At 43.4% G+C, this 230,686-nt stretch carries 209 protein-coding genes, 6 tRNA genes and 28 pseudogenes (1 of these 243 only partly in view); 114 read left to right on the top strand and 129 right to left on the bottom strand.

The window, feature by feature from the left end; translation table 11 throughout:
* Window positions 1–992, bottom strand: a pseudogene (locus tag V6N89_RS09525) (GlxA family transcriptional regulator).
* A gap of 137 nt (window positions 993–1,129) precedes the next feature.
* On the opposite strand from V6N89_RS09525, the pseudogene V6N89_RS09530 reads away from it, so the two are divergent.
* The 7 genes and pseudogenes from V6N89_RS09530 (at window position 1,130) to V6N89_RS09560 (ending at window position 7,988) form a co-directional block, all read left to right on the top strand.
* Window positions 1,130–2,934, top strand: a pseudogene (locus V6N89_RS09530) (acyl-CoA dehydrogenase).
* 66 nt (window positions 2,935–3,000) lie between these two features.
* The gene (locus tag V6N89_RS09535) at window positions 3,001–4,002 is read left to right on the top strand and encodes an NADP-dependent oxidoreductase (RefSeq protein ID WP_346993696.1); all 1,002 of its coding nucleotides are present in this window, start codon (window positions 3,001–3,003) and stop codon (window positions 4,000–4,002) included.
* Between the two features lie 2 nt (window positions 4,003–4,004).
* Window positions 4,005–4,772, top strand: a complete 768-nt coding sequence (locus tag V6N89_RS09540; RefSeq protein ID WP_338520250.1) for an SDR family NAD(P)-dependent oxidoreductase — start codon at window positions 4,005–4,007, stop codon at window positions 4,770–4,772.
* A 53-nt stretch (window positions 4,773–4,825) separates the two neighbouring features.
* Entirely contained in the window at window positions 4,826–5,587 is a 762-nt protein-coding gene (locus V6N89_RS09545) for an SDR family oxidoreductase (RefSeq protein WP_338517336.1), read from the top strand.
* A gap of 23 nt (window positions 5,588–5,610) precedes the next feature.
* Window positions 5,611–6,072: a YaiI/YqxD family protein gene (locus tag V6N89_RS09550; RefSeq protein ID WP_338517337.1), complete on the top strand. Its 462-nt coding sequence runs from the start codon at window positions 5,611–5,613 to the stop codon at window positions 6,070–6,072.
* Between the two features lie 353 nt (window positions 6,073–6,425).
* Window positions 6,426–6,605 carry a hypothetical protein gene (locus V6N89_RS09555; RefSeq protein ID WP_346993697.1) on the top strand — a complete coding sequence of 60 codons (180 nt, stop codon included), beginning with the start codon at window positions 6,426–6,428 and terminating at the stop codon, window positions 6,603–6,605.
* Between the two features lie 120 nt (window positions 6,606–6,725).
* Entirely contained in the window at window positions 6,726–7,988 is a 1,263-nt protein-coding gene (locus V6N89_RS09560) for a hypothetical protein (RefSeq protein ID WP_338517339.1), read from the top strand.
* Between the two features lie 102 nt (window positions 7,989–8,090).
* On the opposite strand, the gene V6N89_RS09565 is transcribed toward V6N89_RS09560, so the two are convergent.
* The 5 genes and pseudogenes from V6N89_RS09565 to V6N89_RS09585 all read right to left on the bottom strand — a co-directional run bounded on the left by V6N89_RS09565 (window position 8,091) and on the right by V6N89_RS09585 (window position 15,632).
* Window positions 8,091–10,220, bottom strand: a complete 2,130-nt coding sequence (locus V6N89_RS09565) for a methyl-accepting chemotaxis protein (protein WP_346993698.1) — start codon at window positions 10,218–10,220, stop codon at window positions 8,091–8,093.
* Window positions 10,221–10,264: 44 nt separating this feature from the next.
* The gene (locus tag V6N89_RS09570) at window positions 10,265–10,954 is read right to left on the bottom strand and encodes a TorF family putative porin (protein WP_338517342.1); all 690 of its coding nucleotides are present in this window, start codon (window positions 10,952–10,954) and stop codon (window positions 10,265–10,267) included.
* 236 nt (window positions 10,955–11,190) lie between these two features.
* Window positions 11,191–12,381, bottom strand: coding sequence for an amino acid aminotransferase (locus V6N89_RS09575; protein ID WP_338517343.1), 1,191 nt, complete (start codon window positions 12,379–12,381; stop codon window positions 11,191–11,193).
* 240 nt (window positions 12,382–12,621) lie between these two features.
* Window positions 12,622–14,787: a S46 family peptidase gene (locus V6N89_RS09580; RefSeq protein ID WP_338517344.1), complete on the bottom strand. Its 2,166-nt coding sequence runs from the start codon at window positions 14,785–14,787 to the stop codon at window positions 12,622–12,624.
* Window positions 14,788–14,830: 43 nt separating this feature from the next.
* Window positions 14,831–15,632: pseudogene (locus tag V6N89_RS09585) on the bottom strand (NRDE family protein).
* A gap of 183 nt (window positions 15,633–15,815) precedes the next feature.
* Here V6N89_RS09585 and V6N89_RS09590 point away from each other — a divergent pair.
* The gene (locus V6N89_RS09590; RefSeq protein ID WP_338517345.1) at window positions 15,816–16,475 is read left to right on the top strand and encodes a 1-acyl-sn-glycerol-3-phosphate acyltransferase; all 660 of its coding nucleotides are present in this window, start codon (window positions 15,816–15,818) and stop codon (window positions 16,473–16,475) included.
* A 78-nt stretch (window positions 16,476–16,553) separates the two neighbouring features.
* Window positions 16,554–17,795, top strand: coding sequence for a cystathionine gamma-synthase family protein (locus V6N89_RS09595; RefSeq protein WP_338517346.1), 1,242 nt, complete (start codon window positions 16,554–16,556; stop codon window positions 17,793–17,795).
* Window positions 17,796–17,874: 79 nt separating this feature from the next.
* On the opposite strand, the gene V6N89_RS09600 is transcribed toward V6N89_RS09595, so the two are convergent.
* Together V6N89_RS09600 and V6N89_RS09605 are read right to left on the bottom strand one after the other, a co-directional pair.
* Complete coding sequence (locus tag V6N89_RS09600) at window positions 17,875–18,144, bottom strand: fasciclin domain-containing protein (RefSeq protein ID WP_346993699.1); 270 nt, start codon at window positions 18,142–18,144, stop codon at window positions 17,875–17,877.
* Between the two features lie 14 nt (window positions 18,145–18,158).
* Window positions 18,159–20,072, bottom strand: a complete 1,914-nt coding sequence (locus V6N89_RS09605; protein ID WP_346993700.1) for a fasciclin domain-containing protein — start codon at window positions 20,070–20,072, stop codon at window positions 18,159–18,161.
* A 258-nt stretch (window positions 20,073–20,330) separates the two neighbouring features.
* Between V6N89_RS09605 and V6N89_RS09610 the strand changes: the two are divergent.
* Window positions 20,331–20,931 (top strand): annotated as a pseudogene (locus tag V6N89_RS09610) (FMN-dependent NADH-azoreductase).
* A 125-nt stretch (window positions 20,932–21,056) separates the two neighbouring features.
* On the opposite strand, the gene V6N89_RS09615 reads toward V6N89_RS09610, so the two are convergent.
* On the bottom strand, window positions 21,057–21,611 hold the full coding sequence (locus V6N89_RS09615) for a glutathione peroxidase (RefSeq protein WP_431189776.1): 555 nt from the start codon (window positions 21,609–21,611) through the stop codon (window positions 21,057–21,059).
* Window positions 21,612–21,827: 216 nt separating this feature from the next.
* Between V6N89_RS09615 and V6N89_RS09620 the strand changes: the two genes are divergently transcribed.
* The 3 genes from V6N89_RS09620 to V6N89_RS09630 all read left to right on the top strand — a co-directional run bounded on the left by V6N89_RS09620 (window position 21,828) and on the right by V6N89_RS09630 (window position 25,728).
* Window positions 21,828–24,317 carry a S9 family peptidase gene (locus tag V6N89_RS09620; RefSeq protein WP_338517348.1) on the top strand — a complete coding sequence of 830 codons (2,490 nt, stop codon included), beginning with the start codon at window positions 21,828–21,830 and terminating at the stop codon, window positions 24,315–24,317.
* 197 nt (window positions 24,318–24,514) lie between these two features.
* The gene (locus V6N89_RS09625) at window positions 24,515–25,552 is read left to right on the top strand and encodes a GGDEF domain-containing protein (RefSeq protein ID WP_338517349.1); all 1,038 of its coding nucleotides are present in this window, start codon (window positions 24,515–24,517) and stop codon (window positions 25,550–25,552) included.
* Between the two features lie 2 nt (window positions 25,553–25,554).
* Window positions 25,555–25,728 carry a hypothetical protein gene (locus tag V6N89_RS09630; protein ID WP_338517350.1) on the top strand — a complete coding sequence of 58 codons (174 nt, stop codon included), beginning with the start codon at window positions 25,555–25,557 and terminating at the stop codon, window positions 25,726–25,728.
* Here the strand turns inward: V6N89_RS09630 and rrtA are convergent.
* Window positions 25,725–26,309: a rhombosortase gene (rrtA, locus tag V6N89_RS09635; protein ID WP_338517351.1), complete on the bottom strand. Its 585-nt coding sequence runs from the start codon at window positions 26,307–26,309 to the stop codon at window positions 25,725–25,727. The genes V6N89_RS09630 and rrtA overlap by 4 nt on opposite strands.
* A gap of 113 nt (window positions 26,310–26,422) precedes the next feature.
* Between rrtA and V6N89_RS09640 the strand changes: the two genes are divergently transcribed.
* A complete protein-coding gene (locus tag V6N89_RS09640; RefSeq protein ID WP_338517352.1) occupies window positions 26,423–27,187 on the top strand; it encodes an enoyl-CoA hydratase in 765 nt (254 codons plus the stop codon).
* A 29-nt stretch (window positions 27,188–27,216) separates the two neighbouring features.
* Window positions 27,217–28,960, top strand: a pseudogene (gene ggt / locus V6N89_RS09645) (gamma-glutamyltransferase).
* Window positions 28,961–29,050: 90 nt separating this feature from the next.
* On the opposite strand, the gene V6N89_RS09650 reads toward ggt, so the two are convergent.
* From V6N89_RS09650 to V6N89_RS09695, 11 genes and pseudogenes are all read right to left on the bottom strand, one after another.
* Window positions 29,051–29,860, bottom strand: coding sequence for a PhzF family phenazine biosynthesis protein (locus V6N89_RS09650; protein ID WP_338517353.1), 810 nt, complete (start codon window positions 29,858–29,860; stop codon window positions 29,051–29,053).
* A 65-nt stretch (window positions 29,861–29,925) separates the two neighbouring features.
* Window positions 29,926–30,567, bottom strand: coding sequence for an alpha/beta hydrolase (locus tag V6N89_RS09655; RefSeq protein ID WP_346993701.1), 642 nt, complete (start codon window positions 30,565–30,567; stop codon window positions 29,926–29,928).
* 12 nt (window positions 30,568–30,579) lie between these two features.
* Window positions 30,580–31,203: a thiol:disulfide interchange protein DsbA/DsbL gene (locus V6N89_RS09660; RefSeq protein ID WP_338517355.1), complete on the bottom strand. Its 624-nt coding sequence runs from the start codon at window positions 31,201–31,203 to the stop codon at window positions 30,580–30,582.
* Between the two features lie 55 nt (window positions 31,204–31,258).
* On the bottom strand, window positions 31,259–31,654 hold the full coding sequence (locus tag V6N89_RS09665; RefSeq protein ID WP_338517356.1) for a hypothetical protein: 396 nt from the start codon (window positions 31,652–31,654) through the stop codon (window positions 31,259–31,261).
* Between the two features lie 84 nt (window positions 31,655–31,738).
* Entirely contained in the window at window positions 31,739–32,017 is a 279-nt protein-coding gene (locus tag V6N89_RS09670; RefSeq protein ID WP_338517357.1) for a hypothetical protein, read from the bottom strand.
* 45 nt (window positions 32,018–32,062) lie between these two features.
* Entirely contained in the window at window positions 32,063–32,524 is a 462-nt protein-coding gene (locus tag V6N89_RS09675; protein ID WP_346993702.1) for a hypothetical protein, read from the bottom strand.
* A gap of 190 nt (window positions 32,525–32,714) precedes the next feature.
* Window positions 32,715–32,969, bottom strand: coding sequence for a hypothetical protein (locus V6N89_RS09680; protein ID WP_338517360.1), 255 nt, complete (start codon window positions 32,967–32,969; stop codon window positions 32,715–32,717).
* A gap of 23 nt (window positions 32,970–32,992) precedes the next feature.
* A pseudogene (locus tag V6N89_RS21740) lies at window positions 32,993–33,438 on the bottom strand (hypothetical protein).
* Between the two features lie 40 nt (window positions 33,439–33,478).
* Window positions 33,479–33,715 (bottom strand): hypothetical protein, encoded by a 237-nt coding sequence (locus V6N89_RS09690; protein WP_338517362.1) that lies wholly within the window; start codon window positions 33,713–33,715, stop codon window positions 33,479–33,481.
* 121 nt (window positions 33,716–33,836) lie between these two features.
* Window positions 33,837–33,944, bottom strand: a complete 108-nt coding sequence (locus V6N89_RS21745) for a hypothetical protein (RefSeq protein WP_431189777.1) — start codon at window positions 33,942–33,944, stop codon at window positions 33,837–33,839.
* Between the two features lie 4 nt (window positions 33,945–33,948).
* Window positions 33,949–34,239, bottom strand: coding sequence for an MAPEG family protein (locus V6N89_RS09695; protein ID WP_338517363.1), 291 nt, complete (start codon window positions 34,237–34,239; stop codon window positions 33,949–33,951).
* Between the two features lie 156 nt (window positions 34,240–34,395).
* Between V6N89_RS09695 and V6N89_RS09700 the strand changes: the two genes are divergently transcribed.
* A complete protein-coding gene (locus V6N89_RS09700; RefSeq protein ID WP_346993704.1) occupies window positions 34,396–35,517 on the top strand; it encodes a MerR family transcriptional regulator in 1,122 nt (373 codons plus the stop codon).
* Between the two features lie 223 nt (window positions 35,518–35,740).
* Here the strand turns inward: V6N89_RS09700 and V6N89_RS09705 are convergent, their stop codons facing one another.
* Entirely contained in the window at window positions 35,741–36,508 is a 768-nt protein-coding gene (locus V6N89_RS09705; RefSeq protein WP_338517365.1) for a hypothetical protein, read from the bottom strand.
* Window positions 36,509–36,763: 255 nt separating this feature from the next.
* On the opposite strand from V6N89_RS09705, the gene V6N89_RS09710 reads away from it, so the two are divergent.
* Window positions 36,764–37,309 carry a hypothetical protein gene (locus V6N89_RS09710; protein ID WP_338517366.1) on the top strand — a complete coding sequence of 182 codons (546 nt, stop codon included), beginning with the start codon at window positions 36,764–36,766 and terminating at the stop codon, window positions 37,307–37,309.
* A 48-nt stretch (window positions 37,310–37,357) separates the two neighbouring features.
* Here V6N89_RS09710 and V6N89_RS09715 read toward each other — a convergent pair whose 3' ends face one another.
* The 8 genes from V6N89_RS09715 to V6N89_RS09750 all read right to left on the bottom strand — a co-directional run bounded on the left by V6N89_RS09715 (window position 37,358) and on the right by V6N89_RS09750 (window position 41,913).
* Entirely contained in the window at window positions 37,358–37,870 is a 513-nt protein-coding gene (locus V6N89_RS09715; RefSeq protein ID WP_338517367.1) for a hypothetical protein, read from the bottom strand.
* A 57-nt stretch (window positions 37,871–37,927) separates the two neighbouring features.
* Complete coding sequence (locus V6N89_RS09720) at window positions 37,928–38,425, bottom strand: helix-turn-helix domain-containing protein (protein ID WP_338517368.1); 498 nt, start codon at window positions 38,423–38,425, stop codon at window positions 37,928–37,930.
* A 172-nt stretch (window positions 38,426–38,597) separates the two neighbouring features.
* Window positions 38,598–38,963 (bottom strand): cupin domain-containing protein, encoded by a 366-nt coding sequence (locus V6N89_RS09725; protein WP_338517369.1) that lies wholly within the window; start codon window positions 38,961–38,963, stop codon window positions 38,598–38,600.
* A gap of 42 nt (window positions 38,964–39,005) precedes the next feature.
* Entirely contained in the window at window positions 39,006–39,194 is a 189-nt protein-coding gene (locus V6N89_RS09730) for a hypothetical protein (protein WP_338517370.1), read from the bottom strand.
* Window positions 39,195–40,281: 1,087 nt separating this feature from the next.
* Window positions 40,282–40,488: a hypothetical protein gene (locus V6N89_RS09735; RefSeq protein WP_338517371.1), complete on the bottom strand. Its 207-nt coding sequence runs from the start codon at window positions 40,486–40,488 to the stop codon at window positions 40,282–40,284.
* Between the two features lie 164 nt (window positions 40,489–40,652).
* Entirely contained in the window at window positions 40,653–41,024 is a 372-nt protein-coding gene (locus V6N89_RS09740) for a hypothetical protein (RefSeq protein WP_338517372.1), read from the bottom strand.
* Window positions 41,025–41,170: 146 nt separating this feature from the next.
* Window positions 41,171–41,374, bottom strand: a complete 204-nt coding sequence (locus tag V6N89_RS09745) for a hypothetical protein (protein WP_338517373.1) — start codon at window positions 41,372–41,374, stop codon at window positions 41,171–41,173.
* A 128-nt stretch (window positions 41,375–41,502) separates the two neighbouring features.
* The gene (locus tag V6N89_RS09750; RefSeq protein ID WP_338517374.1) at window positions 41,503–41,913 is read right to left on the bottom strand and encodes a hypothetical protein; all 411 of its coding nucleotides are present in this window, start codon (window positions 41,911–41,913) and stop codon (window positions 41,503–41,505) included.
* A 199-nt stretch (window positions 41,914–42,112) separates the two neighbouring features.
* Here V6N89_RS09750 and V6N89_RS09755 point away from each other — a divergent pair, with 199 nt between their 5' ends.
* Both V6N89_RS09755 and V6N89_RS09760 read left to right on the top strand, forming a co-directional pair.
* Window positions 42,113–42,334 carry a TA system antitoxin ParD family protein gene (locus tag V6N89_RS09755; RefSeq protein WP_012518669.1) on the top strand — a complete coding sequence of 74 codons (222 nt, stop codon included), beginning with the start codon at window positions 42,113–42,115 and terminating at the stop codon, window positions 42,332–42,334.
* Window positions 42,327–42,617: a type II toxin-antitoxin system RelE/ParE family toxin gene (locus V6N89_RS09760; protein WP_338517375.1), complete on the top strand. Its 291-nt coding sequence runs from the start codon at window positions 42,327–42,329 to the stop codon at window positions 42,615–42,617. Before V6N89_RS09755 ends, V6N89_RS09760 begins: the two co-directional genes overlap by 8 nt.
* Window positions 42,618–42,672: 55 nt before the next feature.
* On the opposite strand, the gene V6N89_RS09765 is transcribed toward V6N89_RS09760, so the two are convergent.
* The 5 genes from V6N89_RS09765 to cysK form a co-directional block, all read right to left on the bottom strand.
* Window positions 42,673–43,083: a hypothetical protein gene (locus tag V6N89_RS09765; RefSeq protein WP_338517376.1), complete on the bottom strand. Its 411-nt coding sequence runs from the start codon at window positions 43,081–43,083 to the stop codon at window positions 42,673–42,675.
* Window positions 43,084–43,188: 105 nt separating this feature from the next.
* The gene (locus V6N89_RS09770) at window positions 43,189–43,569 is read right to left on the bottom strand and encodes a hypothetical protein (protein ID WP_338517377.1); all 381 of its coding nucleotides are present in this window, start codon (window positions 43,567–43,569) and stop codon (window positions 43,189–43,191) included.
* A gap of 531 nt (window positions 43,570–44,100) precedes the next feature.
* A complete protein-coding gene (locus tag V6N89_RS09775; RefSeq protein WP_338517378.1) occupies window positions 44,101–44,439 on the bottom strand; it encodes a hypothetical protein in 339 nt (112 codons plus the stop codon).
* Between the two features lie 116 nt (window positions 44,440–44,555).
* Window positions 44,556–44,921, bottom strand: a complete 366-nt coding sequence (locus tag V6N89_RS09780; RefSeq protein WP_338517379.1) for a hypothetical protein — start codon at window positions 44,919–44,921, stop codon at window positions 44,556–44,558.
* 299 nt (window positions 44,922–45,220) lie between these two features.
* Window positions 45,221–46,186: a cysteine synthase A gene (gene cysK, locus V6N89_RS09785; RefSeq protein WP_274743301.1), complete on the bottom strand. Its 966-nt coding sequence runs from the start codon at window positions 46,184–46,186 to the stop codon at window positions 45,221–45,223.
* Window positions 46,187–46,400: 214 nt separating this feature from the next.
* On the opposite strand from cysK, the gene V6N89_RS09790 reads away from it, so the two are divergent.
* From V6N89_RS09790 to V6N89_RS09800, 3 genes are read left to right on the top strand one after another with little or no spacing between them, the layout of a single operon-like run.
* The gene (locus V6N89_RS09790; protein ID WP_025255415.1) at window positions 46,401–47,237 is read left to right on the top strand and encodes an AAA family ATPase; all 837 of its coding nucleotides are present in this window, start codon (window positions 46,401–46,403) and stop codon (window positions 47,235–47,237) included.
* Window positions 47,237–48,418 carry a vWA domain-containing protein gene (locus tag V6N89_RS09795; RefSeq protein WP_338517380.1) on the top strand — a complete coding sequence of 394 codons (1,182 nt, stop codon included), beginning with the start codon at window positions 47,237–47,239 and terminating at the stop codon, window positions 48,416–48,418. Before V6N89_RS09790 ends, V6N89_RS09795 begins: the two co-directional genes overlap by 1 nt.
* Window positions 48,415–49,131: a nucleotidyltransferase family protein gene (locus V6N89_RS09800; RefSeq protein ID WP_338517381.1), complete on the top strand. Its 717-nt coding sequence runs from the start codon at window positions 48,415–48,417 to the stop codon at window positions 49,129–49,131. The genes V6N89_RS09795 and V6N89_RS09800 overlap by 4 nt, the downstream gene beginning before the upstream one ends.
* A gap of 82 nt (window positions 49,132–49,213) precedes the next feature.
* Here the strand turns inward: V6N89_RS09800 and V6N89_RS09805 are convergent, their stop codons facing one another.
* The 9 genes from V6N89_RS09805 to cmoA form a co-directional block, all read right to left on the bottom strand.
* The gene (locus tag V6N89_RS09805; protein WP_346993705.1) at window positions 49,214–50,578 is read right to left on the bottom strand and encodes an MATE family efflux transporter; all 1,365 of its coding nucleotides are present in this window, start codon (window positions 50,576–50,578) and stop codon (window positions 49,214–49,216) included.
* Window positions 50,579–50,689: 111 nt separating this feature from the next.
* On the bottom strand, window positions 50,690–51,904 hold the full coding sequence (moeA, locus tag V6N89_RS09810) for a molybdopterin molybdotransferase MoeA (RefSeq protein ID WP_346993706.1): 1,215 nt from the start codon (window positions 51,902–51,904) through the stop codon (window positions 50,690–50,692).
* Window positions 51,905–52,099: 195 nt separating this feature from the next.
* Window positions 52,100–52,765 carry a phosphoglycolate phosphatase gene (locus V6N89_RS09815; RefSeq protein ID WP_338517384.1) on the bottom strand — a complete coding sequence of 222 codons (666 nt, stop codon included), beginning with the start codon at window positions 52,763–52,765 and terminating at the stop codon, window positions 52,100–52,102.
* Between the two features lie 109 nt (window positions 52,766–52,874).
* Window positions 52,875–54,629: a sugar phosphorylase gene (locus V6N89_RS09820; RefSeq protein ID WP_338517385.1), complete on the bottom strand. Its 1,755-nt coding sequence runs from the start codon at window positions 54,627–54,629 to the stop codon at window positions 52,875–52,877.
* A gap of 5 nt (window positions 54,630–54,634) precedes the next feature.
* The gene (locus V6N89_RS09825) at window positions 54,635–55,858 is read right to left on the bottom strand and encodes a glycosyl transferase (protein WP_338517386.1); all 1,224 of its coding nucleotides are present in this window, start codon (window positions 55,856–55,858) and stop codon (window positions 54,635–54,637) included.
* Window positions 55,859–55,870: 12 nt separating this feature from the next.
* Window positions 55,871–56,680: an HAD-IIB family hydrolase gene (locus V6N89_RS09830; protein WP_346993707.1), complete on the bottom strand. Its 810-nt coding sequence runs from the start codon at window positions 56,678–56,680 to the stop codon at window positions 55,871–55,873.
* Window positions 56,677–57,549 (bottom strand): kinase, encoded by an 873-nt coding sequence (locus tag V6N89_RS09835; protein WP_346993708.1) that lies wholly within the window; start codon window positions 57,547–57,549, stop codon window positions 56,677–56,679. The genes V6N89_RS09830 and V6N89_RS09835 overlap by 4 nt, the downstream gene beginning before the upstream one ends.
* A 94-nt stretch (window positions 57,550–57,643) precedes the next feature.
* Window positions 57,644–58,633 (bottom strand): tRNA 5-methoxyuridine(34)/uridine 5-oxyacetic acid(34) synthase CmoB, encoded by a 990-nt coding sequence (gene cmoB, locus V6N89_RS09840; protein WP_431189795.1) that lies wholly within the window; start codon window positions 58,631–58,633, stop codon window positions 57,644–57,646.
* A gap of 30 nt (window positions 58,634–58,663) precedes the next feature.
* Window positions 58,664–59,395 (bottom strand): carboxy-S-adenosyl-L-methionine synthase CmoA, encoded by a 732-nt coding sequence (cmoA, locus tag V6N89_RS09845; protein WP_338517388.1) that lies wholly within the window; start codon window positions 59,393–59,395, stop codon window positions 58,664–58,666.
* A 171-nt stretch (window positions 59,396–59,566) separates the two neighbouring features.
* Between cmoA and V6N89_RS09850 the strand changes: the two genes are divergently transcribed.
* A complete protein-coding gene (locus V6N89_RS09850; protein ID WP_338517389.1) occupies window positions 59,567–60,202 on the top strand; it encodes a response regulator transcription factor in 636 nt (211 codons plus the stop codon).
* A 180-nt stretch (window positions 60,203–60,382) separates the two neighbouring features.
* On the opposite strand, the pseudogene fadE reads toward V6N89_RS09850, so the two are convergent.
* From fadE to purM, 4 genes and pseudogenes are all read right to left on the bottom strand, one after another.
* Window positions 60,383–62,849 (bottom strand): annotated as a pseudogene (gene fadE / locus V6N89_RS09855) (acyl-CoA dehydrogenase FadE).
* 346 nt (window positions 62,850–63,195) lie between these two features.
* Window positions 63,196–63,942: pseudogene (locus V6N89_RS21750) on the bottom strand (DUF3108 domain-containing protein).
* The gene (gene purN, locus V6N89_RS09870; RefSeq protein WP_338517392.1) at window positions 63,902–64,552 is read right to left on the bottom strand and encodes a phosphoribosylglycinamide formyltransferase; all 651 of its coding nucleotides are present in this window, start codon (window positions 64,550–64,552) and stop codon (window positions 63,902–63,904) included. The pseudogene V6N89_RS21750 and the gene purN overlap by 41 nt, the downstream one beginning before the upstream one ends.
* Window positions 64,549–65,590, bottom strand: a pseudogene (purM, locus tag V6N89_RS09875) (phosphoribosylformylglycinamidine cyclo-ligase). The gene purN and the pseudogene purM overlap by 4 nt, the downstream one beginning before the upstream one ends.
* A 429-nt stretch (window positions 65,591–66,019) precedes the next feature.
* Between purM and V6N89_RS09885 the strand changes: the two are divergent.
* Window positions 66,020–67,397, top strand: a pseudogene (locus V6N89_RS09885) (DUF2066 domain-containing protein).
* Between the two features lie 83 nt (window positions 67,398–67,480).
* A complete protein-coding gene (locus V6N89_RS09890; protein WP_338517395.1) occupies window positions 67,481–68,140 on the top strand; it encodes an HdaA/DnaA family protein in 660 nt (219 codons plus the stop codon).
* Window positions 68,141–68,180: 40 nt separating this feature from the next.
* Here V6N89_RS09890 and V6N89_RS09895 read toward each other — a convergent pair whose 3' ends face one another.
* Genes V6N89_RS09895 through arsC form a run of 4 tightly spaced genes read right to left on the bottom strand, consistent with a single transcriptional unit; the run spans window position 68,181 to window position 71,527 of the window.
* Entirely contained in the window at window positions 68,181–70,136 is a 1,956-nt protein-coding gene (locus V6N89_RS09895; protein ID WP_346993713.1) for a hypothetical protein, read from the bottom strand.
* 11 nt (window positions 70,137–70,147) lie between these two features.
* On the bottom strand, window positions 70,148–70,567 hold the full coding sequence (locus V6N89_RS09900; protein WP_338517398.1) for a DUF2069 domain-containing protein: 420 nt from the start codon (window positions 70,565–70,567) through the stop codon (window positions 70,148–70,150).
* 1 nt (window position 70,568) lies between these two features.
* The gene (gene wrbA / locus V6N89_RS09905; protein ID WP_338517399.1) at window positions 70,569–71,174 is read right to left on the bottom strand and encodes an NAD(P)H:quinone oxidoreductase; all 606 of its coding nucleotides are present in this window, start codon (window positions 71,172–71,174) and stop codon (window positions 70,569–70,571) included.
* The gene (arsC, locus tag V6N89_RS09910; RefSeq protein WP_338517400.1) at window positions 71,174–71,527 is read right to left on the bottom strand and encodes an arsenate reductase (glutaredoxin); all 354 of its coding nucleotides are present in this window, start codon (window positions 71,525–71,527) and stop codon (window positions 71,174–71,176) included. Before arsC ends, wrbA begins: the two co-directional genes overlap by 1 nt.
* A gap of 266 nt (window positions 71,528–71,793) precedes the next feature.
* Between arsC and V6N89_RS09915 the strand changes: the two genes are divergently transcribed.
* On the top strand, window positions 71,794–72,315 hold the full coding sequence (locus V6N89_RS09915) for a TlpA family protein disulfide reductase (RefSeq protein ID WP_338517401.1): 522 nt from the start codon (window positions 71,794–71,796) through the stop codon (window positions 72,313–72,315).
* Window positions 72,316–72,344: 29 nt separating this feature from the next.
* Here the strand turns inward: V6N89_RS09915 and V6N89_RS09920 are convergent, their stop codons facing one another.
* Window positions 72,345–73,808, bottom strand: a complete 1,464-nt coding sequence (locus V6N89_RS09920; RefSeq protein WP_338517402.1) for a M48 family metalloprotease — start codon at window positions 73,806–73,808, stop codon at window positions 72,345–72,347.
* A gap of 553 nt (window positions 73,809–74,361) precedes the next feature.
* Between V6N89_RS09920 and V6N89_RS09925 the strand changes: the two genes are divergently transcribed.
* Window positions 74,362–75,435: an AI-2E family transporter gene (locus V6N89_RS09925; protein WP_338517403.1), complete on the top strand. Its 1,074-nt coding sequence runs from the start codon at window positions 74,362–74,364 to the stop codon at window positions 75,433–75,435.
* Between the two features lie 71 nt (window positions 75,436–75,506).
* Here the strand turns inward: V6N89_RS09925 and V6N89_RS09930 are convergent, their stop codons facing one another.
* A complete protein-coding gene (locus V6N89_RS09930; RefSeq protein ID WP_338517404.1) occupies window positions 75,507–76,415 on the bottom strand; it encodes a LysR family transcriptional regulator in 909 nt (302 codons plus the stop codon).
* Between the two features lie 100 nt (window positions 76,416–76,515).
* Here V6N89_RS09930 and V6N89_RS09935 point away from each other — a divergent pair, with 100 nt between their 5' ends.
* The gene (locus tag V6N89_RS09935) at window positions 76,516–77,214 is read left to right on the top strand and encodes a CPBP family intramembrane glutamic endopeptidase (protein ID WP_338517405.1); all 699 of its coding nucleotides are present in this window, start codon (window positions 76,516–76,518) and stop codon (window positions 77,212–77,214) included.
* A gap of 31 nt (window positions 77,215–77,245) precedes the next feature.
* Here the strand turns inward: V6N89_RS09935 and bcp are convergent, their stop codons facing one another.
* Window positions 77,246–77,710, bottom strand: coding sequence for a thioredoxin-dependent thiol peroxidase (gene bcp, locus V6N89_RS09940; RefSeq protein ID WP_338517406.1), 465 nt, complete (start codon window positions 77,708–77,710; stop codon window positions 77,246–77,248).
* A pseudogene (locus tag V6N89_RS09945) lies at window positions 77,688–78,253 on the bottom strand (glycine cleavage system protein R). The gene bcp and the pseudogene V6N89_RS09945 overlap by 23 nt, the downstream one beginning before the upstream one ends.
* Window positions 78,254–78,468: 215 nt before the next feature.
* Here V6N89_RS09945 and dapA point away from each other — a divergent pair.
* The 7 genes and pseudogenes from dapA to V6N89_RS09980 all read left to right on the top strand — a co-directional run bounded on the left by dapA (window position 78,469) and on the right by V6N89_RS09980 (window position 86,040).
* Window positions 78,469–79,354: pseudogene (gene dapA / locus V6N89_RS09950) on the top strand (4-hydroxy-tetrahydrodipicolinate synthase).
* A gap of 12 nt (window positions 79,355–79,366) precedes the next feature.
* Complete coding sequence (gene bamC / locus V6N89_RS09955) at window positions 79,367–80,470, top strand: outer membrane protein assembly factor BamC (RefSeq protein WP_338517407.1); 1,104 nt, start codon at window positions 79,367–79,369, stop codon at window positions 80,468–80,470.
* 12 nt (window positions 80,471–80,482) lie between these two features.
* Window positions 80,483–81,196, top strand: coding sequence for a phosphoribosylaminoimidazolesuccinocarboxamide synthase (gene purC, locus V6N89_RS09960; protein WP_338517408.1), 714 nt, complete (start codon window positions 80,483–80,485; stop codon window positions 81,194–81,196).
* A gap of 110 nt (window positions 81,197–81,306) precedes the next feature.
* A complete protein-coding gene (locus tag V6N89_RS09965; RefSeq protein ID WP_346993797.1) occupies window positions 81,307–82,161 on the top strand; it encodes a DMT family transporter in 855 nt (284 codons plus the stop codon).
* A 376-nt stretch (window positions 82,162–82,537) separates the two neighbouring features.
* Window positions 82,538–82,777 (top strand): hypothetical protein, encoded by a 240-nt coding sequence (locus tag V6N89_RS09970; RefSeq protein WP_346993714.1) that lies wholly within the window; start codon window positions 82,538–82,540, stop codon window positions 82,775–82,777.
* A 124-nt stretch (window positions 82,778–82,901) separates the two neighbouring features.
* Window positions 82,902–83,594: a GGDEF domain-containing protein gene (locus tag V6N89_RS09975; RefSeq protein ID WP_346993715.1), complete on the top strand. Its 693-nt coding sequence runs from the start codon at window positions 82,902–82,904 to the stop codon at window positions 83,592–83,594.
* Window positions 83,595–83,703: 109 nt separating this feature from the next.
* Window positions 83,704–86,040: a sensor domain-containing phosphodiesterase gene (locus V6N89_RS09980; protein WP_338517412.1), complete on the top strand. Its 2,337-nt coding sequence runs from the start codon at window positions 83,704–83,706 to the stop codon at window positions 86,038–86,040.
* Window positions 86,041–86,137: 97 nt separating this feature from the next.
* On the opposite strand, the gene V6N89_RS09985 is transcribed toward V6N89_RS09980, so the two are convergent.
* The gene (locus V6N89_RS09985) at window positions 86,138–87,232 is read right to left on the bottom strand and encodes an NADH:flavin oxidoreductase (protein ID WP_338517413.1); all 1,095 of its coding nucleotides are present in this window, start codon (window positions 87,230–87,232) and stop codon (window positions 86,138–86,140) included.
* A gap of 133 nt (window positions 87,233–87,365) precedes the next feature.
* Entirely contained in the window at window positions 87,366–88,487 is a 1,122-nt protein-coding gene (locus V6N89_RS09990; RefSeq protein WP_338517414.1) for an alkane 1-monooxygenase, read from the bottom strand.
* A 154-nt stretch (window positions 88,488–88,641) separates the two neighbouring features.
* On the opposite strand from V6N89_RS09990, the gene V6N89_RS09995 reads away from it, so the two are divergent.
* Window positions 88,642–89,682, top strand: coding sequence for a helix-turn-helix transcriptional regulator (locus tag V6N89_RS09995; RefSeq protein WP_346993716.1), 1,041 nt, complete (start codon window positions 88,642–88,644; stop codon window positions 89,680–89,682).
* A 99-nt stretch (window positions 89,683–89,781) separates the two neighbouring features.
* Here the strand turns inward: V6N89_RS09995 and V6N89_RS10000 are convergent, their stop codons facing one another.
* On the bottom strand, window positions 89,782–90,099 hold the full coding sequence (locus V6N89_RS10000; protein WP_338517417.1) for an SDR family oxidoreductase: 318 nt from the start codon (window positions 90,097–90,099) through the stop codon (window positions 89,782–89,784).
* A 380-nt stretch (window positions 90,100–90,479) separates the two neighbouring features.
* On the opposite strand from V6N89_RS10000, the gene V6N89_RS10005 reads away from it, so the two are divergent.
* Window positions 90,480–91,412, top strand: a complete 933-nt coding sequence (locus V6N89_RS10005) for a LysR family transcriptional regulator (RefSeq protein WP_338517418.1) — start codon at window positions 90,480–90,482, stop codon at window positions 91,410–91,412.
* 75 nt (window positions 91,413–91,487) lie between these two features.
* A complete protein-coding gene (locus tag V6N89_RS10010) occupies window positions 91,488–91,730 on the top strand; it encodes a DUF2164 domain-containing protein (protein WP_159624696.1) in 243 nt (80 codons plus the stop codon).
* Window positions 91,731–91,734: 4 nt separating this feature from the next.
* On the opposite strand, the gene yfaE is transcribed toward V6N89_RS10010, so the two are convergent.
* From yfaE to ubiG, 4 genes are all read right to left on the bottom strand, one after another.
* Window positions 91,735–92,007: a class I ribonucleotide reductase maintenance protein YfaE gene (gene yfaE, locus V6N89_RS10015; protein ID WP_338517419.1), complete on the bottom strand. Its 273-nt coding sequence runs from the start codon at window positions 92,005–92,007 to the stop codon at window positions 91,735–91,737.
* 12 nt (window positions 92,008–92,019) lie between these two features.
* A complete protein-coding gene (gene nrdB / locus V6N89_RS10020) occupies window positions 92,020–93,150 on the bottom strand; it encodes a class Ia ribonucleoside-diphosphate reductase subunit beta (protein WP_338517420.1) in 1,131 nt (376 codons plus the stop codon).
* Between the two features lie 122 nt (window positions 93,151–93,272).
* A complete protein-coding gene (gene nrdA / locus V6N89_RS10025; RefSeq protein WP_338517421.1) occupies window positions 93,273–95,594 on the bottom strand; it encodes a class 1a ribonucleoside-diphosphate reductase subunit alpha in 2,322 nt (773 codons plus the stop codon).
* 628 nt (window positions 95,595–96,222) lie between these two features.
* Complete coding sequence (gene ubiG, locus V6N89_RS10030) at window positions 96,223–96,927, bottom strand: bifunctional 2-polyprenyl-6-hydroxyphenol methylase/3-demethylubiquinol 3-O-methyltransferase UbiG (protein WP_346993717.1); 705 nt, start codon at window positions 96,925–96,927, stop codon at window positions 96,223–96,225.
* 304 nt (window positions 96,928–97,231) lie between these two features.
* Between ubiG and gyrA the strand changes: the two genes are divergently transcribed.
* The 11 genes from gyrA (at window position 97,232) to pyrF (ending at window position 110,234) form a co-directional block, all read left to right on the top strand.
* Complete coding sequence (gene gyrA / locus V6N89_RS10035; protein WP_338517422.1) at window positions 97,232–99,946, top strand: DNA topoisomerase (ATP-hydrolyzing) subunit A; 2,715 nt, start codon at window positions 97,232–97,234, stop codon at window positions 99,944–99,946.
* Window positions 99,947–100,041: 95 nt separating this feature from the next.
* Window positions 100,042–101,127, top strand: coding sequence for a 3-phosphoserine/phosphohydroxythreonine transaminase (gene serC / locus V6N89_RS10040; protein ID WP_338517423.1), 1,086 nt, complete (start codon window positions 100,042–100,044; stop codon window positions 101,125–101,127).
* A gap of 1 nt (window position 101,128) precedes the next feature.
* The gene (gene aroA, locus V6N89_RS10045; RefSeq protein ID WP_346993798.1) at window positions 101,129–102,412 is read left to right on the top strand and encodes a 3-phosphoshikimate 1-carboxyvinyltransferase; all 1,284 of its coding nucleotides are present in this window, start codon (window positions 101,129–101,131) and stop codon (window positions 102,410–102,412) included.
* A gap of 166 nt (window positions 102,413–102,578) precedes the next feature.
* Window positions 102,579–103,250: a (d)CMP kinase gene (cmk, locus tag V6N89_RS10050; protein WP_346993718.1), complete on the top strand. Its 672-nt coding sequence runs from the start codon at window positions 102,579–102,581 to the stop codon at window positions 103,248–103,250.
* A gap of 119 nt (window positions 103,251–103,369) precedes the next feature.
* Window positions 103,370–105,040, top strand: coding sequence for a 30S ribosomal protein S1 (rpsA, locus tag V6N89_RS10055; protein ID WP_159624680.1), 1,671 nt, complete (start codon window positions 103,370–103,372; stop codon window positions 105,038–105,040).
* A 76-nt stretch (window positions 105,041–105,116) separates the two neighbouring features.
* Complete coding sequence (gene ihfB, locus V6N89_RS10060) at window positions 105,117–105,404, top strand: integration host factor subunit beta (protein ID WP_338517424.1); 288 nt, start codon at window positions 105,117–105,119, stop codon at window positions 105,402–105,404.
* Between the two features lie 208 nt (window positions 105,405–105,612).
* On the top strand, window positions 105,613–106,188 hold the full coding sequence (locus V6N89_RS10065) for a hypothetical protein (RefSeq protein WP_346993719.1): 576 nt from the start codon (window positions 105,613–105,615) through the stop codon (window positions 106,186–106,188).
* A 20-nt stretch (window positions 106,189–106,208) separates the two neighbouring features.
* Window positions 106,209–107,957 (top strand): PilZ domain-containing protein, encoded by a 1,749-nt coding sequence (locus tag V6N89_RS10070; RefSeq protein ID WP_346993720.1) that lies wholly within the window; start codon window positions 106,209–106,211, stop codon window positions 107,955–107,957.
* Between the two features lie 142 nt (window positions 107,958–108,099).
* Window positions 108,100–108,360 (top strand): LapA family protein, encoded by a 261-nt coding sequence (locus tag V6N89_RS10075; protein WP_338517427.1) that lies wholly within the window; start codon window positions 108,100–108,102, stop codon window positions 108,358–108,360.
* Window positions 108,360–109,529, top strand: a complete 1,170-nt coding sequence (gene lapB / locus V6N89_RS10080) for a lipopolysaccharide assembly protein LapB (RefSeq protein WP_338517428.1) — start codon at window positions 108,360–108,362, stop codon at window positions 109,527–109,529. Before V6N89_RS10075 ends, lapB begins: the two co-directional genes overlap by 1 nt.
* A gap of 6 nt (window positions 109,530–109,535) precedes the next feature.
* Window positions 109,536–110,234, top strand: coding sequence for an orotidine-5'-phosphate decarboxylase (gene pyrF / locus V6N89_RS10085; RefSeq protein WP_346993721.1), 699 nt, complete (start codon window positions 109,536–109,538; stop codon window positions 110,232–110,234).
* 104 nt (window positions 110,235–110,338) lie between these two features.
* On the opposite strand, the gene ald is transcribed toward pyrF, so the two are convergent.
* Complete coding sequence (gene ald / locus V6N89_RS10090; protein ID WP_338517430.1) at window positions 110,339–111,472, bottom strand: alanine dehydrogenase; 1,134 nt, start codon at window positions 111,470–111,472, stop codon at window positions 110,339–110,341.
* 228 nt (window positions 111,473–111,700) lie between these two features.
* On the opposite strand from ald, the gene lrp reads away from it, so the two are divergent.
* From lrp to V6N89_RS10150, 12 genes and pseudogenes are all read left to right on the top strand, one after another.
* Window positions 111,701–112,186, top strand: a complete 486-nt coding sequence (gene lrp / locus V6N89_RS10095; protein WP_338517431.1) for a leucine-responsive transcriptional regulator Lrp — start codon at window positions 111,701–111,703, stop codon at window positions 112,184–112,186.
* A gap of 238 nt (window positions 112,187–112,424) precedes the next feature.
* A complete protein-coding gene (locus V6N89_RS10100; RefSeq protein ID WP_338517432.1) occupies window positions 112,425–112,592 on the top strand; it encodes a DNA translocase FtsK 4TM domain-containing protein in 168 nt (55 codons plus the stop codon).
* Window positions 112,574–115,207: a DNA translocase FtsK gene (locus V6N89_RS10105; protein ID WP_338517433.1), complete on the top strand. Its 2,634-nt coding sequence runs from the start codon at window positions 112,574–112,576 to the stop codon at window positions 115,205–115,207. Before V6N89_RS10100 ends, V6N89_RS10105 begins: the two co-directional genes overlap by 19 nt.
* A 15-nt stretch (window positions 115,208–115,222) precedes the next feature.
* A complete protein-coding gene (gene lolA / locus V6N89_RS10110; RefSeq protein WP_346993722.1) occupies window positions 115,223–115,960 on the top strand; it encodes an outer membrane lipoprotein chaperone LolA in 738 nt (245 codons plus the stop codon).
* 12 nt (window positions 115,961–115,972) lie between these two features.
* Window positions 115,973–117,283 (top strand): replication-associated recombination protein A, encoded by a 1,311-nt coding sequence (locus V6N89_RS10115; RefSeq protein ID WP_346993723.1) that lies wholly within the window; start codon window positions 115,973–115,975, stop codon window positions 117,281–117,283.
* Window positions 117,284–117,374: 91 nt separating this feature from the next.
* Window positions 117,375–117,758: a fluoride efflux transporter CrcB gene (crcB, locus tag V6N89_RS10120; protein ID WP_338517436.1), complete on the top strand. Its 384-nt coding sequence runs from the start codon at window positions 117,375–117,377 to the stop codon at window positions 117,756–117,758.
* 10 nt (window positions 117,759–117,768) lie between these two features.
* Window positions 117,769–119,063 (top strand): annotated as a pseudogene (gene serS / locus V6N89_RS10125) (serine--tRNA ligase).
* Window positions 119,064–119,390: 327 nt separating this feature from the next.
* Window positions 119,391–119,702: pseudogene (locus tag V6N89_RS10130) on the top strand (DUF6559 family protein); the annotation flags it as partial.
* A gap of 187 nt (window positions 119,703–119,889) precedes the next feature.
* Complete coding sequence (locus V6N89_RS10135) at window positions 119,890–120,183, top strand: helix-turn-helix domain-containing protein (protein ID WP_338517439.1); 294 nt, start codon at window positions 119,890–119,892, stop codon at window positions 120,181–120,183.
* Window positions 120,184–120,636: 453 nt separating this feature from the next.
* Window positions 120,637–120,975: a hypothetical protein gene (locus V6N89_RS10140; RefSeq protein ID WP_338517440.1), complete on the top strand. Its 339-nt coding sequence runs from the start codon at window positions 120,637–120,639 to the stop codon at window positions 120,973–120,975.
* Window positions 120,976–120,994: 19 nt separating this feature from the next.
* Window positions 120,995–121,366, top strand: coding sequence for a hypothetical protein (locus V6N89_RS10145; protein WP_346993724.1), 372 nt, complete (start codon window positions 120,995–120,997; stop codon window positions 121,364–121,366).
* A complete protein-coding gene (locus V6N89_RS10150) occupies window positions 121,323–121,706 on the top strand; it encodes a hypothetical protein (RefSeq protein WP_346993725.1) in 384 nt (127 codons plus the stop codon). The genes V6N89_RS10145 and V6N89_RS10150 overlap by 44 nt, the downstream gene beginning before the upstream one ends.
* A gap of 77 nt (window positions 121,707–121,783) precedes the next feature.
* Here V6N89_RS10150 and V6N89_RS10155 read toward each other — a convergent pair whose 3' ends face one another.
* Genes V6N89_RS10155 through V6N89_RS10175 form a run of 5 tightly spaced genes read right to left on the bottom strand, consistent with a single transcriptional unit; the run spans window position 121,784 to window position 123,908 of the window.
* Window positions 121,784–122,131, bottom strand: coding sequence for a TusE/DsrC/DsvC family sulfur relay protein (locus V6N89_RS10155; RefSeq protein ID WP_338517443.1), 348 nt, complete (start codon window positions 122,129–122,131; stop codon window positions 121,784–121,786).
* Window positions 122,131–122,430 (bottom strand): DsrH/TusB family sulfur metabolism protein, encoded by a 300-nt coding sequence (locus V6N89_RS10160; RefSeq protein WP_338517444.1) that lies wholly within the window; start codon window positions 122,428–122,430, stop codon window positions 122,131–122,133. The genes V6N89_RS10155 and V6N89_RS10160 overlap by 1 nt, the downstream gene beginning before the upstream one ends.
* Window positions 122,430–122,798, bottom strand: coding sequence for a DsrE family protein (locus V6N89_RS10165; RefSeq protein WP_338517445.1), 369 nt, complete (start codon window positions 122,796–122,798; stop codon window positions 122,430–122,432). Before V6N89_RS10165 ends, V6N89_RS10160 begins: the two co-directional genes overlap by 1 nt.
* A complete protein-coding gene (gene tusD / locus V6N89_RS10170; protein ID WP_338517446.1) occupies window positions 122,798–123,187 on the bottom strand; it encodes a sulfurtransferase complex subunit TusD in 390 nt (129 codons plus the stop codon). Before tusD ends, V6N89_RS10165 begins: the two co-directional genes overlap by 1 nt.
* Window positions 123,188–123,242: 55 nt before the next feature.
* Complete coding sequence (locus tag V6N89_RS10175) at window positions 123,243–123,908, bottom strand: Bax inhibitor-1/YccA family protein (RefSeq protein WP_346993726.1); 666 nt, start codon at window positions 123,906–123,908, stop codon at window positions 123,243–123,245.
* Window positions 123,909–124,144: 236 nt separating this feature from the next.
* Between V6N89_RS10175 and V6N89_RS10180 the strand changes: the two genes are divergently transcribed.
* Window positions 124,145–124,236 (top strand) — tRNA-Ser (locus V6N89_RS10180).
* A gap of 43 nt (window positions 124,237–124,279) precedes the next feature.
* On the top strand, window positions 124,280–125,593 hold the full coding sequence (locus V6N89_RS10185) for an alpha/beta hydrolase (protein WP_338517447.1): 1,314 nt from the start codon (window positions 124,280–124,282) through the stop codon (window positions 125,591–125,593).
* A 132-nt stretch (window positions 125,594–125,725) separates the two neighbouring features.
* Here V6N89_RS10185 and V6N89_RS10190 read toward each other — a convergent pair whose 3' ends face one another.
* Window positions 125,726–126,631 carry a LysR family transcriptional regulator gene (locus V6N89_RS10190; RefSeq protein ID WP_338517448.1) on the bottom strand — a complete coding sequence of 302 codons (906 nt, stop codon included), beginning with the start codon at window positions 126,629–126,631 and terminating at the stop codon, window positions 125,726–125,728.
* Between the two features lie 153 nt (window positions 126,632–126,784).
* Between V6N89_RS10190 and V6N89_RS10195 the strand changes: the two are divergent.
* From V6N89_RS10195 to V6N89_RS10315, 25 genes and pseudogenes are all read left to right on the top strand, one after another.
* Window positions 126,785–127,232, top strand: a pseudogene (locus tag V6N89_RS10195) (DoxX family protein).
* A gap of 88 nt (window positions 127,233–127,320) precedes the next feature.
* Entirely contained in the window at window positions 127,321–128,124 is an 804-nt protein-coding gene (locus tag V6N89_RS10200) for a DODA-type extradiol aromatic ring-opening family dioxygenase (RefSeq protein WP_338517449.1), read from the top strand.
* A 144-nt stretch (window positions 128,125–128,268) separates the two neighbouring features.
* Window positions 128,269–128,360: transfer RNA gene (locus V6N89_RS10205), tRNA-Ser, on the top strand.
* A 260-nt stretch (window positions 128,361–128,620) separates the two neighbouring features.
* Window positions 128,621–128,712 (top strand) — tRNA-Ser (locus tag V6N89_RS10210).
* A 478-nt stretch (window positions 128,713–129,190) separates the two neighbouring features.
* Window positions 129,191–131,310, top strand: a pseudogene (ovoA, locus tag V6N89_RS10215) (5-histidylcysteine sulfoxide synthase).
* Window positions 131,311–131,384: 74 nt separating this feature from the next.
* A complete protein-coding gene (locus V6N89_RS10220; protein WP_346993727.1) occupies window positions 131,385–132,566 on the top strand; it encodes an aminotransferase class I/II-fold pyridoxal phosphate-dependent enzyme in 1,182 nt (393 codons plus the stop codon).
* Between the two features lie 212 nt (window positions 132,567–132,778).
* Window positions 132,779–133,515: pseudogene (locus V6N89_RS10225) on the top strand (pirin family protein).
* Between the two features lie 177 nt (window positions 133,516–133,692).
* A pseudogene (gene uvrY / locus V6N89_RS10230) lies at window positions 133,693–134,338 on the top strand (UvrY/SirA/GacA family response regulator transcription factor).
* Window positions 134,339–134,354: 16 nt separating this feature from the next.
* Window positions 134,355–136,188, top strand: a pseudogene (gene uvrC / locus V6N89_RS10235) (excinuclease ABC subunit UvrC).
* A gap of 112 nt (window positions 136,189–136,300) precedes the next feature.
* Entirely contained in the window at window positions 136,301–136,879 is a 579-nt protein-coding gene (gene pgsA / locus V6N89_RS10240) for a CDP-diacylglycerol--glycerol-3-phosphate 3-phosphatidyltransferase (protein ID WP_338517451.1), read from the top strand.
* Between the two features lie 163 nt (window positions 136,880–137,042).
* Window positions 137,043–137,118: transfer RNA gene (locus V6N89_RS10245), tRNA-Gly, on the top strand.
* Window positions 137,119–137,157: 39 nt separating this feature from the next.
* Window positions 137,158–137,231 (top strand) — tRNA-Cys (locus tag V6N89_RS10250).
* Between the two features lie 58 nt (window positions 137,232–137,289).
* Window positions 137,290–137,376: transfer RNA gene (locus tag V6N89_RS10255), tRNA-Leu, on the top strand.
* A 163-nt stretch (window positions 137,377–137,539) separates the two neighbouring features.
* The gene (locus tag V6N89_RS10260; RefSeq protein WP_338517452.1) at window positions 137,540–138,769 is read left to right on the top strand and encodes a tyrosine-type recombinase/integrase; all 1,230 of its coding nucleotides are present in this window, start codon (window positions 137,540–137,542) and stop codon (window positions 138,767–138,769) included.
* A 4-nt stretch (window positions 138,770–138,773) separates the two neighbouring features.
* Window positions 138,774–138,926 carry a hypothetical protein gene (locus V6N89_RS10265; RefSeq protein WP_338517453.1) on the top strand — a complete coding sequence of 51 codons (153 nt, stop codon included), beginning with the start codon at window positions 138,774–138,776 and terminating at the stop codon, window positions 138,924–138,926.
* A gap of 19 nt (window positions 138,927–138,945) precedes the next feature.
* A complete protein-coding gene (locus V6N89_RS10270; RefSeq protein ID WP_346993728.1) occupies window positions 138,946–139,434 on the top strand; it encodes a hypothetical protein in 489 nt (162 codons plus the stop codon).
* A 44-nt stretch (window positions 139,435–139,478) separates the two neighbouring features.
* Window positions 139,479–140,978 carry a type I restriction-modification system subunit M gene (locus tag V6N89_RS10275; protein WP_338517455.1) on the top strand — a complete coding sequence of 500 codons (1,500 nt, stop codon included), beginning with the start codon at window positions 139,479–139,481 and terminating at the stop codon, window positions 140,976–140,978.
* Complete coding sequence (locus V6N89_RS10280) at window positions 140,975–141,868, top strand: hypothetical protein (RefSeq protein WP_338517456.1); 894 nt, start codon at window positions 140,975–140,977, stop codon at window positions 141,866–141,868. The genes V6N89_RS10275 and V6N89_RS10280 overlap by 4 nt, the downstream gene beginning before the upstream one ends.
* Window positions 141,861–143,354, top strand: a complete 1,494-nt coding sequence (locus V6N89_RS10285; protein ID WP_346993729.1) for a type I restriction-modification system subunit M — start codon at window positions 141,861–141,863, stop codon at window positions 143,352–143,354. Before V6N89_RS10280 ends, V6N89_RS10285 begins: the two co-directional genes overlap by 8 nt.
* Entirely contained in the window at window positions 143,355–144,497 is a 1,143-nt protein-coding gene (locus V6N89_RS10290; protein ID WP_338517459.1) for a restriction endonuclease subunit S, read from the top strand.
* A 3-nt stretch (window positions 144,498–144,500) separates the two neighbouring features.
* Window positions 144,501–147,564, top strand: a pseudogene (locus tag V6N89_RS10295) (type I restriction endonuclease subunit R).
* Complete coding sequence (locus V6N89_RS10300) at window positions 147,564–149,117, top strand: ATP-dependent nuclease (protein WP_338517460.1); 1,554 nt, start codon at window positions 147,564–147,566, stop codon at window positions 149,115–149,117. Before V6N89_RS10295 ends, V6N89_RS10300 begins: the two are co-directional and overlap by 1 nt.
* Window positions 149,114–149,968 carry an HNH endonuclease gene (locus tag V6N89_RS10305; protein ID WP_338517461.1) on the top strand — a complete coding sequence of 285 codons (855 nt, stop codon included), beginning with the start codon at window positions 149,114–149,116 and terminating at the stop codon, window positions 149,966–149,968. Before V6N89_RS10300 ends, V6N89_RS10305 begins: the two co-directional genes overlap by 4 nt.
* A 395-nt stretch (window positions 149,969–150,363) precedes the next feature.
* The gene (radC, locus tag V6N89_RS10310; RefSeq protein ID WP_338517462.1) at window positions 150,364–150,828 is read left to right on the top strand and encodes a RadC family protein; all 465 of its coding nucleotides are present in this window, start codon (window positions 150,364–150,366) and stop codon (window positions 150,826–150,828) included.
* Window positions 150,829–150,956: 128 nt separating this feature from the next.
* Window positions 150,957–151,517 (top strand): tyrosine-type recombinase/integrase, encoded by a 561-nt coding sequence (locus V6N89_RS10315; RefSeq protein WP_338517463.1) that lies wholly within the window; start codon window positions 150,957–150,959, stop codon window positions 151,515–151,517.
* A gap of 1 nt (window position 151,518) precedes the next feature.
* Here V6N89_RS10315 and V6N89_RS10320 read toward each other — a convergent pair whose 3' ends face one another.
* Window positions 151,519–152,190, bottom strand: coding sequence for an inovirus Gp2 family protein (locus V6N89_RS10320; RefSeq protein ID WP_338517464.1), 672 nt, complete (start codon window positions 152,188–152,190; stop codon window positions 151,519–151,521).
* Window positions 152,191–152,377: 187 nt separating this feature from the next.
* On the opposite strand from V6N89_RS10320, the gene V6N89_RS10325 reads away from it, so the two are divergent.
* Window positions 152,378–153,568 carry a hypothetical protein gene (locus V6N89_RS10325; protein ID WP_338517465.1) on the top strand — a complete coding sequence of 397 codons (1,191 nt, stop codon included), beginning with the start codon at window positions 152,378–152,380 and terminating at the stop codon, window positions 153,566–153,568.
* Between the two features lie 41 nt (window positions 153,569–153,609).
* Here V6N89_RS10325 and V6N89_RS10330 read toward each other — a convergent pair whose 3' ends face one another.
* From V6N89_RS10330 to V6N89_RS10355, 6 genes are all read right to left on the bottom strand, one after another.
* Window positions 153,610–155,055, bottom strand: coding sequence for a DUF3987 domain-containing protein (locus tag V6N89_RS10330; protein WP_338517467.1), 1,446 nt, complete (start codon window positions 155,053–155,055; stop codon window positions 153,610–153,612).
* Between the two features lie 11 nt (window positions 155,056–155,066).
* Window positions 155,067–155,300, bottom strand: coding sequence for a helix-turn-helix transcriptional regulator (locus tag V6N89_RS10335; protein WP_338517468.1), 234 nt, complete (start codon window positions 155,298–155,300; stop codon window positions 155,067–155,069).
* Window positions 155,301–155,554: 254 nt separating this feature from the next.
* Window positions 155,555–158,113 carry an AAA family ATPase gene (locus V6N89_RS10340; protein WP_346993730.1) on the bottom strand — a complete coding sequence of 853 codons (2,559 nt, stop codon included), beginning with the start codon at window positions 158,111–158,113 and terminating at the stop codon, window positions 155,555–155,557.
* The gene (locus tag V6N89_RS10345; protein ID WP_338517472.1) at window positions 158,088–158,753 is read right to left on the bottom strand and encodes an ABC-three component system middle component 1; all 666 of its coding nucleotides are present in this window, start codon (window positions 158,751–158,753) and stop codon (window positions 158,088–158,090) included. Before V6N89_RS10345 ends, V6N89_RS10340 begins: the two co-directional genes overlap by 26 nt.
* Window positions 158,734–159,966 (bottom strand): ABC-three component system protein, encoded by a 1,233-nt coding sequence (locus tag V6N89_RS10350; protein ID WP_338517473.1) that lies wholly within the window; start codon window positions 159,964–159,966, stop codon window positions 158,734–158,736. The genes V6N89_RS10345 and V6N89_RS10350 overlap by 20 nt, the downstream gene beginning before the upstream one ends.
* A gap of 651 nt (window positions 159,967–160,617) precedes the next feature.
* Window positions 160,618–161,016: a DUF3718 domain-containing protein gene (locus V6N89_RS10355; RefSeq protein ID WP_338517474.1), complete on the bottom strand. Its 399-nt coding sequence runs from the start codon at window positions 161,014–161,016 to the stop codon at window positions 160,618–160,620.
* 253 nt (window positions 161,017–161,269) lie between these two features.
* Here V6N89_RS10355 and V6N89_RS10360 point away from each other — a divergent pair, with 253 nt between their 5' ends.
* The gene (locus V6N89_RS10360; RefSeq protein ID WP_338517475.1) at window positions 161,270–161,665 is read left to right on the top strand and encodes a winged helix-turn-helix domain-containing protein; all 396 of its coding nucleotides are present in this window, start codon (window positions 161,270–161,272) and stop codon (window positions 161,663–161,665) included.
* A 20-nt stretch (window positions 161,666–161,685) separates the two neighbouring features.
* On the opposite strand, the pseudogene V6N89_RS10365 reads toward V6N89_RS10360, so the two are convergent.
* Window positions 161,686–162,690: pseudogene (locus V6N89_RS10365) on the bottom strand (EAL domain-containing protein).
* Between the two features lie 299 nt (window positions 162,691–162,989).
* Between V6N89_RS10365 and V6N89_RS10370 the strand changes: the two are divergent.
* The 9 genes and pseudogenes from V6N89_RS10370 to V6N89_RS10410 all read left to right on the top strand — a co-directional run bounded on the left by V6N89_RS10370 (window position 162,990) and on the right by V6N89_RS10410 (window position 168,793).
* Window positions 162,990–163,685: a tRNA-uridine aminocarboxypropyltransferase gene (locus tag V6N89_RS10370; RefSeq protein ID WP_338517476.1), complete on the top strand. Its 696-nt coding sequence runs from the start codon at window positions 162,990–162,992 to the stop codon at window positions 163,683–163,685.
* A gap of 134 nt (window positions 163,686–163,819) precedes the next feature.
* Entirely contained in the window at window positions 163,820–164,314 is a 495-nt protein-coding gene (gene tpx / locus V6N89_RS10375) for a thiol peroxidase (RefSeq protein WP_346993731.1), read from the top strand.
* Between the two features lie 38 nt (window positions 164,315–164,352).
* On the top strand, window positions 164,353–165,012 hold the full coding sequence (locus V6N89_RS10380) for a sulfurtransferase (protein WP_346993732.1): 660 nt from the start codon (window positions 164,353–164,355) through the stop codon (window positions 165,010–165,012).
* Window positions 165,002–165,184: a sulfurtransferase gene (locus V6N89_RS10385; protein ID WP_338517479.1), complete on the top strand. Its 183-nt coding sequence runs from the start codon at window positions 165,002–165,004 to the stop codon at window positions 165,182–165,184. Before V6N89_RS10380 ends, V6N89_RS10385 begins: the two co-directional genes overlap by 11 nt.
* A gap of 16 nt (window positions 165,185–165,200) precedes the next feature.
* Window positions 165,201–165,928: pseudogene (gene cobB / locus V6N89_RS10390) on the top strand (Sir2 family NAD+-dependent deacetylase).
* 12 nt (window positions 165,929–165,940) lie between these two features.
* Window positions 165,941–166,568: pseudogene (locus V6N89_RS10395) on the top strand (LysE family translocator).
* Window positions 166,569–166,963: 395 nt separating this feature from the next.
* Window positions 166,964–167,377 (top strand): hypothetical protein, encoded by a 414-nt coding sequence (locus V6N89_RS10400; RefSeq protein ID WP_346993733.1) that lies wholly within the window; start codon window positions 166,964–166,966, stop codon window positions 167,375–167,377.
* Entirely contained in the window at window positions 167,370–168,161 is a 792-nt protein-coding gene (locus tag V6N89_RS10405; protein ID WP_346993734.1) for a glucosaminidase domain-containing protein, read from the top strand. Before V6N89_RS10400 ends, V6N89_RS10405 begins: the two co-directional genes overlap by 8 nt.
* Entirely contained in the window at window positions 168,158–168,793 is a 636-nt protein-coding gene (locus tag V6N89_RS10410) for a DUF2987 domain-containing protein (RefSeq protein ID WP_338517483.1), read from the top strand. The genes V6N89_RS10405 and V6N89_RS10410 overlap by 4 nt, the downstream gene beginning before the upstream one ends.
* On the opposite strand, the gene V6N89_RS10415 is transcribed toward V6N89_RS10410, so the two are convergent.
* The 12 genes and pseudogenes from V6N89_RS10415 to ccoN all read right to left on the bottom strand — a co-directional run bounded on the left by V6N89_RS10415 (window position 168,785) and on the right by ccoN (window position 179,919).
* The gene (locus tag V6N89_RS10415) at window positions 168,785–169,771 is read right to left on the bottom strand and encodes a patatin-like phospholipase family protein (RefSeq protein ID WP_346993735.1); all 987 of its coding nucleotides are present in this window, start codon (window positions 169,769–169,771) and stop codon (window positions 168,785–168,787) included. The genes V6N89_RS10410 and V6N89_RS10415 overlap by 9 nt on opposite strands.
* A complete protein-coding gene (gene ttcA / locus V6N89_RS10420; protein WP_338517484.1) occupies window positions 169,772–170,725 on the bottom strand; it encodes a tRNA 2-thiocytidine(32) synthetase TtcA in 954 nt (317 codons plus the stop codon).
* A gap of 143 nt (window positions 170,726–170,868) precedes the next feature.
* The gene (gene uspE, locus V6N89_RS10425; RefSeq protein WP_338517485.1) at window positions 170,869–171,792 is read right to left on the bottom strand and encodes a universal stress protein UspE; all 924 of its coding nucleotides are present in this window, start codon (window positions 171,790–171,792) and stop codon (window positions 170,869–170,871) included.
* A gap of 161 nt (window positions 171,793–171,953) precedes the next feature.
* A complete protein-coding gene (fnr, locus tag V6N89_RS10430; protein ID WP_338517487.1) occupies window positions 171,954–172,694 on the bottom strand; it encodes a fumarate/nitrate reduction transcriptional regulator Fnr in 741 nt (246 codons plus the stop codon).
* Window positions 172,695–172,746: 52 nt separating this feature from the next.
* Window positions 172,747–173,405: pseudogene (locus tag V6N89_RS10435) on the bottom strand (sulfite exporter TauE/SafE family protein).
* Window positions 173,392–173,664, bottom strand: a complete 273-nt coding sequence (gene ccoS, locus V6N89_RS10440) for a cbb3-type cytochrome oxidase assembly protein CcoS (protein WP_338517488.1) — start codon at window positions 173,662–173,664, stop codon at window positions 173,392–173,394. The pseudogene V6N89_RS10435 and the gene ccoS overlap by 14 nt, the downstream one beginning before the upstream one ends.
* Window position 173,665: 1 nt before the next feature.
* Window positions 173,666–176,051: pseudogene (locus V6N89_RS10445) on the bottom strand (heavy metal translocating P-type ATPase).
* On the bottom strand, window positions 176,051–176,530 hold the full coding sequence (locus tag V6N89_RS10450; protein WP_338517489.1) for a FixH family protein: 480 nt from the start codon (window positions 176,528–176,530) through the stop codon (window positions 176,051–176,053). Before V6N89_RS10450 ends, V6N89_RS10445 begins: the two are co-directional and overlap by 1 nt.
* Before the next feature lie 201 nt (window positions 176,531–176,731).
* Entirely contained in the window at window positions 176,732–177,685 is a 954-nt protein-coding gene (ccoP, locus tag V6N89_RS10455) for a cytochrome-c oxidase, cbb3-type subunit III (RefSeq protein ID WP_338517490.1), read from the bottom strand.
* A gap of 16 nt (window positions 177,686–177,701) precedes the next feature.
* The gene (locus tag V6N89_RS10460; RefSeq protein ID WP_131094652.1) at window positions 177,702–177,863 is read right to left on the bottom strand and encodes a cbb3-type cytochrome oxidase subunit 3; all 162 of its coding nucleotides are present in this window, start codon (window positions 177,861–177,863) and stop codon (window positions 177,702–177,704) included.
* Window position 177,864: 1 nt separating this feature from the next.
* The gene (gene ccoO / locus V6N89_RS10465) at window positions 177,865–178,470 is read right to left on the bottom strand and encodes a cytochrome-c oxidase, cbb3-type subunit II (RefSeq protein WP_159624563.1); all 606 of its coding nucleotides are present in this window, start codon (window positions 178,468–178,470) and stop codon (window positions 177,865–177,867) included.
* Between the two features lie 15 nt (window positions 178,471–178,485).
* Complete coding sequence (gene ccoN, locus V6N89_RS10470; protein WP_338517492.1) at window positions 178,486–179,919, bottom strand: cytochrome-c oxidase, cbb3-type subunit I; 1,434 nt, start codon at window positions 179,917–179,919, stop codon at window positions 178,486–178,488.
* Window positions 179,920–180,201: 282 nt separating this feature from the next.
* On the opposite strand from ccoN, the gene V6N89_RS10475 reads away from it, so the two are divergent.
* A complete protein-coding gene (locus V6N89_RS10475) occupies window positions 180,202–180,627 on the top strand; it encodes a hypothetical protein (RefSeq protein ID WP_338517493.1) in 426 nt (141 codons plus the stop codon).
* A 57-nt stretch (window positions 180,628–180,684) separates the two neighbouring features.
* Here the strand turns inward: V6N89_RS10475 and bfr (V6N89_RS10480) are convergent, their stop codons facing one another.
* The 3 genes and pseudogenes from bfr (V6N89_RS10480) to V6N89_RS10490 all read right to left on the bottom strand — a co-directional run bounded on the left by bfr (V6N89_RS10480) (window position 180,685) and on the right by V6N89_RS10490 (window position 183,337).
* A complete protein-coding gene (gene bfr, locus V6N89_RS10480; protein WP_338517494.1) occupies window positions 180,685–181,152 on the bottom strand; it encodes a bacterioferritin in 468 nt (155 codons plus the stop codon).
* Window positions 181,152–181,628: a bacterioferritin gene (bfr, locus tag V6N89_RS10485; RefSeq protein WP_338517495.1), complete on the bottom strand. Its 477-nt coding sequence runs from the start codon at window positions 181,626–181,628 to the stop codon at window positions 181,152–181,154. The genes bfr (V6N89_RS10480) and bfr (V6N89_RS10485) overlap by 1 nt, the downstream gene beginning before the upstream one ends.
* A 131-nt stretch (window positions 181,629–181,759) precedes the next feature.
* A pseudogene (locus V6N89_RS10490) lies at window positions 181,760–183,337 on the bottom strand (cation:proton antiporter).
* Between the two features lie 264 nt (window positions 183,338–183,601).
* Here V6N89_RS10490 and V6N89_RS10495 point away from each other — a divergent pair.
* Window positions 183,602–185,234, top strand: a pseudogene (locus V6N89_RS10495) (FMN-binding glutamate synthase family protein).
* A gap of 17 nt (window positions 185,235–185,251) precedes the next feature.
* Here the strand turns inward: V6N89_RS10495 and V6N89_RS10500 are convergent.
* Window positions 185,252–185,732 (bottom strand): annotated as a pseudogene (locus V6N89_RS10500) (c-type cytochrome).
* Window positions 185,733–185,868: 136 nt separating this feature from the next.
* Between V6N89_RS10500 and V6N89_RS10505 the strand changes: the two are divergent.
* On the top strand, window positions 185,869–186,291 hold the full coding sequence (locus V6N89_RS10505) for a universal stress protein (protein ID WP_338520253.1): 423 nt from the start codon (window positions 185,869–185,871) through the stop codon (window positions 186,289–186,291).
* Window positions 186,292–186,408: 117 nt separating this feature from the next.
* Window positions 186,409–186,777, top strand: coding sequence for a diacylglycerol kinase (locus tag V6N89_RS10510; protein ID WP_338517496.1), 369 nt, complete (start codon window positions 186,409–186,411; stop codon window positions 186,775–186,777).
* A 209-nt stretch (window positions 186,778–186,986) separates the two neighbouring features.
* Here V6N89_RS10510 and V6N89_RS10515 read toward each other — a convergent pair whose 3' ends face one another.
* The 4 genes from V6N89_RS10515 to V6N89_RS10530 form a co-directional block, all read right to left on the bottom strand.
* The gene (locus tag V6N89_RS10515) at window positions 186,987–188,099 is read right to left on the bottom strand and encodes a tyrosine-type recombinase/integrase (RefSeq protein WP_346993736.1); all 1,113 of its coding nucleotides are present in this window, start codon (window positions 188,097–188,099) and stop codon (window positions 186,987–186,989) included.
* Between the two features lie 1,571 nt (window positions 188,100–189,670).
* Window positions 189,671–190,426, bottom strand: coding sequence for a DUF2254 family protein (locus V6N89_RS10520; RefSeq protein ID WP_346993737.1), 756 nt, complete (start codon window positions 190,424–190,426; stop codon window positions 189,671–189,673).
* A 294-nt stretch (window positions 190,427–190,720) separates the two neighbouring features.
* Window positions 190,721–191,089, bottom strand: coding sequence for a hypothetical protein (locus V6N89_RS10525; protein WP_338517498.1), 369 nt, complete (start codon window positions 191,087–191,089; stop codon window positions 190,721–190,723).
* A 92-nt stretch (window positions 191,090–191,181) separates the two neighbouring features.
* Window positions 191,182–192,003 carry a helix-turn-helix transcriptional regulator gene (locus V6N89_RS10530; RefSeq protein ID WP_338517499.1) on the bottom strand — a complete coding sequence of 274 codons (822 nt, stop codon included), beginning with the start codon at window positions 192,001–192,003 and terminating at the stop codon, window positions 191,182–191,184.
* Window positions 192,004–192,199: 196 nt separating this feature from the next.
* On the opposite strand from V6N89_RS10530, the gene V6N89_RS10535 reads away from it, so the two are divergent.
* Entirely contained in the window at window positions 192,200–193,153 is a 954-nt protein-coding gene (locus V6N89_RS10535) for a LysR family transcriptional regulator (protein ID WP_338517500.1), read from the top strand.
* 149 nt (window positions 193,154–193,302) lie between these two features.
* On the opposite strand, the gene V6N89_RS21755 is transcribed toward V6N89_RS10535, so the two are convergent.
* The 20 genes from V6N89_RS21755 to V6N89_RS10630 form a co-directional block, all read right to left on the bottom strand.
* Entirely contained in the window at window positions 193,303–193,464 is a 162-nt protein-coding gene (locus V6N89_RS21755) for an acyloxyacyl hydrolase (RefSeq protein WP_431189796.1), read from the bottom strand.
* A complete protein-coding gene (locus tag V6N89_RS10540; protein WP_338517501.1) occupies window positions 193,419–193,775 on the bottom strand; it encodes a hypothetical protein in 357 nt (118 codons plus the stop codon). Before V6N89_RS10540 ends, V6N89_RS21755 begins: the two co-directional genes overlap by 46 nt.
* A 19-nt stretch (window positions 193,776–193,794) precedes the next feature.
* Window positions 193,795–193,950, bottom strand: coding sequence for a DUF1427 family protein (locus tag V6N89_RS10545; protein WP_338517502.1), 156 nt, complete (start codon window positions 193,948–193,950; stop codon window positions 193,795–193,797).
* Window positions 193,943–194,188, bottom strand: coding sequence for a DUF1427 family protein (locus tag V6N89_RS10550; RefSeq protein WP_338517503.1), 246 nt, complete (start codon window positions 194,186–194,188; stop codon window positions 193,943–193,945). Before V6N89_RS10550 ends, V6N89_RS10545 begins: the two co-directional genes overlap by 8 nt.
* Before the next feature lie 15 nt (window positions 194,189–194,203).
* A complete protein-coding gene (locus tag V6N89_RS10555; RefSeq protein ID WP_346993738.1) occupies window positions 194,204–195,835 on the bottom strand; it encodes an amidohydrolase in 1,632 nt (543 codons plus the stop codon).
* Between the two features lie 8 nt (window positions 195,836–195,843).
* Window positions 195,844–196,080, bottom strand: a complete 237-nt coding sequence (locus tag V6N89_RS10560) for a hypothetical protein (RefSeq protein WP_346993739.1) — start codon at window positions 196,078–196,080, stop codon at window positions 195,844–195,846.
* Window positions 196,081–196,288: 208 nt separating this feature from the next.
* Entirely contained in the window at window positions 196,289–197,488 is a 1,200-nt protein-coding gene (locus V6N89_RS10565) for a PP2C family protein-serine/threonine phosphatase (protein ID WP_338517505.1), read from the bottom strand.
* Window positions 197,489–197,493: 5 nt separating this feature from the next.
* Complete coding sequence (locus tag V6N89_RS10570; protein ID WP_338517506.1) at window positions 197,494–198,078, bottom strand: MlaC/ttg2D family ABC transporter substrate-binding protein; 585 nt, start codon at window positions 198,076–198,078, stop codon at window positions 197,494–197,496.
* 3 nt (window positions 198,079–198,081) lie between these two features.
* Window positions 198,082–198,342 (bottom strand): MlaD family protein, encoded by a 261-nt coding sequence (locus V6N89_RS10575; RefSeq protein WP_346993740.1) that lies wholly within the window; start codon window positions 198,340–198,342, stop codon window positions 198,082–198,084.
* A gap of 8 nt (window positions 198,343–198,350) precedes the next feature.
* Entirely contained in the window at window positions 198,351–198,533 is a 183-nt protein-coding gene (locus V6N89_RS10580; RefSeq protein WP_338517508.1) for a hypothetical protein, read from the bottom strand.
* Between the two features lie 12 nt (window positions 198,534–198,545).
* Complete coding sequence (locus V6N89_RS10585) at window positions 198,546–199,340, bottom strand: MlaE family ABC transporter permease (protein ID WP_346993741.1); 795 nt, start codon at window positions 199,338–199,340, stop codon at window positions 198,546–198,548.
* Entirely contained in the window at window positions 199,337–200,137 is an 801-nt protein-coding gene (locus V6N89_RS10590; RefSeq protein ID WP_338517511.1) for an ABC transporter ATP-binding protein, read from the bottom strand. The genes V6N89_RS10585 and V6N89_RS10590 overlap by 4 nt, the downstream gene beginning before the upstream one ends.
* Window positions 200,134–200,460, bottom strand: coding sequence for an STAS domain-containing protein (locus V6N89_RS10595; RefSeq protein ID WP_338517512.1), 327 nt, complete (start codon window positions 200,458–200,460; stop codon window positions 200,134–200,136). The genes V6N89_RS10590 and V6N89_RS10595 overlap by 4 nt, the downstream gene beginning before the upstream one ends.
* A gap of 2 nt (window positions 200,461–200,462) precedes the next feature.
* A complete protein-coding gene (locus V6N89_RS10600; protein WP_338517513.1) occupies window positions 200,463–200,873 on the bottom strand; it encodes an ATP-binding protein in 411 nt (136 codons plus the stop codon).
* 41 nt (window positions 200,874–200,914) lie between these two features.
* A complete protein-coding gene (locus V6N89_RS10605; protein ID WP_338517514.1) occupies window positions 200,915–201,676 on the bottom strand; it encodes an MlaA family lipoprotein in 762 nt (253 codons plus the stop codon).
* A gap of 49 nt (window positions 201,677–201,725) precedes the next feature.
* A complete protein-coding gene (locus tag V6N89_RS10610) occupies window positions 201,726–202,034 on the bottom strand; it encodes a carboxymuconolactone decarboxylase family protein (RefSeq protein WP_338517515.1) in 309 nt (102 codons plus the stop codon).
* Between the two features lie 9 nt (window positions 202,035–202,043).
* On the bottom strand, window positions 202,044–204,239 hold the full coding sequence (gene katG, locus V6N89_RS10615; protein ID WP_431189778.1) for a catalase/peroxidase HPI: 2,196 nt from the start codon (window positions 204,237–204,239) through the stop codon (window positions 202,044–202,046).
* Between the two features lie 27 nt (window positions 204,240–204,266).
* Window positions 204,267–204,671 carry a DoxX family protein gene (locus V6N89_RS10620; protein WP_346993742.1) on the bottom strand — a complete coding sequence of 135 codons (405 nt, stop codon included), beginning with the start codon at window positions 204,669–204,671 and terminating at the stop codon, window positions 204,267–204,269.
* Entirely contained in the window at window positions 204,658–205,728 is a 1,071-nt protein-coding gene (locus V6N89_RS10625) for an MFS transporter (RefSeq protein ID WP_338517517.1), read from the bottom strand. Before V6N89_RS10625 ends, V6N89_RS10620 begins: the two co-directional genes overlap by 14 nt.
* Window positions 205,619–206,284, bottom strand: coding sequence for an MFS transporter (locus V6N89_RS10630; RefSeq protein WP_346993743.1), 666 nt, complete (start codon window positions 206,282–206,284; stop codon window positions 205,619–205,621). The genes V6N89_RS10625 and V6N89_RS10630 overlap by 110 nt, the downstream gene beginning before the upstream one ends.
* 496 nt (window positions 206,285–206,780) lie before the next feature.
* Here V6N89_RS10630 and V6N89_RS10635 point away from each other — a divergent pair, with 496 nt between their 5' ends.
* The 5 genes from V6N89_RS10635 (at window position 206,781) to V6N89_RS10655 (ending at window position 211,381) form a co-directional block, all read left to right on the top strand.
* The gene (locus V6N89_RS10635; RefSeq protein ID WP_346993744.1) at window positions 206,781–207,464 is read left to right on the top strand and encodes a hydrolase; all 684 of its coding nucleotides are present in this window, start codon (window positions 206,781–206,783) and stop codon (window positions 207,462–207,464) included.
* 124 nt (window positions 207,465–207,588) lie between these two features.
* On the top strand, window positions 207,589–209,352 hold the full coding sequence (locus V6N89_RS10640; protein WP_346993745.1) for an amidohydrolase: 1,764 nt from the start codon (window positions 207,589–207,591) through the stop codon (window positions 209,350–209,352).
* Window positions 209,353–209,362: 10 nt separating this feature from the next.
* On the top strand, window positions 209,363–210,592 hold the full coding sequence (locus V6N89_RS10645; RefSeq protein WP_346993746.1) for a tyrosinase family protein: 1,230 nt from the start codon (window positions 209,363–209,365) through the stop codon (window positions 210,590–210,592).
* Between the two features lie 31 nt (window positions 210,593–210,623).
* Entirely contained in the window at window positions 210,624–210,779 is a 156-nt protein-coding gene (locus V6N89_RS10650) for a hypothetical protein (RefSeq protein WP_338517524.1), read from the top strand.
* An 11-nt stretch (window positions 210,780–210,790) separates the two neighbouring features.
* Window positions 210,791–211,381 (top strand): YceI family protein, encoded by a 591-nt coding sequence (locus V6N89_RS10655; RefSeq protein ID WP_338517525.1) that lies wholly within the window; start codon window positions 210,791–210,793, stop codon window positions 211,379–211,381.
* 98 nt (window positions 211,382–211,479) lie between these two features.
* On the opposite strand, the gene V6N89_RS10660 is transcribed toward V6N89_RS10655, so the two are convergent.
* Complete coding sequence (locus V6N89_RS10660; protein WP_346993747.1) at window positions 211,480–211,974, bottom strand: alginate export family protein; 495 nt, start codon at window positions 211,972–211,974, stop codon at window positions 211,480–211,482.
* Window positions 211,946–212,557 carry an alginate export family protein gene (locus tag V6N89_RS10665; protein ID WP_338517527.1) on the bottom strand — a complete coding sequence of 204 codons (612 nt, stop codon included), beginning with the start codon at window positions 212,555–212,557 and terminating at the stop codon, window positions 211,946–211,948. Before V6N89_RS10665 ends, V6N89_RS10660 begins: the two co-directional genes overlap by 29 nt.
* A 440-nt stretch (window positions 212,558–212,997) precedes the next feature.
* On the opposite strand from V6N89_RS10665, the gene V6N89_RS10670 reads away from it, so the two are divergent.
* From V6N89_RS10670 to V6N89_RS10690, 5 genes are all read left to right on the top strand, one after another.
* Window positions 212,998–216,015 (top strand): sensor histidine kinase, encoded by a 3,018-nt coding sequence (locus V6N89_RS10670; RefSeq protein ID WP_346993748.1) that lies wholly within the window; start codon window positions 212,998–213,000, stop codon window positions 216,013–216,015.
* Between the two features lie 78 nt (window positions 216,016–216,093).
* Window positions 216,094–216,732 (top strand): response regulator transcription factor, encoded by a 639-nt coding sequence (locus V6N89_RS10675; RefSeq protein ID WP_338517530.1) that lies wholly within the window; start codon window positions 216,094–216,096, stop codon window positions 216,730–216,732.
* 124 nt (window positions 216,733–216,856) lie between these two features.
* Window positions 216,857–217,846 (top strand): LysR family transcriptional regulator, encoded by a 990-nt coding sequence (locus V6N89_RS10680; protein ID WP_338517531.1) that lies wholly within the window; start codon window positions 216,857–216,859, stop codon window positions 217,844–217,846.
* 104 nt (window positions 217,847–217,950) lie between these two features.
* Window positions 217,951–218,640, top strand: coding sequence for a response regulator transcription factor (locus V6N89_RS10685; RefSeq protein ID WP_338517532.1), 690 nt, complete (start codon window positions 217,951–217,953; stop codon window positions 218,638–218,640).
* Window positions 218,637–219,998, top strand: coding sequence for a sensor histidine kinase (locus V6N89_RS10690; protein ID WP_338517533.1), 1,362 nt, complete (start codon window positions 218,637–218,639; stop codon window positions 219,996–219,998). Before V6N89_RS10685 ends, V6N89_RS10690 begins: the two co-directional genes overlap by 4 nt.
* Before the next feature lie 34 nt (window positions 219,999–220,032).
* Here the strand turns inward: V6N89_RS10690 and V6N89_RS10695 are convergent, their stop codons facing one another.
* From V6N89_RS10695 to V6N89_RS10735, 9 genes are all read right to left on the bottom strand, one after another.
* A complete protein-coding gene (locus V6N89_RS10695) occupies window positions 220,033–221,079 on the bottom strand; it encodes a methionine synthase (protein WP_346993749.1) in 1,047 nt (348 codons plus the stop codon).
* 18 nt (window positions 221,080–221,097) lie between these two features.
* The gene (locus tag V6N89_RS10700) at window positions 221,098–222,072 is read right to left on the bottom strand and encodes a DUF1852 domain-containing protein (protein WP_338517534.1); all 975 of its coding nucleotides are present in this window, start codon (window positions 222,070–222,072) and stop codon (window positions 221,098–221,100) included.
* A 262-nt stretch (window positions 222,073–222,334) separates the two neighbouring features.
* Window positions 222,335–223,477 carry a heparan-alpha-glucosaminide N-acetyltransferase domain-containing protein gene (locus V6N89_RS10705; protein WP_338517535.1) on the bottom strand — a complete coding sequence of 381 codons (1,143 nt, stop codon included), beginning with the start codon at window positions 223,475–223,477 and terminating at the stop codon, window positions 222,335–222,337.
* A 43-nt stretch (window positions 223,478–223,520) separates the two neighbouring features.
* Window positions 223,521–225,059 (bottom strand): PepSY-associated TM helix domain-containing protein, encoded by a 1,539-nt coding sequence (locus V6N89_RS10710; RefSeq protein ID WP_346993750.1) that lies wholly within the window; start codon window positions 225,057–225,059, stop codon window positions 223,521–223,523.
* A gap of 246 nt (window positions 225,060–225,305) precedes the next feature.
* Window positions 225,306–225,668 carry a hypothetical protein gene (locus tag V6N89_RS10715; protein WP_338517538.1) on the bottom strand — a complete coding sequence of 121 codons (363 nt, stop codon included), beginning with the start codon at window positions 225,666–225,668 and terminating at the stop codon, window positions 225,306–225,308.
* Window positions 225,669–225,697: 29 nt separating this feature from the next.
* Window positions 225,698–226,543 (bottom strand): sugar phosphate isomerase/epimerase family protein, encoded by an 846-nt coding sequence (locus V6N89_RS10720; RefSeq protein WP_346993751.1) that lies wholly within the window; start codon window positions 226,541–226,543, stop codon window positions 225,698–225,700.
* Window positions 226,540–227,850, bottom strand: coding sequence for a DUF6005 family protein (locus V6N89_RS10725; RefSeq protein ID WP_346993752.1), 1,311 nt, complete (start codon window positions 227,848–227,850; stop codon window positions 226,540–226,542). Before V6N89_RS10725 ends, V6N89_RS10720 begins: the two co-directional genes overlap by 4 nt.
* Window positions 227,847–229,223 carry an AMP-binding protein gene (locus tag V6N89_RS10730; RefSeq protein ID WP_346993753.1) on the bottom strand — a complete coding sequence of 459 codons (1,377 nt, stop codon included), beginning with the start codon at window positions 229,221–229,223 and terminating at the stop codon, window positions 227,847–227,849. Before V6N89_RS10730 ends, V6N89_RS10725 begins: the two co-directional genes overlap by 4 nt.
* Window positions 229,216–230,686, bottom strand: partial view of an IucA/IucC family protein gene (locus tag V6N89_RS10735; protein WP_346993754.1) — the 3' portion only. Its footprint extends 389 nt past the window's final position; 1,471 of the gene's 1,860 nt are visible here — the last part of the coding sequence; the start codon falls outside the window, past its right edge; its stop codon occupies window positions 229,216–229,218. The genes V6N89_RS10730 and V6N89_RS10735 overlap by 8 nt, the downstream gene beginning before the upstream one ends.

Here is a 230,686-nt window from a genome sequence, read left to right on the forward strand (position 1 = left end):
TCATCCTAAACGTTTAAATTTAGTGCGGTATTGTGAAGGAGAGAGCCCTGTCATTTTCTTAAATAATCGAGTAAATGAACTCATGTCTTCGTAACCAACAGCGTTTACGATTTTTTCTAGCGGCATGTTGGTTGTTTCTAACAGTTTACGCGCTTGTTCAATGCGTAAACTTTGAAGGTACTGCCAGGCGTAGTGTCACATGCATTTTTAAACCGTCGATTCAACGTGCGCTCGGTCATATTGTGCAATTTGGCGACGTCTTCAACACACAACTTGTCGTGAAGGTGCTGCTCTAAGAACGATTGGACTGCACTTATGTCTTTATCTGAATGAAAGTGGCGTTGTCTGCTGCTGGCGTAGATAGTCTGGCTGGTTCTTGATACATCGAGTACGTGTGATTTTGCTGTGTCAGTCGCCACTTGATGGCCGCAGTAGCGCTCAATTAGCAGTATGGAAAGATCAATCCACGCCATACCACCTCCTGCACAATATATGGAGTCTTTCTCGGTCACCATTTTGTCAGGCTGTAGTTGAACATTAGGGTAATGGTGTTTGAATTTATCCGCATACCCCCAATGCGTCGTGGCGGGCTTATGGTCTAGCAGTCCCGTTTCTGCCAATAAAAACGTGCCAGTGCAGTTAGCAGCAACGTCAGCGCCCATTTTGTGCAAGCGCTTTATATGGACAAGCTGAGACTTTACATCATCAAGCGCAGCATCGATGTCGCCACCAATGGTAGGTATCAGCAAAATATCAGTTTGTGATACATCTTCAATTGCAATATTAGGTTGAAGTGTAATTTGGTTTGAACACTGAAACGCTTGTCCATGGGTACTGGCAAGTTGTACGTTAAATTTGGGGGTTGTTGGCAACTGGTGAATGCGTTGCCAACTTACACCCGCAAAAGCAAACACGTCGAGTGCGCCAGTAATGGCAGATGCGAGCGCATGATTGAACCCGAATACCGTTACTGTGTGGGGAGCTTTATTCATAAAAGTAATTTAGTTTATTTTTGAAAATAACTTTGAGTGATTCATGGCTGTTTTGACCATGATTGTGTCATTAATGACAATGATGGCACGATAACGAATATGACACAATGTGTTAACAAGTTTTCGTGGAGGACACCATGGCTGACCAACTCATTCCCCGTCGTGAAATGCAGTTTCAAATGTATGAAGTATTAGATACGGCTTCGCTTTGCGACAAAACACGTTTTGAAGAACACAATGTAGAAACTTTTAATGCGGTTATAGATATGGCTGAAAAAATGGCCGAAGAACTCTTTTTACCGCACAACGCCATTGCCGATAAAGACGAGCCTACCTTTGATGGACACAAAGTGTCGATGATAGACGAGGTAAAAGTTGCGTTTGATACGTATCGTGAGTCAGGCTTTATTGCTGGGCACTTCGATTTTGAAGACGGCGGCATGCAGTTACCCGTGACGGTAATGAATGCCTGTGCTTGGCTATTTTCTTGCAGCAAACCCGTCGACAACAGCATACCCATTTTTAACCGCTGCTGCGGCCAACGTCATCAAGCATTTTGCGTCGAATGAAATAAAAGAGGCGTTTCTTGCAAAAATGCTAACCTATGAGTTCACGGGCACAATGGCTCTCACTGAGCCACATGCTGGTTCTTCTCTTGCCGACATTCGTACGTCAGCTAAGCCGCAAGACGATGGCACGTACCGTCTCAAAGGAAGTAAAATCTATATTTCAGGCGGTGAGCATGAGTTATCAGATAATATTGTTCATCTAGTGCTCGCAAAGATCCCAGGCGGCCCAGCGGGTGTGAAGGGCATTTCGCTGTTTGCGGTTCCTAAATACAGATTGGATGATGCGGGTAACCCAGACAAGCGCAACGACGTTACGCTTGCTTAGCCTGATCCACAAAATGGGTTATCGCGGCACAACATCAACGGCGCTAACGTTTGGTGAGAACGACGACTGCCATGGCTATCTAATCGGCGAGCCACACCAAGGTTTGCGCTATATGTTTATGATGATGAACGAAGCGCGAATTGGCGTTGGTTATGGGGCGGCGATGATCGGATATCGCGGTTATCGCTATTCTCTTGAATATGCTAAAGATCGCACGCAAGGGCGCGCAGCGCCAAATCTCGCGCCTGAAGATGATCCAACCCCAATTATTAATCACGGTGATGTACGTCGAATGCTGCTTGCACAAAAAGCGTATTGCGAAGGCGGTATGTCACTTTGCCTATACGGCAGTATGTTGATTGACGAAATGGAAACAGAGGCTGACGTTGATAAGCACGCCGAGCTATCACAGCTGCTTGATTTGCTGACGCCAGTGTTCAAGGCATGGCCGTCTGAGTTCGGTCCTAAAGCCAACGATCTGGCTATTCAAATACTTGGCGGTGCAGGTTATACACGAGAATATCCGGTAGAGCAGTGCTGGCGTGATAACCGCCTTAATCCTATCCATGAGGGCACTAACGGTATACAAGCGCTCGACTTGTTAGGGCGTAAATTATGGCAACACGACGGAAAAGGTCTTCAAGTTTTGCTTGCCCGCGTTACGGCTGACATGAAGCGCGCAGAAACGCCAAGAGCACAAGCGTTGTGTGGAAAGCTTAAACCGTATTTAGATAAGCTTGGTGCGCTTATTCAGCAAGCCGCGTCTGATTTGCGCTCAGACAAACAATCTGTGTTGCTTACAAATGCGAGTTGTTTTCTAAATATCTTCTCTGCCTGTGTGGTGAGCTGGATTTGGTTGCGCCAAGCTAACGTTGCTGAACAAGCTTTAGCTAGAGGTGCAAATGAACAAGATGTTGACTTTTACGAAGGCAAACTTGCCGCGGCAGAGTACTTCCTAAGCTGGGAGTTGCCGTTAGTAAGTCGCGATATCGAAGTATTGTCTTCACAAAACGCGACATGTGATAGTGTAAAAGCCAGTTACTTTTAATCGCTATTCTACGGCTGGTTGTTCTTTCAATTTTCGAGAACAACCAGTACCAACAAGGACACAGCAATGCAATATAAACAGTGGCAATTGGCAAAACGCCCAGTGGGTGAGCCAACACGTGAGAATTGGAACTTAGAAACGGTAACGTTACCCACCGTTGAGAAAGGACAAATAGCCGTAAAGATTAAGTACATTTCGCTTGACCCCGCAATGCGTGGCTGGATGAATGATGGCAAAAGTTATATCGAACCTGTGCAAATTGGTGAAGTCATGCGCGCAGGGACCGTGGGCGAGGTTATAGAGTCTCATTCAGATAACTTTGCGGTTGGCGACCACGTCTACGGACACTTTGGTGTTCAAGAATATGCGGTAGTAGGAGAGCAGGGCGTTCATAAAGTTGACCCTGACTTGGCGCCACTAGAGCGCTATTTGGGCGTGCTGGGCATGCCAGGAATGACCGCTTATTTTGGTTTACTGAATACGGGGCTGCCAAAAGCTGGCGAAACCGTGGTGGTGTCAGGCGCTGCTGGTGCTGTAGGCACGGTGGTTGGACAAATTGCTAAAATTAAAGGATGTCGCGTGGTAGGAATTGCGGGCGGCAAAGACAAATGCGACTACCTTGTCAATGAACTAGGGTTTGATGCAGCGGTCGATTATAAATCTGAGTCATTACATTCAGCACTAAAAGCAGCCTGCCCAAATGGCATCGACGTTTATTTTGATAACGTGGGTGGCGATATTTTGGACACGGTACTAACGCGCATTAACTTGCGAGCGCGTATTGTTGTTTGCGGTGCAATAAGCCAATACAACAACACAACGCCGGTCAAAGGCCCGTCAAACTATCTGTCATTGCTGGTTAACCGTGCTCGCATGGAAGGGATCGTTGTTTTTGACAACGTGAAAGAATATCCGGTCGCGGCGAAAGACATGGCGACATGGATTGCTCAGGGCAAACTGAAAGCGAAAGAGCACGTTGTACCAGGGCTAGAAAACTTCCCTGAAACGCTAATGATGCTTTTTAAAGGTGAAAACTTCGGCAAGCTTGTATTGAAAGTGGAGCATTGATGATGAATGTAGCGGCAAATGTAAAAGGTAAACATATCTTAATTACCGGTGGCGGCTCAGGTATAGGTGCGGCGTCGGCTCATGTGCTTGCCTCTCGCGGCGCGCTTGTCGGCGTAGCTGATTTAAATACCGACAATGCCAATGCGCTGGTTGATAAAATTATTGCCGAGGGCGGAAAGGCCTACGCAGTAAGCGTAGATGTCACCGAGCCCGAGCAGGTTAAATCGATGTTTAGCTGTGCCTTTTCACAAAATGAAAAGCTTGATGTCATTATTAATAATGCGGGAATCGATCATTTCCCCGCGCCGCTTACCGAAGTTGACGATGCTATGTTTATGAAGAACATGCAGGTTAACTTAGCAGGTGTATGGTACTGCATGAAAAACGCGCTTAAGCATATGACAGCAACGGGCGGCGGTCATATCATCAACATTGCATCGGTGGCAGGTTTACGTTCGGCGCCTATGATAAGTGCATACAGTGCATCAAAGCACGGTGTGATTGGATTAACCAAGTCAGCTGCAGTGGAATATGCTCGCGCAAACATTCGCGTAAATGCAGTATGTCCAAGCTTTGTTGATACGCCTATGGTGCAGGGTGTGCTATCTAAATTAGATGAACGCGGCCAAAAAGGCTTAATTGGTGCTAATCCAATGAAACGGTTAGGCAAGCCAGAAGAAATTGCCAATGCCATTGCATGGCTATGCAGCGATGAGTCATCGTTTATGACTGGACAATCAGTTGTGCTAGATGGTGGTATGCTTGCTTAAAGCAATCGCCTTAACAAGAACACGTACCTCAGAATTTTAAAAAGGATCCTACAATGAACAATCTCTTCGATTTAACCGGAAAAGTGGCGTTAGTTACCGGTGCTAGCCGCGGTATTGGTGAGTCTATAGCACGCCTTCTAGCCCAATATGGCGCCCATGTTATCGTTTCAAGTCGGAAAATTGATGGTTGTGAGGCTGTCGCTTCATCTATTCGTGATGCGGGTGGTAAGGCTACGGCATTGGCATGTCACGTTGGCGAAATGGAACAAATCACAGCAACATTTGAGACGATCAAACGCGATTTCGGCAAACTTGATATTTTGGTAAACAACGCTGCTGCAAACCCTTTCTTTGGCCACATTCTAGATACCGACCTAGGTGCCTACAATAAAACCGTTGATGTGAATATCCGCGGCTATTTCTTCATGTCAATTGAAGCAGGCAAAATGATGAAAGAGCAGGGCGGTGGTGTAATCTTGAATACTGCGTCAGTAAACGGTGTAACACCTGGCGATATGCAGGGGATATACTCTATTACGAAGGCTGCGGTAATAAGCATGACCAAGTCTTTCGCCAAAGAGTGCGGTAAACTTAATATTCGCGTAAATGCGCTACTGCCGGGATTAACCGATACCAAATTTGCTTCGGCGTTAACCACCAATGAACAAATACTAAAACACGCGCTTAAAGTTATACCACTAGGTCGCGTAGCCGACCCTGATGAAATGGCTGGCACTGTATTGTACTTGGTTAGCGATGCTTCAAGCTACACGACGGGCACGACAGTAGTGGTCGATGGTGGTATGCTAGCGTAATACATCGCTATAGAGAAATTACTATGCATATATGGGTAGACGCAGACGCGTGCCCTGCAGTTATTAAAGACATCTTATTCAAGGCAGCTCGGCGTACTGGGCTGCCTTTGTCTTTGGTGGCTAACCATTCCATGTCTGTCCCCCCAGACAAACATATAACGCTAACATTAGTACCGTCGGGTTTTGATGCTGCTGACGACTATATTGTTGAAAAATGTCAGGCTGGCGACTTAGTCATTACATCAGATATCCCTCTGGCATCTGATATCCTTGGTAAAAATGCAATGGCAATGAATACCCGGGGCGATGAATTTGATAAGTCATCTATTCGTGCAGCGCTCACTATGCGTGATTTTATGGACACCATGCGCTCTAGTGGCGAGCACACAGGTGGCCCAAAAGCATTTTCGCAGCGTGACAAACAGAATTTTGCCAATGGTCTAGACCGATTATTGACGCAAGGCTTGAGAGCGCTTGGAAAGTAAGCGTCACTTTGCTTATCGAGGCGAACCGATACGGGTTTTGCGTCTAACTATCTAGAGAGTTACAGCAATTATCAGCCCCTAAGACATGGGCTTACTCTTAATCACTAGCTAAATTAGCTGTAATCACCTAACCTATTGAATAGTTCAAGTATTGTGTTTATTCTGACAATACATTGTACTTTAGACTAATTCTTACCGAAATTTGTGGTACTCGCGCTTTGCGCTCATAGGGATGTGGTAAAAAAGCCCGTGACGCTTTCTTTAAATGCGCGCCTAACGCTAAGCAATTGCAGTAATTGATAATAATAACAAGTGACGCTGGCGATCACTTGATTTAAAAAGTGTGAATATAGATGCTGATTGATAGCAAATCGAAAAACAACAAACCAACATGGGCCGAGGACAAGCTTTCTCAGATACCCACAATGGTGAGTGAAATTTCACGCAAAATATCAGAATATCGACAAAGCTACCGTGAATTGGTGAGAGATGCTGAAGTATTTTTTGAAGAGTATCCTCAAGATTATCGTTAGCTCACGGTACTTAAACACAAAGTTAATACCTACCAAGAGCAAATCGAATACATTGAGAACTTTCGCAAAGAGAAAGGAAAGTACCCGTCTATAAAAGGACAACCTTCTGCGCAGCGCTACATGGCGCGATTAGTTGCACAACAAACCAATAGTGATAATGAGCTAAGAGCGCTAGAAGAAAAGCTACGCGTTCAAAGTAACAAACGTTACGAACAACTTGATCACCTTACCGATTACATGCTCAATTTGCTTAACGGTGAACGGACATTTAGTCAGTTTTTGGGCACAATTGCGTTATCCACGCCCTCTCCGAAAGAAAAAGTGCGGCATATTAGAAACGAGCGATACAAGCCAATCTACATAACTGCACTAACTATCGCGCTATTTGAAGAATTAAGGCGTAACGTTCAGTTTGAAACACCATTTTTGAAAGACGAATTGAAAAAGCTGTTTCCCGAAGGTGAGCAGTTTAGTCTAATGGTCGACAAAGCCCTTGGCGATGATGCGAATAAAAGCACAACTCAGCCAATGCCCGCTGATGTAAAAATGGCGTATCGCGAAAATGTGCTTAAGCCTATTGCCAAAGCGGCGCTATTACAGTCAATTGGTATGCACAGCCCTGAAGCTAAAAACGTACTTGGAGACGATCGCTATCGTAAGCTGGACCAAACAGAACGGTCTAAATTACTTGCGATTAACGAGAAGAAAACCGCAGATTACTTAAAGCTAGGCGTTGGTATCCCGACTATAAAGTTTACAAGCAAAGAGCATAAAGACGCGTTTATTACCCATGAAAGAAAACAGCTAGCGTTTATGTTAAAAATGCTAGAGTCGCTTAAAACCGGGCAGCATGAGTTGGGGGATTTACTTAGAATTCCTATGACCTACGCGTCTTTCTTATTATCGACGAAGGAAGACTTTGACTACCAACAGATTTATCGTGCTTACGATATTCTTGATCAGGGGCGTGTAGACAAGCAATACCGTGCTGAGCATGTAAACGCATTCCTTAACATGGTAGGACGGTTCCCATTAGGCTCAGGGTTGTATGTTATTCAGCAAGAGTCAGGCGAGATTGAAAAAGCTATTGTGTCTTCGCTCTACCCAGACAATGTTGATGAGCCTATCTGCAAAATTATTACGCGCAGACAAATTCAATTTTTGAGTCAGGCCGAATTTGTCATCTCTAAGCCATCTAACTTATTCTTTAAAGAAAGTCGCGCCAAAAGTCATTATGACGCTGAGTTCTTCTACTTACGTTATAAAGATGAATATACGTGGAATGCAACCGATGTGTGGGAAAACCAAGTTCCTGCTATCGAGTTTTGGAAGCGTGACGACAAGCGACGCTTTAACGGTGTATTTAACCCCGATTCATACTAGTACGTAGTATCACTTCGATATTAAAAAGATAAGAAAAAAGCATCACGTCATATACACTTATGGGTGCATTGCCAGTGATACTCTTTTCCCGTTTATGTCCAATTAACTTGTTTTCAATTTATTGAGTTGCTCAATGAGATTATGAGATGACGCGTAAATATCTTCTGCACTTTCTTCTGACATCTGTGATAGTGACGCAATCTCTTTTGTCGAATCGCCAATGACAACCATGTTCTTGTTCAGTTCTTCTGAAACGTGACTTTGTTCCTCTGCTGCCGCAGCAATTTGAATAATTCGATGATTTATTTCTTCAATTTGTGCCACGGTTTCCTTCATTTTTTCAAATGCAGCATTGGCCCTTGAAGCAGCATCTTCGGCTTTCTCAGTCCCTTTTTCTATAATTTCCACTGTGTGCGAGACCTCATTTTGTAATGCGGTAATAACGGTAGAAATCTCGCCGACCGACTCTGCTGTTTTTGATGCTAGTGCGCGCACCTCATCAGCTACCACGCTAAAACCTCGTCCGTGGTCGCCAGCTCTTGCCGCTTCTATTGCCGCATTCAGTGCAAGCAGATTAGTTTGTTCTGCAATGGAACCAATAACGTCGAGTATTTTTCGAATGTTTTCACTACGCTGCGATACGGCTTTCACTGCATCTGATGCAACACTTATCTCACTAGATAGCTCTGAAGCTTGTTTAGAGGCTACGGATACCTCAGCTTCTGTGTCTCTAATTGACTGGGTGGCTGCGTTGGTGTTTTCTGCAGCCGAAGATGCAGTATTAGCAACCTCTTGTGCAGTAGAAGACATTTCTGTGATTGCCGTGACAATTGTTTCGACTTCCGCCTGCTGAATGGAGATCTGTTGATGGGCTTTTTGTGCGTTTTCTTTACTTACGCCACTTAAGGTAATCACCTGAGAACCAGCTTGCTTGGCAGCATCCAACAGCTCTCTCACCGTTTCTCTAAATCTGTTGAAGCCGTTGCTCAAATTAATAAGTTCTGCATGAGAATGCACATTGATAGACTGGGTTAAATCACCGCCTTGCCCAGCAAGTTCAGACATACGATCAGATACCATCTTAACTGGGCGAATAATGCTTCGCGTGAACAGTTGGATAAGAAAGAGTGCACCCAGTGTCAATACAACCGCAATAATGAAGGTATTGGACAAAATACTGGTAATTTCATCTGAAATCATGTCTGAGACGTTCGTTACGGGTTGCATGGCGGAATCGACGTTAATGCCTACGACGAGTTCCCAATTTACGCCAGCAGATTCAATGGCGATGGGTTGCACAACATACAAAAAATTATCAATAGTGGTGGTGACGCTTTTGCCAGACGTTGCAAGCAAGTCGTCACTCCTATCAAATACACGCTTAAAGGGCTTAGCTAAACTATCGGCATGGTCGGTAGCGGCAGCGAGAAAGCCCTTATGGCTCACTATGTACACTTCAGCATTACCGCCATACAAAGACGCTTTAAGATCTTTAGCAAGCTTCTGAAGGATAGGGAGGTTTAGGTCAGCGCCCACCACACCTCGAAATCGTCCTTGTGCTACAACTGGTACCGCTAAGCTGGTCATAAGTTCACTATAACCGGGGCGAATCTCGTAGTTGTATGGGTTGGAGGCACAGGGGTTTAACGCGTCGGCTGAGCACAAATACCATTCGGCGGCTCTAAAGCCAAACTCATCAAGCGTTGTGTCGTGCTTTTCTGTATGGTCGTCAATGGGTTCTTGGGAAATAGCCCCGCTGTCTTCTTTTACAAAATACACCTCAAAACTGCCGTGTCCGTCTACGGAGTGCGAATAACCTTGAGTAAATTGTGCGTCGCGGCCGTCGAATTGATTATCTTCGAACTGCGCATAAAGCGAAGATACACTTGCTGATTTAAGTGCATTTCCAACCATTGCCTCCACTTGCTCGCGAGTCAGGGGCTGTGGAATATCACCCTCTATATTACCTTTTATCTGCGCGGCGATACCTTTGGGAACGGCAAAAGACTTCTCAAACAGGTTACCTATTTGTGCGGCGATGGCGCTGGCAAGCGAACGCACGGTCCCCTCTATTTGTGTCGATACCTCATCGCTAACTTGGTTAACGATGATGTTTTCTGTTTTATTCAATGAGTAGGTACTGACACCGATATAGCATGTAGACATAACAACAAACAGGGCACCAACAACGAGCAACAATTTCAGTGATAAACTTTTCCCTTCAAAAAACATGGGCTATCCCCGTACAAACTTTGATTGTGTAAAAATGGCATCGACTAGAATGTAAACGTATACCCAACTGTGCCTAACAGTTTGATATCGTCATCATAATTTAAGTCAGTTTTTTCAAGTCCTAGCGTAAAAGCTAATCCAAGCCACTCAAATGCAGCGTCAGCTTTTAAATGTAGGTAATCATCATCATTGATGTCCCAGCTAAAAATATTCGTGTCTAAACTCGTTGACTTATCTATTTGAAACGTCAACGTGAATGTGTCATTTAGCTGATAGCCTTGTGACAGGGCGATAATGTAGTGCCGTGCGCCCGAACCAAAATAGTCTTCTGTGTACCAAGCCTGAAACCGTGTGCTGTTATAGCTTAATGCTATGTAAGCTTCGGTGTAATCGAACTCACTGCTATCAGCACCGCCCATATAGGTATATCGCGCCACACCAATGTCGTAGACCAGTGAGGAAGTGAGGTTGTTGGAATAACCCACATAGAAATCAAGTTCGTAGTCGGTGCCTTGTCCGTAATCAACTCCAGACGCGAAGCTACCAGCATACCATCCTGAGTCGTCAAACCAATCTAGATTACCTTGTAAAGTAGGTTGTTCGTCGGTTTGAGATATTCCATTAAAAAGATAGTCAGACACGAGTGTTGTTGTGATGGACAAGTCACAACTGCCTGGAAAGGAAATTGACCAACATGCCAATACTCCCAGAGGACTCGCCACGCGTTTTCGCATAAACACACATATTAGGTTTTATAGATTTATTAAAAATAGTTTAGCGAGTGGAAAAATGAAAACGTGAAAGGGAAAAGTTAATGATAAAGTAAAAGGTAAAAGAGAAAGAAAAGGTTAAGTAAAAGGAAATGCAACGACAAATCAAGGATAAACAAAAAAAACGCCACCGTCATTAATGCTGACTAAGTGGCATTTTTCTAGTGCGCTATATGGTAACGCTGGTAACTATAATTAATTTATAGTACCGAAACCAATGCTTTGGCAAGGGTTTCAACGTTTTGCTGGTTAATACCTGCAATGTTTACTCGGCTTGAATCTACAAAGTAAACGCTGTGCTTTTCACGGACTTCACGTACTTGCTCTGGCGTAATACACAAGAACGAGAACATACCTTTTTGGTCATTCACAAAGCTAAAGTCTTTTGGAGAACCATTATCGTGCAGGTTTTGCACTAACATTGCGCGAAGTGCTTTCATACGATTGCGCATGTCGTTAACTTCTGATACCCACTCATTGTTTAGTGCTTCGTCAGCAAGAATAATGTCAACTAGCGCACCGCCATAGCTTGGAGGCATAGAATAGATGCCACGTGCAATAGACTGTATTTGACCTTGTGCGATTTTGCGAGTTTCAGAGTCAGCAGTAATGATCGCCGCTAAACCCACACGCTCGCGATACAAACCAAAGTTCTTCGAGCATGACGCTGCTACAATAACTTCAGGTAGGTTTTCTACCAATAGACGCATGCCGTAAGCATCTTCCTCTAGGCCTTCACCAAAACCAAGATATGCAACGTCAATAAAAGGTAAGAATTCGCGCTCTTTCGCTACGGCTAATACTTCATCCCACTGAGCGTTTGTTAGGTCAGCACCCGTTGGGTTGTGACAGCATCCGTGCAGTAGCACGATGTCACCTTTTTCGACTTTGCGAAGTGTATCCATCATCGCGTCAAAACGAATGCTTGCAGACGCTTTGTCGAAGTAGGGATAGGTTTCAATCTCAAGACCCGCTGAGCCGATTAACGGAATATGGTTTGCCCATGTAGGGTCGCTTACCCACACTTTTGCATTGTCGTTACAACGCGCAAGTAGCTCTGACAAAATGCGCAGTGCGCCGCAGCCACCCGGTGCTTGTACAGCGGCTACACGGTCAGCGAGTAAAACTGGGCTGCTTTTGCCAAGTAACAAAGACAACATGCCGTCGATAAAACCTTGGTTACCTTGTGGAGTAATGTAGGTCTTGCTTTTTTCAGTGTCCAAAAGCACCTGTTGTGCTTTCGCCACGCTAGAAAGAATAGGGGTATTACCTTGCTCATCTTTATAAACGCCAACACCTAAATCAATTTTATGAGGGTTGGTATCTTCACGATAAGCAGCTGACAGTCCAAGAATTGGGTCTGGGGCGAGATGGGGTAATACTTCAAACACGTTATGTCCTCGTTGGTATGCAAAAGATAGCAGGCAGGCATTATGCCATTGATGGTAGAAAAAACGACCCCTATTGGTTGAAAATATTTCAAATATCTAAAATGTAAACCTGTAAACGAAAGTTTCATTTCAAAAGCGGGGTGAATTTAACAAAAACATCAACACTCTTAAAAAAAGCCCCGCCACCACATTGTGGTGACGGGGCTTTATCAGACGGGGGAATAGCGTTTTCGTTAGGCGCTATTTAACAACCGTCATTTCTTCAATTAGATTTGTTGCCCCGTCTACATATTCCATTACCCATAGCATGTATCGGCTATCGACATGAATAGTGCGCGTCGTCTTAGGATCAAAGTCCCAGTCTGAATTGACGCTCTCAAACGTGCCATCAAACAATAGACCAATCAGTTCGGCATTCGCGTTTAATGTTGCTGAACCCGAGTTGCCACCAGTGGAATCCAGATCGGTAAGAAAGTTTACAGGTACGCTGTTTATCGACGCTAACTGATAAGGACCATATTGCTTGTCGTTGATTAAGTCGAGTTGCTTTTGCGGTGAGTCAAATGGCGACTCTCCAGTATCTTTCTCTGTAATACCTTCAAGACGAGTGAATGGTTCGTAGATAAGCCCGTCCTTTGGCGAACCACCCATAACATTACCATAGGTAACTCGAAGCGTGCTGTTAGCATCAGGGTAGGCAAGGCTGCCCATTGATTTTTGCCACTCGATAATTGCGCTCATATATTGAGGGCGCAGTGCGGTGGCTTGTCCATTAAGTGCTTTACGCTTATCTTCAATGGTCATTTCAGTGTCAAACAACGCAACAGCTAGGCGAATAAACGGATCTTCACTGTTTTCAAAGTCTTCTTTGCTTGCTGATAACCACTTAAGACGCGTTTCGGTATCGTTAAGCGACGTTTCGTTATAAAACGCGTCCAATTTTGCTTTGAGTACTTCATTTGTGGTTGACCCATCAATACCAAGCGCCTTATCAAATGCCGCAACGCGATTTTCCTCAGGCTGTGCTAGGTACATGCTGATCATCTTGTGCCAAACGGCCATATCCACAGTAGGATCAAAGCGACGTTCTATGCGCTCCATTCCTTCCTTTAAACGAATTTGATCACGTTCTTGGAATCCCGATTCTCTTTCTGCATCTGGTTTTTTGCGCTCAATCGCATTGCGATACAACGTTTGCGCAGACGAAAGCAACTGGGCTCTGTTTAAGTTGTTATACCAAAAGTTCTGCTTGTTCATCTGCATCTGCTGTGCACTTACAGCATCAAGATCAGCTAGCGCTTGTATTAGCTCTTTTTTGTCATTTTGCTCAAGCCATGCTGCTAGTTGTTTCTCGCGTTTAGCTCGACGAGGCACTAATCCAACACGTTTAGCACCAGACAGTTGGCCCAGTGTGTTTTTGTGGAAGTTATTAAGACCTGCAAGTAGTGCTTCATATTTAATGCGTGCATCACTGCCTTCTTCTGAGGCGCCCTCAATGGTCTTTATCCATTCATCTACCAATTCTAAATATGTGGGGTAAAGCCAATCGAACGTGTATTCGACTCGCGACAGGCGCGCGTATCGGTTAGTAGAGCCGGGGTAACCCGCAGCCATGACAAAATCACCATCGCTTAAGCCAGCTGCAGAAACTTTTAAGAAATGTTCAGGTTTAAACGGTACGTTTTCTTCGCTGTAGTCAGCAGGCTTTCCATCTTTGCCCACATAGGCACGGTAAAATGAAAAGTCGCCCGTGTGACGAGGCCACATCCAGTTGTCGACGTCGCCACCGTATTTACCAATTGAATCTGCCGGAGCGTATGCAATGCGGACGTCTCTAATTTCCATTTGCTTGATGAGTTTATATTCAAGCCCTTGAAAAAACGAAGGCACAGAACAGCGAAAGCCTTCTTCTGATTCACACTCAGCAATGAGCGCTTTGCGATTTGACTCGATTAAGTCGTAACGCTCGCGGCCTTTAATGTCTTTATCTATGCCACCAATGACTTTGTCAGTAACGTCAGCGAAGTCTACGGTAACAAACATACGTGTACCGGGAGCTGCAGGCAGTTCGTCACCGATTTGCTTTGCCAAAAAACCGTCTTTTAGATAATTGTTTTCAGGTGTGCTGTTATATTGAACCGATCCTCGTGCACAGTGGTGGTTGGTTACTGCAAGCCCTTTGTCTGAAACAAATGAAGCAGAACATCCACCAAGAGACACAATGGCACCCATTGGAAACGCGGTGAGATCATTAATACTTTCTGCTGGGATTGCCAGGCCTGTTTTTTTGAGATCGGAGGCAATTGAAGGTAGTTGCTCTGGTGTAAACATGCCTTCTTTGGCACTAATTTGCATTGCGCTACCAAGCAGAGCCGCCGATAGGCAAATTACCGTTTTCTTTGACATTGATTATCCTTATGTTGTCAGTACTGTCGTAGGTTTTGTTATATTATAACATTTGAAGGTCGAAACTAAATGTTAAAGTTTCTTCGGGTATTCCTTTGGAAGAAAAGCGTCGTTCTTTGTAATGAACACAGTGGTGCTTGTCTACCAACAATAGCGTTGATGTGCGTGTACCGTATTGCGGCGTTTGAATAAAAATAGAAGAGAGGGCTTTTTCCCATTCGTAACCGATACCGGTGTCAGGTAGTGCGTTATCCTCAGCTTTATTTTCTTGCGCTAGAATGTCAAAAAGTGCGTTGTCGTCTATGCTATTTGTCTGCGCAACATACTTATTCAATGCCGAAACACCTTGCGTAACTTTGGGCCATGGCGTGACGAGGTCTGCGTTTGAAAGCCCATAAACACCCTTGGTTATTGCATGGGTTGTGTCGTTTACATTGTTGTACACACAAAGTTGGTTTACATCACCATAAACTAAATTGTAGCCATTATATTGGTGCCGATTTCTTCTAATCTGTGATAGATAATCGTCCCGCTCATTCTCAATTCCATCGTCCTGAAAATCAGTGTTTTGCATTAGCCAATTAGCAACCAATTCTCCTCGTGATACCGCATTTTTATTGATGTTATTAGGGTCTCTTACATTTGTTAACGCTGCAATTTTTCCGTTACGCGTTACGCCCATCCAGGTGCCGCCAGCTTCTAAGTCTCGCCCAGCTAATACGTCAGGCGCGCTCGGCCAGTATGAAGAGGGCGCCGTTGGCTCGATTGTAAAACTCATCTCTGTTTGCAGCAATTATTAGCGGATAATCATCTCGCATTTTGTTGGCAATGAATAGAATGCACATAAACTGTTCTGTCTGAATTTGATAGAAAAAATGAAAATGTTAATCAAATGTTTACATTGAATTTACATCGATTATCATCATTAACAGCTATATCGTCTTTATCTTTTTTGTAATGCTTTGTGTCGTAAACGTGTCATGTTCGGCTACTTGGCCTGCCTAAAAGGTAGCAGTAAGAGAATAATAATGAATACTCCTTCACAAACCAAATCTGAATCTACAGCGAATAGTAAGGCGGTGCGTCGCGCGCTACGAGATGTTGATATTCCAAGTTTGGTTCCACGAAAATGGCCCAACTGGCTATCTCGTTTTGCTTGTTGGCTGCTCACAACTCGCGGGTGGTGCGTTGAAGGAGAGTTTATCAACGAACGTAAATCCATACTGGCAGTGGCACCGCACACCTCAAATTGGGACTTTTTTATTGGGCTATTCGTTATTTTTTCATTCAGACTCAATCTAAACTTCTTTGGAAAACACACCATATTTACCCCGCCTTTAGGCGCCTTAGTAAGGCGTTTAGGAGGTATCCCTATTGAGCGCAGTAAAGCGCATGGCGTGGTTGGTACTATTGCTTCGCAAATAAAAGACGCAGACGATCTTATTCTGGCTTTAGCGCCTGAAGGCACGCGCAGCAAGATATTTCCATGGAAAACCGGCTTCATGCATATTGCAAAACAAGCCGAGATACCCATACAAATGGTTGGGATAGACTATGCCAAAAAAGCTATCGTCCTTGGCCCAATTATTCATAAAGTGACTAACATAGATGAACAAATGCAAACTATTTACGGGTTTTATGATACTGTTTGCGCAAAATATCCAAAAAATTGCATAACGCAGAAATAGCCAAAGCGCACACGCCCAGAAAAGCGTGATGACAAACGTGGTTATTCATGTCGCTTTAATTATTTCGGAGCTTAACACGTGACAAAACAGGGATTTACAACCCGACAGGTTCATGCTGATCGCATGTTAAATGCACCAGAACACGGTGGTGTTCATTCAAGTACCTCAAATTCTGTATTGTTTGAGTTTAAAGATGCACAGGGCATTATTGATGCGTTTCAAGGCAAGCGTGCTGCACACGTTTACTCTCGTTCATCATCGCCTTCAGTTGCGGCCTTACAAAATATGCTCAACGACCTTGAAGGTGGAGTAGGCGCGCTATGTTTTGCTACAGGCATGGCGGCTATTAGCAGTGCGCTATTTGCCCTTGTAAAAGCGGGCGACCATCTTATTGTTAGCCAATACCTATTTGGCAATACCCGCAGCTTTTTTGAGACAATAAAAGACTTTGGCGTTCAAGTTACCTTTACTGACGTAACCGACATTGAACACATAAAAGCAGCATATCAACCAAACACCAAAGGCGTTTACACCGAGACGGTGGCCAATCCAGTGACACAAGTTGCCGATCTACGTGCAATTGGACAGTTCTGCGAAGAAAAGCGCATATTATTTATGGTTGATAACACCATGACGCCCCCGCCGCTCTTTTACGCGAAAGATGTTAAAGCGTCGCTGGTGTTTTGTTCACTAACAAAATACATCGCAGGTCACGGTAACGTGTTGGGCGGAGCAGTAGTAGATACTGGCATATTTAATTGGCAGGCTTTCGAAAACATTAAATCGGCATACCGCGTAGAAGATGTTGCTCAGTGGGGACTGACGCAAATCAAAAAGAAAGGTCTTCGTGATCTCGGTGCGACACTTGCACCTCAATCAGCGTCAGCTATAGCACTGGGCATGGAAACGCTTGATTTGAGAATGTCGCGTAGCCAACACAATGCCATGCAGCTCGCGATATTTTTAGATAACCATCCAAAAGTCGCTAATGTTTTTTATCCTGGCCTTGCCGATCATCCCCAGCATTTTACGGCAAGAGAGCACCTCAACGGAGGCTACGGTGCAATACTCAGCTTTGCGTTAATAGAAAGTGCCGACCCTGTCGCTTTCTTAAATGAGATGAAGCTTGTGATTTGCGCTACTCACCTAGGTGATAACCGCACCCTTGCACTGCCTGTAGCACCAACAATTTATTTTGAAAACACGCAAGAAGAACGAGAAGAAATGGGAATTTCAGATACCATGTTGCGTATTTCTGTTGGCATTGAAGACACAGCCGATCTCATTTCTGATTTTGAAATGGCGCTGTCTACTATTTAACGACAGATAAAAAACGAAAAAGCCCGCATTCGCGGGCTTTTTTAATGTTTGCACTTCAGTGCACAAAGACACACTGAATTTATTCTAGCGTCTCGGTAATAACGCTATCAATTACATGGATAACGCCATTAGATGTATTGATGTCGGTAGTTGTCACAATAGCACCCTGAACCATAAGTGCAGTTTGTGGCAAGCTAACGTCATACCAAACATCACCTACGCCATCACCAACAGCATCTCCTGCTGCCGCGTCAGATACATAGAAGTACAATGGACGGCCTTGGAATGTAGCCTGCATGCTACCGTCAGCACGTTCAACCATGCCTAGGCCAGGTACGCCTGATGCCATGCCATCACTCACCATTACCGCGGCCAATTAGTCGCACAGGTATCGTTGCATTGGCTCATCGCGTTGCCAAGATCACCGTCAAAAGTGTATAGCGTAAAGCCAGGGTTCGCGCTTGCCATACCACCTACAAGACGACCATTAGCGCTATCGAAGGTCACTTCAGTTGATGCAGAGTCTTCGCCTTGCGTGAAATTCACAATACTAATTGCAACGTCATCACTCGCTGCTGTGTTTACGCTTGTGCCATTAGCTGCATATGCAGACACAGAATCGATTGCAGCACCACCAACCACATGTTGGAGTAGTACTTGACTTAATGCGTCAGTATCAGCAAGTAAGCCAGATAGCGCGCTATCTTCAATTTTGTCAAAAGCTGCATTAGTAGGTGCAAACACTGTGAACGTAGCACTTTCGTCATCAAGTGTTGCAACTAGGTCCGCTGTAGTAAGCGCAGTTACTAAAGTAGAGAAGTTTTCATCGCCCGCGGCAACCTCAGCAATTGTTTGTGAAGAGGCATCAACTGGCATTGGCGGAATAATTACCTGGTCAACTACGTGGATAACACCGTTGTCAGCCATAATATCGGCTTGTGAAACCAGCGATGTGTTCACATAAAGGTCTGAACCCGATAGTGAAAGTGCGACATCCCCGCCGTTCACCGTTTCAACAAGCTTGTCGTCAGATTGGGCAACCGTTACTGCGCCATCTTGTAAAACTGTGCCCGGCACCACGTGGTAGGTAAGTACGCTTGTCAGCAAATCTGCATCGTTTTGCAGTGCCGTAATGGTTGCTGGGTCTACCGCTGCAAATGCATCGTTAGTAGGAGCAAATACAGTGAACTCGGCACTGGTGTCTGCAAGCACAGTATCAAGGCCCGCTGACTGAACAAGGCTTACAAGCGTAGAAAAGTTTTCATTTCCTGCAGCAACATCAACAATGGTCATTGGTGGTGACGGTAGTTCAACATCGCCGACGATGACAGTATCAATAACATGGATAATACCGTTACTTGTTTGTATGTTGGCCATGGTTACCGTAGCGCCGCCAACAGTAAGCGTATCAGTTTCATCGTTAATGGAGATTGGAATCATCGCACCTGACGCGGTAGTAACGTCAGTGCCGTTTAAAGAAAATGCGGTCACTGAGTCAACCTGCGCATCAGCAACAACGTGCTGTAGCAATACTGCGCTTAGCGCGTCAGTATCTGCAAGTAGTGCATTTAACGTGGCCTCGTCAATCATTGCGAAGGCATCATTTGTTGGTGCAAATACTGTGAAAGAGCCGTCAGGGTCGCTTAATGTGTCAACTAGGTTAGCTTCACCAAGAGCAGTAACAAGAGTAGAAAACTGAGGGTCAGCAACCGCCACTTCAGCGATAGTAGAGTCGCTTGCATCGGTTGTCATTGGCGGCATAAGTACCGCGTCGATAACATGTATTATGCCATTATCGGTTTCGATGTCTGTCATGGTAACGGTAGATGTATTTACCAATAAATCATCACCTGAAAGAGACAAACCAATTGATGCTCCGTTAACTGTTTCTACCGTAGTACCTGCAGCAGCGATAGCAGCTTCTGCATCAACTTCAGAAGAAAGTACATGATAGGTAAGCACGTCTGTCAGCGCGTCTGTGTCAGCAAGAAGTGCGTCAATTGCGTCTTGGCCTAGTAGTTCAAACGCGGCGTCTGTTGGGGCGAAAACGGTAAAGCTTGCATTTTCATCGTCAAGCGTGGAAACAAGTCCCGCTTCTTCAAGGGCGGCAACTAAAGTAGTGAAATTCCCGTCAGCGACAGCAACATCGACAATTGTCGTTGCTTCTGGTTCTGGCGTTGGTGCTGGGGTAGGGGCCGGATCGTCATCGTCATCAAGCCAACACCCTGTGAGTGTAAGCGGCAACACAAGAAACGCTGCTTTTAATTTAAGGTTCATACTTATTTTCCTTTTTGTTAACAATTGCTGCACAACCATTACGCAGCCGATTAGCCAAAAGGATTAGAAAAAAACCTACATTAATATTGTTTAATAAGTGAACCAGATAAAAGCCAATTTATGTGAAGGATTTGGGACGTAAGGTCGGTGCCAATTCCATATACATTCTATAAATTAGAATGTATTGCGTCATTTATACTAATTTTCGTTAGAGCGCGACTGAACTAAAGTAAACCTACTCACTACAGGAGATCAGTCATGAAAACAGTATTAGCAATTCATTCAAGCCTAAATGGCGACCAAGGTAACTCATCTAAACTAGCTAATGAGTATTTGGCCACACTAGAAGCACAAGGTGACGTCACAATTAAACGTGTTGACTTGTCAACTATGGAGCTTCCTCACTTATCTAGCGATGAAATGCAAGCATGGATGACAGATCCTGCTGAGCGCACTGAGGCGCAGCACGTACTGGCAAATCGTTCAGATGATATCGTAGAATCTGTTAAACAAGCTGACGAAATTGTATTGGCAGTACCTATGTACAATTTTGGTATTCCATCTAGCTTAAAAGCATATTTCGATCGCGTTGCCCGCGCTGGTATCACGTTTAAATATACAGAGAATGGTCCAGTGGGCCTATTAGAGAACAAAAGCGCTGTGGTTTTTGCGGCACGTGGTGGCATTTATGCTTAGTACCGATTTTGATACACAAACGCCATACCTTCAGCACTTTTTGGGTTTTGTAGGCATTAGCGACGTAAAATTCGTTTACGCTGAAGGACTTGCAATGGGTGAAGAGCAAGCGAATAAAGCTTTTGCTGCAGCAAGTGAAAAAATTATTGAACTTACTCAATAAACAACACACTAACCTTATGCAATTAGCGAAAACATAGGAAGTTGTTTTGGCTAGTAGTGTGTTCCAAGTTGAGTGTGCTTGTTGCCCCGCGAATGTCGCGGGGCTTTTTTATGTGCGCGCTTAAATTATTCGTTAAGTAGCGCTTCTACATCGGCTATAAAGGCCGCATCAGTAGGTTTGGTTGAACTTGGGTAGTGCGTTATCTTTTGGCCCGAAGCATCTATAAGGTACTTATTAAAGTTCCATGACGGTGACTTGCCCGTGGCGGCTTTTAGCATTCTGAACATAGGGTCTGCGTCATCACCTTTTACAGACGTCGGTTCAAACATAGGGAATTTTACGCCGTAGGTAAGCTCGCATAGTTCAGCCGTTTTGCCCTCGTCATTGTCTTCTTGATTAAAGTCGTGCGAAGGGAAACCAAGCACAGCAAAGTTTTTGTCTTTGTAGTCACTGTATAGCGCTTCTAGACCCTCAAATTGTGGTGTATACCCACAATAGCTAGCTGTATTGACAACAAGCAGTGTTTTACCTGCATATTCGTCGCAAAGATTAACCGTTTCTTGAGAGTTGAGCTTGCGTTTCATAAATTTTAATACGCTAGGGCACTCGTTCGCGAGCAACGGTGTGCTTGTTAATGCTAATGCCGTGAATAACGCCGCAGCCATTCCTTTTACTTTCATTATTTTCGCCTCTGATTGATATTGTTTTGATTAAGCTACCTGTACATCAATGCATATGAGAGAAAACTCGCATTGACATTAAGCGGTATTGTTATTTTCAATAGCTAAACGGATTTAGTTTACGTTTGGTTCACAAACACTAACGATGAACGTTGACTATTTTACGCTGGCTCTGCGTATAATGTGGAAGGCTTTTATCTATAACGACTTAAAATAATGAAAAAATATTCTTCTTTACTTATCGCGGCCAGTGTCACGTTCGCGTTAGCTGGCTGTGTTAGTACCGCCAATGAATCATCTTCAACCGCTAGTGCGTCAAACGCCGCTGTGCCAGCGCAGCAAGTACAGCCTGATGTTGTAATGCCAACAGCTGCACAAGACGGCGAAATCACACTGAAGCAAATCATGGCCGATCCGCAGTGGATTGGTGCGCTTCCAACAGACATGGGCTGGTCTGTTGACGATTCCAAAATCGTTTTTGAAAAAGAACTGCCCGATAGTGCGCTGACAGAAGTTTACATTGCAGATATAAACAGCCCTCAAAATGCAGTTAAAGCACCGCTTGCAGACTTACATAAGTATCGCTTTGACGAGCGTGTAGTGCGAAACGACGGTGTCGTAGCCTATGCCTTTGAAGATAGTGTTTTCATTCAGTTCACTAACGGCAAAACGGTGCAGCTAACGCGTGGTGGCAACCCGTTATCAAATCTTACGTTCATGACTGACGGACGCTTAATGGCGCTCAGTGGCAGTCGCTTCGTAGCCATTAATCTTGAAGACGGTACACGCGAAGAATTGTTACGTTGGGAGTTTGCTGATAAGCCCAAAGCCGTTGAGCCTGCTGAAGACTATATTGCGCAAGAGCAACATACACTTATCGAATACATTGCACTTGAGCGAAAAAATCGCCAAGACCGAGAAAACGCGCATAAAGCATTAGCGTCAAACAGCGCCAGTGTTGCACCAGAGCCATTTTACTTTAATAAGTCTCATCGACTTGCTGGAATAAGTGTGTCTCCTGCGGGTAATTATGCGGTAGTGGCAACAACAGAAAGTAAACCTAGTCGCGATGATAGCGACATTATGCCGCATTACATTCAAGAAGATAGTCGCATTGCAGCTAAGCCAGTAAGGCAGCGTGTGGCTGATGCAGACCCAGTAAATCACGAGTTGTGGTTGCTCAACTTGAAAACAGGCGAAAAAAGCGAGCTGAACTATTTCAGCTTACCTGGCTACAATGATGATGTACTTGCCAGTGTCAAAACAGAGAACGCGAAAGCAAAAGGTGAAAACTATGAGGTTAACCGTTTGCCAAGACCGATTACTCTGTTGCAAAGCTGGTATTGGACAAAGCCATCTATTCGTTGGCACAAAAACGGTGAAGCAGTAGCCGTGATGCTAGAAGCTTGGGACAACAAGGACCGTTGGATAGCAACCGTCGATTTGGACAAGAAAGTGCTTGAGAATCAGCATCGTCTGCATGACGACGCATGGGTTAACTACCGATTCAATGCGTTTGATTGGTTGAACACTAGCGAAACCTTATACTTCCAATCAGAACACAGTGGTTATGCGCATGTTTATCTTCAAAAACCGGGCGAGAAGCCTGTTGCAGTAACAAGTGGTCAATACATTGTAGACGACTTAACGCTGTCACCTGATGACAACTTCCTTTATTTCAAAGCCAACATTGAGCATCCAGGGCTTTATGAAATTTATCGCGCTGATTTGTCAAACATGAACATTGAAGCGATGACCGACCTCAATGGTATGACGGATTATGCGTTAAGTCATGACGGTGAACAGCTTGTGCTTAGCCACAGCAAAGTTAACAAACCCGCTGAACTTTATGTAAAGCCAGCGCAAGCATCTGTGGCTGCTACGCAGATAACTAACAGTACGAGTGATACGTTTAATGCACTGCCGTGGGCTGTGCCAAACATCGTAGCTATTCCGTCTTCACACACAGATGCGCCTATTTACGCCCGTGTGTATTTACCCGAAAATTACGACAGCACAGCGTCAAACAAAGCCGTTGTGTTCAACCATGGCGCGGGATATTTACAAAATGCGCATCAGGGGTGGTCAGGCTATTTTAGAGAGTACATGTTCCACAGTATGCTAGTGCAACAAGGTTACGTTGTCCTTGATATGGACTATCGTGCAAGTGCTGGTTATGGTCGCGATTGGCGAACGGCAATTTATCGCCAAATGGGCACACCAGAAGTTCAAGATTTGCGTGATGGCGTAAACTGGTTGGTAGAAAACGCTAATGTCGATCGCACTCGCATTGGCACTTATGGCGGCTCGTACGGCGGCTTTTTGACATTTATGTCAATGTTTACAGCGCCAGATCTATTTGCAGCAGGCGCTGCGCTTCGACCTGTTACTGACTGGGCTCATTACAATACGCCTTATACGGCCAATATTCTGAACACGCCTAGTATCGACCCCATTGCCTACGAGCGCAGTTCACCGATTTACTTTGCAGAAGGGCTTGAAAAACCGCTCCTTATTAACGCACCTATGGTAGATGACAATGTTTTCTTCCACGATACTGTTCGTCTTGTTCAGCGTCTAATTGAGCTAGAAAAAGAAGACTTTGAAACGGCGATTTACCCTGTAGAGCCTCATGGGTTCGTACAGCCAAGTTCGTGGTTAGACGAGTATCGTCGTATTTATAAATTGTTTGAAGAAAACCTATGAGTGAAGGTTAGAAAACTAGCCGAACATTAAAAAATTAAACAAACGTAAGCCCAGGCATGTTTATCTGGGCTTTTTTGTAGAAGATTGGTATATAGAATAAGTAATGGTGATATATTAATTAAACAGTTTTATGTAAACAGGTCTTTAGGGCTTGTGTTATCTAAAAATTAGCAGCAAAACTATAAAGGATAGCGGAGATGGATCTTCCTACACTACTTATCTGTACAGCACTCACATGCTCGTTGATGATCATGTCTACTGGAGCGATGTACAAAGTTAATACTGGCGAAAATTATCTAAGGGACTGGATATTTGTTGGTGTATTTTTTCTCTTCTCCAATCTACTAGCCATAGCCGCAAACTGGCTTCAACTTAGTTCTCCTATTTTTCCGGCTTTGGGTAATGCGTTTTATATGGGCGGGCATGCCGCACTGTTAAGCGGCGTTAGCGTGTTAGTAAACAAACAGTCAATGTGGCGTGTAGTGCTTGTAGTCGCAGTACTTACAGTGTTGGCACATGCTATCCCCGAGGTTAGTGAGTCTGTTACCACACGCATATTAGTGTTTTACCCCATTATCGCGGCGTTAGACGGGGCTGCCTTGGTGCTTTTACTAAAACGCATGGGGGGCGAGCAGAGTAGAGGTTACTGGCCGCTTGTCCTGCTTCTGTCATTCTTTGTATTGCAGCTAGTTGTGCGTGGTGGGCTATTGCTCTCTCAAAATGCCGAATTGACACTGCTAGGTAATCAGTTTACCCAAACCTTTGGTCACCTTCTTGTTATTGGCTTTATCTTTTTACTCACAATATGCTTTTCCATTATCGTCACGTGGCGAAAAGAGTTGATGCTTCGTAGAGCATCTATTACTGATTATTTAACAGGCTGGTACAACCGAGAAGGCCTTGAAACAATTGCCTCTCGCGTGTTCAGACGAGATTTGCGCGGTAATACCTACAGTGGTTTTATTCTTTTAGACATCGACCATTTCAAATCTATTAACGATCGTTTTGGCCACGCGGCTGGTGACACCGCTATCAAGGCAGTAACTGCCCAAATTTCCGACTTGTTGCGCATACATGATTATGGCTTTCGAATTGGTGGTGAAGAGTTTGCGGTATTAGTGAGTAATACAAATACCGAAGAACTTAGCGACATTGCAGAGCGCATTAGAAGGGCGGTTGAAACTCATAAAGTTAGCACGCCCTTTGGCAGCATAGTGTTTACCGTCAGTGCTTAGGTGTGGCGCTTCGTGCCAGCACAGAAGAAAACTTCCAGCAAACGCTTAATCGTGCTGACAGTGCATTATACAAAGCCAAAGCAGGTGGCAGAAATAGAGTAAGTGTTGCGACAAATGCAATGTCTCAAAATACTATGTTAAAGGGTGGCGTATCGCCTGACCACTGCGAAGCCTAATTGCGCTTTGCGGTCAACAGCATCAATAGAAAAATAATGATGCCACTGCACGCACCAAATAGGTGTGCATCTACTGCAACTTTGGCGTTAATCAAAGCGGCAACTTGCTCACTGCTTCCATCCATCTGTTCATAACCTACTTTAATGGTAAGCCCTAGTAGCAGCAGCCAACCTGAATGGAGTTTTTCTTTAATGTCCATACATGCACCCCATGCAAAAACTCCGTGTAGTGCCCCTGACAGCCCCGCATACCAAATAAGGTCTGGTGCAAAAAAATAAAGCCCTGCACTGGTACCTATGCAGCACCATACAAATACTTTAAGGAAGAGTCCCACACGGTAGTGCTCGCCATGCAGTGCCCATAGCAAAATCAGCCCCGCAATGTTCAATAACAAATGGTAACCATTGGTGTGGACGATGTTACCCGTCACAATTCTCCAAGTTTCGAGTCCTTGAATAGCATAGCGATCATACGCTAAGTAATTGCCCGAAGCGGGTTCGAAAAAGAAGGCAATGATAGCGCAAGCGGCGACAAATAAAGGACCAGCGCTATACTTAAACGAAAACGGCAGTGACATCATTAGTGTTAGTTATTTTTTAATACAAGCCAAGGCGGCTATGATACAGAAATTGCCCCTGCGGTGAAAACCGAACTACGTTAATTGTATGAAATATCGAGAGTAAAGGAACGCTTATGTCTTACGTTACCAGCGAAGTCAAAAATCAATGTTTAACCATTATGATAGATCGTGTAGATAAGAAAAACGCACTGACGCGAGATATGTACCAAGCTATGGCAGATGCGATATTTGCGGTTAAAGACGACACGGCCACAAAAGTCATTGTTTTAAAAGGCGCGGGTGACTGTTTTACCGCAGGTAATGATATTAGCGATTTCGCCGAACAAAAAGACAACGCCCACGTGCCAGAAACTGCGGCATTTATGCGTGCTTTGGCTGAATGTAAAGTACCTGTCATCGCACAAGTGCATGGCGTTGCGGTTGGCATTGGTACTACGCTACTTCTGCATTGCGACTTTGTTTATGCTACCCCAGACACGAAGTTTGTTTTGCCATTTATTAATTTGGGGTTGGTGCCTGAATATGCTTCAAGCTATTTGCTGCCAAAGATATCAGGGCATATCAAAGCAGCCGAATGGCTTATGCTGGGTGAACCTTTCAGCGCGCAGGACGCCTATCAGTTTGGGTTACTAACGAAAGTTGTAGAGCAACAAGAGATTGATAATACGGTTGCCTCGACCATTAAAAAGCTTGTAGAAAAGCCGACATTTTCGCTTATGCAAACAAAAGCGCTTTTAAAAGGCGACGACGAGCGCATAACATTACAAATGAACGAAGAATTTGATATCTTCTTAGAAGCATTAGGGACGCCTGCAGCGCAAGAAGCATTTGATGCGTTTCTCAACAAACGTCCCATCAACCCCGAGAAATTTAAATAAGAGGAAATACTATTTTGAAATGTAGTTCATTGCTTAAAACTTCGGTTATTACGCTAGCATTATCTGCAAGTTTTGTATTTGGTGTAAATGCAAAACAAACCCGCGAGGTAGGGGAACCCGAAGCCGCAACAGGCTATATTGAAAAAAAGGCATTTGAAGCAGACGACTACATGGTAGTTGCTGCAAACCCTTATGCTTCTTGGGCTAGGTAAAAACGTGCTTGAAAAGGGCGGTAGTGCCATTGATGCTGCTGTTGCTGTTCAAGCAATGTTGTCTTTAGTTGAACCGCAATCGTCTGGCATTGGTGGCGGCGCGTTTATCCTGTATTGGGATAACAAGAATAAGGTTCTACACACGTTTGATGGAAGAGAAACCGCACCTACTTCAGTGAATTCACATTGGTTTATGAAAGGTAATAAGCCAATGCGCTGGATTGATGCTGTCGTTGGCGGCAAATCTGTTGGTGTACCTGGTGCAGTAAAAGCACTAGAGATGGCGCAGAGCGAATTCGGTAAATTACCTTGGAGTACATTATTCGAAGACACCATTAAAACCGCTGAGGACGGCTTTAAGGTATCTCCTCGTCTTGCAAAATTGGTGGCGCTAGATTATCACCCTGGCCTTAAAACCTTTCCTTCAAGCTCTGTCTACTTTTTCCCAGCGGGTAATCCACTGAAAGAGGGCGTGACAAAGAAAAATCGTAAGCTTGCTAAAACCCTTCGCGGCATTGCCGAGAAGGGAAGCGACTATTTGCTTAAAGGTGAGGTTGCACAAAAAATAGTTGATGCCGTTAACAGTGCAGAAATTAATCCAGGGCAAATGACTTTAGAAGATTTGGCAAGCTATGAACCTATAAAGCGTGAGCCAGTTTGCGGGCTATATCATGAGAAGCGTATTTGTGGCATGGCTCCGCCAAGTTCAGGTGGCGTAAATGTGTATCAAATTCTTAAAATGTTAGAAGATTTTGAGTTAAGTCAGTATGCGCCTGATTCTGTCGAGTTTGCTAATCTATACACGCAAGCTAGTGCTATGTCATACGCTGATAGAGAAAAATTTATAGCAGATAGCGATTTTACCAACTTGCCTTTCGCCGCCATGATAAACACTGCCTACTTAGAACGACGCGCTGAAGGCATCAGCGTTGATAAGAAGTGGCGCAGAGCTCGCGCAGGCAATCCTTATGCAGATGCAAACGTGGCGTTGGGCACGTCTATGGAGCTGCCAAATACCTCTCATGTGTCAATCGTCGATAAAGACGGTAATGCGGTCTCTATGACAACTAGCATCGAGTTTATGTTTGGATCGGGCATAATGGTTGAAGGGTTTTTGCTTAACAACCAGCTGACTGACTTCTCATTTTCGCCAACTAAAGACCGATTCCCAGTACCAAACCGCGTAGAGCCTGGTAAACGCCCTCGCAGTGCGATGAGTCCGACCATGGTATTTGACAAAGACGGTAGCTTAGAGCTGGTCGTAGGTTCGCCAGGTGGTTCGCGTATTGTTAGCTATGTTGCGCAAACAATTATTGGTGTCGTCGACTTTGGTCTGGATATTCAACAGGCGATTAACTTGCCGAAAATTACCAACAGAAACGACTATACTGCGCTTGAAAAGGGTACGCCTATCGCAAATTTAGCACCTGCATTAAGTGAGCTTGGTCATAATGTTAAAGTGGTAGATTTAAACAGCGGGTTACACGGTATTCAGTTTAAGTCAGGAAAGCTAATTGGTGGCGCTGACCCCCGAAGAGAGGGGATTGCGGTAGGCCGCTAATAGTTCGAATGTGATTTCTGTAAGTTTTTGGCTTTGCAGATGATTGAAGAAAAAAAGCAGCGTGAACGCTGCTTTTTTTGCTAATGAACGCTACTTTATTGAAATTTCGCCTGTTAAATAGCCCACGGTTTGGCCTGAAATTAATACTCTATCACTTTCGACTACACACCTTAGCACGCCACCGCGTTTTGACGCTTGATAGGCCTCTAATGCTTTTTTACCCAGTTGTTGCGACCAGTATGGCGCAAGCCCTGTATGTATAGAGCCTGTAACTGGATCTTCGTCAGTGCCATTTGCAGGCCAAAAGTAGCGAGATACAAAATCAAAATGCTGACCCGGCGCCGTTACTACCACATCGTAAGGCGCTAGCTTGCGCAGTTCGCTAGCATCTTGTTCAACTATCATGACGTCGTCTTCATTGTCGTAAATAGCAAAATAGGCTTGGCCATTTTGCAGCACTTTTTGGGGCGTGATAGACAGTCCGTCAAGCAGAGCTGAGGGAATATACTCGGGTTCTGTAGGCGCGCGATTTGGGAAATTCATTTGAATGAAACCGTCGTGTTTTTTCTCGACTTGCATGCTACCTACAGCATCAGCCCTAAACTCAATGCTATTGTGCTGAGTGTATTTTGCAAACACCACATGAGCTGAGGCTAGTGTGGCATGACCGCAGAAGTCAATTTCTGTGACAGGCGAAAACCAGCGTATATTGAACGCTATAACGCCGTTGTCTGCCGTGTCTGCCGCAACAAGAAAGGCGGTTTCAGATAAATTATTCTCCATTGCAATTGACTGCATAAGCGTATCGGATAACCAATCATCCAAGACGATAACCGCGGCAGAATTTCCTTTGAACTGCTTATCTGTAAATGCATCAACAATGTTTATAGCTAATTTCATTGTTATTCCAATAACCTATAACTGGTTTGCAATTATACGCTATCAGTTAGGGTTTTGAATCCATTTCATAACCTAGGTGATACCCACACTTCTATAGGGCGGTAAAACGCGCCGTGTTCTTTACCGGTAGAAATCGTAAGCTCTTTAAAAGAAACAACGTTGGTGCCACTGCGGCTTACCACCTCATCACACGACCCTACGGTGTCTGATGTTTCATAGATGGAAAGCACGCGACCGTGCAGTACTACGTCAGGGTGTTTGGCTAATCCGCTGGTGCAGGCCGCAAGAATGACAAAATTTAGCGCGTCGTTTTTTAACAAGCTTGAGGTAATTGCGGTTATAAAGCCACCACGGGAAAATCCAACCAAGTATATATTAGAGGCGGGAACGCCGTTCTCAATTAACGTATTAACCTGGCTAGCGAGTTCTTTTGCGTACTCAAAAGGTGGTGTGTCTTTCTTACGGTGTGCAGCAATAAGAACATGATCTTCACTCGATAATGCCTGCTTAACTGCCGGAAAGTCATACACTCCCCATCTCGGGTGCTGCGGAGTAGCATTGTCCCCCTCTACAATGTAGCCGTGCGAGTAAAATACATAGCGGGCAGTAGTAGAAATAGACTGAGGCAATGACGACTCAATAACACGTTGTGCCTGGGCCGAGAAAGACAATATTGCCGTTAAGCTTAAAAGAAAGATTTTGATCATTGTTTTATTCGATTAGGCTTTTTCAAGTAAGAAAAGCACAAGCGCTTTGTACTCATCAACCGACTTCAAGCTTTTAGTTACTGGCTTATACTTGCCGTTAACAATCAACGTAGGCACAGCTGAAAAACCCTGATCGCGAAGTTGCTGCGTGTTCTTTTGCATCTTTTTGGCTTGTGCGTTAACACCAAAGCTTGAAAAGACCTTATCAAATTTATCGCCATTTACACCATTGTTGGTAAACAAGCGTTTTACATCATCAATGTTGTTGAATGAAGACTTATCGACGTGAATGGTATTAAATATAGCTGGGATCACTTTGTCACCAACCTTAAGATAGTTGGCTGCGATCAATGCATTTGTGAGCAGTTGCTCAATAGCTAGCTCTCTACCTGGCATACCGTCTACATGGTTTTTCTTGAATGTGACGTCAGATGGTAAAGACGCCTTCAAATTATTCATGAAAGGCTCTTGTCGAAAACATGCGGGGCAATAAAATGAGAAGAACTCTGTTACCTGTTTCTTTTTCGTTAATTCGCCCTCAATTTCAACATAATGCGTCCCTTCTTCAAATTTTGCGGCACTCACCGAGAAAATAGGAAGTAGCAAAGCTAGGGCAAAAATATACTTATTCAACACAATAAATCCTTATGTAGTTCTTAATTGTTATGTTTATGGTTTCAAGTTGATTCGACTATTCTTCTCGTGAGTACACATCAAGAAGCGGGAATTTACGTAAGCCAAAGTTCACTACAATTGACAACGACTCGTTGGCAAGAAAACTTTGAGTAAATGGCTCAGGATGCAGGCGGGTTCCGTCAGCGACTAACGCCATTAGGTGTTTGTGGTTGAGAGTTCTTCGCCCTGACACTGAGTTTCGAAGCGTTACGACCGCCCAGCGCTCACCGAGTTCGTTGCTCATAGGTACAACGCTTTCCACCACGAAAGAACTTTCCTCGGGCTGAATGTTTGACTCATTAGGGAAGGCTAGCTGAAGGTTAGAAGGCAAGGGTGTTTCCACCGACAGTGCTTCATTGCCGTATGCAATGCTTGAAAACGATAGGGCGGCAAACAACATCCATTTATTCACAGTGGGCTCCGATATCCTTTGGAAAACAAGAAATTTTTGATATGAGCTAAGAGCTTACAAAAAACATAAAGTTCAATTCGACTATCAGAAAATAGATAGCTGAACCAATAAGTAATACCCTGAATACAACGAAAGACACGCAGTTAAGATAGCAATAATAACACGATAAATGCGCTGTGTTGATGGCGCGTAGCACCATATATAGCCGCACATTAAGGCATACATGATAGTTTCGCCCAGTGCTTTACCGACCAATGTGAAATGTGCAGCAGGCTGCTGCCAAAAGTGAGTAGGTTGAAGGCTAAAAAAATAAGACCAAACAAGCTGATATGCCACAGCCAGCGGCAAAAATACCACTATCACTATTATCCATAATTGTATGGCAGGGGGCACGTTTTAGTCTTTGGCTTAAAGGTAGGTATCAGGGTGGATTTTGTTAACCTTCCACTCGCCGTCTTCTTTTATTAAATCGAGGCTGCGCAAGTCTTCCACTTTGTCTTCACCATAGGTGCCGCTTAAAAAAACAGTGATAGTTGATTTTTCAGAAAATTCCGAACGCCCCACACCGCCGGTGCTTTGTGGAGTAATAATGACCGAGTCGTATCGCAGGTTTAGTAGGTGGCGTTGCACATTGCGATTTGAGTGGTATCGAGTGAGGATCCGTGACATTTTCTCACTAGAAACAGCAATGGCAGCGTCTAGGTTGTCGTCTTCATATACACTGCGTAAAAACATGACAGTAGTGTACTCGGGCGTGCTCTCATCAAGCATACCGTAACGACCAAGACCTTCGTCACTTTTCTCTCCACATGCTGCTAAAAACAATACTGTAAAAAGCCCGAGTAAGGCGTACCACTTACCTGTTTTCATTGTGAGAACCTTTATTTGACTTCCATTTCGTTGTTGTACATACCAATAACAGCATAATCAACGATTTTTCACTGTATTTCAATACTGTTTGCGTCAATACGGAATATTGCCCAAGAGAATAAAAACACATATGAGTAGGCGTACCGATACATAACCATGCCATAAGAACAACTACTCGCAGATGCCGTGGCTAGTTGTCTTCGCTGCCGTTACCAAATACTTCATCTAGTACCGCGTTTACTGTGCCTACCACGACATCAAGCCCTTTTATTTGGTTATCTGGAACTTGTCCTGAGCGTTCCTGCGCTTTTTGTCTGTCTTGCTGATTTGAAATCGTGTTATCAACAATGCCTTTAAACAAGCTATCGTTATTAGTCGTTGCGCACCCAGTGAATAGGGTAAGTGCACATAAAAGCGTTGAGACCTTAGATATAATTTTTTTCAAAGTTCGTTTCCATAAAAGACAATTTAAGCGTTGTTGGCGAATAATGTTTTGGTGCCATACAAATAAAACATGCCGTACACACAACAGGTGAGTGAACTGATAATCCAAAATGTTATTGAGTTTTGGTGTACTACAGGGTCATCAGTAAAAAACGGGCCAATTAAACCTGCAACACCACGCACTAGGTATACCGTAGTAATTAATACTAAGCAGGTTTTTAGTAGTGGCAATTTGAGGATAATGCCTGCCCCTGATAAAGCGTATAGGCCCCAGCCAACAAGAATGCTTAGCAATGACCAATGTGGCAACTGTTGGATATGGGTCACTAAACAGCAGCAAGCGTTGCCATTCTCTCGCCAGCACCAAAAAAGCGATACCACTCTGGCCCGCCAAAAATGCAGCTAATATGAAGTAGGGCGGCGACGAAACTTAAATACCCACCGATAATGAGCGGTGTATTCCTTGTCATAGAGTAATCCTTGCAGACCGTAATCTAGGAGAACTTATTATCAGTTTTTCGATAACAATTGGCGAGGCTTCATTTCCAAACGACTTTCGAGTTCTTCAACTTTTAGCAGCAATGCGCTGTTTGTTTCGCTGGCTTTGTTTAACTGAATTTGTAACGCATCCCTTTTCAGCTGGACTGCTAGATTAGCCTTGTTTTGTTGATACAGCACGTAAGATTGAAGGGCAATAACAGTAGCGAATGCGACAATAGACAGGGCGACTTTTGTATGACTTTTCATAATACTTCCTTGTTGAATTAATTGTTTACTAGTCAGTAACTTGATGTTTATTTAATTTCAATATTTAACAATTATTGTGACTGCACTCGTTGTCTAAAGTTCAACGCAAAAGTAACAATTACTATTGAACGGTATTCATCATTAACAAGAACCACATTGCCAATACCGCTAAAAAGTTAATAGAGAAAACAACGCCGCGTAGACGGATACTTTTGCCAAATATCTGCACGACGCTATGCAATACTCGGCTTAGCTATAAACACCCACGCCAAACCTAACATTGCGTTGCTTACTTCCAAGCTCGAGGTGTACAAAACAATGCATAGCATATGAAAGAACATGGGCCATTCAAATTGATTAGACAAGTTTGCACTTATACTCTGTTTGATGTGTTCAAACGGGTTCTGCCCGTTCGTATCAGCACCAACTCCCCAAACGGCAGGCGCTCGCGCAACAGTAAGAAAGGCATATAGCAGCGCACACCATACAATATGCGCAAATACGGGAATAAGAATGTTATTCATATCGTTTGAAGTGAATTTCTATTTTTGATTGTAGATGAGTATCTTGTCAGCAAATGACGAACTTTGAAACCAAGCAAACAGTATTTCAGTTATCAAAACTACGCATTGACCTGTCTACTGCTTTATAGTTTATCTTGCTTGGCGCATGGAAAATGTATGGAGTTTTATGTGTATCGAATCTCTGAACTAGCTTCGTTAGTCGGCCTGTCTAGAACAGCGTTGCTTTATTACGAAAAGCTTAATCTGATAGCGGGAAAAAGGCTGGAGAACGGCTATAGAGTTTATAGCGATAGGGATGTGCAACAAATTCGCCTAATTCAGCAACTACAAGCTGGGGGGGTGACACTAGCTGAATGTAAATCGTGCCTTGAAAGTCGGTTAGATAAAGCTGTACTTAGGTTGCGATATGACCAGCTAGAAAGTGAGATAAAGCAAAAAGAGCAGGCGTTGTCGTTATTGTCTTCACTGTTAGGCGACAAAAGCAGTAAACCCTGGCATGAAACGTTGAGTGAGATAGCGCCAGATGCACATATAGACTGGTTAAAAGTTCAAGGGTTTGATGAAAAGCAAGCCCTGAGAGTGAAGTGGTTATCAAAAGATATGAATGAACATGACAAATACATGCAAGACTTTATGACGGTATTCGAACCGTTAGAGTCTTGGGGCCCTAATAGCCAAGAGGATACAAGCAAAGCCTTTACATTGCTTAACCGTAATCCAAACAACATATTAGAAATTGGGTGCGGCAAAGGTAACTCAACCATAGTTATTGCTAAACTATCTAATGCAAATATTATCGCGACAGATAATGAAACTATGGCTTTAGGAAAGCTTGAAGAGAAGCTTGAACTTCACTGCCTGAAAAGCAAGGTAACGACGCAGTGTGTCAGCATGACCGAGTTAAATTTTGGCGATAAGCAGTTTGATGTCATATGGTCAGAGGCTTCAGCCTACATAATGGGAATTGAGAACGCGCTTGCCAAATGGAAGTCCTTGTTAAAAGACCGTGGGGCATTGGTTTTTAGCGATTTAGTTTGGCTAACCGATAAGCCAAGTAAGGCGTCAGTTGATCATTGGAAAAGTGACTACCCCGACATTCAGAGTGTTGACACCAGAATAGCCCAAATAAAAAAGGCAGGGTATATCCTTGAGCACACATTTACTGTGTCAGAGCAGGCATGGAAAGACTACTACGAACCGCTACAGCAGCGCTTAACCGATGTTGCCTCCGCTTTAGGAAACTCACCTAAGCACTGCATGATATTCAAAACGAGGTGAACCTTTATAAACGACACCTCGGCGAATTTGGCTATCAGTTTTTTATTGTGAGCAAGCGCTAGTGATAATAATAAATCGTTGTTAAATCTAGCCGTAATTGTGCACTTGATTGTAATAATGCCTGTAAACGGCGGATTGTCGGCGTCAAACGGTCAGCCGAACATGACAGCTTAGCGAATTAACAATAGCGGCGCAAAGCGCCGTTATTGCTGATGATATGGCGTTATTCTGCTTTACCAAAAATCATTTCTTTTAAACGCCTATAACGTTGGCTTAAGGCGTGAGCGCGAACCCTAAATACTGGGTCGTGTGTGCTATGGGCGATAACTTCAGTCGCAAGGTTTTCATCTCCACCAAATTGAGCAACATAATACAAACTGAACTGACGAACCCAAGTCGCGTTATGGTGCTTAGCGGCCCACGCTAGCATGTTTACCGTTTTGGACTTGTCATCCTGCATCCACCACGCCAATGTGTAAGGAATATAGGTTCGCGTTTGTTCTTGCGCCGATACAATTAACGCTTCAAACAGGGCATTTTGCATAGCGCTCTCGTGGCCTTTTACCTTTTTCCAAAATTCATCTCTTCGCTGATCAAAGTGGCTGTTTTCATCATGAGACAGTTGAATGTTTACTTCGCCAAAAGCTGCTGCCATTTTTACGCGCGTTGCTTTGTCTGGTGAGGTAAAACCACGAATAAGCTCGTCGGGTGATTCTCCATTTACAATGATATTGCGCACCAACGCGGCTTCATTGAAATAGTCCTTAGTTAAATTACCTGTAGCATCATTTTGTGCGCCAGTATCATTAGTGCTGGTAGCAGTGGCGCCGTATTTGTCAGACACATACTGAGCAACGAATGCGGGTGGTTTAGCAAAGACTATTTCGCTTGATGCTAACCCGCCTACGGTGTAAACCAAATACAAACTTGCCAACGTCATAACAGCGCCTGCAGCAAAACATGCTTTTTTTAAATTAAATCTGAAGCTCATGATTGTCCTTATTAGTACTTCATCGAATTAACAAAGTAATAGCGTGCCGATTCGACGTCTGATAAGCATGAAAAAGTGCTGACGTTTTGCTGATTTTATTAGCCTTTTTAGGTAAATAGAGTGTTTTAAGACTTGTTGTTGAGGGCGTTACTGTGGAATTATAGCGAGCAGGAAGGACGCGTAAAAAAGCCAATTTTGTGGTCATAAGTTTGGGACAGCGTCTACAACACTAGCTTTAAAACGGATTTTAACACCATGAAGTTTATCAAATATACCGCACTTAGCTTAGTTGGCTTAATTGTCATCTCAGTTGTCATTTTGGCGTTTTCTTATGAGCGTATTATCGCGGGTGTCTTATTGCCTCAGTACATAGACTGGGCATACGAAACAGACCGTAAAGGCTTAGAAATGGGAACGCCGCTTAATGAAAAGGAATTATTGCTAGCCGCCGAGATAGGTATAAAACACCCAGAAAAGGTAAGAATTGTTTATGTTGATGCTGTGCCTTTTCCTTACGAGAACTTTGCGTTAAAAGCATTTGGTGAGGCGGTTGGTCTTGTTGGTGAAGGCATTGTTAATAATGCGCAGGTATTTGGCTATTCCATTTATGCGAGAAAAGGGTTTGTATTGAACCGACCTAAACTCGCGCATGAGCTTGTGCATGTACTGCAGATAGAAAGGGCGAGCTTAGACAGTGTAGTAACCCAACACTTTTTTGATATGGCTGAATATGGATATGATGATGCGCCACTAGAGGTCGAAGCAGCAAAAGCCAATGTTATGTACAGTGGAGACTGGTAGCTAGAGTTAAAGCGTTTAACGCCTGTTATGCTCCGTGCTATGGATTCGCTAGATGGCTTTTCGCATTTTATCGAGTAATTCAAGACATGCTTGATAGAGTAGGGCTTCCATATCTTCATTGCTGTATAGCGGGCCCCACCGAAACAAACCCCGCAACGTAAATTGTTTTGCTACAAACTCACGCCATGTAACCGAAGACGTCACACTAAATGTCTTCAAAGTCTTGTTGTGTTGTATGTTGTAAAGTCGCGACACTAACTTAATCTTCGGGCGCCAAAATATTGGAATTCCTGCCATACCAATGTTTACGGCAAATGCGTCGCCACCGTGAAGCGTAACAATGACAACATCTAAGCCAATGTCTGACTCTTTAGGCTGAGCGACTGATGAAATACTGTGGAGACAAAACACTTCTTCAAGCTTCTCGCGCATGTGATCATGCAACGTGTTGCCAGTGATAGAAAAGAAGGTTTCTATTTTTGAGCGTTTGCTGTCGTTAGCTATTGCTAACGACCCTAAATACACGTTTGGTTTTTCAGATTCGAACCAATTAAACAGCAAGTTTAAAAATCCTTTTATTTAGTTGGTAGAGCAAAACATTGCAGAACGACTTAGCTTTTAACGTTTGCTATCTGTGTCACGCTGCTTTTTTAGTAGTTGAGACACTTTGTCCTTTTCCCAGTCTTCACCGAACGGCTGAAATACATAAATAGCATAGCCTATGATCATGGCAGAGAAGGAGACAAAAACCGCAACGAGCGGGCCTAGGTTTTCGCCATCATTATAGTTAGGCAGCATGAATAATAAAAAATTGGCAGCTAAAAATGCCGTGAACGCATAAAAGTACTTTACCGATTTTACCTTCTCTAAGGCTTTTGCGTGGTCCGTATTATTGTCTTTTGTATCGACATTATTTTGTTGGCTAGGTTGTTTTTCACTTTCAATAGCATGCTTTAGTTCGTCGGTGGAAATTTCAAATACTGCAGCCAGCGACTTCAACGTTTCCACGCCAACACTTTCGCCTTTTTCTACTCGTTGAATTGTTCGCACATTTAAATTACTCATTTGTGCTAGCTCTTCTTGAGACCAGTGTTTTTTTAGTCGAAGTGATTTCAAAGGTGCATCCCTATGTTGTCGAATTGATAAGCACTGTATACCACACGCTCGCTGTCGGTCATGACATTAAGCCGACAATTAGCCGACAGACCTTGATTTATATAACCTCAAGACTAGCAGGTCTTGGCTTGCGAAGTGTTACGTTGCCCAACGCTGGTGTTTAAATAATACATTAAATGTGCGTTTGATTGTCGACGCTTACGGTTTGCTCTGACACTACCGCTCCGGTATGAGCAGTACTTGCAGGCTCAATCATCATAAAATGTGTCTCTTCTTCGGCAACAGGGCAGTGTTCTAGCCCTTTTTTAACCACAAAGAGCTCTCCTGGATGAAGGGTAACAGCACCGTCACGCAATAGCAGCGTGAGTTTTCCTTTAAATACAATAAACAACTCGTCTTCATTTTCATGTGAATGCCAGACAAGCTTGCCTTCACCTTTAGCAATTTTTACCAATTGACCATTGGATTCAGCAATGATCTTGGGTGTCCATGTCTCGTCAAACAAAGAAAACTTTTCTTGAATGTTTATTTTTTCCATGTGGCTCGCCTGTTTTGAAGCGCTATAGAATTCTCAAATGCATTACACACCCGCTATTTTAAACAAGAAATAGAGAAAGCAGGAAAAAAATACAACCCCAATTAGTACCATTGCGGTGAGACCTTTTGATTTAAGCATAGAATCTATCAGCGCAACTTCTGTGTGCATTCGAAAAAGATCTAAAGCACCTGAAGATTCTTTCAATCTGCGCTTACTGTTCTTAGTTTCCATAGTAACTCCTTTTATTTGAGCGTTACGTCGCTAGTGTACGCGCGCCTGACGAGGCTATAGATTGATTAATTTTGTGCTGGAAGTAAATTACGTGAAATAAGCCACTTAGAAACGGATTAAGCCATAATTTATTGCCTTTAGTCACACTGTTTATGGTGTTTATTCTATTCCTAACTTTGATAATCCAAACTATATGAAAAATTGAAGACAGTAAATGAAGAGCTTTAGTGATAATCAATATTTCGGTTGGGGCAGGAAACGTTAAGTAGTAAACAAGGCCAACCAGTGAAAGTAAGTGAATAGAAACCGCTGAAATCGTGAAGGCAGGTGGTATGTGTTTCTCTGACCTTGAGTTTACTATTATAGTCAGTTGCCATAAGCGAAAGATTACGTACATTCCAAACGTAATTACGCAAAGTGCTAATACTGTGAAAACAGACTTTTTGTAAAAGGCATCAGCGGTCTTCAGCATTTATTCTTCCTTGAATTTGTTTTCAAGAAAGAGGTAAGGGCGGTTGAACGTTTTTCAAGCGTGAATAGTTTTAAAGGATGTTATGTTGCGGTACTACGAAGCTGCCAGCAAGTATTTGCTTAATCTAGTGGCAGCGAACGTTTTAATCTTTTTATTAAGCGTTAAAACACGTACCACATCGCCACAAGACAAACCCATGCACCCGAAACACCCAATACAATATTAAGAACCTTTGACCTAGGGTTTGTTTTTAGTAAAACATATGCTGAAAAAATCGAAGGCACAATGGCAGCGACACCACCGAAAATTAGCCCTTTAAAAAAACCTAAGCAATAGGCGCCCACATTCTTGACTCTGGGTCATCATAAGGTTGATAGCTTGTATGGAGCCAAACTACGCAGAACACGACTAAACAGGCAATAAATAATACTAAACTTTGTTTTTCAGCTTTTCGAACTCTTGTAGATTCCATGTGTAAACCCTAAGGGTAACTCCTTGTTTGTTGAATTGACTGTTTTACTATCTTTTAGACAGAAACCCAATAAGACACCCAGCTATTAAACCAGCGACAATAAACAAAATAGTATTGAGGCTTCCTGACCAACGGGAACGACTTTATTTGTTTGTTATGTGCCATAAAGCCGAAATTTCCAAAAGAAGTGAATAAGAACTTATAGCGCCAAATAAATTACAGTTAGTTGCGATAGAAATTACTTTCCATCCCTCTTTCTCAATTTCTTCAATCTGTTGATTTAAGAGCTTCAAATCAGGCTCGGCAGAGAACCAGCTCTTTTTCTTTGAAACATTGACTATCTTTCGCATGTTACTTTCCTTGTAATAAACAATAAGAACTTTCTATTTAAGCGGATAAACAAAAAACTTGGCACATAACTTTTCAATAACGGGCGCAGGCACGTAGGGCATAATGGCGAAGCCGCCCTGCGTGTATGCGTCCCAGCGAACGAAGTGAGTGACTTAATTTTTTGTTATATTGCTTCACTTAATACAACCACCTTTTTGCTACTACTTGATGATAAAAAGCCATTTAAACATATTAGTTGACCGTACTCGTCCATGTTGTTTTTACGACTGGTCTTAATTAGCCATGTCGAATAAAAATCATCAAAATCGCCATCCGCTATTGGTGTTGGTGATTCATTTAAAACAAAACTTGAATCTACATTTTTGATTTTAGGTAAAGAGCTGTTTGAAACTGACGAGTTGAAACAGTTAAGCAATACCATTAACTCCTGCTCTGACTGCAAACATATTGTTTCTTGAAACTCGATTCGTGACTCTAGATCATTTAGAAGTCTAAGATCTAAATTATCCAAGAGCACAAAAGAAAAATGCTTCACTGCTCAATTCCTTTAGGCAATATAACTTCCAAATATGGGGCGCAGACACGTGTGCAATAATGGCGAAGCCGCCCCGCATGTATGCGTCCCAGCGAACGAAGTGAGTGAACTTGATTTTTTTGTTATGTGCTGACGCAATTTAATAGTTACCTAGGTATTACAAAAAAGAAAGATAAAACCAATAAAAGTAAGACACTTACGGAGCTACCAATAAGCTTGCTACTTGAATGCGATTTACCTTTAGCCAGCAGAGCTTTTCTAACAAAAACATGGCCTACTAATACTGAAGCTACGGCAATTAAGCTTATAGTAAGTACAAAATTGGTGAGCGAGTTAAGTGTTTCTTCCATGTCTAAAATCCTTTTACTACCAAAGCACATAACTTCCAAATATGGGGTGCAAACACGTGTGCAATAATGGCGAAGCCGCGCACGTGTTTGCGCCCCAGCGAGCGGCAGCGAGTGCCATAATTTGTTTGTTATACGCGTTTTTCAACGAAGTGCATACCCCAACGCCTTGATGCTGAAAGCATAAACCCGAAGTAGACTACAGAGAATACGCAGCTTAAAAATGCTTCACTACCTGTGTTAAACAGTAGGGATTTAACGAAATTTATTACGAGGCAAAAAAGTGAGATAAACCAAACTGCTTTCAAAACGTTGTCGTAAATATGGTTTTTTAAAATGCCGCTGTGTTCTTGGAAACTGAAGAAAAAGGCTGAGAGTTTGCAGGTAAACCAAACTAGGAGAAGCGTCGCAATGGAAATGAAAATTGCTGCTATTTCTTGAGTAAGAATGCCAATTATGAGAGCTGAAGCACACCAAGCCAATGGTAATTTAAAACCTAACTCTTGTGTGACGAGAAGATATTTTGGTTTTTTAAGCTGCATTTCGATCCTTGATGCTCAAAGCGTATAACACCCGCATAACGGGCAAAAATACGGAGGCTACAATACCAAGTGAAGCGCAGGGAGCCTACGTGTTTTGTCCCTAGCGAGCGCAGCGAGTGTTAATGCGTTTGTTATACGCAATTTGCTACATTTGTAGCGCATTGCTACAATGTAATGGCGAACTATTAGGAGAAATATTATGGCAACCGCGAGCGTAAGACTAGACCAAGATCTAGTTGAGAAAGCTACCATTATGGGCAAAGCTCTAAATCGAACTATGCCAAAACAGATTGAGCATTGGGCAAAGATAGGTGAAATGATGGAAGATAATCCCGATTTGCCATACGAATTCGTGAAACAGGCAATTATTTCCAAAGCGGAAAAAGAGGCAGGAAAATTGGAGCCTTACGATTTTGGTTAAGATTACCAGTGTTTTACAGACAGCTAATTTTAAGAGAGCAGTAAAGAAATTACATCAGAATCAGAAAAAAGATTTGGATAAAGCTGTAAAGGAACTAATGGAGGATCCTCTTCTTGGAGAACAGAAGAAAGGCGACCTAGCCTTTCTTCGCGTGTACAAGTTCAAGATGGTCAAGCAGTTAACTTTACTTGGTTACAGCTACGAGGATGGCACTGTAATACTTGAATTGATAGCTCTTGGTTCTCATGAAAACTTTTACCGCGATGTTAAAAAGTTATTCTGACCAATTGCGTATAACGTCCCAGTGGGCACGAAGGGCACACGCCTTAATTTGCTTGTTAACTGCCATTTTCACTGTAGCTGACCGCAACGTTACCACTGTACTCTTTGTTTGCCTTAAATACTTTACCCTGATTGGAAAAGGTAATGCGCAAATTTGAGTTTGAGTGCCAGGCTAGGGAAGGATTGACGAGTGTTGCGCTGCCCTTAGAGATGAATGTGTTTCCCGCTTCATTTGCTAAATTGTCGTTTGAGTGAAGAAGAGAAACATGTGTTGAGAAGCTGGTAGTAGCACCGCAGTCCCTAGAAAAGGCCACAGCTTTAAATTCTCCGTTGGGGGAGAACGCTTGAGAGTAGATTGCGTTGGAGCACATACCTTCGGAAATAAAAGTACATGCTTTAAACATACAAACTATAAAAACAAGACCCCAAAATAGCCAGGAGTATAAAATTTTCTTCGGCATATCCATATGGCAGTTAACTTTTAAATAAGGGGCGCAGGCGCGTGGGCTATAATGCGCAGCAGCCCACGTGTATGCGTCCCAGCGAACGTAGTGAGTGACTTAATTTTTTTGTTATGCGTCATTGCTACCCCAGCCGATTTTGATGTCTGGAATTTTAGTGGTGATTAAGTTGGAGAGCTTGATTACTAATCCGCTGTCTAAGTCTGGATTTGCAGCAATATATAGCGTTCTAGCCTCACATTGGTCTAGCCCTTTACCCAAGCGAGAAACGAATTCACTTAGTAAAATGTCTTCGCCGTTTAAGTTAACTACTGTGCTAGATTTTAAAGTTATCGCATGGTGACCACATGTGGCTAACCCACAGATAACCCGGTCATGATTAACTGTGTTAACTGTGAGCGCTTGTTCTTTTGGCATGAAAGAAAGGTACGCAAAACACATTAATAAACCCAGAAGGATGGCTATAAATCCATATTGAGCATGGTTACTCATAAAGGTGTCCTTGACGCATAACTTTCCAATAACGGGCGCAGACATGTGGGGCATAATGGCGCAGCCGCCCCGCGTGTATGCGTCCCAGCGAACGCAGTGAGTGTGTTGATTGGCTTGTTAGCTGACATTGTTAATCGAAGAGAGTGTCGCCTTTTTAAGTCCACTTTAGTCATGAGTCCTTTTCTTTAGGTTTATCAGCATCTGGGTTTGCGAATAGGTAAAAGATAAAAACCAACCACATTGCTCCAAACACACCAACAGTTGTTACAACTAAGCGGAGAAATACTTCCAAGGCTGAGCCAGTAACATCTCTGGTTAGTATTGCATATAAAACCAAAAGCATAATTATCAAAGAAGATATTACGGCGTACTTTAAAGCCCTTCTTGGCAAAGACTTTTGAGTCATGGTCTACCTACTGACAGCTAACGCCCAACTAAGGGGCGATAAGACATGGGCTAAAATTAGGAACGAAGTGACGCAGCCCATGTGTTAGCGTCCCAGCGAGCAGCGCGAGCGCCTTTAGTTTTTTGTTAGGTGTAATTGCCAATAAAAGGACCGTACAATTTAAAACTGCCATCTAAGCCATTATGAACCAGTATATAATTTGATGACTCACCTTTAGGACTAAATAGAGTAAAAGCTAAACTATCTGAAACCAATTCACTTCTTAGTTCACACATTTCATTAATACCTAACGTACCTCTTTTAAATTCTCTGTTTGAAATGTTTTTTTGACTTAAATTACCGTTTTGAAGCTGCCGCTTTATATATTCAACTTCTAAATCTTCGCAGCTGCGCGCTTTCACTGCATGAGCATTAAAACTGCAGAACGTAGCCATAACAACGACAAAAGTAAAAATTTTCATCATTACACCTAACTTTTAAATAAGGGGCGCAGACGCGTGGGCTATAATGCGAAGCAGCCCACGTGTATGCGTCCCAACGAACGAAGTGAGTGCCTTAATTTTTTTGTTATGTGGCACTTCTAAAAACTACCTTGATATACATTTGCGCTGAATATAAACCACTTGTTGTCTATAAAATGACAGACATACAAAGAGCGGAAGTCTATATTTGAATTGCCTGCGTTAACACGCCAAGCAATTGTAACTGATACTTTGTCTTGTCCAAGTGGCTGCTCTTGCATAATTTTGAACTGAGCGCGTTGATAGCCAAAGTTGCGCATAGATTTACAATTTAACGCAAACTTTTGAATAAGCGCTGGTCTATCCGTAAATGTTTGAGTACCGTCAGCGTCGGAAACAGCACAGGGGAGGCGATAAAGATTAGCTATAGCTTCTGAGTTCAGAGCGTCAAAAGCTTCTGTGTACTTTTTAAAAAACTCTTCCATGGTTAATGGTTACTCCTGACACATAACAATTTAATGTACGGAAAAAATCCTTTTTACAATGCGGACTTGATCCATCTATCACTCAAATAATCCTTTAACTTTCTCACGTAAATAAATCCACATCAACGTCTTACAACAATTTGTGTAAATGGAGGAGGTGAAAGGCGGAAAATATCTCTTTTATTTATTCGCTTGCCGAAATTGCTGAGGTCTGTATTTAAATACAGCTTTATATTTTTGTTCCCACAAACAAAAAACGAGGCTAAAGCCTCGTTTTTCAATTAAATCAGAGTAGGTGCTTATTGCACTTCTTCTTGTTCGTCGAACGCGCCAGCGAACAGTGGGCTACTTAGGTAACGCTCTGTACCACTTGCTAGAAGTACTACAACAATTTTGTCTTTGTTTTCTGGGCGCTCAGCAAAACGCTTAGCGGCAACTACCGCTGCACCAGATGAAATACCCGCAAGAATACCTTCGTCGGTCATTAGCTTACGCGCCATGTCCATACATTCTTCGTTGGTCACTTGCTCAACTTCGTCGATTAAATCTAGGTCTAGGTTGCCAGGAATAAAGCCTGCGCCAATACCTTGAATTTTGTGCGGACCAGGGGTTAGTTCTTCACCCGCAAGCGCTTGCGTAATTACTGGCGAATCAGTAGGCTCAACCGCAACAGAAGTAATTGCCTTACCTTTGGTGTTTTTAAGGTAACGGCTAACACCAGTAATTGTGCCGCCTGTACCTACACCTGCTACAAACGCGTCTACTTTACCATCTGTGTCTTCCCAAATTTCTGGGCCAGTGGTTTTTTCGTGAATAGCTGGGTTTGCTGGGTTATCAAACTGCTGAAGCAACACGTATTTGTCTGGGTCAGAGTTCACAATTTCTTGTGCTGCTGCAACTGCACCTTTCATACCTTTTGGTGCCTCAGTAAGTACTAGGTTTGCACCTAGCGCTTTAAGTAGTTTACGGCGCTCAAGGCTCATGCTGCTTGGCATGGTAAGCGTTAGCTTGTAGCCGCGTGATGCAGCAACAAACGCAAGGGCAATACCTGTGTTACCACTGGTAGGCTCTACAATTTCTTTACCTTCAGTAAGGACACCGCGCTTTTCCGCGTCCCAAATCATGTTGGCACCAATACGGCACTTAACGCTGAAGCTTGGGTTGCGCGACTCAATTTTCGCGTACACGTTACCTGATGTAACGCGATTAAGTTTAACGAGTGGCGTGCGGCCAATCGATAGGGAATTATCTTCAAATACGTTCATTTTTAGTCCTTACCTTGTTCCTTAATTTCTAGGAAACCCCGCTCTGTCGTGATCTGTACGACCTTTTTAATAGTTAATAATTCATAGCGTGAATTAGGGGATTTCGTCATACCCCTATATCATTGGTCCCAAACGCATAAATGCAAAGTGTTTTTTAGCTATATGTTATTGTTAAAATACATGAAGACGAAGAATTATACGGAGTACAACATCCATGGCTTTTAGTGGCACGTCTAATTACATCGCAACCAAAGACTTACAATTAGCGGTTAATGCCGCCATTACGCTAGAGCGCCCGCTGTTAATTAAGGGCGAGCCAGGCACAGGTAAAACCATGTTGGCCGAGGAACTGGCTGAAAGTTTAGGCACTGAGCTTATTCAATGGCACATCAAGTCAACTACCAAAGCGCAGCAGGGTTTGTACGAATATGACGCCGTATCGCGTTTACGTGACTCGCAGTTAGGTGATGATCGTGTTCACGATATTGGCAACTACATTGTTAAAGGTAAACTTTGGGAGGCCTTTAGTGCAGAAAAACGCCCAGTACTGCTTATCGATGAAATAGACAAAGCGGATATTGAGTTTCCAAACGACTTGCTACTAGAGCTCGATAAAATGGAGTTCTTTGTGTATGAAACACAAGAGCGCGTTGTGGCAAAGCAGCGTCCCATCGTTATTATTACGTCGAACAATGAAAAAGAACTGCCTGATGCATTCTTGCGCCGTTGTTTCTTCCATTATATTCAGTTCCCGAACCCTGACGAAATGCAGGAAATTGTGAACGTGCATTTCCCTGATTTAAAGAAAAAGCTGCTTGATGAAGCGTTAAAAGCGTTTTTTGAAATTCGTGACGTGCCTGGGCTTAAGAAAAAGCCATCTACCTCTGAGCTTATCGACTGGCTTAAACTGTTAGTTGCAGAAGACATTCCACCTGAGGCGCTTCACTCGAAAGACGGCAAAGCAGCCATTCCGCCGCTTTACGGTGCACTGCTTAAAAACGAACAAGACATTCACTTGTTTGAAAAATTGGTCTTTATGGCGCGCCGCTAATGCTTATTCAGTTCTTTTTCACGCTACGAAAGTATCAGGTTAAAACCACGCTTCGCGAGTTACTTGATTTACTCAGAGCTCTGGAAAAGCATGTGGTTTATGCCGATATTGAGTCGTTCTACAGCCTAGCGCGCACCATCATGGTAAAAGACGAAACCCAGTACGATAAGTTCGATAGGGCATTTGCCGAGTACTTTGAAGGGGTAGAGTCGGTCGATTTGTTTGGTAAAGACATTCCAGAAGAATGGCTTCGCAAAGAAATAGAGAAAAACCTAAGCCCCGAAGAGCGCGAGGCGCTTCGTAAAGCGGGCGGCCTTGAAGAGCTAATGGAAACCTTGAAAAAGCGCTTGGAAGAACAGGAAAAGCGCCACCAAGGTGGAAACAAATGGGTTGGTACGGGCGGTACATCGCCGTTTGGCGCCTATGGTGACAACCCAGAAGGCGTGCGTATTGGCCAAAAAGGCAATAGAAAGTTCTCTGCGGTTAAGGTGTGGGATAAGCGCGAGTTTAAAAACTTAAGTTCTGACGTGGAACTGGGTACGCGTAACATTAAAATAGCCCTGCGTAAGCTTAGAAAGTTTGCACGTACTGGCGCCAGCGAACAGCTTGATGTACCAACCACCATTGGTGAAACGGCGAAAAAGGGCGGTTTGCTAGACATTCATATGGCGCCAGAACGCCATAACGCGGTAAAGGTGTTGATGTTTTTTGATGTGGGCGGCTCTATGGACCCTCACGTAAAAAGCACCCAAGAATTGTTTTCTGCTGTACAGTCAGAGTTTAAATACTTAGAGTATTTTTATTTTCACAACTGTGTGTATGAAGAGGTATGGAAAGACAACCTGCGCCGCAATAAAGAGCGCATTCCTATTTGGGATATCATTCATCGCTACGGTAAAGACTACAAAGTTATTTTTGTTGGCGATGCCACCATGGGGCCGTATGAAATTACGTACCCAGGCGGCAGTGTAGAGCACTGGAATGAAGAGCCGGGCAGCGTATGGTTACAGCGTTTGCTTAATCACTTCAATAACGCGGTATGGCTAAACCCGCAGGCTGAAAACTACTGGCCGTATTATTCGTCTATTAAGATCATTCGCGATATTATGGAAGACAGAATGTACGGTTTGACCTTAGAAGGGTTAACCGACGCTATTAAAGGTTTAAGTCGCAGCCGATGAGCTATCGATTAGGCTGTATTTTACTGGCAGGCGGGCAAAGTGCCCGCTTTGGCGGTAACAAGCTAGTGTCGGTTCACCCAGTATCTAACAAACCGTTAGTGGCGCATAGTGCCCAGCAGCTGCTGAAATTGCCTAGTGTGACAAACATCCACGCTACCCTCGCAACCTACGCAGACGTCATACACTGCTTACCACAACCTGTCGTGGTCACGGGCAAATGGGATCTTAGCGTGCGTGACGCACTAGCGCATTTACCCGTTAGCCTTGTTACTAACAGCCTGTGGCAAGAGGGCATTGCGTCAAGTATCCGCGAGGGCGTTAAGCACCTTGTAGGCAACGCATCACCAAGAACCGAAACTGGTCAGGCAAACCCCAGCCACATACTCATTACCCTTGCAGACTTACCCCGTTTAACGGCGCACGATTTAGCCAATTTGGTCGCGGCGTCTTGTGCTAATCCAGCGCATATTGTGTGTAGTGAATGGAGTGATGATGGGACTGGCGCTATCTCTATTAGTGCTAAGCCAAAGCTTACGGTTCCCGCTATATTCCCTGCGGCAGCGTTTAAAGCATTATTGACTTTAACGGGCGATGTGGGTGCAAAGCCTGTTATTAAAGACTATGAAAAAGAAGGGAAGGTTACTGCAGTGTCTATACCCAATGCGCAATTTGATATAGACACCCCTCAAGACTGGACGCCGCTGGCAGATTAATCTGCGTGTAGCGGCGCTTATAGGTTATTTTAATGCTATGCATGCGCGTTGTGGCAATGCCGATAATGTGGCAACACCGATACTAAGCGCGCAAAGTCGAACCGGGGCGCTGAATATAAAGCAAACGTGCGCCCAACATCACAGCGGCTGCACTTAGCCCTACAATAAACCCAATCCAGAAGCCGGCTGCTGCCATGGGCTCGGCAGTCACCCAGTTGGTTCTGCCTAAGATCACGCCCGTGGGTAAGCCAATCAACCAGTACGACACAAACGTAATGATAAACATCGCTGTCGTGTCTTTGTAACCACGAAGCGCATTGGCTGAAATAACCTGCACAGCATCAGACAGCTGAAACAGTGCAGCGTAAATCAGTAGCGCATTAGCTAGGGTATATACGGCTTCGTCGCTGGTATAAAGGCCAATAATAAAGCCCTTTGCTAATAAGGTGAACGTAGCGGTGCACGCTGCAGTGCAAAAGCCAATTAAAATAGCCGTACGTGCTGCTATTTTGGCTTGTCGCCCGTTATTTTGACCTATGCGATAACCAATACGAATTGCTGCCGCCATACCTATGCTCATCGGGAACATAAACATTAACGCCGAGAAGTTAAGTGCTACCTGGTGCGCGGCTACTGTATTGGCACCAAATGGGGCCAGCAGTAGTGCCACTAATGAAAATAGCGTTACCTCAAACAAAATGGTCATGGCAATGGGTAAGCCCATCTTAAACGTACGGTTTATGGTAGTGAAATTAGGTTTATATACCTTGCCAAATAGGTTGTATTTTTTAAGGGCAGGGGCAAAACGCACGTACACAAATGTTGCAATAAGCATTGTGTAAATAACGATGGCGGTAGCCACGCCACAACCTGCGCCACCCATTGCGGGTATTGGCCCAGCACCGTAAATAAACATGTAGTTCCCAACAACGTTAGCCAACAACCCAATAACAGTAATGGTCATGGTGGGTTTAGTTTTACCCAAACCTTCGCAATAGTTACGTAGCCACTGATATAAGGCAAAGCCCGGCATAGCCAGTAGCACATAAATTACGTAGTCTACGGTAATGGTATAAAGCTCTGGTGCCATAGGAAATAGCGATACTATGCTTTTGGTAAACGGTAATAACGCGGTTACCACTACACCTACAAAAAAGACTAAGTAGCCAGCCTGCTGCGACGCATCGGCAATGCCTTCTATATTCTTGTTGCCCTGCAAGCGCGAAATAATAGGCGGCAAAGCCAGCGCTATGCCTTGAATAAAGCACAAAAGCGGTACTGTAATGCTAAAACCAAGGGCAACGGCAGCCATGTCGGTTGCGCTGTAACGCCCCGCCATAATGGTATCGCTTACGCCCATAAGCATTTGTGTAATTTGCGCAACCAATAACGGCCACGCCAGTTTTAATATATCTCTACCTTCCAGTAGGAAGCGTTTCTTGTTCACGAGTGTGTAGTCTCAAATAGTCGTCGTGTGCACACAATGTACTGCAACACGCTTTTAAGTTTGTATGCCGCCGCGCGCTTTTAAACGCAGTCTCTGCGGCTAATTGTTTATTTATAGATGAAAGGGCATCACCGGTACGCTGTCACCTTTGTTCAGGGTGGTAATATCTTCGTGGATCACCATTAAACAATTGGCCGAGGTAATTGACGTCATTACACCAGAGCTCTGCGATTTAAACGGTGTCACTTCCCATTCGCCTTTTTCGTTTTTCACCATGGTTGCGCGCTGAAAATCTCGTCGCCCTGCGCGGCGTTTTACATCTCGGGTAATGTTAGCGTTGATGTAAAGTGGTTCGTAGTTACAGTCTTGCCCTTGCAGCTTTTTAATTACGGGCACTACTAGCAGCTTTGCTGTAACAAATGACGACACAGGGTTGCCTGGCAAACCACAAAATAGTGTGTTACCTATTTTCCCAAGGGCAAATGGCTTACCGGGTTTAACCGCTATTTTCCAAAAATCAATGTTACCCAGTTCGCTTATAATGTCTTTTACATAGTCAGCATCGCCAACCGATACGCCGCCACTACTTACCATTACATCTACTTTGGTGCTGGCTTCAGTGAAAAGCGCGCGTAGTGAGGCTTCGTTATCTTCAACAATGCCAAAATCAATAATGTCCACGTTTTCATTACGCAAAATACTGCTTACGCCCACGCGGTTCGACTCGTAAATTTGTGTGCTGGTGCGCTCGCTGCCAGGGTGTGCCAATTCAGACCCAGTAGCTACCACGCCCAAGCGAAGTTTACGGAACACGGTAACGTCACTTTTGCCTTGCGAAGACAATAACATAAGGTGCTCTGCGCACAGCTGCGTACCTTGTTTTACTAGCACATCGCCAACGGCAATATCATTGGCTTTTTTACGAATATTCTCGCCTGATGAGGGCGCTTTCGTAATGCAAACTTTGTCTTTGCCACCGTCGGTGTTTTCAATCATTACCACGGCGTCGGCCTGTGGTGGCATAGGGGCGCCTGTCATTATCTTAAACGCATGGCCCGCTTGCAGTGGTGTGCTTGCCTCCATGCCCGCAGTAATCACACCTTGCACGTTAAGAGGCGTTTCGCCGTCAAGCGATGCGGTATTGACGGCGTATCCGTCCATAGCGGAATTGTCCCAAGGCGGTACGTCTACATTGGCCACAACTTCATCGGCCAAAATACGGTTGGTGGCATCAAAAATACTCACCTGTTCAGTCTCGCAAATAGGCGTAGCGGCATCGAGTGCTTTAGACAACGCTTCTTCTAACGAAAGCCATTTAGATGACATACCAACCACCTTATAAACTGTTGTTCTGTATATTAATGAACAGCGGATGTTACAGAAAAACCAACGTTATACCAAAGATTAATGTTGGTTTTAACATGGGTTTTGTGAAACTGCGTGAAAGGATGGAAAGTTGGTTACCCATTTAGAACTTCACTTTGTTCTGTTGGAAGGGGCATCACCAGCAATTTTAGTCTTTTACAACGTCAATAACTGGGTAAAACAATCAAACACCCAGTCGGGTTTATGAATGGCAATATCTTCGCCGTAGTTGTAACCGTAAGTTAACCCGACACACCTCATATTAGCGGCCTTGGCGGCCTGTATATCATTTTTTGAATCACCCACCATTATGCACGTCTCTGGCATCACGTTTAGGGTATTGCTAACGTGTAACAAGGGAAGGGGAGATGGCTTTTTCTCAGGTAAAGAGTCGCCGCCAACCGTAACCGAGAACATGTCATTTAATGAATATGCGTTAAGAATTGGTGGAATAAACTCCTCGGGTTTGTTCGTTACCAGCGCAAGGTTGTATTGCTTGCGTTTAAGCGTTGTTAGTGTATCGAATACCCCTTTGTACAATGCGGAATATTGGCATACCAATACGCGGTAATGCGCTAAAAATTTATCAAGCGCCGCGTCTACTTGTTCATTACTTTGGCCATGGGAAATGCTTGTACTTCCACTTAACCCGCGCTCAACCAGCATTCGTGCACCATTACCAACCCAATGTCTTATTGTGGTTTCAGGGTACGTAGGTAAGCCCATGTCATGTAGCGTAGCGTTTAGCGCGTGAGCGAGATCGGGTACTGAGTCGACTAAGGTACCGTCTAGGTCAAAAATAAATGTGGAAATAGGTTGCATTACTACCTTGTGTGTTGGTGGAACTTCGAAAGGTATAATACCGCAGCTTCCCTTCCGCGGTCAGTGTTTGTTTATGCGCTTGCTTTTTGTTTACTAGCGCAAGTACTATTTACTCAAAGTCTTGGTTACTTATCCAAAGCGTTTGGTAAGGCTTCAACTGCAAACTGCCACTTGCTAACGCAATTTCATCTCGAGAGATAAGATCAATCCAGTTATCGGTGCCAATTAAGTTAATATCTGACAACAATACGGTTTGGTCTTCATCGCTAATGTTACTTATGCAGAATACGCTTTGTTTTCGGTCTAGGCTTTGTCGCCAGTAACCAAATAGCTGTGTACCTAACTGCAGCGTAAACTGTGTCGCGTTAGGGTGAAACGCTGGTTGTGCTTTTCTAATGCGAATAAGCTGCGACAGGCGGGTTAATACTTTGTGGTGCTGCGAGAACGGCGAATCAAGCAATGCTTCTAGTTCTTTTAAGTCCCAGCGACGTCGGTTTATAGAACGGTTTTGGCCCGTATTGGCAACTTTCTCGTAGTCGTTTGAAGTACCCAACAAACTGTGAATGTAAAGCCCTGGGATCCCTTCCATACCCAGCATGATGGCATGAGCGCAAATAAAGCGATCGACTTGATATTTATCTGGGCCTTTGGTGGTGCCTTGCAACGCGTCGAACAAGGTAATGTTTATTTCATAAGGCTTTTGCTGACCGTGATCAGACGCACGCCATGAAATTTTACCCCCGAAATGTTGCATCGTATGCACCAACTCCGATATTTCTTCTTCACTTAGCAGCCCTTCAGCTGGCCTAAGCCCAATACCGTCATGCGAAGCAATAAAGTTGAAATACGCAGTACCATTTTGTGCAGGCGGCATGCTCATCATCCAGCTTTTCAAATACGTGCAGTCGCCTGTTACCAAGGTATTTACCAATAGTGGCGGTAATGAAAAATTATAAATGGCGTGCGCTTCGTTGGCGTTACCAAAATAGGTTAGGTTTTCGCGGTTAGGAATATTGGTTTCTGTAATAATAATGATTGAAGGGTCGACATGTTCAATCAAAGTGCGCAATAAGCGAATAACTTCGTGCGTTTGCGGCAAGTTAATGCAATTCGTGCCCACAATTTTCCATAAAAAGGCGACAGCATCTAGTCGAAACAACTTCGAGCCTTTGTCGATGTATAGGCGAATAATATCAACAAAAGCCAGTAGGACCTTGGGGTTTCTAAAGTCAAAATCTACCTGATCGTGACTAAACGTACACCATACGTGCTTGGTGCCGTTAGCCGTTTCAGTTTCACGCAACAATGGCGAAACCCGTGGTCGGGTTACCATCGACAAATCATCAGTCGGATCCGCTGTAAAAAAGTAGTCAGAACCCGGCCCTTCACCTTTAATGAAATTATCAAACCACACGCTTCTTGCTGAACAGTGATTTATCACAAGGTCAGCCATTAGCCCGTAGTCTTTGGCAATATCTTCAACATCGTCCCACGAGCCAAGCGCTTCGTTAACTGTCGAGTAATCAATGACAGAAAAACCATCGTCAGAGCTATACGGAAAGAACGGCAGAATATGCACGTTGTTTATTGTATTTTTGCAGTAGCGGTGAAGAAAGCGGTTAAGCGTCACAAGCGGGCGCTCGTCATCATCTATCACGCTGTCGCCATAGGTGATCATCACGATATCTTCCTCATCCCAATAATTGTGATGAGATTGAGGCGAGGCAATATCGGCATCTGACTTAATACCAATAGTATTCATTAAGTCGGTCGCTAACGTCTCATACGAGACGTTAAGCGCTACATCAGCATAAATACTTTCAAGATGGTGTTTTACTTTGTCATGGAGAAGGTCCCATGCCATATTACTTACTCCATAAATTCTGCAGTATCAGCTTCAACCGCCTCTAAAAGACGCTCTAAAATATCGGGTACCGCGCTGGTTACGCGGTTCCAGCTTGGTATAAACGGCGTTTCCATGGGGTTTTCTAAAAAGTTTTGACCCGCTTTCATAATGTTGCTGGCAAACATTTCTACCGCTTTTTCTTCGCTGTGAATGTCAAGGCTAAGCCCGTTCATAACGGCGTCATTGTGATAGGTTTCAATAAAGTCTAGCGCAATGCGGAAATAGGTTGCTTTAATCGAGCGAAACATTTCATTACTGAAAGTATAGCCTTGTGTTGCCAACTTTCTGAAAATGGCTTTGGTAATGTCGATAGACATTTTCGACAAACCACCTTGGTCGTTGTTAAGCGATAAATCTTGGTGCTTGTGGTCGTAAATGTCACAAATATCTGCCTGACACAGTCTGTTGTGAGAATAGTTGCGGTGCATTTCAGATAGTACGCCAATTTCCAAACCCCAGTCGCTGGGAATGCGAATATCGTTAAGCACGTCGCGTCTAAACGAGAATTCTCCCGCTAGTGGATAGCGAAAGCTGTCCATAAACTCAAGATACTCGTTGTCACCCATAATGCGTTTAAGTGCGCGTAAGAGGGGTGTTACTAGTAAACGAGAAACACGGCCGTTAATTTTGCCATTAGCAACACGCGCATAATAGCCTTTACAGAACTCATAGTTAAACTGTGGGTTAGCAACGGGGTAGATGAGCTTTGCTAGCAGATCTTTTTCATAGGTCACGATATCACAGTCATGCAGTGCAACCGATTCTGCACGATTCGACGCCAGTACATAGCCCATGCAATACCATACGTTACGCCCTTTACCCATTTCTTTAGGTGCAAGTCCTTGCGCTTGAAGCTCTTCGTCTAACGCTTTAAGCCTAGGGCCGTCATTCCATAATATGCGGTGGTGCTGTGGCAGTTTTCCAAAGAATTTAAGCGCATGCTTGTATTGTTCTTGGCTTGCTCTGTCTAAGCCAATAACGACTTCTGACAAGTAAGGTACTTCGGTGAGTTCGTTAACAATATGAGGAAGCGCGTCGCCTTCAAGCTCTGAAAAAAGAGAGGGAAGAATAAGCGCCATTGGACGCTTTTGTGAAAATTGTAGAAGCTCTGCTTCTAGCTCTTCGGTTGGACGACGAGCCAAGTTATGTAACGTTGTTACCACACCATTTTGATAAAAATCAGCCATGTGTCCTCCTGATCAAAGGGATAATAGTTTTGTTAGCATTTCATTCCAGCCTTCAGGGCTTACTAGGGTGCTGGTATATACCTCTTCTTTTTGTACTTCTGGTGGAGGGTTTACCGGTGATAAAATTCTTATAGGAACGTGCGCTGCTTCAAGCATTGCTACGTCATTTTTACCGTCACCAAGGGCTACTGTTTTTACTTTGGTCACGTGCTGTTTTTGGTATTCACTGGCAAGCCACTTAAGGGCTTGTCCTTTATCACAGTTTCCAGAGACGTGAATAAAACGTCCACCTTCAAGTGGAAATGCGCCTCGGTCTTTTACTGCCTGTAGAAAACGTTGTTTTTCCTCCTCTGTTCCTTGCCATAAAATGGGCTCGCCAAACTGACGCTTTGCGGCAAGTGACGCTGAATGCTCATCCAGGCCCGTGCTGTCTATAATGTCCTCAAGCGACATTTTTGAAAACTGCTGGTACTTGGTGTCAAATTCGCCGCCCATCTTCTCAAGCAACTTAATCCAGTAGTTCTTGTTCGATATAAATGCTTTGCACCAATAGCCGTCAACCCACACGGTGCCACTAGGCTTTTGCTTAAAAAATCCGTGTGGAATAAAGATGGCTGCGCCGTTTTCGACAATAAAAGGGCCGTCCAAACCGATTCGTTCGCGCAGTGGCTGTAATTCAGCAAAGGTTTTGCTGGTGGTTGGAATAACCGGAATGTCCTGTTGTCCTAATGCCGTTAAAGCCGGTTTCGCCGCCTCAAAAGAGTAGGTATGGTGGTCTAACAACGTGCCGTCCATATCGGTGAAAACAAGCGTTTTCGTCATTGTTTTATGTCCTGTTCTGTTATTGTTCTTGTAGAGTCTAGTCTAAAAACCGTGTCGCATTTGTCAGGCAAACTGCGAAGCGCGTGCTCGGTAATACGTTGGTAATGTTGCACAAAGTTTGCCACTTCTTCGTCGCTCATTATTCCTGAGCCTTCGCCCTTTGATGACGCCGCTAGTTTATGCTCTTGCTCTAAACGCCACTGATATACACAGTCGAAAGAGGGGGCTTTGAGCATGACGCTGTAGTCAATTTTGTTAAATAGTGTCTGGTATTGACCTACTAATTCGGTGTTAACAAAGGAACGCCAAATACCCAGAGGATCTTCTACTTCTTCAAGATGGTTTATCGGCGCTTTAACCTCTGCGCTAGACTGTGCAGGCACGCCTACACACCAACCTTCAAGAATGATGAAGTCTGGTGCTTGTTCAATGACTGGCCATTGCTCTTTGGGAAAAGGGTTGTCAGTGGCTTTGTTAAATCGCGGAAGCGCAGTGCGCTCGCTGTTATCAAGTTGCCGCAGCGTTGAAAGGGCTAAAGTAATGTCGTGGGTGCCTGGCACGCCTCGCGTTTTTAGCAAAGGGTGAACCTTTATGGCAAGCGCACTGCGCTCAGACTGGTCTAAATAGAAGTCGTCAATAGAGAGGGACACAACGCGTTTGTTGTATACCGATGTCAGCGTGGCTTCAATAAAACTGGTTAACGTAGATTTACCAGAACCTTGGCAACCGTTTATCCCGACGACAAAGGGTTTGTTTGCACCTTTTTGGTGCTTTAGTAGCCGTTCACATAATGGTGTGAACCATTTTTGTGCAATCTCTGCATAGCTACTTGGCAATTGATGTGTTGCTAGAAAGCCATGTATGTCCATGTTGTCACCCTAATCAATGCAGAATACTTACACTCTAGCAGACTAGGGTTACAACATTTATGCCAACAAAGAGCTAATGCGCTTTAGCAATGCACTACTTCTTGTTAGCGACGATCACGGCTCTTTGTGGTGCAGGGTAACCTTCTATGGTGCGCGTAATATCTTCTGGATCGAGAAAATCTTTCAAAGACTGCGTGTCCATCCAAGGTGTTGAGCGTTGTTCGTCTAATGTGGTGTGGTTTACATCCACCACGCGAATATTTTCAAAGCCTAGACGTGAAAGCCAAACGGTAAGCGCCGCTGTGCTGGGTAAAAACCATACGTTTCGCATTTGTGCATAGCGTTCACCCGCCATGAGCACCGTGTTTTCATCACCGTCGACAACTAGCGTTTCAAGCACAAGCTCACCGCCTTTTCGAAGCTGGTCCTTAAGTTGCGTTAAAAACGCCATAGGATCTTTTCTGTGGTATAGCACGCCCATTGAAAACACGGTATCAAATGCTTTTAGCGGCTGCATGTCTTCAATACCCATAGGCAAAAAGTGAATGTTGCTCGTGGCGGCGCTATCACTTTTCATGAAATGCTTTATGGCTTGAAATTGAATAAAGAATAATTGCGTGGGGTCAACGCCGATAACACGAGAGGCACCTTCACCCAACATGCGCCACATGTGATAACCACTTCCGCAGCCCACATCGAGTACATGTCGGTTTTCAAGTGATGCGATATGCGGAACTACGCGGTCCCATTTCCAGTCAGAACGCCATTCTGTGTCTATATGAATACCATGAACATGATAAGGCCCCTTACGCCATGGCATGAACTGCCTAAGCAAGCCTTCGATTTGTTTCTGCGTATACTCATCAATATCGTCTGATGTACCGATTGTGACGGTATGTTTTAAATCAACAGCGCTAACATCTGTTTTGGGCAATTTGCTTAATAGCCTGCACCATTTATCAAACTCACCGTGCTTACCCGTGCGCTGCCAGTTATCCATAAGGGCAGGAAGTGTTTGCAGCCAATGGGCTAGGGGGCTTTCTAACAACGATTGGTAACAGTCTCTAAACCAGGTTTGTTCTATTTTACTCATTCTTTTCTCAGTTCGTTGGCGCTAAGCCTTAATCGCAACCATTGACGTAAAGTTATAGCACTTGTACCACATTACAACGTCACTAAAACCAACCTGTTTGAGTCGTGTTTCGTGCTCGCTAAAAGTGTCTGTTAGCATCACCTTTTCAAGCGCTGCACGTTTTTGGCTAACTTCAAGTTCACTATAACCATTGTCACGCTTAAATTGGTGGTGTAAGTCAATAAGCAATTCGTTGCCAGCAATTGTTGGGTGTCTAATTTTTTCAGATAACACCAGAATGCCGCCAGAATTTAACCCACTAAAAATCTTTGCTAGCAATGCTTCGCGGTCGGCAGGTGGTATAAATTGAAGCGTGAAATTCATGACCACCATAGAAGCGTTGTTTATATAAACGTCTTGCGCAAGGGCCTGTTCAATGGAAATAGGGTTGGGTAAACTAAAGGCTTGTACAACTCGTTTACAGCGTTCGACCATTGCTTCACTGCTATCAACACCAATAATATTGCAGCGCTTGTCCTGTGTCGCACGCGCTACTGAAAGGCTTGCCGCGCCAAGCGAACACCCTAGGTCATACACGTTTGAATTGTCGGTCACAGTGCTCTTAGCAAGCTCACCAATAGTGTGAATAATGGTTTCATAACCCGGTACCGATCGTTGAATCATATCAGGGAACACATCAACCACAGACTCGTCAAATTTAAAGTCGGCTACTTTACTGAGCGGGTTTGCATAAATGTTGTCGTGCTTCTTCACATTAGGCCTTCATTTCATCGTTTGGGCCGCAATTTTAACGTTTGAATTGCAAATGCCAATCTAAAACGCCAAATTTCTTAGAAATTGCGCTATTTTTAAGGTTTAGGGCTTTTCGTTACTAAACGAAAGTATTAATCTATCAGGAAATACAATAAGGAAGCAGTAACGCTAATGACGAGAATTCTAGTAGCAGACGATCATCCATTGTTTCGCGAAGCATTAAGCGGCGCGTTAGAACCCTACTTTGAAAATGCGGAAATTATCGAGGCAGGAAGTCTCGAATCAGCGCAAGAAAAGCTAAGTGAATTCGACGGCGTAGAACTTGTCCTCCTAGATTTAAACATGCCGGGTGGTGAATACTTCAACGGCCTTATTACACTACGCGAAGAATATCCAGATATTCCGGTGGGCGTAATTTCAGGCAGTGACGGCGTGGAAGTGGTAGCGCAAGTAATGAGCCTAGGTGCACAGGGTTTTATCCCAAAAGTTTCAGCCACACGCGAAATTGCCCAAGCCATTGTAGATATCATTGCAGGCAAGCGTTGGTTACCTGAAGGAATGGAAGAGCAGCTTGAAAAAGTTGATGACGAATTGAAAGTGCTACTTCAGCGTTTCCGTGAACTTACGCCTAAACAAATTCAAGTATTGTCGTACCTACGAGCAGGTTTGATGAATAAGCAAATTGCTCATGAAATGAACGTAACTGAAGCGACAATTAAAGCGCATATCAGTGCCATTTTACGTAAGCTTGAAATCAATACACGTACCCAAGCAGTCCTGCTTATGGACAAGCTTCAGTTAAGCTAATCTAGCGATACTGTTTGCTGCTCTGCCAATAGGGCTGTGGCAAAAAGCGAATTGTAAAAGATACAAAAAACCGGAGCACACACGCTCCGGTTTTTTTATGTCTATTCGTAGCAGGTTATAGCAGTAGACACAAAAAGGCCGCTTACGAGCGGCCTTTTAATTTAATTGCTATACAAAGCGTTATGCAGCTTTACCGCTACGTTTCTTTGTTGCTTGCGTTGAAGAGTTAATCTTGGCAACAAGCTCTTCATGGTCGAAGTCATCAACGTTAATAGTGCGCAAGCGACCCGCTTCTGTTTTACGAAGTAGGTTTGCTTCATCTTCGTTAATAACACCGTCAGCCAACGCTTCATCAGCTAGTTTGTCCAGCTGTGTGAACGGAAGCTTCGCTTTCTTGTGCTTGCAGATGCGTTCGAAGACTGGCTCACTTGCCAATACGTCGTCTAGCGTCTGTTCTAAGTCACCCATTAAGCTGCCTTCTTCACGGCTTAAGTACTGACCATAACCTAGGCGGCTACGTGAAGAGCAAGGTGTTTGTAGCATCTGTGCAATTGCGTGTTCAGTTTTATCTGACGGCTTGCCAACTCGACGACCAAATGGAATAACCATAGCACGAAGGGCCACAGCAATTGCTTTGTTCGGGAAGTTAGCCAAGAAATCGTCAATTGCGGTTTCAATGTCGTGCAAGGTAGTTTGCATTGCCCAATGAAGAAGCGGTAGGTCTTCTTTTAGACGACCTTCTTCGTCAAAGCGCTTAAGCGTTGTGCTACCTAAATACAGACCACTTAAAATGTCGCCTAAACGTGCAGATAAACGCTCACGACGTTTCAAGTCACCGCCAAGCACACCCATTGACACGTCAGTAAGTAATGCAAGGTTTGCACTGTAGCCCTGAAGCAACTTGTAGTAACGCGCTGTTTCATCGGTAAATGGCGCAGCACTAAATGCACCATTGGTTAATGAGAACCAAATACTACGCACGGTATTTGCTACCGCAAAGCCAATGTGACCAAACACGGCTTTATCGAAGGCTTTAAGCGCTTCTTTTCTATCTTCAATAGATGCAGCTTCAATTTCTTTTAGTACGAACGGGTGACAACGCATCGCACCTTGGCCAAAGATCATCATGTTACGAGTAAGAATGTTTGCACCTTCTACCGTAATTGATACAGGCAGACCCTGATAACCGCGACCCAGGTAGTTGTTTGGCCCAAGCATTACGCCCTTACCACCATGCACATCCATTGAGTCATTAATGACCTGACGCATTTTTTCAGTTAGGTGATATTTACAGATTGCCGAGATAACCGAAGGTTTCTCACCCAAATCTACACCTACCGTAGAGAAGCGTGTAACGCCATCCATCAAGTAAGCATTACCACCAATGCGCGCTAGCATTTCTTCAACGCCTTCCATATGGCCTACCGGCATACGGAATTGGCGACGAATGCGTGCATAAGCGCCAGTTGCCAATGATACCGATTTTGCACCATAGGCTGCTGAAGATGGAAGGGTAATACAACGACCTACTGACAAACACTCAACCAGCATACGCCAGCCGCGGCCTGCCATTTTCGGACCACCAATAATGTAGTCGATAGGTACAAAAATTTCTTCACCACGAATTGGACCATTTTGGAATGGCGTATTAAGCGGGAAGTGACGACGGCCAATTTCAAGGCCTTTGGTGTCGCGAGGAATAAGGGCACACGTGATGCCTGGTTCTTTATTGTCGCTAAGAAGGCCGTCTGGATCTTGAAGCTTGAATGCAAGACCAATAACAGTCGCAATAAGCGCAAGAGTGATGTAGCGCTTGTTGAACGTAAGGCGCATACCTAACACTTCTTCACCGTTGAACTCGCCTTTACAAACCACACCTACATCAGGGATAGCGCCTGCATCTGAACCCGCTTCTGGGCCAGTTAATGCGAAACAAGGGATTTCTTCACCTGCAGCAAGACGTGGTAAATAGTGGTCTTGTTGCTCTTTGGTGCCGTAGTGCTGAAGTAGCTCGCCTGGGCCTAATGAGTTAGGTACACCAACGGTACTTGACAGTACAGCGCTTACGCCTGCTAGTTTCTGTAATACGCGAGATTGCGCATACGCAGAAAACTCAAGACCACCATACTGTTTCTTGATGATCATGGCGAAGAACTTGTGATCTTTCAGGTATTGCCAGATTTCAGGCGAAAGGTCAGCGTCTTTGTGGTTTATTTGCCATTCGTCAACCATTGAACAAACGGTATCACAAGGACCATCTAAGAACGCTTGCTCTTCTGCTGTAAGACGACCTTTGGGAATGCGATGTAGCTTGTCCCAGTCAGGCTTGCCACTGAAAATATCGCCATCCCACCATACGGTACCTAAGATCGATAGCTTCCTGCTCAGTGCTCGACATTTCTGGCATAACCTTGCGATAAAACGCAAGAAGCTTTGTAGAAATGTGCTGTTGTCTGATGTTCGTCAGCGTAAAGGGCAGCGTTAACGCTAGGTAGATTACCCAACCGAATAGGCCGATATCTCCAAAAAGAGTGCCTAAAATCATGACACCTGCACCCATGGCAACTGCTGTTACCAAGCTGGTGCGCTTATAACTAGCTACAGCTAGTGTTACTACCACCAGTAAAAACCAAATAAAATCTGCCATACTTCACTCCTGAAAGGCGTTGAACGTTACACAGGTCAATACTCAGTTGTGGCGAAAATTCACTCAATGACGTCACAATTTGAGGTCAGACCAGCATGCTGTAAACCTATTATTTAATAGGGCAAAGATCAAGATTTTTACATGAATAATGTGTTAATAGCTGTATAAATAATAGGGTGCATCACTAAGTATAGTCGTTGGTTATAGATACTTATTAAACAACTAGATAAACAGGGCGTTTTGGCGGTAATTTAATGAAAAGAATGGCAATAAAAATGGACAAATAATAAAAGGAAGGCGCGCGGTAGTTAAACAAATTGTTACAACAACGCACGCCGTTATTGGCTTATTGGGCAGAGAAAGACTTCAGTTTAATATCACCCTGTTCGTCGCCTTCTTTAAATTGCTGCAATCGCACTAGCGCATAATTTAATGAAGGGGCAAACCACGCATAAGTTTCGCGTTTTTTAGAGTCTCTGATGAGTTTTACTTTAACAGCATCAATTTTCCCATACGGCAAGGATAGGGTTTCTTTGGCAATAACATCTACACCGTACTGGCGTAATTCACCGCGGTAGTTCACAAAGTCGTAGGTTAACGATGTTTTGCCGTCAGCCAGTTGCTTTCCTAGATCTAAGCGGTAAATTTGATTATCAAACTCACCATTCCAGTCAAATGTCTCACCGTCTTCTACGCGTATTTTTCCGCCGCCTTGCTGGCTAAAAGTGACTTTCAACTCTTTGTCAGGGTTAGGTGCCCGAGCGGTTATAAAAATACTGAGAAGGTACCAGAGTATTGTCATTTACACTGAAAATAGAGTGTTCACTGCGTTTGTCGGATAAGAAAAACTTAGACACTTTTGACGTGTACAGCAGCGAATATTGATTATTGCCTAAATTGGATAGTTCGATGCTTGCTTCGCCTACATCATCATCCCATTTATATGCTGTGTACGTTGCTTTATAGGGTGTTAAGTTAAGTGATGTATCCTGACTATCTTGCGCCATTACTGACAACGAAAGTGTCAGTAATGAAACACCTAAGCAAGGGTTTTACTCGCTCGCATAACCAGATTCTGGAAGTTCTTGATCATCTAAAACAGCCTTATTGTTTCGCATCATAAGTCGTCCTTCGCTGTACCAAGATAGCACAAGCGGATAGATGCGGCGTTCTTGTTCCTGTACACGCTCGGCTAAATCGCTAGCAGTGTCATCTTCAAACACAGGAACGCGACTTTGAATAATGACCGGGCCACCATCCAATTCAGGCGTGACGAAATGAACGCTTACACCATGTTCGCTGTCACCGTTATCGATAGCACGTTGATGCGTATTTAACCCTTTGTACTTCGGCAACAAAGATGGATGAATGTTCACTAATTTTCCAGAAAAATAGTTTACAAACTCAGGGGTTAAAATACGCATAAAGCCAGCAAGCACGACACAGTCCGCGCCAAAAGCATCAATTTGTGCTTTTAGTGCGCTGTCGTAGTCGTTGCGGTCTTCATACTGTGTGTGGTCAATACACACAGCGTCGATTCCCGCTTCTTTAGCGCGCTCTAAACCATAGGCGTTAGGGCGGTTACTTACTACACCTGTAATTTCGGCATTCAAACGGTTCGCTTTAATTTCATCAATAATGGCTTGCAAGTTACTGCCGTTACCAGAAATAAGAACACAAAGTTTGGTTACAGGATTACTCACGCGTTGATCTCTACTTGCTCGTCGCCGTCTTTCGCTTCAATGTCACCAATGAGCCATGCATTTTCGCCGTGCTGCTTCAGGATGCTTAGTGCATTGTCTACGTCAGAATCATCGACAACAATGACTAGCCCTACACCACAGTTAAACGTGCGGTACATTTCGTGCCGCGTTACGTTACCGTTTTCTTGCAACCAAGAGAAGATAGCTGGCCATTCCCATGTTGACTCGTCTATAACGACTTTGGCGTCTTCAGGCAGCACGCGTGGGATGTTCTCCCAGAAGCCACCACTAGGTAATATGAGAAATTGCGCTAACCTGAACTTCTTCAAGCAGTGCCAATACTGATTTTACGTAAATGCGTGTTGGTTCAAGTAATTGGTCAATAATTGGCTTTCCGTTAAGGTTTTCATTAACGTCAGCACCGCTTACTTCAATAATTTTACGAACCAGTGAATAGCCATTTGAGTGAGGACCTGAAGAACCCAAAGCAATAAGTTTCTGGCCTGGCTTCACGTTTGTGCCGTCAATAACCTTGTCCGCTTCAACAACACCTACACAAAATCCAGCGATATCGTAGTCGCCATCGTGGTACATACCAGGCATTTCGGCAGTTTCACCACCAATTAGTGCACAGCCAGCTTGCTCACAGCCTGCGCCAATGCCAGTTACTACAGAAGCTGCTACGTCTACGTCTAGTTTGCCAGTGGCGTAATAATCTAGGAAGAAAAGAGGTTCTGCACCTTGAACAATAAGGTCGTTCACACACATAGCAACAAGGTCAATACCCACGCCGTCATGACGGTTTGCATCCATTGCTACTCTTAGTTTAGTACCGACACCATCAGTGCCAGAAACTAGTAAGGGCTTTTTATATTTAGTTGGGAGCTCGCATAGTGCACCAAATCCACCTAAATTACCTTTCACCTCGGGGCGGTGTGTTTTTTTGGTAACAGATTTAATGCGTTCGACAAGTTGGTTTCCTGCGTCGATATCAACGCCTGCATCTTTGTAACTTAAAGAGGTTTTATTTTCGCTCACGTTTGGGCCCTGGAACTAAGAGGTAGAAAAACGCGGATTCTACCAGTAAGTCGACACAAGTCCAATTTGTCACAGGGTTTTTGTGGTCTTTTTTTTGCCTAAACTTCAGTATCTAAACGGTATGTTGACCAAAAGGTTAACGCTAAACTGCTGGTATCGAAAAACAATGTGTCACAATCTTTTTCATTTTAAGGATGAAATTCACCAAAATATAAAAGAGAATAGAAAATTAATGCGTAGTACCCTTTTTATACAGGCAAAAATTGGGTGTGTAGATCAAATGGAGAGTGGATGTTGTCGATGTTTAAGCGCAATGCTGCACTACGAGTAAACCGCAAGACACAACCTTTAAGTAAAAGCACATTGTATGGCGTGGCGAATTCTATTGCCTTTGTAAGTGCAAGTTTGCTTTTGTCAGTATCGACACCAATGTCGGCGTTTGCTGCCCAGCGTGTAGTGGTCAATGAAGCGCATATTGAGGTGGATGATCAAAGCCAGCGCACTCAACAGGCCGCGTTGAAAAAAGCACTTCAACAAGTACTAGTAAAAATGTCAGGAAGTACCTCGGTGTTAGATAATGCTAGGTGTAAAGGCCGCCTTGCGCGCCCCTCAGTCTTTGCTTCGCTCTTATCGCTTCAGTTTTGATAATAGCCGTACTTATTATGTTGCCGAATTTGATCAGGCAAAACTTACGGAACTTCTTCAACGAGAAATGCTTCCTCTTTGGGGTGATAGACGACCTGTGACCATTGTGTGGGTAGCACATGATACAGATGAAGGTGAAAGGCTAATCTTAGATGAGTCTTTGCCAAGCGACCTAGGTGAAGCAATTAAGCGCAAGGGAAAAGAACGCGGTGTTCCACTTACCTTGCCACTTATGGACTTAACCGACAACGTCAACATTACGACCTATGACGTATGGGGGCGTTTTGTTGAGCCTTTGCGCAATGCGTCTGTGCGATATGCCGTTGATAATATTATTGGGGCGCGTGTATACAAAAACGACCCTACTATTATTCCCGAATTACCAGAAGACACAGTACCAGAAGACACTGTGCCTTCTGGCACTGTTGATGAGATTCTTGACGAATTAGCGCCCGCGACTGAATCAGTGCCTTTGGCTGGAACAACGCCCGTGGCTAGATCAGAAATTAACCCTTATGATGCTGCAACTGACGAGTCTTCAGCAAATTTAGGCAATATCGAATTAAACCAAACTGAGTCAACACCTCGTGACAATAGCGCATTGCCATTTGAAGAGGTTGCTATTTCGGGCACAGAGCAGACGTCCGAATTTGTTGCGCAATATGAAAGCGGCGAGGACCTTCAGTCCGTTTTACCATTCAGTATGGATGAATTTGCCGATTACGCAAAACGGGCACAGGAAGGTGAATATGCATTGGATTGGGTGTTTGTGGGACGCGGCAAAGTTAGCTACGGCAGTATTTATGGCGACTCGCCAGAATTACTAGGTAGACAACTTATCGATGCATATTCCAATTATTTGTCTTCACAATTTGCTGTAGTGGGTATAGAAGCATCACAACGTGAAGAGCTCGTCATTTCAGTGGCTAACATAGGCTCGATTGGTAGTTATGCCAATGCAAAAGCATATTTAAACAGCTTAAGCGTCATTGAAACCGCCACACTGGTAGAACAATCAGGCACGGTAGCAACGTTTTCTCTTACACTAATTGGTACGGTTGACGACTTGTTAAATAGCCTGAAACTTGAGTCAAAATTAAAGCCAGTGACGGACGCTGATGGTCAAACAGTCAGTGGCCAAAACTTCTATTGGAGTAACTAAAACGATATGCAATTACCTTTGCCAGTCACACTGCTTAGGTTGATGAGAACTTCGATAGTTTCGTCAATGTAGGCAATGAGGAAGTGGTCACGCTACTGCAAAGTATCGTGGATGCACTGCCTGACTGGCGACAGGCTAGCGCTTTGGGGCATTTGTCCTCGCTTAAACTCCCATTAGTGACGTTATTAGGTAGCACTGCCATCGGCAAAAGCCATCTTCTGTTTGCAACCTGCCATCAGCTTGCGAAGAAATCTGTCAGTCACTTGTACCTTAATATGAACGACTATCGCGCGTGGTCTTACGATATATTCGAAGGGCTGGAAGATTTATCTGTTATTGCGCTTGATAACATTCATGCAATAGCGGGTGATGCGCGTTGGGAGGAGGCCCTTTTTGACTTACTGAACCGCGTAGTTGAAACCCAATATACACTTGTGCTTTGCACCAGTCATTTGGGGCCGTCTAACCCCGCTTTTACGCTGCCAGATCTAGGATCACGCTTGGCGTGGGGTGTAATTTATCACGTTAATCAATTAGATGACGCAGGCAGAGAAGAGGCTGTGCGGCTACGTGCAGAAGAAAGAGGGTTGAAGCTTTCTAACCAAGCGCTGCAGTTTTTGTTGCATCACAGTGAGCGGGATTTAAAAAGCTTAATGACGCTACTTGCGCGACTCGATACGCGCTCGCTTCAGGAGCAAAAGCGTCTCTCAGTTGCAATGGTTAAGCGCGAATTAGGCCTTTAATATTCGTGGTCCCAAGGCACGTCTTCTCCCCTCAGTAGAACTAGCGTTTTTCAAATCTATCAACAACCTTCAATTCTTCAGCAATCGATATTGTATTTTCAATTAGCGTAGGCGTTTCACTGATGATCGCATCACCACTATTGTCGCTAGCGTTTCCTAGTTGTTGCTGTGATTGTGCAAACGAGACGGTGTCGCGCCAAGATTGCCCAGTGGGTAAAAATTGTGGAGAGGGCATGTTTGCCTGAATTTGTGGAACATTCAGATTAGGTAATAGCCTGTTTACGGCGTAGGCGACACGAGGCTGCACTAGAGGCGCGTTAACTCTATCTCGCTGTCCCCATGAAATGTTAAACGTACCGTTGTCGATTGCATCTCTGGAAAATACGCCTAAATCGGCGCTTACGCCAAGACGGTGCAGCATCATAAAGCGCTCAAAAAGAGTAGCGATATCTTCACGTTCGGTGAAGTAAGAGTAAAACGATACTGCTCCGTCTTGTTCGAACCAGCGTGCGATTTGCAGCGCAGTATAGTTTTGTTGCGTGTTAGTCGCATCATCACCGCCGTAGCGCACCTGTGCGATGGCATGAAGCTGCACTGAATTAAGGGGCAAGGCGCGTGAAAGACCTGTAGATATGGGAGATGTATCGTTATAGGCAGATAGTGGGCTATCGCTGTTCGATAGTTGTGCCCATTCAGTATAATCGAAAAAATCGTTGGCATGGGCAAGCTCGTGATACATCAACCAAGATAAGGCTGCTTCTACCTCGCTGTCGCTTCTAGATAAACGATCAGAAGGGTCGAAACTTGTGAGGATAGGAAAATAATAGGCATTGTCTTTGGTGTAGCGCCACGTTGTAGAAAAGGATAATTCATTGCCAAAGCCACTACGATAATCTGGACGCGTGTTCAGCGTATCTCGCTCTTCAGGTGTTCGCCAAAAGTTATTGGCATCTAGATATATAGCACCAGTAGCAACCCAATAAAAAGACGGGCGGATGTCATAGGAAATAACCACTGCTGTTGTCGCTCTCAACAAGTTGAGCATATCAGCTTGGCTCTGTGACGTTTCAAGGAACTGCTTAAATGCATCACCCATCCACGGGTGAGACACATAAGTCCGGTCTAGAATATCGTCTATCGTGGGGTTTTCCGTTACCTGCCCAATAAGGGGTAACGTGGAAAAACGGCAGCTGTTTTTCACCGTATTGTTATATACACATTGTGTTAGGGCATCTGCGTAGGGACTGTCAGCGATGTAAGGTTGCATATGACTAGTCACTGTTTCTATAGCAGCACCGTCGTTATCGACAAAAAAGCCTTCGGTGTCTAAGGCTATATCTTTAACAAGGATGTGCGCTGTGTCTTGGAGTTGATCTCCATTTGATAAGCTAAGTGTGGCGGTCATTGCAATGACACTATCAGCGCTTACTCTGGGCGCTTGGAAATAAACGCTGCGACTAAATTCTCCACTGTCAAAAGAGAGTGACGGTATTTGTGGCCCTGATGTTTGCTCCCATTCAATATCTGTTATCTCGAGATTGCCTAGTCTAATTGCGTCTACTGACAGAGACACTCGTCCGCCTTCTGAGGCCTCATGCCCAAGGCGCACAACAGCAAGTGCATCATTAGTTTCGTTAACGGAGAGCGTGGTTGAATCGGACAATAGCTCGCCTGTATCCAGCGTTACATCGACATTGACGACGGCGTCCCCGCTTTGTGTGGTATCAAATCCAATTGCCTGTGTATGCGAGGAAAGTGGAGACGTTGCTATGCCTGTTACGGTCCAGGTAATGTTGTCGATTTTTGTTCCGGCGGGTGCCGCTACGACAAAATCGACGCTGTCACCCACGTTGGCTGTTTGCGGCCCTTGAATGGTGATCGTAGATGGCGAGTCAACTGTGGGAGGTGAAGCTGGCGAATCTGAACCTGAGCCGCCGCAGCCACTCAACAACCCAATGATAAAACCCACTAATGGGAAAAATCGCCAGCTTTTCATAACGTCACCTTCTATTGTTGGCCCTCAAAGTAGGCTTTTTCTTCTTTCATTTCTTCTTTGAGTTTTTTAATGCCTAGTCCTAGCTCTCGTCCACGTTTGCGAGCAAAAGCGGCACAACCAATAAACATACCGGTACAAAGCACAATTTCTAATACCGCATACCAGCGTTCACCTGGTACCGCATAGGCAACAGTGCAACCGTGGATAAGGTAAAACAATACAACAAAGTTTGCCCAAGCGTGAGTATAAGGTTTACCTTTTAACACACCCCAATATGGAAGCAGTAACGGTAAAATATAGAAAAGCGCAATAAACGTAGGCGAATACGTATGCTCTTTAGTAAACGTGAATTGCCATAATGTAATCCATACGATTAACAGTGTATGGCTAACCAATGCTAGATAGCGAAAAAAACGCGTATCTGATGCCATATTATTTCTCCGAGATCGTTGTTTGGTTGAGCGCCTTAGCAAATTTCGCTAATCTTTTGCCTTGTGCAATGCACAACGCCTTTTCGTCAGCGCTCAGCTGAGTTTGGTTTGCTAAATCATAATGTGCCACGTGGGTAACGCCATAAGGGCTGCCACCTGTCGTGGTGTTGTGTAATTCAGGCTCGCTATAGGGTAAGCCACACATCACCATGCCGTGATGCATTAGCGGTAACATCATTGATAATAGAGTAGATTCTTGCCCGCCATGCATGGAAGAAGAAGACGTAAATACGCAAGCAGGTTTGTCAATTAGAGCACCTTTAAGCCATAGGCTACTGCTGCTATCAAGGAAGTGTTTCATTGGCGCAGCCATATTCCCAAACCGAGTGGGGCTGCCCAGTGCCAACGCACTACATTGTTCAAGCTCTTGCAAGGTTACAATTGGCACTGCGCTGCTTTGTGCTGACTCATCCTCGTCTGCATTTAGGCTCTTAACCGTGCGCAGCATAACGGGAACGTCTAGCGCATTAACACCTTGAGCAATGGCGTCTGCTAGTCGCTTTGTACTGCCACTTCGGCTGTAATAAAGAATTAGAACGGGTGACACTATAAAATATCCAAAACTGACTCTGGTGGGCGACCAATACGCGCTGCGTTTTCCTTAATTACGATTGGTCTCTCAATAAGCTTTGGCGTAGTCGCCATCGCGCTAAAAAGTTCATCATCGCTAACGCTGTCGTCGCCTAAGTTTGCCGCTTTATACTCGTCTTCCTTGATACGCATCATTTGACGAACTGATTCAAGATTAAGTTTTTTAAATATGTCTTTTAGCTCATCCATCGATAAGGGGGTTTTGAGGTATTCAACAACAACTGGGGTGAAGCCTTTTTCTTCAAGCAGCGCTAACGTTTGTCTACTTTTAGAACATCGTGGATTATGAATAATTGAAACTTGTGTCATGTCTACTCTCGTAATGTTTGTTTAACGCGCGTCATACGTTTGCTATTAATGAAAGGTACCAATTACCAGTACTAGTCTAAAGAACTTATGCGCAGCATCAGATGTGTAAGACCTGAGTTAGTTAAGGCCCTAATTATTTACACAACTTATAAAGTGGTTGATAGTATACCGATATTTAAATGGTTGTTTTTAACTAATTGCATCTGGCACTATGGAAAGCAGGGTGACTTAACCTACATGTGTTTTTTGCTAAAAAAGGTTGTTCGGTGAGTAGTTTACTTAAAAACTTGGGTTTTGCGGCTTTGATTGTCGGTGCAGGCGCTGCAGGCATAGCCTGCTATTACGTGCTTAATGACGGGCAAGAGCAGACAGTGCAAAACGACTTTCGCACTCTTTCCGGTGATACGTTTCAATGGAGAAATATGCAGGGCCAATGGACAATAATCAATTATTTTGCCCCTTGGTGTGCACCTTGTTTACGCGAAATGCCTGAATTAAATACATTAGGGCAAGACCTACCGGAAAATACACGGCTTTTTGCCATAAACTACGATATTAAAACTGAACAAGAACTTCACGAGATGGTGAAGAAGTTCGATATTGATATTCCCGTGATTGTGGCCGAACGCAATACGGCACTACCAATGAAACGGCCACCATATCTGCCCGCTACTTTTATCATTGGGCCACAAGGTAAGGTTGCCGACACTATCATGGGTGAGGTTACCGCTGACGAAATTCGCCAGCGATTGAATGTGCTGCAAAGCACTAAGCCTAGCAATTCATAAAACCACTAAGTTTGATTATTGCGGTGGTGCTAAAGCCGCTGTAATCGTTCTTCTTGATCTCTAAACTGTTTTATTCGCGCGCGTATTCTCTGTTTTTGTAGGTGATCGTCGCCCGCAAAATTATACGCGTACTGAAGTTCATCTACTGCACGATTGTAGGCACCGTAAAGCGCATACACCTCTGCTTTACTTTGATGCATTTGTGAAAACTGCTTTGCCTTTTGGTAGGCCTCACTCATTAACTGATGAGCAATTTGATAATCTTTCTTGACCAGCAGAAAGTCTTTTAGCAGTGAAATGGCGTCATCGTATTTTTGTGCGCTTATCAGCGCATTAGCTTGATTTAGCGCCAACACTTGGTTTCTTGGGTTTAGTCTTATATGTGGCTCAAGCAGCTGAACGGCCTTTAAAGGTTGGCCTAGCGAAATATAAATATCAGTCATAGCGTCTAGATAAAACAAATTGCTGCTATCGGCCGCAATTAACCGGGTAAGGATCTCGTGGGCTTTTTCAATTTCTTCTGAGCGCATATAAGCTAATGCAAGCCCATAAGTATTGGCTTCCTTGCTTCGTTGCACAGGCTGTGCAACGGCGGCTTTAAAGTATTCAACTGCGTAGTCAGCATCAAACGAATAACGGGCTTTGATGCGTGCTTTTGCAAGTTCAAATTGCTTGTTTACGCCGAGCGTGCGTCGAGGGTAGTCGTCAGCACGATTTCGTGCATCCGCAATACGGGTTTCTGTTAAGGGGTGGGTAAGTAATCGAGCAGGGGGCCTGGATACCATCCGGTATTCCTCTGCCATGGTCGAAAAGAAACTTGCCGCTGCTCTTGGGTCAAAGCCAGCGCGCGCTAACATGGTAATACCAATGCGGTCGGCCTCTTGTTCATTGGTTCGCGTATAGTCGATTTGTAACTGTGCCGATGCTGCCGAACCGGCTTGCATGGCAGCGATACCAGCTTCTGGGTTGGCAATGGCTATTAACAGCCCACCAATCATAGACGCGATAGCCAATGGTGAAGAGCGCTGTTGGGCTTGTATACGTCGTGCGATGTGGCGCTGCGTAACGTGAGAAATTTCGTGAGCCAGTACCGAAGCTAGTTCACTTTCGCTATCTGCCCTGCGCATTAAGCCAGAGTGAACGCCAATGTGGCCACCGAAAAACGCAAAGGCGTTTATCGCGTCGTTATTGACCCAGAAAAATTCAAATGGAAACTTTGCATTTTCTGCATGTATGACTAGACGATTTCCTAAATCTTGCAAATACTCATCAAGAACAGGGTCTGAAATTATTGGACTTTGGCCGCGCATTTGACGCATAACGGCATCACCCACAATCATTTCTTTATCAAGAGAAATGGCGTCAGACGCTACCACACCAATTTCGGGTAGGGCATTTTTGTTGCTGTATCTGGCATCTTGTGCAACAGCAACCACGCTTGATGTAAGCACAAAAGAGAGGGCTACCAGAGATGCTGAAATCTTTTTTATCATGAACCTACATTTTTATTCAGGTTGTTTTTCTAACTTCTTAGAGCGCTAAGTTGCTAAACAGTTTCAATTTTTATCGTTTGTTTTACACATACTGCCGCACCTAACCCTGTTATACCATCAACACGACAAATTGATAACAGGCCAGTGCGTAAATTGCATGCGGGGCGTTAGAGCGTGTTGACCTTTGCCGTACGTTTTTGCAGAAAGTGTTTAGCATTTAGACAAGGAAGTGCACGCGTCGTGTAGCCATCTACATAAGTGTGCGCAGACGCAGTATAAATGCTAAACAATTGCTGCCTGAAAGGTTCATCCAAGCGAGCCTCATGCGGCTTTACTCGTCGCTAATTTGGAATAACCAAACCACGCAACTCGTTCATTGCCTGATACTCGCTTGGAATGAACAAAAAGTGTACCGCAAAGGTCAACACGCTCTAATTTTTCGTAACATCATACCAGTTTGATTTTGAAAGATTCTTAGGTACTTCGTATTGCTAACATATAGCGCAATCAACTATGATGCCTGTCCTATTTTCTTGTTTTTCTAGGCGTAATTATGATTAGCGTTTTTGGTCGTTGGTACCGACGCAAATTTTCCGATCCCGATGCAGCTATGCTGTTGATCCTTATCTTGTTTACCACAGCCATTTTACTGCTGTGGGGCGAACTTATTATGCCCGTGTTGGTTGCAGCGGTTATAGCCTATTTGCTTGACTGGCCTGTAAACCGTCTAGTCAATGTGGGAGTAAGCCGAACATTAGCCTGTGCCGTAGTGCTTTTCGGCTTTATTACATTGACCATATTTACGCTCATCGGCTTAGTGCCAATAATTTCAAAACAAAGCGTAAATCTCATACAAGAGACCCCTTTAATATGGCAAAAAGCACAAGAATGGATCTTAACGCTACCAGATAAATATCCTGACTATGTGCAGGTGTATCAAATACATCAAATGATGGAAGGGTTAAATGACAAACTTGTTGAAGTAGGTGAAACACTGATTTCTGCTTCATTTAGTAACATTGCCAACTTAGCTGCATTACTGGTTTACATGATATTAGTGCCTTTGATGGTGTTTTTCATGCTGAAGGATAAGCTGTTTTTTCTCGATAGCATTTCGAGAATATTACCAAAAGAAAGACGACTTATCGCACAAGTTGGGCACGAAATGAATTCGCAAATTGCCAACTACATACGCGGCAAAGTAATCGAAATTATCATTGTTGGTGTTGTTAGTTGCGTAACCTTTGTTCTGATGGATTTACGCTATGCTATGTTGCTGGGCGTATTGGTAGGCTTTTCCGTTCTCATTCCTTACATCGGTGCTGCCGTTGTAACTATTCCAGTAGCGGTAGTGGCCATGTTTCAGTGGGGAATTACACCTGATTTTTGGTACCTTATTATCGCCTACGGCATCATTCAGGCATTAGATGGCAACCTATTGGTACCTCTACTATTTAGTGAGGCAGTAAGTTTGCACCCGCTATATATCATTATTGCAGTATTGGTATTTGGTGGGCTATGGGGCTTCTGGGGCGTATTTTTTGCTATTCCGCTTGCTACCTTGGTAAAAGCCGTGGTCACGGCCTGGTCGAGTAACCCAGTGGGGATGCCTGAGCAGCCTGAGTAGAAACCGAAAATACGAAAGTAAATAATAGATATACGAATTAATGAAAGAGGTGCGATTGCACCTCTTTTTAATTATGAGCAGCCCCATACAGAACGCTTGGAAAGAAAAAAATCTATAAACGCTTTTACTTTTGGTTGAGCGTGGCGAACGTTGTGGTAATAGATATAGACCTTGGCTTCTTGCCACCAATAATCTTCTAAAATCGGTACCAGTTCGTTGTTTAGTATTGCGTCTTGAATTTGTTGTATATCATCGCCTGCGTTAATCAGGCCTAACCCTGCTTTAGCGAGGTCAATAAGGCCACAAACACTTGAAACTCGTTGGTTCAATATTTTGTAGATGGGCTTCCCATTTTCCTGCAACACCAAAACATTCGATGGCTCATTGTGTAAGTAACCAATAATATCGTGGCTATCTAAACTCGTTAGATCCTGTGGCATGCCTTTACTTTTTATGTAACTAGGAGAGGCGAACACTCCATAATGAGAGGTCCACAGATCTCGTCGTTTTAAATTTGGAAAATTTTCACCGAGATAATCACTGACTCCCCAAAATATGTCATAGTCGTCCTTTGAAACATCAATCAAAGACTCTTTTACATCCATTTCCACATTTAGCTGAGAATAAGTTTCTAGAAATTCGGGCATCCAAGGAATAATAGTCTCTTCGCACAACAGTGATGACTGAAAAAGGACTCGAACAGTGCCTTTGGTGTGACCACTATTTCCCGCTAACCAGTTCACCAACGAAGCATGACTTTGCGCAACTTTTTCTGCCTCAATTTTAAAGTTTGCGCCAAATTCAGTCAGTGTTAATTGCCTTCTTGTTCTATTAAAAAGTGGTTTTTCTAACTGCGCTTCCAGTGTTTGCATCTGTTTGCTCAATGCCATGGGAGATAAAGACTTTTCATTTGCAGCTTGGGTAATGCTTCCAAACTTCGCCACTAGAAGAAAGGATTCAATGAGCTCGATCTTAATCATGATAAACTTTTAGTTTAGCTATTATAAAATACACTATTATTTATTTATCTTGGAAGGTCAATATGATGCAGGTATACCTTTATAAATTGAGTAACCAAAGATGTTTGCTATTGAACTACTTCTATTATTGAGCCTTTGCCTTTTTCCCGCTATTGAATTGCACAGTGGTGGTAACACTAAGCGTCGTATCCAAGAGGGAAAAATAACAAAAGTGCGCGCCTATCAAGAGACTATTGTCATGTTATTGCTACCAACGCTCTTGTTAGTTTTTCTACTCATATTCGGTGAATTACGGGCGTTTGATTTGGGGTTGGCCGTTAAGAATGAAATTTCGCAGACCATAGCATTTTTGTTGCTTTTAGTGGTGCTTTGCTATTACGCGACCAGTTTTTGTCTTACATTCAAGAATGAGCAAACTAAACGTCGATTGAGGGAGCAATTAGCATCGCTAAACTGGATGTTGCCCACCACATCAAAAGAAGTGAACTGGTTCGTTTTCGGTGTTTCTCTTGTGGCAGGTGTTTGTGAAGAGCTTTTGTTTAGAGGTTACCTAATCCACACAATTGACTCACATTGGGGTATGGCGATAGCGATTATCTTATCAAGCGCGTTGTTTGGTCTGTGTCATGTTTATCAAGGTTGGATTAACGTCTTAAGGACAGGGCTTGTTGGCCTTTTTCTAGCGATTGTATACGTATGGAGCGGCTCACTTATCGTGGTAATCGTTCTGCACATTGCACAAGACGCTTATGTTGGTGCGCTACATTTCGTTGTATCCAAAACAAAACAGCCCCAATAAAGGGGCTGTTTTGAATACATGTAAGTTGTGACTAGTTATTTAAGTAATCAAGCACAACGATGTGATGTTCTTTTGTTTTAAACTTGTTGAATACGTGCTCAACTACGCCATTTTCATCAATAAGGAAAGTCAGGCGGTGAATGCCGTCGTATTCTTTACCCATAAACTTCTTTGGACCCCAAACGCCAAATGCATCTGCCACAACGTGGTCCTCATCTGAAAGTAGGGTAAAGTTAAGGTTCTCTTTTTCGATGAATTTTGGAAGACGCTTTACTGCGTCGGGGCTTATTCCTAACACTACTACATTCTTTGACAGCAGCTCTTCGTTTACATCTCTAAGACCTTGGGCCTGAACGGTGCAACCTGGCGTCATTGCTTTAGGGTAAAAGTACACAAGTACCTTTTTTCCCGCGAAGTCAGCAAGGGACACAGTGTCATCATTTTGGTTTTGCAACGAGAATTGTGGTGCTTTATCACCAGCCTGTAACGTTTTCATTGGGATCCTTTTTCTGTTTGTCTACTACTTTACCTGTCACGTTTAACGAGTCGAACAGGGACATTAGATCAGATTCTAAAACATCTAGGTCATCAGAGGCGGGAAGGGAAACCACAAACTTGCATCGCATGTTGTCTTTGCTTAGGTTTCCTTGTCTTTGAAAGTGCGTTGTCTAAACGCACTGATCATTGCGTGGCGCTGCGCAAAAAATCCGGTGACTGACTTTATGAGTCCTGCTGCATCTTCACCACTAAATTCCACATTAAACAGATGCTCTAAATTTTGTTTTTCATGATGGCTCGTGCGCTTCATCATTGACAGCAGGTCAAGACGTTGAAACAGCGCGGGTAAAATACATTCAGCTTTGGTTATCGAGCTTTGAGTACCTTCTATGATCATGGTAAGCGAAAATTCACGCCCATATATCGCCTGTCGACTGTCAAGGATATTGCATTGTGCTTCTGATACTGTACTGGCGATTTCACTAAGAATACCGCTTTTATCTGTACCAAGAATGGTGACGATTAATTGGTGTTTAGACATCTAGTTTTCTTCAAAGCCATTAGGGCCTGATGACCTTTGTTATTCAATTATTTGTCGAATTCGTAAGATGGTAGCACAGAGTTTTTTTACAAGTCAGTGCTATTTTCAAAGCTTTGAGCAAGATATTGTCAAATTCTTGTCATTTTACGCATGCTATTACTTGTGTTTAGGCACTTACGTATTTAACATGTGCGCTCACATTTTGCGGAGAGATTATGTTTACTGGTAGTTACGTAGCACTCGTCACGCCGATGTTTCAAAACGGCGATATTGATTACAAGTCTCTAGAGAAACTTGTAAAGTTTCATATTGAACAGGGTACCCACGGCATTGTCTCTGTCGGTACTACTGGCGAATCTGCAACACTGCCTTTCGATGAGCATGTTAATGTGGTTAAAGAGACCGTGGCAATGGCCTCTGGCGCGATTCCTGTTATTGCTGGCAGCGGCGCAAACTCCACTGCTGAAGCGATTTTTCTTACCGAGCAGTTAGGTAGCGTTGGTATTGATGGCTTTTTAAGCGTCGTCCCATACTACAACAAACCGCAGCAAGCCGGCATGATTGCACACTTCAACGCAATTGCAGATGCAAGCGAACTTCCCGTTCTACTTTACAACGTTCCTGGGCGAACAGTCGCAGATATGCTTCCTGAAACGGTGGCTGAATTGTCTGCTCACAAAAACATCGTCGGATTGAAAGATGCAACCTAGTAGCATAGCCCGATTAAAAGAAACCCAAAAATTAGTACCACAAGACTTTGTGTTGTTGAGTGGTGATGACGGTACTAGCGCCGAGTTCATGTGTGAAGGTGGGCATGGTGTGATTTCTGTTACGGCGAACATTGCACCTAAAGCAATTGCACAGATGTGCGAAGCAGCGCTTAACAAAGAATTTGATAAATGTCGCGACATTGATAGCACCATTGCTTCTTTGCATAGCGAACTATTTATCGAGCCAAATCCAGTTATGCCAAAGTGGGCATTATATAAAATGGGCATGATGGAAAGTGCAGTTATGCGCTTACCAATGGTTTTACCGGAACTATCAAGCCAAAAACGTATCGAAGAACTACTAAAAAAATACGCATTGATTTCTGGTTAATAAGGAATACAGATGAAAAGAACGCTGGCTATAGCAAGTTCAGTGGCAATGGTCGCACTTGCAGGTTGTTCAAGCCAAATAGATAGAAAGACCGCGTCAGGCAGCTACGAGTATCTAAAAACGCAAGAACAAAAAGAAATACAAGTACCTGCAGACCTGGACAAACCCGAGTTTTCAGATGAGTTTGCGCTTCCGCCATTAGGCGAGCAAGCAGACGCTAATTTGCTAGGCAAAGAACTGTTAGTTCAGTCTCCAGCACTTGTCCTTCCACTTGTAGCGGGATCTCACGTTGAAGAAGGTAAAAACACAGCAACGATTTGGTTTGACCAAGTCGATGATAGTCAGCCACTAAGCCAAGCAATCTGGAATTCACTGCTAAGCTTCCTTGATGACAAAGGAATAGGCGTTGACCGATTCAGCCCTGAAGAGAAAGTACTTGTTACCGATTGGATGATCATCACTAAAGAAATCGATGGCGCTTGGTATAGTTTTGTTGATGATGAAAGTGAGATTGGTCGTCGTTTTGAGTTTAGCTTAAATGTTAAACCTCATGGAAGAAGTGCTGCGCTTACCGTAGAGCTAAAAGACTACATGCAAACGTTAGGCAATGACGTAATTGCTGATGTGTCTACGATGGAAGAACGCAGAGAAGAAGTTGAAGTACTCAATGAAGTGATTGGTCACTATGAGTACCAAATTCAGCTCGCAGCGACGCGTCGTATTGCGCAAATTCGCCAGGGCATTAATACCGAATTAGGCTTTAACGAAGACGGTGATGCGGCGTACGTGGTGGATGCAAAATATGATGTCGTATGGCCAAGAATGCTTCTAGTATTGAGAAAACTTGGTTTCGATGTGAAAGATTTAGATAAATCAAACGGCCTGCTGTTTGTGACCTATAATGGTGATCAAGGCAGTTGGTGGGATGGTTTATTTTCAGGTGATAAGCAACTCCTTAAGAAAGGTGACTATCGCTTGAAAGTTGCGAAAGCGGGCCCAGAGCGCACGTCAGTGACCTTCATGAGCAATGAAAGTGTCCCGTTTGAAGCAAATCAGGTTTCCGACCTATACAGTGCATTTGCTGAGGTCATGTCAGAAGATAACCTTGATATATAACTGAGACTGAGAATGGAAAAACGCGATGAGCTTTACCGCGGTAAAGCAAAAACTGTTTATTACACTGACGACAGCGACAAGCTAATTCTTCACTTTAGAAACGACACTTCTGCGTTTGACGGTGAGAAAATTGAACAGCTGGACCGCAAAGGTGAAGTAAACAACAAGTTTAACCACTTTATTATGACTAAGCTTGAAGAAGCTGGCATTGCAACGCAAGTTGAAGCCCTTGTTTCTGATACTGAGTCTTTGGTTAAAAAGCTCGACATGATCCCTGTTGAGTGTGTGGTGAGAAACTTGTCTGCTGGTTCACTGGTACGCAGATTAGGTGTAGAAGAGGGCAAAGAACTAAGCCCACCTATTTTCGAGTTTTTCTTAAAGAACGACGCGTTACATGACCCAATGGTGAATGACTACCATATCTTGTCATTTGGCTGGGCTACAGAAGCGCAAATTGCTGAAATGAAAGCGTTAACGTTCAAAGTAAACACCGTTCTTAAGGCGCTGTTTGATGACGCTGGCATGTTGCTTGTCGATTACAAACTAGAGTTTGGTGTAGATAAAGATGGCAACATCGTATTGGGTGATGAATTTACTCCAGACGGCTGCCGCCTTTGGGACAAAGAAACACGTAAGAAAATGGACAAAGATCGCTTCAGACAAGGTCTTGGTTCAGTTGTAGAGACGTATATTGAAGTGGCTGAGCGCTTAGGCCTTGCTCTATAAAGTCTCTGTTGCGTTTTATTGAAATGAAAAGAGGACCTTCACGGTCCTTTTTTTATAACCGATATTTTGTATAAAACCATGGTTTATAAGGAAGTTTATCGTTGAATGTAGTGGTGAAAATAGCCTTAGCTATGCTGGCATTTGCGGCAAACTCCCTTTTTTGCAGATTGGCGCTAGCACAAACTGAAATTACACCTTCGCTGTTTAATCTCATTCGGTTAATTAGCGGAGCTGCTTGTCTCGTGTTACTGACGTTGCTGGCAAATCGCAGTAATAAAAATCGTTCGTTCATTAGGTCGATAAAACGCGACGCCACGCCGTTGGGGGGATTGTCGTTATTTGTATACGCAATTTGCTTTGCGCTAGCGTACGTCAACATGACCACAGGAACCGGGGCACTATTGTTATTCGGTAGTGTCCAACTCACAATGATTGCCTATAGCGTCATTCACAATGAACACTTCTCAAAGATACAATGGCTTGGTTTCTTAATGGCTTTGGCGGGAATGGTCACCTTGTTATTGCCAACTGTTGAAACACCACCTAGTGTTTTCTGCAGTAATGATGGTTATTGCTTAGGCATGGCGTGGGGGGCATACTCACTATTAGGCAGAAAGAGTTCATCGCCGCTGATGGCTACCACCGGTAATTTTATAATTGCCAGCCTACTAGCGTTAATCACTTTACCCGCGCTCACATTTTTTGCGACGGTTAATATTGAAGCCCCCATGCTGGGTGTTTCCTATGCGTTGGCTTCAGGTATTTTTGCTTCTGCTATCGGTTATGCCATTTGGTACAGCGTACTACCTTCCATTACATCAACCTCTGCCGCGACAGTTCAGTTGAGCGTACCAGCCATTGCGACAATAATGGGGTGGGCATTTTTAGATGAATCATTAACTTTGCAGATTATTGCGGCGCTCATGTTAACGCTTGGCGGAATTTACATCGTCATCCGCAAATAATGAGCAGGAAAGTTCTCGCTATCCATTGAGAATCGCTTTACGCAAGAGAATGTAAAAGGGGTAACCTAGCTACCGAAGTCATTTCAAAAACGATTATCGGACTATAGTCCGACGATTGTTGGTGAACTTTTGTACAGAAGCCGCGTATTTGAATTATCTCTTATGTAAGGATAATGCTATGAATATGTCGGTGGATACACATATAAAAGCAGGCGTAATGTCGCCTGAAACGCTAAGCGATGTTGTTTTTTAGACACGGAACGATTTTACTTTTTGGAATGTGTTACCCAAAGCCGAATATTTCTTTGGTTTATCTGCAACACAACCAGACAAAAGGGGTAGTGTTGCACATTACTTGAGCGGCTTGCCTCATCACGTGCTTAACGAAATAAATGTCAGTATTCAGTCTGAAACACCTTGGCGAGGTGTTATCCCATTTACCGTTGATGGTGCTACGCACTGGAGAGATGCGTTTGTCAGGCCTATTTTTAGAAAAAATGAGGTGGTTGGCGTAAAGTGGTTACTGAACATCGCCGATGAGGCCTTGGTCAATACCGCACAAACTATTTATCAGTTACCCAGCGTACAAAAGAAAAACCATAAAGCTATGGGCTAGCTGTGCCGCCTTCTGATGTGGATAAGAAAATAGTCATATTTGAACAAGAAATTACACAGGCTTTATCCGGCAAGGGGGCGAACTTAGCGTAGATTTTGAGGACGATGCGCTTGTATTCCTACAGATGGCTGAGTCAGACTTATTGGCGCCTCTTCACAATATTGTTGGTCAGTACGAGCGTGAAAGCTTGGACAAAGTAAATGATCTGCGCCTCGCCCAGAGTGTGGTACTGGGGATCATTATTCTCACTATATTGATTGAAGCCTTTATCATATTTCGACCCATGGTCGATAAAGTCAGTCGCTATGCATCAAAATTGCAGCGCGATGCAAACTTTGATTATTTATCAGGGTTGTTAAATCGCCGTGCTTTTCAAATTATCGCCCAGCAATCTATTGGGGCGGGCCATCGTTATAATCGCCAGCTGTCGCTGATAATGTTAGATATCGATTTCTTTAAACGTATTAACGACAGCTATGGCCATGAAGTTGGCGATAGCGCCATCAAGCATGTATCGAACATTTTAAAGGCTGAATCGAGAGAGTCTGATTGCGTAGCGCGAATTGGCGGTGAGGAATTTGTACTCTTGCTCCCTGACACTGACCGCGATGGAGCAGAAAAGTTAGCCAACAAGCTTAGAATAAAAGTCAGTGAGTCGCCACTTGTGGCCAACAATGACGAAATAGAGATTACGCTGAGCGGTGGTGTGGCAAGTGTGAGATTAGAAGATAAGAATATTGAAATTGCACTTAGCGACGCTGATGAAGCCCTTTACAGGGCAAAGAGAAATGGTCGTAACCAGGTTCAGCTGGCGTAACGCTTGAACCTTATACTATATTCAACGTACATTATAAGAAGTGTCAAAAAGGGACTGCAGGCATTATTGTTGGTGGTGATCCCTTTTCAAAAATCTCAAAGGTTTGGCGTTGAAAAAAGTACCTGATATTAATAACGAAAAAGAAAGGCTTGAGGCGCTATATCGCTTAGATATACTCGACACGTCCCCAGAAGAGCGCTTTGATCGAATAACGCGTATGGCCCAGCGGTTGTTTGGCTGTGAGTATGCTTCTATTTCACTCATTGATAAAGATCGCCAGTGGTTCAAATCATCCATTAATCTTAACCAACGAGAAACGTCTCGTGACGTCGCGTTTTGTGCTCATACCATAGCCGAAGAGAAGTACCTGGTTGTACCCAATACATTAAAAGATTCTCGTTTTTCTACCAACCCCCATGTCGTCGGCGCCCCCCATATTCGCTCTTATGCCGGGGTCAATATAATGGTAGATGCGCAGCCAATTGGTACACTGTGTGTCTTTAGCTCGGCGCTTGAAGACTTCTCAGACGATAACATGCTGGCGTTAGCTGACCTTGGCAAAATGGTTGAAAGTGAGTTGAGACGACATGATTCTGAAGGTTTACTTCAAGAAATTCAGCAATACCAAGTCCAATTTAAAGAAAACCAAAAGCTCACTCGCGTAAGAAGCGCTATTTTAGAAAAGGTTGTTTCTTCCGAAACGTTAGACGTGGTGCTAAGAGAAATTGTTGGTGCCATAGAGCGAGAGTACAAGGGGTATTTTTGTAGCATTTTATTGCTAGAGGGTAATCAGCTAAAAATGGGGGCTGCGCCGTCACTACCTGATTTCTACAACGAAGCCATCCATGGTGTTGAAATTGGGCCTGGAGTAGGCTCGTGCGGAAATACAGCCTATACTAATGCGCTCACTGTGGTTGAAGATATCGCAACGCACCCTTACTGGTCTGCATGGGCCGATTTAGCAAAGCAAGCTAACTTAGGTTCTTGCTGGTCACAGCCTATAAGAGGAGCAGACAATCAGGTACTTGGTACTTTTGCCATTTATCATGAATGCTCATCCAAACCGTCAGGCGATGCTATTGCTCTTATTGAGCAGTTTGCGCATATTGCCAGTATTGCTATAGAGCGCGAGCGAGCAAATCAGTTAATTTGGCACCAAGCCAATTTCGATGTACTTACCGCGTTACCTAACCGCAGCCTAATGGAAGAGCAGCTCAAACACTTATTGTCGTCGGCTAAACGCGATGAAACCAAAGTGGCAGTGCTGTTTTTAGACCTAGATAACTTTAAAGATGTCAATGACACCCTTGGTCATGATGTGGGCGACATGTTGCTTATTGAATGTGCTCGGCGTATCACACAGTGCATAAGGCAGGAAGATACAGCGTCTCGACTTGGTGGCGATGAATTCGTTATTTTATTAGGTGGTTTGGCTAATGTAGGTGGTATAGATGAACTTATACAGAAGCTGCTTAAAGAAATTTCCGAACCCTATTTACTGCATCAGCGACATATTCATACCAGTGTAAGTATCGGCGTTACTATTTATCCAAATGATGGCGAAGATGTCACAACGCTGCTCAAAAATGCCGATCAAGCCATGTATGGCGCTAAAGGGCAGGGCAAAAACAGCCATCAGTTTTACTCGCGAGCTATGCAAGAACAAGCGCTGAAGCGCCTCTCATATAAAAGCGATTTACGTGCAGCGATTGACAATGAACAGTTCTACATTGAATATCAGCCTATCTATGATATTCAATCAAATCGACTTACTAAAGCCGAAGCATTACTGCGTTGGCATCACCCTGAAAAAGGCATAATACGTCCTGATGAATTTATTCCTGTCGCCGAGGAATCTGGGGCCATTATTGAAATTGGTAATTGGGTGTTTGAGCAGGTATGCCACGACGCGCTCACATGGCGTGAAACCCTGTGCCCAGAATTGCAATTAAGTATTAATACGTCACCCTGCCAGTATTTTAATCGCGACCCAAATATAATGGACTGGCTTCTTTTCTTGCTCGATTGTGGGCTCCCTCCCAGTGGCGTACTGTTAGAAATCACTGAGAACTTATTGATGGACGCCAACTCTCAGGTGTCAAAAAAGCTTTTTCAGTTCAGGCAAGCAGGCGTAAGTATAGCGCTAGATGATTTTGGAACTGGCTACTCGTCTATTTCTTATCTTAAAAAGTTCCCTACAGATTTTATTAAGATTGATAGAAGCTTTGTTAATTCAATGACAGAAGTCAGTAACGATAAAGTACTTTGCGAAGCGATTATCGTCATGGCTAAGAAATTGGGCATAAAAGTGGTGGCTGAGGGAATAGAAAGCGAGGCACAACTTGCAATTCTCAAAAGCATGGGCTGCGACTATGCACAAGGCTATTTGTTTTCTAAGCCGCTATCGAAAGCTAAATTTGAAGCCTTACTTCAATCACGTAAGTAACCGCGGTGCCTGATAGGTGCACTTCCAAGTGAAACACTAGGTGCTAACGCCTGCTAATTGGTATAGTCAGGCGCTACTCACCGTCACACCATCGTACTTAAGATAGCGTCGCTAGGGCTTTGCCAGAATACTGTTCTAGCTCATCAGTGCGGTTGTCTTTAATTTTGTTTGCCCAATTAGGGTCTTGTAGAAGCGCTCGACCAACAGCAACCAAATCAAACTCACCGTCGTTCAAACGTTCAAGCAGGTCATCTACCGAGCGTGTACTTGAGCCTTGCCCCTTAAAAGCGCCGAAAAAGTCATCATTAAGGCCTACCGAGCCTACAGTAATAGTAGATTTACCTGTAATTTTCTTTGTCCAGCCCGCTAGGTTGAGTGTACTGCCGTCGAATTCGCTTTCCCAATAACGTCGCTGCGAACAATGAAAAATGTCTACGCCAGCGTCACTTAACGGCGTTAGAAATTGCTCTAACTCTTGCGGTGAATTTGCAAGGCGCGCCGTATAGTCTTGCTGTTTCCATTGTGAGTACCTCAAAACAATTGGGAAATCAGGTGATGTCGCGGCGCGGATAGCTTTAATGATCTCGACGGCAAAGCGACCGCGATTTTCCATGCTTCCGCCCCAACTGTCAGTGCGCTGATTTGTGCCTTCCCAAAAAAACTGGTCAATAAGGTACCCGTGAGCACCATGTATTTCGACGCCGTCCATACCAATGCAGTGAGCATCAGATGCCGCTTTTGCAAACGCGTCGATAACTGATTCAATATGCTTGGTGCTCATGGGATCTGCGCATTGTTTTCCAGGCTTGAAAAGCCCAGATGGTCCAGCACTAGGAAGGTCAGGAAATGGCGCTTTTTGTGCGACACGAGCCATACCAACGTGCCAAAGTTGAGGCATTATCTTTCCATCTTCTGCATGAACGCGATTTACAACCTCTTTCCAACCAGCAAGGGCCTGTTCACCGTGAAATTGCGGGATGTTGGCATCCATGGTCGCGACTTTGTCATCAACGGTAGTGCCTTCTGTAATAATGAGTCCTGTGCCACCCTTTGCGCGTCTTTCATAATAGCCAGCAACATCTGATGTAGGAATGCCATTCGGTGAAAACTGACGCGTCATCGGCGCCATAACGATTCGATTATTCAGAGTTAATTTATTGCTCTTATAAGGCGTGAAAAGCGTGGTTGTCATTACTAGTCCTTGAAGTATGAAGTGACCCGAGAAAGACAAAATAGTAATGACACGCACTAGCAAGTCAATTTTGAATTAATGATAGTGACTTATAAGCAAATTGCGTCCACGCGAGCTTTTTGCTGATGACTTTTTAACGCTGCATTGCTTTAACTATTTCTCTTTCTCTGTCGTTTGCATAATGTGAATCCCAATGCGCGAGCTTTTTGTCCATAATTCGAAACCACAATGGTGGTATAAGTGCTATGCCTATCGTTGAAATGTATCCACTTATCATTTGTGGTGAATCTTGTAACGACTTCAGGTTTTCGAAGGGAACCGCACCTTGGGCGTGGTGATGGCTATGTCTTGGTAAATTAAACATTGTCCAACAACTAACACGTCGATTTGAGTTCCATGAGTGCCGGGGGCGCACGGGCTGACGGGGGTCTCGAACAAGCCCATAGTGTTCCATGTAATTGACAACTTCTAGGATAAACTTTGCGCAGAAGCCGACGCTAACAAATATAGCTAGGCCCAAAACACCTGCCATTAAAAATGCGAGTAATCCTAACAAGGCACTCATTAGCCAACCTCTTATACAGGCGTTTTGCCAACTAAAAGGGGAGTGATTTTTCTTTTTCAATCTTTTGCACTCTATTTGCCAACCAGCGCGCTGCGTGCCTATATAGGCCAGCACGAAATGTATATACACGTTTCGGCCTCGTGGCGCTGTCGCAGGATCATCGGGCGTTGCTACCTTTACATGATGATTAAATACATGTTCGATAGAAAAATTGGCGTCAAAACTAAATGCCAGTAACCATCGTCCTATACAAACTGCAACGGGATTGCCAACACGGTGGACGAGTTCGTGGGCAACAACCGTTGCAACGCCTCCTAGCATTAAAGCAAGAAAGGGCACAGCAATCACTATCTGCAAAAGTGAAGCCTCTGGCGCAACATCATTGATATTAAGGCTCAGATGGGTGAGTAATATAGCTGGGAGTGTATCATTGACGGAGGCAACTAAAGAAAGGGCTGTCACATAGATACACACTGATAAAGGAAGTGCGCTGTAAAGCATATATTTAAGTAAACTCGCATTAAGGAGAGGCGGCTCAGATAAGTCGTCGCCCAATAATGCATCGCCTAAAACGTAAAACGCGATATATACACCAAAGCCAATGATTATAGCGTATCCACCTATCCAGATAGCACAGAGGCCAATAAGCACAGCGATATAGAAGTTGAAAAATTTTAAATAGTGCAGCATGACAACCACCCATACATAAACAGTATTTAGAAGTTTGCCTTAAATTAGCGGTGCTAAAGAGTGCGTAAATTGACAAAGGGGAATCATTTATTGCCATAGCGCTTACAGTAATTTAACATTTTATCGTAATCCTCTGTAACGACAGTGTGTGAGCATGGCTAGCAACCTAGAAATTACAGGTAATAATGTAAGCAGTGTGCCTACGTTTTATATTATGCAACTTGAAAAGGTGCTTGCGCGTAAGGGCGTGGCATTGGCATCTTGTTTAGATAAGCAGGGACTTTGCTATGAACAGTTCAAGCAAGCCGGTGCGAAGATGGCTGCTGAACACTTTATCATTCTGGTAAATACACTTGTTGAAGGCTATGGCATAAAAAGACCAGGTGTACTTCTAGGAGAAGCGTTACAGTTAATCCATCACGGCCCCTTTGGGCTTGCCATAATGAATAGCCCAACTGTAATCGATATTATTTCGCTGTTTGAACGCTTTATTGCAATGCGAGTGCCCGGACTGGAACTACACATTATAGAGAAACCGAACGACATAGTCGTAACCGTGCACGACCTATATTGGCGAGAACATGTACATCAATTTTTTATAGACGCACTTACCTCCGCATTGCTCAATTTACATACTAGCCTTATTAGCGAGGGCAACAGCCCAGTTATATCCCGTGTAATTTTTGATTATTCAACGGAAAAACGTGGTTGTAAGAGCTATGATCAACATCTTCACTTAGATAATAGTGCACACATTGAAAGGTTTTATGACCAACCGTATTGTGCGATTGTATTGGACAAATCAAAGGTCCATCAACCACTCGTTAATAGTGACAAAGTAAGTTTTGATTATGCCGTAAAGCTTTGTGAAATGGAGTACGAAGCGCTGGTAGTAGACAATATTACTGAAAAACTCAGGCACTTTTTACGGCAGCATAATGCAACTATACCTTCTCTTGAGAAGGCTGCCGACGCGCTTTGCATAAGCAAGAGAACCCTGCATAGGCAATTGGATAAAGAGAACACAAGCTTTCGAAAAGAGAGAGAAAAAACGCTGATGCGTAAAGCTTTGGATTTGTTGTTTGTAAAGCGGCTAAGTGTAAAACAAACCGCGTATCAATTAGGCTATACCGAGCCTACAAATTTTCGTCGCGCATTTGTCAATTACTACGGGCGACCGCCATCTGCTTTTTAAATGTAAGGGCTCAAAATAGTATGCCTAGTAAGCGTTTCTGGCATTCAAACGACATGGTTTTGTAAACTAATAATGAAGACCAGAAAAGGGGAACGCTATCTATACGTTCATCCAACCACCATCGACAACGAGATCTGCGGCCGTCATATAAGAAGACTCATCACTTGCTAAGAAACGCGCTGTATTCGCAATTTCTTGCATGGTGCCTGGTCTTTGTAACGGCGCTTGTGAAGCTACCATACCCACAAAGCCCTCAAAATCATCAGACGCGATGTTAGTGTTTTCTGCAAAGTTTGTTCTTACGATACCTGGACTTAACGTGTTTACGCGAATTCCTTTTGGCGCTAGTTCGGACGCAAGTGTACGGCTAAGCGAACGCAGTGCGGCTTTCGTAGCTAGCTTCGTCAATATTTTCAATAGGTGAAAATACACCAAGACCAGCATTTGCAAAAAGAATGTCTATTTGCCCGAAACGCATCGCGGTTTCATTCTAAAGGGTTTCAAGGTCGCCTAAATTCATGACGTCACCTTGAATGCCAACAGCGCGAGGGCCAAGTTTTGACACTGCTTCATTTAACGTAGTTTGATTTCTTCCGAACAAGACCACACGTGCACCTTGCTCAATAAAAAGTGTTTGCTGCGGTTAGCCCAATACCACTATTACCACCCGTAATTACTGCTACTTTGTCGTCTAGTGTTGTCATTTCAAATCTCCAATTAATGTTAAATACCTAAGCGATATTGATATCCTAGTAACACCCGGTTAATGTTTGAAATGAATTGGCAGTATAAGTGTTATGCACAATATAAATTTAAATGCATTTGACCTAAATTTGCTACGTGTCTTTGATGCAGTGATGCGTTACAGAAACGTCTCGAAAGCAGCAGACGCACTGTACCTTTCTCAACCTGCAACAAGTCATGCACTGAGCAGGTTAAGACATGCATTGAATGACGAATTGTTCGTGAAAAGCCCAAATGGTATGAAGCCAACGTCTAGAGCGTTGGACATCGCTCCTGCGGTGAGCAAAGCGTTAGCAGAACTCTCGCAAGCACTAGCGCCTGCGACATTCGATCCAAGTACATCTGAGGTGACGATTCGTTTAGCAACGCACGATTATTTTGTTTCACTTGTTATGCCTAAGCTTGCCCATTATCTCAGCTTACATGCGCCCAATATGTCTATAACAACGAGGCTTATGGAAGGAAGAGCCATTGAACTGCTTGACGATCAGCAAATTGATATAGCAATTAGTGCATTTGGTGATTTGCCTGAGCGAATTGAAAAAGTCACCTTAATTGAAGACGATTATGTATGTGTAATGAGGGGAGGCCATCCACTTTCACATTATGATGAGTTAACGCTACAACGTTACGTGGAAAGTCGTCACTTGTTAATCAGTCCGAAAGGGGATGTTCGTGGCTTTGTGGACGAAATGCTAATGTCACTGGGACTTAAAAGGCACGTGGCATTAATTGTTAACCAGTTTTCGTCAGCACCAGACATTGTTTCTACATCTGATTTACTCGTTACTTTACCGAGACATATCGCAAAGAAATATCAGAGCAAATACGACTTGGTCATCGTTGAGCTTCCTTTTGAATCTAATGTGGATTACACAAAAACTCACGCGATTTTTAATAAAAAGCTAGGACAATCTGCGTCCATGACGTGGTTTGTTGATACGCTAAGGGAATTATGTGAAGGGCTGTTTTTCGACAATGGTTAGCATGAATACACTAATACAAAAACGCAGTTGAACCCAAGTAGTCAACAGAAAATGTTTAATTTTTAAGGAAAGAATATGAGCGACATTACATTTAGTAGCGAAGAAAAGTCTGCGTTAATTGATAAATTACAGCGGTATTTTGACAATGAACTGGGGGTTGAGCTTGGCCAATTTGATGGTGAATTTCTTCTTGAATTTATAGCAAAAGAAATGGGCGGCGTGTTTTACAACAGTGGTTTGCGCGATGCCAGAGCGGTGTTTGAAGCGCGTCTCGAATCGATAGACGAAGATTTGTATGCCATAGAAAAAGAGGTGTAGTTGCTTACAAAGGCACTTTTATTTTAAGGGGAGATTTGGCTATGCAACAGCAGGGAAGTATTTCGTCGTCATCAATAAACGCGAGTGGGTCTGTTGTATATTCTACTTCTCCCTCTAAAAGCTTTGTTCTACAAGCACCACAAAAGCCCTCACGGCAATGGTAGTGAATATGAACATCACTTGCTTCTAAAGCGCTTAAAATTGTTTTATCGACAGGGGCGTCAATAGGCCCCACATCGACAACGTCGATGCGAAGCCCAGAATTGTCTTTGCTCATTTAGCTGTTGTTTTACAGCTCAAAGTCAGCAAAGTCGTCTTCGCTTACCGCAGAGTCAATTTGACCCACCAAGTAAGAACTTATTTCAGACTCTTGAGGTGCTACCTGCACGTTATCCGAATTCAGGTAGTTGTTCATCCAAGGCAGAGGGTTGCTGCTAATATCAAACGGCGCATCAAGACCGATAGCTGTCATACGCTGGTTAGCGATGTACTCAACGTATTGGCAAAGTATGTCTTTGTTAAGACCTATCATAGAGCCATTCTGGAACAAATAATCAGCCCACTGCTTTTCTTGCTCTACCGCATTCATAAAGATTGCGCGCGCTTCGTCTTTACACTCTTCGGCGATTTGTGCCATATCTGGATCGTCTTTACCTTTCGCCCATAAATTAAGAATGTGCTGGGTAGAAGAAAGGTGAAGGTTCTCGTCTCGTGCAATCAAACGAATGATCTTTGAGTTGCCTTCCATAAGCTTGCGTTCTGCAAATGCAAAGGTACAGGCAAACGAAACATAGAAACGAATGGCTTCTAGTGCGTTAACTGAGTTCATGCACAAAAAAAGCTTTTTCTTTAATTCGTACATATTAACGGTGTAGGTGCTGCCGTTTACAGTGTGAACACCTTCGCCTTGTGTTTGCCAAAGCTGCGTAGCAAAAATAAGGTCGTCGTAGTATTTAGAAATATCAGCCGCGCGGCGTTTTATTTCGTCGTTAACCACGATATCTTCAAAAATCTCGCTAGGATCAGAGAACAGGTTACGCAGAATATGTGTGTAAGAACGAGAGTGGATTGTCTCGAAGAACGACCATGTTTCTACCCAAGTCTCTAACTCTGGTAGAGAGATGATAGGTAAAAACGCGATATTCGGACTGCGACCTTGCACTGAATCAAGCAGTGTTTGGTATTTAAGGTTCGAGATAAAAATATGTTTCTCAGGGTCGGTTAACTTTTGAAAGTCAACGCGATCGCGCGAGACATCTACCTCTTCTGGACGCCAAAAGAAGCTTATTTGTTTCTCAATAAGTTTCTCGAAAATGGCATGCTTTTGCTGATCGTAGCGCGCAACGTTTACGGGATTACCGAAAAACATTGGCTCGACCAATGGATTTGTACTTTGCTGATTAAACGTAGTGTATTTCATGATGGCCTAACTAAAAACTTAATGATTAACGCGTGTTATTATTTGTGTTCTTGCTGCGAAACTTTAGATGGCAAGCCTGCATACATGCTGAACTTGCCATCTTACAGAGGGTGCGTTGTTATTTATATTTTACACGCACCGCCTGCACAATCATCGTCTTCCTCTACTACCACTTCTTCTTGACGTGGCATAGGTACATTGGCTTTAGCATCAAGTGCCGATGTGTCAGACGCGCCGTCGCGAGTGTTGTGGTAGTAAAGCGTTTTAACGCCTAACTTGTACGTTGTAAGAAGGTCTTTAAGAAGAAGCTTCATTGGCACCTTATTACCTTCGTAACGGCTTGGGTCGTAGTTTGTATTAGCAGAGATAGTTTGGTCGATAAACTTCTGCATAATACCAACAAGCTGCAGGTAACCATCGTTCGATGGAATGTCCCAAAGCAGTTCGTACTGGTCTTTAAGTGTCTCATACTCAGGTACTACTTGCTTAAGTACGCCGTCTTTACTTGATTTAATGCTGATAAAGCCACGCGGTGGCTCAATACCGTTTGTTGCATTAGAAATTTGAGACGAAGTTTCAGACGGCATAAGCGCAGACAACGTAGAGTTGCGTAAGCCATGTGTTTTAACGTCTTCACGAAGCGCATCCCAATCGTAATGAAGTGGTTCATTACAAACGCTATCAAGATCTTTCTTGTAGCTGTCGATTGGCATAATGCCTTGCGAGTATGTTGTTTCGTTAAACTTAGGACACGCACCTTTCTCTTTTGCAAGGTTGTTTGACGCTTTGAGTAGGTAATACTGCATTGCTTCAAATGTGCGGTGAACTAGACCGTTCGCGCTGTGGTCAGAATATTTAACACCGTTTTTGGCTAGGTAGTAAGCGAAGTTGATGACGCCTACACCCAGAGTACGTCTGCCCATTGTTGCGTTATACGCAGCTGGAACAGGGTAGTCTTGGTAGTCTAATAGGTTATCAAGCGCACGTACTGCAAGATCTGCTAGTTCTTCAAACTCGTCTAACGACTCAATAGCCCCTAAGTTAAATGCAGAAAGTGTACACAGCGCAATTTCGCCATTTTCATCATTAACGTGCTGAAGCGGCTTAGTAGGCAGCGCAATTTCAAGACAAAGGTTGCTTTGACGAACAGGGGCAACTTCTGGGTTGAATGGGCTGTGTGTATTACAGTGGTCTACGTTTTGAAGATAAATACGACCTGTGCTTGCACGCTCTTGCATAAACAAGCTAAACAGTTCCATTGCTTTAATTTGCTTTTTGCGAATGCTGTCATCGTTTTCGTATTTAACGTAAAGCTCTTCGAACTTATCTTGGTCGGCGAAGAATGCATCGTAAAGGCCAGGTACGTCTGATGGGCTAAACAATGAAATATAGCCGTCTTTCATCATGCGCTGATACATCAGTTTGTTAAACTGAACGCCGTAATCGAGGTGACGGACTCGGTTTTCTTCAACACCACGGTTATTCTTCAGAACCAGCAGCGATTCGACTTCCATATGCCAAATTGGGTAGAACAAAGTGGCTGCGCCACCACGTACACCACCTTGTGAACAGCTTTTTACCGCTGTTTGGAAATATTTGTAAAAGGGAATACAGCCAGTATGGAAAGCTTCACCACCGCGGATAGGGCTTCCTAGTGCACGAATGCGACCTGCATTAACACCGATACCTGCGCGCTGGCTAACGTATTTTACAATGGCACTTGCTGTCGCATTAATCGAATCTAGGCTGTCACCCGTTTCAATCAGTACACACGAACTGAACTGACGGGTAGGGGTGCGCACACCCGCCATGATAGGCGTTGGTAGCGACAGTTTGAACGTTGATGCTGCATCATAGAAGCGGCGAATGTAGTCCATGCGCACGTCTTTTTCGTAGTTCGCGAATAAACATGCGGCAACAAGAATATAAAGGAATTGAGCGCTTTCGTAAATCTCGCCAGTAACGCGGTTTTGAACGAGGTATTTTCCTTCAAGCTGCTTGACCGCTGCATAACTGAAGTTCATATCACGCCAATGGTCGATATACGTATCCATCTCGGCAAATTCTTCAGCGGTGTAATCTTTTAGAAGGTGCTTGTCATATTTTCCGGCTTCGACCATTTTTGTAACGTGGTCGACCAACGCTGGTGGCTCAAATTGACCGTATGCTTTCTTGCGCAAATGGAAAATTGCTAAACGCGCAGCCATGTATTGGTAATCGGGGGCGTCGGTAGAAATAAGATCAGCAGCAGACTTGATCAGTGTCTCGTGGATCTCACTGGTGTTAATCCCGTCAAAAAACTGAATTTGTGCTTTTATCTCAACTTGTGAAACAGAAACGTTATTTAGTCCCTTCGAAGCCCAAGTAACGACTTTGTGAATTTTCTCCAAGTCGATGGACTCTTTTTCACCGTTACGTTTGGTGACAAATAAATTGTTGTTCATGTTACTGACCGTATGTCTGTTAGCGCTTGAAGCGTGGGCTATATTGCCCATTTTCATTTTAAATTTTAATTCGTTTTATTAGCGAGTGGTTTCGTTAGCCTTCAAGTAAGTAGGCCACGTTATTGCACACGCGAAAGCGGCCTAAACTGCTACCTGTGAAGATAAGTGAGTAGAGACTGCTTATATATTTTGGTGTTGCTTTTATTTTCAGCGAAGTTGAATGGCGTATCACTACGCGATCTGCCGAGATCATTTTACTGTTATTGCTTTGTTCGATCCCGTGCTGAATTAAACACAAGATAGTGAGGTTTTGCCCTGAATGCAACCCAATATCTGGTGGTATTTCACGCACTCAAATTGGCATGAAATTTACGTTAGTAACAACTAACTTTTTAGCGTTCTACAAGCTTAAAAGATCGGGATTGCAAGCGTTTTTCACAAAATCTTCTTCGAAAAAATTAATTTATTCTTAGAATCTTATTTTTATAAAAACACGATATATGGTGTTTAAAATATCACCGCGACCCAATATCTAGTGTTAATTTATTTTAAACACACTGTATATAGTGTACATCTTTATTGGGAGTATCGTGTTATACGAACTCCCAATAAAAAGGCTGGTGGATTGTTAGTCTTGTGCAACGGTATACAGCAGATAGTTCACATCGACATTGGTAGGAGAAAGGTAGAAACCCTGCGAGATCGGATCCATATGAAGTCCTGTCATGTCGCGAGGTAAAAGTCCGGCGCGATCTGTCATTGTCATAAGTTCAGATGGTTTTATAAACTTGCTGTGATCGTGGGTGCCTTTCGGTACGAGTTTTAAAACATACTCTGCACCAACGATTCCCATTAGATAGCTCTTGAGGTTTCTATTTAGCGTCGAAAAGAAAACGTGTCCACCTGGCTTGACTAGTTTTGCACACGCCATAACAACTGAGGCAGGATCGGGAACATGTTCTAACATTTCCATACAGGTAACAACATCGAATTGTCCCGCATGTTCGTTTGCGTACGCTTCTGCCGTTGAGCACACGTAATCTACTTTCATCCCCGACTCTAAGCCGTGCAACTTTGCTACTTCTAGTGACGCTTCAGCCATGTCCAAGCCGGTTACCGTCGCTCCAGCGCGGGCCATCGACTCGGCTAAAATGCCGCCACCGCAGCCAATATCAATAACCTTTTTCTCAAAGAGCCCTTCGCAATGCTGATTAATGAAGTCGAGACGCAGCGGGTTAATAAGATGAAGCGGTTTAAATTCACCTTCTGGGTCCCACCAGCGAGAAGCGAGTTCAGAGAATTTGCTGATTTCTTGTTGATCAACGTTCGTCATGGGTAAAACAGTCCTTAACTTATCTCTTTTTAACATATCGCAAATTAAGGCTATGTTTTACTGTTTTTGGCTGATTTTATGTATTTTACTCAGCTGTCTGGATGAAAAATAATCGCTTACCTTTTTGTTGATTAATAAGCGTAATTAAGCGCTACATAATTCTGTCATCAAGTGGTACACTCGAAGCAACATTATGACCCACATAATAATAACAGTGCGCGCCTAAGAGCCGCTTTCACAGTTCATGTAAAGTGGCTGCAATGGATAACGCAGAACAAACCAAGATAAAGGGATTAAGCAGTTTATGTCTGATAACGCTAAAGAAATCCTCCCCGTTAATATCGAGGAAGAGTTAAAAAACTCCTACCTTGATTACGCGATGAGCGTTATTGTCGGGCGAGCATTGCCTGATGTAAGAGATGGCTTGAAGCCAGTGCACCGTCGTGTGCTGTTCGCAATGAACGAACTGAAAAACGACTTTAACAAACCGTATAAAAAATCTGCCCGTGTGGTAGGTGACGTTATCGGTAAATACCACCCTCACGGTGACTCTGCGGTATACGACACAATTGTTCGTATGGCTCAGCCTTTCTCATTGCGCTACATGCTTGTAGACGGCCAAGGTAACTTTGGTTCTGTAGATGGTGACTCAGCTGCGGCAATGCGTTACACCGAAGTACGCATGGCAAAAATAGCTCACGAGCTACTTGCTGACCTTGATAAAGAGACCGTTGATTTTGTGCCAAACTATGATGGTACAGAACACATCCCAGAAGTATTACCAACCAAAGTACCAAACCTTTTAGTTAATGGTTCTTCAGGTATTGCGGTAGGTATGGCGACCAATATTCCGCCACACAACCTGACTGAAGTGATCAATGGCTGTGTTGCGCTTATTCAAGACCCATCTATTACTATTGATGACTTGATGACGCATATCCCTGGTCCAGATTTCCCAACGGCGGCAATGATCAGCGGTCGCAAAGGTATTGAAGACGCGTATCGAACGGGGCGCGGTAAGATTTATCTTCGTGCTAAAGCAGAAATTGAAACTGATTCAAACGGCAAAGAAACTATCGTCGTTAATGAAATTCCTTATCAGGTAAACAAAGCGCGACTTATCGAAAAGATTGCTGAACTTGTTAAAGAGAAGCGTATCGAGGGTATTTCGGCACTGCGTGATGAGTCTGATAAAGACGGTATGCGCATCGTTATTGAAGTCAAACGCAACGAATCTGCAGAAGTACTGCTTAACCATTTGTATGCCAATACACAGTTACAAACGGTATTCGGTATCAATATGGTTGCACTTGATAATGGTCAGCCAAAGGTATTTAACCTAAAAGAAACGTTAGAGTGCTTTATTCTTCACCGTCGTGAAGTGGTTACTCGCCGTACTGTATTTGAATTGCGCAAAGCGCGCGACCGAGCACACATCCTAGAAGGTCTTGCGATTGCTCTTGCGAACATCGATCCGATTATCGAGTTGATTAAAGCATCGCAAAGCCCAGCAGACGCTAAGAAGTCGCTTGTTGCACAAGGTTGGGATTTAGGTGACGTAGCGCAAATGCTAGAGCGTGCTGGCGATGATGCAGCGCGTCCTGATTGGCTAATGCCTGAATTTGGTATTCGCGACGGCAAGTACTATCTTACTGAGCAACAAGCACAAGCTATTCTTGATCTACGTCTACACAAACTGACGGGTCTAGAACATGAAAAGATTTTAGAAGAATATAAGCAGCTTCTAGAAATCATCGCTGAACTACTTCATATCCTAAACAGCCCTGAGCGTTTGATGGAAGTAATTCAAGAAGAACTTGAAAAAGTACGTGATGAATTTGGCGACGAACGCCGTACAGAAATTACTGCAGCAAGCCACGATATCGACATTGAAGATCTTATCGAGCAAGAAGATGTAGTGGTCACGCTTTCTCGTGAGGGCTATGTTAAGTATCAGAAACTTACTGATTACGAAGCGCAGCGTCGCGGTGGCCGAGGTAAGTCGGCGACGAAGATGAAAGACGAAGATTTCATTGAAAAACTTCTCGTTGCAAATACTCACGACCATATTTTGTGTTTCTCTACCCGAGGTCGCTTGTATTGGTTGAAAGTATATCAATTGCCGTTTGCTAGCCGAAATGCGCGTGGACGTCCAATTGTAAATATTCTTCCTTTGGAAGAGAATGAGCGTATTACTGCAATTCTTCCAATCAAAGAATTCGAAGAAGGCAAGTTTGTACTGATGGCTACGGCAAACGGTACAGTGAAGAAGACAGATCTAAGCTTGTATTCTCGCCCACGTTCAAGCGGTATCATTGCAGTCAACCTTAATGAAGGTGATGAGCTAATTGGTGTAGACATCACCCACGGTGACGACGACATTATGTTGTTCTCTGACGCGGGTAAAGTGGTTCGCTTCAACGAAAAACTACGCGATAGCGAAACTGGCGAAGTGAAGCGCGATCCTGAAACAGGTGAAGAACTTCAAGCGCTTCGTCCAATGGGCAGAACAGCAACGGGTGTCCGTGGTATCAAGCTTCAAGACGGTCAGAAAGTGGTTTCACTGATTGTTCCTAAAGGCGATGGCCCAATCTTAACGGCCACTGAAAATGGTTTCGGTAAGCGTACGCCGCTAGACGATTACCCAGCGAAGAGCCGTGCGACACAAGGTGTGGTATCGATTAAGGTCTCTGAGCGTAATGGTAAAGTTGTTGGCGCTGTGCAAGTGGACGAAAGCAATGAAATTATGCTTATCAGTGACCAGGGTACATTAGTGCGTACCCGCGTAAGCGAAGTATCGGTTGTAGGCCGTAATACACAAGGTGTTCGTCTAATACGTACCGTAGAAGGTGAACATGTGGTTGGTCTACAGCGCATTGAAGAGGTTGAGGAGTTACAAGAGTTTGATGAAGACGGTAACCCGATAATTTCTGAAGATGCATCTGAACAAGCAGCAACTGCTGTTCAAGAGCAAGAAAACGCCGCACAAGACGGCGATAGCTCAACGACAGAAGAGTAGGGATAGCGCGCGACATTAACGTTTGCGCATTATCAGTGTTCTTTCAAACAAGCGGCTTAAGCCGCTTGTTATTTTTACAGGTGTTGAAAAACGCAATGAAAGAGGTTTTTAACTTTTGTGCGGGCCCAGCAATGCTTCCAAAAGAAGTAATGCAAAAAGCCCAAGCTGAATTCACAAACTGGCGCGATCTAGGCTGCTCTGTAATGGAAGTAAGTCACCGTGGCAAAGACTTCATTGAAATAGCGGCAAAGGCGGAGACAGATCTTCGCGATCTATTGTCAGTGCCATCAAATTATCATGTGTTGTTTACCCATGGTGGCGGTCGCGGTCAATTTGCCGCCGTACCGTTAAATCTTTCAAGTACAAACGACAAAAGCCTACATTTAGTGAGTGGGTCTTGGTCGAAAGGTGCAGTAGACGAAGCCAATAAGTACAATAACGCTGTAGTTGTGGGCAACGTTTCCAACAAGGATGGGTTGCACTATATTGCTAATCCTTCACTAAGCGAAATTGACCAATCAGCAGCTTATTATCACTTTTGCCCTAACGAAACCGTTGATGGCATTGCCTTTGATTGGCTACCTGAAGCGGGTGATGTACCGTTAGTGTCTGATATGTCATCTACCATACTATCGCAACCTATTGATGTGGCGAAACACGGTGTTATTTATGCAGGTGCACAAAAGAACATTGGGCCTAGTGGTTTATCCGTAGTTATTGTTCGCGACGATTTAGTTGGTAAAGCGCGCAAAGAAACCCCGTCTATTTTTGATTATGCATTGGCAGCAAAATCTGACTCAATGTATAACACACCACCAACGTTTTCTTGGTATTTGGCAGGCCTTGTCTTTGAATGGTTAAAAGACATGGGCGGCGTCGATGCAATGGCTAAACGCAATGCAGAAAAAGCAGCGTTGCTTTATTCAGCAATTGATAGCTCTGATTTCTATTCGAGCAAAGTTCACCCTGACAATCGTTCGAAAATGAACGTACCTTTCCATTTAGCTGACCCTGAACTCGACAAGCTATTTTTAGCCCAATCTCAAGACGCTGGGTTACTTGCGCTAAAAGGGCATCGTTCGGTAGGGGGCATGCGTGCCAGTATTTATAACGCAATGCCAGTTGAAGGCATTGTGGCGCTAGTTGAATTTATGCGCGAATTTGAAAGAGTGAATGGATAAAATGGAGCAGTTAACATTAGACCCGATTGCAAAAGTATCGGGAGAGGTCAATGTACCTGGCTCAAAAAGCTTGTCTAATCGTGCATTGTTACTTGCGGCACTGGCAGAAGGCCAGACAGAACTAACAAACCTGTTAGACAGTGATGACATTTCACATATGCTGAATGCCCTGACTAAGCTTGGTGTCAGCTATGAGCTGAATGAAGACAAAACACGTTGTGTTGTACAAGGCAACAATGGGGCTTTTGACGTTTCGGAACCCCTTGAGCTATTTTTAGGCAATGCGGGCACAGCAATGCGCCCATTATGTGCGGCACTTGCGGTAAGTAATGTTGATACCGTGCTTACTGGTGAGCCTCGCATGGAAGAACGCCCGATTGGTGACTTGGTTGACGCACTGCGCGAGGCCAACGCCGATATTACTTATTTGAAAAACGATGGTTTTCCACCACTTCAAATTAAAGGTAAAACGCTAAGCGGCGGCGAAATGTCAGTTGACGGTAGTGTTTCAAGCCAGTTCTTAACGGCATTGTTAATGGCTGCGCCACTTTTCACTGGTGATGTGGTTATTCGTATCAAAGGTGAACTAGTCTCAAAGCCCTACATTGATATCACACTAGACACGATGGCCAAATTTGGAGTGTCGGTAGATAACGATAACTACCAGACATTCACCATATCTGGCGATGCAAAGTATGTCGCGCCTGGTAAATTTATGGTTGAAGGTGATGCATCATCAGCATCGTACTTCCTTGCAGCTGGCGCAATTAAAGGTGGTACGGTACGCGTAACCGGAATTGGCCAAAATAGCATACAGGGTGACATTCGTTTCGCTGATGTGCTTGAAGCTATGGGCGCAAAAGTGGAATGGCACGACGAATACGTTGAAGTGACAGGTGCACCGCTTAAAGGCGTTAATATGGACATGAACCATATCCCAGATGCAGCTATGACTATTGCTACTACCGCCTTGTTTGCAGAAGGTCCAACGACCATTACAAACATCTACAACTGGCGTGTGAAAGAAACAGACCGACTAAATGCCATGGCGACAGAACTTCAAAAATTAGGTGCCAAGGTTGAAGAAGGGCACGACTACATAACAGTATGGCCAACTGACCAACTTAAGCATGCAGAAATCGATACGTACAATGACCATCGCATTGCTATGTGTTTCTCGTTAGTGGCACTAAGTGATACGCTTGTGACTATTAACGACCCAGGCTGCACGCGCAAGACATTCCCTGACTACTTCACACGATTTAAGACGCTTTACAGTGCGTAACGTCGCTACTAGGGCACACGAATAGCACTAAAATAGGCGTATTTCAGTGTTGCTCTGTATCAAAATTAGTCAAATGTACAATGCCACCTTATTCAGGTGGCATTGCTTATCTTGAAGTAAAGCGTATAATTGCGCGCGATTTTTGTAATTAGATGATGGAGCAGGTATGCATTCCACACCCGTAGTCACGGTTGACGGTCCTAGTGGTGCTGGTAAAGGTACGTTAAGTAGCTTATTGGCAAAGAAATTAGGGTGGCACTTTTTGGATAGCGGTGCAATTTATCGCGTCCTCGCAGTTGCTGCACTACACCACGACCTTCCGTGTGATGATGAAGAATGTGTTGTTCCTCTTGCAATAGGTCTCGATGTAAGTTTTGAGACGAATGAAGAAGCAACGCGCATCATTTTAGAAGGCGAAGACGTCACTGACGATATTCGCACTGAAGATGTAGGCGCAGTGGCTTCAAAAGTAGCTGCGTTACCACGAGTGCGTGAAGCACTGCTTCGTAGGCAGCGTGCATTCCAACAAGACCCTGGCTTGGTGGCAGATGGTCGCGACATGGGGACGGTGGTTTTCCCAGATGCGCTGGTTAAGATTTTTCTGACCGCGAGCGCTGAAGCCCGCGCTGAGCGTCGCTATAGCCAGTTGAAAGCTAAGGGCATGGATGTTAATATTGCGCGCCTTTTAACCGATATCAAGGCAAGAGACGAGCGCGATACACAGCGCGCGGTTGCACCTTTGGTACCGGCACAAGATGCTGTAATTATTGATTCAACAGATTTGGATATTGACCAAGTCTTTGAAAAAGCGATGGATATTATTTCCTCACGCCTTTAACGACGAGAGCTGATCGCATCCAAAGCAGTGTTGCTACAGGAAGTGGCGACTAATTTTAATAACCCCACGTTATCCGGATTAGAAGCGTGGATATCAACTTAAAAGTTTATTTGAGACTTATGACTGAAAATTTTGCACAACTTTTTGAAGAAAGCTTACAAGAACTAGAAACACGTCCTGGTTCAATTGTAAAAGGTACTGTTGTTTCTATCGACAAAGACATCGTTCTTGTTGACGCAGGCTTGAAATCAGAAAGTGCTATCCCAGCAGACCAATTTAAAAACGCTGAAGGCGAACTAGAAATCGCTATCGGTGACGAAGTAGACGTAGCACTAGATGCAGTTGAAGATGGTTTCGGTGAAACTATCCTTTCTCGCGAAAAAGCGAAGCGTCACGAAGCGTGGGTTGAGCTGGAAAAAGCTTACGAAGATAAAGTTACTATCAAGGGCGTTATCAACGGTAAAGTTAAAGGCGGTTTCACTGTTGAAGTTAACAGTGTACGCGCGTTCCTTCCTGGTTCACTTGTTGACGTACGTCCAGTGCGTGACACGACTCACCTTGAAGGCAAAGAGCTTGAGTTTAAAGTTATCAAGCTTGACGCTAAGCGTAACAACGTTGTTGTTTCTCGTCGTGCAGTTATCGAAGCTGAAAGCAGCCAAGAGCGTGAATCACTTCTTGCTAACCTTGAAGAAGGTCACGAAATCAAAGGTATCGTTAAGAACCTTACCGACTACGGTGCGTTCGTTGACCTTGGTGGCGTAGACGGTCTACTACACATCACAGATATGGCTTGGAAGCGCGTTAAGCACCCAAGTGAAATCGTGAATGTTGGTGACGAAATCAACGTTAAAGTACTTAAGTTCGACAAAGAGAAGCAGCGTGTTTCTCTTGGTATGAAGCAAATGGGCAACGATCCATGGCAAGAAATTGCTTCTCGTTACCCAGAAGGTACTAAGATCAACGGTCAGGTTACTAACCTTACTGACTACGGCTGCTTCGTTGAAATCGAAGACGGCGTTGAAGGTCTTGTACACGTTTCTGAAATGGATTGGACTAACAAGAACATCCACCCATCTAAAGTTGTTAACCTAGGTGACACTGTAGATGTAATGGTTCTTGAAATCGACGAAGAGCGTCGTCGTATTTCTCTAGGTCTTAAGCAGTGCATTGCTAACCCTTGGGAAACTTTTGCTGAGTCACACGAAAAAGGTGACAAAGTGTCTGGTAAGATCAAGTCAATCACTGACTTCGGTATCTTCATCGGCCTTGACGGCGGCATCGACGGTCTAGTTCACCTTTCTGACATCAGCTGGAACAAGTCTGGTGAAGACGCGGTTCGCGACTACAAGAAAGGCGACGAAATCTCTGCAGTTGTACTACAAGTCGACCCAGAGCGTGAGCGTATCTCTCTTGGCGTTAAGCAAATCGAAGAAGATCCTTTCAACAAGTATCTGACAGATAACAAGAAAGGTGCTATCGTTACTGGTACAGTAACAGCAGTTGATGCGAAAGGCGTTACTGTAAACCTAGCTGAAGAAGTTGATGGCTACATCCGCGTTGCAGATCTTGCTGTAGAGCGTGTTGAAGACGCAACTGAAGTAGCAAGCGTTGGTGATAGCATTGAAGCGAAGTTCATGGGCGTTGACCGTAAGAACCGCACTGTTAACCTATCTGTTAAAGCGAAAGATCAGGCTGACGAAAAAGAAGCTATCGATAAAGTTAACCAACAAGAAGATGTTGGTTTCGCTAACGCGATGGCAGAAGCATTTAAAGCTGCTAAAGGCGAATAATGCTTTTGTGGGTGTGCACATGCACACCCCATTCGCGATAGCTGTTTGAACAATAATATTGACAACGAGGTTAAGCATGACCAAGTCTGAATTAATTGAACGGCTCGCGGATCAAGCGCGTCATGTCCCAGCGAAGGAACTTGAGCTAGCTATTAAGGAACTTCTAGAACAAATGGCGCAAACTCTTCAAAAGGGTGAGCGTATTGAGATTAGAGGTTTCGGTAGTTTTTCACTTCATTACCGCGCTCCGCGCGTAGGTAGAAACCCTAAAACGGGTGAGACGGTGAAACTGGACGGTAAATATGTGCCGCACTTTAAGCCAGGTAAAGAACTTCGCGAAAGAGTTGATGCGTCAATCGCATAAAGATTTTAAAAGCCGCTAAACAGCGGCTTTTTTATTGTTTTCCTATGAATGCTCCACAACGACTCCACACCATCACAATGTAATTTATACGCATTTCAATGTGTTGTTCATAACTTATACTTTTGTTTAGTTGACTTTGTCTATTGACGGGTAGATTAATACGGTTATATATTATCCAGATAATAATAGAACGGTATCAATTGAAGTAATGTCAGCTTATGACGAAGAATCAATCATTAAGCAGTATCAGCCGCTCATCCGTGCTTTGATTCCCTACGAGCAGCAAAATAGGCTGTTAGAAGGTGTAAATAAATTCTCCAAACGGCTACCCAGTAGCGTTCGCAAAATTGTAAAAGATGAAGTGGTCCGGCTTACATCGTTAACCGACGCGCCTGCTGATAATTCCGCATTTGCTAAATTCCCCGTGATGAAGTTTAAACACTTTGGTGTGCAGATGCGTCTTGATAAAGTTGGCGCGCAAATTTTAAAGAACGAAACGTCACTCTATCAAGACCGCTATACCGTGGGTGTTTTTGAGTCGGTAATGAATTCCGACTTTTATCAATCCCAAATCAAAAAAGAGCAATTTAAAAAAATCGTCGACGCGTTTAATGTGGAAAGCCAGTCATTCACCGACATTGACTTTGGCGATGATATTGCTATTAGGCCCAATTTCACCTTGGCATCTGCGCAGTTTGAGAAAGGGCGTAACTGCGCCATTAGTTCGTTTTCTTACAAAGGTTTGGCCTTAGAAACGAAACGACCTCCCAATGCAACAACCTAGGTGATAAAATAACCTTTTCTTTGCCTGAAATTGCGGGGCTTACGAGAGAGCCTACAGACGTTACCTTGGAGCTTGAGGCCGTTAAGTACAACAAGAACCTTGGAAAATATGAAACTTACTTCGCGTTTCCAGAAGATTTAGACCCGGCACTGGTAACAGCTATAAAGCGCTACGTAAGTATTACAGCTTACAAGCAGCCTCTTCAGCGAGACTTAGAAATTGAGCGTGCGATGCAAGAGCTGGAGCGTGACCGCATTTTAGAGAACAGCCCTTGGCTTCCTGTGATGTTAGCGCCGGAGAAGGCCTCGCTAAAGCCTCTTATCGCTTTGTTTACGAAAGCTAATGTCGAACACAACAACACAAAGAAGGTACTTGCTAGCCTTCAAGATAAGCCCATTTTCTCTGCATTGGTTGAAGAGCTGAAAAAGTACAATGAAGCCTATATCTTTCATGGCAATATAAAAACCAAAGCTGGTAATGTTCAAATAACGGCAACTCATCGTCAGTTAATGCAACTTGGCCAACTTGGCGCGCTGGTTTATTTACTGGTAAAAACAGGCGATTTTATTTGTACGCATTGCAGGCTTGATGAAGTGACAAAGCAAGACAAAATAAAAGCGTTTGCTATTCACGACATCACAAGTAAAGACTTTGAGTATCTCTCGCATATTTCTCATATTCTTTACTGTAAAGATGTGACTGCATACCTAAACAATCTTTCACTGGTAGCAAAGTGTGATTTTAAACCACTGTCTAAGACGCTAAAAGCAAGCGGTAAGAATTGGAAAATTGACTATGTGATGGAAGAAGATTTAGACCGACGTTGTGAAACACGTTATGTGCTAGACAAAGCTGCTACGATTAAAACAGGGCTGCTGTCTTCTATCGATGCACGTGTGTCGGATTTAAGTGCAAGCGGGTTAAAACTTACCGTTGCACCTCAAAGTCAAATTCAGCCAGAAATTCGCGTTACCGTACCTGACTTAAAGCTGAAAAATGAGAAATACAAAGTAGTACATTACGAGCCCGACTCTGGTGTAGTCAGACTGTGTTTAGCTGAAGATACGCGGAAGGAGAAGGTGGGGTCTAGCGTAGGCAGTATGGTAGAAGAAAATTCTGCCTACTTTAAGCTTAACGATATTGCTCGTATACAACGCCTTACGCATCGATTTATTTGGGAACTTGCAGTTAGGCATATGCCGTCACTCTCCGTGCTATGTGTCATGAATCGCTTTACCCTTGATAGGCTTAAAACGGTGTATCAAAGCGATGCGTCTGATGACTTATATCCGTTCTCGCGCACGGCAAATATCATTCCGTTACATGGTTTTTTTGCAGACAAGGGACAGGCTAAGCCTAAGTCTCAAATTCTTGAAGCAATGTTTAAAGAAACGGCTCAAAAAGCATTGGTTGTGCATTGTGTCAGAAAAAGTGACAATCGATTGGTGTTCATAAAGGAACGTGATTTTCTTTATTCAAAGCTTAGAACACAAATAAAGACACAGCTGGATGAAAGTAAAATACAATTAAGTGCAACAGATGTTACTGCCGTGCGCTGTCACGGCGCCACTACGCCACTGACAAAGAAGCGCCTGGCACAGCTTTCCAAGTTAGACAAAGCTATGTACGACAAACTTGAAAGCATGCAAGCAGGCTACACGCACTGCATTGTCATAACTAATATGTCTTCATTGCACCATGATTTGGTGGTCAATAACCTTATTGCTAAGCTTCCTAAATCAGACGCGCAGGACGAGGGCGCAGCGTAAAACCTAGTTGTATCTCACGGTTGATCTAGTGCTATTGCAAACGCTAAAAACCCTTTATGAGATGTCTTTTCCTCTGCGCTTTTTCCTATTATCTCTTTGAGCAATTTGCTATTCTTGTAAATAAATCAATAAAAAGGGTTTAGTGTTGAAAGGGATCCTGACTTTTCTTTTCATTTTAGTGTTGCTTACCTTCGCATTCGTCGTCGGTGCACTTAATGAAACACACGTCACTGTAAATTACTTAATTGCTCAAGCAAATATTCGCATGTCTACGCTTATCGCAATTACACTGGCAATTGGTGTAGTGATTGGCATACTCGTCATGCTAATAAGTTGGTTGCGATTGCGCGTTCAGTTAATGGCAGCGCAATCTAAAATTCAGCGATTGGAACAACAACACTAATGCTTGAGCTGCTGTTTCTTCTTTTACCTGTTGCGGCAGGGTATGGCTGGATTATGGGCCGTAATAGTGTCCGCCAAGCCCAAAGAAAACAGTCTAGTATTCTTTCGAAGCATTACTACAAGGGCCTTAATTTCCTTTTATCTGACCAGCCCGACAAAGCCGTAGACACACTGATAAAGATGATTAACGTAAACAGTGATACGGTGGAAACACACATTGCTATGGGAAGCTTCTTTCGTCACCGAGGTGAAATAGACCGCGCAATTAAAGTCCACCAAAACCTCGTTAGTCGAGAAGAACTCCAGCCAGCCCAGCGTGAAAATGCCTTGCGAGAGCTAGGGCACGATTACACCCAAGCTGGTTTTCTCGAGCGTGCTGAAAACGCTTTTTTGCAACTACTTAACAGCGAAAAGCACTATTTAGTTGCGCAACAACAGTTGTTTAGCATTTACCAAACCACCAAAGAGTGGGAGCGGGCTATTGAACTGGCAGAGCGCATGGTGCAGTGTCATGGCGATAACGATGACGTTTGTGAACGTCTGGCCCATTTCTATTGTGAACAAGCCGCTGTTGAGCTTAAAAACGAAAGCCAAGGCGCTGCACTTACGCTTTTGCAAAAAGCTGTGAATGCTGATGAGCATGCGGTAAGACCTTGGCTGATGCTAGGTGAAATATCGCTAAACCAGAAACGCTATACCGATGCCAATGCCTATCTTACCCAAGTGGCAGAGCGAGATATTAACTGGTTTAGTGAGGCCGTTCCCAGTTTAGAGAAAATAGCTGAAGAAACTGGCGATTGGGAAGCGTTTCAACAAAACCTAGAATTGCATTGGCAGGAATGCGCGACATCTTATTTGGCCATGGTAGACGTGCTGCTGAAGCGAGGAGACACTGCCCAAGCCGCTGAGTACTTGCTAGAACAATTGCGAAAGCGCCCAACGATGCGCGGATTTAAGACCCTGATGGGGTTGTACATTGACCAACTGTCTGATCAGACAACGGCTGACAGTTTGCGTTTATTAAAAGAATTAGTAGAGAAGCAAATGTTGCAGCGTCCTAAATATCGCTGTCATAGTTGTGGCTTCTCTGGTCGAAAGTTGTACTGGTTATGCCCCAGTTGTAAAAAGTGGGGCGTGGTAAAGCCAATTAAAGGGCTAGACGGAGAATAAGTAAGCATGCAAGACCCACGCGTAATTGTTGCCTTAGATTATGACAATAAAGATAAGGCATTCGCTTTTATAGACAAGCTAGATCCAAGCTTATGTAAACTAAAAGTGGGCAAAGAAATGTTCACACTGTTTGGTCCAGAGTTTGTTAAAGCGCTTGTTGCAAAGGGCTTTGACGTATTTCTTGACCTTAAATTCCACGATATTCCAAACACCGTGGCCAAGGCATGTAAAGCGGCCGCTGAATTAGGTGTGTGGATGGTTAATGTGCATGCTTCTGGCGGTATCCCAATGATGCAAGCAGCAAAAGAAGCGATAGCCAATAGTCGCCATCCTTCTACTAAACTCATTGCGGTAACGGTGCTTACCAGTATGGATGAGGCACAATTATCAGACGTCATTTCAAATGTTACGCCAGAAGAACAAGTACTACGCTTAGCTAACCTAACCGCAAAAGCTGGATTAGATGGTATCGTGTGTTCGGCAAAAGAAGCAGAGGCTCTTCGAAACAGTCACAGCGAAGACTTTTTATTGGTCACACCGGGAATACGACCTTTGGGCGCAGATGCGGGCGACCAGAAACGTGTGATGACGCCACCGGATGCGATGAAAGCCGGCGTAAGTTACCTAGTAATGGGACGTCCCATTACCAAAGCTGACGATCCTATCGCTGTGTTAAAAGATGTGAATGCATCGATAAGTGCTTAATACGCTCAAGATAGACTTTATTAAACAAAGAAATTAAAAAGCTCGGACATGGTTACCATGCTCCGAGCTTTTTTTGGCGCTGTAGATGTTCAATCTATACGTAATTATTCGCCTTTAAGTGCAACTTCAGCTGGCGTGTAAGTTAGACCTAATTCTTCACCTAGCGCATCAACAACCGCTTTATACGTTACTTTACCTTCGTGCACATTTAGGCCGTTAAGTAAGTGTTTGTCGTCTAGCATGGCCTTCGCTGGGCCTTTGTTGGCAAGCGCTAGGCCAAACGGTAATGTTGCGTTGTTAAGTGCCATTGTTGATGTACGTGCTACGCCGCCTGGCATGTTTGCAACACAGTAGTGCACAACGTCATCAACCATGTAAACTGGGTCTTGGTGTGTAGTTGCTTTAGACGTTTCGAAACATCCGCCTTGGTCAATTGCAACATCAACAAGTACTGAACCTGGCTTCATTGCTGCAATGTGCTCACGCGATAGCAATTTTGGTGCTGCTGCACCAGGAATAAGTACAGCACCTACCACGAGGTCCGCTTTTGAAGAGTAATGTTCAATAGCGTCTACTGTTGAATAAACTGTTTTCACTTGGCCGTTAAAAATATCGTCTAACTGGCGTAAACGCGGTAATGAACGGTCTAGGATAGTGACATCTGCACCAAGACCAAGTGCCATTTTAGCCGCGTTTATACCAACAACACCGCCACCAATGACAAGTACTTTACCTGGAGCAACACCAGGGACGCCGCCAAGTAGGGTGCCGCTACCACCGTGTGCTTTTTCTAGATAATGCGCGCCTGCCTGTACCGACATACGTCCTGCTACTTCGCTCATTGGCGCAAGTAATGGAAGACCACCTCTGTCATCAGTAACTGTTTCGTAAGCGATACATGTTGCGCCGGATTCAACAAGCAATTTGGTTTGTGTTGGGTCTGGTGCTAGGTGCAAATAGGTGTAAAGCGTTTGGCCTTTGCGCAACATTTTGCATTCATTAGGCTGTGGCTCTTTTACCTTAACAATCATTTCTGCTTCTGCAAAAACCTGCTCAGCAGAAGATGCAATTGCAGCGCCTGCTTCGATATACATCTCGTCAGTGAAACCAATTGCGTCGCCCGCTTTCGTTTCTACCAGTACATTGTGACCGTGGCTAACAAACTCTTTTACTGCTGCAGGCGTTAGGCCAACGCGGTACTCGTGGTTCTTAATCTCTTTTGGTACACCAACTAACATGCGTAATCCTCTATTATTGTGTGAGCTTCTTAATGGCTCGTGTTGAATAAGTATCATGTAGGGACTGTGGACTATTACGCGTAGGGTGGAACGGTAAAAAATCACAAGCCCTCTTTTGACAAGGGTGTTTATGCGGCGAGTATACGATAATAAAAAGCGAACTATCTGCTGAAGAATGGCTATTGTTAGAATATAATATGGTTAATGTGCAGTTTTGGAATATAAAATATGCTGGTGAAAACGCCTAAGCACCTTGACCGAATAGACAGAAATATCTTGGTTCAATTGCAGAAAAATGGCCGTATATCGAACGTGGAACTTGCAAAAGAAGTAGGCCTTAGTCCCAGCCCATGCCTCGAGAGAGTCAAGCGTTTAGAAAGCCAAGGATATATAAAAGGGTATCACGCTTTGGTTGATCCTGAAAAACTTGGGGCAGCGATGTTGGTCTTTGTTGAGATTACATTAACCAAAACATCAGTAGATATATTTGCAGAATTTTCTGCTGCTGTACGCTTGCATGACGATATTCAAGAGTGCCACTTGGTTTCTGGAGACTTCGATTTCTTACTGAAAGCGCGAGTAGCTGATATGGGCAGTTATCGTAAATTATTGGGGGATACACTCTTGCGATTGCCCGGCGTGAGCGAATCTCGAACCTACGTTGTAATGGAAGAAGTTAAGAGCACGTCGTCGCTGCGCATAAATTTGAAGTAACGAAAGCGTGGCTGAATTAATAGGTTTTGTGGTAGGCTGTGCAAAAATACAGTGTTTGTATAACACCAAAGGAATACGGTGTTGGTATATGACACATCAAAGCTTAATAATAAAGCAGTAGAACAATAATAAAAGTAGGGAACACAGAAGGTTCGCTAAGCCTTTTGTCACTGTGTTTATTTTGTTTGTGCATGTCGACATGTATAAAGCAAAGCGTTAATTGAAGGTTTTTAGGGTTATGGCGCGATTAACAGGAGTCCAGCGAGTGTGGGAAGCAGGTATGATAATAGCCTGTGTTTTCGCCTTTTTCTTATTGCTGGCACTTGCATCTTTTCATCCAGGCGATCCAGGTTGGAGCCAAGCTGGTTTACAACTAGACGTTCACAATTGGGTTGGCGCCACCTAGGTGCGTGGATTGCTGACTTGCTTCTTTTTACATTTGGGTACCTTGCATACCTGTTACCTTTCGGCGCGGCGTTTCTTGGCTGGTTTCTTTTCCAACACATCAAAGAGTTGGACGAGTTCGACTATCTCACTATTGGTTTACGCATTGTGGGTGGCTTGCTAATGGCACTTGGCACCACTGGGATCGCAAGCATAAACTTTAATGATGTCTTCAATTTTTCAGCGGGCGGATTTGTGGGCGATGTCATTAGTTCTGCGCTTGTGCCTTATTTCAACACCGCTGGTACTATCTTATTGCTGCTTTGCTTTTTCTGTACAGGCTTCACTTTGCTGACTGGTATTAGTTGGTTAACTATTGTAGATAAAGTCGGCGAGGGAACACTCTGGTTTTTCAAAAAGACCGTATCGGTTCCACAAAGTCTCCTTGCGTTAGATATGCCTAAATTAGCACTATCTAGTAAGGAAGATAGTCAAGTGCCTCCTGCTGAACTTGATATCACTTCAATGCGAGCAGAGCCGCCGCTTGAAAGTGAACAACAAGACACAACCAATAGTAACGCTGAAAACCGCCGTACATTGCGAAGTGAACCGACGTTCTCTATCGATGACGCAGACGATGAATCACCGTTTTACACGTACAGTGAACCAAGTGCTGAGCCGACAAAGACTTCGGCGGCGACAAATGATGACGCTACTGCAGAGCAAGCAGAAGTCGATGACGTGCCCACGAAAAAGCCAGGCTTCTCATTTTCAAGTATGCGCGAAGCGGTCACAGGTAGCATAAAAGACAAAGTGGGTATGAATAAGCCTAATGAGGAAGTATCAATCGAGCTTTCTTCAGATGAAGCCAAAGTACAACAAAGCCCGCACATTAACTTTGACGACCTTGAAGAGTTTAATAAGGATATGCCTTATGAAACTGGGTCTAAGCCACAGCCTAGTGAGGTAGCAAGCACTGTATCTGAAATGCCAGATACACAAATCAACCAAACGAACGCGCCTGTAGCTGATAAAGATGAATCTCCTGCACCAGTAGCGGCGAATACCGCGGCAAGTTTTACTCCGGCAGCGTTGGGTGCAAAACCTGTTAAGGCGAGGGCAGGGGATATCGACCCTGATTTACCTCCTATGCCTTCGTTTGATCTACTTGAACGTGCAGACAAACACGAAAACCCACTAACTCAAGAAGAAATAGAGGGAATTTCGCGACTTGTAGAAGAAAAACTGGCTGACTTTAATATTGAAGCTACCGTTGTTGGTGTATTCCCGGGTCCTGTTATAACTCGATTCGAATTAGACTTAGCACCGGGTGTTAAGGTAAGCAAAATTACGGGGCTGTCTAAAGATTTGGCGCGTGCAATGTCGGCAATTTCGGTGCGTGTTGTTGAGGTTATACCTGGTAAATCTGTTATTGGGTTAGAACTACCCAACAAAAAACGCGAAATGGTGCGATTAAGCGAAGTCATAAGCTGTGACACGTTCCAATCGAACAAGTCCCCATTAACCATGGTACTAGGTGCGGACATTTCAGGTAAACCTGTGGTGGTTGACCTGGCGAAAATGCCACATTTATTAGTAGCAGGTACCACAGGTTCTGGTAAGTCAGTGGGTGTAAATGTCATGATCCTGAGCTTGCTTTATAAGAGCACGCCGGAAGACGTACGCATGATTATGATTGACCCGAAAATGCTTGAGCTTTCAGTATATGAAGGCATTCCACACTTGTTGGCGGAAGTCGTAACCGACATGAAAGAAGCGGCTAATGCCCTTCGCTGGTGTGTAGGTGAAATGGAACGTCGCTATCGCCTCATGAGTGCTCTTGGTGTGCGTAATCTAAAAGGTTATAACGCCAAAGTGACGGAAGCCATCGCCAACGGGACACCAATTAAAGATCCTCTTTGGAAGAACGAGGAAAGTATGGATGCTGAGGCGCCAGACTTAGAGAAGCTTCCCGCCATAGTGGTCGTGGTTGATGAATTTGCCGACATGATGATGATTGTAGGCAAGAAAGTAGAAGAACTTATTGCGCGTATTGCTCAGAAGGCACGTGCGGCGGGTATCCACCTTATTCTTGCAACGCAAAGACCATCTGTCGACGTAATTACTGGCCTGATTAAGGCGAATATCCCGACCAGAATTGCTTTCCAAGTGTCGAGTAAAATTGATTCTCGCACCATACTTGACCAGCAAGGTGCTGAAACGCTACTTGGAATGGGTGACATGCTTTATCTACCGCCTGGTAGCCCTGTCCCTACTCGCGTGCACGGTGCCTTTGTTGACGACCATGAGGTACATGCTGTTGTTGCGGATTGGCAAAAGCGTGGGGAACCTGAATATATCGACGAGATCTTAAATGGCGAAGCATCTGCAGAAGTGCTGTTGCCGGGTGAGCAGCCTGAAGGTGAAGATCAGGAATTTGATGCTTTTTACGATGAAGCAGTAGCGTTTGTGACCGAGACAAGACGCGCGAGTGTGAGCAGCGTGCAGCGTAAATTCAGAATTGGTTACAATAGAGCGGCTCGTCTAGTGGAACAAATGGAGATGAGTGGGGTCGTAAGTGCACAGGGGCATAACGGTAATCGCGAAGTACTAGCGCCACCAGCCCACAAAGAATAAACATGGAATAGAGCGATGAAAAAAGCAGTATCAGTTTTTCTTCTTGCCACCTTACCGGCTTTATATGGCGCAGCGTACGCTAATCAAACGTCGACATCTGTTGATGGCGCGATAGCGACAGAAGCAAATAACCAAGTAGCTGCTGCCGAGAATAATATTGCGAATACAGCCGAGGTAGCACTGCAGTCGCTATTAAGCGATATGAAGCAATTTAGGGCGGACTTTGCACAAACCGTTGTGGATGCAGATCAAAATATTGTCCACGAGGCTCAAGGTGTACTCACCATGACGCGTCCGAATAAGTTACGTTGGGAAACGACATTTCCAGATGAAACCCTCTTGATTGCTGATGGGGAATCGGTGTGGAATGTTGACTCATTTGTCGAGCAAGTCACCGTGCTATCGCAGTCAAAGGCTGTCGAAGACAATCCCATTGTACTGTTGACGGCAAGCGATATCGCCACGTGGAATAAATTCAATATTCGTAAAGTAGATACCTCTAGTGTTGAAGGTGATGACGTTGCGAAACAATTAAGCAGTTTTCAAGTAACGCCCAAAGAATTGGGCGGTCAAATTTCTGCGCTAACGCTGACGTTTAATCAGAACAATGAGTTAGCAGCACTGAATATGCTAGATGCTCAACAGCAAATAAGCACATTAGTGTTCAAAGATATCGAAACTCGCTTTCCTCTTGCGGCCGATACATTTACGGTAGCGATCCCAGACAGCTTCATTATTGATGACCAACGTTGATGCCCATTGCCAATGAGTCAATCTAATTCGTTATACGCGCCTTTAGCGGCGCGCATGCGTCCCACCTCTATTGAGGAATATAGCGGCCAAGACCACCTTTTAGGGCATGACAAGCCATTGAGAAAAATGCTTGAGGCTGGTCATTGTCATTCAATGATCCTGTGGGGCCCGCCGGGTATGGGAAAAACGACCCTTGCAGAGCTTATCGCGCAATACACAAATGCCTCTGTGCTGCGCATCTCGGCGGTAACATCAGGCGTAAAAGATATTCGTGCGGCAATGGACACCGCTGAAGAAAATGCGCGATATAACCAACGTACGTTGTTATTTGTTGATGAAGTACACCGCTTCAACAAGAGCCAGCAAGATGCTTTCTTGCCATTTGTAGAATCGGGCGTGGTTACTTTTATTGGTGCTACCACTGAAAACCCGTCTTTCGAACTCAATAACGCGCTGCTTTCGCGCGTACGGGTTTATGTGCTCAAGCCTCTTGAGCAAGACGCTTTGGATGCTCTAGTTGAACGCGCTTTAACAGATGATAGTAAAGGGCTAGGGCAGCGTACGTTGCGCATCGAAGATAGCGCTAAGTCTGCGCTAATCGAGCTTAGTGGTGGTGACGCAAGGCGACTTTTAACGTATTTAGAGCTTTCTGCTGACTTTACTGATGGCACGAGTATTTCAATTGCTGATATTGAGCAAGCCGTTGGACAGAAGGTGGCAAGCTATGACAATAAGGGCGACACCTTCTACGATTTGATATCGGCTTTTCATAAGTCAGTGCGCGGTTCAGATCCTGATGCTGCACTTTACTGGTATGCAAGGATCCTCGACGGTGGCGGTGATGCGTTATACGTTGGAAGGCGTTTACTGGCTATAGCGTCAGAAGATATCGGTAATGCTGACCCTCGCGCGATGCAGTTGTGCATTAATGCGTGGGATACATTTCATCGCGTTGGCCCTGCAGAGGGTGAACGAGCTATTGCCCAGGCTGCGGTCTATTGTGCACTTGCAGCAAAAAGCAATGCTGTATACATGGCGTTTAATGACGCTAAAGCGCTGGCCAGAAAAACATCAGATGCTCCGGTGCCAATGCACTTAAGAAATGCGCCTACAAGTTTGATGAAAGAGTTAGGGCACGGTGATGGCTATCGTTACGCACACAATGAACCAAACGCGTTTGCTGCAGGAGAAACCTACTTTCCAGAGTCAATTGGTCCTCAGCGCTTGTACAACCCTAACGAACGCGGCTTAGAAAAAGCATTAAAAGCAAAACGAGACTACCTCGATTCACTTAATGCACAAAGTACTAACAGAAAGACCTAATAAACGGTAAAGTGTTGTGTACAGGTATTGTGCGCTTATGTACTTTTGTGCCTAATAAACAAACAAAAACAAAAGAGTGGGGAGTAACATCGTGCCTCAAGGGATAGCCTTGTATTGTTTTATTGCCGCTGGCGGGGCAACAGGCGCTTGTTTGCGGTATTTTGTTACAACTACGGTAGATTCCTTATTTGGAAAACACTTGCCGTTTGGTACACTAGCCGTGAATGTTGTAGGGTCGTTCGCTTTGGCGATTTTGTACGGCTTTATAGAACGCCATGATTTGGCCGATTCACCGTATAGAGCGTTAATTGGCGTTGGATTACTTGGCGCGTTTACTACATTCTCAACGTTCTCTGTGGAAACGTTAACGTTACTAGAAAATGGGCTATGGCAAAGAGCTATAGCAAATGTATTTCTTAATGTTGGTGCCTGCTTATTAGCAGGGTTGCTAGCAATTGAATTAATGAAAGGATAATTAGAAACACATGTTAGATCCAAAGTGTTTGCGAAGCGATATAGAACAAACAGCTAAGCGATTGGCTGCCCGTGGCTTTGACCTCGATGTAGCAACTTTCAGTTCGCTTGAAGAAAAAGAAAAACACTTCAGTCCAGAACACAGGATCTGCAAAACGAACGCAACGTACGAAGTAAATCCATTGGTAAAGCGAAAGCACAAGGCGAAGATATTGCCCCTTTACTTGCTGAAGTTGGTAAGCTTGGCGATGAGTTGGATTCTGCAAAAGCAGAGCTTACCCAATTACTAGAAGACATTAATACGTTTACGCAAGGCATTCCTAACTTGCCCGACGAGTCTGTGCCAGAAGGTAAGGACGAGGACGACAATGTTGAGATTTCGCGTTGGGGTGAGCCACGTGTATTCGATTTTGAAGTTAAAGACCACGTTGATATAGCGGAAGGCCTTAACAACGGTTTAGATTTTGCCACCGCGAGCAAGCTAACGGGAAGTCGCTTTGTGGTGATGCGAGGCGATATTGCGCGCTTAAACCGCGCTATTGCGCAGTTTATGTTAGACACGCATACCCAAGAGCACGGCTACCAAGAAATGTATGTACCTTATTTGGTAAATGCAGATAGCCTTTACGGTACAGGCCAGTTGCCGAAGTTTGGTGAAGATCTTTTTCACACAAAACCTGCCACCGAAGAAGGCCAAGGTTTAAGCCTTATTCCGACCGCTGAAGTGCCGCTTACGAATATCGCGCGTGACGAAATTCTTGATGCCAAATCACTGCCTGTGAAAATGACGGCGCACACACCGTGCTTCCGTTCTGAAGCAGGTTCATATGGTCGAGATACTCGCGGTCTTATTCGTCAACACCAATTTGATAAGGTAGAGCTGGTTCAACTGGTTAAGCCAGAAGAGAGCTTTGATGCCCTAGAAGCGCTTACAGGCCATGCAGAGGTTATTTTACAAAAGCTAGAATTGCCATATCGCAAGGTATTGCTATGTACTGGTGACATGGGCTTTGGTGCATGCAAAACATACGACTTAGAAGTGTGGTTACCTGCGCAAGATACTTATCGCGAAATTTCATCATGTTCAAACATGTTGGACTTCCAAGCGCGTCGTATGCAAGCTCGTTTCCGTAATCCTGAGACGAACAAACCAGAATTGCTGCATACACTAAATGGTTCTGGCCTTGCGGTTGGTCGTACTTTAGTTGCAATACTAGAGAACAACCAACAAGCTGACGGTAGCGTGACGGTGCCTAAAGCGCTTGTTCCTTACATGAATGGCCAAGAAGTTATCAAAGCGCAGTAACACGGCGCGCCACTAAATACTAAAACGTGCTGACGTAATGTAACTCGGTTACCAGCACGTAGTGGATAATATTAAAGCTCATCGGATACACCGCTGGGCTTTTTTTATGCTCGTTGGGCCCGTTGTTGTGCTAATCAAAAATGTAGGCCGGGCATTGATTAGCCGTGTTTATCCTGCCATTGTGCTAACGTAATATTGAGTACATTGAGAAACGTTTTACGAGGGATTGAGTATGTTCGAAAACTTTAAGCGAAAGCGAACGATAAAGAACTTAGCAAGAAAGCTTCCTAAAAAACTAGTGGCGCTGTTTGGGAAAAAGAATACTACTCTCAAGGGCAGGTTAAACGAGCAGCCAGAGAGACTTTTCGTAAATATCGTAAGCCCAGTTCATCGCCGAACGACTTGGTTTTCGCCTACGCCATGTTTTGCACACCTACCGAGTTCAACACGATTCAACATGAGCTTGATGCGCCATGTGATTATAATTCGATACGAGAAGAAGTATCGCAAGTGTGTTTTAACAATACTAATGGGTTTAGTTTTTCAAACCTTGATGCGCTATCGACTTACGATAGCAGCTTTTCATCGATGGGCGATGGTGGCGGCTTCTCAGATGGCGGAGGTGGTGGAGGCGATTAACTATGTTAGCGTATACGTTAAATCCCATAAATTATGACAATACAAGCTCACTGTCGTGGCTATGGCAGGCTAATGTCGTGTTAATGTCATGGGCGTGTCGCTAGTGTGCCGCGCTTAGGTGTCAGGATCTAGGTGCTGAATTTCTATTAATATCGCTTTACTTTGAACCACCGAGTAAGGCAAATAAATGAGTAACGAAGTGAAACTTAACACAAGCAAAATCCTAACATTAAGGTCAAACAAATGCTGGAGCCAAGAGGAACTGGCCTCTGCAAGTGGCTTGAGTGTGAGGACTATCCAACGGGTAGAAAAAAGCGGTATAGCGTCTCTTGAAACAACAAAAGCATTGTCGTCCGTGTTTGGTGTTTCGCCCTTGGAATTACAGAACAATAGCTCTGTTGAAAACATGAGTTTAAATTTTATCGTTAAATATGCGTGGTTGTTTGCCTTTGCACTATCAAGTGTATTCTTCGGCATGTGAATAATCGATATCTTAATTCCCACATTAAAAGGCGCAAACTTTGATCAACAATACGAAATGCACGGTAACTTCAGGTACCTGGATTTTGGTGGGCTAAGCTTTTTCGCGGGTTTCTTACTTTTAGTGGTTAACGTGTTGTGGGAGCACATAAGTAAAAAGCGCCTTGTGCGGGCATCCAACTCACACTAAGCAAGTTAGCGTGTAGCAACCTAATTTAGATTCGATTAAAGTGGCGGCGCGGATGTTTGTACTAACGCCATAGTGCATGAGCGGTTTTGCTTATACACTTAAGAGTTGAAACAATGAAAATTTGCTATGAGGACAACTGGCCATCTTTCTTGTGGCCAAACAATAGCTAGTGATAATACCTATTATCTCTTCTTCTTAGGTACTAATCTGTGTTTTAATCTTCGCCACTACATTAGACAGTGATAAACGGGTTCAATTAAGCAAATGCGTGATACGTTAAGTACAGAGACAATTTCGGCAAAGGTTTCTCTGTTAGCTGATTCGGGAATTGATACGGCGGCATTCCATACTTTGGAATATGAGATTCATGTTGACGGTGAGGTCGCATTAACAGATATGCGTGCTGAGCTCACTAACGCTGCGCCAAGCACGTATACAAAAAGCATAGTGTTGCATGATGCCAATGTTCACTCTCTAAGAATGCGCGTCAGCAGCTATCTTTTCGAAAAAAACATGGATATCACCATGTTTTGGATTAACGATTTAGCGTCAAAGCACGACGCGTTTATTTCTAACTGGCGAGTAGTACTAAAAGCGCAGTAGAGAGGGAATGGGGGGCAATATGTGTGGATTTATTCAGCGTGTTACAGACTCTCCAGCCGTCATTGCTTTATTGGAAGAAGTAGGGTTACAGGAAACCATCCCGCTTTTTAATGATGAAAAGGCTAGTGGCAACGTCATCAATTTCTATCCTGCGTTTGGTAAAACTGCCAGTAAACGCATTACCAATCTAATTGTTAGCCCATCAAAAACGATTGATGCTACTTGGTGGTTTGATGCTAAACCTAATGGCGAAAATCTTGAAGTCGGCGAGCGCACTACGTTTAACGCGAGGAACATCGATAGCCCATATTGGAAAAAGGCGATAACTCATCGTAGGGGGATTGTAGTTGCGACTGCTATTGGTGAGTCTAACCCCAGTAACGCTAGGTAAAGGTAAGTCGCACTATTTGATAGAACCTAAAAGCGGCGCGTTTCTGCTTGGCGCTGTATATCGCATTTTCAGCAATGGTTTGTATTCTTGTGCTGTAATCACACGCCCGCCCATAGACGGGTTTAGCCAGTTTCATGAGAAGTCCATTCCATGCTTTTTACCGCATGATAGAGCTAAAATAGAAGCTTGGCTTCATGGCGATGCTAACTACGAGGTAGAACAACTTCTCGCAACACCTCGCATTTATTGTGACCTGAAAGTGACGAAGGTAAAAACCTTTAAAGGCGCAGAGCCTCTAAGCGAGCCTCATTCCTTAAGTGCGTCGTTGGAAATAGAGTGACTGCAATAGGTTATTCGTAACTATTTGGTTACACGTAACCTTTCTCTGCCTGCGTCTCATAAAGATAATGACCCGAATTACAGGCATTTAGCTGGCTTTGGGAGCCCTGCAAGTTTAGTGGCTTGTTTTGCTGGTCCACGTTTAAATAGTCTTTGAAGATAGCGGCTATTGCCTTTCTCAGGTCCAAACTTGTTTGCCATGGCTTTAACTAATGCGCGAATTGCCGGGCTAGTTTCGTACTCTTCGTAAAAAGCACGTACGAAACGTACAACTTCCCAGTGAGCATCAGTCAGTTCAATGTTTTCTTCTTGTGCAAGTAATTCAACCATACCTTCATCCCACTGCGTGTAGTCCAGCAGATAGCCAGCCTTATCTGTGGTGATGTTTTTTCCGTTATATGAAAAGCTGAAAGTCTCTTGCGTCATTACAGAGTTACCCATTGTTGATGTGCTGCCGACAATGCAGCGAATTCTTGATTTGAAATTGGAGTAATACCTACCGGTAAGATAGCACCTCGGCAGGCTACATCATCGCTAAGTGCATAGAGTTTAACACTAGCACTTGTCACGCTTAGCAGCGTTTCAAAAAAGGTGCTGTGCAACATGAGGGTATGCACGCCGTCACCGCTGCAGACCACCGACGTTGATTCGGGCTGAGAACATGCTGCCTCAAGCAGTAATTGATCTGCTGGTGTAAGATGAGTACGAGTGATTAAAAACAACATTAAAACGTCACCACATGGTCTGCGCTTTGAATAAGCGCTAGTTTTTCAGACGCGGACACCCATTGGCACTCAAGTTCTTCAAACAGTGCTCTATTGTCCACTGCGTTTACGATACTCAGTGTGTCGGCACTGTCTTTACACACATAACAGTCTTCAATATCGAAAAAGGGCATAGAGGCTAAACGCTTACTATGGTTTTTAAGTCCATTTGCAGATTCAGTTTTGACCAACTGTAGTACTGCTTGGTTTTCAAACAGTATTTTTACCTCGTGACCATAGTTTGTCGCTGCCAGGGCAAAATCTAAGCCGTCGTGGCTAGTCGCACTTGAATAGGGTGTTTGCGTAAATCGTATTAATAGAGTTGCCATTAGAACTGCACCAGTTTTTCACATTCATGGAGCGTAGTGAAAAACTCCCCCAAACCCGCTTGCTGAAAAGGCGCATTTAAATTAGAAAAGTTAATGCCGTTTGCATCTGCTTCTTGCTGACTGACTATACCGCGTTTGACAGCAGCGGTTATGCACACCAACAGTTGTATGCTATGGCGATTGGCAAGGTTTTCCCACTCGCCATAGGCGAAGTGAGAGTCACCAGTGTGCAACATAAGGCTGTTGGTGTGATACACGCCATCGCCATAAAAGAATACGTTATTAATACTATCGCCGTTGGCAATAGCCGCCTTTATGAATGCAAGCGCCCGTATGGCGGTATCGCCATGAAAGGGTGATGTGGTAATAAGTACTGAATATTCTGTCATACAAACAAAAACACCCCGATTAAGGGGTGTTTATTCTTAAACCTTAAACAAGCAATTAATCGTCGCCACCAAAAGCACCTAGAAGGTGAAGGATTGACGTGAACAAATTGTAGATGTTCAAGTATAGCGCAACTGTTGCGCGAATATAGTTGGTTTCGCCACCGTAGATAATACGGCTAGTGTCGAAAAGAATAAAACCAGACATGATAAACACAATTGCAGCGCTAATCGCTAGGCTAACAGCCGGTACTGCAAAGAAGATGTTTGCAATTGCTGCTACCAATACGACAACCAGTCCAACAACCAAGAAGCCACCCATAAATGAGAAGTCTTTCTTAGTGGTTAGTGCGTACCCTGATAACGCAAAGAACACAAGTGCAGTCGCACCTAGTGCTTCCATAATAAGGCCTGGACCACCAACAGCAAGGTAGTATTGTAAGGTATAGCCTAGTGAAGCACCCATCAAACCAGTGAATGCAAATACCCAGTAAATACCAGATGCAGAGTCAGCTTTTTTCTGCACAACAAAAAGTGTGATTAATGCGCCAATGGTCATACCAAGTGACATCATAGGAGAAATACCTACTGCCATTGCTACACCAGCACAAACCGCACTAAACGCTAGTGTCATCGCAAGCAGCATATAGGTGTTGCGTAGAACCTTGTTCGTTTGCAATACCGATGGTTGAGATGCACTAGAATACATCGAACGTTGATCCATTGTTTCCTCCAATAGGACTTATATGACCGAAATGGTACACAATTATTTAGTGTATGTTGTATGGCTTTTAGTTCCCATTTTCAAGTGGTTTCATATGAATTTGATGTCAGGTGACGATAAAAGCAGCTTAATTGTGTAACTTTTGATGTATTTGCTTGAAATATGGGCACTTAAACAACTTTTTTCATTTTTAGCTTTACAGTCATAAAAATATCATTAACATACGCAGCACTTCAGGAGAGTTGGCAGAGCCCGGTTTAATGCACCTGACTTGAAATCAGACGTGGGGTCAAACCCACCGGGGGTTCGAATCCCTCACTCTCCGCCATATTAAACAAAAACGCCTCGCAGCAATGCGGGGCGTTTTTGTTTTGTTTGAAGGAAAGTGCGGACTTGAAGAGAAGCCCGTGTTCGACCAATCGTCGGGAACGATTGGTGCCGCCGTAGGCGCCCGTAGGGGCGGGTACAGGAAGTACCCGAGCACATCCCTCACGCCACATTCGAAAAACCCGCACATTGCTACGGGTTTTTTTATGCCTAAAAAGATTTGTCTATTTTACTTGTTAGGCGAATACTTATGTAATAGTGTGACGGAAACTATTGATACACCAAGGGCTTACATGGATACGTTGCCTAATCCGAAAAAACTTCCCCTTTCTTTTGTGTTTCTTCGTGTATGTGCTTTTTTCGTCAGTCTCAGTTTGATCAACGGCTGTGCGTCAATTATTGCCTATCGTATTGCAAACCCGGAATCTCAACAGATTAAGGGTGATCTGAGCCAAATTGTCGACACTAAATCAGTGTGTAGTAACAAGGATAACTGTGTTTCCCTTTATGTCGTGCGTAATGCTTCAAATAGAATTGGCAAAAATGATATCAGTCTTGAGTTCGAGCTCTTTGATGAGAACAAAGGTATAAAATGGACATATGAGGGCAACGACGAACCGCTTATCACTCAAGTAATTCACGATGAGCTTATTATTGTGTTTCCTGGGTATATGATGGAGCCAAAGCTTGTTGTCCTACTAGAACATTGGCTGGCACACGTTAGCGGTGCGATGGTTGTTGTGGCTCCTAAGCCAGAGTCTGGTGAAAGCTTCGCATTTGGTTTGGGGAGTGTCGACCCCATAGCGCACTTTGTTAATGAACATCCTGCTAAGAAAATACATGTGGTTGGTTATTCAATGGGAGCCATTGCAGCAAGCCGTCTTACCGCAAGGCTCGATAATTCAAACCTCTACTTAGTTGCGCCAATGCTTAACTTTACTGAATCTGCTGTGGCTTTATTTAATAAATACAAAAATGACCATGCCCTTAGTTGGTTAGTAGACAGTGAAGACATAAAAAATGCTACTGATAATGTCCTTCAAAGCGCAAACCTGTCGCCATCTGACATTAACGTTGCCCATAACCTTGCGTTAAGCAGAGCTCATAAGATACGTGTTTACATGTCTTTAAACGACGAAGTCGTAGGCGGCAATATTGATTTAATGCATTCAGAGAAAAAGAATGCGCTTGTACGGCAATATAAATCGTTAAGTCATATTCAAATGATGGCTATGACCGATGAAGCGTTGTTGGCAGATTTCATCAGTGATATGACAAACACAACAATAGATCCGCAGGATACATCAATTGTTGGGTCTGTTTGCTTCAAAGGGCAACCTAATTGTGAGTTTGATTGATACCACTTCACTAAAGTATGAGGTCGTTGGCTGGTTCCGGGCATTACTTTTATCGTGCTATGTACAGTAATGGCGCTGATTGGCATGTTTACAGGTGTACCAGCCATCATGGCATCGTTTAGGTAGAGTGGTTCATTTGTCCCAGTAAGGTGTGCTTGCGAAATAGTCTTTTAGGAAATCAATAAATACACGCAACTTGTTCGAGACCAATTTTCGATGAGGGTACACGGCATATAGCGCAATAGCTTGTGGCACGTACTCCTCGAGAATTGGCACAAGCTCACCTTTGTTGATGGCCTCATAGGCAATAAACGTAGGTTGCAACACATAGCCATGTCCATGTTTGGCAACATCGGTTAGCACTTCACCGTTATTGGCGGTTAATCGTGGCGTATTTTTTTGCACATTCGCTTTAAGCGCTTGAATAAGTTCCGATGCTTCATTTTCGTAATTCACGTAGGCATATTCTAAATAGTGTTCGGGGTGAAGATCTGACGGATGTGAAGGCGTACCAAATTTCTCCAAGTAAGTAGGAGAGGCACAAAGCACGAGTCTAATATTGGTTATTTTAATTGCCACTAGTGAAGAACTGGAAAGTTGTCCTGCTCTTAACGCGACATCAAACCCTTCATCAATCACATCGACCTTTCTATCATTTAGCTGCAAATTTACTTGTACGTTTGGGTGGGCGTGCTGAAAGGCACCCAAGCACGAAGAAAGGTGTAATGTTGAAAAAGAGACAGGCGCACTGACGTGTAAAACGCCTTTTGCCTGCGTATTTAAGAGGCCTAACTGGCCCTCCATATCATTTATACTTTCAAGTATATGCTTGGCATGTTGTAAGGCTTGCTGGCCAGCCTCTGTTAAATGAATCTTTCGCGTCGTCCTATTGAAAAGTCTCACATCAAGTTGCTTTTCCAATTGCGCTATATATTTACTCACTAATTGGTTAGAAGTGTTCATTTTCTCGGCTGCTCTAGTGAAACTTCCCTCAGTTGCCACTACGGTAAAGGTTTTAAATAAATCTATTCTGTCCATACAGGTGCTTGAGAGTTAATTGTCAACAATATGTTGGTAATAATTCAATAATTTGACCATTTATTCAATATACGTTGGAGACTATTCTTTATCCATACCGTTAGCCAACCGGGCTAACAAACTAAATAACATCGAAATATTGAGGAAACAATTATGAACAAGCAATTACTAAACAAACTATTTTCTACAAACAATAGCGCAGCAAACCTAGCACTACGTGTACCAACCTAGCATCATTTTAGCGGCACATGGCGCACAGAAATTGTTTGCATGGTTTGGTGGATACGGCCTTGAAGGCACGGGCCAGTGGATGGAAAGTATTGGCCTAGCACCAGGTTTCTTAATGGCATTGCTTGCGGGAAGTGCGGAATTTTTTGGCGGTATAGCGTTAATTCTTGGGTTTTTAACACGTCCAGCAGCTTTAGTGAGCGCCTTTACCATGGTTATTGCTATTTTTAGCGTACATATTAGCAATGGCTTGTTCATGAGTAACAATGGCTATGAGTTTGCGCTTTCGTTATTAGCAATATCTGTTGCATTAACTATTCAAGGCGGCGGCAAGCTATCTATAGACAAAGCCTTAGCAAGCAAATTTGAATAGTGCCCATATCCATTAATTCGGCAGAGATGTTTAATCTCTGCTGATTTGGGTTTTACTTTTCTACTTGCCAAGCTTAAGGAATGTGACAGTGTTAACAACTGCATATATTTCTCACGGCGGTGGTCCACTTCCACTTCTGGGAGACAGTCAACACGACGAAATGGTTTCTGTGTTAAAAAGATTGAGCCACGATATCGCGACACCAGACCTAATCATTGTTATTAGTGCGCACTGGGAATCACCATTTATTTCAATACAGTCCAATGACACGCCTGCCATGTATTACGACTATTATGGATTTCCAGAAGAGGCGTATAGAATTACGTATCCAGCTAGGGGAAACAGTACGCTAGCAGATTATCTCAATAACGTTATAAACGAACATGGTATAGCGTCTCGCTTAGACAAAGAAAGAGGGTACGATCATGGTATGTTTGTGCCGTTATCAATTATGTATCCAAACGCAGATATCCCGTGTATCCAAGTATCTTTAAAGAATACCCTTGACCCTAACTTGCACATTAAATTGGGTCAGACGTTACGACATGCGCTGAAATTTGACGGCGTTGATAATATTTTATTGCTTGGTTCAGGTTCTTCATTTCATAACATGACAGCGTTTTTTCAAAAAGACGAGCAATCGTACGAACGAGCTTTTCAGTTTGATGACTGGTTACAAAGGACAATGTGTACTAATGAGACGGTTGAAATAGACAGGGAGCAGGCGCTAGTTAATTGGAAGAAAGCACCGCAGGCAACCTTTGCTCATCCAAGAGAAGAACACTTATTACCGCTACATGTTTGTTATGGCGCAAACGAGCGAGCTGCTGATCAGTACTACGGTCTAACCCTTCTTGGCAAACCTGCAAGCATGTTTGTTTGGTCTGATTGAAGATTAAGTAGCATTTCAACGCAAATGGTTATCTTTAACTAGTCAAATCTTGTTCATATTGATTGTCAAATAAGCACTTGGGTGCTTTAGTTGAAATTAGCGCTTTACAGTGAAAATTATTTCATTATTATACGCAGCACTTCAGGAGAGTTGGCAGAGCCCGGTTTAATGCACCTGACTTGAAATCAGACGTGGGGTCAAACCCACCGGGGGTTCGAATCCCTCACTCTCCGCCACATTCGAAAAACCCGCACATTGTTGCGGGTTTTTTTATGCCTCGAAAACAGTATCCATGAGTGAGGGGTGAGAAGCCCGCGTTCGACCAATCGTCGGGAACGATTGGTGCCGCCGAAGGAACGCGTATGAAAGTAAACGCAATCTGTTTTAATTTTATACAGTTTACCCTTTGGACTGGTAAACATTTGACCACTTGATTGATTTAATTGAATTTGTACTTTACAGCGGCGATAAAACCATTATTATACGCAGCACTTCAGGAGAGTTGGCAGAGCCCGGTTTAATGCACCTGACTTGAAATCAGACGTGGGGTCAAACCCACCGGGGGTTCGAATCCCTCACTCTCCGCCACATTCGAAAAACCCGCACATTGTTGCGGGTTTTTTTTATGCCTCGAAAACAGTATCCATGAGTGAGGGGTGAGAAGCCCCGCTGTTCGACAAAACGGCAGGAATGCCGTTTTGCACAACCGAAGGTTGCCCGCAGGGCGAGCGCCAAGGACGGCGCGAGTGAATCCCTCACGCCACATTCGAAAAGCCCGCACATTGTTGCGGGTTTTTTATGCCTCGAAAAAAGTGTGAAAGAAAATCTGATCTCATCGTGTCTCTATTTTGTAATTACAAACATTCTACTAGTTGACCCAAAGATGTCGTGCTTTGTTCATAAAAGCCTGATAAAACTAAATTGTTTCTACACAGAGTATGTATTCCGCTTATCTGCAATAGCACCGTGATGGCGTTGTGTATAACAGCATCTTTTCATTTCTGCCTTGCTAACCAAGGCGCTTTGTGTGTTTAGCAATCGAACTATAAGAACCCGAGAGGATAGTATGCAAGCATTGCCAACGCTTAACCTAAGGAAGGGAACTGTCGAGCAAAAACGTGCCGAGATAAAGGCGTATTTTCTTGATTCATTCAATACCTATGAATCACTTTTCTCTTGTCTTGCTAATGATGGGGCTTTTTATGAGCGCCCTGAAAAGTTAAGGCATCCCCTTATTTTTTATTTCGGGCATACCTCAACATTTTTTATTAATAAGCTGGTGCTAGCAAAGACCATTAATGAACGGATTAATCCCAAGTTCGAATCGTTGTTTGCGATTGGTGTTGATGAGATGAGCTGGGATGACCTTAATGATGAAAATTATGATTGGCCCAATGTTGAAGAAGTTCGACAATATCGTAATCAAGTTAGAACATTGGTGACTGATCTTATCGATACTATGCCGTTCAGTATGCCAATTGACTGGGAAAACCCAATGTGGCCCGTCATCATGGGGATTGAGCATGAACGTATTCATTTAGAAACATCTTCTGTTCTGATAAGGCAACTACCACTTAGGTACGTAAAACCAAGTAACGATTGGCCGTCATGTCCACATTATGTTGTTCAGCGTGACCAGGTGCCTGCAAATAGTTTTGTTGACGTACCATCAACCAAAATAGAAAGCGAAAAAACGTGGGATGACGATTACTACGGTTGGGACAATGAATACGGCATTCAAAATGAAGAGGTTAAAGCGTTTAGCGCAGCCAAACATATTGTAAGCAACGGCGAATTTTTAGCGTTTGTTGAAGAAGGTGGTTACCAAAATGCTGATTATTGGGAAGAAGAGGGGAACAAGTGGCGCGAATACACGCAGGCTTCGCACCCTGTGTTTTGGGTGAAGACTGATACGGGCTATCGTTACAGAAGTATGTTGGAAGAGCATGCTCTTCCACTAGATTGGCAGTAGACGTCAATTACCATGAAGCAAAGGCCTTTTGTAATTACAAAAGTGAAAAGCTGGGCCGTGCTATTCGCTTACCAACAGAGAATGAGTGGTTAGCAATCAGATCGCTAGCGGGCGTTACGCAAGATTACTACGATAGTGGCTTTAACATTGCCTTGCAGAAATACGCGTCGAGTGAGCCTGTAAATGTAAACCGATCAGGTGATTTTTTTGATGTAGTCGGTAATGTGTGGCAGTGGACGGAAACCCCTATCTATCCGTTTGAAGGTTTTAAAGTGCATCCACTTTATGACGATTTCACCACACCGACTTACGATAATAAGCACAATCTGTTTAAAGGCGGTAGTTGGGTGTCCACTGGGAATGAGGCAATGAAAGATAGTCGTTACGCCTTTAGACGTCATTTTTTCCAGCATGCGGGCTTTCGATACATACAAAGTGAGAGTGTGATTAACGTGAACGATTTTGATTATGAGAGCGACACTCAAGTTTCGCAGTACAGCGAGTTTCACTATGGTGACGAGTATTATGGTGTTGCTAACTTTGCAAAGGCGAGTGCTGAATTTTGCATTGCCAAGATGCGACAAGTTGGTAAAGGCGGTAATGCAAAAGCCCTGGATTTGGGATGTGCAGTTGGGCGCTCTACATTTGAGCTAGCTACTTTCTTTGACCGCGTTGATGGCGTTGATTTCTCTGCTCGCTTTATTAAGACTGCCTTTGACATGCAGGAACGAGGAGAAATTCGTTATAACCTTATTGAGGAAGGTGAACTTACGTCATTCAAATCGCGCAAACTCTCTTCATTGGGGTTGGCAAATGTTACTGACAAGGTTAGCTTCGCCCAAGGCGACGCGTGTAACCTGAAGGAGCATTTCACTGGCTATGACCTTATTTTCATGGGTAATTTGATTGATCGAGTATACAGCCCTCGAAAAGTACTCAATGACATGGCGCTTCGCTTGAACCCGGGAGGACTACTTGTTGTTGCTAGTCCCTTTACCTGGCTTGAAGAATACACCGAGCGCAAAGAGTGGTTAGGTGGTTACAAAGACGAAAATGGTGAGACGCTTAGTTCTACACAAGCACTTGAACAAACGTTAGGTGACACCTTTGTAAGAGTTGGTGAGCCAGAGTCTATCCCGTTTGTTATTAGGGAGACTAAACGTAAGTTTCAGCATACACTTTCAGAATTTAACGTATTCCAAAAAGTGAAATAGCGTAAACGACATGGACGTTAACCAAACACCTAGTACTAGACATCTTAAATGACTTATTCACGCCATTCAGAGAGTTGTGGCAGTGGCAACCTCATAATAAGCAAGACAGTGAGCGACTTAAATTCAGTGAAATAAGAACGCGCTATCCCTCTGCACCACATGACTGTCTAGCCATGTGGATTGCGGATATGGACATTGCCCCTTCAAGAGACGTGCTTGAGGGTATCGCCGAACAGGTAGTCCAATGTACTGGTTATCAATCATTGTCTGTCGGTAGTACGGTTTCTAGTTGGCTTAATGCAAAGCGCATGTCGGCAAATGACACTGATGAGCAGGTATTACCCGAGCATGTTGTCGATGTGCCCAGTGTAATTGGTGCAATTAACGTCGCACTTACTACGTTCTGTAAATCCGGCGATGACGTTATGGTATTGTCGCCTTCTTACGGCCCGCTACATCAGGCTGTAACGCTTAATCATCTCAATGTAAATTGCGTCAGTTTGCAAAACGGAAAAGTTAACATAGATCAGTTAAATGCTGATGCCACTGCGTTTGTATTGTGTCACCCCAACAATCCTGACGGTGCTGTACTTTCAAAACAGTGTCAAAATCGACTGATAACGTTCTGCGAACAGCATGAAATTGTGTTGATAACTGACGAAGTTCATGCCGAAATTGGGTTTGATGATGAGAACAACCCCACCACAATACCTTTATTTGGCGCGCTGAGTGGTCAATCTTTGTCGCCTTGCTTGGTGCATATTGACAGTGTTAACAAAGCATTTAACTTAGCTAGCATTCCTGGCGCTAGCTACGCAATTATTGCCGATGAAGAAAAAAGGATAGCATTTAGCCATCAACTTAGCCTGCGTCATTTGCAGGCTAATACTGCCTCGAAGCAGGCCTTAATATGTGCCTATCAACGCGGTCTTCCTTGGCTTGAATATACAAAAAAGGCCATTGCATTTAATCGAAAGCTGGTAACGCGATTCTATACCCATCATCAAATTCGCCTAAACGCAACGATGGGGAGCGCTGGCTTTTTTCTTTGGGTGAATTTGAACGAACCTGTCATTTGTGAAGGAGAGTGGGCAAAATACTTCAATCCAGCAAAGCATGTTGAGCAGTGCATCGCTCGAGGTGTTATAGGTAACGATGGCGAGCAATTTAATGCTAGCGGCTTTATTCGGTTAAACCTTGCTTGCCACCCTCTATACATTGAGCGCGCACTCAACCGCTTGTACTTTTCAGCGTAGACTTGTTTGATGTCTAATACGCTGCCTGCCTCTCATTCTATTTATTAGAATTAAAGCTGCGATTTATTGAAATTTTATCCTATCAAATAGAGTTTATAATGGACTCATTACTAAGTCATCCCGCACTTGCCCTGCATAAAACAAGGTGACTAATCACTTTGGCAGCTGTGCACTTATTTCATTGGATGACAGGACTGGATAGGAGACAAATTATGATTTATCTAAGAAAAGCACAAACACGTGGCGCAGTTGATTTTGGTTGGTTGCAAAGCAAACATAGTTTCTCCTTTGGTCATTATTACGATCCAAAGCACATGGGGTTTTCAGCGCTTCGCGTTATTAACGACGATGTTGTAAAAGCTGGACGAGGATTTGAAACCCATGGTCACAGAGACATGGAAATCATTTCTTATGTGGTTAAAGGTGCACTTAAGCACAAAGATAATACGGGTAACGAATACATCGTACCGATGCGGGTGACATTCAAGTGATGAGCGCAGGTAAAGGCATAATGCACTCAGAATTTAACCCATCGGATAGTGAATCGGTTAATTTCTTGCAAATTTGGATAGTACCCAATGAGAGAGGCGGTGAGCCGGGTTATGCGCAAAAGACGTTCGGTCATGCAAAGAAAGCTGACGGTTCTGATATGCGAATGGAGCTTCTTGTGAGTAGTGACGGGCGAGATGATACGCTTAAGATCAAGCAAGATGCGGCAATAAGCCGATTACAACTTGAGGCTAATGACGAGTTTTCGCTATCAACCCAAGATGGAAAAGGCTATTTGCATATTGTCAGCGGAAGCGCAACCGTGAGGGTGGGGAGCGAGGATGAAAGCGTGACGCTGTCGCAAGGCGATGCTATCGGTGTTTATGAGAAAGACATTGTTGATATTAAAACAAGCAGTGGACTAGTGGCATTGTGGTTTGATTTACCTAGTGCTTTTTAGTAAACCAGCTTTATATCAATAATTTATTCTCAAAACGTGTAACTTCACTTCACGTTAGCGTATCTCGTGGTATGATGACTGACAAGTTATTAGGGGCGGTGTAGTTTTGCGTTATTTACGCTGCTTGTCGCCCTTAATGCTGTAATAATTTATAACTGTAGTCAGTGAGAAACGAGAGTGATAAAAATAATCCTAGCAGACGATCATGATTTGGTCAGAACAGGGATACGCCGCATTTTGGAAGATGTTAACGACTTTACCATTGTTGCTGAAGCAAAGAACGGTGAAGACGCAGTACAGTTGTGCCGAAAAGACGCGCCAGATGTGGTACTCATGGACGTAAATATGCCTGGTATTGGCGGTCTTGAAGCAACGCGAAAGATTGTCAGAATGTCAGAGAATACACGCGTTATTTGTTTATCAATGCACAAAGAAAGCCCCATTCCAATGCAAGTTATGGAAGCTTAGTGCGTATGGCTTTTTAACTAAAGATGCAGAGCCAAGTGAAGTTATATTAGCTATCCATAAAGTTATGGGTGGTCAAAAATACATCGATAGTGAAGTGGCAAATAGTATTGCTGTAAGTAAACTTTCACCGAGTTCTGAAAATCCTTTCAACGATTTATCTAGCCGCGAGCTTAATATTGCGCTTCGTCTAACCAAGGGGCAGCGTGTAACAGACATCGCGAATGAGCTAAGTATCAACGCCAAAACGGTCAACACCTACCGTTATCGTATGTTCGAAAAGCTTGGCGTAACCTCTGACGTTGAACTTACTCACCTTGCGCTTCGTCATAAACTGATCGACCCCAATCTTCTATAGGCGTTTAATACGCATTATGTCAAAGCGACAAACTTCAGAATTCGATTCAGCAGCGTTTCTTAAGAATTTAACGTCTCAGCCTGGTGTGTACCGTATGTACAATAGCCAGGATGAGGTTATTTATGTTGGAAAAGCAAAAAATCTAAAAAAGCGTGTTTCAAGCTATTTTCGAACCAATGTCGATAACGCCAAAACACGCTCTCTTGTCAGTCACATAGCAAAAATGGACGTCACGGTTGTTAATAGTGAGACCGAGGCGTTCTTGCTTGAAAATAACTTTATTAAGAAATATAAGCCACGCTATAACGTGGTAATGAGGGACGATAAATCTTATCCCTTCATTTTCTTATCAGATCATGAACATCCACGCTTGTCTTTCCACCGCGGGCCACAAAAGAAAAAAGGTGAGTATTTTGGCCCTTACCCAAGTGCGTGGTCGGTGCGCGAAAGTTTGCGTTCAATGCAGCGCATTTTTCCAGTAAGACAATGCGAAGACAGCTATTATCGCGCCCGCAGTCGTCCTTGTCTTCAATATCAAATGCAGCGCTGCAGTGCCCCCTGTGTAAAAGGGTATGTCAGTGACGAAGAGTATAAAGAGCAGGTTAATTTCGCTCGCTTGTTTTTAAAAGGCAAAAATCAGCAGGTGATTGGCAGCCTTGTCGAAAAAATGGAAAAGGCGAGTGAGCAGCTAAATTTCGAGGCCGCAGCACGGTATCGAGACCAAATAAATGCCTTGCGTAAAGTGCAAGAACGTCAATGGGTTGCTAGGTACGCAAGATGAAATGGATGTTTTTGGTTTTGCATTCAAAGGCAATATGGCATGCATTCAAGTAATGTTTATCCGCGACGGTCAGCTACTTGGAAGTAAAGCGTTTTTCCCAAAAGTGCCGAACACAGCTGATGAACAAGAAGTATTTGAGTCATTCTTCCTCCAGTTTTATCTTGCTGGGAACAAGATCATTCCAAAACAAATTGTACTTGCAAATACGCTAAGCGACCAAGACGTGGTAGCAGATCTGCTTGCTTATGAGGCAGGGCACAAAGTTACGTTTTTTAAAGGCGCTAGGGAAGAGAAACGAAAATATCTTGAACTTGCGCAGGCCAATGCAAAAACAGCATTAGAGGCACAATATAGCCAGCAAAAATCAGTCTTTGCACGGTACCTCGATTTAGAAGAAGCTTTGGAAATCGATGTCCCAATTCAGCGTATGGAGTGTTTTGATATCAGTCATACATCAGGACAACAAACCGTTGCATCGTGTGTGGTTTTCAATCGAGAAGGGCCTCATAAAAGTGACTATCGTCGTTACAACATTGAAGGGATTACGCCTGGTGATGATTATGCTGCGATGGCTCAAGCGTTAAAGCGACGCTATAAAACAGTAAAAGAAGTTCAAAAGATCCCCGACTTGCTTCTTATTGATGGCGGTAAGGGACAACTTGCGCAAGCTGAAGCGTTTTTTGAGGATTGGCCCCATGATAAAAAACCTATGTTGTTAGGTGTGGCAAAAGGCGTAACAAGAAAGCCAGGTTTAGAAACACTCATACTTGCGGGAAGTCATGAGGTAGTCTCGATGGACAGTCATGCTCCTGGTCTGCATTTAGTTCAGCATATTCGTGACGAGTCGCATAGGTTTGCCATTACTGGGCATAGAAACAGACGTCAAAAAGTGAAAACTACGTCGAGCCTCGAAAGTATTCCGGGAATAGGCGCGAAACGTCGACAACAGCTTTTAAAGTTTATGGGAGGCTTACAAGGGCTAAAAAAAGCCAGTAAGGATGAAATTGCCAGTGTTCCCGGTATTAGCCAAGAGTTGGCGGAAACTATTTATGACCACCTGCATCAATAAAACGCGCGCACAACAAGCATTGCGTTTGAAATTAAGGTAATGTGGTAAAAGAATGAAAGCTGAAAGGCTGCGCTAAACGCCCGTAGAGGCATAAAACTGAGATGTATTTTGTATGTGGACTGTTCCAAACTGTATTACTTTATTCAGAGTAATCCTAATTCCTGTATTCGTTGTTGTTTATTTTCTTGATTGGCGTTGGGCCCACGAAGCAGGCGCATTTATCTTTTGGCTAGCGGCCATTACCGATTGGTTTGATGGTTATTTAGCACGTAAACTCCAACAGTCTACGCCTTTTGGTGCATTTTTAGACCCGGTTGCAGACAAACTTATTGTCGGCGCGGCGTTATTAATGATTACTCACAGTTATGCAACGTTATGGATCACCTTACCGTCAGTAGCGCTTTTAGTAAGAGAGATTTATGTATCAGCATTGCGTGAATGGATGGGGTCGAACGGCGTTCGAGACGCTGTGAAGGTGTCATTTATTGGTAAAGCTAAAACGACTGTACAAATGTTGGCCTTAATTGGGCTACTTTCTGGTTTAGAAACATTTATGGGCTTTCCGATTTATTGGGTAACACTGGGGTATATTCTTCTTTATATCGCAGCAGTGCTGTCAATTTGGTCAATGATTGTTTATACAAAAGCAGCTTGGCCACACCTTCGAGGTAGTGCGTTAAAAGGAAATTGATCGTACATTAATCAATGTGAATAAAAAAATAGCAAACGATCATAAAAATACGCATTTATCTCAATTTAAACGTTTTTTCGTATTGACAGTTTTGTATTGGTAGGTAGAATGCACCCCACATTTCGAGAGGACATCACCGAAACGAAATGTACGATTAAGGTATGCGGGAATAGCTCAGTTGGTAGAGCACGACCTTGCCAAGGTCGGGGTCGCGAGTTCGAATCTCGTTTCCCGCTCCAATCTCTTTACGAGTTACCTTAATTAGCGCCAGTCGCACTGGCGGAATGGCAGAATGGCTATGCAGCGGATTGCAAATCCGTCTATCTCGGTTCGACTCCGGGTTCCGCCTCCATACGCTGCAACGCAGCATCAGGTACTACGCCTGACACCTTGCTGAAAAGCAACCCGATGCCCGGGTGGTGAAATTGGTAGACACAAGGGATTTAAAATCCCTCGAACGCAAGTTCGTGTAGGTTCAAGTCCGGCCCCGGGCACCATTTCTTAGTCTTACGTTGTCTTTTACAGTCTTTTAAACCCAGTAAAAACAAGCCTTTCAGGCAATTTATTGTCTTCGGTTGTCTTCCGTTGTCTATTGAAATCTACACCAAAGTGGTGCTACCGTTGGTGCTATCTGGGTTCAATTTTACTTGGTAGCACCACATGCCACTCACAGACCGCGCCATAAAAGCCATCAAGCCAGCTGATAAAGACCAATGGGTATCCGACAAAGACGGATTACGATTATTGGTTAAATCCAATGGTAACAAATTCTGGCGTTTAAAATACCGGTTTGCTGGTAAGCAAAAAACGTTAGCCTTGGGCTCTTATCCTGAAACACCGCTATCAAAAGCGCGTGAGTTAACTATGCAGGCCAGGCTTACGGTTAAATCTGGTATCGATCCCGCAGCAGAAAAGCGTGAGAAGGTGAGGGAAGAACAACGTTTAAACGAAGATTTGTTTATGAACGTCGCCAGGGAATGGTGGGAGCAGCAAAGCGGCGGCTGGACCGAAAAACACGCTAATAGAGTCTGGCTCCGATTGGAAAAGAACTCGTTTACGGCACTGGGTAAACGCCCTATATCCACGATACGCCCACGAGATGTAATAGAAACCGTAAGAGACATAGAAAAGCGCGGGGCGTTAGACGTTGCTCAGCGAGTACTCCAAGATATCGGCCGCGTGTGCCGCTACGCCGTGCAGACTGAGCGGATTAACTTTAACCCAGCGAGTGAATTAAGTGATGTACTGAAATCTCGAAAGGTTGAACACCGAGCTTCATTACCAAGAGATCAGTTACCAGCGTTTGTTAAAGCTTTATCCTCCTATGAAGAAAAGGGCAGGCTGCTAACCAAGTATGCTATTCAACTGCTCGTGCTAACCTTTGTTCGCCCTGGCGAACTTCGTGGAGCTCGGTGGGATGAGTTTAATTTTGAAGATAATATTTGGCGTATTCCCGCCGAGCGTATGAAAATGCGCTCGGAGCATATTGTGCCGTTATCAAAGCAAGCATCAGAAGTCATTGATAAGATCCGTCCTATTACTCACCAGTATCCGCTATTGTTTCCCTCAGAACGAGATAGAAACGAGCCCATGTCTGATAATACCATGCGCAGGGCAATATTTAAGATGGGGTACGATGGCACCAAGCCAGGTAAAGCGAAAGCCAATCCTCATGGTTTTCGCGCTACAGCGTCATCCATTTTGAATGAGCAAGGCTTCAATCCAGACGCTATTGAACGACAATTATCACATATGGAGAGAAACGGTGTCCGCGCCGCATATACTCACCATGCCAGGTATTTAGATGAACGTAAAGAAATGATGCAGTGGTGGGCCGATTACGTATTTGGCAAATCGATATACAAAATGGATAAACAAGAAAAGGAGTAAGGTTTTGAGTAAATCTCAAATTGAATCATTAAACGATTTTGCACGCGTTAGATTATCTAAGCACTTTTTTATGCGTGATTTTCTGTTCTCAGAAACGGCTTCAGTGCTTGGCCTAAACAACGTCCCGAACAATAAGGAATTAGCAATCGAGGCTTAGCAAGGGCTTATGTGAGAATGTGCTTGAGCCTATTCAAGCTGCATGGGGGCGAATACACGTACGTTCAGCGTTTCGTAGTGAAGAGGTAAACCAGGCAGGTAATGAAATAGGAGCAAGTTGCTCAACAAACGACAGGAATTACGGTGGGCATATTTGGGATGTAGAAGGAACTGCGGTAGACGGCAATAAATACCCTGGTGCAACAGCCTGTATCGTAATACCTACTTACCTTGAGTATTATGAGCAAACAGGAGACTGGACGTCACTTGCATGGTGGATCCACCATCACATTCCCGCAGTTCGAAATATGTATTTTTTCCCAAAGCTTTGTGCATTCAATATTTCATGGTTTGGATATGCAGACCAACCTAAAACAATTTCGACCTATATCGAAGACCCTAAAACAGGGCATAAAAAGCGAATATTGAATAACAATGTGGTGAGTAATTTTTATAAAGAACTTAAGCCTGAACAGCGTTATGATAAGTGTAAATTACTTATCGGGTAAAACTAACAATATTCAGTACTATACAAATAATTACAAGGTAATAGATGACCCTTATAAAACTAAAAGACTTGGAAGCACATTTATGGCATGCGGCACATATTATTACCGGGCCCATCGATGCTTCTGATTACAAAACATATATTTTCCCTATTTTATTTTTCAAACGTATATGTGATGTGTATGACGAAGAATTTCAAGAAGCATTAGAACAAGTGGGGGATGAAGAGCTGGCCAGAGGCGACATGTTCCACCGAATCCAAATACCTGAGGAATGTCATTGGAAACACGTCTTTAATCGAACAAAAGATGTAGGGCAATCACTCAAAGAAGCTTTCAGGGGGATAGAGTTAGCAAACCCGAAACTACACGGTATATTTGGTGATGCGAGCTGGACCAACAAAGAACGACTATCCGATGAGCTTCTGGCGACCTTGTTAAATCACTTCAACAAGGTAAATCTTGGTGTAGCTTCAGTACGTGATGACGATATGGGGCGTGCATACGAATACCTAATCAAACGCTTCGCGGATAAAGCCAATAAAAAAGCAGGTGAGTTCTATACGCCTCGAACCATAGTTCGCTTAATGGTTAACATTCTAGACCCACGAGCAGGTGAAAGCGTGTACGATCCTGCTTGTGGTACAGGCGGTATGTTGCTAGAAACCATTCATCACGTAAAAGAAAACGGTGGTGACCCACGCCTGCTCAAAATCAAAGGCCAGGAAAAGAACCTAACCACCGAAGCTATTGCTCGTATGAACCTCTTTCTTCATGGCCAGGAAGATTTTGAAATAATACGCGGAGATACACTCCGAGAGCCTAAGTTTATCCAAAGTGACCGCCTCGAAACATTTGATTGCGTTATTGCAAACCCGCCGTTTAGTTTAAAAGAATGGGGTTATGATCTTTGGGCTAACGATCCTTATGGCCGAAAGCAGTATGGTTTAGCGCCTAAAACTAACGGTGACTTTGCTTGGGTTCAGCATATGTTTGCCTCATTAAATGACAAAGGGCGCATGGCTGTGGTCCTGCCACATGGTGTTTTATTTAGGGGCGGAGCAGAAGGTAAGATCCGTACACAGCTTTTAAAAGAAAACCGCATCGAAGCAATCATAGGTGTAGCGTCAAACCTATTTTATGGCACAGGTATTCCTGCATGTATTTTAGTGTTACGCCAATCGCGTCCGGTCAGTCATCAAGATCACGTACTTATTATTAATGCGGAAGAAATCTTCACTAAAGGGCGTGCGCAGAATACTCTCTCAAACGATCAAGCGGACGAGATTTATCAAATCTATCATCATCTAGAGTCCGAAGGCCTCGTAGCAAATGAAATTGAAGGTGTCGCGCGGTGGGTGCAGTTGAGTGAAATAGAAGAAAACGACTACAACCTCAATATAGCTCGCTACGTGCAGAAGCCACTAGAAGAAGAAACTATAACGGTAGAAGAAGCTTTAAAAGAATTTCAAACCAAACTCTCAGCTCTTGAGAAAGCAGAGGAAGAATTAGAAGATTTGCTTATTAAGGAGGGCTTCGAAGTATGAAACTAGAAAAAGCGTATTCTATTGACTTAGAAAGAGACATTACAGCACAAGATGCGGATCATCATTTCGAAAAAGGTTCTATTGTCTCAAAGTACAAATTCGAATGTAGTGACGAAAACTGTTCTGCTCAAATAATCTGTGCAAACTTAAACCGACCTAAAGCACTCAGAAAACGTGACCCGTATTTTAAAGCTGTTGAGGAACACTCAACAGATTGTGAGATAGGGAAGGCAATTCGAGAGCGTCCATCACCTGTGGGAGAGGCAGATAGTCCTTACGGGACAGACGTACCGATCCAAGGACTAGTTAGACTCAATTTGTCAAATCCGCCAGCGGTGAAACCTAAATCATCTAAAGGAGGTTTAAGTGGAGGAGTAATAACAGGAAATGGTCCTAGTCGAGGAAGAGGGCAAAGCGGTGACGGCGAGAGAGTAGTTACCACTACAAAAACATTGAGTAGTTTGGTTTCAGCATTTTTAAATGAGGAAGAGTTTGATATCGAACTACCTGGAAGCGATAGCATTCGTCTAAGTGACCTATTCATAAAGGTAGATGAACAAGATATCAGTTGCTTAGAGGATGATTACCGTATTTATTTTGGTAAGGCGTTTTTCAATAAGCGTAACGACGGTAATGGTTTTTTCGTTAGGTTTGATAAGCCATTACAGAGTGGAGAGTTAATAAAAAGACCAACGTTCTTTATTTCAAATGAAGCAATAGAAGCATGCGTATTAAATAAATTTGAGTTAGCGAAGCTTGAAAGGTTAGCTGATCGGAAGCCTAAAAACATATTTATTCTTACTGATACGGCGCCCGTCCCTAACCCAACTGGCGAATTTATAAACTTTAATCTTGAAGCGCTTCATTACATGGATTATCGAGATGCGTAAAAAGACATTAGAAGACTTGCTATGGGGCGCGGCCGAGTTTTTGCGCGGCCAAATCGACGCTTCAGACTACAAACAGTACATCTTCCCACTGCTGTTTTATAAGCGCCTGTCGGATGTATATTTGGAAGAATACACCGAAGCCTTGGAGATCCATGAAGGCGATGCCGAATACGCCGCCATGCCCATGTTCCACCGTTTTGATATTCCCAAAGAAGCCCGCTGGGAAAAAGTGCGCCACACCAGCAAAAACATTGGTGAGGCTATTCAAAATGCACTGCGTTTAATTGAAGCCAACAACCCCCGTTTACATGGGGTGTTTGGTGATGCCCAGTGGACTAACAAAGAGCGTTTACCCGATCATCTGCTATCCGATCTGATTGAGCACTTCAGCAAAATTCCGCTGGGCATTAAATCGGTTGCTCAGGATGATCTGGGTGAGGCTTACGAATACCTAATCAAAAAATTCGCCGATGACTCCGGCCACACCGCTGCTGAGTTTTATACCAACCGTACCGTCGTGCATTTAATGACGCGCATCATGGGCTTAAAGCCCGGTGAAACGGCTTATGACCCCACCTGCGGCACCGGCGGTATGTTGCTTAATGCGGTAATGGATTTACGCTCTCAGGGCAAAGAATGGAGATCCGTGCATCTCCATGGCCAAGAGGTGAACCTGCTTACCTCAGCCATCGCCCGAATGAATATGTTCCTGCATGACATTGAAGAGTTCAATGTGCTGCGTGGCGACACCCTAGCTGAACCCAAGTTTATTGAAAACGATCAGCTCAAGCAGTTTGATGTGATTTTCGCTAACCCACCATACTCCATTAAAAAGTGGAACCGCGATAAGTTTGCCGCTGACCCTTACGGCCGTAACCTCTATGGCGTACCGCCGCAAGGCTGCGCGGATTATGCGTTTTACACCCATATCATCAAAAGCCTAAAACCCGACACGGGCCGAGCCGCGATGCTCTGGCCACATGGCGTTCTGTTCCGTGATTCAGAGCAAAGCATCCGTAAACAAGTGATAGAGTCCGACATTATCGAAGCGGTGATTGGCCTTGGCCCCAATCTGTTTTACAACTCACCGATGGAATCCTGCGTGGTGGTGCTCAATTGCAATAAGCCTGCTGAGCGAAAAAACAAGGTATTGTTTATCAATGGTTTGGAGAACGTAACTCGCGAGCGCGCCCACAGCCGCTTATCGGATGAGGATTTATCCGTGTTATGCGAGGCCTATTTTACACCAGAGCAGCAAAGTGAAATCACCGCCTTGGTAAATATCGATACCATTAAAGAGAACCTCTACAACCTGTCGATTCCGCTGTATGTGCAGGCACAAAACAATGACGAAGTACACGATATTGAGCATGCCATCGAGGCGTGGAAAGTTAGCCGGGTGCAATTGAAAAAGCAAACCAATAAGTTTTTTAAAAGCCTTGCTGAGCTGGTGTTTGAGACTGAAGTTAGCAAGGTGGAGCAGTAAATGACAGAGCAACAACTACCTGATGGCTGGCAAATGGTGAAGTTTGGCGACATCGCCAAACATATTTCAAAGCGTGTCGAGCCCAGTGAAACCGACCTTGAAATCTATGTCGGGTTGGAGCATTTGGATCCAGATAGTCTGAAAATAAAGCGTCATGGTGTGCCTAGTGACGTTGAAGGACAAAAGCTGTTAGTTAAGAAAGGACAAATTATTTTTGGTAAGCGTCGCGCCTATCAGCGCAAAGTGGCGGTGGCAGAGTGGGACTGTATTTGTTCGGCACATGCCATGGTACTTGAGGCAAACACCAAAAATGTCATACCTAAATTTTTGCCATTCTTTATGCAGTCAGATGTGTTTATGAACCGAGCTGTAGAAATTTCCGAGGGATCACTTTCGCCAACAATCAAATGGAAAGTCCTTTGCGAACAAAAGTTTCCATTTCCAAATAGAAACATACAAGAAAATTTACTCGAAAAACTTAAGAAGATTGAGATCCTATTAGGCTTGGTCAATAATTCTATTGAATCACTCGAAAATGTCAGATCAAAAGTATATTCCAAAATATTTGGTGAGTCGGATCAGAATTGCATGAAAAAAGGGTCGGATGTATTCGACATCTTTGGAGGATATGCACCTTCTAAAATTGAGTTCAACCAGGATGGAGACTTGGCATATTTTAAAGTTGACGACTTCAATAGCAATATTGATCACGCAAACCTAAGAATTCCAAGTGAAAAATTTAATTTTGCAGAACAAAACCAAAAATTAAATATTTTGGAACCTGGATATATTGTTTTTCCGAAGCGTGGTGCTGCAATTTTTAAGAACAGAGTCGGTATTCTTGCTGCAAAAGGTGTTGTAGACACAAATATTATGGCGTTGAGGTGCCGAGAAGTAGAGCCTTTGTATGTAAAAATATTTTTAGAATGGTATGGGCTTCATAACATATCTGACAACTCAGGCATCCCTCAGCTCAATAACAAACACATTAACCCATTAAGTGTTCCTATTCTCGAGGACGGATTGCGTCATATAGTTATTGGTTTTGAGCAGCAATTCAGCAATCAAAAGGTTCTGCTGAACAATAAACATGTTTCATTGACATTTATTAAAAAAGCACTGATAAATCAAACGGTAGAATAAATCATGTTTAACGAACAAACCGTCACAGAAAATGGAATTATTGACCGCTTAAAGGGTTTAAGCGGAGTAAAGTGGACTTACTGCCATGGCGAGAGCCTGCCAAAAAAAGCGCAGGATATCTTTGTCGATGAATGGCTTAAAGATGCGCTTTGTTCGTTAAACCCAGATATCGCCAAACAGCCGGATTATGCGGATGAAGTCATCCATAAGCTTCGAGGGCTGATACTTGAAGCACGTAATACCGGTTTAGTTAAAGCTAACGAAAATTTCCAAGAATGGCTCATGGCGGAAAAAAGCCTCCCCTTTGGTGAGAATGGCGATCACATCACTATTAACCTGCTTGATTACGATAATCTTGATAATAACCACTTTGTAGTAGCGCAGCAGGTGCATTACATCGCGGCTACCGAAGCCTATTTTGACATCGTGCTTTATGTGAATGGTATCCCTTTAGTAGTGGGCGAAGTGAAAACCGCTACCCGCCCGAGCGTTACCTGGCAAGATGGCGCCGCCGATTTTATGGGCGGTAAAAAGCACTATTGGAAGAACGTAGAGCCCTTCTTTGTACCTAACCTGTTGTGTTTTGCCAGTGAAGGCAAAACCTTTGCTTATGGTGCAATCAATGCCCGAGTGAAAGATTGGGGGCCATGGCACAACACAGATCAGCGTGAAGAAATTATGTCTGGAATGGCTTCCGTTTTACAAAGCGCTGAGGGTTTGCTAAATCCAACAACCTTACTGCAATTACTTGAGTCGTTCGCTCTATTCTCAGCGATCAAAACGGGCAAAAACACGCCCCCTAAACGAATTAAAATTCTCCCGCGTTACCCTCAATTTGAAGCTGCTAAGCAGATTGTTGATCGAGTACGTAACGGCTATCCGAAAAAAGGCCTTATATGGCACTTCCAAGGTTCGGGTAAATCTCTATTGATGCTCTACGCTGCAAAGATGCTTCGTGCTGACAATGAGCTTAATAACCCAACCGTATTGGTTGTGGTAGACAGGCGTGACCTGGACAGCCAGATCAATGAGACCTTTGGTGGTGCGGACGTTAAAAACCTAATCAAAGTACGAAGCTGCAAAAAGCTGGGCGAACATATTGAGCAAGATAGCCGTGGCATTTTAATTACCACCATCTTTAAGTTTAAAGATGTGGATATTGATGACAGTAACCCTAACGGCCTCAATAATCGGGACAACATAATTGTGTTAGTGGATGAGGCTCACCGTACCCAAGAAGGTGGTTTAGGCGAGAAGATGCGCTGGGCATTACCTAACGCACACTTTTATGGTTTAACTGGCACACCAATTTCAGGCATTGACCGCAATACTTTCAAGTTATTTGGTGCGGAAGAGGATCCCGGACGCTACATGAATCGCTACAGCTATAAGCAATCGATTCGTGACGGGGCGACCAACCCAGTAAAGTTTGAACCGCGCCTTGCTGAGCTTCGCGTTGATCGCGATGCCATCAACCAAGAATTTGAGCAGCTCGCCGAAAACAATAACCTAGATGAAGAAGAAAAAGCCGCGCTTTCAAAGCGTGCAGGAAAGTTAGCATTAATGCTCAAAGCACCTAAGCGAATGGCAGCTGTAAGTGAAGACATTGCAGAGCATTTTAGTAGTCATGTAAAACCGAAAAAGATGAAAGGTATGGTGGTCGTTTATGACCGTGATGCTTGTGTGCAAATGTACTATTTACTTGGTGAAAAACTTGGATTCGAAGCAGTCGAAGTGGTAATGAATGTCGACCAAGCTCCTGTAAAAGCGCTTGAAGGTGACAAAAAGGATAAGGTAAATAAGGACTGGCGAAAGTGGCATGATGAATTAGAGTTGCCAGTCAAGCAAAGTGACTTTGAAAGATGGCAGCACATTGATGCCGAAGAACAAATTCAGAATAATCTCATCGAAAGTTACAAGGATCCAAAGCATCCACTTCAGTTGATTATTGTTACTGCAAAATTACTAACCTAGTTTTGATGCACCAATATGTTATTGCATGTATTTGGATAAACCTCTTCGTGATCATACGCTTTTGCAGGCGATGTGCAGAACGAACCGCTTATATGAGACTAATGAAACCAGAAAAGATATGGGCCTGATAATTGATTATCTCGGTGTCTTTGAGAACTTAAGGACAGCTCTTGCTTATAACCCGGACGAAATCGATGGTGTTGTTGAAGGCATCGAAGCCTTTAAAGAGCTTTTACCGAGCCAGCTTGAAAGGTGTTTAGCATTCTTTCCAGATGTTGATCGTTCCCTGGAAGGGTTTGAGGGAATAATGGCTGCACAAGAATGCTTACCCACCAATGAAAAACGTGATGAATTTGCTCAAAGCTTTGGGGTTCTTTCAAAACTCTGGTCTGCCATTAATCCTGATGTTTTCTTAAATCCTTATCGCAATGATTACAAATGGCTTGCACAAATTTATGAATCCGTGCGTCCGGTAGGACAAACCGGAGCCCTAGTATGGGCAGCACTTGGTCCAGAGACCGTAAAAATGATCCATGAGCACACAGATATAAACCGAATTCGGGATGATATCGATGAGCTCGTTATGGATGAACATGCTATTTTCACGCTGACTGAAAAGGAGCAAGAGCAACGAGCTAAGCGAATTGAAATCGATCTGATGGGCCGTTTGAGAGGCAGTGACGATCCCAAATTTGTGGAGCTGGGTGAACGTCTAGAAAAACTACGCCAGGATTATGAGTCTGGGGTGATTAAAGCAATAGATTGGTTAAAAGGCCTTTTGGACACTGCTAAGGACACAGTGCAAGCAGAGCGTGAGACCTATGAAAAGATTGTCACAGAAGAAGATAACAAACAGGCATTAACAAAACTATTCTTAGAAACGCGCCCCGAAACAACACCAAAGCTAATCGGTGATGTGGTAGAGCAAATCGATAAAATCGTTAAAGCGACACGGTTCGAAGGCTGGCAAAACTCTAATAGTGGACCCAGGGAAATACAGAAGGCATTGATGTTAACCCTTGCGCAATTTGGTTTGGGTAGAGATAAAGAGCTATTTAAGAAAGCCTACAGCTACATTGAAGAGCATTATTGATGGACTTTTTTGTTATAAAGTACCCTAGTAAAATAAGTACTACGAGAAAGAGCGCTGCATATCTTGTTATTGATAGTTGGGATGATTACAGCTTTTCTACGCTATTCACTCTATTTGTTGTGGATGACGCATTACAAAAGACAGAAATAGGTACAGTTAAAATAGGTTTTCTGGGGCAAGATAGAAAACCAAAACCACAGACATCTGCATTACTCAATGAACCATTTCAACAGTTGGATGACCAATTTTTCTCATTAGGTCAAGATGTAGAATACTACAAGTCTCTTAATTCTTTAGATGAGGAGTTAAAAACTGAAATTCTCACAGCTCTTCGTGACATTCCGTATCTTAATATTCTAGAAGAAGTAGAGAACGAATCAGTTTTCGAAGATAGTTTATTGAGAACTGTGAGTAGGCAATCTATCACTGAACAATTCACTAGAGTGATCAAAGGGGATGCGGCTTTAACTAATTATAACTTCTTATTTGAAATCGTGGGTTCAACTGAGCAAGCAGGTTATAAGCTCGACTTTGATGTTTATGCCGAATCAAAACCAAGCACAAACATTCATGTGATAATTGGAAGAAACGGAGTTGGAAAAACCACACTCTTTCGTAAGATGATTGAGTCTTTACATGTTGGGTACGAGTCGAATGACGCAATCTTTAGAGACACATCTAGAGGAACTGAAAGAGAGCTGCACGATGAATACTTTGGCGGTACGGTCTCTATCGCTTTTAGTGCATTCGACCCTTTTGAGCCGCTAGAGGAACAGCCGTCTAAAGATAAAGGTTCATGCTACTTTTACGTCGGGTTGAAAAAACTATCAATTAATCAATTAGAAGACGGAGAGGATGCTCCACTAAAAACTATCGGTGAAATTAATCAAGAATTTACATCTGCTTTAGGTAATTGCTTTAGTCAAGTTGAAAAAAGAAAAAGATGGTTAAAAGCTATACGGATGCTTGAGTCAGATGAAAACTTTGCGGAGATGCAACTTGGAAGATTAGCAGAGCTGCGCTCAACTAAAGACGTAAAGGAAGCTGCGCTTCATCTAATATCAAGGATGAGCTCAGGTCATACAATCGTCTTATTATCTATAACTCGATTAGTGCAATTGGTTGAAGAAAAAACTTTAGTTTTAATCGACGAGCCTGAAAGTCACCTACATCCTCCACTATTATCCGCCTTTCTAAGAGCTTTAAGCGATTTACTGTACAGTAGAAATGGTGTTGCAATTATAGCCACTCATTCTCCAGTTGTTTTGCAGGAAGTCCCTCGCAGATGTGTATGGAAACTGAACCGAGTAGGACTAGAAATGGGCTGTGATAGACCAGATAGGGAAACATTTGGCGAAAATGTTGGAGTCCTGACTCGAGCCGTTTTTGGATTAGAGGTCTGGAAGTCAGGCTTTCATTCCCTATTGCAGTTAGAAGTTGATACAGGTGGGACGTTTGAAGATATAGTGGGACGTTTCGATGACCAACTTGGAATTGAAGGTAGAGCAGTTCTGAAATCTCTAATCTTGGATAGAGACACCAAGAGCATATGAAACGACTAACGTTGCCAAATATTCGATATGATGATGTATTGGACAAGATAGTCGCCGGGATCACAGGAATACCTGATTTATCCAATAAAGTACGTCAACAGAGTGAAGGCATCTTAAGTGCGAACCAAGAGTACAAGGCGTTGGGTAGGGCTGGTGAGTTGTATACAGTCCCAGCTGTAATCGGTGATGGAAACACCGACGTTGTAGGAACATTAAAGAAGCAGGACTTTCTAAAGCTTTATGAAAACTATTTTGTAAAAAAGTCAAAGCCAGCCAGATGCGTTTATGACAAACTCATGGTTGCAGCAAATGATCATTGTCCATTTTGTGGCGGCATCGGAAGACCCCGTAATTTAGACCACTATCTTCCCAAAGCACTCTTTCCCCAGTTTTCAGTGTCACCCGAAAATCTCATTCCTGCTTGCAGGGATTGTAACATGGATGGTAAAGCAGATGCTTTTGCAAGAGTAGCCGGAGATCAAGTTCTTCATCCATACTTGGATAATGAGAAATTCTATAATGAGCAGTGGATCAGTGCTACTTGCTCTATAGATTTTGACCATATTGGAGTCATTGAATATAAAGTAACACCTCCTGGTCATTGGTCAGACGACGATAAATCAAGAGTAAAAACTCACTTTGAATCATTTGATATCGCTAAAGTATATTCCAGAGAAGCTGCGACAAGAATTACAACATTTGCAACTCAAATTCGACAATTGCTCGAATTAGGTATTACTGAAGATGAAGCAAAGTCGATAATCCTAATTCCAGCTATAGATAACGCACCATTCATTAATCATTGGGAGAGGCTAATGTGTTTAGCCCTCTATGAATATCCACTGATCTGAATTAGAACTGTCCAGTAACTTGTAAATGCTGAGAATTCATTGTTTAGCAGACTAAGAACTTTTACACCTACATCATTGCCAAGCAGAGCCTGTCAAAGGCCTGTTTTTTCGAAAATGATTAGGAGGCGAATTATGCCAATTGCATTTATTGCCGGGTTCATTACCGGTGTGAGTCTTTTTGAATTTCTATTAAAGGAAGGACGCCAATGATGCCCATACCATCAACCAAACCATTGCTTGAGCTTTTTATCACTGGCGTAATCGCCGGGTACAATTGGGCTAAGCGAAGAATACGATAATATTGAACAAGGGACCGCAAGGTCCCTTATGCCGCATCCGTCATTTTTTTGCACCTACATTACCTATTGGCATTAACACCACTTGAGGAAATGACAATGTCAATTAGCCCACGTATAGCCGACACCTATTCTGAAACCGATATTCTGGCCTCTGCCGCTAATATTCTGGAAGAGAAGTTTACGCAATCACCCGCGTTTAGCTCCGCAGCTGAAACCAAGTCCTTTTTGCAGTTCAAGCTCACTTCATTGGGGCATGAGATATTTTGTATCATGCACTTAAACTCACAGCATCACCTTATTGAGTTCGAAGAGCTTTTTCGGGGTACCATCAATGCTGCAGCGGTTTACCCGCGAGAGGTCGTTAAAACAGTTCTCGCGCACAACAGTGCAGCGGTTATCCTGGTTCACAACCATCCCTCAGGCATCGCTGAGCCTTCCCAATCTGACAAAGACATTACGCACAAGCTCAAAGAGGCGCTAGCGTTAATCGACGTGCCTGTACTCGACCACGTTGTTGTAGGGCGTGAGTGCGTCTCCTTTGCCGAACGCGGCTTGTTGTAGTCAGTGGCATCAATGTTCTCAAATTGCTCAAACGGGAACATTGAAGGCCTTTAAAACCAAGGGGGTAGGGCAGCCACTGCCCGCTAACTTCCCAAAATGTCCGCATTTCAATAAAAAAGGAACATACCATGTCAGAAGTCTCGGCAATTAAAGATATAGAGACCATCAAGCTGGTGAGTCTGTTGCTTAAAAAGCGCTATGGCCAGCAGATGGCTGATGTCTGGGATTTGGGGCTTAACCTAGCACTTCGCATCTCAGACTTGCTCTCTATCCAGTTCTCACACATCAGCGGTAACCGCTTAACGGTAAGGGAGAGTAAAACCGGTAAGCAAGCGACCATCTTACTTAACCCCAAAGCGATGGACATCATCAACCGTATCCGACTCGATAATCCCTACCACCTTTATGTCTTTCAATCCCACCGCAGTCGCTATTCGCTCAATAAAACACCACGTCCGCTTACCCGGCGTGCCGTCAGCAAAGCCTTTAAGGAAATAGGCGATGAGCTAGGGCTTTCACTTGGGACTCATAGCATGCGTAAGACACGAGGCTTTCATTTGTATAATGCCACGAATGACCTTGCCAGGGTAATGAAGATGCTGCGCCACTCCTCAGAGGCTCACACGCTTCGTTATATCGGCATGACACAGCAAGACGTTGATACGGATTTTAGAGAGCTGGTGTTGTAGTCTAAACACCGCCAACGAATTGTGGTTTCGGTATACGACTGGTTCCATAGCAGCGAATACCATTACCTCGTGGTTTGGTGGCTACTTTTGCAAGATAGCTGAGGCGCTTATTTAGCTCTGAGATTTGGTAGTTTAAATCTGTTTTGCTTCTATCTAGCATGTAGCTGCAGTAATCTGGAAAGCTTACCAGGCCATCAGTAGGCCATAAAGCACCATCGTTAGAATGCGTATTTAGCGCGCTTGCCCATGCAGCATTCACTTTATTGGATAGACTGTTACTATCTGCAAACTTTCCTAATTTCCAATAAGCGTTGCCATTGAGCAATATACAAATATGGTAGTGGGGCTTGCCACTACCCCCCACCTCTCGAACACGTACAAAGTGCACCTCTGTAGGATGCACATAACCGTCATTATTTCTTTTTTTTGCATAATATTGTGCTTTTATCATTGCTTTGAATGAAGAAAAGAACCGTGTAATAAGATTGGTATCCAGATAGTTGTATCCATCGGGTAGCCTCAGGTCTACCCTAAAGGCAAATACCTTTGAATAGCACCGAAGTGCATACTCTATCAATGCCCAATTACTATCTAAGTATGCTGTGTACATTCCTTCCTCGTTAGGTAGTATTGGAAGGGTTAAATATCGTGTTTGATGTGTAATGTGTTGCATGACTATTATTCCTATGATGCTTATCGCATACCATAGGTAATAAGGTGATCTTATATTATTAATAACCTAGGGCTTTGAAGGGGAATTGAATTCCTGCATGTCTTCCCAGTTAAGGCCTGCAGCTACTCCTTTGATGAAAAAGTCACTCTTATATTATGTCGGTACATTGTTGATGGAGTAGAGGAGCTTGAGATTAAGAAGTATTGAAGAGGTCAAACATCACTTGGCATTACCAACCGATGAGGACGTGTTTCATCTGGCTGAAGACGAGTTGGTAAATATTTTACTTCCAGTGCCAGCAGGTTGTACCGTTTTCGCCATAAACTGTTCTACAGAATATGCCAATTCACAAAAAGTAAAACAGTTCGCATCTTATCGTGACATGGATGAATGCTTTCAAGAGCTAAGCATGATGACTCACTTACTCATTGATTTTCGAACAGCCAAAACATTAAGAGAGGGTAAAAAGGTAGGTCGCTTTTTTTACTCGGGTTATCAAGTGATAGGTGATGATCTTGCTGACGTAGAATCATTTTCTGTTGCATCCTTTCGGGAAGAGTTGAAAACCGAGTTTGCCCAGCTCTACATTTTCGGAGGCATTCAGCGTCAGATGACTCTTCGTTACTATCACGCCCCTCATTCTTTACACGAAATGAAGCATCCACCTGACACTGAGTATATTGCTTTTGTTCTAGTGGACTATGAAATGCTTAAACGCGGCGAAACGATTGAAAAATCTATTTTAAATCCCACGTTTAGAATGGCAGAGGTAAGAGTTGACATAGCTCGCGACATTGAAGAAGAAAAGATTGAAGGGCCGCTTGAACAAAACAGACAGCGGTATCTCAGTGATGAATATGCGACAGCAGGCCTTAAGGTCTTAATAGACGAATGGTTTTACTACTCAGTAGCGGCTGACAAAGACATTGAAAAATATATATCGGGCAGAATTAACCATGTTCGGGCAGCGCTTAAATCAGCTGGCAAAAAAGGTGGTGTTAAGTGCGCAGACTATTTGCTTCGTTTTGCCTTACCGCTTGATGCCAAGAAATTTCCTAAGTTCAAAAATAAAGAAAAGCTTCTCAAGGAACTTGAGGTCGCTGGTGAACCAGCAAATTCTGTTTTCATTGAGATTTGCTTACAATACTTACGAAAGCTGGCCAATGATAGTTCTGGAAGTGACGATGATGCCAAAGACTTAAGATATAAATTTGAAAGTAAAGGATATTTGACTGGGTTAGTGGTGAAGTATTTTGGCTTAGAAAGAACGGTTGCCGAGAATCTTTCTACGATAATTTTTGAATTTGAAAGAGATAATGATGGCGCCAAACAGATTAAGCGCCAATCACAGGGTTCCTCGGACTTTAAAAGGCTATGAAAATAAGGTGCCTATTCCGTGTTACATTATACTAGTACACATTATACAAAATTCAGCGACATCCTTGGCATGTCGACGCCACAGCTCACTCGAAGTGGTGATAAATTAACCATTTCGGGGTTTCTCCCCTCTTTATATAAGTAAATGATCCCTTGCCTTTCCATATCTCGTAGCAGCACATCAATTCTTTTGGTCTCGCGAAGGCTATTCGGACCGTAAGTTCTTACCATGTTTTTTTCAACGCTGTACTCATTGCGTTTTATCACCAATCTTTTTAGAAAAGCTAACAGGGTATCGAAATCTCGAGGATAATCATTGTTAGGACCAAACTTTTCGACATACTGTTTCGAGCAGCTAAGGCAAATTTTAATCGAATCACGCATTGCACCAGCAGTGACACATTTTGACTCAGGGTAAAAAAAGATACTGATGTTTGCTGCAACACGTAGCATGTTTTCTTCTGTTCTTAATGCGTGTGAGCCCATTTCTGCGTAGATTCCTTGTTCGTTCATTTGCCCTCTTATTTTTGATGAGGCAGCTTTAAAGAGTTGCGCCGCTTCAAAGTCTAAGTGCATGTCAATGCGTTTCATATATTTTGATGATTTATCTAGTAACTCCTGAATTCTCCGATCATACTTTTCTTTACCAATGACTTCTGATTTGTTTCCAACATAGCAATTTTGTTCCGGTAACGAATTCTGGATGAAAACCAGCTTTCTCTCGTTATTGCCGCTTTTCATAGCTTTTGATTTGGGCATGATTTCATCGAAGAGATCGCTTTGATACATCTCAAGGGCGCTCAAGCGCGAATCTTTCAGTGTTATCGTATCGCCCTTTCGACCAGTTGAATAGGTTACTGTTTCTCCCTGGTACAATGCGTTTAATAAAGAAGATTCGTCTCGTAATGTTTTGGATATATTGCCGCCCTCGCTTGTCGCAATGGTTGCATTATTCCCATTCAAATGCATACCAACTTTCAGCTGCGTTGCGGTGACCGACTCATATAAAACTCGGGTTCTTTTTGGCTGTACGGGTCTGTTTTTTAGCATCTCCTCAATTTTTTGCGTACTGCTCTCATTTTCATCTTTTTTGTAAACATGTTCTCTTTTTGCTTTCTTGAGATCTAACTCAAATACTTCGTTATGAACTTCAAATTCACGCATTGCGCGTGCATATTCTGACTCCTTTTGTTCTTGCCACTTTTGAACAGGGTCAAATGCAAATTTAAATGCTGTACTTTTCCCCGCAGCAGGTGGAGCAATCGCCATTAATTTCAATGTCAATGGTAGACTTCGGCCACACGGCGAAATAACGTTATAAGCCCCTTGGGTTGATGTAGCTATGGCCGACAATGTTGTTGGCAATATTAATAGTGGGTCGACTCCATTGGCTTCTGCTCCCGAACTTACCAGCTGTGCTAATTCTTTTGTGTCCAAATCAGCGAATGTTTGGTCATCTTCTGTAAGAATTGATGTGTCTTGATACATTTTTATCCTCCTTACGAGACTAATCCTCTTGTCTGTATAACCTTCTTCTCAATCCATTCATCGATTTCGGTCGATAGCCAAGCAACGGCACCTTTGCCTAACTTTATTGGCTTTGGAAAATCAGGATCGTAGCCCCTGGAATTTTTATCTAGCATTGCGTATAGCTTTGCTCTAGAAAAACCCGTTCTTTGGCTAACAACTCTCCATCTTTGAAATTGCTCTTCTTTGTAATTGTTTTTGTTCATGCTTTTTACCTCTCTCGCTAGTACAATTTAAATCTAAGCTGGCGGAAGAGTTACTTTCAAGGAATGGTTACTTTCGGAAAGTAATGAAAGGTTTCGGAAGTAAAAAAATCTGTTTAAAACAGTAGAGTATAATTTTGTTAAGGAGTTGGCTTTTCAGGCCAATGTACAAAGCAATTTTTGATAAATCAGACTTTACACACAAAAAAGCTGCTGCAGCAGCAGAAACAGCAACGAAAAAATTACGACTTATTTTTTTAGCATAAGGTGTACTGTGCAAACGTAGTAGGCTTTGAAATGTCATTGTTGTTGCCGACTAAACCATCCAGAACCAACTTCGTGACTTGCCTTTTCTTGTCTACCCTTGACCTGTTTCCATAATCTGACGGCATCGTACTGATAGCGTACACCTTGAAGAGGCTCAGCTCACCCACATCGGCATCAAGAAAACCTAGCTGTACCAGGCAGCCGCAATCGGCTTTTATCATGTTTCCTTCGCCAAAAGCTGCATGTTGAGCGAACTTGATTTCAAACCTGCTCTGTTGAACCGAGTAGCGCAAATAGGCAGAGATATCGTCCTCATGCGATGAGACAATCAACTGGCAATGTTTGAGTTCACAACGGAGTAGGTCGGTCAAGGAAGCAACGTTGATTTCATCCAAGGATTGCGACGGATCATCAATCAAGATGAGAGGTACGTCAGCATAGACCTTGTTGAGTGAGAGAAAGAAGGCAATACTAAGAGCTGACACTTGGCCAGAACTCATAGACATGATTGCGTCGTGTTCGGACTTCTCGGCAGTTAGAAATCTCAGCTGTTTACCTTCGCGGCTCTCGATAAAAAGGCCCAAACCACGCTGGTAGTTTTGGATCAGTCGGCCACTGTAGATATGGAATATGAGCTCAATTGCAGCAATAGTCTGGTCGGTATACCTTTGCTCCGTTTTCTTCAGTGTGTCGCGGAGCCTTTTGATTTTATCTTGTGCTTTTTGGGCCGCTAGAGTTTCATTTTCGATATGTTTAAGATCGAAAATACAGGTTTGGAGTCTGGCATTTTGAGCCTCGCTAGCTTTAATCGATATGTACTGCTCTTTATCCCTCAAGTCTTCAGCCGTGATTATGTAGAAGTCCTGTAGGTCTTTGAAGGCGCTGCTGGTTGTTTCTCGCCAGTCCTCCGGCAGCGCTAAAGCATCAGCTTCAACCTGTTTTTTATTCCTGAGAATCCCTTTGAGCTTTTCAAGTCGCTCAATTACTACGTCATCACGTTCCGTAAATGAGTCAGTAAATTGAATATTGTCGCTTTTCAGTTTCTTCATTAGCTGGGTTATTGCCGGGAGCCGAAGCTTAATTTTGGTCAATTCTGTATAGAGATTTTGTTCAAATGTAGGCTTGAGAACTTTCAAGCTGTCTTGGATATGGGTGTCGATGAGCTTAAGCTCAGCATTCATGGCGACGATAAGGTTAACTAAGTCCTTACCGTCCTTACTTAGTGATTCAGAGATCTGCTCAGTTCTTGCTTCAATTGCATCTACCATTGATTTGTGATCTTCCCAGTCCGCCCCACAGAGAGGGCACAACTGATCATCGGGATAGGACTTCTTATGTTCGTCAATCAGCTGCCTTTTCAGGCGTTCCAATTCGGCTATGGCGTTCGCATTGGCGCTGCTTTTATCACGGAGGTTGTTTCGGGATTCAATTTGTAACTCAAACCACTCAAGGCGCCCATCCGCCCAGTTTGGTAGTGATTGAGCTTCTTCGACCTTGATCATTGAGGCTCCGCGCTTGATGATAGCCGCTGAACGCTCCAGTTCATCAATCCCCTTCTTGATTGCTTCAAGCCCATCAAGCTTGCTAAGGTCTTTACCGAACTGAGCTAAGCTTCTCAGAGATTCTTCGTTACGTTTGATGTCGGCATCGATTGCCTCATTGTGAACCCTAGTTTTTATTGTGGCTTTGAGCGGTAGAAGGGCAATAATTTTGCGAACTGATTCTTGATAGGCAGCATGATCTACCGCTGAATACGTCGAAAAGATGTTCTCCTTGTCCCATCCAGGCTGGACAACAGTCGTCGAAAGCTTTTTGTACCCAACGATCCCAGCCTCAGCCTGTAATGTGTCTCTTAGGGTGGCTATCTCTTCTTTGAGTGACTCGACTTTTGCCTTACGCTCAGGATCGTTGATGTGCTTTGTAAGTTTACTGTATATGTTGTTGCAGCTTTCGATCTCGGCTTCGATATCGCTGATATTAAAGAGGTTTCCTAGCTTATCCTTACGTTGGTCTACCCTAGTATGCAACAATCGGTTTTGTCCTTGCTCCAGATAGTTAAGGAAGGAGAAGTTTTCCCTGAAATTTTTACCGAAAACTTCGTCAAGGAAATTGTTGTCGCGCAGATTTGCTTTTGTGAAGTCAAATGATTCGAATTCCGGTAGCTCGTAAAGCTTAAAATTTTCATAATTGTCTGCACGATTGTTCGCAGGCTTCTTGAATATTGCCGTTGGACAATGTCTAGCTAAAACAAGTTTACGATCATCATTAGTGAATTCAATTTTAATACAGAGGTCGTTCTCGCCGGAGCGATTATTCCAGAAGAGATTGTCTGCGTAGTTCTTTGTGCGATTACTTAGTAAAGTAGAGAATAGGTTTTGTATTCGACTAATCTGACTAGTAAGCAGTAGTTCGATGGCGTCGAATATGCTTGTTTTGCCATAACCGTTTGGGCCATCGAGAGTTAGCAACGCCGACTCGCCAAGGTCCAAGTAGATATGCTTGAATGCTTTGAAGCTAGAGACTTCAATCTTGGATATTTTCCAGTTCATTTTTAATCATTTCCTTAATAACCTCGTCGGCATTTGCGTTTGTGACTTGCTGAATAGTCGCATACGTATCGCTTCGGCCAGCTTCTGCGACGGCCTCAATTGCTTGCTGCCTCAAGGACACGAGGTTTCCTTGGTGAATAGGTAGCTCCAAGAAAGGAAGCTTGATAAAGGTCTTGGTAGCGAAGCTGTATTGTGAAGCGACAAGAGGATTTTCTTTGTAATTAATAAATTCTTTTTTGTCAGCAATCACAGATACAAGTTTGTCGTAGGTAAAATCAGTGAGAACGCTTTCTTCAGCAATACTGTAATAGAGGACATATTTTTTATAAAAATGTGGATCTTCTTCGATTGCGAAGATTTCTTCTTCTTGATCCTTGAAATCGGCCAGAACGTTAAGGCGATGAATACAAATTAAATCACAGTTTTTCTTGAAGCTTGGATTTCTGAGAAATTCCTTAGGAGCAAGGTTATTTATTCGGTTATTCAACTTGGCTGGGGCAGTAAGATCGTCTAAATTATGTACGACTGCGAACCTAATGGCAGATCCAGACTCGCGAATATAAAAGCTTGTAGTGCCCAGTTCATGTTTGTTCACAAAAGCATGGGCAATAAGCGCTTCATCAATTAGTTGTTTTATCATGCAGTCTCCGCTCGGCATCATCTTTTGTAATTACGCTAATGCATAGTGATTTTGTGATGTTACTTTCGAGATTCCCAGTGGCCAGTCTGTTGTTCAAATCATCTGAGTTTGTGAATTTTGTATTAAAGGTGAATGAGGCTTCTGCTTTACTAGCAATGAGATGATTGTACTCAAAAAGTAGTCTCAGCAGATCATCGTTGTTTTTCATTTCACGAATCATGTCAAACTCACACTCTTCGCTTTCATCTACGTCAAGCGCTGTAGGTACGTAGAACCGGTTTTCGCTATCTAGGTAGTGAGGTAGATGATTGAATATGGGCTCCACTGAAATAACGTGTATGAGCTTGGTATATCGCCTTATGTCGTTCGTCTGAAGAACTTGAAAACGCTCAGATGGTTTCATCATCTGGCATAGGGTTTTTAATTCATTGATGGGAGTATCGCGAATGTGCCCACATAAACGTCTAGCTCTTTCATAAGTGGCATCACTCATGTGTGGAAGTGCCTGATCCAGCATCTGTTCTAGGTATGTTAGGAGTTCAGCCTTTAGCTCAACTGCATAGTAGTCCTTATTTTGATACGGATTTTCGTCCAGAAGAGCATCTAAAATGCTTCTAGCCTCAATACGCCCCTCGTATGCGGCTCTATTCTCTGAAAGTCCCTCAACTTGATTTAATTTATGGGTATGTACTGCCTTGGTGCTTATTTTTTCTGATAATAAACAATAGTTAAAATTTATAAGGTTGTCACTGACAGTGATGGATTGTTTGTCACATATTTTTTTTATGAGTACTTTGGTCAGCTCTTCAATTTCATCCAGTCCGCAATGATAGTTTTCTCCGTAGCGATAGAATTTCACTGTTTCTCCGTTAGCACCTTTGTGATCATCTGTATTTTCTAGCGGGACGGATACGTGGAAGTAACGAGTTGTACCCTTGATTTTGTCGTGTTCTATTAGAGTCGACTGCTCCAACGCCGTAATATAGCCATTACGATATTTGCTAATCCTTGCCTTGACTTGATGGGCGGTGTGCAGCTTTCCACCTTTATAAATAGCGAAGTCGTCGCTACTATCTAGCTGAAGCTCGAAGTCTAGGTCGCCCTCAAATATAAGTTTGAGGGAGTGATATAGTGCAATTTTCCCTTGATAAACAAAACCGCTCCACGAGGATATGGCGCTAGCTGGATATTTCTCATCACCTTCTTGATTCACATGAACTCCTTTCACTTGGATCAACATGATCGATCCTACTGACCGTATTGGGTAGGAAACTGACCTTAATTCAGACGAATAGACAGGTACCAATAGATCTGTAATTCGTTAACTGCGGCTTGTTGTCTTCCTTTTCTCAATAATGGGCTGCTGCTAAATAGAGTATAAGGATACTAAGACTTGTTGATAATATCTAAAATATTATTCGTCAGAATAGTTTTAGCAAATCATGGTAAACCTATTAACCTAAGTACATAAATGCGTATTATCACGTTATCATGCGTGCTTAATGACAGTATTTTACGTATTATTGATTAGGGTGGAAATTTTAAATTGTTGATATTAATTGCTTTTTTGAGTTTTATGTTTTTCTGAGTCTAATTTGACAAAGCAAATACGATTTCCACAGCCAAAATTGAACTGTGCCATTAATTGATGTCTGTTATATTTAACGTATAAATATCAATGGGTTAGAAAATACATTTCTGTCCGGGTTCAAGACCGAAACTTCAAAAAAAGGAACCGGTGCTACGAGTGGTGCTATAACCGAAGTCTTATTTTTATTCTTTATTTAAATCAATGTAATACATTTAGATTCAAGTCCGGCCCCGGGCACCATTTTATCAAAGTTATCAAGCAACTTCCGCACTATCACTTAAGTATTGCAGTAATGTTATCCAAACTCTCTTGTTGATAAGACACCTCAATGTCTTTAATTTCGATTTTGGTTCGCTGCGGTGAAAAACGTTGGAACATTTCATAAGTGTCTTCTGCACCATAGACTCTCGCAAACTCTGTTACATCCATCCCGTTACAAACGAGGCCTTCTGAGATCTTTCTTAGCGAAATAGACGTGTGTTTGGTGTTTGGAAAGATGTTCTTGGTAGACTGTCTTACGCCGTGTTTATCATTCAGTGCTGCGCTTTTACATACCGAAATAAGATCGTTTTCTATCATGCTGTCATAACCGCTGTCTGCGGCAACTGAAAACGCGACAACCGGAACACACGCTATGAGCGAAAGTAGTTTTTTATTAACCTTGTTCATCATTAAATCCCTCGAAATTCAAACTCGTTTAAGCCCCAATAACCTTATTGGAGACTTAAATAATAGGCACAGAGACAGGGAATTCCGATGAAAAGGTCCGACGAAGTACAGACAAAATGTATGACGTTTTTTTGCAATGAAATTCATCGCTTTGTCGCGAATTAGTCGCTACTTGTCATGTTTATGAACGCGCATGTCATACATATGAACTAAAATATAGGGTCATGATTAACAGTGTTTGTGTACGGGTTTACGTATGGATAAATCAACGGTTACACTTACTTTTGACAGCCACTCTCATCTACTTCGCTCCAGTGATGGGAGGGAAGCCGTGTTGTCGCCGCATTGCGCGTCTCTACTCACACTACTCATCAAAAATGTAAATCATGTGGTCACGCGTAAAACAATTAAAGATGCTGTTTGGCACGGTAGGCATGTATGCGATGACAACATCAATCACACCGTATCACGTTTGCGCGCGCAATTAATAAAAATGGATGGTGCGCGCAGTTGGTGTATTGAAACCATACCCAGTGTGGGATATCGATTAGTGCAGCTGCACAATACAAAAAACTTGTCATTGCGCTTATGGATAAGCGATAGGATCACCACCATGAAACGCAAACTGCATCAAACTATCTCACGTTTTTAGGGTACTGATTATTCATTCACCTATTGCATTTGTGCGGCGTTGTCCAAGGGTTTGAGGGAAGTCTCTACCGCACGTTCTTCTTCTTGTGACAGCTTAACCTCCGCTGGCTTTGGTTTTCCATATAGATAACCTTGTAAGAAGTCTGCTTTTGCATCACGCAGCCATTCTGCATCCTCTTCTGTTTCAATTCCCTCAGCAATGACCTAAATCTCACTTACTTTAGCGATACGAATAAGATTAGTAACGATATTTTGTTTGTACGTTTCTTGATGAACGTTTCGAACTAACTCCATATCAATTTTTACGTAATCTGGGCGCAATGACTGTAATAGGTTCAGCCCTGACCACCCTGAGCCAATATCATCAAGTGCAACTTTAAACCCTGCATTGCTATAGAACGCTAATATTCCCTTTAGGTGATTAATGTCGCTAGCTCGATGGGTTTCGGTGACTTCGAAAACCACGTCTTCTGGGCGCATACCAATTTCATGAATAGACGCCGCTGTCGCCCGCAAACAGAAAGACGGGTCGTAGATACTGGAAGGATTGAAATTGATAAACAATTTACCGTTCAGCTTTGCCTTTGCCGCACACTCAACCGCAGACCTTCTTGCGACAAGATCTAAAGAGAACAAAAGATCAGATTGTTGAGCAAGTTTGAACGCCAACGCTGGCGGAACGATAGAGTTGTGATCGTCACGTATTCTAAATAGTCCTTCGTTTGCAAAGTGAGACTGATCTTTTGCACAAACAATGGGCTGATACCAAGTTTCAAAGCGCTCTTTCTCAACACTTTCAACAAGCCATTTTGCCTGAAAACAATGAATAAGCACTTCGATCGTAATCATACGTGCCATTTCATCGATATTCGGCATTTGATATTGGGAGGTTGTTGTTACTTTAGTATTCTCAGACTCTTTTGCTTCTAAAGCACCATTTAACGAGGTCAGAAAAGTCTGAACAGTACTTTGGCTTACTTCGCACGATATGCAATGAGTAGACTCTTGTTTTGCAGATAACTGCATGGACCCACATAATCCAGCTACTTTTTTGAAAGTCTCTACTGTAGGGACAAAAATCCAAAAATAGGTGGTCTGAAAAAGTAGTCATCAACAGATTCACAATCAGCGCAGTACATTTGGCATCTCGACAGTAATATCAAGAACAGACTATGTACGTCTAAAGCGGCCAATAAGATTCAAAAAGGTAACGATTATGGCTTATTCATAAAACGCCGCCATGCCATGGCTATAGAAATTTAAACGTTTGTGATACATTCACGCGCATAAAACGTTAATCAGTAATACCTACTTTGAATTCGATAATGTCTTTGCGTACCGAAGAGCTTAAAAAGGCGGTACGCCCATTTCATGCACGTGGCAGTAAAGTCATACGTTGCGATGCATGTTTACTCCCCAAACAACACTGTATTTGTGACTACAAGCCCGTATGTGGCACAGACGTAGCAGTATTGTTTCTCATGTATAAGGGCGAGTACTACAAGCCTACCAATACTGGTCGCTTGATAGCTGATGTAGTCTCAGATAACCATGCTTTTTTGTGGAAGCGCACTGAGCCTGATAATGCTCTTTTGAATTTACTTAACAGCGAAAAATACTTTCCCATTGTTGTATTTCCACACGAATATGCGCAGCCCGAGCAGTGTATTGATGTGCCTCCTACGTCAGCGGATAAAAAGCTTTTGTTTATTTTCTTGGACGGTACATGGCGTGAAGCCAAAAAGATGTTCATTAAAAGCCCTTATCTGCAAAATTTGCCTGTGCTCGGCATTAGCGCAGATACCGCTTCTGACTATTTGCTTAGAGAATCGGCGCACGCATTTCAACAATGTACCGCTGAGGTAGGCATTAACGTATTGGCGCTGGCGGGTGAAAAAGCAGGGGCTGAGGCGTTAGCGCGTTATTTTAGTATTTTTAGAAGAGAGTATTTAAAAGGTAAGCCTCATTTGCAGCATAAATTAGCGTTTGCCGCTGCACAGGTTAAAGACGTCGATAAGTAAACGTACCTTCGGCGTTTTCTGTATTGGCTCGCAGTGGCTATTTATTCTGCGTATTTACGCAATATAGTAACTTTTATTTGCGAAACTGTTGTTTTAGTTCCACTATTTCAACACAGACAACAAGGAGAATGAACATGGCGTCAATTACGTTTCAAGGCAATGAAGTAAAAACGGTTGGAGAATTACCTACAGTAGGAGCTTATGCCCCAGCTTTTACCTTAGTAAAGGCTGATTTAAGCGAGGTTTCGTTGGCCGAACTTCAAGGAAAAAAAGTGGTACTTAACATCTTCCCGTCTATTGATACAGGCACCTGTGCAATGTCAGTGCGTAAGTTCAATGAGAAAGCAGCGCAGCTTGATAATACTGTGGTTATTTGTGTTTCTGCTGATCTTCCATTTGCCGCGGGTCGTTTTTGTGGGGCAGAGGGAATAGAAAACGTGATCACAGGCTCTACTTTTCGTTCTAGCTTCGGCGAAGATTATGGGGTTACTTTTGCATCAGCACCATTAGCGGGTTTGTTGTCGCGTTGCGTTGTCGTGATCAATGAAGAAGGCGTGGTCGCATACACTGAGCAGGTAGCTGAAACAACAGAAGAGCCAGACTACGACGCAGCACTCGCCGCGCTCTAATTTAGTCAAAAAACTGTGATAGACGCGGGAGTGATCAAATGATGCCAGCATTGTTACAAGTTGGGCAACTTGCTTCAAAGATGCAGGAAACGCCTATATCGTTAATGCGTGCAGTAATGGACGACCCAGTGACAAGCACACCTGACACGCGAGAGTCATTTGTGCTCCCTGCGTCTGTTGATTTTGATTTAGACGGCGATGGAAGCGACCACAGTACCGGATTTCCTCATAGTATGCCCTCAGCAGAAGCCTTAGGTCACTATTTGGGAAAATTGGGTATTACTAACAACACGCCTATCGCTGTCTATGACACGCGTGGAATCTACAGCGCACCGAGAGTATGGTGGATGCTAAAATCAATTGGCCATCAGGACGTTTACCTTTTGGACGGGGGCCAACCTGCATGGCAGCATGCCGGATTGCCACTTAGTGAAAAAAGACAGTTTGGAAATTTTACTTATCAAGCGCATACACGCTCTGGGTGGTTTGCAAACTCTAGTGCAGTATTACAAGCACTTAATACAGAAGCGCAACTTGTCGATGCGAGAAGTACGCCGAGGTTTAAAGGTGAAATACCCGAGCCTCGCCCAGGTTTACGTTCTGGCCATATGCCGGGCGCCTATAATGTACCTTTTACTGAGTTACTGCAAAACGGTCATTATTTGCTTGGTAGAAAAGCTTCGCGATGTGTTCAATAAAGCGGAAGTCGACCTTGCAAAACCTATTATTTGTACTTGTGGCTCAGGTGTCACCGCGTGTGTAGTCGGCTTTGCTGCATTAATGTGCGGTGCTACCCAGGTATCCGTGTATGATGGGTCGTGGTCAGAGTGGGGGGCAGATACGCAATATCCAGTAACGGTAGACGCGTAGATTAGGCTATTACATTATGATGGATCATACTACTTCTATGAATGTCGTTGTACTCACTGATGTTTAAGCATATCAGCCGAGTCTGGAATTAAAACATTTAGAGATAGTGATGGCCTTTGGGAAAACCATAACATTGAAGATGTTGCTACGCCTGAAGCATTCATGTCTAATCCAGAACTTGTCTATCGTTTCTACAACGCGCGTCGTGCACAGATTCAATTGCCATCAGTTCAACCTAATGCAGCGCATCGAGCGCTTGCGACGCTAGAGCACCATCTTGGCGACCAATTGCTATTAGTTACGCAAAATGTTGATGATTTGCATGAGCGCGGGGGAAGTTCACATGTCCTACATATGCATGGCGAACTTTTGTCGGCGCGGTGCAGTGATAGCGGCCATCGAACCAGATGGACTGATGATTTTGACGGTAAAACGTCATGCCCGTGTTGCAAAAACAACACATTACGACCTGATATTGTATGGTTCGGCGAAATGCCGATGTATATGGATACTATTTACGATGCATTGATGCGTGCTGATGTTTTTATAGCCATTGGCACATCAGGTAATGTGTATCCCGCCGCAGGTTTCGTTCAAGTAGCAAAAGAATCTGGCGCGAAAACAATCGAAGCTAACTTGGAACCTGGTGTATCGAACGCGCTTTTTGATGAGTCCAGAGAAGGCTTGGCTTCGCAAACGATACCAATATTGGTCGATGAGTTAATAAAAACTTACGCGCTGTAGGAGGCGCATTTCATGCAGTACTTAAATGAATTTTTGACAATCGCTATTGTGCACCTTGTCGCTGTTGCTAGCCCCGGTCCTGACTTTGCTATTGTCGTAAGAAACAGTGTTGCTTATGGACGTCGCATTGCCATTTTTACCAGTATTGGTATTGGCGGTGCAATATTGCTGCATGTGGCGTACTCTCTAGTTGGGTTAAGTGTTGTGATAGCAACTACGCCGTGGCTATTTAAAACGTTCAGTTATTTGGCGGCTTAGCTATTTACTTTACCTGGCCGTTGGCGCCCTGCGAAGTGGTCCTCCTACGGGCGACACTGTAGATATGAAAGACAAACCAAAACCAATGATCACGGCTAAAAAAGCGCTTTGGATTGGTTTTTTAACAAACGGCCTTAACCCAAAAGCCACGTTATTCTTTTTATCGTTATTTACTGCCATTATCAGCATTGAAACGCCATTCGCGGTAAAGCTGGGCTATGGAATTTATCTTTCGATTGCTACAGGTTTATGGTTCTGTTTTCTTTCTTTTATGCTAAGTACTAGTCGCGTTGCTGAACTTATTGGTAAAAAGGGCTATTGGTTAGACCGCGCCATGGGCGTTTTACTTGTAGGGTTAGCCGCGAAGTTGGTGATTGGTTAATCCAGCGAAATGGGCAAAGGGATAAGTAACTTGATATACTCCAGCCGATGCTAAAAGTTTCACTAAAGAGAGTTGTGTGAAAGACGTAAATTCAGATCGCTTGAGCCAAACATTGGCCAAACAATATCAGTTCGACATTAAGGCCCTTCTTTCAAACGGGGCAAAACTAGCGAAAGGCAATTTTAGTACGCTGTTACAAGGCAGTGTTGTGTTGTTTTTAACCTTTGTTGCAATAGGTATGTTTGCGACCCAGTATATCACTGTACACGATGACCAAACGTACACCTTTGAGCATCAATCAATTATTGAGATTGCCGCTATTTGTATTATTGCTCCGCTTGTAACCTACTCTGTACATGATGGGCGTCAACCAAGCACGGGGTATAAAAACGACCGTGTTTACCATTTTTCAGTACTTCCCATTGCTTTTTCTTGTTGCATTAACGCAACTTGTAACCAGTATTTTAGTGCAACTAGGCTTAGTGTTATTGCTGTTGCCGGGTATCTATTTTTATGTGGCTTCTTCATTTGCATTGATGCTAGTTGCTGATAGAAAGATGACGCCAATCAGTGCCATTATTCTTTCTTGTCGCGTATTTAATGCGTATTGGACGCAAATCTCGGCGATATTTGGTGTGTTCGTTTTGCTGTTCGCGAGCGTACCACTAACACTCGGTTTTTCTCTAATTTGGGTTTTACCATTTTATTTTAGTATGATGGGGTTGCTCTATCAGGAATTGGTTGGACAACAAGGTCTGCGCACGGACGCATCAGTTACTGATGTGAAAGAGTCGAGCTTCGATGCATAAACGAGAAACGTTAAAAATAGTACTGATCACCCTTGGTGTACTTGCTGTCATTGTTATTAATGCCATCATTTTTACTGAGGATGAACCTGATATCTTAACGGTCCCCCAAACCGTTGAGGCGAAAAAGCCTGTTCCGGACTTTTCTCAGTACACTAACGTTAAAGAAAAGAAAGCTGCGTTTTTTGATTATTTGCGCCCTGAGGTAGAAAAGCAAAACGCCTACTTACTGACATTGCGACACTATATCCAAACGCTTTATCGCAAGGTCTTAGCGAATGAAACGCTTACCGAAGATGACCAAGAGCGCTTAGCATGGCTTGAAGACGAATATCGTATTAAGCCAAAGCAATCCACCAACGCAAAATTACTAGCATTACTGCAAAAAATTGATGTCTTACCTGTAGAACTGGTTTTGGTCCAAGCCGCGAATGAGTCAGCGTGGGGGACAAGCCGGTTTGCACGTAAAGGATATAATTTTTTTGGATTGTGGTGCTTTTCTAAAGGTTGCGGTTTTGTTCCCAGCCAACGAAACGACGGCGCGTCCCACGAAGTTGCGAAATTTGAAAACTTGTCGCGTGCGACTTACACCTACATGCGCAACCTAAACCGCCATGATGCATACGAAGACCTGCGCGAGATAAGAAGTAGACTTCGTGCTAACCAAATACCCATTACGGGTGTCGCGTTGGCTGAAGGTTTGATGAATTATTCTGAGCGAGGAGCCGCTTATGTTGAAGAGCTTCAAACTATGATCCGTTTTAATGAGGAGTTTTTAACCGAATGATACGTGCCGCAATGTTGTTGGTATCATCACTATTTACCGGTGTAGCAGCCTGTGAAACTATTGATGTAGAGTACAGCCGTTTTTATAGCCATGTGAAGAAACTAGATAACGAGGATACGCAGGCGCTTCAGTTCGCGTTTGGCTTTATTCGTGTCGGAGAAGGGCGTTTATGCGGTATCGAGAAAGCGGATATTGTTACTGATAAACAAACCATGTCACTAGATGTGAGTGACGAAGGACGTTTTACAGTGCCTGCCGAAAAAGCACTAAAGTTAGCAAATGCTTTGGTGAGAATTTCGCTAGAAGAGCGAGCAAATGTATGTGATATGTCGGTTCAGCTTGAAACAAAACCCGAATATTTAAAGCAATATTACACAAAAGAGGAGCTGAGTTTTTTATACGATCAATATTCAGCATTCTTTAATGAGATGGGAAGCTTTCTATCTTTTATGATGCCGTCAGTAAAAGGGTTGATGGTGCAGTTTGAAGACAAGTTCTTAGACTTTACGACGCCGCAAGGCGTGACAATTAACAACGGTATTTTGCAGTTAGAAGAAGCGTGGATTAATGACGCTAAAGGCCTTACGTTGCCAGAAGCGCCATTGAGGATCACTGCTATGGCTTCAAGTTAACAGCTGATACCTAATTTGTTCTGCAACTCGGGCGATGGTCTCTTCGCCCTTTGTGCACAGCTCTTGTGCGCGGTGAAATTCCATAATCCCAACATCTGTAAGCTGTGGCTCAATTAAAATGTCTGGCGGATCACCTGCTAGGCGTGAACGGGTTACGCGCGCTTGAAGGATATCAAGAGAGCTACTCATCACACTCATTATGCCTGGTGGGTTACTTTTTTTCGCTTTTGCCGGGACTTCTGTCACTCCTTCCTCTATTTTTTCAATAACCTCTGAGGCAACAGATTCGTCAGTTTCGGACTGACTGTCTTTTTCTTCTTTACTGTCAGGTGAAAACCATTGTTTAAGTACATTTTGGCTCTTGGTAAAGAAGTCTTCGGTTTTACGTTGGTTTTCTTCGTGGTCTTGACGCAATTTTTCAATCATTAGCGGTCGAAAGTCAGCGTTTAAGTTAACCGCAATAACAAAGTCGGCGCCCAACTGTCGGCAAAGATTCACAGGAACCGGATTAACAACAGCGCCGTCAACTAACCAACGGTTGCCATGTGCAACAGGGGCAAACAACGCAGGTATTGCGCATGAAGCTTGGATGGTATCGCCGATAGGCCCAGAGTTAAACACCACTTCACGACCAGAATAGAGGTCAGTAGCCACTGAAGCAAACGGCTTTAACATGTCCTCATAGTTTTCAACGCAAAATTCGCTGGAGAGTTTATCAAATACTTTTTGACCGCTTGCAATACCACCGCGTCGAAGACCGACGCCCATAAGTGCAAGAACCTGCCAATCTGTTAACGAACAAGCCCATTCTTCTAATTCATCCAACTTACCACTTGCGTAGGCTGCACCAACATAGGCACCTATTGAACAACCGGCTACAACATCAATTTTTACACCCAATTTCTCCAGTGCTTTTATAATACCGATGTGAGTCCATCCTCTGGCAGCACCAGCGCCTAACGCAAGTCCTATTTTCATTTACTGTGGTTCCATTATATTGACGATTTCAATTGTATTTTCACTGTCCATAGCGTTACTTTCTGGCACGTCGGTAAAGCTGGGTTGATCGAAGCCGATATCACCATCCTCTACTGGGCCGTCTTGTGTAGTAATCGCTTTGAAATCAAACAGGTTACTGTCAACAAGGTGTGACGGAGCAACATTTTGTAATGCTCTAAACATAGACTCTATACGTCCAGGAAAGCGTCTATTCCAATCTTGCAGCATCGCCTTAATGTTTTGGCGCTGAAGGTTTTCTTGTGAACCGCATAAATTACAAGGAATAATCGGAAATTCAGCCGCTTGCGAGTACTTCTCGATATCTTTTTCTGTGCAATAAGCCAACGGGCGTATAACAATATGCTCCCCATTATCGCTAACAAGCTTAGGCGGCATAGATTTTAGTTTGCCACCGTGAAACATGTTTAAGAAAAAGGTTTCAAGCATATCGTCGCGATGATGACCAAGCGCTATTTTTGTGGCGCCAAGCTCTTTTGCGGTGCGATATAAAATACCACGACGAAGGCGTGAACACAGCGAGCAGGTGGTTTTACCCTCTGGTATTTTGTCTTTTACGATAGAGTAGGTGTCTTCTTCAACAATCTTGTAATCTACGCCGATGCTGTCGAGATATTCAGGCAAAATATGTTCGGGGAATCCGGGCTGCTTTTGGTCAAGATTTACGGCAATGATGTCAAAGTGAATAGGCGCAATCTTTTTCAAGAACAACAATATATCAAGCATTGTGTAGCTGTCTTTACCGCCAGACAAACATACCATGACCTTGTCGTTATTTTCTATCATACCGAAATCGCCAATAGCCTTACCTACATTGCGGCGAAGACGTTTTTGAAGTTTGTTGAAACTGTACTTTTGCTTACTCTGCGCCGCGCTTGAATGCGCTGCATCAGCACTGCTTGTGCCTAAACTCATAATTCACTAGCTTGGTTCGTCTAAAAAAATGCATTATACAATAAACAGGCTTTTCGAAACCATGCCTAGTGACGTTAAATTATCGGTGTTGCCGAATACCACAGCGCTATAAACACAAGCAAACCGCAATTCATTGGCATAAACTAATTAGATAGTGGTGAGACAAATCCGTCGGGTTTTAGTGCCAGAACATCACAGTTTAATTCGTCGATAACATGCTCTGCAGTATTACCAATCAGCGCCGCAGATATTCCAACACGACCTACTGTGCCAATGATGACTAGCTCTGCGTCAATGTCCTTAGCGACCTGCGGTATTACTTTTTCGGGCAGACCCTCTTTAACTACACACTTATTGTCGGGCACCCCGTATTTGAGTGCGTGAGCGCGCATCTCGTTTTGATGATGATTCTTAACGGCATCGTGATATGTGTCGGGATCAAATTCAGGTACTTCTATGGCAATGTTCAAAGGCGTGGAAGGATAACTATTGACGAGATGAACGTTGCCTTTAAGAAGTGCAGCATAGTCGTTGGCAATCACTGTTATTTTGTCATTTAGCACTGCGTGCTCATCGTCTTCACTTCCCACGTTGACCGCGGCAATAATTTCTCCTCCCTCGGGCCAATCGTGTTCTTTTACCAGCAACACAGGGCGAGGGCATTTACGCATAAGATGCCAATCGGTAGGTGTAAAGATAACAGAGGCAAGGTCGTCGTGTTTTTTGGTAGCTTTGACAACGAGGTCTACCTGGTGATCGAGCGCGTAGTGAATAACAGATTCGTATGCTCTGTTATGCCATTCTACAACGATATCTGTTTGAGAAAAGCCTTGTGTTCTGAGTGTCTCTGATAACCATTTTGCATGTTCTTTAGTGACAGCATCTCGCATGGACTCGCGTTCATCAGGGCTTAACATGGTAGTCATGTCGTAGGAAAGATCGTATACCACCATCATGGCGGTGACACTTGCGCCTGTTTTAGCTGCCAGTTCATAGGCACGACTTAATGCAGGTTGGTTATCTCGCTCGGCATCAACTACCGCTAGAATGTGTTTGTACTCAATCATAGCTACCCCCAAATAGACAAGCGCGTTGTGTCGCGCTGTAATCACATTGCTTAGGGTAAGTGTAATCTACAATGACAAAAACGTAAGTTGTTTTAGATCAATAAATTAAAAAGGCGCTCTTAAAGCGCCTATTTAATTTATAAATGGGGTATTTGAGTAAATTAGCCGTTACACACTACACTCGGACCATTGATTGACTCGAGTTTGGTGTTAAGGATATCGAAGTCCAGCACAGTAATGAGCTTGCCATTGACCTTGATAACGCCTTCTTTTTGGAAGCGGCTTAACAAACGACTGATTGTTTCGATGGTAAGACCTAAATAGTTACCGATCTCGTTTCTTGTCATCGTCAAATGGAATTCTCTGTGAGAAAAACCGCGCTCTTCAAATCGCTGTGAAAGGTGAGAAATGAAATACAACAATCGCTCTTCAGCGGTGCGCTTGTTAAGAAGCATGATCATATCGTGATCCTGCTTAATCTCAGCGCTCATGAAGCTCATTATCTGATGACGAAGCTTAGGGAACTGCACCGACATTTCGTCGAGCGTTTCATAAGGCAGTTCACATACCATCGCGGTTTCTAGTGCTTGTGTGTAACTTTGATGCTGATTTTCGCGAAGTGCGTCGAAACCAATAATATCGCCAGGAAAATGAAAACCTGTTATCTGTTCTTCACCGTCTTTGTTAGTCACAAAAGACTTAAAAGACCCGGTGCGAACTGCAAATAAGGAGCGAAAGGTGTCTCCGGTTTGAATAAGCGTATCACCTTTATGTAGCGGCTTTTTGCGCTCAATAATATCGTCAAGAGATTCGATTTCAGTTTTATTGAGTGCTACTGGGAGACACAAATGACTGAAACTGCAGTTTTGACAATGTATAGAAAATTCGCTTCCTTTGCTCATATCGCTAACTCACATTTAAAACAGGGATCACTTCTTTATAATACCGCATCATTTAACCGATTGCGCGATAAATCAGATAAATAGCATATACTGCCATGGTAATTGCAATGGTTTGTCTAACAAAAGAATATCGAAAGCCCGCTATCAACCAATGACTTCCCACCGCAGAAGCAATTAAAGTGGGAAGAGTGCCCAGCCCAAAAAAGAACATAATGGCGCTGCCTTGAAGTGCGCTACCTGATGCTAGTGACCACGTCAGTGTTGAATAGACAAGACCACAGGGTAGCCAACCCCATATAAACCCATATGGAAAAGCGCTCAGTGGTGATTTAAATGGAAGAAAACGCTTCGCAAGCGGTTGAATTCTACTAAACAAGCCTTTGCCTGCTTTCTCTAAGGCGGTAAGGCCTGTGTACCATTGACCCAAATAGCATGCGAGTAATAGCAGCATAATGCCACTTAACAAAGATAATAGGTAACTAGCAAGTGGCACAAAGTCTGCGGCTATTTTGCCCATCAGGCCCGTAATCGCACCTGCTAGCGTGTAACTGCAAATGCGGCCGATGTTGTACGAGAGAGTATAAGGGATAGGGAGACCCCCTTTGGCGTAACCATGCGCAATGCGGCAACAATACCGCCACACATACCTACGCAGTGGACGCCGCCAGCCAAACCAACAAAAAAGGCGGACAGATAGTTAATTCCGTCCATCGTTTTCGCTTATCTGATCGGGCTTGGTCGCCTTGGAAGCATTCTTGTGTAAATGAGAGCGCTCTTCCTCTTCTTGAAGCTGCTTTCGCTGTTCGGCTAGCTTTTTTTCTTCGGGCGACAAGTCGTCATCAAACAAGATGCTATAACCTTGTCTGTCTAAATCTTCAAATTGATTAGACTTAACTGCCCAAAAGAAAATGACAATAGCAACCGCCACAATGATGATCGCTATTGGAATTAGAACGTAAATTATGCTCATGTTATTTGCTCAAAAGGCGCGTAGAATTGGTCACTACAATAATGGAACTAAGCGACATACCCACTACGGCCATCCACGGAGATAGCAACCCTGACACAGCAAATGGTAGTATTAGTATGTTGTAGCCAACTGACCAGCCAATGTTCTGTCGAATTTTTTGCTTAACTTGTTTAGCTGTATTGATGAGTTCAGGCACTGACAATAATTGATCGCCAAGTAAAATAACATCCGCAGCAGTTTTCGCAACATCAGTTGCATTACCTACCGCAATAGCAACATCAGCACTTGCCAAAACAGGTGCGTCATTGATACCGTCGCCCATCATCATTACCCGCTTACCGTTATTTTGCATGTCTTGCACCTGCTGAAACTTATCTTCAGGTGTTAAGCCTCCCTTGCCGACATGGATAGGTAGCGTTTCTGTTAGCAGGTCTACATTATGTTGAGTATCGCCGCTTAATACCACTAGCATCTTGTCAGTGTTAAGAACATCAAGCGTTGCACGCGTATCCTCGCGAAGCGTATCACATACTTCAAAAGCCGCGAGAAGTTGTCCATTAACGGCTAAAAACACGTTTGCATTTATAGAAACACTGGACTCATCAATTCCAACAAACGACGCACTTCCCATTAAAAATGTAACATCGTTAACCTCGCCACTGATGCCGCCACCTGGGGTTACGCTAAAGTCTTTTACTCGATGATTTGATGGGCCTTTAAATGCTTTCGCTATCGGGTGTTCTGAGCGGGCCTCAAGCGCAATGGCTATGTCCATAACACTGTTTTCATTAACACCTTGTGCAAACCATCTATTTGCGACAGTAAATTTACCCTCGGTAAGTGTTCCAGTCTTATCAAGGGCAATAGTATCGATGGTGGTAATTTGCTCTAACGCATCTGCTCGCTTTAAAAGAATGCCTTGGCGATTGAGTTTTGCCATTGCGCATGTGAGCGCAGACGGTGTTGCTAATCCCAGCGCACAAGGGCAAGTAGCGACGAGTACAGATATTGTTATCCAGAACGCCTCATTACTCTCCTGTAACGTCCAGTAGGCATAAGTGAGCCCAGCTATCACAAGAACGGCGGTGACGAAATAGCGTGAAAAATTATCAGCTAGTTGCGCGGCTTTAGGTTTACTTGCCATGGCACTTGCCTGTAAGCGGACAATCTGATTTACAAGCGCATTTTTCAGCGTTTGAGTAACCGTTATTGTGAGTGCACCGTCCTGGCAAACCGTTCCACCATATACGGTGCTTTTATCTGTTTTAGACACAGGATTAAATTCGCCAGTAAGCATTGATTCGTCAACAGACGCGGTGCCTTCAACAACTGTGCCGTCAATGGGAATAGTTTCGCCAGGTTTTACAATAACGACGTCGCCGACGACAAGTTGTTTAGCAAGGCACTGGCTAACCTTACCGTGTACATCAATCTTTGTTGCTGACACTGGTACGTATTGCATCATGTTCGCTGAAATCTGTGCAGCCCTGTGGCGACTTCTGTGCTCTAAGAATCGACTTAACAGCAGAAGAAAAATGAACATGCAAATAGACTCAAAGTACACTTCGCCTTGTTCTTGCAGCGTTGAGCGAATACCCGCGAAATACGTTCCAAAAACAGCAATTGTGACTAAGTACGTCCATGTTTACCGTTTTTGCACTTAGTGCTTTTGCTGCACCAATATAAAATGTACTTCCAGAATAAAGCACTACGGGCGTAGTAAGGGTAAGGGCAACCCAATAAAAATATTGTCGAGTTTCAAGTTCAATGGCGCCAAACCAATCGAAATATAGCCCAGCCATAAGCATCATAACCTGCATCGTCATAATGCCAGCAAGACCGAGTTTCTTTAAAAAGGACTTTTGCTCGCGTTTATAACTCGCTTCGTGTTCATCGGGATGAAAAGGAGAGCCGAGATAACCAATTCGTTTTAAAGTAGTAAGAATTTGGCTAAGCTTTATCTCAAGCGGTGACCATGTCACGAGCGCGCGGCGCTCTTGAACATTTACGGCTACCTGCTTAATTCCTTCGACTTTAGAAAGCTGTTTTTCGATAAGCCAGCCACAAGCGGCACAAGTAATACCTTCAAGGGTAAGTTGAATTTGCTTATGATGGCCTTCGTCAAATACAAATTCTTCCTGTAGCGATGGTTCATCGTAGATTTTTAGGGCATCAAGTGTTTCAAGAATACCGTCATCAGATTTCTGCGCAGGCTCAGTTCTAAACTGGTAATAGTCTTCTAGTCCATTATTAACAATAGCTTCAGACACAGCCTCGCAACCCGGACAACACATGGCGCGTGATTGACCAAGAATAACGGTTTCAAACTTTCCTTCGTCACGGCTTTCTATGGGCAAGCCGCAGTGATAACAATTGTTTGCTGACATTATGGATTGAACTTAATAACGCCAGAGTAGGGAAGCTGTAGCGTATTTTGAATTTTCCAGCTCTCATCGAAAGGTGTTAACGATACACGCCACTTACCATCAAGATTTTGCTCAGTAAAACCACGGTAGATGCCGTTTGCATCGCGACTTAATAACACGCTGACATCGCGCTCTTGCAAGGTAACATGATAAAAACTTAGCTTAACAGCGTTGCCTTCTTTAGGGATACCTGAATGAAACTCCAGTGCAACACTACCGTCTTTTATCGTTAGAGCGGTAGTGATATTTTTTTTCTTGGCAATAGCCTGTTTATCAAGGGTCGCATTTATTGCTTTACCTTCTTTGTAGTAGTCATCTACCACTAAGCTATCTTCGGTCGAGATGGCCAGTTTTAGAAGTACGCCTCCCATTATTAGCGTGGCTACGGGAACCGCAATTAAAAACCACGGCCAAAACTCTTTATACCAAGGTCTATTCATGTAATTAAATTCTCTACTTTACTACTTAGCAATACATTTACCGACGCTCCCAAGCGCTGACAAAGAGTATAAAAACCTCGGTAAATGCACTGACATATTCATATAACCTTGTATTTATCAAAGGTTATATATTGCTGTATTTTCTCATAAAAAAAGCCCCGTGGTAACGGGGCTTTTTGTCATATTTTATGATTTACATCATTAATCATTTGAAAGGCTGTAAACGTATGCTGCAACGACGTGAATTTTGTCATCACCCAAAGTCTTCTTGAATGATGGCATTACGCCGTTACGACCGTATGTCAACGTTTCAGTCACTGCTCTGTGGCTTCCGCCGTATAGCCAGATATTGTCTGTTAGGTTCGGAGCACCAAGCATTTGGTTACCTTTACCGTCCATACCGTGACATGCTGCACATGCTGCAAAGCGAGCTTTACCAGCATCTGCAAGCTGCGGGTCTACATCGCGACCGCTTAGGCTAAGTACGTAGTTAACGACTTCTTCGATACCGTCTTCGCCCATCGCATCAAGCCAAGCAGGCATTGCTGCTTTACGACCAAGCGTCAGAGTTTCAACAATCTTTGCACCTGAACCACCGTATAACCAGTCGTCATCAGTTAGGTTAGGGAAGCCGCCATTCTGTCCACGTGCATCAGAACCGTGACACTGCGAACAGTTTTGAAGGAACAAACGTTGACCTACTTTGTTTGCTTCTTCATCTTTCGCAAGCTCTTCTACAGGTACTTTTGCATAAGCTTCAAAGATTGGGTCGAATTTCTCAGCGGCAAAGTCTAGTTCGCGATCGTATTCAACCAGCTTACCTTGCTCTTTCGCTTCGATACGCGCTTGTAGCGATTCTTCTATCGATTGCACGTTCTGGTTAGAGCTTCTCCAGCCCAATACGCCTTCCCACGCTCCTAAACCAGGGTAAAGTAAAAGGTAAAGGAAGCCCCAAACGATGGTCATGTAGAACATAATTGTCCACCAACGAGGAAGCTGGTTGTTCAACTCCTCGATACCATCAAATTCGTGCCCCATTGACTCGCCTTCTGGCACGCCTGTCTGATTAGATAAGCACCAGCGCAGAAGGAAGTAGCAACCAATGATTAACCCTAGGGTTATCACTGAAATCCAAATTGTCCAAAACATACTCATGAGTTCAAGACTCCTGCTAATCTTCTTTTGATTTTTCTTTTTCTTCGTCTGCAAACACTAGGTTCGCGGCTTCATCGAATTTCTTTTTGTTGTGGCTGCTAAACGCCCACCATACGATGCCGATGAAGCAAACAAAGACGATGACAGTAAAAATGCTGCCTACAATTCCCTGGTCCATACTATTTCAAATGTGTGCCAAGAGATTGTAGATAAGCAATAAGGGCTTCCATTTCCGTTTTACCCTGTACTGCCGCTTTTGCACCCGCGATGTCTTCGTCGGTGTACGGAACGCCGAACCCACGGAATACTTCCATTTTGTCAGCTGTTAACTCGCCATCCAGCGTGTTTTCCGCAAGCCAAGGGAAACCTGGCATGTTCGACTCTGGTACAACGTTACGTGGGTTTAGCAGGTGAACGCGATGCCACTCATCACTGTAACGACCGCCAACACGTGCCAAGTCAGGACCAGTACGCTTAGAACCCCATAGGAAAGGGTGCTCCCATACTGACTCACCAGCAACACTGTAGTGACCGTAACGTTCAGTTTCAGCTCTGAATGGGCGGATCATTTGGCTGTGGCAGCCTACACAACCTTCACGGATGTAGATGTCACGGCCTTCTAGTTCAAGTGCAGTGTAAGGACGTAAACCTTGGACTGGTTCCATGGTTTGCTGTTGAAACATCAACGGCGTTATTTGCACCATGGCACCAAAGCTGATAGCGATAAGAATTAATACCGTTAACAGGCCAACGTTCTTTTCAATTAACTCATGTGGATTTTTCATTATTCGTCTCCTTAATTACGCAGGCTGTGACGCTGGATCTGCAGCGATACTGCCTTTAGGGGCACGAACGGTTTTCCACGTGTTGTAGGCCATAACAAGCATACCTGCAACAACGAAAAGACCACCAATGAATCGAACTACGTAGAATGGCTTAGACGCTTCTAATGATTCTACAAAACTGTATGTAAGCGTACCGTCAGCATTTACTGCACGCCACATTAGGCCTTGAAGTACACCAGACATCCACATAGCTACGATGTAAAGTACTACGCCGATTGTTGCAAACCAGAAATGCACGTTTACAAGCTTTGTGCTGTACATAGCGCGCTGACCAAATAGCACAGGAATCAAGTGGTAGATAGAACCAATAGATACCATGGCTACCCAACCTAGAGCACCTGAATGCACGTGGCCGATTGTCCAGTCTGTGTAGTGAGAAAGTGCGTTAACGGTTTTGATTGCCATCATTGGACCTTCAAAGGTAGACATACCGTAGAAAGACAATGAAACAATAAGGAAACGCAATACAGGGTCAGTACGCAGTTTATGCCATGCACCTGAAAGCGTCATGATACCGTTAATCATACCACCCCAAGACGGCACGAATAGGATAACTGACATCACCATACCTAGAGACTGAGTCCAGTCTGGTAGGGCAGTGTAATGAAGGTGGTGAGGACCAGCCCAGATGTACAGTGAAATAAGCGCCCAGAAGTGAACGATAGACAATCTGTACGAATATACTGGACGACCTGCTTGCTTAGGTACGAAGTAATACATCATTCCTAAGAAGCCCGCAGTTAGGAAGAAGCCTACCGCGTTGTGGCCATACCACCACTGCATCATGGCATCTACCGCGCCTGCATACAGTGAATATGATTTCGTGAAAGACACCGGAATTGCCATGCTGTTACCGATGTGAAGAACAGCAACGGTAAGCATGAAAGCACCTAGGAACCAGTTCGCAACATAGATGTGCGATACTTTTCGGATAACTAGGGTTCCGAAGAAATTGATGATATAAGCGATCCAAACCAGCGCCAATAGAATATCGATTGGCCACTCTAATTCAGCGTATTCTTTAGTGCTGGTTAAGCCCATAGGTAGGGTAATTACAGCTAAAACAATAACGGCTTGCCAACCCCAAAAGGTAAATGCGGCAAGTTTGTCACTGAACAGTCTTACCTGGCAGGTACGCTGAACGATGTAGTACGACGTTGCAAATAGCGCACAGCCGCCGAAGGCAAAAATAACGGCGTTAGTGTGCAACGGACGCAAACGTGAGAATGTTAGCCATGGTGTGTCAAAGTTAAGCATAGGTGCAAATAACTGCGCGGCAATAAATACCCCTAGGCCCATACCAATGATACCCCAGACTATGGTCATGATGGTAAATTGCCTAACTACTTTATAATTGTAGTCAGGTTGTGCTTGGCTTATTTCACTCATTTTAATGAATCTTCCACTTCAAATGAACTATGGTTTCCAACTGCCAAAATAGTGCGATGTGACGCCTATTAATATAGGATTAGCGCTTCACACCGAGCCCGGAAAGAGTAATAATTATTGTCTCCAAGCCAGTTGGTACGCGGATGATAAGGTTTTTAATTACAAAAAGATACCATAAACTACCTAAGCTTGATCTCAGTCAATGAAGAAATACATAAAATTTAAGAAATGCTAAATAACGATAACAACAAAAGATCAAATTTTTTACATTATCAGCTACCAATGCTTGCCATTGTCGTGGTAGCTGGCTGCGTTTTTTTTGCTCATAAATTTCAGTCAACCGCGTTTACTGATAATAATGTAGCCAATGGTTTAGGAAATAGCTGCAATTTCGTGAATGAAACATGCGAATTTAATGTTAATGGTAATCTAGCTATAGCTCACTTTTCGGTGCCGCCTGTACCGGAAGAATCTGTGACTGTCTCTTTAACGCTGCCCCAAAATTTAATAATTGAAAGTGCGTGGATTGAGGGAGTGAATATGTACATGGGTAAAATCCCTGTACTGCTTGAATCAGAAGATAACGTCAAATGGTCGGGTTGGTTTATGTTGGGAAGTTGTAGTGAACCTGTTATGCGCTGGCAGATTCGCCTGAATATCCAAGGTCAAGACACTCCTCACTACCTGTACTTTCTAACACAATCCTAGTTTTTAAAACAAAAAACGGCTAGTACGACTAGCCGTTTCACAATTGCTATATACAAATCACATTTGTGACTGTAGGTAGTTCTGCAACCCTAGGCGTTTAATTAGTCCCAGTTGTTGCTCTAGCCAGTGAGCATGATCCATTTCAGTGTCATCAAGAAGCACAATTAGCATGTCGCGCGTAACGTAGTCTTTTTCTGTCTCGCACAGTGCAATAACTTCGCGTAACTTAGCATCGACTTCATATTCAACACGAAGGTCACTTTCAAGCATCTCAGGCACGTCTTTGCCTACTTTAAACCCCGTACGCTTTGTCATATCAGGCGTACCTTCTAAAAATAGCATGCGCTCAATCAGCTTTGTCGCGTGCCCACGCTCATCATCAAACTCGTGATCGATGCGTTCGTATAGCTTCTTAAGACCCCAATCCAAATACATTTGTGAATGAATGAAATATTGGTCCATTGCAGCGAGTTCATAAGAGAGTAACTCGTTTAAACCGTTTATGATTGCTTGGTTGCCTTTCATTATTCATCTCCCATAACTTGTGCTTGTAGGTAGTTCTCAATACCCATAGCATCAATTTGGTATTCTTGCGTTTCAATCCAATCTACGTGCTCTTCTTCATACTCTAAAATGTCTTCGAGCAGATCTCGTGATACGTAATCTTGCTTTTCTTCACAAAGTGCTATTGCTTCACGCAAAAGAGGGAGCTGCTCTTTTTGAAAGCGCGCATCACATGACAGCATCTCAGGCGTGTCTTCGCCAATATACAATTTGCCTAGCGCCTGTAAATTAGGCAAGCCTTCTAGAAACAAGATACGTTCAATGAGGTCATCGGCTTGCTTCATGTCTTTAATCGACTTTTTATAGTTCTTCTCGTTTAGCTCAGAAAAACCCCAATTCTTGAACATGCGCGCATGTAGAAAGTATTGATTTATCGAAGTAAGTTCGCTTGTTAGCACTTCGTTCAATTTTGCTACAACTTGTTTGTCACCTTGCATTGTGAAAACCCTTATTCAACATTTGATCGAGATTGTAGTGGGTTAAATTGCTTTTGTCAAAAATTCCTTTTAAAACATGGGTTTACTAACGATAATGACTCTCAATTCACTCTTTGTTCGCATTTAGAACATTATTCTTGTTGCGCATGGGCGTAGGCTAGACTTTCTTCAGCAAAACCAAGACCAGCTTCTGTAAAGAAGTTAAATACTTTATCAACACCGTTTTCCAATAATGACGTAACTTCGTCTTCATAACGCGCTATAGCTGCTACCTTTCCTGTGTAGCCTGCGTTTTTAAGCTGCCGCGTTATGTTAATGGCATCTTGAATTGAGGGAAGGGCTAACAACACAAGTTGTACATCTTTAATGTCTAAGTTATCCCACAAATCGACATCTTCACCGTCACCACAGATTACATTTAATCCTTCATCTGCCATTTCTTTTGTTTTTACTCTGTCAGCATCCATGCCCCATACATTTACGTTAGAAAGTTTTGACAACGCATTGAATGCACCTCGACCAACGCGCCCCATACCAAGCACTAAAAACTCAGCGTTGTGTAAGGTGGGGTAAATATCTTCTTTTAAACGTCTATCTTTCTCGAAACGTTTAATAATATCTTTATAGCGGTGATATTGAGAATGAGAACTGCGATAAAGAATACTGGTTAAAATAAATGAGATAGACACAGCTAATGCAATAACAACGAGCCAGGTCTCAGCCAACAAACCAAGTGAAACCGCTAATGCGCCTACAATTAAACCAAACTCACTGTAGTTAGAGAGTACAAGACTGCTCAAATAAGATGTGCGCCCTCGCAGATGCAGTGTAGTGAACAACCCAAAAAACAGGGCAGCTTTAAGAGGAATAAATAAACAAAATACCAAGGCCATAATGACCATGGTCATGTCAGGCAGGGCAGTCAAACCTATGGTGAGAAAAAAACCAATAAGGAATAAGTCTTTAAAACTGAGTAGTGACTTCGCAAGCTCGGACGCTTTTTCATGTTGCGCAAGCATAATACCGAAGATAAGTGCACCTAGATCGCCCTTAATGTTGACTAGTTCAAATAAATGATAGCCACCAAGCGCAAGAATGAAGCCGGTTAAGGGCAATAGTTCACCGTGACCAGACTGGTTTATCACTTTTTTAATCAACGGCATGACAGGGACAAGCGCAAGTAGTGCCAGTGCCCAAATTGATGGAAGCTTTCCTGTTGCAGCAACAAGAAAGACCACAGCAAACACGTCCTGCATAACCAATATGCCAATACCTAGTCGCCCGTGACGTGTTTTACTTTCTCCGCTTTCCTCAAGTACTTTAACCACGCACACGGTACTACTGAAACTTAATGCAAAGGCGATTAAAGCGGCACTTTTCCAGGTTAGACCGTCTACAAACGTGGCGGCAATAGCGCTTAAGCCATAAATTGTACAGGTAATAATGCCAACCCAAATTAATGTATGAGACACGCTTCCTGCCCACACCTCGCGCCTAGCTCAAATCACGAATGTTTAACTTCAGGCCAATAGTGAAAAGCATAATAGTAATGCCTAAATTTGCGATTGCATTGAGATCTTCTGTAAGACTGAAACCGGAGAAATTAAGAAGAAAACCTAAGCAATTAGGTAGCCAACCAGGGGAGGGATTCCAATTAGCTTAACGCTAAGCCCACAGACAAATGCGAAGAGAAGAAATGCGTACTCCATGAATTACCTTTCTGACACTATTATTGTGATATGTATCAAAAGATGAACTGTACAATGATGAATAGTGTACAAGTCTATCTTTATATTGGGTTTTACTTAGCACTTAGACTAGCATGTATTGAAAGGCTGGCACACGATAAACATCACGTCGCGCCTTTTTTCGTTACGCGTAACCGGTGAGCGTGCAACGCAACCACCAATACCCAATGTAACATTAGCAAACCATTAGAATGCTTTGCTGTGCATCGCTTATAAGGAGAACGTATGCGGTCTACTATTATTGGAGCGTTGTTAGCGCTCGTTGTTTTCAATGTGATAGTAGCATTGATATGGACACCTATTTGGTGGTTTGCTTTGCTAAGCCTAACTTTGCTGGCATTTGCGATACATGATTCATTGCAAACAAAACACGCAATTTTGCGCAATTTTCCTTTAATCGGTCGCATGCGATGGACCGTCGAGTCACTTCGCCCTTATATTCAACAATACATTATCGAGCCTGATACGGGGGGCGCGCCAATTTCCCGGATGTTTCGCGCTATTGTCTATCAACGTGCAAAAAACAGCAGAGAGACGGTGCCTTTTGGAACCCAACTTGACACTTATAAAGATGGTTATGAATGGATTGGTCATTCGTTGTCAGCGCGAGAAGTAGAAAAAATGGATAACGACCCTCGGATATGTATTGGCGGGCCGCACTGTAAGCAGCCTTACGAGGCAAGCATCTTGAACATAAGTGCAATGAGCTTTGGAAGCCTTTCGCAAAATGCCATTCTGGCACTCAATAAGGGGGCAGCAAAGGGCGGTTTTTACCACAATACCGGTGAAGGCGGACTGACGCCGTACCATCTAGAAAATGGCGGAGATATTGTGTGGCAAATTGGTACCTAGCTATTTTGGATGCCGAACGAAAGACGGTAATTTTGACGAAAAACAGTTTAAAGAGAAGGCGAATCTAGATAGTGTAAAGATGATTGAAATAAAGCTGAGTCAGGGCGCTAAACCAGGTCACGGCGGTATTCTTCCCGCGTACAAAAATACACCTGAGATAGCAAAAATCAGAGGCGTTGAGCCTGGTACACAGGTAGATTCTCCTCCGCGACACAAGGCTTTTTCAACACCGCTTGAAATGGTCGATTTTATTTCACATTTACGCGAGCTAAGTGGTGGCAAACCTGTTGGCATTAAACTGGCGCTAGGGCGAAAAAGTGAGTTTATCGCCATGTGTAAGGCGATGGTTGAAAAAGGTATTACACCGGACTTTATTACTGTAGATGGCGGTGAAGGGGGGACGGGAGCGGCCCCCTTAGAATATACCAATTCCATTGGATTTCCTCTAAGAGAAGCGTTGGCTTTTGTAGACGATTGCTTAACCGGGTTCGACATTAGAGACAAAATTAAGCTTATTGCCTCGGGCAAAATTATTACGGCTTTTCAACTTGCCAAAAATATAAGCTTGGGCGCTGACTTGTGCAACAGTGCAAGGGGAATGATGCTTGCACTTGGCTGTGTTCAATCTCTCTCGTGTAATACCAATAAATGTCCTACGGGTATAGCAACGCAAGATAGAAAACTTGCAAAGGGCCTTGATATAGAGGATAAATTTGAACGGGTGTATCGGTTTCATAAAAAAACAGTTCACGCCTTAATGGATATACTCTCATCTACCGGACACGCTAAAACTAGCGAGCTTAATAGAACGCACATTTTCAGACGTATTAACCAGTGCAGTGTTGCGCGGTACGATGAGATATTTCCACTGGTTAAAAGAGGCTCTTTTTTGTCAAATGAGGTGCCTGACAGATTCAAACTGCATTTCGATGAGGCCAATTCAAACAGCTTTATGCCTTGTAGCCAGTTAGCACAAATTGAGCAGGAGACAAAGGCGGTATCTTGACGATACCGCTTCAAAATTTAGTCTTTTAGCGGGTCTTTTTCCGGGATGCGAAGCTGATATAGTCGATAATCACTGGTGCGATAAGGAGTAACTTTGTACTTTGGCTGTAAATAAGCCACCAAATTGATTAACTCAGTCACTGTCAGTTCATCGTTAACGATACGCATAAATGACACGCCATCTTCACTCGTAAAACTAGCTAGGTTGTCTTGGTGTTAGTTTATGAGATGGATTTATGATACTCGTTACCAATTCACCGTAGGTTTTTATGCGACCGCTACTGCCACCAAGTGGAACAGGTTTTACCAAAAGATAACGCGCGTTTTCATCCTCAGGCTCACCTGCAATGCGGTGACAGTCCTGACACTGATACTTTTTAAATACTTCATATCCTTTTTCGGCATCTCCTTCTGGCAAACTAAAGCCCCTTGGAGAATCTGCGCCTTGATCACAGGCCATTAAAAAGATACTGCTTAGCACGATGAGTACATATTTCATCATTTATACCCTTATAACGAGTTGTTTGAACAAATAAAGTATGTATCAAAAAAATAGCGAGTATGTTGACCTAGCGCAACTTCTGTTTCACAAACTTGCAATATAGTTAAAGAGTAAAATGAAATGGAGAATGATTATGCAAGGTTATGACACAATCCTCGTCCCCGTAGACGTCTATTCAGATTACGAACTCGTGGTTCAAAAAGCGCTCGCCATTGCGGGAAATAGCCATAAGCTTCATTTACTGTACGTTGCTTATCCTCAGGCAAACATGGAGCCCTACGGATTATTTCTTGAACGAGATTATTCACAAGAAGTTAGAGAACAAGCGCTTAGGTTGCTTAAAGATGTTGCATCAAAACACGATATTCCTTACACCCATCTAAATGTAGAAATTGGTAATCCATCTGATGAGATTCACCATATGGCAGAGAAAATAAACGCTGACTTAATTGTTGTGGGCACTCATGGCCAAAGTGGGCTTCGTCTGTTATTAGGCTCAACCGCTAATGCGGTTCTTCACGGCGTGAAAACGGATGTACTTGCCGTAAAAGTCTAGCGCTTACAACGAGTAAAGCCTAAGTAACAACACTGTCATCTTTTTAAGCTAGCGTAGGAAGTCATTTGCTTTATGCGTTAAACAATATTTGGCGCACAGTGACTTTTAGGGAAGAGAATGATACCCAAACGAACAGGAATAATGCGTTTAATCTACGCAACGCATTATTCTTTAAATGGCCTACGTGCTGCATTTTATAGTGAAGCAGCGATTAGGCAAGAAATCATGGCCATGGTAGTTTTAATTCCCATTGCGTGTTTTCTGGATGTAACGCATGTAGAACGCTTACAGCTTATCATGTCTTTATTCATTGTTCTTATAGCTGAATTGCTTAACACCGCGGTTGAAAAGCTTTGCGACCACGTGAGTACCGATATTCACGTATTAATAGGTCGGGCAAAAGATATAGGGTCAGCCGCTGTGTTTGTGAGTTTATTACTTGCCATGATTACTTGGAGTACTATTTTGTACTCTCATTGGAATTAGCGAAGTAGCTAACAAGTTAGCCAACAAGATTTGAGGTTAACTTCAAACACTAACAGGGGATGAAAGACTACCATAAAAGGTGAATGGATAAGTACAGACATAAGAGAGTAGGGGACAAGTTAAGTAAGCAGGTTAAAATATTCATTTAACTAGAACTTTTTCGTTACGCGTAACCTTTTATTTCCTTTCTTTCTAATGCAATCAGTGGGTTATCTTTTTCGCTTGCTAGATAGTTTTGCCATGCCACCACGCTTAACGTTTGCTTGTCTTGTATAATGCCCCGGCATTTCTGGTGAATTCCAACCTCCTGCCAATTGGAGTTCCGGTAATGACGCACCGTCTTCTGCAAGAGATACAGCACCACCTACACGACCACTATGTGGCGTAATGTTTTCCTTAATTCCTGCCCGATTTGCTATACGTTTCCATAGTCGGTAAACACTTGAGTAATTGAGGACATTTGAAAATAGCGCTCGTTGGCTCTCATCAAAAGGCAGCAATGCAGTTTTATGGTTGTTTACACGCCTAAATAAAATGCCTTTATGAAGCGCCCGCAAATCTCCTTTGTCTCGCGGTTGTTTTGTACGAGGCTCTATATTGGCTTCATTAATATAGTCGGTAACCATACCAATGGTACTAGATGATACGAACCTATATTGACCTTTACCGGTTTGATCGCTTTTAGATGTAACAACCAGTACGGTATTATTTCTGGCAGATAAATCTTCAACACGTACGCGTACGAGTTCATCGGCTCGAAGCAAGGCATCAAACATAAGATTTATGATCGCTAAGTCACGCAGTTCTAGTAAAGAGTCGGGGATTACCGTGTCATTAATATGCTCGAGGATATCAATTGTTAATGGCACTGCTTGTTGCTGAGACAACCTAAACTTTTGGTTTTCAATTAATGAAAGCCTTATAAAGTCTCGTAAATAGACAGAGCGAATGATTGGGTTAGGCAGTTTTGCAATGCCTAAAAACTTACTTAGTGCGGACAATAGGCGTTTGATTGTACGATAGGCAAGAGGAGATTCGCATAGCACCTCAACATAACTCTTGATGCATGCTTCGTTATGTTCAAAGTTATCATTGAAACCCGATAGACCGTGCTGTGAGCAAAACATTGCAAACTCATTGAAATCACTTATATAGGCACGCTGTGTATTGTACGGTAGTTTCGAAAATATATCGGAATAGTACTTATTAAGTTGATGTGAGCCTGTACCGTTCGCACCTGCTAAGTGAGTCGCCTGGTTATCGTTTTGCTCGCTAGGCCGAAGTTGATGGGAGATTGCTCTATGGATAGATTTGCGTGACATGCGATGCTGTTTTCAAATTGTTGAATTTATTGCTTTTCGTGCAACTACTACAATCTTTCACGCATGATAACTGTAATTATCATGCGTGAAGTTATAGCGAGCCACGTAGTTGATGGTTAAAACGCCCAACCGAAACAATAACACAATACACTGTGTATATATACAGCTTAATTGTTGTGGTTTGAACGAAACAAATCACCCACATGAGCCTTAATTCTGACAAAAATATCTATTTTTAGTACGTGCGCTACGTGAAATCTGCAGTAGTAGTACCCGCAAATTCTTTCAGATTTTACGTAGCATCGCCTGAATATTGAACAATAAAAAAGGGCAATAAAACACCTCACTTTTATTATTTCTTACCTTAAAGATAGATACGCCATCTTTTAATTTACGAAAGATGGTTTGTTTAAGGCAGCATAATTTTATCAAACTCTAATTGTATTTATATTGTTGCTTTTCTTTATCTATTAAGCCGCAGTTTTCTTCTACATCAATTACTCTAGATCTAAAAAAAGAACTTTCCAAATGAACGGGTAGGCAATTAAAGCTGAAACATGAATGTTTATAGTTAGGAGTATCTTAAATTTCAAATAACCTTTGTTTTTTAAAACATTCATTTCAAATTACCTTAATTAGAATCGAAAAATAATTAACCTGCGAGACTGATTATTAGCGTGGTTTGGTTGCATTTATATCTTTAAGCTAAAACAGGTCTTTAAGAAAACCCAAGTGCTAAACCGATAATTTAAAAAGATCGACAGCATAAATTAGCCGTTATCAAAGCGGCTTACATTTTATAAGCCTAAGAAGATAAGCTATCAAACAAGTGTATGTTTTATAAAACCAACGATTAACGGAAATAGAGCGCTAGATTTGCTTATTATTGATACCGTTTTGACATCTTATTTAACATAATATACATTATGCGTAATTTACTGTATGGATGATTAGGGGGCTGAGGTCACTCTTATCAGTTAGTTTGCTGGCTGTGATTACTTACAGACTTTTTGGCTGTGGTTGCGTTATTGCCATGCACGTCTGTGCGTGAACTTCACCCTTAAACCTGTCTTTTTAATTTAAAGTGGCTCAGATGATTTGATTTAGGCGTATTAAATTGACATGCAATAAATAGAATCATGCGCTACGTAAAATGTGCAGTATGGTTACCCCGATTCTTGTTTAGATTTCACGTAGCGTCACATTTGAAAAATGGAAAATTTTTAGCGAATTCTCCAGTATCTACCAAAAATAGTTGGATAGATTTGTCACAAGAATTATTTACTATGTCATTAATTAAACGCCTAAGAAAATGAATCAAGCAAACTACTTATCGTTCATTTAGGAAAACGTCAGTTTAGGAAGGTTTTTTGAAATTGTTATTTATAGAAGCCCAAATATTGTTAAAAAGTCAAAGCTCTTCGTTTTAAATAATAAACACAGTGTATTATTCCTTACTAATTATTTATCTTATTATCTATTTAATTTTTTAACTCAGTCTTTCCGGTACGTCGCCTTAAGTCTTGAAAGATCGTGTTCAAACGACATCGCTGCTTTGCTGCGCTCATAACTTAAATCACAATACTTAACTGCAGCATTGCATCACTGATATTAAACGCGCAAGTTACCTTATCGGTCTCTATTGGCTGGGTGACAAAAGCTATGGGTTTATCTGGTGTCACAAATTCACCAGGCAACATAGTAACGTTGATAAAGACGTCTTTATGGCTTGCAAGATATTGTAATTTTGCCATATCAATAAGCTGTATATACCATACTCTTTCACTGTATATGGCGTGTGCCCCCTGCACTGCTGCCCGATTCGCAGGGATTCCACCTAAGCTAGGTTGGTTTATTCGGTTGTTTATTGCGCGCTCGGTGGCACACTCAACTTTTTGAATAGTGGACCCAACTCTTCCCAGTCGTGCCACGCTATCAACCCATCGAATAAACGTAAGAACAACTGCGGTAAACGCTAAACATGTCAAACTAGACAGCAAAAAAACACCAGACTTACCAAAGAATGCATTATTCATTGCAGTGAGCGCGACAGCGCTGTAGATGAAGGCACCTATAAACACCGAGAGCGCGTTTTGAGGTACATCGTCTGAAATGATGAGGTTTAAACTTCTCGGTGTGGAAGAACGGCTGGCAGACGTATACGCATTTACCATGGTACCAGCAGAGAAGGTTGCGATAACCATCATACTTGAAGCCATTATCGACAACAGCGTTTCTACTGATTCAGCTTTTACCTCTGGTATATGTTCAGCCATTGATGTGCCGTCTGCAATTTTTGCAGTAAAAACTGCTGCTATTGAAAGCACACAAAATATAAGTGGTTTTAGCCACAATTTTTCTTTAAAGCGATAAACCAAAAAGCGTAGTTTATCAATGGCCGATGGTAATGGGCGATTCCATTCTTTACCTCAAGCGTTTTATCACAACATGGGTACGGCAAAATGGCGAAGATTGTTTAAGTGCTTGCGGAAAAATGTTCACGTTCAAGTTGAAGACTATCAATAATTTCTGTGAACTTCTTTGACGGCGACAGCCACTTTGTTTCAAATGGAATGCTCGTAAAGTTGGTGTCAAACCCCTTTCTTTTAACCATTTTTCACCTAGGTCTCGAAATCTTCGAAAATTTGAATGCAGAGCGATGGATTGGCGGCTTTTACTTTTTCTGCTTGCCATTTTGAGATTGGATGTTGATTGGCTACAACCGCATAGTGAGTCAACCCAATATTGACAAATGTATCGAGCGTTCTAATACATAAGCGTTCAGATTCTGGGACATTTACAAGCCAATCTCGCCAATCTGCTATCATAGCCCATGAAGGGTACTGCGAAAAATGATGGGGTATAATACGGTTCTGAGCGTTAAATAAACTACAATAGTGCTTTCTGTGATCCCAACCTTTATTGAACGTAAATCGCTCAACATTTTTGCTTACAGCAACTTCAAAAGGAACAGAATAGGTCGTGGGCATTGAGTAATCTCCAGCTGTTTGCTTAGAACAAAGATAGTAAAATATCAGCGAAAGTTCAAAAAATTACTCGCGCGTAACCACAATGTAACTCACTATTTTTGTTCACTGCGATAAGTCATCGGACTTACTTTATAAAACACCTTAAATGAGTATGAAAAATGAGAAAGCGATACAAAACCAGAAAATCGCGCAATTTCACTAATATTCATATCTGTGTTTCTGAGTAAGCTTGCAGCATACTCTAGGCGTTTTCTTTTGATGGACTCAAATATGGTTTCACCGAAAATACGCTTGTACTCTCTAGAGAAATGAAATTTTGAAAGATTTACTTGATTCGCTAGCTCGTCTAGGTGTAGTTTTTTGTCAATATTATCTTCTATATACTGGTAAAGTTTAAGCCATCGAGGGTCCTGCCTTGATAAACCCTTATGCACGCCGATATTGTTATGTTGCGACACATTGTATTGAATATTATAAAAAATAGAAATCAATAGGCTTTCTAAATATACATTCATGCTTTTTTGAGTCACGGCATTTATCAGTTCTTTCACTGTAAGAGCCAAAAATTTATTTTTCATCAGGATTTTTGGTGAATCAATGGACAACAGAGAAATTGGGGTATTCTCAAATAGCTCGCCCAGTCTAATGGTATCCAAAAACATTAAGTTGAAGCATGCATTTTCCCATGATGCGTTGTGCTTTATATTTGCTGGTGTCAGCTGAACAGTGCCACTCTCCAAAATACCTGAATATCTAGTCGAAAGTGAGCCGTCATCATATGTAAACTTATGAGATGAACCAAGGTTGATACCCAGTATTAGACATTTATCACAAAAAGTTTGTTCGCCAGAGTTGTTCTCTAGAGTAAGAGATCTGCCATAATGCCAACCTAACTCTCTTATATCAGGAGCCAAATACAATTTAATTTCCCTTTTACTCTTTCAGAAGGTGATAAGAGGTTATTCAATCAATTTAATTTTTCATATCGTTAAATAAGAGTTTTATGATATGAAAAGCAATTATAGGATAAAAAGGCAATTTTAAGACAACTTACTTTACAGTATCTGTATATATTTAGAAATCAAATCAAGTGAGAGTAATGGGTGCCTTATGGGTTATAAATCAATGCCTTCTTTAATTTCATTGCGAGCTTTTGAAAGTGTCGCGAGAAACGGATCATTTAAAAGAGCAAGCGAAGAGCTTTGCGTAACGCCCGGTGCAGTTAGTCAATTGGTCAAAAAATTAGAAGAACAAACAGATAAAAAACTTATTGTTAGAAGACACCTCAATTTAGGGCTTACAGAAGAAGGGACTTATCTCGCGAAGCAACTATCAAAAGCATTTGATTGTGTTAATCATTGTATTAATGAAATTAGAGATATTCCAGAACTAAAGCAGATATCTGTTGCTGCCCCTGATACCGTTATTTCGAGATGGATTACTCCTCATTTGTCAGAGTTTCTTCGTGGTCAACCGAACACTCATATAAATTTAGTCTCTGAATATAGGGCTGAAGAGCAAAGCATGAAGTCTCTTGATATCACTATTACCATGACTATTTGTAAAAAGATGGAGATAAATGAGCCGATCGTCACTGATGAACTTTTTGTGCTTGCGGCAAGCCATCAATTTGTTGAAGAAAATATGTCGGAAGGGATTGCTTCTCTGAATAGTATTCCGCTTATAGGGATTGCGAATAATTCTATCCTATTTGATGAGTATCCGCAGTGGGTTGAAGTTTTTACAGAATTAAAATTACCTTATAATACAAACCGACAATTTGTTGATTTTGGAGATAATATAGAAAAAGCTATTGAAGCTGCAGTAAATGGTATTGGGCTAATCATTCTTCCTTCTTTTCTCGCATCCAATGAGATTGAAAGTAATCTTTTGGTTCCTGTCTATACGAAGTTCTATAAGAAGAAAGCAAAAATAAAATTGTCGATATCGGTATTGACCCGTGAAGCAAATGAAGTTGATATATTTTATAGCTGGCTTCTACATAGACTCTCCTCAATTGATATTGATCATGAAATCGAAGAGAACAGAATTTTATCCAATTAATTATAAAGATGGCATTTGTGAAACTTGGGGGAAAGGTCAAAAGTCTAATGATGCTAAGGCGTTGTTAAAAAGCCTAATTCCTCAATATCAAAAATATCTCATGTAAGAGATTGAAAAGAAATCAAGCCCTGGGTTTGGTTTTCGAATACCTAAGCATTTGAATAATGCAAATAACGTACAGAGATGTGATGGTTACCCTCAGCTCCTAACGGGAATATTAGCCCTAATCTGTCTTCAAATTGTAGATGCGTGCTAACATCCTTACCTAAGCAAACGTCGTATCTGTTAACAGTGATATACCTATACCTAATTCGACGTAGATTGGAATATTTTCAATGCTGCCAATGGGGTAGGTAAATACGGGAGAAAGAGAAAAAGCGACATTAACGTCGCGCTGGTTCTGCGCTCCGTACTCCCACACATTTGCGCTTACCTCAACAAACATATGCCAATGTTCAGTGCGATTGCGTAACTCTTTAGTGTGGTACTGTAATGCAGCCCTTATTCCTTTTACGTCTCCTTCTCCCTGAATGAAGTCTGTCGAGTAACTTAATGGCTGACCAAATGACATTTGAATGGGCAGTATAAGTAGCGATATCGATAAGTAGTGCCATTTTGTCATTGTAAGTCCCCTGCCTCCGTTACAACACAACATCACCAAGCGTGAAGCCTAGCGTCATGGCGACAACTAACAGCGCACCTTCAATTTTAGGTGGTGCGGGCACAGGAATATCAAGCCATCTGCATACTGCACCGATAGTCAGGCCTAGTAGAACTCCAATGGTAAGTTCACTCATGTCCTTCCTCCTCGTGCTGTCTATCAGGGCGCGTCGTAGCTTGTCCTGACGGGCCACCGCATAGCGTTTTACTGTTTGCGGGTTTTTCAAGAAGGTAGTCGACAAGTCCGTAGCCTACAGTCATAGCGACGACTAGGATCGCTCCTTCAACAATGGGAGGCGCAGGCACCGGGATAGCGAAAATTTTGCAAAGCGCACCTATCGCAAACCCAAGTAAAAGGCCAATAATCAACTTCATTGCAATCTCCTTTGTTTAGATAGAAAAACATGAACAGCCAATAGCGCCCCAAAAAGCACTTTTAGACTTGTCATCAATAGGAAGCGGCGTTTGCCACGCAATGACGTGATTGTGTCCATGAACACTGCAAGCACTGTCACAGCAAGAATGTGTAGAAAATTGACGTGGCCGTTCGTTCTTCGATGTACCTGAACTAGGTAAATTGAACTGATTAACAGGAGACCAATCCGGCATAGCGGGAGGCAAAGGTGGGTTAAAAGAAGAGAAGTCACCACTACCGTGAACAATCGAGCCACCCACTACCGTCATCACTGAATTAATTGACGGTATTTGGGCCTCCTCCATTTTAAAGAAATCGTCAGAAAGTACTGCAAAATCAGCGTATGCTTCTGGCGCTATGCTGCCTTTTACTTCTTCCTCTCCAGAAAACCAGCTGGAGCCTTTCGTCCAAAGATAAAGTGCGGTTTCGCGGTCAAGTAGGTTTGCTTCGTCATAGAGCTGGGTATGTCCTATTGTGTTTCCTGAAACCATCCAATACAAAGCAACCCATGGGTTGTAGCTAGCGACTCGAGTAGCGTCAGTACCAGCGCCTACTGGAACGCCCATTTCAAGCATTTTTGATATAGGTGGGGTTTGTTTTGCCGCATCTTTCCCATAGCGATCTATAAAATATTCGCCTTGAAAGGCCATTCGGTGTTGCACTGCAATGCCGCCACCGAGCGCTTTAACACGCGCGATATTATGTTCGCTGATAGTTTCAGCGTGGTCGATTATAAATCTAAGGCCGTTAAATGGAGTTTCTCGGTCTACTTTTTCAAAAACGTTTAGAAATCGACTAATGGTTTCATCATAGGTTGCATGAATTCTAAACGGCCAACGTTTACTGACTAATAGTGAAACAATGTCCTCAAGTTCAGATTCCATTATTACGGGTAAATCTGGACGAGGCTCTAAGAAGTTTTCAAAATCAGCCGCAGACCAGGCAAGGTTTTCCCCTGCACCATTGAGCCTTAACATATCGTCACCATCCCCATAGTTAAGGTACTCCACCCAATTTTGGTAATCGTTGAGTTCTTCTCCTTTTTTCTGCGCAAATAAGTTGTAGGCAATTCTTACAGTAAGTTCATTGTTTGCATGCAACTGATTAATAACATCGTAATCGTCCGGGAATTGTTGACCGCCGCCGCCTGCATCTATAACCGAAGTCACACCAAGACGATTTAACTCTCTCATGAATTGTCGAGAAGAATTGTACTGGTGCTCTTTAGATAGCGCGGGACCTTGCGCCAATGTTGAGTAAAGTATCAATGCGGATGGCTTAGCGATAAGCATACCGGTTGGCTGTCCTGCGCTATCTCTTTCAATAACACCGCCAGGAGGGTTCGATGTCTTGCTGGTAATGCCAAGTACTTGCAATGCTGCGCGGTTAAGCATGGCGCGGCCATATAAGTGAAGTATGAACACAGGTGTTTCTGGTGCGGCAGCATTTATCTCTTGGATAGTAGGCATGCGCCGCTCAGAAAATTGAAATTCGCTCCATCCACCGACGATTCTTACCCATTGAGGTGGTGGTGTTACCTGTGCTTGAATTCGCAGTTTCTCAAGGGCGGTAGATAACGAAGGTTCTCCTTCCCAGCGCAATTCCATATTGAAACTTAGGCCCCCCTAATGAGGTGGGTATGCGAGTCGTTTAAGCCTGGAATTACCCGTTTCTTCTCTAAATCGATAAGTTTTGTATTCGGACCTAGGTGATGCAATACGTCGCTGTCACTTCCCACGGCAATGATTTTATCCGCTTTACAAGCAAGTGCTGTTGCTGACTTAACCTCATCGTTAAGCGTGGTAACAAGGCCGTTATAGACAATTAGGTCTGCTGCATCATCGTTAATCATTATCGTTGCCGTAGTAAATGTTTTTGATGAGACAACAGTACAAAGGTAGGTGTTTTAAGCCAAACGATTATAACTTCAGTAACGATTTAGCTATACTAAATCGCGGTTTATAGTTTTGATATTGTTGGGGTTTATCGTGATAAGGGACGTGTGCTACTTTTAAGTAGTAAGCCAAGGAGGGGGATTTACTTTTTGCGATGGTACTGGTTTAAAGAAATTGAATTGCACACATTGTCATATCATCGTTCAAGCTACGGCATTCACAGAAAGCCTTCATTTTTGACTCTACACTAGCAATAATTTTTACGGGGTCACTGTCAGCTCCTAAAAGCGCTTTTTCTAGAAGGTCAAAACCAAAATCTTCACCACGACTGTTTTTGGTTTCAATCACCACATCAGTATAGACAAACAAAACATCGCCAGGCTCGATAGCCACTTTATACGATTGCCATGTGTAGTCGCGTAAGACCCCGATGGGGATCCCGCCATTTTTGAGAGAAACAAGCGTATCACCTCGTTTTATGTAGGCGTGTGGATGGCCTGCATTGGCATAGCTAAGCATGCGCTCGTCTGCAAAATAGCGAAAAATAATGGCGGTGAGAAAACGCCCTCTTTCTTTTCGCGTGAAGAAATGTTGATTGATGTAGTTCAACACTTCCGACGGCCCTTCTGACTCTTCGCTGGGTTTGAAGGTTCTCAGTATTGCATCTAGCATTGCTGCCTCTACCGCAGCGCTAGGTCCGTGGCCTGTCACATCCGCAACAATGACACCAACATCATGAGCGCCCGAAGTACGCTCCTTAGTTAAGTCAACCATATCAATGTAATCGCCACCTGCAAACGTCATGGCATGATATGTATATGAAATGACTGAACCAGGAATATGTAAGTTTTTATCGGGTAATAAGAGCTGCTGGATGTTTGAAATTTCTTCTAGTTCATTTTCAATCCATTGCTTGGCTTTTATTAACTCTTTTTGTGTCGACCTCAATTGTTGCTGGCTAAACAACCACGCCTGCAAAAAATAAACATTTTGGAGGCTTTGAATCGACACTTCTTGCGGCATTGCCATTACCAATAACCATAGCTTCCTGTTTGGATGGCACAATGGTACCAACCAGCAGTCAGTACAAGGATCGAGTGCCTCTACAATCCTGCTACTTTCTTGGGCTGTTAAATTATATGGCTGTTTAACTTGCATAAGCAGTGCATTTACACCGTTATCTGAACGTAGTGTGGGACGGTGGTGAGAAGATAGCAGGTCAAACCTAATGGGGTTATCATCCTCCACCAGTACAATATGTGTCGACTCGGGAAGTTGTTTGATAATAAGAGCAAAAAGCTCTGTATCGGTTAGATCAGAGTTATCTAAAAGTGTATTGACTGTACTGAGCACAGAACTATCCATGAAATCTACTCTGTAGCGGCAAGCTTATCAGCGAGTTGTTTGTTTAAGCTTTCTATTCCGCCTTTCCTCAACACCGATTGATAGTCAGTACTGTATGAGCGAACCAGTGAAATGCCTTCTGCAACAAAATCATAAATCTTCCAGTTATCACCACGCTTTAGCAACTGATAGGTGACGGGTATCTCTTTACCACCCGATATGACAATGGTGTCTACTGACGCATATTTTTCCTTCTTTATCTTCTCGTTCTCAAATCGCACCTCTTCGTTTGTGTAGGTTTCGAGAAGCTTGCCATAAGTATTCGTCAGTACCTGTCTAAACAAGCCCATAAATTCAATCTTTTGTTCTTTAGTGGCTTTGCGCCAATGCTTTGCAATGACTCTTTGAGACGCGGCTTGAAGGTCAACGTGACTTTTTATTGCCACACCAAGATTTTCGTACTTTTGTTCGCTAGGTAGCGCATTATCTTGTGCGATTGCGAGGATATCGTCCACTGCAGCTTTTACCCGCTCAGTTGGCGTGTTGGGATCAGCGGCAGAACTGCTTGCCGTAAATATTAATGTAACCAATAACAAAATGACTTTTTTCATAATTTACTCATCGCTACTAAACATGTATTTGCTAATAAGTTCTTCAAGGCTAATTGATGGTTCTGTCTCAATCAGTTCCTCGCCATCTTCTAAGTAGAGGTCAGAACCGCCGGGGGTTAACTTTATGAATCGATCGCCAATGATGCCCGCCGTGCGAATTGAGGCAATAGAGTCGTCTGGTATCTGCACTTCGTTGTCTAAGGTTATTGTCACCACTGATTCATAAGCAACGGGGTCGAAAACGATAGACTTGGCTTGACCCACTCGCACGCTTAAGCAACTTCAACAAATGCACCTTCTTTTAGTCCTGATGTACTTTCAAAACGCGCCACTATCTTATATGAATTACTGTCTGTTAGCGTTGCTCCACCAATGGAAACAGACATGTAAATCAATACAGCAAAGCCCAGTAAAACAAATAAACCAACAACAAAATTAAGTCCGAGATTCTTCATATTCCTTCCCAGTTAAAGCATTAATGAGCTAACAATGTAATCTGCAATTAGCATAAGAATTGCGCAGAGCACCACCGCTCTCGTCGTGGCAACACTCACTCCTCTTGCACCTGCGTTTTTAGGGTCTAAATGCAGATAAAAACCAAACACAAGTGGTATCCAAATTATGAGTAGACTAAACACTAAGGACTTTACCTGCCCCATGAGCACGTCCTCAAAATTAACAGTGTCAAAAATACCTTGAACGTAAGCACCAGCACTTTCACCGTGGATGAGTACACCTACGGTGTAACCACCTGCAATGCCTACCATATCGAACACCGCGGTTAGTATTGGCACGGATAGTACTGAAGCAACGACGCGGGGTAGCATAACGTAGCGGAATGGATCTATTGCCATACACTCTAGCGCATCAAACTGCTGTTCGTTTCGCATGATGCCGACTTCTGCGCAGGTGGCAGAACTTACTCGAGCAATGACCATCAATGCCGTCATAATAAGCCCTAACTCACGGATGAGGCTTAGCGCGACAGCTGACCCCAACAAATCTACAGAGCCAAACCGCACTAAAGTGTCGTAGAACTGAAGCGCAACTACCATTCCCGTAAAAAATGAAGACACCACGAGCACGGGTAACGAGCGGGCACCAATAAAGCTGATTTGCTTTATGATTTCTTTTATCGGGGGCCATGTCGAAAATAAGCTGACTAACACTTTAAACATAAAGGTACATGCAAGACCAATCAGCTCAATTTGGGTACGAACTTTTTCACCAAGCGAGGTTATTCCTGATACTACCGAATTCATTTTTCGCCCTCTCCGTTCACCAATCGTTGTAGATAAGCGTCTCCGTGAAGTTGGTTTGAGCGAGGGCGACGATTTATTAGGTTTTGTATGCGTTCATCATCAGAGCGCTTTATTTCTTCCACCGTGCCGACTTGAACGACTTTCCCATCAAGTAACACCATGATTCTGTCTGCAATTTTAAATGCGCTATCTAATTCATGCGTAACAATCACCATGGTAATATTCATGGCATCCCTCAGTTTTAATATAAGTTCGTCAAGCTCTACTGAGGTTACGGGGTCTAGCCCTGCTGAAGGCTCATCAAAAAACAATACATTAGGGTCCATAATGACAGCACGCGCTAATCCCGCTCGCTTAAGCATACCGCCAGAAAGTTCGGCAGGCATGAGATGTCCAAACCCGCCTAAATTCATAAGTTCTAGCTTTAGCCTGACCATTATGTCGATAGTGTTTTGATCTAAATCGGTGTTGTATTCCAATGGTAGGCTTACATTCTCAGCTACGGTGAGTGAACTCAGAAGCGCCCCACCTTGAAATGCAACGCCCATTTTTTTGCGTAATTGCTTTAACTCTTTTTTACTTACATCGTGAAGTGATTTTCCGTGAACTAAAATTGAGCCGCTTGTGGGTACTTGTAAACCGAGAAGGTGTTTTAACAGGGTGCTTTTTCCAGACCCTGAACCGCCCATTATTACGACAATTTCTCCGGGCATAACGTCCAGATTAACATCAAATAGGACTTGTCTTTCTCCGTAATGTGCGTCGACGTTTTGGACAGAGATGACTGGATTGTTCATTCGCCATCCACCACATCAAAGCTGTCTTTCATAGAAAATACAGAGTCTAGCCGAGTAAGTTGAAGGACTTGTAAAGGCGCACCGTTTGCCGCAACAATATGAAAAAGGAGATCTTTTGTTTTGGCGCTGTTCAACGCCTCTATCAGTGTGGCGACGCCAGAGCTGTCGATGTAGGTCAATAGTGAAAAGTCTACCAACAGGTGATTTGAATCATTAATTTGATCCAACAGCACCGCGCGTACCTCTCTGGAATTATGGAGATCGACCTCTCCTACCAACTGTACAACTTTGTATTTATTGTAATCGGTCAATTCAATTTGCATGCTTACCCTTTTAATTTGATTTTTAACTCTAGTTGATTGCCACCCTCTTTGCATGGAATCAGAGATACTGAGTCCATTACGTCATGAATGAGCCTAAGACCCAGCCCTCCAGGTTTAAGAGGTTCATTTTCTAGGGGCTTCAAATCAGCATCAGCAATTTTGGGACAGTTATCTTTGATAAGGAAAATACCGAACTCGTTTGTTTTACGCGCCTCAATACAAATAGCCCCTTGCTTTGAATAATCGTAACCATGGCGTATAACATTGGCACATGCTTCGTCTACGGCCAGTACAACGAGGTTTGTTTTGTCTTCACTTAAGCCAAAGGCTTCGCAAGACGATTTAACGTATTGTCGAATGCTTTGCAGTTCAGAAGTACACGATGTACAGAACAGTTGTTTTTCGGCCTTCATTACGTATCGTTCACTTATGATTTATGTGTAAAGTCGAACTCTTAATCGATTTCGTCTTCTAAAAGAAGTTCTTCGTCCTCAAAAAACGCTTCGTCGTCAGATTGTGAATCGAAGACCGATGTGCCGGAATTCCCATCAGTTACCCTGAACTGGTCATTCTGAAAATAAACCTCTTTGACAAAGTTGTAGGGATCTAATGATTGGTTGAGCAGCGGTTCTTGTTCGAACAATTGAACGCGACTCTCTAAACCCGATAAGGCAAAAGTTAAGAAAATCTGAAACGGATTCATTATCGTCATTGGGTAAACAACGTTATCAAGCACATCACCAGCTATGCTTCTTGGCGTAGCAGGACCGTATAGTGGCACCATCAAATATGGCCCCTCGTTACCTATGCCCCAGGCTCCTAACGTTTGAGAAAAGTTTTCTCGTTTCGGTGCTATACCCATATTGGTTGCAGGGTCGAAGACCCCAAGAAGACCAACGGTTGTGTTAATAAGAAATCTGCCTAAATTGGAACCAGAATCGGACACTTTACCTTGCAGTAAATTGTTCACCGCATTTAATGGTTCCTCAATGTTTAACAATACATTTCTTATTCCATTGCGCACTGGCGTACCTAATTTTTCATACCCTACAGCACTGGGTCTAACTACATTTTTGTCTAACACATCGTAGTTGATTGCCCATAAGTCTCGGTTGGTGCTTTCAAATGGGTCTCGTTCGTCAGAAACAGAATTGTCAGGGACAGTGGCACAGCCGAATGACAAACTAAGCATTATTAGTAGAACAACATTTTTCATTTTTGCTCACTTAGGCTAATTGTTAAGGTCTTTATTTTTGTTTAGGACTTCATTTTTCTAAAAACAAATGCGTTCCATGTGTTAGCGCTGCACCTGCACGCAATGCCGCCGCTATAAATACGGTCTCCGCCAGCTCTTCATCAGTTGCCCCGGCTTTTTTTGCAGCTCGTCTGTGAGCCTCTAAGCAATAGCTACACTGTGTTGTTAATGCCACGGCCAGTGCCATTAGTTCCTTATATTTCTTTGGAATCGCGCCGTCAGATAATGCGTCAGCATCAAAAAGACGAAAGGCTTCCATTGTTTTGGGGTCAAGCTCTCCTATGTCCGAAAGCTTTTTTAGATTATTAAAGTCGTACACATTTAGCTCCTACTGTAATTCAAAGCGGTCAGCATTCATTACGTGAGTCCAAGCGCTTATAAAGTCATTGATAAATCGTTGTTCGCCATCATCTTGCGCGTAAACTTCAGAAATTGCAGATAGTTGCGAGTTAGCACGAAATACTAGGTCAACGCGGGTGGCTACCCATTTTGGCTTACCCGTTTCGCGTTCAACGCCGTCAAACAGATAGCCGTCTTCTTGAGGCGTCCAATCTAGAGACATATCAAGTAAATTCACAAAAAAGTCATTACTCAATGCTCCTTTCCTGTGCGTGAGTACACCATGATCAGAGTTCTTGTAGTTTCCCCCAAGCACACGTAAACCACCTATTAGGGCCGTCATTTTAGGTGCACTTAATTCCAGCAAATGGGCTTTATCAAGCAACATTTCCTCGTCAGGGACAGAAAACGCTGCAGCGCGATAGTTTCTGAAGCCATCCGCCTCAGGTTTGAGTTGTTCGAAGGCTTCAACATCCGTATCAACGTCTGTGGCATCTACGCGTCCTTGACTAAATGGCACCGATACAGACGCCTCTGCCGCTTCTGCACCATCCTCTATTGCTGTATTGTTTACTAAAACAATAAGGTCAGCCAGAGAAATATGCTTATTGCCATATTTTTTAGCAAAATCGGCTTTAATGTGCCGTAATGTGGTTAGTACCTTACTTAACTGTTCAGGCTGGTTTACTTGCCATTGGTTTTGGGGAGCTAAGGCGATACGCGCACCATTTGCGCCCCCTCGTTTATCTGACCCTCTGAATATTGAAGCTGATGACCATGCCGTATAGATACGCTCATGAACGGTTAGACCTGATTTTTTAATGGCGCTTTTTAAGAGAGCTAATTCGTTGTCATGCAACGGTTCACCTTGGCTTTCTGGAAGCGGATCCTGCCAAATGAGGTTTTCACTGGGTATCTCACTTCCTAAATAACGAGACTTGGGCCCCATATCTCGATGTGTTAATTTGAACCATGCACGTGCAAAAGCATCGGCAAACTCTTCGGGGTTTTCATGAAAATGTTTTGATATTTTTCGATACTCGGGGTCTTCACGCATGGCCATGTCAGCAGTGGTCATCATTATCTTAACTTTTCGAGAACTGTCCTCAGCATCGGGAGCCATATCACTCTCTTTTAGGTCAACAGCCTCCCACTGATGAGCGCCTGCTGGGCTTTTGGTGAGTACCCAATCATAATTGAACAATACATCAAAATAGCCCATATCCCACTGCGTTGGATTGGGTGTCCATGCGCCTTCAATTCCGCTTGTCGTGGTATCGCGTCCTTTACCAGTAGCATGAGTATTCTTCCACCCTAAACCCATTTGCTCAATGGGCGCGGCCTCTGGTTCGGGACCAACAAGCGATGGGTCACCTGCTCCATGAGCTTTACCGAAAGTATGTCCTCCCGCCGTGAGTGCCACCGTTTCGTAATCATTCATTGCCATTCGTGCAAATGTCTCTCGGATATCTTTTGCTGACTTTATGGGGTCGGGCTCGCCGTCAGGGCCTTCAGGGTTGACATATATCAGCCCCATTTGCACCGCGGCTAGGGGATGATCAAGTTCACGCTCCCCACTATACCTATCGTTCTCTAACCAGATTTTTTCCGCACCCCAATAAATGTCCTCCTCTGGCTGATAAACATCTTTGCGACCGCCAGCAAAACCAAACGTTTTAAACCCCATTGATTCCATGGCAACATTGCCAGCGAGTATCATCAAGTCAGCCCAAGACAACGCGTTGCCATATTTTTGTTTAATAGGCCATAACAAGCGACGTGCTTTGTCTAAATTTCCATTGTCTGGCCAACTATTTAACGGAGCAAACCTCTGCGTACCTGTTCCCGCTCCCCCTCGTCCATCAGCCGTTCGATAAGTTCCAGCACTGTGCCATGCCATTCTGACAAATAAAGGTCCGTAGTGACCGTAATCAGCGGGCCACCAGTCCTGGCTATCTGTCATTAATGTTGTTAAGTCCGATTTGACTTGGCTTAGATTGAGTGTTTTGAACGCTTTTGCATAATTAAAGGCTTCTCCGAGAGGATTAGAGGCTGGGTGATGTTGATGCAAAATACCGACATTGAGTTGATTGGGCCACCAGTCAATATTTGCTGTACCAGCACCGCGTAAGGTGGTTTGAGCGCCGTGCATTACTGGGCATTGCTTAGGTGAATTTTGTGGCATGTTATTTCCTAAGTTATTTCATAAAAGTTAACTTGCGGTTTTACTTTTTGAATCACTCTCTGCGTACAACAACAATAGAAAACCTACCAAAGCGAAGTTTTTGACAAAGTTTTGTAAGGCCAGCGCTGCGCCGCTACTCTCCATCGCCCAGAATGGGAAAAAAACCACGGTTGAACTTAAAGTAAAGACTAACAATAACGCTAGCGCCAGTTTAAGCCATCGGTTAAGCAAAAGAGCAGCAATGCCAAATAGTTCAAATCCAATCGATATGGGAAATAAGATGAACGCCAACGGTAAGCCCATGGCCTCGGCATCATTTAACACGCTGTGATAATGCATAATGTGAGATAGCGCACTTTCAGCAAACATAATCGCTAAAAGAACTCGAGAGAGCGTTAATGCTTTTTCTACACTGAGCTTAGGCATTGACATGAGTAATGCCTTGTTTAGTCCCCACTAGGTGCTTCACCTTAGGAGGTTGATTGCCACAATGAAATTCGTTGACGTATTGCTGATGGTTTTTATCGTCACCTGATGTTCGTTCGTGATGATGAAGATGCTGAAGCCATGAATGCTCGAAAAAATACTCAGTAAATTGGCTTGGTTCTGCAGTATCTTGCATTATCCCCCATTGGTATGCCCCATTTCGCTTTCGCGCTTCACCTAGTAACTCAATGGCATCTAAAAACGAGGGCCAATTTTTTTGCTCTACAGTGTATTCAATAGTGATAAGCACGGGGGCTAAGTCTTGAGCAGTATCGTTATCAAAAAAAGCTTTGTCTGTTATTGGTGTGGGCCAATGCAAGCCAGGTTCAAGGTCACGTTCGCTGCCAAAGTTGAGTTTAAATTTGATAGTGAAAAGCGCACCGATAACCAATACGGCGCTAGAGGTGTATAAGGTCGTCTGTAAGCTAAATAATGAAGCTATGTTTCCCCATAGTATACTTCCTATACTCATTGCGCCGAAAAATACCGTAAGGAATATAGCTAACCCCCTTGCTCTCACCCAATTGGGTAACGATGTCTGTGCAGACACATTCAAATTAGCCAAGGCTATAATCCACATGCTTCCAAACGCAAAGCAAATGACGAATAACACCCACACATTGAACGTCAATGCCAATAGTGTAAAAAGCAAAGCGTCAGTTACAGATGCTATAAAGAGTAATTTGCTGGGGTGAAACTTTGCTTTAAGTTTGGGCAGGAGAAGCGCGCCAAATAGCGCTCCAACGCCGACAAGCCCAGTGGCGATTCCAAAGATGCTCGCCTGAGCATTTAATCCTTTGCTGACAATAATCGGCAGCAGCGACCAAAACGCAGATGCGGCGATGAAAAACGCAGCAGCGCGTATTAGCGTAGCCTTCAGGGGAACACTGTGTTTAGCGTATTTTAGCCCTGAAATCATTGCTGGCAGTATATGCTCTTTGGGTAAACCTGATTGAGGTTGGTCTGTTGGTTTCCACCAGTAAAGTGCGAGAATTATCACCACAAAGCTTAAGCAATTGACCCAAAACGGAGATTGAATACCAAAAGACACGATGAGTGCACCGAGCTAGCGCTGGCCCTATTGCACGGCTTATGTTAATGCCAACACCATTGAGGGATACCGCTGATGACAGAGCGCTTTTAGGCACTAACCCAGGTACAATTGCTTGCCATGCGGGGGCAATAAAAGCCGCACACATGCCAAGTAAAAAGGTGCATAACAATAATACATGGGGAGTGACGCTATCGAGTTGCATCAAAATTGCTAGTGCACCTACAAGCCCTAAAGCAATAACATTTATAGTCAAAAGCAGCGACTTCCTATTAAACAGATCGGCTATTGCCCCTGCTGGTAAAGCAAAGAAAAATATGGGTAAAGATACTGCCGTTTGTATAAGCGCGACCATTGTGGGGTCTTGCGTCATTTGGGTCATTTTCCACGAAGCGCCAACTTCGTGCATCCATGTTCCAATATTCGATATGACTGTGGCAACGAACAGCACTGCATAGGCTTTATTCTTAAGCGGTGACCACATAGACAAGGTTGCTTCTTTTTTCACAATATTACGCCACACTCATTAGTTTAATCATTATCAAGTAGAATTCGGGCATCGGTTTTTTTGTTTAATATTAGTTGCCCTGTACTTGTTATCGTCTTTCTGCTCTCACGTGTATGCACATGAGCTTAAGAAATACAAAATCATGTCATTGCCTTAGTTTTGGTAAAACTACATTAATGCCACCTTTACACAATCGATTAAAACTTCAGCAACGCATTAGCATTTCTAAATCGACTAGTATCTATCTGATGCTTAGATGTTTTTAGAATCTTTAGTTAACGTGTCCACTTAAAAACAAACAAATTTGTATGCTGCTGTTTATTAGTGAAATTAGACACCATAGGCTTATGAAATAGTTAATCTAAACCGTCAGTGAAGATTAAATCGTTTGTCGATTTCCTTGCTCTCTCTATAGTAATTTTTTAACTCAAAAACACTTTTCTCATACTGCGTATTTGAGTCGTTTTAACTATTTTTCTCTTATTAAGGGTTAGCCATGAGCAAAGAAAAGTTAGAAGTTTTAACTCCGCAAAATTCACAACTTATTTTTATCGACCACCAGCCTCAAATGGCATTTGGTGTTCAGTCCATCGACCGACAAACCTTGAAAAACAATACTGTTGGCCTCGCAAAAGCTGCGAAGATCTTTGACATACCTACCACTATCACAACCGTAGAAACGGATAGCTTCTCGGGGCACACATACCCTGAATTATTAAGCGTATTCCCCGAACATCCCTTGCTTGAGAGAACGTCAATGAACAGTTGGGATGACCAAAAGGTACGCGATGCCTTAGCACGGAACGGTCGCCAAAAAGTCATTGTTTCAGGCCTCTGGACCGAAGTGTGTAATACCACTTTCGCCCTATCAGCAATGCATGATGCTAATTACGAGATATACATGGTTGTGGACGCATCTGGCGGTACATCGCAAGACGCACATGACTATGCTTTGCAACGCATGGTTCAAGCTGGCGTAGTACCAGTGACATGGCAGCAAGTGTTGCTTGAATGGCAGCGAGACTGGGCACATCGCGATACCTATGATGCAGTGATGGATTTGGTTAAAGAGCACTCTGGCGCGTATGGCATGGGAGTCGACTACTGCTACACCATGGTACATGGTGCAGAAGAGCGTGTGAAACACGGAGAGCGATTGGCGCCTATACACGCTGAATAAACCTACTCTTATTGGCTCAATGCGTTATTGAGCCACTTCTGTTCCATATTACAACAATGCCATATTGAGGAAGAGGTCTTTAGTCCTCTTACACAATCAGTATTACCACTACGGAGGCGTCTTCATGAATCTATCAAGAACAGCAGTCTGCATTGCAGCTTTTATCATGAGCTTTTGCGTAACAGCTGCACCAGAGCTGATTGTCATCAATGCCAAAATTACAACGTTCGATGGAAAGACGTTCTCTGGGTTCACTGTTGAAGATGGCAAATTTTCGACGCTTTCTAATGATGACCAGGCGCTGTTATTACTGCAGAACGACACAACCACTGTTATTGACGCCAAAGGCCATCGAGTTATACCTGGTATTAATGATTCACATCTCCATGTAGTGAGAGGCGGTAGGTTTTACAATTTAGAAACGCGGTGGGAAGGTTTGAGCAGCCTTCAAAAAGGGATAGACATGATTGCTGCGCAGGCTAAGCGAACGCCTCAAGGGCATTGGGTAAGAGTAATCGGCGGCTGGAGCCCTTATCAATTTGATGAAAAGCGAATGCCCACGCCAAAAGAGTTAACGGAAGCAGCTCCGAATACACCTGTATTTGTACTTCATTTGTATTCAGGTGGCGTACTTAATAAAAAGGCAATGGAAGTACTAGGTATAACCAAGGATAGTGTTCCTCCAAAAGGAAGCCGCTTTGAGCGCGACAGTAAAGGTAACCCAACAGGCGTACTTGTCGCGGACCCCAACCCAATGATTCTCTATCGTACCATCGGTGCGCTACCACATATGAGTTTAAACGAGCAGTATAATTCCAGCAAACAGTACTACCGCAAATTACTAAGTTTAGGTGTAACAAGCGTCGTTGATGCCGGTGGTGGTGGTCATGTCTTCCCTGAAAACTATCAAGCTAGCACCGTTTTGGCCGCTCGAGGTGAGTTGCCCATCCGCGTCTCCAATTATTTATTCCCTCAGACGCCAGGACAAGAGCTTAATAGTTTTGCAAAGTGGATGAGCAATTACAAACGAAACCAAAATCTGCATCTTCATCTTGATAATGGTTACGTCATTGAAGGCGGTGGTGAGCTATTGGCATGGAAAGCGTCAGATTACGAGAACTTTCGCGCCGCTCGTCCTGAACTTGCAAAAGATGCAGAGGAAGAGCTTGAAAAAGTTGTCAGGCTTCACCTTTTGCAAGGGTGGCCATTTCGAATTCATGCTACATACGACGAATCTATTTCTAGAATGCTCACACTGTTTGAAAAAATAAACGAAACACAGCCACTAAACAGCGTGCGTTGGATTATTGATCATGCAGAAACTGTGACAGATTCAAACCTTGACCGCATTAAAGCGTTGGGTGGTGCAATTGCAGTTCAAGGAAGAATGGCTTTCGCTGGAGAGGACTTTTTAGCCCGCTATGGCGAGTCACAAACTAAACGTACACCACCAGTAAAGACAATGCTAAGTAAAGGAATTCAGGTTGGTTTTGGTACTGATGGGACTCGTGTATCAAGTTTTAACCCCTGGGCGACGTATTACTGGGCAGTATCAGGTCGCACAGTCGGTGGTATGAAGCTTTATGATAAAGATAACATTTTGGACCGACTTACAGCACTTCAAACCTTTACACAAGGCAGTGCTAACATCTCTGGTGAGCAAGGCGTCAAAGGTCAAATTAAACCAGGCCAATATGCTGATTTTGCTGTTCTAAATCAGGACATATTAAAAGTGAATGAACGTGCTTTGTTGAACACGCAATCGTTACTAACAGTGGTCGACGGTAAAGTTAGATTCGCAGATAAAGCGGCTTACCCCAATTTGCACAAACCCAGAGAACCTGCAATACCATCTTGGTCTCCTGTCAATTTTAGCGAAGATAGATAGGTAGCGTAAGATGAAAAAATCAAAAAAAACTAATAGTGGCAACGCTAGACGCCACTTTATCAAGCAAGTTGCAGGCATTGCTGCGCTTAGCGGTAGCATTGGGTTTGGAGCAGGATTTGGGATCCCTCGCATTGCGAAAGCCATTGACTATCTTCAACCTGGTGAGTGGGAAGAATACCGAAAATATGAAGCGACACCTGAGCAGGCCCTACGTGCAATGCGTGAACGAAAAATCGTCACACGAAAACACATAGGCGATTTGACGGCACAAGAGTTAACAAAATTTAAAGCTGCGGTGGGTATAATGCGCGCCCGTTCTGACATCAATCCACTTGACCCTACTGGATGGACAAGCCAGGCGCTACAGCATGCTTTGTATTGCTCAAGTGCTGTTAGAAACCTGCAGGTACATTGGTGTTGGTTCTTTTTACCCTGGCATCGCGGCTACTTACACTCGGTCGAGAATATGTTGGCTGCGGCAATAGGTGATAAAGACTTTGCGCTCCCCTACTGGGACTGGACCAGAAAACCTTACATAGACCCTGCTTACTCGGGTTTTGGCAATCCGTTACATGATCAAACCCGCTTATACACCTCAACAGATCAAATACCGCTCGATTTTATGGATATTGAAGCGGCGCTGCAGGCGCCTAATTTTTTTCAGTTTGCAGGTTACCCTTATCCCGACGGACAAGGAGAGTTAGTTGAGGGCGTTATGGAACAGAGCTTTCACAACAATATTCATAATTGGATTGGCGGCAATATGGGCGCTTTTCCTACCGCTGCTTTTGATCCAATTTTCACAGGGCACCACGGAAACATTGACCGAGCATGGGATGCATGGATGGCTATTCACGGGAAAAAACTACCTACTGATGAGCGTTGGCTCAACACAGTGTTTACTTATCCAACGTGGGATGGACGACTCACGAGAATTGCAGTGAAAGATATGATTAAAACGAAAAACCTGGGGTATGAGTTTACTGATGTAGAGTATCGACAGCTTTCAATTACTCCCCCTGCCTTTAAGCCAGGCGCAACAAGCTTTGAGGTAAATGTTGTTGACAAACACAGGCAACAAATCGCTAATAAAATGAAAAGTGGTAGGCGCTATGGGCTGCTTAAGTTCGAAAGAGTTCAAGTTCCCACGCATCCACTATGCGTTCGCATATTCATAGGTACCGAAGGCAAATCGCCCCAATATATTTCAACCTTTACCATACTCCCTGTACAAACCTAGCGGTATAGGCTCGCTTAACAAACATGTCACCATGCAAGTTGCACTGCCTGAATCACTGGCAACTATGGTAGCCAGCAATCAGCCCCTTACCGTGCATATGTTACCTGTTCAGTTGCGTGGGCGAGATATACCCAAAGCGCCAATTCAACTGAGCAATATCTCACTTGTACCAAACGACCTAGCATAGGAAACAATGATATGAAGCGTAAACAACTCCCTTCTCTCGCCCTTGGCTCAGTTTTGCTTGCAATGAGTAGCTTTGCATCTCACGCAGCCATAGAAAAATATGCAATAGACACATCCGGTGCGCATGCTTTTGTGCAGTTTAAAGTGAATCACCTTGGATACAGTTGGCTCTACGGCCGCTTTAATGAATTTGATGGTAGCTTTGAGTTAGACCCAGCCGATCACTCTGATGCTAACGTTAGCATTACCATTAATACGCAAAGTGTTGATACAAATCATGCAGAGCGAGATAAGCATCTTAAAAGTAAAGATTTTTTGAATGTTAAAAAATACCCGAATGCCACATTCAAAAGCACAAAAGTCACGTTAAATAATGCGGGTAATGGCACTATTGTGGGAGATTTAACCCTTAACGGAATAACAAAGCCCGTTACTTTAGAGGTAAGCCAAATTGGGTTTGGTGTTGACCCGTGGGGTGGCTATCGACGGGGATATGAGGCAGTAGCAACATTCAAGATGGCTGACTTTGGTATGGCTTATGATCTTGGTCCCGCATCAAGAACGGTGGAAATGACATTATCAATTGAAGGTGTACGCCAATAAAACCTTGGTCGTGTGTCACTATTGCTCAACGATTTTGAGTTTCTAGAGACACACGCAGCCTCAGGCATTCTTCACAGCCTACTTTAACCATCCAGTGGTTAGAAAAAAGCCCAGTTGACGGTGAATTCCACAAACTTAACTGAGTCGGCATGATTATCAGATGTGGCTAATATACCTTTGGGATCTGAATACGTTGCCAAAAGGCTGATATTTGTTGCTTCATTTATTTCCCATTCAAAGCCCGAAGAAAAAGCCACATTCACTTTTTTGTCCAAGTTATCATTGGGCAATTGAATAATGTTCCCTGGAGGGCCATAAACACCGTCGTTTTGTTCTAACCTCCAATAAAAATTTACATCGAACTGCAGCCGAATTGTTTCGCTCGGATATAGATAAATGTAGGGATGAAAATTGTAAAAGTTAGCAGGCCCTAATTGGGCTGCCTCAGAGAAGTAGCTTCCACGAGGGTAAAGCGCATCGAATGTTTCAAGGCGCCCATCATTTCGGGTGTCATCCCCAGACGCTATATTAACTGACAGCATGAATTCTGGTGCCCACATGCCATCAAAACGAACAGCCGGTATTGGTGGCAATCGTCCAGGCACGAATATCATCGGTACCATGACGCCCCATCTGTTGAGCTGCTTCCCAATCCCAAAACCAACGCGTGGCGTCTCCTGAAAGCCTCACGCCTAACGTGTGCCTTAATTGGTCCGCTGTACCCTCAATAGCGTTTCGTTGCTTACGGTTTGTATAAAGGTAATAAAGCTCGAGTTGCGCGTGCTTTGTATGCACGAAATCAAGTGCCGTTAGATCCCCTGTAAAATAGCTACCTGCCAATAGGTTCTCTGAAGATGTATCATCGTTAAATACCCCGTTAGGTTCTACTTCGACCAGTTGCAACGCAAACCAGTCAGATTGCCAATGCGAGCTGTGCTCAATACCAACGCTAAATCCGTCCCAAGCGCGTCGAACGTTTGTTCCATCTCGCCAACCAATTAAACGTTGCGACCCCAGTTTGAGCGTTTGCCTTCCAAGCCTGAAGTTGATGGTACTGTTTTGATATTGAACAAAGGCCTCATAAACATCTAGATTGTTTCGCTCTATGGGGCTTGGTTCGACGCCTTCTTGCAACGCACTAAATATGGCGCCTCTAAATGACCAGGATTTTGTCATTTCAAAGTTAGAACCGATTATGATCCTTTGTGTCCAAAATAAACCTAGCCTCTTCACTTTCTTCGTCAAACTCTAAAGCCGAAAGATAAGTGACTCTCTCTCTAAGTTCACCATCAAAGGACACTTCATTACTAAGAGCAGGAATACTGGACAATACAGCAAGCCCTATGATCGACGGCAGAGTAAATTTCATTTGTTGAAACCATAGATATAACAGTAAATTACATTCAAGCATTGCAGAGGTTCAAGACTGTCTCAAACGATAAAAACTAAAGTGATGCTGCAGTTAGCCTAAACTTCTGCTGTATTTCTAAAGCGAAAACCAGCGTAATTTTACCGATAATTTCAATACATCAAATAAATAGATAGACCAAAGTATTGGCATAAAAAGTGAACACGTGGTCTATTATTGATAAGTACCTAATTACCTGAGAGTTCCCGTGTCTTTGTCTAGAGCCTTTAACGCCTTAATTGTGATGTTGATTGGGTGGACAACTCAGTTACATGCTAGTGATGTCATTGCTAGTTCAACTTGTGTTCCAGCTTGGCAGCAGTTCTCTGGTTCTGACAAACTGTCTAGTTCCATATATTCATCTATTAGAGCAAACGACGGTTTAATCTATCTCGGTGGGCGAGATGGTCTTTATCGGGTTGCTGGTGGTCACACCCATAGTTGGTTTCCAAACTCAACTAACCCGTCTGCACTTCCTTCAGGGCGCGTTAAAGCACTTTCTGCCGACAATGAATATCTTTGGGTAGGTAGCAATACCGGACTATCTAGATTAAATACAAGTAACGGTGTTTTTGAAAGAAACGATGCGATTAACCGTGAAATGGGATTTTCGCCCGTGAACAGCTTGTTACGCTTAGGTCAACACCTTTACGTTGCAACTGCCGATGGAGGGTTTGTTCTCGCATTAAATGATGGAATGCCTACGCTAAAGATAGTAAGCCGTTTTGCACAAGCTGAAAACGTATCTGAATTCGCGTTATATAACGGCTATGTACATGCTGCTAGTGAAAACGGACTGTGGCGTATTTCTGAGGATCTCAATGCACACAAAGTAGGCTTTGAAGATACAGAGCTAGTTGCACTTCACGTTTTAGATAACGCGCTTTGGGCAGCATCAAAAACTACCCTCTATCAAAAACCATCTTATAACCGAGACTGGCAAACCTATACGCGATTAGACATACCGTCTTTACCAGAATCAGATTTAACAAGCCTATCGTCTGATAAATACAAGCGACTTTGGATTGGCTCTACAAAAGGACTTTCTCGTTGGAATGTGAAAGAGCGTCAGCCAATTCGATGTCGACGGAGTACGATAAGCTCTGATCGGGACAAGGACATATCTGTCGGGCACATTTCCGGGCATCTCGGTGACTACATGTTCTTGGGAACTAATGGTAACGGTGCGGCATTCGCTCCTTTAACAAAAGCTGTTCGGCGCGTAGTACCTGGGGAAAACCTTAACTCGGGTTTGCCCTCTCACCCTATATGGAGCCACGCACTAGGTACAGACGGCAAACTATACGCAGGTACTTCAAGCGGTCTTTATAGAGAAACGCGTGCAGGAAGCGGGCTATTCAATTCCGTTGCACAAGAACTACTAGGTTCACTGCGTATTTACAGTGTGCTACCCATGTCAGATAACAGTGTGTGGATTGGTACTTCTGGCGGGTTATTCGTAGGTCAAAATGAGGGATTTTCTCGAGTTAACATGCTTTTTGATAACCATAATCAGCCTGTGCATAGCTCAGTCTTTGCAATCAAACAATTTGGAAGTCGAGTGCTTATTGCAAGTAGTCATGGCCTAGTGGTTTTTGATTTAGCGTCGCATGAGATTTCAAGTGCTTTCGTTACCAAAAGTCACCTGTCTCCCAAATTATCAGTACCTACAACTTTACTCTCAACAGCGCGTTTGTGGTCTATAGACGTGTTTAACGACCGTGTCTTTGTCGCAGGCAATCAGGGAGCTTTCGAATTAGATATCGAAAATACGGTGGTAAAGGGGTCATCTGTTAGTACCGAACACACAGAGCAACCGCTAGGATATATATACAACATTACGGTTGTAGAAGAAGACCGAGTGTTTATTGGCACAGAGTCGGGTTTTGTCGAAACCGACTTTATGTTTCGTAATCAAAAAAGAATAACAGACATTAACGGCAAAAAACTGCTTGCCGTTATGAGTGCAGGTCGAGATAGCAATGGGGCTATTTGGTTTGGTGTCGCTGGAAATGGCTTGTTTCAGTATAAATCACAAGAAAATGCATGGTTTCATCTGACGCAATCGAAAGGGTTGGTAACAAACGGTGTTAGCCAACTTGGCTTATCGTTCTCGCAAGATAGCAAAATGGCAGTTTCAAATGGAACAGGCGCATCAATCATTGACCTTACTTTGTTGAATCGTGACCAACAAACACCACTAACTGTTACGCTTTTTGATAGCGAGAAAAACGTTGCTATTGATCAAAACGAGCCGTTCGAAATAAGGCCAGATGCACGCAACCTGAAGCTAAGCTTTTTGGTGGATGAGTTAATTGAAGCCGGACTTTATAGCGTTGACTATCAACTAAATTCACCGACAGGGAATGTTACTAATGCGACTATACCAATCAATGAGGAATTGACATTCGTCGACCTAGCGCCGGGGATATATCGTTTTAGCGCGCTTGTGAGAGAGACGACCGGTGCCTCTGCGCTTCCACTATCGCTAAACTTCGATGTTATTCCTCATTGGTGGGAAACGACGGTATTTAAAACACTTCTAGCGATGACGTTGTTACTTATTGTTGTCTATTACTTTTACTTAAAAACTAAGCATGTTGAGCAGCGCATGACCATTATAGTCGATGAAAGAAAGCGTATAGCGCGGGAGTTACACGACACATCGTTGCAAGATTTGTTTGGACTAAAAATGTTAGGCAGGATCTTGTTTGAAGATCTTCCCCCTGCTTCTGAAAAACAAGCACGTCATTGTGGCGAATTGATTAACCATGCCATCGCGTCCCTTAGGAACAGTGTCAATTCATTAGATACACTATCTGATGTGCCTGAACTTCGTCTTGCATTCGAGAGCCTTCAAAAAACTATTCACTTGCCTGATAACTGTATGCTTCTGATTAATGAGTCAGGCAAAAAATGGACAGTTAAAAAACAAACAAGGTTTTTCATTTATAGGATAGTACGAGAAGCCGTGAATAACGCGGCAAAACATTCAGCGAGCAAAGTCATAAAGATAGATGCCGCATACACATTAACGGCACTTCATATATCGGTGTGTGACAACGGCAAAGGATTTAACGTCAACGACAATGTAACTGAAAAAACCTACGGGCTTAGTGCAATGCAGCACTTGGCTGAGCATGCTAAGTTGCCCCTTTGTGTTGAATCAGTTAAAGGCAAAGGAACACTAATCAAAATAACGGTGCCTAGATGGCTGTCGTTTTAGAAAAACTAACCAAACGACTAGGTCGCTCGTGTTATTTACGGTGTAGTCTTATCAATGTAAAAATCTAAGGTAGACGCCATGAAAGCCGATATGCCTGAGCAAAATGCAGTTTTGATAGTAGATGACCATCCTGTTGTTAGAGAAGGTATGGTGACCATAGTTGAGCGTTACACAGATTTTCACTGCATAGCTCAAGCAAGTGGTGCCCGTGAAGCGGTGGCCAAATGGCGCGAATTCAAACCCCAAATAGGGCTTTTTGATTTGCGAATGCCCGATGGTGATGCGGTGAGTGCAATTACGCATATTTTGGAGTTTGATCCCAAAGCCAAAATTCTAGTGGTGAGCTCTTTTGATGCTGACGAAGAGGTTTATCGCGTCATGAAATCTGGTGCTAGGGGTTACATGCTTAAAGACAGCGATCCTCAAGATATTGCCAGTGCACTTAAATCAATTCGTTCAGGGCTGCGTTATCTTCCCCCGCAGTTAGCGAGTAAATTGGCTGAACGCATTACACACACAGAACTCTCGCAAAGAGAAACAGAAATACTCACCATGCTAGCCATGGGAAAAAGAAACGCTGCAATTGCAGATGAGCTTTGTATTTCACTCGCCACAATAAAGTTTCACCTTAATAATATTTATTCAAAACTAGAAGTGTCATCTCGCACTGAGGCTGTTTCGGTGGCTGTAAAACGAGGAATAATTGCGCTTAATTAGATAGCTATCCAAATGGTTAGGTTTAAAAACCAACCTACTACCGTTATGCCCTTTAAGGTTTAGGGTTACTTTACTACATGAAGTCAGGTGGTTGAGTATATTTAATTCATTGGGAGGGCGATGTATGAAAACGAATAGATTACCTTCATTAATAGCGTTAAAAGCGTTTGAGGCAGTGGCTAGAGTCGGCAGTATGAAAGATGCCGCAAACGAACTATATGTTACGCCAGGTGCAATTAGTCAATTGATAAAGAAGTTAGAAGATGAACTGGATGTAAAGCTTTTCGAACGAAGAAATCGTGACCTTGAATTGACCAGCGAAGGTAAAATATTGAGTGAGGGAACGTGTGAAGCTTTTAATATATTAAGCCAAACAGTTCATGCAATTCCCTCAATCTTATCACAAAAAACGGTAGTTATTACTTGCGAAGCGTCACTGGCAACAAACTGGTTAGCACCTAGACTCAATGCGTTGTTTTCTCTCGTTCCTGACTCTAATATAGAAATTCTTGTACACCACAACTCCAGCGAACTGCAGCAACAGCGTTTTGATATAGCGATTTCTAACTGGGAATTAAAATCTTCAAAGTTCACTGCTCAGTGCATTGGCGATGAGACATTTTCTGTATATGGCTCGCCTGACTATATTGATTCTCATCGCGTTACAGAGTGTTCCAAAGAGTTGAACACAACACTATTAAACGTTTGCTTTGACAATCAATGCAAGTTGCCCACATGGCGCGATTGGTACAGTGATATAGGTTCGGAGTTTCAATTGCGACATAGGCAGGCAACATTCGGGGATCAAGTTGACCAAGCGCTTATGGCCGCTAGGTGTGGAGCCGGATTACTGCTTGCCCCTAATGCAGTGATGGAAAATGATGTCGAGAGAGGTTTGGTAAAACGTCTATCAAATCGAAATATAAACTCAAATAGGCATTACTGGTTAATTGAGCAATGCACTAGTGACGCCACAACTTCATGTATTAAAAACGCACTAGTAAAAGAGGTGAAGCAATCTCTTGCGCTCGTTGAAAGGTCAAATGCAACCATAGAGAATCAAAACGTTATTCAGCTAAGGTCAGATCCAACGGCGTACACTACATTGGCCTAACCATAATCCTGCCAAAAATAACGCAATATTAGTATTTTACAACGCAATTGATAATAGTTATCAATTGCGTTGGTGTATTTCCTATCAGCTTTAGGACGTTTGATATGGACACTGCAAAAATACTTATCATTGAAGATGACGTAACGTTAAGCCAACAAATCGCCACACTATTGACAGACAAAGGCTTTGAAGCCCGTCAATGCCATGATGGAGATCAGGGTTTGGCGACTGCGCTTCAAGAGCGATTCGACCTCATATTGCTAGACGTGTTATTGCCTAACATGAATGGCTTTTCCCTTTTGAGTCAGCTTAGAAAGCAAAAGCAGACACCCGTTATGATGGTTACCGCCTGTGGTGCTGAGCAAGAACGTATCAAGGGTTATAGCAACGGCGCTGATGACTATATGCCCAAGCCGTTCAGCTTCGTAGAGATGATGCTGCGTATCGAGGCGCTATTACGTCGTTCATTCACGTCTCAAAAACAGGAAACGGTTGTCAACGTGCTTAACGTTGACGAAATAGCATTGGATAAGAAAACGCTGAAAGCCTGCTTCGCTGAAAAAGACCTTGGTTTAACACCAATCCAATTTAAGCTGTTATGGGTAATGCTTGAAAATAAAGACGAAGTAATGAGCAAGCCGCTTCTTTATCAAACGGTGCTTGATAGAACGTTCAGTCGTTACGACAGAAGCCTTGATATGCACATGAGTAGAGTACGTAAAAAGCTTGTTGAAGCAGGTATGTCCCCTACTCGCCTTGCCACTCAACATGGCAAAGGCTATTTGTTTTCATGAAAAAGAAACTGTTCTGGAAGCTCTGTGCAACCATTGCGGTTGGCACCGTTGCCTTGATTTGGGTTGTTGATTGGCTAACAACCCAAACTGAAACCACAATGAGCCACTTGTCCATTGAACACCAACAACAGCTCAATAATTATGGAAAAGAAGCCGAACGCGTATATTTGGAAGAAGGCGAAGCGGCGCTAGCGACATGGCTTAGTACCTTTCAGAAGAGAGAGAAAACCTGGGCCGCAATTGTCAATTCAAACATTGAGCCCCTAGCAGAGAGTAAAATCCCTCAAATCTATATTGATGAATTTAGGATTGGTCGAAGTGTCGAGTGGAAAATACACCTTTATTTTGACTACAACCCTATTATGGAAGTCCCTTTTCTAGACTCAAAATCGCATTTTTTAATTCAATTACCACAAAGGATGCGGCCAGGTACTTACCTCACCTATATCGATATATTGCTTCAAATAGCATTGCCCTTCGTGATTCTGTGCGCCGTCAGTTTTGTCCTTTATCGCCATGTTATGACACCACTTAAAAAGCTGGAAACCGCAACAACCGCATTTAGTAAGGGCAAGTTTGATGTTCGTGTGAGTGACTCTTTAAGCAATCGTAACGATGAACTTTATACGCTTGCTGTGCATTTTGACGGTATGGCTGAACGAATTGGGAAGCTTATTTACAACCAGCGTGAATTACTATCAGATTTATCCCATGAATTAAGAACACCGCTAACCCGCGTTGATATGGCCATTGATATGCTTGAGAACGATATCGATAACAAAAATACGTTGTCGCGCCTACGTTATGAATCCCACAATATGCGCGCCTTGGTTGAAGATGCGTTAACGCTGGCATGGCTTAACAATGAATCGCCAGCGCTTAATAACGAGTCGTTTGATCTTTCAGAACTTATACAAGTCATCTGTGATGACGCGGCATTCGAATACCCAGACAGAACAATTAATTTAACACTGCCAGAATGTGCACCCATCGAGCAAAGTAGCCAGCAAGCGCTGGGACAGGCTATCGAAAATATTATTCGAAACGCATTAAAATACACGCCAGAACACAGTCGTATTGAAGTTAAACTAGTATGTAACGCGACTCACTATGCGCTGTCTGTATTGGATTTTGGTCATGGCGTACCAGAGAATATGTTGGGTGACATTTTTAAACCCTTTTTTAGAGTGGATAAATCCCATGGAACCCACGTGATTGGACAACAGCGCGGTGGTTTTGGTTTGGGGCTTGCGTTGGCACAGCGCCAAGTTACCGCGGTTGGCGGCAAAATTAGCGCACGAAATCATGCGCAAGGAAAACTGACTGGTCTAGAAATAGGCATCGTGTTACCGCGCTAGCGGTAACACATTGGTTGACTGAAAAAATTGAAACCTAAGTTGTACTGGTAATTTTCTTAGCGAGTTCGTTTCTGACAATTGCAGCACCGTCGGCTAGTGCTTTTAATTTTGCATTGGCAATGTCGCTCGCCAGCGGTGCCATTCCGCAGTTAGTACATGCGATAAGTTTATCTGGTTCGACGTATTTCAGCGCCTCTCGAAGTGTTGCTGCCACTTCTTCAGGCGTTTCAACGTCATTGGTTGCCACATCAATCGCTCCCACTAGCACTTCTTTGCCGTCAAGCAGTTTGATCAATTCTATTGGCACGCGCGAGTTATGACATTCAAGTGACACCGCGTCTATTTTAGAAGCTTGTAGTTTTGGAAATACTTCTTCGTATTGACGCCACTGCGCCCCTAACGTCTTCTTCCAATCCGTATTGGCTTTAATGCCATAACCGTAACAAATATGTACGACAGTTTTACACTGTAGCCCTTCAATTGCGCGCTCTAGTGCTGCTACACCCCAGTCATTCACCTCGTCAAAAAATACGTTAAAGGCAGGCTCATCAAACTGGATAACGTCTACACCCGCCGCCTCAAGTTCCTTCGCTTCTTGGTTTAATATTTTTGCGAATTCCCATGCTAACTGCTCGCGGCTTTTGTAGTGGTCGTCATATAAAGTATCAACCATCGTCATAGGGCCAGGTAGCGCCCATTTAATTGGTTTATCCGTTTGCGCCCGTAGATATTTGGCGTCATCCACAAAGACAGGTTTAACCCTGCTAACGCTGCTTGTCACTACGGGCACGCTTGCCTCATATCTATCACGAATTTTAACGGTTCTTTTATTTTTAAAATCAACGCCACTTAAATGCTCAATAAAGGTGGTAACAAAATGTTGTCTTGATTGTTCACCGTCACTGATTATATCGATACCAGCAAGCGCTTGGTCTTGAAGTGAAAGTCGAAGTGCGTCATTTTTGCCGTCGACAAGTTCGCCACCATCAAGCTTCCACGGTGACCATAGTGTTTCAGGTTGCGCTAGCCATGATGGTTTTGGCAAGCTGCCAGCGATAGAGGTTGGAATAAGTGTTTTCATAACGTTAATTCTTTTGCCTTAAGCGCATTGAGTTGAATAGGTTTGTAACAGTGATTTGTAAGGTTTGATAAACATTTCTTCGACAAATTTGCCCTGCTCTACGGCAAGCTGCGTGCGCTCCTCGCGGTCATACGTAATCTGCGTAAGCGAATGGTCGGAGTTTTTAAGGCTGGGTTTAAAGCATCTTCCCGCAGGTGCATTGGCGTTGTAGATTTCAGGTCGATAAATCTTTTGGAATGTTTCCATGGTACTGATGGTGCCAACCAGTTCTAAGTTGGTATAGTCGTTTAGTAAGTCACCAAAGAAATAGAAAGCGAATGGCGCTGCACTATTCGGCGGCATAAAATAGCGCACGCTTAACCCCATTTTTTTAAAGTACTGTTCGGTCAATGACGACTCATTTGGCTGGTATTCATGACCCAACACTGGGTGCTCATTTTCCGTGCGATAATATGTCTTGCTGTCTGACACGCTTAAACATATGACGGGCTTTTTCGAAAATGCGTTTTGATACGTAGACGAATTAACGAATTGCTTGAACAAGGAACCATGAAGTTCGCCAAAGTCAGAAGGAACACTAAACCCTTGTTTGTCCTTGTTGTGCTGTGCCAATACGACGCTGAAATCATAATCGCGTACATACGAAGAAAAATTGTTACCCACAATACCTTCATGGCGCTTGCCTGTTACCTTGTCCACAATAACGGTTTGCAATACTTCGATGTTAGGGAACGCAGTACCCTGCCCAGCAATTTCAACGTTTACCGATATAATGTTTAGTTCAACAGTGTATCGGTCCGCGGTTTGATTATCCCAGTAGGCCAAGGCATTAAAGCGATTATCAATCATGGTTAACGCACTGCCTACATTGCTTTTTCGCTTATCGCCTCTAGCAAGGTTAGCGAAGTTTGTTGTAATGCGCGTGTGCTGTGAGGGTTCGTAGTTTTCATCGAAACGTAAGCGACTTAGAGAAAAAGTGATGTCCTGTGCCATAAGAGTATCTTGCTGTTAGTACGGTATGGCATAGTTATACATGCGATTAATTATGAATAAAAATGGTATAAATTCATATTTGCATGAATCTTTTTCACGTAATAGCGAGGCGAACTGAAGATAAAAAAGGAAAACAGATTATCTTGTTTTCCTTTTTAAGCGCATTTTAAGCGAATACTTTTAAGCGTATATGAGCAGCATAATTTTGCGCTATATACGCTGCTTATGGGGGCGTTGTGTAGCTAATACCTATGTAATACACCTATGTATTTGATGCTACGGTACCGTTTTGCCCTTCAACCACAGATTGGCTTACCCTGTTATTGTCTTTGTTTCCAACGCTATATTGGTGCCACGGCAATACTAGATAATGACAAAGTAACAGAACAATGGCCATGGCAAGCAGCGTGGGTAGCATAGGTAGCTGCTGCAGGCCCACCAGCATAAGCCCCCAGCCAATTAATACCCACTGCACAACGTATAGCGCAGTCACGTATTTACCCCAAAATGCCAATAGGGTCACAACTGAAGTGTGTTGAAACCGACTCACAATAAGGTGTATGCCATAAAGAAACAATAAGACTATTCCTGTCATTAACACCACAATGCCAGGCCCACTTCGCAAATTAGTGACAATATGATAGTCCGGGTTTGTCAGTGTTAATGCCACTCCAAGCATGACGCAAACCACACCTAATTTTAAGCACCATAGGAAATCTAGTGTTGCGGCGTGTGGTTGTTTTACAAATCGACTAAAAGCCATGCCAACAACTGGATAAGCTAACCATGGGAATATTGGAAACATGGTTCCCGCATCCTCATCACCAATAAATAACTTCCAAAATTCATTGAATATCGTTGATGTTGTGTACTTATCCCATACAAAGTGAGATGAAAATGTAACCACAAGCGCAAACGCTATCCATACAAGCACCTGGTCGCTTAGTTTTTTTAATACAGCACAGATTATTAACGCTATACCTGCGAACTGAAACACGTCACCAATAAGAAATTCAGTAAGAGGCGTGTGCGGTGCTACATCATCATAAGTGACAAGCCCTAGTTGGATAGAAAGCCACATAGGAACGGTACCACGTAAAAGATTAAGTGCGTAACCAAGTGCAAACAGCATTAGCGCCCTTTTTATTTCTACGCCGAAACGTTCTGTACCCGAAAATCCAACAAAGATACCCATGATAAAAACAAACATGGACGCCGCTGGCCACCCCAATGCAAATTTAACCACAGTACCAAAGATACCAAAGCGAACCTCAGGTAAGCCGTAAAAATCCAGGACATGGATCATTACCATGAGCAGCACGGCAAGGCCTTTTGCTACATCAAATGTTGTTTCTCGACGAGCGAGAAGAGGTTTTGCGTTTTCTGGAATAAAAAAAAGCTTCATAGCGTGTGTTTCTTCTTATCGTTAACAGGTAAATGGCTATTCATCACTGAATGGTCTTTGATTTTTCAGATAAGTTTGCGCCTAGCCAAAATAAGAGACAGGTAAAGCAGAACAGTGTGAAAGACAACGAAAATGGACTGCTGTAGCCATTATTAAAGTAGTTAAATACCGACTTTCCGAATCCTATACCTTCGAATGTCAAAAGCAGTGTGAGTACCAAGGCACTTATCAAGGAGAACCGCGAGATCATAGTTAACACGGCTTTCGTGTAAAATGCGGCCAGCACAGTAATGCCGTATACAGCGAAAAAAGAGGCCTCAACAAAAAGTGCTCTGCTTTCTATGGTTGTACTCAAGGTTCTCTCTAGCAAAAATGCAAAGGCCGTAGCAGGTATGATGCCCGCGCACCCACCTAGTGTTAGTGCTGACATGGTTCGCTTTAAACGGTTTGAAATGTTTTTGTTATTGTGGAATTTGTTGAGCCACAACATATTGCCTACAATGATTAACCCGCATACGCTAAGGCCAAGAATAAAAAAGATAATACGCACATCGACACTTGCAAAGTGCCCGAAATGCAATGCATAGAGAAAGCGTGTTCCATCAGCAAAGGCATTTCTTTGTTCTGGGTTTATATCTTTTGAAAAGCCCTTATCCCTAACGCGGTATGTCATGTCTATGCGTTGTGCGAAATGATCATTATGCTGACCGACAATTCTAATTAACGCATTCTCATCACCATAATTGGTTAGGCGTAACGAAGATGCTTTAGCGTTCTGCTCAGTTTCAAACGAAGTGATAATCGCGTTCAAGTCGGGCATTTCACGCTCTATACCTGCATGTACCTCCGTTATTCTAGGGAACCCAGAATCGTTGAGTAACGCCGTTCTGTCGCCATTGTAAACAAAGAATAAAGTGACGACTTGTGAAATAAGGCCTAGGTTAAACATCAGCCCAGTCAACGCATACATAAAGGTATAAGGTAAACTCATTACCCCTACCACATTGTGCATATCGGTAAGTTGATAGCGCGTCGTCGACTGCGAACCTCGGTAAAAGAAAAAATGCGCAATAAGTTTCTTAAACTGAACAACAATACCGGTAAAAATCACAACCATGAAAAATAGGGTTATAACCCCGACGATGTGGTCGCCGAATGGTAAGTTTAAATCTATGTGAAGGCCGTAAAGGAAGTCGGCTAAGTGAAAACTGTCTATGGATGCAACTGTCTCGCCATTGGTTGGGTCAACATAAATTGATGTGAGTTCACCTTTGGGAGCGCTCTCTCCATTCAATGGCAAATACAGTTCATAAAGCGGCTGAACGTCCGTGGGTAGCACAATAAACATCCTTTCTTCGGCGTTTATGTCGTACTGTTCAAACTGTTTTGCAATGATATCGGTGGTTGGCAACGCGTGTGTCGCAGTTGCTACATCAGTGTGTGGTAACACAGACCACGCCTTAATCTCTGGATAGAATAACGTTAATGAACCAGCCCAAAAAACGATGAACAAAGGAATGGCGATAAACAAGCCTATCCATCCGTGCCCTTCTAATGCAGAGCGAATAACACTGGCCTTCATGATAGCGCTCCTAACTTTATTACTACGTTAAGCGCAACAGATACTAGTAAAACACAGGCGCATTGAATGAGTGGTCTTTTCACAGATTCAAAACAAAAGAAATAGGTCATTAATGCAGACCAAGTAATGAAACCTGCCACATAACCCACAAGCAACTTAACATCCACATCTAGCGGGATGAAATGATTAACATTGAGAATGAGGCTTGTACTTAGGAGCAACCCTATAAAAAACGAGGATAGCGTTTTACGCCACATAGTGACCTCCCACTGCACCAACCAAACCCACTACAAACGCCAATAAAAATGCCAAAACCGCGCCATAGGTGATGACCATCAGGCGGCGTTTTTCGTGGGCTGAAACGAGTGTTACCAATACAAAGTTCATCATTACAATGGTAATAATGGCAAAGCACGTAGCCCAGACGTTAAGCTGAGTACTTAACAACACTCCGCTTAGTAAAATAGCGCCGACAAACAGTGTGAGTGATACTGGTTTGGACATGGGGGAAGCGGCACTTCTTTGATGAGGGGAAGAGAAGTAAAGCGCAGCACATCCTCCCCATAACGCTTCATACGCAACGAGTTTTGTGAGTAAAAATACGGTCATCGCCTGGTTATATCCTTATAAATACTGTTTTACATTGCTTCAGCAATGGCCAATGACTGGCTTATTTTTTGAAGTTTGTATCGATCCTGACTAAGAATATTCTTGGCATTGTTGCCAAACCACTCTAGTGAAGAATCGATATTGCGAAGCGCGGGGTTCGAATAGAGATATTCAATAAACTTTTTGTAATCCACAATACCATCAAAAATGGGCACCATGCCTTCTCTAGAGCCCGCAGCAGCATAAACATTGTCTGGGGCGAACACATTTAGGTGTTCACTGCTGCTTATGTTTTTGAAATGGAAATGATTAATGTACGGTGACAGTTGCTCGCAAGCGTTTACTACATCCTCACCTGCTTCCCATACGTGTAGGACGTCATAGTTCAATTGCAAGTTTTGCCTTTTAACAGCATTAAACATTTCGACGGTTGAACTTACCGAGTCGGCGTACGTGTTGGGATGAGTTTCTATCACCAAATTTAAATCGTATTCGGCCAGCCGATCGCATACGGTTTGTAAACGCTGAAACAACAAAGCTTTACGTTGCTCGTTCATTCCGGCACTGGCTTCATTACTCGCAAACGTACGAATTTTGCTAGCCCCCCAGTGTTTGGCCAATCGACACAAACGATGTACCTTAAAATACAGTGCGTCGTTAGTGTCAAAAAGCGGCAAGTAGTCGCTTAGCATTGTTACTCTGAGGCCGTAGTTGGCTATCCAGTCTTTACTGTATTCTGGTTGTTCTTCAAGGTTAGTCGCGTGAGCGCCCCATAGCTCAATGCCTTGAAATCCATTGCTCACAGACCACTTTGCAATTTCCGCAATTGAAATTAATTGATGCCTGAAGGTAATCGTACACACTGATAGGTTCATATCGCTGTCTCCAATAGCGCTTTTTCAGTGCCAGCGTTGCCAAGTTGATGAAACGCTAGCCATTGAAGGAAAACGCTATGAAGCTTTTGTTTAATCTTTTGCTCAGTCATGTCTTGTTTGTCTAATAACGCTAGCACTTCAGTGAATAAGTCAGACGTATCCATATTTTCTTTCGCTAATTCAGCGAGCTTTAAGCAGCGGTATTGAATGGTTTTGTATGTCGAGACTAAGTTTTCTATCTCATCACACCACATTTCAAAGGTAACTTCTGGGAATCCGATATCTCGCCAGAAATAGGCAAAACCGTGTTCGTACGCGTATTTTCTGATAGCGAGTACGGGTATTTGTTTTAACGCGTCGCCTAACAATGACGGGGGTGATTTAGCATCGTCCCTGTGCGCCAATACAATGTGTCGTATTGCTTCGGTTAACACATTGCGATCAGCGTAAAATACAGTATTGAAATACTCGGCTATTTGAGTGAGTGAAGAGGGCCTAATGTCATTACTATCAAAGACGTAGCCACCCTCAATGTGCTTTGAGGAAATCGCATTGATAATATCTTCTCGAGCAATCTCACCTTCCCACCTAAAATCAGGATCGAGCATAAGCCAGCGTGATGCATCCTGCGTTTTTTTCAACATAACGTAATGAGGAAAAGGGTTTTGGTTGAATTTGTTTTCTCGCTCGGGCAATAAATACATGTCCAACATAACCATGACGTTTTGTGTCGGTGAAGCCGTGTAGAGAAGTAATTCCAATGTCTTAACGTTGTCGGCTTTAGGCTTTGCTTTGTCATACCAAGACGTTAACTGAACACCATAGAGTGCCTTATACCACTTGATGAAAAAGTCATGGCTAATACTTTCATCGTGATAGGCCAGTGCATTTGCAGACGTTATCGCCACGTCAGCATCCCAAACACCAAAGTAAAAAGGTCGATGATCAACCGCTGATGAAGCTTTGATGCACTCGCACAAACAGCTAACAAAGCAATGTACCTTGATGTCTTCAAAAGGCGTTTCTAACACATCACCTTCAGCACTTGCGTTGTCTACTTGTTGTTGATTTATTAAGAAGCGCGCGAGACTGCCCACCGTTTGCACATCTTCTTGTGATATTGCGCTTTCAGGTACCTCGATATCATGAGAGAGCTCTAAATGGATAAGCATTTGCATAAGAATGACTGAGTCTATGTACAAGTCTTCATTCAAGCGTGCATCCTCAGAGAAAACAGACATATACTGGCATTCAATGTCATTGATAAGTACATGTTTAATCGCGTTAACAATGCTTTCTGTGTTCATGATGGCACCTTTTCAGATAGCGCCTTCTCAGATGACGCCTTCCCAGTTGCAGACTGTGTCACCCGTTTAGTCTGCAGCATACTGAGGGTATCGATTCTCGAAAGGTATGCGTTGGCAATCGCTTTTCTATTTACTTTGCCATTAGGTAAACGCGTAATTGAATCGACTTGTATAAAGTCAAAAGGCACTTGATAGGCAGCAAGGTGATTATGACACCATACTTTAAACGACGCTTTATCATCGGCTGTAAACTGATGGTTTGCACAATACTGCAAGTAAGCGCGGTAACCAGCGTGCTTAACGGGCATTTTGAACAATACCGCATCGTGAATATCAGGATGCGTTAGCACCACGTCTTCAACGTCTTTCGGGTAAACATTGAGTCCCGAGACAATGATGGTGTCATCTTGCCTGGCTACAAAATGCAGCTGTTTTTTACCCTTTCTATTGTCAAAATACCCTAGGTCGTTGGTGTGAATTTTAGCGCATTGGCCATCAAGGGGTTGCTTTACGTTAATTACTATCTCAGCGGGCGCTGCTAAGCTCTCGCCTGCCTCGACTTCAAGATGACCAAGTACCTCTCCTATCGTATTAGTGTTATCAACATATTCACTAATAGCCACACACCCTGCTTCGGAACATCCGTATTGTTGGAAGAAATGGTTAACCTTGGCTTTGGTACGCGAGAACACCGGTGCTGACATTAACGTTCCAGATGTCATTACAGCATGCAATTTACTGTTTTTAGGCCACAGCATACATACTGTCTCTATCATAGACGGTGAAGAGTAAAGTAACGGTTTGTCTAGTGTTAATAGGGTTTTTAATAAGTGTTTAGGGTTAATGCTTGTAAACACTCTCGGGTGTTTACCTCTTGCAAGGCCAACAAAAATGCCGCAGATAAGCCCATATGAATGCGTAATTGGGCAAGCGATCACGGGAGACATCGAATTGGGCGCGGTAAAATGAGCCACATACGCTGCCACTTCTTGGTCAATGCTGCGCCAAGAACGTTTAATACTTTTTGGCTCGCCAGTTGTTCCTGAGCTCATTTGTATTAAACCCGGTGCGGTATCTTGTTGTTCGTTTTCTGGTATACAGATAACATTCTCCAATGTCCCGTATAACAGTGTATAGCAGCCCGCTTTTTCGGCATATTTACGGGCCAAGCTTTCGGGGGTACTCGCGTGTATTGGCATAACGGTAAGGCCGTGCTCTTTTGCATAAAAACACAGTGAGAGCCAATCTACGGTACTTTCTATACAAACCGCCACACTGCCTTTTTCGGGATCAAGGTGTGGGGCGTTGCTAAAGCGTTCAAATTTTGAATTTATCTGTTGTGCGGTGATGACGTGTTCATCAATACTAAGCATGTGATTCTCCACAAGCGTTTTCGAAAAAGGTTGCTAACGGGTTGTCGATGGTGTGATGAAATTCGTCTAGCGCTTTGTTAGCACTAAGCTTTTTCTTTAGAAGTGACTCGGTAATAATACTTTTCTCAAACAAGTTGATTTTGTTTAAGCGTGCGGTGGCAGTCACTCCGCTGTTGTTGTAGCTTGCTATAGCGGCGTACACCTTTGACCAAAAGTGCGCTTCGTCACAGTAGTTGTGCAAAGCAAAGAGAGTGGATAGCTCAGTTAAGTTGTATACAAAGACGGTATCGACAAACAACTCGCGCAGCGCTTCGGTATTGTCCATCCAATAGTAATGATTTGTAGGTGCGTTGACGTAATCGACATGGATGTTGTTAAAGTTTGGTGCTGTTGCACGATTGTTCAAAAAGTCAGGTACGTACTCTAAACTTTCATGGAAGTCTCTTAAAACTACTTTTGTTGGTAACCCATCTCTTAGCACCAGTGACATATTTTGTGCGTGGGCTTCTACGGCAATGCCATGAAAAGCGAGAAGGTGCCAAACGGGAATAATGGCGGTATTAATGAGCGCATCAAGCCAAACATCCACGCCATACTTCTCTATCCAGCGAGCAACAAAAAGTTTGCCGTCCCGCTCTGTCGCTGCCAAAGCAGCAAACGGTATGGTGTGAACACCTGGCTCGTTTAGCACACTCGCATCGCGAAAAATGGCACTAAGGCTGGGTGAAAGTGTTGCAGCCCAATCCTGTTTACCACCATCATCAACAGTGTCACCACTATCCGGCTTAACTACCACAATACCTGCGTACTCTTTTTGAATAGACAACACGTTACGTTTTTGAAGCCATGCATCATTTTCAATAAGGTCGTGAAGCCAATTTGAGAGATGGGGCGCAGTGCATACTGAATGAGGCTCTACCGTGCGCAATGATGATGTGTTCACCACATTAAGTGGTAGTTTGATACTGGCTTTGTTTACGTTACTTGTATTAAGCAAGGTTCTAAGCGAAATACTTGCCTGATAATCGTCGCTAGCTTCACCAAGCCAGAATACATCGCCATTTGTTAGTGGTTGTATGAGAGACGCTTTTACGTAATTCCATTGCCATGGATGTATAGGCAGCAACCCAAAATGTGAAGACGAAATCCCTTTTTCACGCATTAAGTCGCACAGTAACTTAAAGGTTGATGTACCTAACTCCCTCTTCCAAAAAGATTGCTCACTTTCACCATCATAATGAGTGGCTAAAAACGCATGTTTTATTGCTAACCATTGCAATTTAAACGTTTTTCCACATTCTGGGCCATAAGCTTCATGATCCTTAACACTAAATCCGCTTCTTGATTTGAAGCACGGGTGATAAGGATGCCCTTCGAAAAGGGCAGACTCTAAACGAACGTGGCTAAGTGCTCTTCTGCTAATGACGGGCGCAACGTTATCGCGGTTCCACTGACAGAGTGTT

The organism is Alteromonas gracilis, from assembly GCF_036870955.2.
GTDB lineage: Bacteria > Pseudomonadota > Gammaproteobacteria > Enterobacterales > Alteromonadaceae > Alteromonas > Alteromonas gracilis_A.

Excerpts from the sequence above, each read along its gene's own strand:
- V6N89_RS09725 (WP_338517369.1), bottom strand. The coding sequence starts at position 38,963 with ATGGAAAAAATAAACATTCAAGAAAAGTTTTCTTTGTTTGACGAGACA.
- ccoN (WP_338517492.1), bottom strand. The coding sequence starts at position 179,919 with ATGAGTGAAATAAGCCAAGCACAACCTGACTACAATTATAAAGTAGTT.
- V6N89_RS10370 (WP_338517476.1), top strand. The coding sequence starts at position 162,990 with ATGTCTTTGCGTACCGAAGAGCTTAAAAAGGCGGTACGCCCATTTCAT.
- tusD (WP_338517446.1), bottom strand. The coding sequence starts at position 123,187 with ATGACAGAATATTCAGTACTTATTACCACATCACCCTTTCATGGCGAT.
- V6N89_RS09795 (WP_338517380.1), top strand. The coding sequence starts at position 47,237 with ATGCTTATTCAGTTCTTTTTCACGCTACGAAAGTATCAGGTTAAAACC.
- V6N89_RS09995 (WP_346993716.1), top strand. The coding sequence starts at position 88,642 with ATGGCTAGCAACCTAGAAATTACAGGTAATAATGTAAGCAGTGTGCCT.
- V6N89_RS09975 (WP_346993715.1), top strand. The coding sequence starts at position 82,902 with ATGGCTGAGTCAGACTTATTGGCGCCTCTTCACAATATTGTTGGTCAG.
- V6N89_RS09835 (WP_346993708.1), bottom strand. The coding sequence starts at position 57,549 with ATGGACATACATGGCTTTCTAGCAACACATCAATTGCCAAGTAGCTAT.
- V6N89_RS10605 (WP_338517514.1), bottom strand. The coding sequence starts at position 201,676 with ATGAAAAATGTTGTTCTACTAATAATGCTTAGTTTGTCATTCGGCTGT.
- V6N89_RS09930 (WP_338517404.1), bottom strand. The coding sequence starts at position 76,415 with ATGATTAAGATCGAGCTCATTGAATCCTTTCTTCTAGTGGCGAAGTTT.
- V6N89_RS10450 (WP_338517489.1), bottom strand. The coding sequence starts at position 176,530 with ATGAATAGACCTTGGTATAAAGAGTTTTGGCCGTGGTTTTTAATTGCG.
- V6N89_RS10535 (WP_338517500.1), top strand. The coding sequence starts at position 192,200 with ATGGGTTATAAATCAATGCCTTCTTTAATTTCATTGCGAGCTTTTGAA.
- pgsA (WP_338517451.1), top strand. The coding sequence starts at position 136,301 with ATGTGGACTGTTCCAAACTGTATTACTTTATTCAGAGTAATCCTAATT.
- ihfB (WP_338517424.1), top strand. The coding sequence starts at position 105,117 with ATGACCAAGTCTGAATTAATTGAACGGCTCGCGGATCAAGCGCGTCAT.
- V6N89_RS10675 (WP_338517530.1), top strand. The coding sequence starts at position 216,094 with ATGAAAGCCGATATGCCTGAGCAAAATGCAGTTTTGATAGTAGATGAC.
- V6N89_RS10650 (WP_338517524.1), top strand. The coding sequence starts at position 210,624 with ATGCAAGTTGCACTGCCTGAATCACTGGCAACTATGGTAGCCAGCAAT.
- V6N89_RS10460 (WP_131094652.1), bottom strand. The coding sequence starts at position 177,863 with ATGGACCAGGGAATTGTAGGCAGCATTTTTACTGTCATCGTCTTTGTT.
- V6N89_RS09985 (WP_338517413.1), bottom strand. The coding sequence starts at position 87,232 with ATGACAACCACGCTTTTCACGCCTTATAAGAGCAATAAATTAACTCTG.
- V6N89_RS09850 (WP_338517389.1), top strand. The coding sequence starts at position 59,567 with ATGACGAGAATTCTAGTAGCAGACGATCATCCATTGTTTCGCGAAGCA.
- bamC (WP_338517407.1), top strand. The coding sequence starts at position 79,367 with ATGAAAAGAACGCTGGCTATAGCAAGTTCAGTGGCAATGGTCGCACTT.
- V6N89_RS09650 (WP_338517353.1), bottom strand. The coding sequence starts at position 29,860 with ATGAAATTAGCTATAAACATTGTTGATGCATTTACAGATAAGCAGTTC.
- V6N89_RS09705 (WP_338517365.1), bottom strand. The coding sequence starts at position 36,508 with ATGAGCTTCAGATTTAATTTAAAAAAAGCATGTTTTGCTGCAGGCGCT.
- fnr (WP_338517487.1), bottom strand. The coding sequence starts at position 172,694 with ATGAGCAAAGGAAGCGAATTTTCTATACATTGTCAAAACTGCAGTTTC.
- V6N89_RS10300 (WP_338517460.1), top strand. The coding sequence starts at position 147,564 with ATGGACTTTTTTGTTATAAAGTACCCTAGTAAAATAAGTACTACGAGA.
- V6N89_RS09545 (WP_338517336.1), top strand. The coding sequence starts at position 4,826 with ATGAACAATCTCTTCGATTTAACCGGAAAAGTGGCGTTAGTTACCGGT.
- V6N89_RS09570 (WP_338517342.1), bottom strand. The coding sequence starts at position 10,954 with ATGCGAAAACGCGTGGCGAGTCCTCTGGGAGTATTGGCATGTTGGTCA.
- V6N89_RS09580 (WP_338517344.1), bottom strand. The coding sequence starts at position 14,787 with ATGTCAAAGAAAACGGTAATTTGCCTATCGGCGGCTCTGCTTGGTAGC.
- V6N89_RS10160 (WP_338517444.1), bottom strand. The coding sequence starts at position 122,430 with ATGTTGTTTTTAATCACTCGTACTCATCTTACACCAGCAGATCAATTA.
- V6N89_RS09770 (WP_338517377.1), bottom strand. The coding sequence starts at position 43,569 with ATGAGTAACCATGCTCAATATGGATTTATAGCCATCCTTCTGGGTTTA.
- bfr (WP_338517494.1), bottom strand. The coding sequence starts at position 181,152 with ATGAAAGGCAACCAAGCAATCATAAACGGTTTAAACGAGTTACTCTCT.
- V6N89_RS10645 (WP_346993746.1), top strand. The coding sequence starts at position 209,363 with ATGAAAAAATCAAAAAAAACTAATAGTGGCAACGCTAGACGCCACTTT.
- V6N89_RS10145 (WP_346993724.1), top strand. The coding sequence starts at position 120,995 with ATGTGTGGATTTATTCAGCGTGTTACAGACTCTCCAGCCGTCATTGCT.
- V6N89_RS10355 (WP_338517474.1), bottom strand. The coding sequence starts at position 161,016 with ATGATGAACAAGGTTAATAAAAAACTACTTTCGCTCATAGCGTGTGTT.
- ccoO (WP_159624563.1), bottom strand. The coding sequence starts at position 178,470 with ATGAAAAATCCACATGAGTTAATTGAAAAGAACGTTGGCCTGTTAACG.
- V6N89_RS10555 (WP_346993738.1), bottom strand. The coding sequence starts at position 195,835 with ATGGAATTGCGCTGGGAAGGAGAACCTTCGTTATCTACCGCCCTTGAG.
- nrdA (WP_338517421.1), bottom strand. The coding sequence starts at position 95,594 with ATGAACAACAATTTATTTGTCACCAAACGTAACGGTGAAAAAGAGTCC.
- V6N89_RS09765 (WP_338517376.1), bottom strand. The coding sequence starts at position 43,083 with ATGGATATGCCGAAGAAAATTTTATACTCCTGGCTATTTTGGGGTCTT.
- V6N89_RS10715 (WP_338517538.1), bottom strand. The coding sequence starts at position 225,668 with ATGACCGTATTTTTACTCACAAAACTCGTTGCGTATGAAGCGTTATGG.
- V6N89_RS09935 (WP_338517405.1), top strand. The coding sequence starts at position 76,516 with ATGTTTGCTATTGAACTACTTCTATTATTGAGCCTTTGCCTTTTTCCC.
- V6N89_RS10510 (WP_338517496.1), top strand. The coding sequence starts at position 186,409 with ATGATACCCAAACGAACAGGAATAATGCGTTTAATCTACGCAACGCAT.
- V6N89_RS09830 (WP_346993707.1), bottom strand. The coding sequence starts at position 56,680 with ATGACGAAAACGCTTGTTTTCACCGATATGGACGGCACGTTGTTAGAC.
- V6N89_RS10315 (WP_338517463.1), top strand. The coding sequence starts at position 150,957 with ATGTCAGAAGTCTCGGCAATTAAAGATATAGAGACCATCAAGCTGGTG.
- V6N89_RS10565 (WP_338517505.1), bottom strand. The coding sequence starts at position 197,488 with ATGGATAGTTCTGTGCTCAGTACAGTCAATACACTTTTAGATAACTCT.
- yfaE (WP_338517419.1), bottom strand. The coding sequence starts at position 92,007 with ATGAGCAAAGACAATTCTGGGCTTCGCATCGACGTTGTCGATGTGGGG.
- cysK (WP_274743301.1), bottom strand. The coding sequence starts at position 46,186 with ATGAACGTATTTGAAGATAATTCCCTATCGATTGGCCGCACGCCACTC.
- V6N89_RS10475 (WP_338517493.1), top strand. The coding sequence starts at position 180,202 with ATGCTTGCCATTGTCGTGGTAGCTGGCTGCGTTTTTTTTGCTCATAAA.
- V6N89_RS10725 (WP_346993752.1), bottom strand. The coding sequence starts at position 227,850 with ATGAACACAGAAAGCATTGTTAACGCGATTAAACATGTACTTATCAAT.
- V6N89_RS10695 (WP_346993749.1), bottom strand. The coding sequence starts at position 221,079 with ATGAAAACACTTATTCCAACCTCTATCGCTGGCAGCTTGCCAAAACCA.
- radC (WP_338517462.1), top strand. The coding sequence starts at position 150,364 with ATGTCAATTAGCCCACGTATAGCCGACACCTATTCTGAAACCGATATT.
- V6N89_RS10590 (WP_338517511.1), bottom strand. The coding sequence starts at position 200,137 with ATGAACAATCCAGTCATCTCTGTCCAAAACGTCGACGCACATTACGGA.
- V6N89_RS10515 (WP_346993736.1), bottom strand. The coding sequence starts at position 188,099 with ATGTCACGCAAATCTATCCATAGAGCAATCTCCCATCAACTTCGGCCT.
- V6N89_RS09790 (WP_025255415.1), top strand. The coding sequence starts at position 46,401 with ATGGCTTTTAGTGGCACGTCTAATTACATCGCAACCAAAGACTTACAA.
- V6N89_RS10680 (WP_338517531.1), top strand. The coding sequence starts at position 216,857 with ATGAAAACGAATAGATTACCTTCATTAATAGCGTTAAAAGCGTTTGAG.
- lrp (WP_338517431.1), top strand. The coding sequence starts at position 111,701 with ATGCTGGTGAAAACGCCTAAGCACCTTGACCGAATAGACAGAAATATC.
- V6N89_RS09820 (WP_338517385.1), bottom strand. The coding sequence starts at position 54,629 with ATGGCATGGGACCTTCTCCATGACAAAGTAAAACACCATCTTGAAAGT.
- uspE (WP_338517485.1), bottom strand. The coding sequence starts at position 171,792 with ATGATTGAGTACAAACACATTCTAGCGGTAGTTGATGCCGAGCGAGAT.
- V6N89_RS10595 (WP_338517512.1), bottom strand. The coding sequence starts at position 200,460 with ATGCAAATTGAATTGACCGATTACAATAAATACAAAGTTGTACAGTTG.
- V6N89_RS09695 (WP_338517363.1), bottom strand. The coding sequence starts at position 34,239 with ATGAATAACATTCTTATTCCCGTATTTGCGCATATTGTATGGTGTGCG.
- V6N89_RS10655 (WP_338517525.1), top strand. The coding sequence starts at position 210,791 with ATGAAGCGTAAACAACTCCCTTCTCTCGCCCTTGGCTCAGTTTTGCTT.
- ttcA (WP_338517484.1), bottom strand. The coding sequence starts at position 170,725 with ATGAGTTTAGGCACAAGCAGTGCTGATGCAGCGCATTCAAGCGCGGCG.
- rpsA (WP_159624680.1), top strand. The coding sequence starts at position 103,370 with ATGACTGAAAATTTTGCACAACTTTTTGAAGAAAGCTTACAAGAACTA.
- V6N89_RS09815 (WP_338517384.1), bottom strand. The coding sequence starts at position 52,765 with ATGCAACCTATTTCCACATTTATTTTTGACCTAGACGGTACCTTAGTC.
- V6N89_RS09710 (WP_338517366.1), top strand. The coding sequence starts at position 36,764 with ATGAAGTTTATCAAATATACCGCACTTAGCTTAGTTGGCTTAATTGTC.
- nrdB (WP_338517420.1), bottom strand. The coding sequence starts at position 93,150 with ATGAAATACACTACGTTTAATCAGCAAAGTACAAATCCATTGGTCGAG.
- lolA (WP_346993722.1), top strand. The coding sequence starts at position 115,223 with ATGAAAAAAGCAGTATCAGTTTTTCTTCTTGCCACCTTACCGGCTTTA.
- V6N89_RS09540 (WP_338520250.1), top strand. The coding sequence starts at position 4,005 with ATGAATGTAGCGGCAAATGTAAAAGGTAAACATATCTTAATTACCGGT.
- V6N89_RS10600 (WP_338517513.1), bottom strand. The coding sequence starts at position 200,873 with ATGAAGGCCGAAAAACAACTGTTCTGTACATCGTGTACTTCTGAACTG.
- V6N89_RS09920 (WP_338517402.1), bottom strand. The coding sequence starts at position 73,808 with ATGATAAAAAAGATTTCAGCATCTCTGGTAGCCCTCTCTTTTGTGCTT.
- V6N89_RS10720 (WP_346993751.1), bottom strand. The coding sequence starts at position 226,543 with ATGAACCTATCAGTGTGTACGATTACCTTCAGGCATCAATTAATTTCA.
- V6N89_RS09780 (WP_338517379.1), bottom strand. The coding sequence starts at position 44,921 with ATGGAAGAGTTTTTTAAAAAGTACACAGAAGCTTTTGACGCTCTGAAC.
- bfr (WP_338517495.1), bottom strand. The coding sequence starts at position 181,628 with ATGCAAGGTGACAAACAAGTTGTAGCAAAATTGAACGAAGTGCTAACA.
- V6N89_RS10540 (WP_338517501.1), bottom strand. The coding sequence starts at position 193,775 with ATGACAAAATGGCACTACTTATCGATATCGCTACTTATACTGCCCATT.
- V6N89_RS10380 (WP_346993732.1), top strand. The coding sequence starts at position 164,353 with ATGATGCCAGCATTGTTACAAGTTGGGCAACTTGCTTCAAAGATGCAG.
- arsC (WP_338517400.1), bottom strand. The coding sequence starts at position 71,527 with ATGACACAAGTTTCAATTATTCATAATCCACGATGTTCTAAAAGTAGA.
- V6N89_RS10065 (WP_346993719.1), top strand. The coding sequence starts at position 105,613 with ATGTCAGCTTATGACGAAGAATCAATCATTAAGCAGTATCAGCCGCTC.
- V6N89_RS09675 (WP_346993702.1), bottom strand. The coding sequence starts at position 32,524 with ATGAAAACAGGTAAGTGGTACGCCTTACTCGGGCTTTTTACAGTATTG.
- V6N89_RS09615 (WP_431189776.1), bottom strand. The coding sequence starts at position 21,611 with ATGAAAGTAAAAGGAATGGCTGCGGCGTTATTCACGGCATTAGCATTA.
- V6N89_RS10320 (WP_338517464.1), bottom strand. The coding sequence starts at position 152,190 with ATGCAACACATTACACATCAAACACGATATTTAACCCTTCCAATACTA.
- V6N89_RS09625 (WP_338517349.1), top strand. The coding sequence starts at position 24,515 with ATGGATCTTCCTACACTACTTATCTGTACAGCACTCACATGCTCGTTG.
- V6N89_RS09925 (WP_338517403.1), top strand. The coding sequence starts at position 74,362 with ATGATTAGCGTTTTTGGTCGTTGGTACCGACGCAAATTTTCCGATCCC.
- bcp (WP_338517406.1), bottom strand. The coding sequence starts at position 77,710 with ATGAAAACGTTACAGGCTGGTGATAAAGCACCACAATTCTCGTTGCAA.
- V6N89_RS10620 (WP_346993742.1), bottom strand. The coding sequence starts at position 204,671 with ATGTCAATGCCTAAGCTCAGTGTAGAAAAAGCATTAACGCTCTCTCGA.
- purC (WP_338517408.1), top strand. The coding sequence starts at position 80,483 with ATGGAAAAACGCGATGAGCTTTACCGCGGTAAAGCAAAAACTGTTTAT.
- V6N89_RS10360 (WP_338517475.1), top strand. The coding sequence starts at position 161,270 with ATGGATAAATCAACGGTTACACTTACTTTTGACAGCCACTCTCATCTA.
- V6N89_RS10730 (WP_346993753.1), bottom strand. The coding sequence starts at position 229,223 with ATGCTTAGTATTGATGAACACGTCATCACCGCACAACAGATAAATTCA.
- V6N89_RS10640 (WP_346993745.1), top strand. The coding sequence starts at position 207,589 with ATGAATCTATCAAGAACAGCAGTCTGCATTGCAGCTTTTATCATGAGC.
- moeA (WP_346993706.1), bottom strand. The coding sequence starts at position 51,904 with ATGTCATCTAAATGGCTTTCGTTAGAAGAAGCGTTGTCTAAAGCACTC.
- V6N89_RS10700 (WP_338517534.1), bottom strand. The coding sequence starts at position 222,072 with ATGGCACAGGACATCACTTTTTCTCTAAGTCGCTTACGTTTCGATGAA.
- ccoS (WP_338517488.1), bottom strand. The coding sequence starts at position 173,664 with ATGAGCATAATTTACGTTCTAATTCCAATAGCGATCATCATTGTGGCG.
- V6N89_RS10335 (WP_338517468.1), bottom strand. The coding sequence starts at position 155,300 with ATGAACAAAAACAATTACAAAGAAGAGCAATTTCAAAGATGGAGAGTT.
- V6N89_RS10635 (WP_346993744.1), top strand. The coding sequence starts at position 206,781 with ATGAGCAAAGAAAAGTTAGAAGTTTTAACTCCGCAAAATTCACAACTT.
- V6N89_RS10705 (WP_338517535.1), bottom strand. The coding sequence starts at position 223,477 with ATGAAGCTTTTTTTTATTCCAGAAAACGCAAAACCTCTTCTCGCTCGT.
- serC (WP_338517423.1), top strand. The coding sequence starts at position 100,042 with ATGAAAGAGGTTTTTAACTTTTGTGCGGGCCCAGCAATGCTTCCAAAA.
- V6N89_RS10685 (WP_338517532.1), top strand. The coding sequence starts at position 217,951 with ATGGACACTGCAAAAATACTTATCATTGAAGATGACGTAACGTTAAGC.
- V6N89_RS10140 (WP_338517440.1), top strand. The coding sequence starts at position 120,637 with ATGCGTGATACGTTAAGTACAGAGACAATTTCGGCAAAGGTTTCTCTG.
- V6N89_RS10155 (WP_338517443.1), bottom strand. The coding sequence starts at position 122,131 with ATGACGCAAGAGACTTTCAGCTTTTCATATAACGGAAAAAACATCACC.
- V6N89_RS09620 (WP_338517348.1), top strand. The coding sequence starts at position 21,828 with ATGAAAAAATATTCTTCTTTACTTATCGCGGCCAGTGTCACGTTCGCG.
- V6N89_RS09775 (WP_338517378.1), bottom strand. The coding sequence starts at position 44,439 with ATGATGAAAATTTTTACTTTTGTCGTTGTTATGGCTACGTTCTGCAGT.
- V6N89_RS09895 (WP_346993713.1), bottom strand. The coding sequence starts at position 70,136 with ATGAAAAGCTGGCGATTTTTCCCATTAGTGGGTTTTATCATTGGGTTG.
- V6N89_RS10100 (WP_338517432.1), top strand. The coding sequence starts at position 112,425 with ATGGCGCGATTAACAGGAGTCCAGCGAGTGTGGGAAGCAGGTATGATA.
- V6N89_RS10550 (WP_338517503.1), bottom strand. The coding sequence starts at position 194,188 with ATGAAGTTGATTATTGGCCTTTTACTTGGGTTTGCGATAGGTGCGCTT.
- ubiG (WP_346993717.1), bottom strand. The coding sequence starts at position 96,927 with ATGACGAACGTTGATCAACAAGAAATCAGCAAATTCTCTGAACTCGCT.
- V6N89_RS10290 (WP_338517459.1), top strand. The coding sequence starts at position 143,355 with ATGACAGAGCAACAACTACCTGATGGCTGGCAAATGGTGAAGTTTGGC.
- V6N89_RS09755 (WP_012518669.1), top strand. The coding sequence starts at position 42,113 with ATGGCAACCGCGAGCGTAAGACTAGACCAAGATCTAGTTGAGAAAGCT.
- V6N89_RS10340 (WP_346993730.1), bottom strand. The coding sequence starts at position 158,113 with ATGAACTGGAAAATATCCAAGATTGAAGTCTCTAGCTTCAAAGCATTC.
- V6N89_RS09605 (WP_346993700.1), bottom strand. The coding sequence starts at position 20,072 with ATGAACCTTAAATTAAAAGCAGCGTTTCTTGTGTTGCCGCTTACACTC.
- V6N89_RS10190 (WP_338517448.1), bottom strand. The coding sequence starts at position 126,631 with ATGGACAGAATAGATTTATTTAAAACCTTTACCGTAGTGGCAACTGAG.
- gyrA (WP_338517422.1), top strand. The coding sequence starts at position 97,232 with ATGTCTGATAACGCTAAAGAAATCCTCCCCGTTAATATCGAGGAAGAG.
- V6N89_RS10570 (WP_338517506.1), bottom strand. The coding sequence starts at position 198,078 with ATGAAAAAAGTCATTTTGTTATTGGTTACATTAATATTTACGGCAAGC.
- V6N89_RS09655 (WP_346993701.1), bottom strand. The coding sequence starts at position 30,567 with ATGATCAAAATCTTTCTTTTAAGCTTAACGGCAATATTGTCTTTCTCG.
- V6N89_RS09900 (WP_338517398.1), bottom strand. The coding sequence starts at position 70,567 with ATGGCATCAGATACGCGTTTTTTTCGCTATCTAGCATTGGTTAGCCAT.
- V6N89_RS10560 (WP_346993739.1), bottom strand. The coding sequence starts at position 196,080 with ATGATTAACGATGATGCAGCAGACCTAATTGTCTATAACGGCCTTGTT.
- V6N89_RS09735 (WP_338517371.1), bottom strand. The coding sequence starts at position 40,488 with ATGCGAAAGATAGTCAATGTTTCAAAGAAAAAGAGCTGGTTCTCTGCC.
- rrtA (WP_338517351.1), bottom strand. The coding sequence starts at position 26,309 with ATGATGTCACTGCCGTTTTCGTTTAAGTATAGCGCTGGTCCTTTATTT.
- V6N89_RS09690 (WP_338517362.1), bottom strand. The coding sequence starts at position 33,715 with ATGAAAAGTCATACAAAAGTCGCCCTGTCTATTGTCGCATTCGCTACT.
- V6N89_RS10305 (WP_338517461.1), top strand. The coding sequence starts at position 149,114 with ATGAAACGACTAACGTTGCCAAATATTCGATATGATGATGTATTGGAC.
- V6N89_RS09565 (WP_346993698.1), bottom strand. The coding sequence starts at position 10,220 with ATGTTTTTTGAAGGGAAAAGTTTATCACTGAAATTGTTGCTCGTTGTT.
- aroA (WP_346993798.1), top strand. The coding sequence starts at position 101,129 with ATGGAGCAGTTAACATTAGACCCGATTGCAAAAGTATCGGGAGAGGTC.
- V6N89_RS10330 (WP_338517467.1), bottom strand. The coding sequence starts at position 155,055 with ATGTATCAAGACACATCAATTCTTACAGAAGATGACCAAACATTCGCT.
- V6N89_RS10665 (WP_338517527.1), bottom strand. The coding sequence starts at position 212,557 with ATGACAAAATCCTGGTCATTTAGAGGCGCCATATTTAGTGCGTTGCAA.
- V6N89_RS09560 (WP_338517339.1), top strand. The coding sequence starts at position 6,726 with ATGGCGCGATTAGTTGCACAACAAACCAATAGTGATAATGAGCTAAGA.
- V6N89_RS10135 (WP_338517439.1), top strand. The coding sequence starts at position 119,890 with ATGAGTAACGAAGTGAAACTTAACACAAGCAAAATCCTAACATTAAGG.
- V6N89_RS10275 (WP_338517455.1), top strand. The coding sequence starts at position 139,479 with ATGACCCTTATAAAACTAAAAGACTTGGAAGCACATTTATGGCATGCG.
- V6N89_RS10280 (WP_338517456.1), top strand. The coding sequence starts at position 140,975 with ATGAAACTAGAAAAAGCGTATTCTATTGACTTAGAAAGAGACATTACA.
- ald (WP_338517430.1), bottom strand. The coding sequence starts at position 111,472 with ATGTTAGTTGGTGTACCAAAAGAGATTAAGAACCACGAGTACCGCGTT.
- V6N89_RS10285 (WP_346993729.1), top strand. The coding sequence starts at position 141,861 with ATGCGTAAAAAGACATTAGAAGACTTGCTATGGGGCGCGGCCGAGTTT.
- V6N89_RS09990 (WP_338517414.1), bottom strand. The coding sequence starts at position 88,487 with ATGCTGCACTATTTAAAATTTTTCAACTTCTATATCGCTGTGCTTATT.
- tpx (WP_346993731.1), top strand. The coding sequence starts at position 163,820 with ATGGCGTCAATTACGTTTCAAGGCAATGAAGTAAAAACGGTTGGAGAA.
- V6N89_RS09745 (WP_338517373.1), bottom strand. The coding sequence starts at position 41,374 with ATGGAAGAAACACTTAACTCGCTCACCAATTTTGTACTTACTATAAGC.
- V6N89_RS09555 (WP_346993697.1), top strand. The coding sequence starts at position 6,426 with ATGCTGATTGATAGCAAATCGAAAAACAACAAACCAACATGGGCCGAG.
- V6N89_RS10545 (WP_338517502.1), bottom strand. The coding sequence starts at position 193,950 with ATGAGTGAACTTACCATTGGAGTTCTACTAGGCCTGACTATCGGTGCA.
- V6N89_RS09550 (WP_338517337.1), top strand. The coding sequence starts at position 5,611 with ATGCATATATGGGTAGACGCAGACGCGTGCCCTGCAGTTATTAAAGAC.
- V6N89_RS10005 (WP_338517418.1), top strand. The coding sequence starts at position 90,480 with ATGCACAATATAAATTTAAATGCATTTGACCTAAATTTGCTACGTGTC.
- V6N89_RS10345 (WP_338517472.1), bottom strand. The coding sequence starts at position 158,753 with ATGATAAAACAACTAATTGATGAAGCGCTTATTGCCCATGCTTTTGTG.
- V6N89_RS10010 (WP_159624696.1), top strand. The coding sequence starts at position 91,488 with ATGAGCGACATTACATTTAGTAGCGAAGAAAAGTCTGCGTTAATTGAT.
- V6N89_RS10410 (WP_338517483.1), top strand. The coding sequence starts at position 168,158 with ATGATACGTGCCGCAATGTTGTTGGTATCATCACTATTTACCGGTGTA.
- V6N89_RS10525 (WP_338517498.1), bottom strand. The coding sequence starts at position 191,089 with ATGCCCACGACCTATTCTGTTCCTTTTGAAGTTGCTGTAAGCAAAAAT.
- ccoP (WP_338517490.1), bottom strand. The coding sequence starts at position 177,685 with ATGAGTATGTTTTGGACAATTTGGATTTCAGTGATAACCCTAGGGTTA.
- V6N89_RS10405 (WP_346993734.1), top strand. The coding sequence starts at position 167,370 with ATGCATAAACGAGAAACGTTAAAAATAGTACTGATCACCCTTGGTGTA.
- V6N89_RS09535 (WP_346993696.1), top strand. The coding sequence starts at position 3,001 with ATGCAATATAAACAGTGGCAATTGGCAAAACGCCCAGTGGGTGAGCCA.
- V6N89_RS09600 (WP_346993699.1), bottom strand. The coding sequence starts at position 18,144 with ATGGCATCAGGCGTACCTGGCCTAGGCATGGTTGAACGTGCTGACGGT.
- V6N89_RS10175 (WP_346993726.1), bottom strand. The coding sequence starts at position 123,908 with ATGGATCAACGTTCGATGTATTCTAGTGCATCTCAACCATCGGTATTG.
- V6N89_RS10710 (WP_346993750.1), bottom strand. The coding sequence starts at position 225,059 with ATGAAGGCCAGTGTTATTCGCTCTGCATTAGAAGGGCACGGATGGATA.
- V6N89_RS09750 (WP_338517374.1), bottom strand. The coding sequence starts at position 41,913 with ATGCAGCTTAAAAAACCAAAATATCTTCTCGTCACACAAGAGTTAGGT.
- V6N89_RS10505 (WP_338520253.1), top strand. The coding sequence starts at position 185,869 with ATGCAAGGTTATGACACAATCCTCGTCCCCGTAGACGTCTATTCAGAT.
- katG (WP_431189778.1), bottom strand. The coding sequence starts at position 204,239 with ATGCCACAAAATTCACCTAAGCAATGCCCAGTAATGCACGGCGCTCAA.
- V6N89_RS09800 (WP_338517381.1), top strand. The coding sequence starts at position 48,415 with ATGAGCTATCGATTAGGCTGTATTTTACTGGCAGGCGGGCAAAGTGCC.
- V6N89_RS09590 (WP_338517345.1), top strand. The coding sequence starts at position 15,816 with ATGAATACTCCTTCACAAACCAAATCTGAATCTACAGCGAATAGTAAG.
- V6N89_RS10585 (WP_346993741.1), bottom strand. The coding sequence starts at position 199,340 with ATGAATTCGGTAGTATCAGGAATAACCTCGCTTGGTGAAAAAGTTCGT.
- V6N89_RS10115 (WP_346993723.1), top strand. The coding sequence starts at position 115,973 with ATGAGTCAATCTAATTCGTTATACGCGCCTTTAGCGGCGCGCATGCGT.
- V6N89_RS09825 (WP_338517386.1), bottom strand. The coding sequence starts at position 55,858 with ATGGCTGATTTTTATCAAAATGGTGTGGTAACAACGTTACATAACTTG.
- V6N89_RS09640 (WP_338517352.1), top strand. The coding sequence starts at position 26,423 with ATGTCTTACGTTACCAGCGAAGTCAAAAATCAATGTTTAACCATTATG.
- V6N89_RS10580 (WP_338517508.1), bottom strand. The coding sequence starts at position 198,533 with ATGAAGAATCTCGGACTTAATTTTGTTGTTGGTTTATTTGTTTTACTG.
- V6N89_RS10260 (WP_338517452.1), top strand. The coding sequence starts at position 137,540 with ATGCCACTCACAGACCGCGCCATAAAAGCCATCAAGCCAGCTGATAAA.
- V6N89_RS10415 (WP_346993735.1), bottom strand. The coding sequence starts at position 169,771 with ATGAAAATAGGACTTGCGTTAGGCGCTGGTGCTGCCAGAGGATGGACT.
- V6N89_RS09700 (WP_346993704.1), top strand. The coding sequence starts at position 34,396 with ATGGAGTTTTATGTGTATCGAATCTCTGAACTAGCTTCGTTAGTCGGC.
- V6N89_RS10165 (WP_338517445.1), bottom strand. The coding sequence starts at position 122,798 with ATGGCAACTCTATTAATACGATTTACGCAAACACCCTATTCAAGTGCG.
- V6N89_RS10690 (WP_338517533.1), top strand. The coding sequence starts at position 218,637 with ATGAAAAAGAAACTGTTCTGGAAGCTCTGTGCAACCATTGCGGTTGGC.
- lapB (WP_338517428.1), top strand. The coding sequence starts at position 108,360 with ATGCTTGAGCTGCTGTTTCTTCTTTTACCTGTTGCGGCAGGGTATGGC.
- pyrF (WP_346993721.1), top strand. The coding sequence starts at position 109,536 with ATGCAAGACCCACGCGTAATTGTTGCCTTAGATTATGACAATAAAGAT.
- V6N89_RS09730 (WP_338517370.1), bottom strand. The coding sequence starts at position 39,194 with ATGGAAACTAAGAACAGTAAGCGCAGATTGAAAGAATCTTCAGGTGCT.
- cmk (WP_346993718.1), top strand. The coding sequence starts at position 102,579 with ATGCATTCCACACCCGTAGTCACGGTTGACGGTCCTAGTGGTGCTGGT.